A 175,530-nucleotide genomic window follows, 5' to 3' on the forward strand; every position below is an offset into this window, starting at 1 on the left:
GCTTTTCCGCATCTTCTGTCTCCTCGTTTCGAGAACAGGCTAACCTCAAACCGCGGACGTTTCAGGGGAGCAGGTCAACCGGATAAGCAACACGTCACGTGTGCAAAGGTTGTCGAAGACAGAGAACTCGAAAAGCGGCCAATCAGAACCAGAAGCCGACAGCCGCTATCGGCGCGTTTCCATACAGCCTCGGCCCAGAAGTGTCGCGGCCAGTTCTTACCGAGAAACTGGGCCTTGGGCCGAGATACTGGGGATCAGCCACGACGGCCACAGCGGAAGCCGTAAGGGCGATCCCGTCAGCGCCCCGCCGGTTCAGGCGCCGACCGTCGCGGCGTTTCCGCGGCCCAACGCGCTGTCCAGCGACAGCAGCGTATCCTCGTGCCGGGCCAGGAACAGGCCAAGGATCGCGCCCATGATCGGCAGGCCCGCCATGAACAGCAGGTTCGACCCCTCGGCCAGCGGCATCAGGATGTGCGAGGCGGTCGAGACCGTCGAGACGCCGTGGATCAGCAGCCCCGCGCCATAGCTGACCGTCTTGAACAGGCCCAGAATGATCGCGACCGAGACGGCGATCTGCAACCCGCCCGCGATCATCGAGCTGGACGCGCCCAGCCCCTCGATCCCGTAGAACTTGGCGAAGATGCCCGAGGTGCCCTCGGTATCGACGATCTTCTTGACGGCCCAGGCCAGCAGGAACAGGCCGAAGGTGACGCGCACCGACAGAAGGGCGATCTTGACTGGGGAATTCATGTTGGATCCTTGAATGTTGTCGTGTTGCCGAAGGCGCGCGCCCCGTCCGGGTGCGCCACCGACACGCAATTCGCGGAAACCACGGAAAACGTTACAGGGCCGCGCCCCGTTTGCCCTGTTCCACGGACACGAGATGGTGATCCCATGCACGCCCCGGCCATTTCGCCAGGGCCTCGACCCCCTGCCCTGCCCGCACGAGGCCGCCAAGCCCGTCCGACACGAAGAAACCGCCCGCCGCGGGCGCAAGGCCGCAGACGTCCTCGCGCCGGATCGTCTGCCGATGGGCGCCCGAGCCGTCGAAGACCTGCACCCGCCCGCCACGGGGCGAGCTGATCGCGACATGCCGCCCCTCGGCATCGAAGGCGACCGAACCGACATAGCCCTGCATCGCCATCGCCTCGTGGAGGGGCAGTTCTGCCAGCACCGCGCCGTGCCCGCGCCGGTGCAGGCCCAGCAGGGGCATCCCCTCGGCCGGGTCGCCCTGCCATTGCATCCCGAAGGCCACCACGCCGTCCTGCCCGAAGGCGATATGGCGGATCGAGTTGCGGCGCAGGTCGGGGTCCAGCTCGACCTGGTCCAGCAGCGCCCCGTCGGTCGCGACATAGGACAGGTTCGGGCGCATTAGGTCGACATCCAGCTTGACGCCCGGCTGGTCGGGGTGATTGCGATAGCCGCCATTGGCCGCGACAAGGATGTCGCCCGGCATCCGCTTGATCTCGTGCGGGCCGATGCCGTGGGTCGGGATCTCGGCGATGCGGCGCCAGCCTTCGCGACGCGACCACAGCCCGATGCGCCCCTCGCCGCTGTCATAGGCGTTTTCCGATGTGCACAGGATGTCGCCATCCGCGATGAAGGTGCCGTGGCCGTAGAAATGCCGCCCCTGCGGTGCATGCAGCCGGGCCAGGACCTGTCCCGTGACGCAGTTCAGCACGATCGCGAAATTGCCGGGACTGCGGGCAAAGGCCACGGCCTCGGGGGCGGTCGGGTGGGCCGTGGCGGCATGGCCGCGACCGGGCAGCGGAATGCGGAACAGGTCGGCACCCCGATCCGACAGGCCGAACAGCGCATAGCCGCCATCCGGTTCGCGCGCGGCGCCAAGGATCGCGGGGCTTCCCGCATCGGCCCAGCCCAGCCGGGGCGCGACCGCCCCCGCCATCAGCGCCGTCAGGAAGCTGCGCCTGCGCATCAGTCGCCATCCTTGGAATTGAAGCCTGCGGTCAGGCCCAGCCCGCCGCCGATCTCGCCCTCGATCGCGGTGCCGATGGCGCGGATGCGCTGTTGCAGGATCTCGATCTTCAGGCGCTGCGTCGGGTCGGTGACCCCCTCAAGGCGCGGATCGTCCTGCAATTCCGCGACCTGCGCCTGCGCGTTGTCGAAGGCCGCCTCGGTCAGGGGGATCGGATCGTCCGACAGCGCGACGGCCATGTCGCGCAGCGCGGCCAGCGACAGTTCGATGTTGCGCAGCGGGCGGTCGCTGCGCCACGCCTCGGCCAGCTTGGGGCGGGGCTTGTCGAAGCTGCCCATCGGGCGGCCAAGGCGCTGATCGGCGTCGAATTCGATGCCCGACAGCAGCGCGGTATAGATCGCCTGATCCGCCTCTCGGGCAGACAGGTAGCGGTCGTTCCCGTCCTGCCCCGCATCCAGCATCAGTTGCGCGTGGTCCTGCCAGTCGGCCTGCACGGCATCTGCGATAGTGGCCAGGTCGGTCGCGATGGCGCGGGCATAGCGGCATTCGTAATCGCCAATCTCGTCCGCCATCAGCTGTTCCAGCGCCATCAGACCGCGTCCGGCGATCGAGACTTCGGCAAAGCCCGCCGGATCGTCCACGACCGGGTCCTGATCCGCGACCAGCCCCCGGACCGAGCGTGCGACAAGCCCGCGCGGATCGGGCCAGAACGCAACCGTCAGCGCACGCCCGTCCTGTTCCAACGGCCCGAAGGCCAGATGCGACAGGCCCATCCAGGCGTCGAATGCCTGCCGATAGGGGGCGTCCAGCGCGCTGGCCGAACAATCGGCACCGGCCGCATCGGCCAGGGCATGGGCAGCCGTCGTAAATCGGTCGGTCGCGGGCAGGATATGGTCGTTCACCACCTCGGGGGTGCCGGCCATGGCGGGCAGCGGCAGCAGGGCAAGGGCCAGCAGGGTTCGCATCAAAGGCTTTCCACAAATCGGATCAGGGCCGCCCGGTCCTCGGGCGGGATGTCGATGACGGCGTCGCGGGCGGGCGCGGCCTCGCCGCCATGCCACAGGATGGCCTCCAGCACCGAACGCGCGCGCCCGTCATGCAGCAGCATGCTGTGGCCGTTGACGGTCCGGGTCAAGCCGATGCCCCACAGGGGCGGCGTGCGCCATTCGCGGCCATTCGCCAGCCCTTCGGGGCGGTGATCGGCCAGCCCGTCGCCCATGTCGTGCAGCAGCATGTCGGTATAGGGCCAGATCAGCTGGAAGCTGTGTTCGGGCCGATCCTCCATCCGCGCGGTGACGTATTTGGGCCGGTGGCAATCGGCGCAGCCCGTGTCGTAGAAGACCTGCTTGCCGCGCAGGACCTGCGCATCACCTTCGTCGCGGCGGGCGGGAACGGCAAGGTTCTGGCTGTAGAAGACGGTAAGCTCCAGCCCTTCGGCGTCGATCTCGAACCCGCGCGCATCGCCGCCCCCGTTCGGGGCCGCGCGACAGGCGGCCTGCGCATCCGTGCATTCGCCCGCGTGGTCCGGATGCAACGGGTTCGAGATGCCGATATCGCCCGAAAATGCGCTGGCGGATTGTTCCTCGACGGTGGGCATCCCGGCCTTCCAGCCGAAACGGCCCAGCATCGGGGCGTCATGCCGCGCCGACCAGACGATATTGGCCCGCCCCGAGATCCCGTCGCCATCGGCATCATCCGGATCGGCACCGGCAAGGATATCGGCGGTCGGGATCGCCTCCAGCAGGCCAAGGCCGATCATCGGCGGGGCGACGCGGGGGCTGATCATCAGATCGTCGCGCAAGGGTCCATATGCCGGATCGTCGATGCCGTATTCGGGCACCCGCAGATGCGCGACCTCGCCGCCCGACAGGTCCACCCGCGTTTCGGCATAGTCGATGGTCATGCGCCCTTCCGCCGGAACGCCCGCGACCGACAGGTCCTGCAATTGCCCGCCATAGGTCGGGTCGGGGCGCGTCGGCTCGACCGGGTTTCCGGTCCCGGCCAGGTATTCCTCGATCTGGCTGCGGGGGTCGTTTTCCGATGCCGGCACCGACAGCCGCAGGAACATCGAGCCGCCAGCCTCGCCCCGCGTGTCGGGGGGATGGCCGCGCCCGTCCTTCAGGTGGCAGTTCTGGCAGCCGCGCGAATTGTACAGCGGCCCCAGCCCGTCGGATGCCAGCGTGGACGAGGGCGAGGACACCCACAGCTTGCGAAACAGCCCGTTGCCGACCTTGAAGCGCAGTTCTCCCTCGAACCCGATATTGGCCGAGGGCTGCGAGAAGGCATCCGCATCGTCGCGGGCGCGCACGGTCGCGGCCCCGCCGGGATTTCCCTCGAAGGGTTCGGGCGCGGTGAAATCCTGCGTGGGTGCGACGACATCCGCGATCCGCGCGGTCTCGGTGCCGGTGCGGGGCGTGGCGTTCAGGTGCAGATCGGTCAGCGCCGGCCCTTCCGCAAGGACCGGCGCCGCCGTGATCATCAGCAGCGGCAGCAGGTGCCGCGCGGCCTTACTGGAAGACGGCATCGGGGCTGTCGAGGCTGTCCGAGCCCTCGATGGCGACGTCCTGCGCACCCAGCAGCGTGACCGCGCGTTCGATATCCTGCGTCTGCGCGACCAGTGCGTCGACGGCGGCCATGATCAGGCCCTCGCCCGCGTCATTGCCGCGCGCCAGCATCTGGTCATACGAGGTGCCGCCCTCGGCCACGGTCTTGATGCGGCCCAGCTTGGCCACGCTGTCGTCCAGACCCGCGCGCAGCGACTGATCGACCGATGCGTCTGCCTCGGCCACCAGCGAGGACAGGCTCTCGCCCGAGACGACCGTGCCGTCGATGCGGGTGTATTCGCCCAGATAGACGTTCCGGATGCCCAGCCCGTCGTAATAATGGCTGTTATGCGTGTTGTCCGAGAAGCAGTCGTGCTCCTCCTCGGGGTCGTTCAGCATCACGCCCAGCTTCATGCGCTCGCCCGCCAGTTCGCCATAGGACAGGCTGCCCATGCCGGTCAGCATGGCGCTGATCGCGGCGTCGGGATCGGCGGTCAGGCCGGTCGCGGCCTCGCCGCCCTCGGCCCATTGCGCGGTCATCCATTCCAGGTCGCTGACCAGCAGATCGGTCGCGGCCTTCAGGTATTCGCCGCGACGGTCGCAATTGCCGCCGGTGCAGTCGTCACCCGCGGCATAGTCGGTCCAGGGACGGTCGCCCGCGCCGTGATCGGTGCCGTTCAGGTCCTGCCCCCACAGCAGGAACTCGATCGCGTGATAGCCGGTGGCCACGTTCGCCTCGATCGCGTCGGCCTCGTGCAGCTGGCCCGACAGCAGGTCGGGCGTGATCTCGGTCGCGTCGATATCCTCGCCCGACAGGGTGAAGGTCGGCGCGGCGACCACGTTCAGCGCGGCATATTCGTTCGCATCCGACGCCCCGCCATAGGACGGATCGACATAGTCGATCAGCCCCTCGTCCAGCGGCCATGCGTTCACCTTGCCTTCCCAGTCGTCCACGATGGCATTGCCGAAGCGCAGCGCCTCGGTCTGCTGATAGGGCACGCGGGCGGCCAGCCATGCCGCGCGGGCATCCTGCAGCGCCTCGGCCGAGGGGGTCTGGATCAGCGCATCGACGGCGGCCTGCAGGTCGCGCGCGGCGATCAGGCTGTCCTCGTATCCGGCATGGGCGATGGCGATGTAATTCGCGACGACCTCGGGCTTGCCCGCAAAGGCGGGCGAGGCGGTGGCCAGGGCAAGGGCGGAAATGGCGAGAGTGGTCTTCATGCGATCCTCCGTGGGCGTGATGGCCTGCACGGGGGCTGGCCGCTTGCCCCGGCGTTTTGCCCGAACGGAAGATGCGAAGTCAATCCTGACTTCTTTGATTGGAAAATCCCGCGCAGGTTGCGCCCCGCGCGGGATCCGGCATCACAGGAACAGATCGGCCACCGTCGCGGAACCGACATAGGTGCCGGTCATGACCAGCAGCGCCACGATGAAGATCTTCCACCCCGAGGTCTTGGCGATCTCGATCTCTCGGCGGGCGATGGCGATGCCCGCGTAGGCAAGGCAGGGCGTCGCAAGGGTCAGGAAGTTCACGTGTCCCACCTGCTCCAGCACCCAGGCGCTGCCGGGCGTCCAGGGTAGCGTGGCCGCGATCCCCACCAACGAGATCCAGGCGACCGAGGGCAGCCCGAACGGCACCAGCTGCGTCAGCAGCACCCCGATCATCGAGATGACGTAAAGGATCGCGATCCCCGTCACCGACTGCACCAGCGTCGCATCGGTGGCGACGGTGTTGCCGACCAGCCCGATGGCGCAGACGGCGGTCAGCAGCAGGGCCTGATCGGCGATGCCCAGCCTGGGGTCGGCCTCGGGATCGGCGGGAATGTCGGGATTGGTCATGCGCGATCCTCCTTCGGGCCCATCAGGGCATAGAGCTTCTCGGTCAGGGGCAGCGCGACGAAGATGCACAGATACATGCCCGTCGCATAGGTCAGCACGTTGGAGGCACCGGCCAGCGCCAGGATCTGTTCCTCCATTGCGGGGACGGCATGGGCCAGCGCGCCGGAACAGGCGGCCATCATGGACCCCGACCCGATGCCGCAGGCCATGGCCAGCGCCTCGACGCTGAACAGCCCCGAGGTCGCAAGGACCGATGCCAGGATCGCGAAGATGAAGGTGCCGAACAGCGTGCCGATGACATAGACGCCCATCACGCCTGCCCCCTCGGGCGATTTCAGCCCATAGCGGTCGGCGATGATCGCGATGTTGGGCTCTCGCGCGACCGAGAAGCTGGCCCCAACGGATTCGCGGCCCATGCGCAGGACCAGCACGGCGATCGGGAAGGCCAGGACGATGGTCCCTAGGTTGCCCAGCTCCTGCAGGATCAGGGCGGGACCGGCGGCGACGATCTGTTCCATCGACGGGCCGATGATGGTCCCGAACTTGGCGATGAAGGGCATGATCGCGATGACGATCAGCGGCGAGGCGGCGCGCACCTCGCGCTGGCGCAGCCAGCCGCCCGCCCTGGAAACCACGTTCGGATTGATCAGCAGCCCCATCACGAAGGCATAGAGCAGCGGCAGCAGCAAGATCGACCCGATGGCGATGGGAACGGCGATCACGCCGATCAGCTCGGCGATGATGGTGATGGCAAGCACGCTTGCGTGCAGGCGCCAGTCGAGGAGTATCTCCCCAGTCCTAGTCATGGCATCCTCTCATATTTTTCAAGGGCATCGCCTTACATGCCGCGACGCGGGAAGGCGATGCCGAAAACGTCAGCCGCCCGTGATCGCGCGCTGCGCCAGCCGCACCCACATCTCGGCGCCGCGGGGCAGGATCGCGTCGTTGAAATCGAAGTGCGGGCTGTGCAGGCCGGGATTCTCGCCCTCGCGCGCCGCGCCCAGCCACATGTAGGCGCCGGGGCGTTCGTTCAGCATGAAGGCGAAATCCTCGGATGCCATGCTGGCGGTGGATTGCGGCAGATCGAAGCCCATCCCCGAGGCGACCTCGCGCGCAAGGGCCGCCTGTTCGGGATCGTTGATCGTGGCGGGATAGCGGCGCTGGTAATCGACGCGGGCGGTGCAGCCATGGGCCGCGGCGGTGCCGTTCACGACCTCGGACAGGCGGGCCTCCAGCACGTCGCCTGCCCCGGGGGCGAACCAGCGGACGGTGCCGCGCAGGATCGCGCGGTCGGGGCAGACGTTCCAGGCAGAACCGGTATGGATCTGCGTGACCGAGACCACGCCGGGATCCAGCGGCGACAGGCGCCGCGCGGGCAGTTCCTGCAAGGCGCTGGCGATGCGCGCCGCCGCCGCGACCACGCTGTCGCCCTGTTCAGGCATCGCGGCATGGCTGCCATTGCCGTTCACCTCGATCTCGAACACGGCGAAGGCCGCCATCATGTCGCCGTCGCGGGCGACGAACTGCCCCGGCTTCAGCCCCGGCCAGTTGTGGATGCCGAAGACCGCATCGCAGGGAAATTCGCGGAACAGCCCGTCCTCGATCATCACGCGCGCGCCGCCGTCGTTTTCCTCGGCGGGCTGGAAGATCAGGTTGACGGTGCCGCCCTCGATCCCTTCGGCGGCCATCTGGCGCGCGGCCAGAAGCAGCATCGCGGTATGCCCGTCATGGCCGCAGGCATGCATCCGCCCCGCATGGACCGAGGCATGCGGCAGGCCCGTCGCCTCCTCGATCGGCAGCGCGTCGATATCGGCGCGCAGGCCCACGCTGCGACCGCCCTGCCCCAGCTGCGCGACGACGCCCGTGCCCGCCAGCCCGTGATGCACGCGCCAGCCCCAGCCCTCCAGCAGGCCCGCGATCAGCCCCGAGGTGCGGTGCTCCTGGAACCCCAGTTCGGGGTGGCGGTGAAGATCGTGGCGCCAGGCGACGGCCTCGGCGATATGGTCGTGATCGAACATGGGATGCCCCTTCCAGCGATGGTTCCACCCACGGGGCCGGACCGCGCGCGGGCTTACACCCCGTGCAAATAGCGAAGCCGCCCGGAAAAGGCGAGGCGCGGATATGCGAATGCCGCCCCCGAGGGGGCGGCATCCATCGTTTCGGTGGCCGTGGATCAGCGTGCGGTTTCGCGGACGACCTCGCCGCGCGGGGTGACTTCCAGCACGACTTCCTCGCCCTGCGGGTTCGTGGCCTCGACCGTCATGCGGCGGCCATTGACGCGCAGGGTGCCCAGATCCTCGTAGCCTGCGGCCGAGAGGTCTGCGGCCAGCGCGGCCTCGTCGACCTGCGGGTCGCGGGGTTCGCCCTTCTGGCCGTGATCCTGGTCGCGACCCTCGGGGCCGTGGCCGCGCATGTCGCCGCGATGTTCGCCGCCATGCTCACCCCGATGTTCGCCGCCGTGCCCGCCGCGGTGCTCACCACGGTGCTCGCCGCGGGGGCCGCGCTCGTGATCGCCATGCGGCGCACCCTTGCCCGGGCGACCGTCATGATCGCCGCGACCGAAGCGCATCACCCGGCCCGCATCGTCGAAGGCGGCGCGGACGCGTTCGCCATCGGCATCCGTGCCACCGATCTCGACGCCCTCGGGCATCAGGCGCAGGCCCTCGATTTCGGCGAACTGCTCGAAGATGGCGTTGTCGCGGACGGCCTGGGGCAGCAGCGCATCGATCGCGGCCTCGGGCAGGACGGCGTCGTCGGCGCGCAGGCCCATCAGCTCTCCGTCGCGGTTCAGGAACGCCTCGATGCGGGTGCCGTCCTCCAGCTCGCCCGAGACGCGCTGGCCGCGGCGGCCTTCCTCGGTGGTGGTGTCGGTCAGGTTCAGCGACTGCAGCGCCTCAGGCAGTTCGACCGCTTCCTGCGCGGTGGCCATGCCGGACATGATCGGCGACAGGCCCATCAGGGTGACAAGCGCGGCCGAGGTTGCAAGCGTGCGGAATTTCATGGTGCTTCTCCAGTCTTCGTTATCCGGTCGGGCTGTCCCGACCTCACGAATCGGTTCTAGCGCAGGGCCGCCGAACGAAAGGCCAATGTTCCGTTTGGATTCCATTGGGTCATGCCCTGTATAGATGGTGGAATGAAAAACGCGATCCTCATTGCCTGCCTGCTGACGGCCACCATGTCCGCCCCTGCCCCCGCGCAGGATGTCATGGCACCCGAACTGACGCAGCCCTGGGAAACGGGCTTTCGCCCGATGCCCATGCGCCGGATCGCGGGTGCCGTCATGGCACGATACCAGGGACGGCTGATCGCGGTCGCGACCGTCCCGCCCACCCCCGAGGAACACGACCTCGGGGCGCAGCTCGTCTATGAACTGCGGCTGCTGACCCCGGCACGGGACGTCCTGAACATCCGCGTCGATGCGCGGACGGGGCGTTTCCTCGAGGTGGCGGGCCGCGACATCCTGAAGGCCCGCCGCGACGGGCCGAAACGACCCCCAAGGAACTGAACCGACCATGCGTGCCCTGATCGTCGAGGACGACCCGCAACTGGCCAGTCAGCTTGTCGATGCGATGCGACAGGCGGGCTTTGCCACCGATACCGCCAGCGACGGCGAGGACGGCGAATATCTCGGATCGACCGAGACCTACGACGTCGCGATCCTGGACCTGGGCCTGCCCTCGATGTCGGGGATCGAGGTGCTGACCCGCTGGCGCGACCAGGGGAACGCGATGCCCGTGCTGATCCTGACCGCGCGCGGCGACTGGACCGACAAGGTCGCGGGCTTTCGCGCGGGCGCGGACGATTACGCGGTCAAGCCCTTCCGCCTGGACGAGGTGGTGCTGCGCGCCCAGACCCTGATCCGCCGCGCGGCGGGCCATGCGCGTGCGGTCATCACGGCGGGCAGCCTGCGGCTGGACGCGCAGCTTGGCGTGATCACCCGCGACGATGTCGCGCTGAAGCTGACCGCGTTCGAGACCCGCATCCTGACCTATCTGCTGCATCACCACGACCGCGTCGTCACCCGGACCGAGCTGAGCGAGCACCTCTACGAGGCCGATACCGACCGCGACTTCAAGTCCATCGAGGTCGTGATCGGCCGGCTGCGCAAGAAGGTCGGCGACGGCGTCATCGAGACCCGCCGCGGCGAGGGTTATGTCCTGCGCAGCAAGGCCCCCGCGTGATGCTGCGATCCATTCGCGGACAGCTGCTGCTGCTGGCGGCGGTCTGGATCGGGGCGGCGCTGCTGGCGGCGTTCCTGTTCATCTCGGGGCTGCTGGAAGGGTTCGTGACCGACCGCTTCGACGCCGAGGCGCAGGCCGCCGCCGACAGCCTGATCGGGCGCCTGCAGGTGCAGGACGACGGCAGGACCGAACTGGACGCCATCCCCATGGCCGCGAATTACGATCTGCCCTTCTCGGGGTGGTATTGGCAGGTGGCGGCGGACGGGGTGCCCGTCGCGCGGTCGCTGTCGCTGCTGGACGGGCGGCTGGACGGGCCCGAGGGCAACCTGCGCGGCGCGTCGGGGATGGATGCCGACGGCGCGGGCCTGCGCATCCTGCGCCAGGAGATCACCCTGCCCGATACCGAAGCCGTGATCGCCGTTACCGTCACCGCGCCCAGATCGGCCATCGATGCCAGCCTGTCGCAGATCACGCGACCGCTGGCCCATGCGCTTCTGCTTCTGTGGGCCGCGCTGGCGGCGGCGACGCTGGTGCAGGTGACGGCGGGCCTCAGCAGCCTCAAGCGGCTGCGGCTGGACCTGGCGCAGGTCCGCGCGGGCAAGGCCGAGCGCCTGCCCCGCCCCTCGGTCACGGAACTGCGCCCGCTGGTGGACGAGATCAACGCCGCGCTGGACCAGAATGCCAGCCTGCTGACGCGGTCGCGGCAGCATCTGGGCAATCTTGCACATTCGCTCAAGACGCCGCTGGCGGCATTGTCGAACGAATTACCGCAGGATCACGTCGGCCAGCCGCTGATCGCGCGGATGGACCGGCTGATCGGGTGGCACCTGCGCCGCGCCCGCAGCGCGGGCCCGCGCAGCCTGGGCCAGAGCACGCCCATCGCCCCGGTGATCGAGGACATCCTGCTGGTCCTGCGCTGGCCCATGGCCGACAAGGGCATGGGCGCGGAAACCGTCCTGCCGCCCGACGCGCGCTTCGGGGGCGAGCGTCAGGACCTCGAGGAGATGGTCGGAAACCTGTGCGAGAATGCCGTCAAATGGGGCCGGTCACGACTGCGGATCAGCGTCGCGCAGGACGACGCGCGGCTGCTGCTGACGGTCGAGGATGACGGCCCCGGCATGTCGCCCGACCAGATGCCGCAGGCATTGCGTCGCGGGGGCCGGCTGGACGAACAGGGCCCGCCCGGCGCGGGGCTGGGCCTTGCCATCGTCGCGGATCTTGCCGCGCTGCATGGCGGGCAGCTGCGGCTGGAACGTTCCGATCTGGGCGGGCTGTCCGCGATCGTCGAACTGCCCGCCTGACGGGGACTAGAGCCCGTAGATCTGGCCGAACTTGGCCTCGAGGTAATCCAGAAGCGGTTCGGGCGACACCGATGCGCCCGCCGCCTGCTCGATCACCTGCGCGGGGGGCATCAGCCCGCCGTGGCGCTGGACGTTCTCTCGCAGCCATTCGGTCGCGGGCGTCGCGTCGCCCTCGGCCAGGGCCGCATCCAGGTCCGGCACCTGGTCGCGCAGCGCGCCGTTCAGGCAACCGGCATAGACGTTGCCCAGGGCATAGGTCGGGAAATACCCGAACAGCCCCACCGACCAATGGACATCCTGCAGGATCCCGTTCGAGGGGCGATCGACCGCCACCCCGAAATCCTTGAGGAAGCGGGCGTTCCACGCCTCGGCCAGGTCCTGCGTGTCCAGCCGCCCGGAAATCAGGTCGCGTTCCAGGTCGAAGCGCAGCATGACATGCAGGTTGTACTGCACCTCGTCGGCCTCGGTGCGGATGTAACCGGGGGTCACGCGGTTCACCGTGGCATAGAAGGCATCCGCATCGGTGACGTTCAGCCCGTCGAACGCCTCGGACATGCGCCCGAACAGCCAGCCGGTGAAGGCACGGCCACGGCCCAGCTGGTTCTCGTAGATGCGGCTCTGGCTTTCGTGCACGCCCATGGACACGCCCCGACCCAGGGGGGTGAAGGCGTAATCCTCGTCGATGCCCAGCTCGTAGCTGGAATGCCCGACCTCGTGGATGGTCGAGTAGATGCAGTTGAACGGGTCCGTCTCGACCACGCGGGTCGTGATCCGGCTGTCCTGCCAGCGCCCCGAGCTGAAGGGATGGACCGCAAGGTCGATCCGCCCCCGCGTCCAGTCATAACCGAAGGCCGTGGCGCAGGCGCGCGACAGGCGCAGCTGCGTTTCCTGCGGGAAATGCCCCGACAGCTGCTGCGGCTGGCGTTCGGCGCCCAGCACGTCGTCGCGCAGCGCGACCAGGCGCGGCCGCATCGCATCGAACAGCGACGCGATGCGCGCGCCGGTCATGCCCGGTTCGTAATCGTCCAGCAGCGCGTCGTACAGATCGCCGCCATCGGCCAGCGCTGCGGCTTCCTCGCGCTTCAGCATCAGGACCTGGTCCAGCGTCGGCAGGAAATCCTCGGGGGCCTCGTTCGCGCGGGCCTCGGCCCAGATCCCCTGCGCCAGCGAGGTCAGGCGCGCAAGCTCGGATGCCAGGCGGGCGGGCACGCGGCTGGTGCGGGCGAAGTCGCGGGCGATCAGCTCGACCGCGCGGCGGTCGCCCTCGGTCTGGGGCTCGGCGGCCTCCAGCCATTCGCCGATGCGCGGGTCGGTGCGGCGTTCGTGCAGCACCTCCTCCATGGCGGACATCTCCTCGGCGCGCTGTTCGGCGGCGCCGCGGGGCATGACCGTTTCCTGGTCCCAGCCCAGCCGCTCGGCGACCGAGGACAGGGCTTCGGTCTGACGCTGAAAGGCCAGCAGATCGTCGAATGCGCTCATTTCCGGGCTCCTCGGATCGAGGTTTCGATGGGATAGCGGGCGTGGTGACGCGCCCGCAGGATCATGGCGAACAGGACGACCGCGCCGAACTGATGTGCCAGTGCCAGCCCCAGGGGCGAGGCATGGACGACATTCATGATACCCAGCCCGATCTGCGCCGCCATGGCGGCAATCATGACCGTGAAGGCCCCGCGCGTCACCGGATGCGGCGAACGGCGCGCGCGCAGCCAGACGACCACGGCGAAGATCGCGACAAGATATCCGGTCATGCGGTGGATGAACTGCACCAGGGCCGGGTTCTCGAAGAAGTTGCGCCAGCCAAGCACCGGATCCCAGATCGCGTCGGGGACCCATTCGCCGCCCATGGTGGGCCAGCCGGTATAGGTGCGCCCCGCATCGATCCCCGCGACCAGCGCGCCCAGCAGGATCTGCACCGCGGTCAGGTGCAGAAGGCCCGTGGACATGCCGAACAGCTTGGCCTCGCCCGCGCGGCGGGCGCGCATCAGCTCGGCCTCGGATCGCGACAGCTGCAGGACGTACCAGGTGATCAGGCCCAGGATCAGGAAGGCGATGCCCAGATGCACGGCCAGCCGATACGAGGCGACGCTGGTCATCCCCTCGACCAGGCCCGAGCTGACCATCCACCAGCCGATCGCGCCCTGAAGCCCGCCCAGCACGCCGATCGTCAGCAGGCGCGGCATCCAGCCCGTCGGCACGCGGCGGGTCGCGGCGAAGAACAGCAGCCCCACCGCCCAGACGAGGCCGACCGCGCGGCCCAGCAGGCGGTGCCCCCATTCCCACCAGTAGATCTGCTTGAACTCGGACAGGGTCATGCCCCGGTTCAGTTCCTGGTATTGCGGGATCTGCTGGTACAGCGCGAATTCGGCGTCCCAGTCGGCCGCGTTCATGGGCGGCAGCGCGCCGGTCACGGGCTTCCATTCGGTGATGGACAGCCCGCTGTCGGTCAGGCGCGTGGCGCCCCCCACCACGATCATGGCAAGGACCATCACGAACAGCACCGACAGCCAGGCGCGGATCGCGCGGCGGGCGCCACGGGGGCGCGCGTCGATCATGCCCCTGGTCTGGGCGGGCCGTGCCGCCTGCGGGTCCGAGACTTCCTGGAAGACAGGGCGCTTGGCCATCGCTTGCTCCTTTTGGCGCGGAGGTTATGGGGGGCTTATCGGCGGGTCAACTGCCGCAGGACGCCGTGCAGGACGCGGACATCGCCGCGCGTCAGCGCCAGGCGCGACCACATGTTGCGCATGTTCAGACGCATCGACGCGGCCTTCGTCTCGGGGAAGAAGAAGCCCGCGGCCTCCAGCTTCTCCTCGTAATGGTCGCCCAGGCGCTCGATCTCGACGCGGTCGGCGGCGGTCTCGCTGTCCTCGCGGCGGGCATGGGGGTTGGGCTCGGGCGGGAGGATGTCGCGGCCGTATTCATAGCCCATAAGCAGCACGGCCTGCGCAAGGTTCAGCGACGGGAAATCGGGGTTCACCGGCACCGTCACGATGGCATTGGCGCGCGCGATATCGTCGTTCTCCAGCCCCGTGCGTTCGGGGCCGAAGACGATGGCGCTGCGGCCCTGCCGCGCACGGGTGTCGGCCATCGCGGTTTCCGGCGTGAAGACGGGCTTCGTCAATTCGCGGCCACGGGCGGTCGTGGCATAGGCGTATTCGATCCCCTCCATCGCGTCGGCAAGCGTGGCATAGACCTTGGCCTGGTCCAGCACCTTGCCCGCGGCACCCGAGGCCATCGCGACGGCCTTGGGGTTGGGCCAGCCGTCGCGCGGCTCGACCAGCCGCATCTCGGTCAGGCCGAAGTTCAGCATCGCGCGCGCAGCCGCGCCGATATTCTCGCCCATCTGCGGGCGAACGAGGATGATGACGGGATTTCGATCCATTTGCATGGCTCAGGCATCTAGTGCGTCTGGCGGCGGCGGGCAAGCTGCGCTAGATGCGACATAAAGGAGAAGCCGCATGACCGATGCCCCGCAACTGTACCTGATGACGCCCGCCGGAGCACAGGCATCCGCGCTCGGGCCACTTCTGACCGAGGTGATGGACCGTTTCGCCCCTTCCTGCCTGCGCATCCGCGGCGGCGCCGAAGAGGACGAACTGGGCCGCCTGGCCGACCTGGCCCGCGAAATCGCCCATGCCCGCGACGTGGCCGTCGTAATCGACGATCACGTCAAGCTGGCGCAGCGCCACGGCCTGGACGGCGTGCACCTGACGGACGGCGCCCGCGCGGTCCGCGATGCCCGCAAGGAACTGGGCGACGACGCCATCGTCGGCGCGTTCTGCGGATCCTCGCGCCATGAAGGCATGACCGCCGCCGAACATGGCGCGGATTACGTCAGCTTCGGGCCGGTCGGCGAATCGGCGCTCTATCGCGGCGAACCCGCCCAGCTGGAGCTGTTCCAGTGGTGGTCCGAGATGATCGAGGTCCCCGTCGTGGCCGAAGGCGCGATCACCAGCGAGCTGCTGTCGCAACTGTCGCCGGTGTCGGATTTCATCGCCATCGGGGCCGAGATCTGGTCGCAGGACGACCCTGCGGCCGCCCTGTCCAAGCTGTGGGTCTGATCACAAAAGGACGGGCGTGCGATCGCCCGTCACGAAGCGCCGCAGCACCGCCGGATAGAGGCGGTGCTCCTGCACCAGGACGCGCGCGGCCAGCGCATTGGCATCGTCGCCCGGCATGATCGGAACGACCGCCTGCCCCAGCACGGGACCGGCGTCCAGTTCGGGGATCACCTCGTGGACGGTGCAGCCTGCCTGCGCATCCCCGGCCTCGATCGCGCGGGCATGGGTGTTCAGCCCCGGATATTTCGGCAGCAGCGACGGGTGGATGTTCAGCATCCGCCCCTCGAAGCGCTGCACGAAGCCGGGGGTCAGGATCCGCATGAAGCCCGCAAGGCAGATCACATCCGGCGATGCCGCCATGATCGGTCGCAGCAGCGCATCCTCGAAACCCTCGCGGTCACCGCGGAAATCGCGGTGGTCCACGGCGGCGGTCGGCACGCCCATCGCGGCGGCGCGCTTCAGCCCGCCCGCCTCGGGGTCGTTCGACGCGACCAGGACGGGCCGCGCCGGATGATCGCCGGTCATATCCTCGACCAGGCGGAGCATGTTTGATCCTCCGCCCGAAATCAGGATCGCGACGCGGATCACGCAAGCGCCCCCGAGTAGCGGATGCCCGCACCCTCGGTGACGGTGCCGATGCGGGCGACGGTCTCGCCCTCGGCCTGCAGCAGCTCGGCCAGCGCGTCGGCGCGATCCGCCGCGACCGCGATGACCATGCCCAGACCGCTGTTGAAGGTCTTGAGCATCTCGGACTGCTCGATATTGCCGGCTTCGGCCAGCCAGCCGAAGACGGGCGGCAGCGCCCAGCTGGACAGGTCGATATCCGCGCCCAGGTCCTTGGGCAGCACGCGGGGCAGGTTCTCGGTCAGGCCGCCGCCGGTGATATGGGCCAGCGCATGGACGCCGCCCGCGCGGATCGCGGCCAGGACGGGCTTCACATACAGGCGCGTCGGCACCAGCAGCGCCTCGCCCAGGGTGGTGTCGGCAAAGGGCGCCGCATCGGTCCAGCCCAGCCCCGCGCGGTCCGCGACCTTGCGCACCAGCGAATAGCCGTTGGAATGCACCCCGTCCGACGCAAGGCCCAGCAGCACGTCGCCCGCGACGACGCCCGCAGGCAGCGCGGTCCCGCGCTGCATCGCGCCCACGGCAAAGCCCGCAAGGTCGAAATCGCCGTCGTGATACATGCCCGGCATCTCGGCGGTCTCGCCGCCGATCAGGGCGCAACCGGCGGCCTTGCAGCCGCGCGCGATGCCCTCGACGACGCGCGCGCCCTCGTCCACCGACAGCTTGCCCGTCGCGAAGTAGTCGAGGAAGAACAGCGGCTCGGCGCCCTGGCACACGAGGTCGTTCACGCACATGGCGACCAGGTCCTGGCCGATGCCGTCCAGGTGGCCCGTGTCGATGGCGATGCGCAGCTTGGTGCCCACGCCGTCGGTCGCCGCGACCAGGACCGGATCGTCGTAACCCGCGGCCTTCGGATCGAACAGCGCGCCGAAGCCGCCCAGTGCATCCATCACCCCCGACCGCTTCGTCGCGGCTGCGGCAGGCTTGATACGTTCGACCAACTCGTTCCCGGCGTCGATATCGACCCCTGCATCGCGATAGCTGATCCCTTTGTCACTCATGGCGGCCCCCGGCTGAATTTGGCCCCCGATAGCCGATGCCCGCCCGCCAAGCAACGCCCGAGGCGCTTGACCGCCCCGATCTTGCGCATTAACCGGAACGAACCCGATGGGCCTGTAGCTCAATTGGTCAGAGCAGGGCGCTCATAACGCCTTGGTTGGGGGTTCAAGTCCCTCCGGGCCTACCATCGGGTGCTTTCAGCCAAGCACCAGCACCGCGCGGAAATCGTTGACATTCGTCAGCGTCGGACCGGTGCGGATCAGGCAGCCGGTCGCATCGAGCAGGCCATAGCTGTCATGCGCCGCCAGCACCGCAGCCGGGTCGAGGCCCATGTCGCGGGCCTGCCGCAGCAGCTGGGGCCCGACGATGGCGCCTGCCGCATCCTCGGTCCCGTCGATTCCATCGGTATCGCCCGCCAGCGCATGGATTGCCGGATGGCCGTTCAGCGCGATGGCCAGCGACAGCAGGAACTCGGTATTCCGCCCGCCGCGACCGGGCTTCACGTTTCCGATGGACACGGTCGTCTCGCCCCCCGACAGAAGGACGGCGGGCGCACGTGCGGGCGTGCCATGCGTGGCCGTTGCCCGCGCGATACCGGCCATCGCGATGCCCAGTTCACGGGCCTCGCCCTCCAGCGCGTCGCCCAGCAGGACCGGCGTGACGCCTGCGGCGCGGGCCACCTCGGCCGCGGCCAGAAGCGACATCTGCGGGGTGGCGATCATGCGGTAGTCGACCGGGAAATCGTCCTGCGCGGGCGGCGCGGCCAGCAGCAGGTCGCGGGCCGCCTGCGGCAGGTCCGGCCCAAGCGCGCGGATCAGCGGCGACAGATCCTCATGCGCGGTCGGGTCGGGCACGGTCGGCCCCGAGGCGATGGCCGCCGGATCGTCCCCCGGCACGTCCGAGATCGCCAGCGTCACCAGCCGCGCGGGCGCCGCCGCGCGCGCAAGCCCCCCGCCCTTGACCAGCGACAGCCTGCGTCGGACGCGGTTCATCTGCTCGATCGTCAGGCCCGAATGCAGCAGCAGGCGGTTCACGGCGATCTTGTCCGCCAGCGTCAGCGGCGGGCGCGGCGCGGCCAGCAGCGACGACCCCCCGCCCGAGATCAGTGCCAGCACCAGGTCCCCCTCGCCCGCCTGCGCGACCGTGCGCAGGATCTCTTGCGCGGCATCGACGCCCGCCTGGTCCGGCACCGGGTGCGATGCCTCGCGCACGGCGATGCGCCGCGTGGGCACGGCGTGGCCATAGCGGGTGACGACCACGCCCGACAGGTCCACGTCGGGCCAGGCATCCTCGACCGCGCGGGCCATGGCGGCGGCGGATTTGCCCGCCCCCACCACGATGCAGCGCCCCGAGGGCGGTTCGGGCAGATGCGCGGCCAGCGATTTCGCGGGGTCCGCCGCGGCGATGGCCGCATCGAACATCTGGCGCAGCAGCGCCTGTGCCTGTTCCGCCCTCACGCCGCCACCTTACAGGTTGTCGCCGCGGATCGCGTCGCAGACGGCGTCCGCGACCTCTTGCGTGGTGGCGCGGCCACCCACGTCGGGCGTCATCACGCCATCGGCGCAGACCTTCTCGACGGCGCGCATTAGGCGCTCGGCGGCGGGCTTCTCGCCCAGATGCTCCAGCATCTGCGCGGCGGTCCAGAAGGTCGCGACCGGGTTGGCGATGCCCTTGCCCGTGATGTCGAAGGCCGACCCGTGGATCGGTTCGAACATCGAGGGGAAGCGCCGCTCGGGGTCGATATTGGCCGTCGGCGCGACGCCCAGGCTGCCCGCCAGCGCGCCGGCAAGGTCCGACAGGATGTCGGCATGCAGGTTGGTCGCGACGATGGTGTCCAGGCTCTTGGGGTTCTTGACCATCCGCACGGTCATGGCATCGACCAGCATCTTGTCCCAGGTGACGTCGGGATAATCCTTGGCGACCTCGGCGGCGATCTCGTCCCACATCACCATGCCGAAACGCTGCGCGTTCGACTTCGTGACGACGGTCAGCAGCTTGCGCGGGCGCGAACGCGCCATCTCGAAGGCATAGCGCATGATGCGGGTGACGCCGACGCGGGTGAAGATCGACACCTCGGTCCCGACCTCTTCGGGCAGGCCCTTGTGGGCGCGACCGCCATGGCCGCTGTATTCGCCCTCCGAGTTCTCGCGGATGATGACCCAGTCCAGATCGCCGGGGCCGACATTCTCCAGCGGCGAATGGATGCCCGGCAGGATGCGCGTCGGGCGGACATTAGCGTATTGGTCGAAGCCCTGGCAGATCGGCAGGCGCAGGCCCCACAGCGTGATGTGGTCGGGCACGTCCGGCGCGCCCACCGCCCCGAAGAAGATCGCGTCGAAGTTCTTCAGCTGGTCCGGCCCGTCGGCGGGCATCATCTCGCCGGTCTTCTTGTAGCGGTCCGATCCCCAATCGAAATCGGTCACGTCCAGCTCGAACCCGCCATCGCGCCGGGCCAGTGCCTCGAGCGCCTGCAGGCCGGCGGCAATCACCTCGGGTCCGATCCCGTCTGCGGGAATTGCGGCGATCTTGTAGTTTTTCATGACTGGGTCCGTCCGTTGTTCCGTCTGCCCTTGCGGCAATGACGGAAGGCTAGCCCCGCGGCGCTCGACAGCTCAATCGGCAGATGATTATATACCTTTGCGCGATAATGCCGGGAGGGGGCAGATGGACATCCAGCAGCTGCGGTGCTTCGTCACCGCCGCCGATCACCTGCATTTCGGGCGGGCAGCACAGGCCATGGACATGCTGCCCGCATCGCTCGGGCGGCAGATCAGGCTGCTGGAACAGCGGCTGGAGACCCGCCTGTTCCACCGCACCACCCGCAGCGTCGCCCTGAGCGAGGCCGGACAGGCCATCCTGGAGGATGCGCGCGACCTGATCGAACGGGCCGACCTGCTGTCCGACCGCATCCGCACGCTGCGCCAGAACGACACGCAGCCCTTGAAGGTGGGCGCGATCGACAGCGCCGCCGCCGGCCTGATGCCGCAACTGCTGGCGGCCTTCCGCGCCGAACATCCCGAAACCGAGATCCAGCTGATCGAGCAGAAGACCATCCACCTGCTGCCCAAGCTGCTGTCGGGCAGCCTGGACATCGTGTTCTGCCGCCCCCCCGACCTGCGCGACCCGCGCATCACCTTCCGCACCCTGTTCTTCGAGACCGCGGTGGTGGCCCTGCCCTCGGACCACCCGCTGGCGGGGCAGCCGCGCATCTCGATCGCGGAGATGGCCGACGTGCCGCTGATCGTTCCCGACAGGCGGTCGCGGCCTCATTCGCACGACCTGACGATCAAGCTGTTCATGGATGCGGGCCTGACCGCCCGCATCGCCCAGATCGCCGAGGAGAAGCACACCATCGTCAACCTGGTCGCATCGGGTGCGGGTCTTGCGATCGTGCCGCGCTGGACCTCTCGGATCGCGGTGCCGGGGGTCAGCTTCGTGCCGCTGGACGTGCCGCAGCATTCCACCCTGTCCAAGCTGGTGCTGGCCGCCGCATGGGCGCGCGGAACCCGCGACCCGCGCCGCGACGCGCTGATGCGGACGCTGGACGCGCATCTGGAGCGGATCGAAGCCTCGGCCTGATTATCGCGAATCGGAATATAAAAAACTGGAGATTGAGAGAGGCCGGTCCGCCTCTGCATCCTCACCTGATCGGACGGGCGTGTCGGAGGCGCCCGAAAAACTGGGAGGAGCACCGAATGAAATTCACCGCAATCGTCGCAGCCAGCATGGTCACCGCACTGCCCGCCTTTGCGCAGGACCGCGCCGACTGGCCGTCCAGCATGGGCATCTCGACCGGCTCGCAGGGCGGGTCCTACTTCGTCTGGGGATCGGGCCTCGCCTCGATGATGGGCGAGACGCTGGACATGCCCACCTCGGTCGAGGTGACGGGCGGACCGGTCCAGAACGTCGCCCTGGTCGATGCCGGAGAGCTGATGATGGGCTTCACCACCCTCGGCCCCGCGCAAGAGGCCATGGAGGGCGAGAGCGAGCTGATGCCGGGCGTCCCCGCCGAGAGCATCCGCGCGCTGTTCCCGATGTACCAGACGCCGCTGCAGGCCGCCGTCCTGACCTCGTCGGGGATCGGATCCATCGACGACCTGGTCGGCAAGCGCGTCAACATGGGCCCCGCCACCGGCACCTCGGCCACCTACTGGCAGCGCTATTTCGAGGCCGAGGGCATGGACGTGAACGCCAGCTTCGCGGGCGCGTCGGATGCCGCCGGACAGCTGTCGGACGGCCTGATCGACGCCTTCGTCTATGCCGCGGGCCTGCCGGCGGGCGCCTTCAGCCAGCTGGCGGTCGAACAGGACGTCACGTTCCTCGGCCTGTCCGAGGAGAACATCACGGCCTTCGTCGAGGCCGTGCCGACCATGCAGCGCTTCACCATCCCCGCCGACACCTACGAGGATCAGCCCGAGGATGTCCCGACCGTCGCGATGTGGAACTTCGCCATCGCGCACAAGGACATGCCCGACAGCCTGGCCTACGAGATCACGAAGCTGGTGATGGAGAACAACGACCGCATGCTGCAGGTCCACGCCTCGGCGGTCGAGACCCTGCCCGAGAACTGGGACACCAACGAATACGTCCCGTTCCACCCCGGCGCGGTCCAGTACTTCGAGGAAAAGGGCATCGAGATCCCCGAGAACCTCCGCTGACGACGCCGCGCGGGGCCGGGCCGACCTGCCCCGCGCGATCCCCTCGAACACGATCATCCTGGTAACGCCATGACCCGCACCCCTGCGGTCGACCCCGCGTCGGCCGAGACCGACACCACGGATCAGGCCATCCTGGCCACCCCCGATGTCGACGAAGAACTTCCCGCCGGGAACCAGCGCGCCTTCGCGGGCCGCGGCAACCTGGCGTTCGGCGCGGCCTGCGCCGCCTACACGCTGTTCCACCTGCTGGTGATGAACCTGTTCCCGCTGGAAACCTGGACCTATCGCCTGCTGCACCTGGGCGGCGGCCTGGTCCTGGCCTTCATGCTGTTCGGCGCGCACGAGACCACGCCGGAAGGCGACGCGCCCCGGGCCAGCATGGCGTCGCGCCTGCTTCTGGGACTGGCGGCGGTCCTGGTCCTCTATGGCTCGGCCGCGATCCTGACCCTGTGGGGCGGATGGTGGATCGCGGGCATCGCCCGACCGCCCGTATGGGTCGTGACCACCTTCGGCCTGCCGCTGACCCTGGGGACCGCGCTGGCCGTCCTGCACGGCTGGCTGTTCGCCGACAAGCGCATCGGCCGCATCGCCACCGTGGACTGGCTCCTGGTCTGCGCGACGATGGCCTCGGTCGGCTACATCATCTTCTTCTCTCGGGTGCTGCAGATGCGCGCGGGCATGCCGATGGCGCAGCCCGGCGACATGTGGGCCGCGATCACCGGCGTCATCATCATCTTGGAAGCGACGCGCCGCCTTGCGGGGCTGGCGCTGGTCATCATCGCGGGCGTCTTCGTCGCCTATGCTTTCGCGGGCCCCTGGCTGCCGGGCATCCTGACGCATTCGGGATATGGCGCGAAACGCTTCTTCAGCTACATCTTCACCGATAACGGCATCCTGTCGGCGCCCATCGCGATCTCGTCTACCTACATCATCCTGTTCGTGGTCTTCGCGGCCTTCCTGCAGGCGACGCATGTGGGCGCGTATTTCGTGAACGTCGCCTTTGCGGCTGCGGGCCACAAGCGCGGCGGTCCGGCCAAGGTCGCGATCTTCGCGTCCGGCCTGATGGGCATGATCAACGGCACCTCGGCGGGGAACGTGGTGGCGACCGGGTCGCTGACCATCCCGCTGATGAAGAAGGTCGGCTATCGCAACCAGACCGCAGGCGCGGTCGAGGCCGCCGCATCCTCGGGGGGGCAGATCATGCCCCCGATCATGGGCGCGGGCGCCTTCATCATGGCCGAGATCACGGGCATCCCCTATACCGAGATCGTCTGGGCCGCGCTGATCCCGGCGCTGCTGTACTTCGCCTCGGTCTATTTCATGGTGGACCTGACCGCGCAGAAGTTCCGCATGATGGGCCTGCCGCGTTCCGCCCTGCCGAAGCTGGGGCTGCTGCTGAAGCAGATCTATCTGTTCGCGCCGATCGTGGTGCTGATCTGGGCGCTGTTCTCGGGGTGGTCGGTCATCCGCAGCGGCACGCTGGCGATGATCTCGGCGGCGATGGTCAGCTGGCTGACGCCGAACCGCATGGGCCCACGCCAGCTGCTGCACGCGCTGGACCAGGGCGCGCGGATGGTGCTGCAGCTGGTCGCGGTCTGCGCGGCGGCGGGCATCATCGTGGGCGTCATCGCGCTGACGGGCATCGGGACGCGCTTCTCGGCGCTGCTTCTGGGGATCGCGGACCAGTCGCAGCTGCTGGCGCTGATCTTCGCGATGCTGGTGTCGATCATCCTGGGGATGGGCATGCCCACGACCGCCGCCTATGCGGTCGCGGCATCGGTCATCGCGCCCGGCCTGGTGAACCTGGGGATCGAGCCGCTGGTCGCGCATTTCTTCATCTTCTACTTCGCGGTCATGTCGGCCATCACGCCGCCCGTCGCGCTTGCGGCCTATGCTGCGGCGGCGCTGTCGCGGTCCGACCCGATGAAGACCAGCGTCGAGAGCTTCCGCATCGGCCTTGCGGCCTTCGTGGTGCCCTACATGTTCTTCTACTCGGATGCGCTGCTGCTGCAGGGCGGCTGGTTCGATACCGCGCATGTGACCGTCTCGGCGCTACTCGGGATCTATCTGCTGGCATCGGGCGTCATCGGCTGGTTCTTCGGGCGCATCGGCTGGCCCGAGCGGCTGCTGCTGATCGTCGCGGCGCTGGCCATGCTGAAACCCGGCATGCTGAGCGACGTGATCGGGTTCGGCTGCGCCATCGGGATGTACGCGCTGCAGCGCATGCGTCACCGCACCGGCGTGCCGGCAGGCAACGAAAGTTGATCCCCGCCCGTATGGGCTTCCTGGTCCGGCCCTGCGATTGCAGTGGCCGGATCTTTTCATTTCAGGGAAACGGCGACATGACTGGCAAACTGGCGGCGGCGATACTGGCCGCGACGATCACCGGCACGGGGGCTGTGGGCGCGATGGCACATGAGGTGACCGAGGGCATCCGCTATGGCGACGGGGCGCGCAACGCGCTGGACCTCTATATGCCCGACGAGGTCGAGAACCCGCCGCTGGTCATGTTCATCCATGGCGGACGCTGGATGCGCAACGACCGCACGCAGGTCCTGCTGCACGACCGGGCGCAGGCGCTGAACGATGCGGGGATCGCGGTGGCCTCGATCGACTACAGCTACAGCACGGATGCGACCTGGCCCGCGCAATCCGACGACGTGCTGCGCGCGATGCGCTTCCTGCGCGACAGTGCCGGCGATTACGGATACGACGCCGACCGCTTCGCGGTCTGGGGGCAGTCATCGGGGGCGCACATGGCCCTGTGGGCCGAGGTTCTGGCCAGCCGCCACGACGATATCGAACTGGACGCGGTCGTGTCGTGGTATGCGCCCTCGAACCTGCCGCTGATCGCCGCGGACCGGCAGGACGACGGCATCGACCGCAGCGGGATGGACATGTCCGGCACCACCCCCGAGGCGATGCTGCTGGGCGTCGAGCCCGCCGAGGACCGTCAGGCGGGTGACGCCGCCAGCCCGCAGGTCCAGCTGGCCGCCCTGCCCGCCGATGTCGAACTGCCGCCCATGCTGATCATGCACGGAACACAGGACGTCATCGTCTCGCCGCTGCAAAGCCGCAGGCTCTATGGCAGCCTGCTGGCGCGCGATCCGGCATCCGACCTGACCTTCATCGAGGTCGAGGGCGCAAGCCATGGCGGCGACCTGTTCGGAGAGACCGTGCCCCTGGTGGTCGAATTCCTCAGCGATCGTCTGCGCTGACATCCGCGAAGCGTGCGGCCTGCGCCAATGCGCAGCTCTCCAGCACGTCGAACAGGGCATAGCCCTTATCCCCGCGCACGAAGGGGTTGGGGGCGCCTTCGGGGCGGGTCCGCAGCGCCTCCATCGTCCTGTCGGCACCGTCGCGCCGGACATGGTTCGACAGGAACACGTCGACGCCCGCGGCCCGGGCCTCATCGCGGGCGCGGGCGGCGGATGCGGCATATTCCTCAAAGATCATCACGTCGGGCCCGAAATTGAAGCCCGACCCGCCCCACAGGATGGCCATGTGTTCCCGCCCGCCATCATGCAGCGCGAAGATGGGCGACACGGTGCCGGGCGTATGTCCCGGCGTCAGCAGCACGCGCAGCTCGTGATCGCCGAACCGCAGGACCTGCCCGTCGCGCACGCTGATGCCGCGTTCGGGTGCCGCGCCGAAGCGCGGATGCGGCGGGGTGCGTTCCGCCAGCCGCCAGTCGGCCTCGCTCATCATCACGTCCACGCCCAGTTTCTGCGACAGATAGGTCGCCCCGCCATAATGGTCGCCATGCGCATGGGTGATCAGGATCGCCCGGATATCGGCCGGGTCCAGCCCCAGGCTGCGCATCCCGCCCAGCACGTATTCCTCGGCCTCCTCGGCGGTGTTCAGCGTGTCGATCAGGACATATCCGTCATCGTCGCCATAGAGCCACGCGCTGACCGACCCCGTGCCCAGGAAATACAGCTCGTCGAAGACCTGCATCGGCGGCACTCCGAGCGTCTCGCGCGGTTGGCGTTGCGGGCGCTCGCCGCGCTTGGCGCTGCGGTCGCGGGGGGCGTTCACGTCGCGCATCCGCTGGTCCAGATCGCACAGGTTCGCGAAACCGGGAAACGCCTCGGCGGCCTCGGTCCCGCGACGGGCCAGGTCTCCGGCATCCTGCGCGAAGGCGGGAATGGCGGGCAGCAGCGCGGCAAGGATCAGGGGGCGGAGGATGGCCATGGCACGGACCTTCGGCAGGGGACGCGAGGTGGCTGGCGACGGCTGGCTGACCCCTGTCCTAGCGCATCGACTGGCGGACGCAATGGGCAAGCGGCACTTTACAGCCCCTTTCCCGCGTCCTAATCCCGAAGCTCGTATCAGTTCGGAGGTCGGGATGGCGGATCAGCAACGCAAGCTGGAACAGGCGGCCCGCGCGGCCTGGCTGGCGCATGTCGGCGGCCTGACCCAGGATGAGATCGCGACGCGCCTGGGCGTGTCCCGCCAAAGCGCGCAGCGCCTCGTGGCGCAGGCCATGTCCGAGGGGCTGGTCAAGATCCGCATAGACCATCCCTTTGCCGACTGCATGCAGATCGCCCGCGACCTCAGCGACCGCTGGAACCTGTCCTTCTGCGAGATCGCGCCCGCCGATGCCCCCGCCGATGGGGTCGCCCATCACCTTGCCGCCGTGATGGAGCAGTGGCTGCGCCGCGCCGATCCGCTGACGATCGCCATCGGCACGGGCCGGACGCTGCGCTCCGCGATCGCCCGGCTGCCGCATATCGATTGCCCCGACCACCGGATCGTGTCGCTGACGGGGAACATCGCGACGGACGGATCCACCGCGGCCTACAACGTCCTGTTTTCCTTGTCGGATCTGGTCACTGCGCGCAGCTTTCCTCTGCCGGTCTCGGTCATCCTGCCCGAAGGCGACACGCGCACCGCGCTGCTGGCGCAGCAGGGCATCGCCCGCGTCATCGCCATGTCCGCCGAGGCCGAGGTGGCCTTTGTCGGCGTCGGGCGCATGGATGACAGCGCGGCGCTTCTGGCCGACGGCTTCATCGACGCGAACGACCTTGCGGCCCTGCGCAAGGCCGGTGCCGAGGGAGAGATCCTGGGCTGGGCCTATGACAAGGACGGGCAACTGATCGAGGGGCTGTCGAACGACCGCGTCGCCTCGGCCCCGATACCGCCCAGGGAAACCGCCCTGGTCATCGCCGCCGCCCACGGGCAGGCCAAGCTGCCCGCGATCCGCGCGGCCCTGCGGGGCGGGCTGATCAACGGGCTGGTCACCGATGCCGCGACAGGTGCTGCATTGCTGGATCAGGATCGCGCGGCGGGATAGAGCGCGCGGAACCGCGCCAGCCCCTCGGAATAGGCGGGGACCAGCGCGGGATCGGGCGCGATCTCGGATGCGATGGCGGGCGTGGTGCAGATCTCGGTCCCGGCGCCGGTATCGGCCATCAGCCCCAGCCGCGCGGCCCCGAAGGCGGCGCCGAAATCGCCCCCCTCGGGCAGCAGGACCGGCAGGTCCAGCGCGTTGGCGATGCTGCGCAGCCAGTAATCCGACCGCGCCCCGCCCCCAAGCGCCAGCAGCGCATCGGGCCCCGCCCCCGCCTGCCGCAGCGCGTGCAGGTTGTCGGCCAGCGCGAAGGCCACGCCGTCCAGCACCGCCCGCGTCATCGCCGCGCGATCGCTGCCTGCGCCCAGGCCCGCGAACAGCCCGCGCACCTGCGCATCGTTGTGGGGCGTGCGTTCACCGGACAGATAGGGCAGGAAGATCTCGGGGCCCGGTGCGGATTGCGGCCCCAGATCGGCGGTCAGCGTGGCGGCGGGGGTGCCGGTGATGCCCGCCAGCCACTCGATCGCGGCGGCGGCCTGCAGCATGACGCCCATATGGTGCCACATGCCGGGCGCCGCGTGGCAGAAGGCATGCACGGCGGTTTCGGGCGCGGGCAGGAAGCGGTCGGTCGCCGCGAACAGCACCCCCGACGTGCCGAGGCTGACGAAGCCCTGCCCGCCCGAGACCGTCCCCGCACCGATCGCGGTGGCGGCATTGTCGCCCGCCCCGCCCGCGACGGTCACCGGCCCCTCGACGCCCCATTCGCGGGCCAGCGCGTCGCGCAGCATCCCCGACCGCTCGGACCCCTCGACGAGGGCGGGCATCTGGTCGCGGCGCATCCCCGATGCGGCCAGCAGGTCGTCGGACCAGTCGCGGCGGGCGACATCCAGCCAGGCGGTGCCCGATGCGTCCGACATCTCGGATACGTGTTCGCCGGTCAGCCACAGCCGCAGGAAATCCTTGGGCAGCAGGACGCGGGCCACGCGGGCATGCAAATCGGGTTCGTGTTCGGCCATCCAGACCAGCTTGGGCGCGGTAAATCCGGGAAAGACGATGTTCCCCGACAGCCGTCGCATCACCGGATCGGCGTCGAGCGCCGCAGCCTCGGCATGGGCGCGGGTGTCGTTCCACAGGATCGCGGGGCGCAGGACGCGGTCATCGGCGTCCAGCGTCACCGCCCCGTGCATCTGCCCCGACAGCCCGATCCCCCGCAGCCGCGACAGGCCATGCTCGCGCGCGATCCGCGACACCGCGCGATCCGCAGCCGAGATCCAGGCGTCGGGGTCCTGTTCGGACCAGCCAGAGGCAGGCCGCTGGACGGTCAGCGACTCGGTCGCCGAGCCGATGATGCGCTGCGCGTCGTCCATCAGCAGCGCCTTGACGCCCGACGTGCCCAGATCGATTCCAAGATACATGCCCTAACCCCCCGACATTTCTATTATTTCCGCGCGATGCTCCTGCATGCGCAGGAAGATGCGCCAATCCCTTTCGCGCCTTTCGCGTGCCGCCGGGGCGGGATGCGTCACCTGCACCTCGCGCCCGAAACGCGCGCGCGCGGCGCGGATGCCGCCCAGATGGGGCGCCGCCGCCGCGATGGCCGTCCCGCGCAGGACGGCATCCTCGGGCTGCCAGTGGATCTCGGCCCCCGTGGCATCGGCATAGAGCTGACGCAGCAGCGCCGAACGCGCCTGCCCGCCCGCCATCGCGATCCGCGCGGGCGCAAGACCCATATGCCCGATCACCTGCCGCGTCCCAAGCGCAACCCCCACCGCCGTCCGCCAATAGAGCGCATCCAGACCGTCCGCCCCCGTCGCAAGTCCGTGGATCACGCCGCGCATCTGCGGATCCGCGAAGGGCGCGCGATTGCCCTTCAGGTCGGGCAGCACGTGCAGGCCCGGTTCGGGTTCGGGGCGGGCGGCGATGCGGGCAAGGATCGTTTCGTGCGTCTCGGGACCGGGATACAGCCTGCGGACCTGCTCCAGCGTCGCGCCGGTCGCGGATTGCCCGCCCTCGGTCACGTCCTCGTCGGGCAGGATCGCCCCCGGATAAGGCCCCCACAGCGCGGGCGCCGCGGGAACGCCACTGGCCATCACGCAGTTCGAGGTGCCCGCGATCAGCGCGGGCATGTCGGGGGCCGCGCCAAGCGCCCCCGCAAAGGCATCGATCAGCCCCACCGCCACCACGCAGTTCCGGTCCAGCCCAAGCTCGGCTGCGCCCTGCGCCGAAAGCGGGCCGATGGCCGTTCCCGCAGGCAGCACGCGCCCCGGCAGGTCCAGCGCCCCCAGGCCCAGCAGCCCCAGCAGATCGCGCGCCCAGCCCTGCCCCGGCAGATAGGGCCATTTCGCGGCCGCCGCACAAAGCGACCGCACACCCGCCCCCGTCGCGCGATGGGCAAGGTGATCGCACAGGTCGCGGATGGGCGTCCCGGCCGCGATGATCTCGGGCCGGTGGGCGTTCAGCCACATCAGCTTGGGCGTCTGCATCTCGGGCGAGACGCGCCCGCCCGCGCGCGTGACGACGGGATGGTCCAGCGCGGACATGCGCGCGGCCTCGGCCACGGCGCGGTGGTCGTGCCAGGCGATGACATCGGGCCCGAACCCGGCGGCATCGACCACCAGCGAACAGGTCGCGTCGAAGGCCAGCGCGCCGATATCGGCAGGGCTGGCCCCGGCCATCCTGCGCGCCTCGGCCAGCGCCTCGGCCACGGCGTTCCAGATCTCGGCAAAGACGAAGCCCGCCTGCCCGCCCGGCGACGGATGGGTCGCAAAGCCCCGGCTGGCGCGTGCGATCAGCCTGCCGTCGGGCGTGAACAGCCCCGCGCGTGCGCGGGCCGATCCGACATCGACGGCAGCGATCAGCATGGAACGTTCCCCCTCAGCCCAGCCGGGCCAGAGTGTCGGGCAATTCCGACGCGCTTTCAATGATGGCATGGGGGCCTTCCTGCGCCAGCCGCTCGGCAAGCCCCGCAGGCATGGCATGGCTGCCGCCGAGGAACCCGACGACGCGCATCCCCGCCGCATGTGCCGCGCGCACGCCAGCGGGGCTGTCCTCGACCACGGTGCAGGCGGCGGGGGCGACGCCCAGCCGGTCGGCGGCCATCAGGAACAGGTCCGGCGCGGGCTTGCCGTTGGCGACCTGCGTGGCGGAATAGACATGGGGACCGAACAGCGGCTTCAGCCCGGTCACGCTCAGCGACAGGGCCAGCCGGTCCGGCGCGCTGGAGGATGCGACCGCGCGCGGCAGGTCCAGCGCCGCGATGGCATCCGCGATCCCCGGCACGGGCCGAAGGTCGCGCCGGAACCGGTCGGCCAGTCCCTGCCGGAAGCCGTCCACATGCGGCGTCAGATCGACCCCATGTTCGCGCAGCGCCGCGTCCAGGATCGTCTGGAAGCTGCGGCCCAGAAAGCAGTCGTAGATCCGGGCCGCATCGATCGGCAGGTCCAGCCGCCGCATCATCGCCACGATCTCCTCGACGGCCAGGGGCTCGCTGTCCACGAGCACCCCGTCGCAGTCGAAGATCACGGCATCCGTCACTGTCCTACCCCCCGATATACGCGTCGAGCGTTGCCGCCGTCCCGCGCTCCCACAGCATTCCCAGCCACTTCGCGAATGGTTCGGCCAGACGCGGATCGGTCCCGGTATCGCCATAGATGTCGGCCATGGCAAGCCAGCGCGACGGGTCGTGACGCGCCTCCTGCGCGGTCCGGGTCAGGCGGTCCCATGACGGATCGTTCGGCGCGATGGTCGCCCCGCCATCGGTCGTGCCCGCGCAGTACCGGCACCACAGCGCGCATTCCAGCGCCAGCCCATCGACCGGCAGATCGCGCGCAAGGCGGTCCGCGATGGTCGGGATGATGAATTTTGGCTGCCTGTTCGACCCGTCGAGGCACAGCCTGCGCACCGTATCCGCGATCTTCGGGTTGGCGCAGCGTTCCTGCACCTTGGCGAAATAGGCGTCCAGATCGGTATCGGGCACGGGCGGCACGACCGGGATCACCTCGGTCCGTTCGACCTTCTGCAGGAAGGCCGCGACACGGGCGTCCTGCATCGCGTCATGGACGAAATGGATATCCATCAGCCCTGCCGCATAGGCCAGGATCGCGTGACCGCCGTTCAGGATGCGGATCTTCATCATCTCGTAGGGGGTCACGTCGGGCACGAACTGCACGCCGACCTTCTCCAGCGCGGGGCGACCTGCGGGAAAATGGTCCTCGAGCACCCACTGGATGAAATCCTCTGCGAAGACGGGGGTCGCGTCGTCGATGCCGAACTCGTCGCGGATCATCGCGCGTTCACGGTCGCTGGTCGCAGGCGTGATGCGGTCGACCATGCCGTTCGGGAAGGCCACGTTTTCGGCAATCCACTCGGCCAGCGCGAGGTCGGACAAGCGCGCGGTTTCCACCACGGCCTCGCGGGTGACATCGCCGTTATGGGGGATGTTGTCGCAGCACATCACGGTAAAGGGCTGCACGCCGTCGCGACGGCGCGCGGCAAGGCCCGCGACCAGCATCCCGAAGACGGTACGCGGGGCATCGGGATGCGCGCCGTCATGCGCGATGGCCGGGTGACCGGGGTCGAAATGCCCGGTCTTGGCGTCGATGAAATACCCGCCCTCGGTGATGGTCAGGCTGGCGATGCGGATGGCCGGATCGGTCAGCCGCGCGACGATGGCATCGGCATCCGCGGCGGGCAGATGGTCGATCATCGCGCCGATCACGCGGGCCTCGGATGCCTCGGCCGTCTGCTCGACCACGGTGAACAGGCAGTCCTGCGCCAGAAGCACCTCGCGCATCCGCGCATCCGAGGGCATGACCCCCGCGCCGATGATCGCGAAATCATGCCCCTCGCCCGCATTCATCAGACGGTCCAGATAGACCGCCTGGTGCGCGCGGTGGAAATTGCCCAGACCGAAATGCAGGATGCCCCCGGTCAGAGCCTTGCGGTCGTATTGCGGGACGGCGGCGTCGATCCGCGCAAGGTTCGCGTCGTTCAGCGCCGTCATATCGCCAGCCCCTCGGCGTCGAAGCGATAGACGCGGCCTTCCTCGGGGGTCAGCCAGACCCGGTCGCCGTGGCGGGCGGCGAACTCGCCCTCGGCGCGGGCGACGATATGGGTGCCGTCGTCCAGATCGACATGCAGGAACGTGTCCGAGCCCAGATGCTCGGCCACGCCGACGGTGCCGGCAAAGCTGCCCTCGGTCAGGGACATGCGGAAATGCTCGGGACGCACGCCGATGGCATGGGCGCCGTGATCGGCCGCCGCCTGCCCTTCGAGGAAGTTCATGTTCGGGCTGCCGATGAAGCCCGCGACGAAGCGGTTGGCGGGGCTGCGATACAGCTCCAGCGGGCTGCCGACCTGTTCGACCCGGCCTGCGCGCAGCACGACGATCTTGTCGGCCATGGTCATCGCCTCGACCTGGTCGTGGGTGACATAGATCATCGTGGTCGCCAGCTTCTTGTGCAGCTCGCTGATCTCGACCCGCATGCCGACGCGCAGGGCGGCGTCCAGGTTCGAGAGCGGTTCGTCGAAGAGAAACGCCGAAGGTTCGCGCACGATGGCGCGGCCGATGGCCACGCGCTGGCGCTGGCCGCCCGAAAGCTGACCGGGCTTGCGGTCCAGGTAATCCGTCAGGTTCAGGATCTTCGCCGCATGTTCCACGCGGCGGGTCTGTTCGTCCTGGTCCATCCGCGCCATCTTCAGCGGGAAGGTGATGTTCTTGCGCACCGACATGTGCGGATAGAGAGCGTAGCTCTGGAACACCATGGCGAGGCCGCGACGCGCGGGTGCATGTTCGGTGACGTCCTGCCCGTCGATCATGATCTGACCGCCGCTGACATCCTCCAGCCCCGCGATCAGGCGCAGAAGCGTCGATTTCCCGCAGCCCGAAGGCCCGACGAAGACGACGAATTCCCCGTCCTGGATGTCCAGGTCCACGCCCGGAATGACCTCGACATCGCCGAAGGCCTTGCGGACATTGCGAAGGGTGATGCTGCCCATCAGGTTTCCCCCTTATTTCACCGCGCCGAAGGTCAGGCCGCGGACAAGTTGTTTCTGGCTGAACCAGCCCATGATCAGGATCGGCGCGATGGCCATGGTCGAGGCGGCGGAAAGCTTGGCCCAGAACAGTCCCTGAGGGCTGGAGAAGGATGCGATGAAGGCCGACAGCGGGGCGGCATTCGTGGTGGTCAGCTGGATGGTCCAGAACGCCTCGTTCCAGGCCAGGATCACGTTCAGCAGCAGCGTGGACGCGATGCCCGGAATGGCCATCGGGGTCAGGACGTGGACGATCTCGTCGCGCAGCGATGCGCCGTCCATCCGCGCGGCCTCCAGGATCTCTCCGGGGATCTCGCGGAAATAGGTGTAGAGCATCCAGATCACGATCGGCAGGTTCATCAGCATCAGGATGATGACCAGGCCCGTGCGCGTGTCCATCAGGCCGGTGCGCAGGAAGATCAGGTAGATCGGCACCAGCACGGCGACCGCGGGCATCATCTTGGTGGACAGCATCCACATCAGGATGTCCTTGGTCCGCTTGGTGGGCGAGAACGCCATCGCCCAGGCCGCCGGGATCGCGACGATCAGCGCCAGGACTGTCGAGCCGAGCGCAAGGATGACCGAGTTCACGAAGGGCCGGAAATAGTCGTTCTGCGTCTGCACCGCCCTGTAGCTTTCAAGCGTCAGCGAGGGGATCAGGTCGAAGCCGGCGATGGCCTCCTGTTCCGACTTGAAGCTGGTGATGACGGTATAAAGGATCGGGAAGAAGATGATCAGCGCCACGGTCCATGCGGCGATGGAATAGCCGATCCGGGTGCGTGTCTTGACGGCGCGTGCCATGGGATGCTCCTCAGTCCAGGTTGCGGCCGACGGCGCGCATCAGGAAGATCGCGACGAAATTGGCAAGGATGACGGCGATGATGCCCCCGGCGGCGGCCCCGCCGATGTCGAAGTTCAGGCGCGCGGCGCGATAGATCAGGTAGGTCAGGTTCGTCGAGGCGTTGCCCGGACCGCCATTGGTCGTCACCAGGATCTCGGCATAGATGCCCAGAAGGAAGATCGTCTGGATCAGGATCACGACCGTCATGGCCCGCGCCAGGTGCGGCAGCGTCAGGTGGATGAAGCGCGACACCGGGCCCGCGCCGTCCATCTCGGCGGCCTCCATCTGTTCGCCGTCCAGCGACTGCAGCGCGGTCAGCAGGATCAGCGTCGCGAAGGGCAGCCACTGCCACGCCACGATGATGATGATCGAGGTCAGCGGATACTGCGCGAACCAGTCGATGGGCGCCTGCCCGAAGAACTTGGCAAGGTCCGCGAAGACGCCATAGCTCGGGTGCATGATCATGTTCTTCCAGATCAGCGCGGCCACCGGCGGCATGACGAAGAACGGAGAGATGATCAGGATCCGCACGATCCCCTGCCCGAAGATCGGCTTGTCGATCAGCATGGCGATGGCCGTTCCCAGGACCACGGTGATCGTCAGCACGCCCAGGACCAGGACCAGCGTGTTTCCGACAGCCTCGAAGAAGGCCGGATCGGTATAGAAGTAGCGGTAGTTGAACCAACCCGCCCAGCTGGTCCCCGTGGGGTTCAGCAGGTTGTAGTTCAGGAACGAGTAGTAGAGCGTCATCCCGAGCGGCACCAGCATCCAGATCAGAAGCAGGATGATGGCCGGGGCGCGCATCAGCCGCGCAAGGCTCTGGGTCTGGCGGGTGGCCATGGCGAGGGTCCTTCGGATTCTGGCGGATGGTCGGGGCGCGCCGCCCCCGGAGGAGAGAGTGGGGGCGGCGCAGGGTCGCGCGGGCTTACTTGATGTAGCCTGCGCGGGTCATTTCGCGGGTCACGTTCGACTGTGCCGCGTTCAGGGCGTCATCCGCCGACATCTGGCCTGCCAGCGCCGCCGAGAAGGTCTGCCCGACCGCCGTGCCGATGCCCTGGAATTCCGGGATCGCGACGAACTGCCCGCCGGTATAGGGGATGTCCTGGACCGAGGATTTCTGCGTGTTCGCAGCGTTCATCGACTTCAGGGTCATCTCGGCGAAGGGCGCGGCCTCCTGGTACTCGGCGTTTTCATAGAGCGAGGTGCGCGTGCCCGGAGGTGCCGCGCGCCAGCCCTCGGCCTCGGCGACGGCGGCGGTGTATTCCTTGCCGGTGGCCCAGGCGACGAACTTCTTGGCGGCGTCCTGCTGCTGGCTGGATGCCGGGATCGCCAGCGACCATGCCCACAGCCAGTTGCCGTGGTTGTCCACGCCGTCCTTGTTGGGGAACTGCGCGAAGCCCACGCTGTCGGCCACGGTGGAATCGTCGGGGTCGGTCACGAAGCTTGCGGCGACGGTCGCGTCGATCCACATGCCGCACTTGCCCTGCTGGAACAGCGACAGGTTCTCGTTGAAGCCGTTCGAGGACGCGCCCGGAGGACCGTAATTGTTCATCAGGTCCAGATAGTCGGTCAGCGCGGTCTTCCATTCCTCGCTGTCGAACTGGGGCTGCCAGTCGGTGTCGAACCAGCGCGCGCCATAGCTGTTGGCCATGGCCGTCAGCATGGCCATGTTCTCGCCCCAGCCGGGCTTGCCGCGCAGGCAGATGCCATAGATCTCGGCGTCCTTGTCGGTCATCGCCTCGGCGGCGGCCTTGATGTCGTCCCAGGTCGGGCTGTCGGGCATCTCGACGCCGGCGGCCTCGACCAGGTCGGTGCGGTACATCACCATGGCGCTTTCGCCATAGAACGGCGCGGCATAGAGCGTGCCGTCGACCGACAGCGCCTCGCGGACGGCGGGCAGCAGGTCGTCGACGTCGTATTCTGCGGGCATCTCCAGCGGGGCCAGCCAGTCCTGCTTGGCCCAGATCGGAACCTCGTAGGTGCCGATGGTCAGCACGTCGTACTGGCCGCCATTGGTGGCGATGTCGGTGGTGACGCGCTCGCGCAGGATGTTCTCCTCCAGCGTGACCCACTCCAGCTCGATATCCGGGTTCGCCTCGGTGAAGGGGGCGGTCATCTGCTGCATGCGGATCATGTCGCCGTTGTTCACGGTCGCGATGGTCAGCGTCTCGGCCATGACGGGTGCGGCAAGCGCGGTCATGGCACTGGCACCCATGAGGGCGCGCAAGGTCTTTCCGGTCATCTTATTCCTCCCTAGGTCGACTTTGCTTTTGCCACGTCGATGGGCAAATGCTCACACACCCCGGGGCGGATGTCAACAAAAGCGAAGGGCCCCGCGCGCAAATGCGGCGGAGCCCTTGGGATCGTGGCCAAAATTTCCGGTGGTTCAGGCGATGCCCAATGCCAGCGCGGCGAGGATCAGCACCGCCAGCCCCGCCGTCTGCGCGACCAGCAGCAGAATCGCCGCCGCCCCCACATCGGCCAGCCGCGCAAGCGAGGTCTTCATCCCGACCGCCGCCACCGCCGCGACCAGCAGCGCGCGCGACAGGGTCGAGGCCGCGTCGATCACCGGCACCGGCACCACATGCGCCGAGTTCAGCGCCGCAAGGACAAGAAAGCCCAGCACGAAGGCCGGCAGCAGCGGCGGTCGCTTGCCCGCCTGCTGCGGGCTTGCCCGGCGCAGGGCCAGCGCCGCGATCAGCACGACCGGGGCCAGCATGGTCACGCGGATCAGCTTGACCACGGTCGCCAGGTCGCCGGTCTCGTCCGAGACGGAGTACCCCGCGCCCACCACCTGCGCGACGTCGTGGATCGTGGCGCCCAGGAACAGCCCCGTCAGTTCCTGGTCCAGCCCGATGGCGCCCGCCAGGATCGGATAGACGATCATCGCCAGCGTCGAAAGCGCGGTGACCGTGATGACGGTGAAGGACAGGTCGCGTTCGGCCGTCTCGCGCGGTGGCAGGATCGAGGCGATCGCCATGGCGGCCGAGGCCCCGCAGATCGCCACCGATCCGCCCGTCAGCAGCCCGAAGGCGCGGTCGCGGCCCATCCGCGGCACCAGCGCGACCGACAGCAGGATCACCGCGGCGATCGAGAAGGCGATCAGCGCGACGAAGCCCCAGCCGATGTCGCGCACCATGTCCAGCGACACGCGCAGCCCCAGCAGCGCCACGCCCGTGCGCAGCAGCGCCTTGGCGACAAAGTCGATGCCGCGCTTCGTGCGCTCGTCCTCGGTCAGGAAATGGAAGGGCATGCCCAGCAGGATGGCCATCAGCATCACGGGCGCGCCGTAATGGTCCGACAGGAATTGCGCGGCCATCGCCAGGATCACGGCAAGTCCCAGGCCCGGCGCAAGCGGGCGGACCCGCGCGGTGAAATCAGCGATCATCGTTGTCCCTTCTTGAAGGAAGGGGGCCCTGCGGCCCCCTTCCGGTCTTGGTGGATCGTCCCGCTTACTGGATGTCGCGGGTGCGTTCCGCGGTCAGCTCCTGCTCGGCCTCCTCGACCGCCGCACGGAAGTCCGCAAGGATCTCCTCGCCGCCATCGACGCTGCCGGTGAACCATTCGTAGACGGGCTGCGCGGCCTCCTTGAAGGCCTGCTTTTCCTCGGGGGTGGGCACGTAGACCTCGCCCCCCGCCTCGGCGAAGGCCTCGTAGGCGGCGATCGACTTGCGCTTGGGGGATTCGAAGGTCGCCTGCTGCAGATGCGAGAAGCCGTCCACGACGATCATCCGCATGTCCTCGGGCATCTCCATGAACTTCTGGTTCGACATCCACCACATCGCGCCCATATAGGCGTGACCGTCCAGCGTCAGGTGCGTCAGCCCGGCCTCGGGGAACTTCATCGACATGATGTCGGTGATCCCGTTCGCCGTCCCCTCGACCACGTTCGTCTGCAACGAGGTGAACAGCTCGGGCCACGGGATCGGCGTGGGCGAGGCATCCAGCGCGCGCACCAGTTCCTGCGGCAGGTCCGACACCACCGTGCGCATCTTCAGGCCCGCGATGTCCTCGGGGGTCTGGATCTGACGCTCGGTATTGGCGAAATTGCGCCAGCCGCCGGTATTGCCGATGGTCATCAGGCGCAGCGTGTCGCCCGAATCCGCCAGCGTCATGTCGCGCAGCTGGCGCGTGAAGTCACCCGTCAGCACGCGCTCGGCCACGCGGTCGTCGGCCATGATGTAGGGCAGGTCCAGCACCTGCAGATAGGGGAACAGCCCCGACGCCCCGTCCGAGGTCGAGATGTAGACGTCGATCGAGCCGTCGGCCACGCCCTGAAGGCACTCGGCCCCGTTCGAGCAGAGCTGCGTGCCCATGTAGATCTCGACCTCGATCGCGCCGTTCGACGCGGCCTCGACATAGGACTTGAAGACCTGCAGGCCGTCGTAATCCTCGTCCGCCTCGTTCGAGTTGGCGACCGCGCGGATGGTATAGTCCGCCGCCATCGCGGGCATCGCGAAGGCCGTCATCGCAAGCGTCGCCGCCAGCGTCAGCTTCTTGGTTCCAGGCATGAAATCCTCCCTGTCAGGCCATGGTACGTTCAGTTTGCGAATCCCGTCAGACGCGGGATCGTCATCGAGATTGCCGGGAAATAGGTGATCAGGAAAATGACCAGAATTTCAACGGCAAGGAACGGCAGGATCGCGCGAGAGATGGTTGTGACCCTTTCGCCGGACACCGCCGAGGCCACGAACAGCACCAGTCCCATCGGCGGCGTCGCAAGACCCACGGTCAGGTTGACGCACATGATGATCGCGAAATGCACGCTGTCGACGCCCATGCTGGTGAAGACCGGTCCCAGGATCGGCGCCAGGATGATGATAGCGGGCCCCGCGTCCAGGAACATGCCCACGATGAACAGCAGCACGTTGATCAGGAACAGCAGCAGCAGCGGGTTCTCGGTCAGGGTCAGGATGAACTCGGCCATCATCTGCGGCGTCTGCGACAGCGACACGACCGTCTTGAAGGACATGGCCGCACCGACCAGCAGCAGCACCACCGCCGAGGTCAGCCCCGCACGGCCCAGCACGTCGGGCAGTTCGGCAAAGCGCATCGTGCGCAGCACGAACAGGCTGATGAACATCGCATAGACGGCGGCGACGGCCGCGGCCTCGGTCGGGGTGAAGACGCCCAGCAGGATGCCGCCCAGGATGATGACCGGCGTCATCAGCGGGAAGAACGCCTTGAGGCTTGCCTGCCCCCGTTCACCCCAGCTGTAGCGCTTCGAGGCGACGGGGAAGTCGTACTTGTCCGCCATCAGCTTGACCACGATCATCAGGCCGATGCCCACCAGCGCCCCCGGCACGATGCCCGCAAGGAACAGCGCAGCCACGCTTTCGCCCATGACATAGGCATAGATGATCATAATGCCCGAGGGCGGGATGATCGGCCCGATGACCGAGCTGGCCGCCGTGATCGCGGCGGCGAAGCGGCGGGTATAGCCCTGCTTCTCCATCGCGGGGATCAGCATCGACCCAAGGGCCGAGGTATCGGCGACCGCCGAACCCGACAGGCCCGCGAACAGCATCGAGGACAGCACGTTCACATGCGCCAGGCCGCCGCGGAAATGACCCATCAGCGCCTGCGCGAACTCGACCAGGCGGGTGGTGATCCCGCCGCGGTTCATCAGCTCGCCCGCCAGCATGAAGAAGGGGATCGCCATCAGCGGGAAGCTGTCCATCCCGTTATAGAGGTTGCGATAGAGCAGCGTCAGATCGCGTTCCTGGCCGTTCAGCCACAGAAGAAGACCCGGCGCGGCAAGCATGCCGAAGACGACCGGCAGGCCGATCAGCAGGAAGACGAGGAAAAGCGGAAGAAACCAGACAAGCATCAGTCGACCCCCTGGATGCCGGTCTCGGCCTCGGATTCGGGAAGAAGCGGAACGTCGTGCCCCATCAGGGCCGCGATGTTGCGAAGGACAAGTTCGACGCCGACCGAGATCAGCAGCACGAGGCCCGCCGGAAGCGAGGCCATCATCCAGGACCGCGGAATGCGATACCATTCGCTGAATTCCAGGTTCAGCGGCAGATAGAGCGAGGCCGAGGCGAAGCGCCCGCCAAGGCCCGTCATCTCGGCCCAGCCGATCTGCAGCGCGACGACCAGCACGACCAGCGACACCAGCAGCAGGAACAGGTTCAGCACCCGCGCCGCGAAGGCCGGCAGCATGGTCGGCAGGATGTCGATCGCGACGAAGCCCCCGCGACGCATCGCGGTGGGCGCCATCAGCCCGGTCATCCACAGCATGCAGAAACGCGCGGCCTCGTCCGGCCACGCCAGGGCGCTGCCCAGCACGTAACGGCAGAAGACCTGCAGGATGGTGACGGCCACCATCACCGCGACTGCGGCGATGCCCACGGCGCGGCCAGCCTTCAGCACGCGCTCGTTGATCCACGACAAGGGCCGGATCACGCCATCAATGCGGATCATGAAGATCCCCCTCCCATTCAATGTCACAAGGCCCGACCGCTCCTCAACGGTCGGGCCCCACGGGTCAGTCCTCGACGACCCTGGCGACCCTGCCCCCGAAGAAGGCCAGCGGCGCGCCCGTGCGGATCGTCGCCCGCAGGACCTCGCCCAGGACGATCGTGTGATCGCCCGCCTCGTGCAAGGCATAGCGACGACAGTCGAAACGCGCCAGACAGTCGTCCAGCACGGGCACGCCGTCGTCATTGGTTCCCAGAACCGCATCGACCATCGCGCGGCGGTCCTTGGCGATCGCCATCGCCAGGTCGATCTGGTCGGCGGCAAGCACATGGATCGCGAAATGTTCGGCGCCCGCGAACTCGTCGTGGCGCGCGCTGGATTTCGCGGGTGACCACATGACCAGCGGCGGTTCCATGGAAATCGAGCTGAAGCTGTTCGCGGTGATCGCGGCGCAGCCCTCGGCGCCGCAGGCCGTGACCACGGTCACGCCCGTCGCGAAACGCCCGAAGGCGTCGCGAAGGTCGCGACCGTTCTCGGCAGTCGGAACGAAGCTGCGATGCGTGTCGGTCATGCGACCTCGCGGCCCAGTGCGGCCTGGTACAGGCGGAACCACTCGATGCGGGTCAGCTCGACCTTCAGCGCGTCCGCGATCCGCGGGATGCGGTTCAGCGAATTGGTGCCCAGCACCGGCAGGATGCGGGCGGGGTGGCGCAGCAGGAAGGCCACGGCCACCGCCGCGCGGTCCACGCCGCGATCGGCCGCGATGGCGTCCAGTTCGCGCGCGACCGGACCGTCGCCGGTCATCAGGCTGCCGCCGCCAAGGGGCGACCAAGCCATGACTGCGTCGTCACGACGCTGGTGGAAGGCCAGATCGCCATCGGTGAAGGGCGAGACCGCCGCCAGCGAGATCTCGATCTGGTTGGTGGCCAGCTTCGTCTCCATCGCGGATTGCAGCAGGTCCACATCCCAGGGACGGAAGTTCGACACGCCGACCGCGCGCACCTTGCCCGATGCGACCAGTGCGTCCAGCGCGGCGCCGGTCTCGCGGTGGTCCATCAGCGGATCGGGGCGGTGGATCAGCAGCAGGTCGATCCGGTCGATCGCCATGTCGCGCAGCGAGTTTTCCACCGCCGCGTCGATATAGGCCTTCGAGGTGTCGTAATACTTGCACGGCGCATCCGAGTGGCGACCGATCGGCGCGACGATGTCGCATTTCGTCACGATCTCGATCTGGTCGCGCAGGGACGGATCCTCGCGCAGGGCCGCGCCCAGGATCGCCTCGGCGCCGTAATCGCCATAGATGTCGGCCTGGTCCATCGTCGTGATGCCCTGCGCAAGGCAGGCGTCGATCTTGGCCCGGACATGCCTGGTCGAGGTGTCGGCATCGTCGCCGATCCGCCACATGCCATAGACCAGTCGCGACAGTTCCAGGTCGTCGTTCAGCTTCACGCGTTCCATATCAGCGCCTTTCACCCGCGCCGAGCGGGGTATTGGGGGTGGTGTCGGGCACGCGACCCCACACGCGGTTCAGTTGGCAGGTGTTCATCTGCGGCAGCACGCGGCTGCCGAAATGCTCGGCCTCGTCGATATGCGGATAACCCGACAGGATGAAGGCCCTGATGCCCATCCGGCGCAGTTCCTCCAGCTTGGTCAGCACCTGGTCGGTCGATCCGACGATGGCCGCGCCGCAGCCCGAACGCGCCCGGCCCACGCCGGTCCACAGGTTCGGCTCGATATAGCCTTCCAGATCGGCCAGTTCCCGGTTGCGGGCCTGCCGGCTGACGCCGAGCGAGCCCGCATCCAGCGCGCGTTCGCGGATCAGGCGGCCCTGTTCGTCGTCCAGCTTGCTGACCAGTTCGCGGGCGTATTCCTTGGCCTCGGCCTCGGTGTCACGGACGATCACGTGGGCGCGGAAGCCGTAATCCAGCGTGCGGCCGTATTTCTCGGCCGCGGCATTCGCGGCCTTCATGCGGTCGGCGATGTCCTCGGTCTTTTCCGGCCACATCAGGTAGACGTCGCAATGCTGGCCGCACAGGTCCAGCGCATCGGGGCTGTAGCCGCCGAAATACAGCATCGGGCCGTTCGTCTGATAGGGGCGCGCCGGATCGGTGTTCACATCCGAGAAGTCGTAGACCTGCCCCTTGTAGGTGATGCTGTCCTGCGTCCAGGCCTGCTTCAGGATCTCGACCACCTCGCGGGAACGCTGATAGCGGAAGGGGCTCGGTTCCTTCTGGCCGGGGAAGTCGCTGCTGATGATGTTCACCGTCAGGCGACCCTGCAGCATGTGGTCCAGCGTCGCGATGGTGCGGGCCAGCATGATGGGCTGCATCTCGCCGCAGCGGACGGCGGCCAGCATGTTGATCGCGTTCGTGATCGGCGCGCAGCCCGCCACGAAGCTCAGCGTGTCCTGCCCCACCTGGTAGGATGACGGGCACAGGATGTTGCCGAAGCCCTGCGCCTCGGCGGTCTTCACGATGTCCGAGCAATGCGCCCAGGACGAACGCAGGTCGTTTTCGGGCACGCCGAGATGGCGGTAATCGTCCGAGCAGAGAGCCGAGAACCAAGCGACCTCGACCGCCTCCAGATCGGCGGATGTGACAGGTACGACGGACATGAACTCCTCCCGAGTCGCCTTCGAATTTCTCTTTTGCTACCCCTGTCCTTGATGTAAATCAATGGTGCATCAATTCGACGGACCAGATTTTGACCGACCCCGATCAGCCCCGCGACCAGCGCAGCGACGCCTTGCCGATCTACATGCAGATCAGCGAGATGATGATCCGCGACCTGGCGGCGGGACGGTTGCAGGACGGGCAGAAATTGCCGCCGGAACGGGAACTTGCGCGGCTTCACGGCACCACGGTGCGGACCCTGCGCAAGGCGCTGACGGTCCTGCAGGATCAGGGGCTGATCGAACGCCGCCACGGCTCGGGCAATTACGTCCGGTCGGGCGAAAGGGTCGAATCGGTCTATTCGATGTTCCGCCTGGAACATGCGAATGGCGGGGGCGGTCTGCCCGTCGCGCAGGTGCTGTCGGTGGACTGGCTGCCCAAGGACGACCGTCAGCCCGAATGGGGCGGATCGGACCACGGCACGCGTTTCCGGCGCCTGCGCTTCCTGGACCGCACCATGATCGCCGTCGAGGAGATCTGGCTGGACGGCGCCGTGGGCCGCATCCCGCGCGAGGCGGTGCAGGATTCGCTGTACCTGACCTACAAGAAGGCGCTGAAGCTGTGGATCACCCGCGCCGAGGATCGCGTCGGCATCGGCCGCGTCCCCGCCTGGTCGCCCCCCGAATTCACCCTGAGCCCCGGCACGACCACCGCCTATATCGAGCGGCTGTCCTGGGCCCAGACGACCACCGCGGTCGAGTTTTCCCGTACCTGGTACGACACCGAAAAGGCGCTGTATGTTCAGCGTCTCATCTGAGGAGGAGAAGATGACAACCGATACGCTGTTCAAGCCGGTTGTTCGCACCGTGACCTATGGGGTCATCGGATGCGGCATGATGGGACAAGAGCACCTGCGCAACATCGCGCTGCTGCAGGGCACCCGCGTGGGCACGATCTACGAGCCCGACCCCCTGATGCGCGCCGAGGCCGCGCGCATCGCCCCCGAGGCACGCATGGTCGACACGCTGGACGAGTTGCTGGCCGATGACGATCTGGACTGCCTGCTGATCGCCAGCCCCAACTTCCGCCATGTCGAGCAGCTGCAGGCCGTCGCCGCCCGCAAGGCCCTGCCCGTCCTGGTCGAGAAGCCGCTGTTCACCGATCCCGAGCATTCGCGCGCCGTCGCGGAATTCGCCCGCAGCTATCCCGCGCCGGTCTGGGTGGCGATGGAATATCGCTACATGCCCCCCGTCGCGCGACTGCTGGAACAGGCCGAGGCCGCGACCGGCGGCATCCGGATGCTGACGATCCGCGAACACCGCTTCCCCTTCCTGCGCAAGGTGGGCGACTGGAACCGGTTCAACCGCTATACCGGCGGCACCTTCGTCGAGAAGTGCTGCCACTTCTTCGACCTGATGCGCCTTGCGCTGAAATCCGACCCGGTCCGCGTGATGGCCATGGGCGGCCAGGCGCAGAACCACCAGGACGAGGCCTACGAGGGGCATGTCCCCGACATCTTCGACCACGGCTATGTCATCGTCGAATTCGCCAGCGGCATGCGCGCCATGCTGGAGCTGTGCATGTTCGCCGAAGGCGCCCGCTGGCAGGAAGAGATCAGCGCCGTCGGTCACCGTGGCAAGATCGAGGCCCTTGTGCCGGGACCGGGCCGCTTCTGGCCCGAACATCTGGGCGCCCCGCCCGTCGCGCAGGTCATCGTGTCCCCGCGCGAACCCAAGGGCCCCGAGGTCCACGAGATCCCGGTCGATCCGACCCTGCTGGAGGCCGGCGACCACAACGGCTCGACCTTCTACCAGCACCAGCGCTTCCTCGAGGTGGTGCGCGGCGAACGCCCCGCCCCCGAGGTCAGCATCGAGGATGGCCGGTGGGCCGTGCTGATGGGCATGGCCGCGCAGCGTTCGATGATCGAAGGACGCGCGGTCGAACTGTCGGAATTCGACGCCTGAACCATCGGCAGATCCCCGCCGGTCGCCCATCCGTGATGCGACCGGCGGGGGTTCGCGCGTTATGTCGCATCCGGACTGCATGAAGGACACGACATGAGAACCCTTGCCACCCTGACCGCCGCGGCGCTGATCGCGGTCACCGCCCCGCCCGTGCTGGCCAATCCCGGCCATTCCAACGGCTGCCCGCCGGGTCTTGCCAAGAAGAGCCCTGCCTGCGTGCCTCCGGGTCAGGCAAAGAAGCAGTGGAACCGCGGCGACCACCTGCGGGTCGAGGATTACCGCCGGATCGCGGATCCGCGCCGCTACGACCTGCAGGCCCGTCCCGACTGGGATTACTACCGTGACGGGAATCGCGTCTATCGCGTGGATCGCGACACGCGCCGGATCCTTGCGATTCTGAACCTCATCGACGCCTTCTCGAACTGAGCCGACAGGGCCATCGAACATCCCGGACCCGCGCCATTCCGATGGCGCGGGTTCTTTCATGCAGACGATTCTTGTCCGGCGCTAACCTCACGCTGCGTCACGTTACTTCGACGGCCTAAATTATCAAGCTTGCGCAACCATTTAGCGACCATTCGCGTTCCTGATGTGACAAATCAAAATCGCTTGTCTATCATCTATTCACACTTGCGTATCTGAAGCCGCATCCAAGCGGCCATTTTCGGGGCGCCCAAGCGGCCCGATCCCTCGACAAGTCACACTGGGAGTGCACATGAATCCGATGAAACCCACCCTGGCCGTCCTTGGCCTGATGATGACTGCCCCGGCGGCCTTCGCCGAGGATTGCGGCGACATCACGATTGCCGAGATGAACTGGGCCTCGGCCGGTCTGGCCGCATGGGTGGACAAGATCATCCTCGAGGAAGGTTACGACTGCGACGTGGCCATGGTCACCGGCGACACCGTCCCGACCTTTACTTCGATGAACGAAAAGGGCGAACCCGACATCGCCCCCGAACTGTGGGTGAACGCGGTCAAGGTGCCGCTGGACGCCGCGGTCGAGGAAGGCCGCATCACCGTCGCCTCGCAGATCCTGTCGGATGGCGGCGTCGAGGGCTTCTGGATCCCGACCGCCGTGGCCGAGGCCAACGACATCACCACGATCGAGGACGCGCTGGCGCATCCCGAGCTGTTCCCGGGCGCCGAGGACAGCAGCAAGGGCGCGTTCTTCAACTGCCCCTCGGGCTGGGCCTGCCAGATCATCACCGCGAACCAGTTCCAGGCGCTCGGCGCCGAGGAAAAGGGCTTCGAGCTGGTCGACAGCGGTTCCGCCGCGGGTCTCGACGGCTCGATCGCGCGTGCGTTCAACCGCGAGGAAGGCTGGCTGGGCTACTACTGGGCGCCGACGGCGATCCTGGGTCAGTACGACATGACCAAGCTGGAGCTGGGCGTCGAGCACGATAAGGAAAGCTGGGACAACTGCACGGTCGTCAACAATTGCGAGGACCCGCAGCTGAACGAATGGCCCAGCTCTGACGTGTTCACCGCCGTCACCACCGAGTTCGCCGAGAACAACCCGGTCACGATGGAGTATCTGGGCAAGCGCGCCTGGTCGAACGACACCGTGAACGAGCTGCTGGCATGGATGGGCGACAACCAAGCCACCAACGAGGACGGCGCCTACTACTTCCTCGAGAACTATCCCGAGATCTGGAAGGCCTGGCTCTCGGACGAGGTCGCGGCCGAGGTCGAAGGCGCGCTGTAATCGGCGCCTGCACGATGGGCGGGCGCGGCATCCCCGCGCCCTGCCACCCCAAGGCCTTACCCTCCTCCTGAGGAAGAAAAAGAACCAATGGACCTCGTAGATTTCCCCGCCATGGGCCGCAGCGACCTGCGCGAGATGCGCATCGCGATCGACGGCGCTTTCCGCGAATTCACGCGGGCTTATGGCGAAACCCTCGAAAACATATTCCACCCGATCCAGCTTCTGCTGGTCTTCATCGAAGACCTTCTGATCGACAGCCCCTGGATCCTGGTGCTGGCCGCGCTGGCAGGCCTCGTCTGGGCGCTTGGCCGGAACCTGAAGATCGTCGGCGGCACCGTGCTGGCGCTGCTGGCCATCGGCTATTTCGGCATGTGGGAAGACACCATGCGCACGATCGCCATGGTCGCCGTCTGCACGCTGATCGCGGTCGTGATCGGCATCCCCACCGGCATCCTCATGGCGCGGTCGGACCGCGCGAACGCGACCATCACGCCCATCCTCGACATGATGCAGACGATGCCCAGCTTCGTCTATCTGATCCCGGTCGTGATGATCTTCGGCCTTGGCAAGGTTCCGGGCGTGATCGCCGTCGTGATCTATGCCGTGCCGCCGATCATCCGCCTGACCAACCTGGGCATCCGCCAGGTTCCCGCCGACGTGCTCGAGGCCGCCGAGGCCTTCGGTTCCAGCGCGCGCCAGAAGCTCACGGACGTGCAGCTGCCGCTGGCGCTGCCGACCATCATGGCGGGCGTCAACCAGACCATCATGATGAGCCTGGCCATGGTCGTGGTCGCATCCATGATCGGCGTGCGCGGCTTGGGCCAGCCCGTCCTTCAGGCGATCAACAACCAATACTTCACCCTGGGCGTGATGAACGGCCTGGCCATCGTCGCCATCGCCATCATCTTCGACCGCGCGACGCAGGCCTATGGCAAGCGCCTGCAGAAGCACCTGGAGGCCGTGCATGGCTGAGGCAACCCACGACATCGAGATCCGCAATCTCTACAAGATCTTCGGTCCGAACGCCGCCAAGCACGTGGAAAGCGTCCGCAACGGGATGACCAAGGAAGAGCTGAAGGCCCAGCACAACCACGTGCTGGGGCTGGACGACATCAACCTGACCATCCCCGCGGGCAAGATCCAGGTCGTGATGGGGCTGTCCGGTTCGGGGAAATCGACCCTGATCCGGCATATCAACCGCCTGATCGACCCGACCGCGGGCGAATTGCTGTTCGACGGTCAGGACATCGCGAAGATGTCCGAGACCGAGCTGCGCGAGTTCCGTCGCCAGCGCACCGGCATGGTGTTCCAGAAATTCGCGCTGTTCCCGCATTGGACGGTGCTGGAAAACACCACCTACGGCCTGCATGTGCGCGGCGTCTCCCGCCGCGAGGCCGAGGAGCGTGCGCGCCGCTGGATCACCCGCGTGGGTCTGGAAGGGTTCGAGGAAAGCTATCCCAACCAGCTTTCGGGGGGGATGCAGCAGCGCGTGGGCCTGGCCCGCGCCCTGACCAACGATGCCGAGATCCTGCTGATGGACGAGGCGTTCTCGGCGCTGGACCCGCTGATCCGCACCGACATGCAGTCGGTGCTTCTGGACCTGCAATCCGAGCTGAAGAAGACCATCGTCTTCATCACCCACGACCTGGACGAGGCGCTGCGCCTTGGCGAACGCATCGCCATCCTGCGCGATGGCAAGATCATCCAGCAGGGGACGGGCGAACAGATCGTCCTGCGCCCCAAGGACGACTATATCGCCAGCTTCGTGCGCGACGTGCGCCGCGGCCATGTCATCTCGGTCCGCACGATCATGCGCAAGGGCGCCCATGCGGAAACGCCGGTCACCCTGCCCGCATCGACCCTGCTGGAAGAGGCCGCCCGCGCCATGACCAATGCCGAGGTGTCGCGCGCCAACATCACCGGGCGCGACGGTCAGCATGTCGGCATGGTCACCCTGTCAAAATGCGTGGCCGAGATGATCGCCCCGGACGACACCGAAGAGGTCGATCCCGAAAGCCAGGTGGCATGAGTTCGGAAAGGGCGCGGGATGACCGCGCCCTTTCTCATTCGGCCATGCGCCAGCGGCTGAGAAGCATCTCGTGAAACAGTTCGGCTGCGGGCGATCGGCTGCGACCCGCGATGCGCACGATCCCGACCGTGCGGCGGATCACGGGATCGGTCAGCCTGACGGTCGCGATGCGCGGATGCGGCCCCACGGGCATCGACATGCGCGGCAGCGCCGCGACGCCCAGCCCCGCCTCGACCAGGCCAAGCGAGGTGGAGAGGTGCTGCACCTCGAAGAAGGGCTGCGGTCGCAGGCGCGATTGGGCCAGCCCAAGATCCATGATCAGCCTGTTGCCACTGCCCCGCCCCACCGTGATGAAACGGTGATCGGCCAGCTCGCCCCATGACAGCAACTGCCGCGACATCAGCGGGTGATCCTTGGGGCAGTTGGCCCCATTTCGTGGCGCAAAGGGCGGCCTGATCTTAGTCACGGGTATCAGCTGCGCTACATCCAGCGCCAGTTCCAGCGTCTGACAACGTCTGAACGTGAAATGCTGGGGCGGGTTGACTGCGCTCACCGCTTAGAAGCCTCGCATGCCAACGGCAGCGGCGAAGGCGCGCAGATCCTCAGAGTCGCTACTGGTACTGCTCTGGCATCGATGCTTCAGAAAACTGCAATCCGCAGCTTCGCCCGAACTGAATATTAGAACGACGCGCAGACACCTTCGCTTTTGGCGCGGCGGACGACGTGGTAGGCGGCATTGGGTAACGCATTTCGAACATGGTTGTCGGCGTCGCATCGATCAGCGCGAACGAGATGACAGGGCAGGTTACGAGTCTGCTGCCGAATCGCGCTGCCTGCGATGACTGGCAGCCTTTGCCTGTATGAGGTGCATATCACGAGCCATGACGCTGCGCCTGCCCGAGGGGCTGATCGCGCCCATGCTGTTCTGACGAAGGGGGCGCCCCGGCCGGGGCGCCCTTTCCTCAGTCCTTCAGCTCGACGATGGCCTCGACCTCGACCAGCGCGTTCGCGGGCAACGAGGCTACGTTCACCGCCGTGCGTGCATGCTGCCCTGCATCGCCCCACAGGTCGATGAACAGCTGCGAGGCACCGTTCACGATGAACGGACCGTCGCCGTAACCCGCCGGTGCCGCGACGAAGCCGCCCACCCGCACGATCTGCGACACCCGCGACAGGGACCCCGCGACCTCCTTGATGGACCACAGCAGGTTCAGCGCGCACATCCGCGCGGCGGCCTGCCCCTCGGTAATGTCGAAACCCCAGCTGACGGGGCCGAAATACAGCGGCTCGCCCTCCCACTCGCAGATCTGCCCCGACAGATACAGCATGTTGCCGCTGATCTTGCCCGGCAGGAACAGCGCCCGCGCGGGCGCCGTCGTGGGCAGCGCAAGGCCCATCTCGTGCAGTTTCGTTTCGATCGGACAATCGGTCATGCCGGAACCCTCCCCTTGGTTTCTTGCATTCGGCAGGCCAACGCGACCAGCGAACGGTCGGATCCACGCGGACCGATCAGCGACAGCCCGAAGGGCGCCCCCTCGATCCGGCCGGCCGGAAGGACCACCTGCGGCAGTCCCGCCATCCCGGCGGCGCACAGCAGGCGCTGCGCCCCGTGGCGATAAGTGTCGAACACCTCGACCGGGGCATCCAGCCGGAAGGAAACGTCATGCGAGGCCGGGGCGATGATGACGCCCCGGCGCCCCAGAACGCCCGCGACATGCGCGGCATAGTCGCGCCTTGCGGCACGCGCGGTCTCGATCCTGTCGGCGGGCATGGCCTTGGCCGCGGCGGCGCGACCGTCGATCCCGCGCACCAGCGGCATGCCGGACGCGCGGATGAAGGGCAGGATCGCTTCCTTGCAGTCGGCGGTCATGGCGCCCAGGAAGACCGCATGGGCAGCATCGACGCCTTCGGGAAAGACCTTCACGTCGCGCGGATCGAAGCCTTGGGCGAAATCGCTCAGGATCGCGCGGGCGGGCGGGGCCAGTTCGGCTGCCATGTCCGCGGCCAGCAGGTATTCGGGATCGTCCAGCGGCAGCGGATCGTCGTCCATCAGCGCATCGACCGCGCGGGCCAGCGTGCCCCCGTCGCGGGCGAAGACGCCGCAGGTGTCGAAACTGGGGGCCAGCGCCATCGCACCCTCCAGCGACACGCGCCCATGCGTCGGTCGCAGCCCCCAGATCCCGCAGAAGCTGGCGGGCGCGCGCACCGATCCGCCCGTATCGGACCCGATGGCGATATCGGCCAGCCCGCCCGCGACCGCCGCCGCCGACCCCGAGGACGATCCCCCCGGGATGCGGTCGGGCGCGGCGGGGTTCACCGGCGTGCCGAAATGGGCGTTCATGCCGTACATCGACCAGGCCAACTCGTCCGTATGGGTCTTGCCGACGAAGCGCGCGCCCGCATCCAGCAGGCGCTGGACCGCAGGGGCCGTCGCCTCGGCCACCGGGCTGGCCGCCAGCCGCGTGGGGCAGCCGCATCCCGTCCGGTATCCGGCCACGTCGAAGATGTCCTTGACCGCAAGGGTCAGCCCCGCCAGCGGCCCGCCCGGCGCGTTGGGCACCGGAACGGGGGGATAGGGCATGAAGGCGCGATAGGGGTCTTGCGAAAGCAGCATCCCCTTATTCCGCCGCGATGGGTTCGCCCGCACGCAGGCAGGCCACGCGCCGACGGGGTCCCGGCGTCTTCACGGGCGGCAGTTCCGCACGGCAGGCGGGCAGCGCCAGCGGGCAGCGCGGGGCGAAGGAACAGGCATCCGGCCGCGTCTCCAATGACGGAGGCGCACCGGGGATCGCGTCCAGCCGCGTGCCCTTGGCCACATCGTGCAGGTTCGCGGCAAGCAACCCTTGGGTATAGGGGTGCTGGGGATCGGCGATGACCTCGCGGGTGGTGCCCTCCTCGACGATCTGGCCGGCATACATCACCGCGATCCGTTCCGATATCTCGACCGCGACGCCGATGTCGTGGGTGACGAAGATCACGGCCATCCCGAACTCGCGCTGCAATTCGCGCAGCAGCAGCAGGATCTGGATCTGCACGGTCGCATCCAGCGCGGTCGTGGGTTCGTCCGCCAGCAGCAGCCGGGGGCGGCAGGCCAGCGCCAGCGCGATCATCACGCGCTGCCGCATCCCCCCCGACAATTCGTGGGGATAGTTCTTCAGCCGCCGCTCGGGCGACGGGATCCGCACGCGGGTCAGCATGTCCAGCGCCGTGGCCATCGCCTCGGACTTGCCCACGCCCTTGTGGCGCATCACGGCCTCGGCGATCTGGTCGCCCACGGTATAGACCGGGTCCAGCGCCAGCGCGGGCTCCTGGAACACCATCGACACGTCGCCCCCGCGATAGGACCGCAGACGCTTGCCCGACAGGGTCATGATGTCGGTGCCGTCGAAGGCGATGCTGCCGTCCAGACCCGTCCGCCTTTCGGGCAGCAGGCGCAGCAGCGTCTTCAGCGTGACGCTCTTGCCGGAACCGCTCTCGCCCAGAAGGGCCAGGGTTTCGCCCGGCATCAGCTTCAGCGACAGGTCGTTGATCGCGTGGACGGTGCGCTTGCCCTTGAAGCGGACGTTGAGGTTGTCGATCTGCAGGATGGGATCGGTCATGCGCTTGCCCCCTCGGCTGCCTTGGGATGCCCCGAGGCCGGATCGTGCAGGTGGCAGGCCACCCAATGCGGGGACCCCTGCCCCATGCGCCCCAGCACCGGGTGCTTGCGCTTGCACACCTCGGAGGCCATCGGGCAGCGCGTGTGGAAGCGGCACCCCGAGGGCGGATCGATCGGGTTCGGCGGATCGCCCGACAGCGGCGGCTTGGTCGTGCGGTTGTCGGGGTCCATCGACGGCATGGCCGAGAACAGCGACCGCGTATAGGGATGCGCCGGCGCGTTCCAGATGTCGTCCACGGGCGCGACCTCGACCACCTCGCCCAGATACATCACCAGGATGCGGTCCGAGATGTAGCGCACGACGTTCAGGTCGTGGCTGATGAAGATGTAGGTCAGCCCGAATTCCTCGCGCAGATCGGCCAGCAGGTTCAGGACCTGCGCCTCGACCGACTTGTCCAGCGCGCTGACGGCCTCGTCCAGGACGACGACCTTGGGCGACATGGCAAGCGCGCGCGCGATGTTGACGCGCTGACGCTGCCCGCCCGACAATTCGTGCGGATAGCGTCCGGCAAAGCGGTCGGGGTCCAGCCCCACCCGTGCCATCAGCCGACGCGCGCGGCCCTGCGGATCGTCCAGGCCCTGCACCCGTGCGCCGAAGGCCACGCTGTCGCCGATGGTCATGCGCGGGTTCAGGGACGCATAGCTGTCCTGGAACACCATCTGGATGTCGCGCCGCAGCGCCTTGAGTGACATGTCGGGGCCAAGGCGCCTGCCGTCCAGGACGATGTCGCCCTCGTCCATCTGGGTCAGGCCGATCAGCAGCTTGGCGGTCGTGGACTTGCCGCAGCCGGATTCGCCGACGATGCCCAGGGTCTCGCCCGCGGCGACCTCGAAGCTGACGCCGTCCACGGCCTGCACCACCGCCTGCTGTCGTCCCAGGATGCCGCCATGGATGGGAAAGTGCTTCTTCAGTTCGCGCACGCTCAGCAGCGGGGCGGCGCTTCGGGCGGTATCAGTCGCGGACATTCATTGCACTCCTCAGGCCATCGCTCAGCAGGTTGAGGCAGAGCGAGGTGGCGAAGATCATCACACCGGGCAGGGCAGCCAGCCACGGATCGACATAGATTGCGGCCCGCAGCGTGTTCAGCATCAGGCCCCATTCGGGTTCGGGCGGGCGCACGCCGATGCCCAGGAAGGACAGCCCCGCCGCAAGGATCATGCAGACCGAGGTCAGCGAGGTCGCATAGACGAAGATCGGCGACAGCACGTTGCCGATGACATGGACGCGGATCACCGTCAGCGCCCCTGCCCCCGACGCCCTCGCCGCGTCGATATAGTCGAGGCTGCGCACCCCCGAGGTCACGGCCTCGGCCACGCGGGTCACGGGCGGGATGAAGACGATCGTCAGCGACACGAGGCTGTTCGTGATCCCCGCCCCCAGCGCACCGGAAATGGCGATGGCCAGCAGGACCGAGGGGAAGGCGAAGAACACGTCCACCACGCGCATGATGATGGTGTTGGTCAGCCCGCCGACATAGCCCGCGGCAATGCCCAACGCGCTGCCGATGAAGAAGGCGAAGACCACCGGCATCAGCCCGATGAACAGCGTCAGCCTGCCGCCATAGATCAGGCGGGCCAGCATGTCGCGGCCCTGTTCGTCGGTGCCCAGGATGTGCCCCTCGGTGCCGATGGGCTTCAGGCGGGCGATCATCGACCCGCGATAGGGATCGGCCAGCCCCAGCCAGGGGGCGAAGACCGCCGACAGGATCAGCAGCGCGATCACGATCAGGCAGGCCATCGCCACCTTGTCGCCTGCCAGCCTGCCCAGAACGCCCGACCAGTAGCCCTGCGGCTTGGGCGCGGCTTCGGCTTGCGGTTGCAGTTCCGCTTCGACCTGCGCCATGGCTCAGCTCCTCTTGATGCGGGGGTCGATGGCGGCCTGCGCCACGTCCACGATCAGGTTCATGGCCACGAAGAACATCGCAAGGATGAGGATCGTGCCCTGCAGCAGCGGAAGGTCGCGCTGGAAGATCGCGTTCGACAGAAGGAAGCCCGATCCGGGCCAGTTGAAGACGGTCTCGATCAGGATCGACCCGCCCAGAAGATAGCCAAGCTGGAGGCCCATGACCGACAGCGCGGTCGCGGCGGCGTTGCGCGCGACATGGCGCAGCACGTCGCCCCTGCTCATCCCCTTGGCATAGAGCGCCTGGACGAAATCCATCGACAGGATGTCACCCGCCAGCGCGCGCACGGTCCGGGCGACGATGCCGATGGGCACCACGGCCAGCGTCACGGCGGGCAGGATCAGGTGGCGGATATGGGTCCAGTCCCAGTGCCAGTCCTGCGACCCGCCCGGTCCCGCGCCCATCGAGGGCAGCCAGCCCAGGTTGACCGAGAAGATGATGACCAGGACGATCCCCAGCCAGTAGTTCGGCACCGACACGCCCGCGATCGAGATCGCCGTCACCGCGCGGTCCAGAACCGTGTCGCGGAAATACCCGGCCAGGAAGCCCAGGAAGGTGCCGATGGGAAAGGCGATGATCGCCGCCGAGAAGGCCAGCAGCAGCGAATTGCCGACCGCGCCGAAGACCTCGGCCGCGACGGGGCGTCCGGTGGCGATTGACCGGCCCATATCGCCCTGCAGCAGGTTCGCGATCCAGATGAGGTATTGCACGGGGACGGGCTTGTCCAAACCGTAGGCCGCGCGCATCGCGGCCTGCTGTTCCGCGGTGGCATCCACCGGCATGATCGCGGTCAACGGATCGCCCGGCGCGATCTGGACCAGCATGAAGCACACCACCGAGACCCCGAAGGCGACCGGCAGCACAAGGATGAGGCGTCGTAGGAAATAGCTGAGCACGTGACGTTCCTGGCTGATGGCGGCACCCCGCGAAGGGCGCCGCCGGTTTCAGCTCACTCCTCGATCGTGATCGACGAGAAGTCCTGGTACCAGTTCTGGGCCTGCACGAAGCCCTTCACCTTGGGCGCCATGGCGCGCGGCGCGACATCGTGCGTGACCATCAGGAACAGCGCGTCGTCCACGTATTTCTCGTGGGTGCGCTGCAGCACCTTCACCTGCTCCTCGGGATCGAAGGTGGTCTTGATCTCCTCGAACAGGGACTGCATCTCGTCGTCGCAGTAATGGCCCCAATTGGTGCCGTTGGGCGCGATCAGGTTGCAATCCAGGTGACGGATCAGGCCGGTGAAGGGATCCTGGATGAAATAGGTGAAGTTGATCGACTGCGACCCCTCGACCGACGGATCCTCGGCGCCGGCGCGCCACAGGTTGATCATCTGGTTCCATTCCACGACCATGAACTCGACATCGATCCAGGCCTCGGCCAGCGACTGCTGGATGTATTCGTTCATCGGCAGCGGCAGCATCTGGCCCGACCCGGAAGGAGAGATCAGCGCCTTGACCGACAGGCGGTTGTCGGGACCGTAGCCGGCTTCGGTCATCAGGGCCTGCGCGGCCTCCAGGTCGTAGGTCGGCTTGAACTCGGGTTCGCCGAACCATGCCGAACCGGGCGGCAGGAAGCCCTCGGCCGGGATCATCAGCCCGCCCAGCAGCGCGCCCATGCCCTCGCGGTCGATGGCCAGGTTCGCGGCCTTGCGGACGCGGATGTCGTTCCAGGGGGAATCGTCAAGCCGCGACAGGTGCCAGGTCCAGTTGTGCGGATAGGCGTTCGACGAGATGACGAAGCCGTTCCCCTCCATCGCGGGGATGGTGTCGGGCGCGGGCGCCTCGATCCAGTCCACCTGCCCCGACAGCAGCGCCGCGGAACGGGCGTTCGGCTCGGGCAGCGGGATCAGGACGATCTTGTCCAGTTCGGGCACGCGCTCGGCATCCCAGTAATCGGGGTTGGGGACCAGTTCGGCGCGTTCGCGCGGCACGAAGGCCTCCAGCTTCCACGGACCCGTTCCCGAGGGGCTGGCCGCGACCTTTTCCCAGTCCTTGTCCAGCGCCTCCCAGTTGGCGCGGGACGACACCATGATCCAGGCCAGCTGATAGGGCAGCGTGGCATCGGGTTCCTTGGTCACGATCTCAAGCGTGTGATCGTCCACGGCGCGATAGCTGGCGATGGCCGGGATGCGCGACTTGCCCTGCGCGGACTGGCGCGGGTCGTATTGCTCGGAATCCTCGACCAGCAGCTTGTCGAGGTTCCAGACCACGTCCTCGGCGGTGAAGTCGCTGCCGTCGTGGAACTTGACGCCCTCGCGCAGCTTCAGCGTCCACTTGGTGCGATCCTCGGGGTCGGTGGTCCATTCGGTCGCAAGGCCGGGCACCAGCTCCGAGGGCTTGTCCGCGCTGGACAGGTCCCAGTTGATCAGCGCGTCATAGACCGTATAGCCCATGAAGCGCATCCCCTCGCCGCCCTGGTCGGTCTGGCCGGTCGTCAGCGGGATGTCGGCGGCGGTCATGCCGATGCGCAGCGTACCTTCGGCCAGCGCACCATGCGCCCCCATGAAGGCCACCGACAGCGCCAGTGCGGAAAGCGTCTTACGGAAGTTCAGCAACGTGGATCTCCTTGTTTCGGACCGACCGGCCCGTCATGGCTTCCCCGGCATGGTTCCGGACGTATCGTGCGTTTGCACGGTCAACTGGCGCGAAAATGGGCGGATTTTCCGAAATGCGCGATGCGCACGCATGATGTATACAGATTGCCCCGTTTTGACGCAGGGTCAGGTCGCGCGGGACTGAATTTGTCGCTTCATATCAAGGGCCGCGGCGGTCACCGCGTCGATAAGCGGCACCTTCAGCGCGATCCGGTCCGCCAGCCCCGACAGGGGGCCGCCGCCGATGCAGACGGCATCGGCCCCGCGCGCAACGGCCATCCGCACGGCGCGCACCAGCGTATCGATCAGGCAGTCCGGGTCGTCCATCAGCTGGCGCGGATCGACATCGCCCGCGGTGAAGGTGCCCACGAAGCGGTCCCCATGCCCAAGCTGCGCGGCCCGCGCGTCGATCGCCGCGACCAGCGCGGGCGTCGTCGTGGCCACGCCGAACCGCCCGTGACGCGCGGCGGCCGCAAAGCTGGCCTGCGCCAGCCCCGTCACCGGCACCGGCAGCGCCGCGGCCAGCGCATCCGCCCCCGGATCCCCGAAGGCCGAGACGATCACCCCGTCCACGCCCCGCAGCGCATGGCCGATGCGCTCGACCTCGGGGGCGGCGGCGATCAGTTCACCCTCGGTCAGGATCATTCCGGGCGCGCGGGTCGCGGTATGCCCCGTGATGCTGGCCCGCGGCACCGCGGCCTGCGCCAGCGCCACCATCCGCGCCGTGGTCGCGGTGTTCGAATTCGGGTTGATCAGCGCAATCGTCGTCATCATCCACCCGCCGGAACCAGAGTTGCGCCAAGCCTGATCCCGTGCCGCGACCGGTGGCAAGCACCTGCGCCCTTTCGGCACTGCGGCATGACCACCGAATCCGCGTTTCGGGGGAAGGTTCTTCCGGCTGCCCGCCGCATGGGCAGAATGCGAAAAACAACCTTCCGCCTTCCGCCCGATCCGAGGAACGTCCGTTCTGCCCGTGGAACGACAGCGCCAAGCCTTTCCTTTTCTTCCGGCGCCCCCGTTGCGCAGGCGCGGCACGATCCGATCTATAGCGCAGCAAGGAGTGATCCGCCGGGCCATCCGGCCGGACGACCACGAAGCAGACAGGTCAAGAAGGAACCGCAATTATGGCACTGCGTCTGAACGACACCATCCCGAACCTGACGGTCACCACCGACCAGGGGACCTTTGCCCTGCATGACTGGATCGGCGACAGCTGGGCCATCCTGTTCAGCCACCCCAAGGATTTCACCCCCGTCTGCACCACCGAGTTCAGCGCCGTCGCGCGCCTGGCCGACGAATGGGACAAGCGCGGCACCAAGGTGATCGGCGTTTCGGTCGACGGCGTCGAGGACCACAAGAAGTGGAAGGGCGACATCGAGAGCTATGGCGGTGCCGCCGCGGGCTTCCCGATCATCGCCGATGACGGGCTGGAAGTGTCGAAGGCGTTCGACATGCTGCCCGCCGAAGCCTATCTGCCCGATGGCCGCACCCCCGCCGACAGCGCGACCGTGCGTTCGGTCTTCATCATCGGTCCGGACAAGAAGCTGAAGCTGTCCATGACCTATCCGATGACGGTCGGCCGCAACTTCGCGGAAATCGTGCGCGCGCTGGACGGCCTGCAGACCTCGACCGCCAAGGGCGTGGCCACCCCCGCCGACTGGCAGCTGGGCCAGGATGTCATCATCCCGGCATCCGTCAGCGACGAGGACGCGACCGCCAAGTTCGGCAGCTTCGACAAGGTCCTCCCCTATCTGCGCAAGGCCAAGCTGCCTGCGTGACCCTGATGTTCCGGGCGGCACGATTTGCCGCCCGGTCCGCCCCTCCAAAGCCCGTGCAGAGAAGCCGATAGCCATGCTGGACAACACCGCGAACCCGAACCTGATCGTCGAAGGCAAGCTTGCCGACAACGAGCGCCTGAAGCGCGAGAGCGACTTCCTGCGCGGCACGATCACCGAGGACCTGCAGGACCGCATCACCGGCGGCTTTACTGCCGACAATTTCCAGCTGATCCGCTTCCACGGCATGTATCAGCAGGACGACCGCGACATCCGCCCCGAACGCGCCCAGCAGAAGCTGGAGCCGCTGCACAACGTCATGCTGCGCGCCCGCATGCCCGGCGGGATCATCACCCCCGAGCAGTGGCTGATCGTGGAGAAGTTCGCGGCCGATCACACGATCTACGGCTCGGTCCGTCTGACCACGCGCCAGACCTTCCAGTTCCACGGCGTGCTGAAGCCGAACATCAAGAACATGCACCAGACGCTGGCCAGCGCCGGCATCGACAGCATCGCGACCGCGGGCGACGTGAACCGCAACGTGCTGTGCACCACCAACCCGGTCGAGAGCGAGCTGCACCAGGAAGCCTATGAATGGTCCAAGCGCATCTCGGAGCACCTGCTGCCGAAGACCCGCGCCTATGCCGAGATCTGGCTGGACGGCGAGAAGGTGCAGACCACCGAGGAGCCGATCCTCGGCAACACCTACCTGCCGCGCAAGTTCAAGACCACCGTCAGCATCCCGCCCAACAACGAAGTGGATGTCCACGCCAACGACCTGAACTTCGTCGCCATCGCCGAGAACGGCAAGCTGATCGGCTGGAACGTGCTGGTCGGCGGCGGCCTGGCGATGACCCATGGCGACACGGCCACCTATCCGCGCAAGGCCGACGATTTCGGCTTCATCCCGCTGGAGCACACGCTGGCCGTGGCCGAGCATGTCGTGACCGTGCAGCGCGACTGGGGCAACCGCGTCAACCGCAAGAACGCCAAGACGAAATACACGCTGGACCGCGTCGGTACCGACACCTTCAAGGCCGAGGTCGAGAAGCGTGCGGGCGTCAAGTTCGGCCCCTCGCGTCCCTACGAGTTCACCACCCGCGGCGACCGCTTCGGCTGGGTCGAGGGCGTGGACGGCAAGCATCACCTGACGCTGTACATCCTGTCGGGCCGCATCCTCGATTACCCGGGCCGTCCGCTGAAGACCGGCCTGCGCAAGATCGCCGAGATCCACCAGGGCGACTTCCGCATGACGGCGAACCAGAACCTGGTCGTCGCGGGCGTCCCCGCGGATCAGAAGGCCGAGATCGAGCGCATCGCCCGCGAGCACGGCCTGATCGACGATCTGATGACGCCGCAGCTGAAGAACTCGATGGCCTGCGTCGCGCTGCCGACCTGCCCCCTTGCCATGGCCGAGGCCGAGCGTTTCCTGCCCGAGCTGGTCGAGAACGTCGAGGGTCTGCTGGAGAAGCACGGCATCGGCCAGGACCACCTGATCCTGCGCGTCGTCGGCTGCCCGAACGGCTGCGGTCGCGCGATGCTGGCCGAGGCCGGTCTCGTGGGCAAGGGTCCGGGCAAGTACAACCTGTATCTGGGCGGCAACCGCGTGGGCACCCGCATTCCCAAGCTGCACCTGGAAAACGTCTCGGCCGAGGTGATCCTGGCCGAACTGGACACGCTGATCGGCCAATGGGCGGCCGAGCGCAACGAGGACGAGGGCTTCGGCGATTTCGTCATCCGGAAGGGTGTCGTCCCCGAGGTCAAGGTGTCCGTGACCGACTTCCACGCCTGATCCACGGCCGTAACCGGAGGCAAAGACGATGATGGCTGAACGCAACATTCCTGATGCCGGCACCATGCGCCCCGAGGCGCTGGTGGACGAGGCGAACGCGGCGCTTGCCGAACGCTCGCCGCAGGAACGGGTCGAATGGGCGCTGCGGCATCTGCCGGGCACCCATGTCGTCTCGTCCAGCTTCGGCGTTCAGTCGGCGGTCATGCTTCACCTCATGACCAGCTTCCGGCCCGACATCCCGGTGCTGCTGATGGATACCGGCTATCTGTTCCCGGAAACATACCGCTTCATCGACGAGCTGACGAACCGGCTGCAGCTTAACCTGCACATCTACCGCGCCGAGATGAGCCCCGCCTGGCAGGAGACCCGCTTCGGTGCCCTGTGGGAACAGGGCGAGGAAGGCATCCGCAAGTACAACACGATCAACAAGGTCGAACCGATGCAGCGCGCGCTGGAGGAGCTGGGCGTGAACACCTGGTTCACCGGCCTGCGCCGCAGCCAGTCGCAAAGCCGCGCGAACCGTCCCGTGGTCGAGCTGCAGGACGGGCGCATCAAGGTCAATCCCATCATCGACTGGACCAACCGCGACGTTCACCGCTATCTGCGCCAGCATGATCTGCCCTATCACCCACTGTGGGACGAGGGTTATGTCAGCGTGGGCGACATCCACACCACCAGGCGGCTGGAAGACGGCATGACCGAAGAGGAAACGCGCTTCTTCGGCACCACCCGCGAATGCGGCCTCCATCTCTGATCCCGCATCCTTCCGGCACCCAGACAGACCAAGGCAGACAATTCCCGTGCTTACCAACACCCTTCCCCCCGGCCTGAACCCGCTGACCCCCGAGCAGTCGACCCAGATGCAGACGCTTCTGACGACCCTGACCCCGATCCAGCAGGCCTGGATCAGCGGCTTCCTGGCCGCGACCGCAGGTGCGGCGGGGGCGACCGCCGTGCAGGCGCCTGCCCAGCAGGCCGAGAAGGCCGTGCTGACGGTGCTGTACGGGTCGCAGACCGGCAACGCCAAGCATGTCGCGCAGGACGTGGCCGCCAAGGCCAAGGCGCGCGGGCTGGACGTCAAGCTGGTGGACATGGCCGATTACAAGCCGAACCAGCTGAAGAACGAACGCTACATGGTGGTCGTCGTCTCGACCTATGGCGAGGGCGAGCCGCCCGAACCCGCGCTGAAGCTGTTCGATTTCGTTGGGTCCAAGAAGGCGCCGAAGCTGGATGGCACCAAGATCGCCGTGCTGGGCCTGGGCGATACCAGCTACGAGTTCTTCTGCAAGACCGCCGTCGATTTCGAGGAACGCCTGACGGCCCTCGGTGCGACCGTGCTGGTCGAACGCGCGCTGCTGGACGTGGATTACGACGATCACGCCGCCGCCTGGATCGACGGCACCGTCGATGCGTTCGAGCCCGACCTGAAGGCCGATGCGCAGCCCAGCAACGTCGTGCCGCTGACCCCGGGCATGGCCGCCCCCGCGCCCGCCGCGTCGCAATGGACCAAGAAGAACCCCTTCACCGCCGAGGTGAACGCCGTCCAGAAGATCACGGGCCGCGACAGCACCAAGGACGTGCGTCACCTCGAGGTGTCGCTGGAAGGTTCGGGGATCACCTATCAGGCGGGCGACTCGCTTGGGGTGTATTTCCACAACGACCCGGTCGAGGTCGACGAGACGCTGGCGCTGCTGAACCTTGACGGCGCGGCCGAGGTCACGGTCGGCGGGCAGCAGAAGACGCTGCGCGAGGCGCTGACCCAGGATCTGGAGCTGACCCAGTCCTATCCCACCTTCGTCGAGAAATTCGCCGAGGCGACCGACAACGACGCCCTGCGCAAGCTGGCCTCCGACAAGGCCGCGCTGCGCGAATACATCGCCGATCGCCAGATCTTCGACATCCTGCGCGAACACAAGGACGGCGCCACGCCGCAATCGCTGGTGGACAGCCTGCGCAAGATGCAGCCGCGGCTCTATTCCATCGCCTCGAGCCAGAAAGAGGCCGAGGACGAGGTGCACGTGACCGTCGGCGTAGTCGAATACAACGCCCATGGCCGCAACCACCTGGGCGGCGCGTCGGGCCATCTGGGCCGCCGCCTTGCCGATGCGGGCGAACTGCGCGTCTTCGTCGAGGAGAACAACAATTTCCGCCTGCCCGCCGATCCGGACGCGCCCGTCATCATGATCGGCCCCGGCACGGGCATCGCCCCCTTCCGCGCCTTCCTTCAGGATCGCGATGCGGATGGCGCGTCGGGCCGGAACTGGCTGTTCTTCGGCAACCCGCATTTCACGCAGGACTTCCTCTACCAGGTGGAACTGCAGGGCTATCTGAAATCGGGCCTGCTGACCAAGCTGGACGTGGCCTTCAGCCGCGACCAGGCCGAGAAGGTCTATGTCCAGCACCGCATCGTCGAACAGGGTGCCGAGCTGTGGAAATGGCTGGACGAGGGCGCGCATCTCTATATCTGCGGGGATGCCGACCGGATGGCCAAGGACGTCCACGACGCCCTGATCCAGGTGCTGGTCGAACATGGCAAGCACAGCGTCGAAAGCGCCGAGGCCTTCCTGGTCGAGATGCGCGACAACCGCCGCTATCAGCGCGACGTCTACTGACGACCGCGCAAGGGCACGCGGCCCGTCGTCAGGGATCGCGTGCCCCCGGTGCAATTCGGGGGGAAACGCGGGAATGGATATCGACGGCCTGCGCCTTTTCGTCCTTGCGGCCGAACTGCTGAACATCACCGCCGCGGGGCGCAGCCTTGGCATGGGCCCCGCCGTCGCCAGCGCAAGGCTGGCCAAACTGGAACAGCAGCTGGGGGTCGAGCTGCTGCACCGCACCACCCGCAAGGTGTCCCTGTCGCACGAGGGCGAGGCATTCCTGCCCTATGCCACCGAGATCCTGGCCCAGCTCGAGGCCGGATGCGCGGTTCTGGGCCATGACGCGACCGAGCCCGTCGGCACCCTGCGCTTTGCCGCGCCCAGCAGCTTCGCGCAGCGCCACATCGTGCCGCTACTGCCGATGTTCCACGACATGCACCCGGGCATCACGCTGGACCTGCGCCTGTCGGACACCCGCTTCGACCTGATCGAGGGCAGTTTCGACCTGGCCCTGCGCAGCGCGCCCCTGACCGACAGCAGCCTCAAGGGCCGCAAGCTGGCCGAGGATCCGCGCATCCTCTGCGCCTCGCCCGACTATCTTGTGCATCACGGCACCCCGTCGGGGCCGGACGACCTTGCGCGTCACCGCTTCCTGTCCTGGGGCGACCTGTCTGCGCGGGACATGACGAACGGGCAGACGACCTGGCGGCTGGACCCGAAGGCCATGAGCTGCCGTGCGATCTTCGACGACGGGGCCTCGATGCGGATCGCGACCGTCGCGGGGGCGGGCATCTCGATCAACTCGGTCTGGAGCGTGGCGCGCGAGCTGCGCGACGGCAGCTTGGTGCAGATCCTGCCCGAGTGGCGGCTGAACGACCGCTCCGTCCTGTGGCTGGTCTATCCGCGCAGCAACGTGCTGACGCCCAAGACGCGGCTGTTCATATATTTCCTGATCGCCCATCTGGACACGGGCTGGACGGACCCGCCAGCGGCAGGCTGAAGCACCGTGCGACTTCGGACGCGCCGGTATCGACCCGCCCGCCATGCGCCTCGGCCTGAAGACCATCCCCCGAGGACGTTCCCCTGACGCATCCCGTCGCGGACAGGATCATCGCCTATTGCCAAAGGCACGATCCGGGGCTTCTTCTGACGGGCGCCTGTGAAGTTTTCAGGTTCCGCAAGAATATCACCGCACCCCCGTGCTTCTGTCCCACCAAGAAAGGACCGCCATGCCCCCCACCAACGACAAGGATGCGGGCATGGCACCGCTTCGGGTCCACATCCTGGACGACTGGTTCGACACACTGCGGGGCCTGCCCTGCTTCGACCTGCTGGACGGGCACGAGGTCACTGTCTGGACCGATCACACCGATGACGAGGACGAACTGGTCCGCCGCCTTGCCGATGCCGAGGTGCTGGTCCTGTTCCGCGAACGCACCCGGATCACGCGCAGCCTGATCGCCCGCCTGCCGCGGCTTCGCATGATCTCTCAGCGCAGCGTCTATCCGCATGTGGACGTGCAGGCATGCAGCGATCACGGCGTGGTGCTGTGTTCGAACATGGGCTCGGACATGCCGTCCTATGCCGCGGCGGAACTGACCTTCGGGCTGATCCTGTCGGCCATGCGCCAGATCCCGCAGCAGATGGCATCGACCAGGGCCGGCAACTGGCAGATCGGCGTCGGGCGCACGCTGCGCGGGCGGACCCTGGGGCTGATCGGCTATGGCCGGATCGCCCGCACCGTCGCAGGCTATGCCGAGGCGTTCGGGATGAAGGTCCAGTGGTGGGCGTCCGACGAAGGCCGCGCGCGCGCAGCGGCGGACGCGTGCGACGTGGCGCCCGACCGCGCCAGCTTCTTCGCGACCAGCGATATCGTCTCGATCCATGTGCGCTTGAAGCCCGAGACGCGCGGCATGATCACCCCCGAAGACCTTGCCGCGATGCGGCCCGGGGCGGTCTTCGTGAACACCTCTCGGGCGGGGCTGATCGCGCCGGGGGCGCTGCTGGCGGCGCTGGATGCGGGGCGGCCCGGCATGGCCGCCATCGACGTCTTCGACCAGGAACCGATGCGCGACCCTTCGGACCCGCTGCTGGCGCATCCGCGCCTGATCTGCACTCCGCATATCGGCTTCGTCACCGAGGACGAGTTCGACATGCAGTTCACCGACATCTTCGAGCAGGTCCGCGCCTGGGCCGCAGGCACGCCGCTGAACGTCATCAACCCCGGCGCGCTGCCCGCCGCATGAGGCCCGCGACCACGGGCGCACCCAGGATCACCAGCACGATCCGCGTCAGGTGGTGCGCCACGACAAAGCCCAGGTCGGCCCCGGTGACGATGGCAAGGACCGTCATCTCGGCCTGACCGCCGGGGGCGAAGGCCAGGAAGGCATCGACCGGGTGCCCCACCCCCATCGAGGTCACGATCCAGGTGAAGATCGCCGCAAGGATCGCGATGACGAAGACATAGGCGACGCCCGCCATCACCACGCGGCGCAGCTCGGCCCAGGTGACGCCCACGAACTGCACCCCGATGCCGCAGCCGATCAGGAACTGCGCCGCCAGGATCGCCTCTCGCGGGGGGCGGATATGCAGCAGGCCGGTCAGCGACAGGACCATCGCGACGATCATCGGCCCCAGGATCGAGGCCCCGAACAGGCCCACCCTCTCGGCCAGCTTCCAGCCGATCAGGGCGGCGGCGACCATCAGCAGCAGCTCGATCGCGGGGATGTCGGCGGCGGGGGCGCCGATGGGGTTCGTCAGCTGCGCGCCATATCCCCATGACAGGAAGATCGGCGCCAGCGTCACGATGATCAGCACGCGCGTCCCGTGGATCAGCGACAGCGCGCGGGGATTGCCCCCGGCCTCGGTCCCGAAGATCACCATGTCCTGAAGCCCGCCCGGCATCGCGGCATAGAAGGCCGTCGCCGGATCGAAGCCCCAGATGCGGCGGAAGAACGGCACGCCGACCAGACCGATCGTCAGGATGAACAGCGGCACCAGCGCGATCGAGGTCAGCATCCGCGGCAGTTCCGCGAACAGCGCGGGCGTGATCGACGCGCCCACGGCGACCCCCAGGATCGTGCGCGCCCCCACCGACACCTGACCGAAGCCCCGCAGCGGTGCCCGCGCCAGCGCGCCGATCAGGCAGGCCAGCATCGGTCCGAACAGGAAGGGCAGCGGCAGCCCAAGGACCAGGAAGACCGCCGCGCCAAGGCTTGCAAGCCCGAGCGTGATCAGGCGATGGCGTGTACCGGACGAGAGATGCGCGATGGGCGTCATCGGGGCGATTCCCCCCTTGATTGACTTTCGATGCACCCATTCGTATACATTCGGATACAGTTACGCAAGGAGGGGTCGTTGGACGATCGCGCCGATCAGCAATATTCCGGGCCGCAGGGCAGCAGCGCCTATCAGCGGCTTCTGGGCGAAATCCGCGATGGCAGCCTGCCGCCCGGCGCGCGCCTGCGCGAAACCGAACTGGCCGAGCGGCTTGGCGTCAGCCGCACCCCCGTGCGCGAGGCGATCCGCCAGCTGGAAACGGACGGTCTGGTCACGCATGTCCCCCGCCACGGCGCGACCGTGCGGACGCTGGACTATGCCGAGGTGATGGAGCTGTACGAGATGCGCGGCGTGCTGGAAGGCACCGCCGCCCGTCTTGCCGCACGCGCCGCAGCCGAGGTCGAGCTGGACGAGCTGATCGCCCTGAACGACCGCATGGCCGCCGTCGAGAGCGGCCCCGAGGCCGCCGAGCTGAACCGACTGTTCCACGCCACGCTGCTGGACGCGGCCAAGAACCGGTTCCTTGCCCGGTCCATCGCGACGCTGCAGAAGGGTCTGCTGATCCTGGGCCCGACCACGCTGGCCGACCAGAACCGCGCCGCCGAGGCCGCCGCCGAACATGCCGCCGTCCTGGAGGCGATGCAGCAGCGCGACGGCGAAGGGGCCGAACAGGCGATGCGCGCCCATATCAGGGCCTCTCAGCGGTTGCGAATACGCGCGCTGCGCGACAGCCGCGACATGGCCGAGGAAGGCTGAAAACGCGAAGGGCCCCGGAGACGGGGCCTTTTTTCTGGCCGTCCGCCTTGTTCACAATTGCATCCACGCGTATACATTCTGCGAATCCAAGGAGAGGAGGTCCCGATGGAACAGGATCTGATCGTCGTCGGCAGCGGGAACGCCGCCCTTTGCGCAGCCATCGCCGCATCCGAGAAGGGTGCCCGCGTGCTGGTGATCGAAAAGGCCCCCGAGGACATGGCGGGCGGCAACACCAAGTATACCGCCGGCGCGATGCGCTTTGCCTATGACGGCGGCGAGGATCTGCAGGACCTCTTGCTCGACCCAAAGGACGAGCGCCTGCCCCGCACCGATTTCGGCGCCTATACCGCGCAGAAGTTCCGCGACGACCTGCTCTATTTCAACGATGGCCGCCCGCTCAGCCCGGAACAGGACAAGCTGGTCGGACGCTCGCTCGAGACGATGAAGTGGCTGGCCGGGCATGATGTGAAGTTCGAGCCGATCTATGCCCGCCAATCCTTCGAGAAGGACGGGCGGCTGGTCTTCTGGGGCGGCCTGACCCTTGCCGCCGAGGACGAGGGCGTCGGCCTGTTCGAGGCCGAACGCGCGGCCCTGCTGCGTGCCGGCGGGCGGATCGAATATGGGCTGGCCGCGCAGTCGCTGCTGGTCGAGGACGGTCAGGTCCGCGGCGTCACGGCGCGTCGCGAGGATGGCAGCACGGTCGATCTGCGCGCGCAGGGTGTCATCCTGGGCTGCGGCGGCTTCGAATCCAGCCGCGAGCTGCGCCGCGACTTCATGGGCGAGGAATGGGAGGCCGCCCGCGTCCGCGGCACGCCGCACAATACCGGTGACGGGCTGCTCATGGCGCTGGAGCTGGGTGCCGCGCGGCACGGGCTGTATTCCGGCGCGCATGCCACGCCGATGGACCGGCACATGAAGGAATACGGCAATCTCGACATCCCGCACGGGGACCGCAAGAACTATCGCAAGATCTGCTACTTCCTGGGCGTGATGGTGAATGCCGAAGGCAAGCGCTTCGTCGACGAGGGCAAGGATTTCCGCAACTACACCTATGCCCAATACGGCAAGGCGGTGCTGGACCAGCCGGGCCAGTTCGCCTGGCAGCTGTTCGACGCCAAGACCGAAGACCTGCTCTATGCCGAGTACCGTTTCCACGACGCGCATCACGTTCAGGCCGACACGATCGAGGAGCTGTGCGCCAAGCTGGAAGGCGTCGACGCCTCGGCCGCGCTGGACACCGTGCGCGCCTTCAACGCGGCGGTCGACGACGACACGCCCTTCGACCCGACGATCAAGGATGGGCGGCAGGCGCGCGGCCTGACCCCGCCGCGCAGCAACTGGGCGCAGCGGCTGGATACCCCGCCCTTCCGCGCCTATCCGGTGACGGGGGGGATCACCTTCACCTATGGCGGGCTGAAGGTGGACGACGCGGGTGCGGTCCTGCGGCCGGATGACAGCCCGATCCCCGGCCTGTTCGCCTGCGGCGAGATCGTGGGCGGCGTGTTCTTCAACGGCTATCCGGGCGGGTCGGGGCTGACCTCGGGTGCGGTCTTCGGACGGCAGGCCGGGTATGGCGCGGCGGCCAGCCTGTCGCCCGCGACCTGAGCGGCACCCGCGACGCGCCCCGATGCGGGCGCGTCACGCATTCGTTGACCGGCGGCTCATACTGAAATATTAGTGTTCCATCAATCACGGGAGGATATGATGGACCCGCTGGAACTGAGGGAGAGGATCCGCCACGGGCTGCTGTCCTTTCCCGTCACCCCCTTCGACGCCGATGACCGCTTTGCCAAGGCGCCGTTCCAGGCGCATCTGGAATGGCTGTCGCAATACCCGGTCGCGGGCCTGATCGTCGCGGGCGGCACCGGCGAGATGTTCTCGCTTGCCCCGTCGGAAATCGTCGAGGTCGTGCGCGCCACGCGCGAGGTGGCGGGCGATCAGCCGGTGCTGGCGGGCTGCGGCTATGGCGTGCGCATGGCCTGCGACCTGGCGCAGGAGATCGAGGCCGCGGGCGGCGACGGCATCCTGCTGCTGCCCCATTACCTGACCGAGGCCCCGCAGGAAGGGGTCGCAAACCGTGTCCGCGCCGTCTGCCGCGCGACGAAGATGGCGGTGATCTTCTACAATCGTGGGCAGTCGCGGATCTCGGCCCAGACGCTGGCGCAACTGTGCGAGGAATGCCCGAACCTGATCGGCTTCAAGGACGGCACCGGCGATATCGACACGGTGCGCCGGGTGACGGCTGCGATGGGGGACCGGCTGTCCTATATCGGGGGCATGCCCACGCACGAGCTGTTCGCGCAGGCCTATCGCGGGGCGGGGATGCCGACCTATTCCTCGGCGGTGTTCAACTTCGTGCCGGAAACCGCGCTGGCCTTCCACAAGGCGTTCCTTGCGGGCGACGATGCCGAATGCGAACGGCTGCTGAAGGATTTCTACTATCCCTTCGCCGCCATCCGGGATCGGCAGACGGGCTATTCGGTGTCCGCGATCAAGGCGGGCGTACGACTGCGCGGCTTCGATGCGGGCCATGTCCGCGCACCCCTGACCGATCTGGACGAGGCCGAGACCGCAATGATGCGCGACCTGATCGCGGGCCGCGCCTGAGCGATCGCCGCGCTAGCGCAGCGCGGCGATCATCCCGTCCATCTGCCGCGCCAGCAGCCAGGCATCGCCCGCGACGGCCACGAATTCGACGCCCTGATCGAAATAGCCCTGCGCAAGGTCATGCCCGTATCCCAGGATGCCCGCAGGCAGGCCCGCCGCATGGATCGCGGCGACGGCCTCGGCGATCTTGGCGCGCACCTCGGGCGCGTTGCCCTGCCCCGCGAACCCCATCGAGGCCGCAAGATCGCCCGGCCCGATGAAGATCGCATCGACCCCCGGCACGGCGGCGATCTGCGCGATATTCGCGACCGCCTCGGGCGTTTCGACCTGCACGATCACCGTCAGCTCGTCGGCATAGCGTTGCAGGTAATCGCCCTGTCGCCCGTAATTGTTCGCCCTGACCGTGGCCGAGATCCCGCGTACGCCGTGGGGGGGATAGCGGGTCCAGGCCACCGCATCCGCGGCATCCTGCGCGTCTTGGATCATCGGGAACATCAGGTTCCGCGCCCCGATATCCAGCAGGCGCTTGGTAATCACAGGCTCGGACTGGGGCGGACGCACGACCACCTCGGCCAGGCCACCCCGCGCGGCGCGCAGCTGACCGGCGATCTGCGACAGGTCGGCGGGGGCGTGTTCCATGTCGACCAGCAGCCAGTCCGCGCCGGAATGGGCCGCGATCTCGACCACGGTGGGCGAACACAGCGACAGCCAGAAGCCCGGCAGGCGGCGGCGCGCGGCCAGCGCCTGCTTGAACGGATTGGTCATGCGGCCCCCTTGCGCGCCCCGCCCAGATCCACGGGCGAGATCAGCGGCTTCCCTGCAAGGAATGACAGCAGGTTGTCGACCGCCAGATGCGCCATCGCGTCCCGCGTCTCGACCGTCCCCGAGGCGTGGTGCGGATAGTTGGTGACATTCGGCATCCGGGTCAGGCGCGGATCGGGGTTCGGCTCGTCCTCGTAGACATCCAGCGCGGCGGCCCCCAGCCGCCCGTCGCCAAGCGTGGCGATCAGCGCGTCCTGATCGACGACGGTGCCGCGCGCGACATTCACGAACAGACCCTGCGGCCCAAGCGCCTGAAGCACCTGTTCGGAAATCAGGCCGCGCGTTCCCTCGCCCCCCGCGACGATGGCGACAAGGTGGTCGCTGTCGCGGGCCAGTTGCACCAGGTCGTCCTGCTGCGGCCAGCGCAGGTCCTTGCGGCTGCGGTTCCAGAAGGCGACGGACATGCCGAAGGCCTCGGCCCGTTCCGCGATGGCGTGGCCGATCGTGCCCATGCCGACGATGCCCAGCCGCGTGCCCGACACCTTGCGCTGCAGCGGAAAGGCGCCGTCGCGGCCCCATGCGCCGCTGCGGACATGCGCCTCGGCGGGGACCAGCCCGCGACGCGCGGCAAGGATCAGCATGATTGCCGTATCGGCCACGTCGTCGCGCAGCGCCTGCGAGGTGTTGGTCAGCGCGATCCCGCGTTCCGCCAGCGCCTGCGTGTCGAACGCGTCGTATCCGGCGGACGAGCAGGTCACCAGTTCCAGATCCGGCATCGCCTGAAGCATGGCACGCGTCAGCGGCACATGCCCGTTCGTCACGAGGACGCGGCAGCCCGGCCCGTGATCGCGCAGGAACCCGTCGCGATCCTCGGTCAGGTCCCATCGCTGCAGGTCGTGATCGCGCGCCAGCCGCTCCATCGCGGCGGGGCGCAGGGTCGTCATCACCATCACCCTGGGTTTGCCGGTCACCTCTGCCCCCTTACCTGCCATTGGCCTTGCGCCATTCGGCAAAGGCTGCCTGGTGGCGGTCCTGCGTGCAAGGATACAGCCCGATGATCGCCTCGCCGTCCTTGACCCGGTCGATGACGAAATCCTCGTAGGCGGTCATCTCGACGGCCTCGTCCGCGATCTCGGCGGCCAGATCGGCGGGGATGACGATCACGCAATCGCCGTCGCCCACGATGATGTCGCCCGGAAAGACCGGCGCGTCGCCGCAGCCGATGGGCACGTCGATCTCGATCGCCTCGTGCAGGGTCAGGTTCGTCGGGCTGGAGGGCCGCTGGTGATAGACGGGCATGTCGATCCCCGCGATGGTGGCCGCATCGCGAAACCCGCCATCTGTGACCGCACCCGCCGCGCCGCGCATCATCAGCCGCGTCAGCAGGATGTCGCCCGCCGTCGCGGCGCGCGCGTCCTTGCGGCTGTCCATGACCAGCACATGCCCCGGCGGGCAGGTCTCGATCGCGACGCGCTGCGGGTGTTCGGGGTTGCGGAACTCGGACAGCTGGTTGCGGTCCTCTCGGGCGGGCATGTAGCGCAGGGTGAAGGCCGGGCCGACCATGTTGCGGCCCTTGTGGCCGATGGGGTGGACCCCCTGGATCACCTGCTGGCGCAGGCCGCGCTTGTACAGCGCGGTGGCCAGCGTTGCGACCGAGACATCCATCAGCTTCTGGCGGATCGTTTCATCCATGGGCAGTCCCTCAGCTCAGGTCGGCAGGCAGGATCGCCGCCGGGATATTCTGGAAACAGACCGGCCGCAGGAAGCGCCGGATCGACAGGGTGCCGACGCTGGTCGCGCCGAAATTCGTGCTGGCAGGGTAAGGACCGCCATGCACCATCGTGTCCGACACCTCGACCCCGGTCGGAAAGCCGTTGGCAAGCACGCGCCCGGCCTTGCGTTCCAGCACCGGCAGCAGGCGGCGGCCCAGATCGGCATCAGCGTCGTCCAGGTGCAGCGTCGCGGTCAGCTGCCCCTCGAAGCTGCGGGCCACCTGCAGCATCTGGTCGGCATCGCGGACCGTCACGATCACGCCAAGCGGGCCGAACACCTCTTCGGACAGGGCGTGGTTGCCCATCCAATCCTCGGCAGAGACGCGGAACAGGTTGGGACGCGCCTCGCGCCCCTCGCAGGTCGAGGTGACCAGATCGCGGATACCCGCCTGCCCCGCCACGCGGGCCGCGCCATCGCGATAGGCGTCGGCGATGCCGTCGGTCAGCATCACCTGGGCCCCCGATTGCGACAGCGCCTGCGCTGCCGAATGGGCGAAGGCATCGGCATCCGCGCCCTCGATCACCACGGTGATGCCGGGATTGGTGCAGAACTGCCCCGCGCCCATCGTCAGGCTGGCCGCCCAGCCCGCGCCCAGATCGGCCCCGCGTGCGGACAGCGTGGCCGGCAGCAGGAACATCGGGTTCACGCTGCCCAGCTCGCCGAAGAACGGGATCGGCTCGGGGCGCTGCGCGCACAGGTCGAACAGCGCGCGCCCCCCGGCCAGCGATCCGGTAAAGCCCACCGCCTTGATCAGCGGATGCTGGACCAGCGCCTGCCCCACGTCGCGCTTGCCCCCCTGCACAAGGCTGAAGATGCCCGCGGGCATGCCGGTGTCGCGGATGGCCTCGGCAACGGCATCGGCCACGATCTCGGCGGTGCCGGGATGGGCGCCGTGGCCCTTGACCACGACCGGACAGCCCGCGGCCAGCGCCGCCGCCGTGTCCCCACCCGCGGTCGAGAAAGCCAGCGGAAAGTTCGAGGCCCCGAAGACCGCGACCGGCCCGATGGGACGCTGGATCATCCGCAGGTCGGGGCGCGGCAGGGGCTGACGGTCGGGCAGCGCCGCGTCATGGCGCCGGTCGAGATAGTCGCCCTTCAGGATGTGATCCGCGAACAGTCGCAGCTGCCCCGTGGTGCGGCCGCGTTCGCCCTGCAGCCGCGCCTCGGGCAGGCCGGTTTCCTGCGTGCCGATCAGCGTGATCGCATCGGCCCGCGCTTCGATCCGGTCGGCGATGGCGTTCAGCAGCCGCGCCCGATCCTCACGAGAGGTCGCGGCGAACGCGTCGAAGGCATCCTCGGCGGCGCGGCAGGCGCGATCCACCAGATCGGGCGTGCCGACCGCGAAGGAATGTGCCGGCCCATGCGCGGGCGAGGACTGGAACTGACGGTCGCCGCCTATCCGTTCGCCTGCGATCAGGTGCTTTCCATGGGGGGTGAAGGTCTGGTCTTTCATCGCTGTGATCCTTTCGTCGGCTCAGCCGCGCCCGATGAAGGGCATGGTCGTGGCCATGACGGTCATGAACTGGACATTGGCCTGCGGGGGCATGCGCATCATGTGCAGGACCGAGGACGCGACCTGCGCCACGTCCATCATCGGCTCGGGGCGGATCGCGCCGTCGGCCTGGGGGACGCCCTCGGTCTGGTGCTGCGACATCTCGGTCAGGGCATTGCCGATGTCGATCTGGCCGCAGGCGATGCCGAAGGCACGCCCGTCCAGCGACAGGCTGCGGGTCATGCCCGTGACGGCGTGCTTGGACGCGGTATAGGCGATCGACCCCGGACGCGGCACATGCGCCGAGATCGAGCCGTTGTTGACGATCCGCCCGCCCTGCGGGTCCTGCGCCCGCATCCGGCGGAACGCGGCGCGTGCGCAGAGGAACATCCCGGTGACGTTCGTGTCGATGACGCGGCGCCAGTCCTCCAGCGCGATTTGGTCGATGCTGACGGATTTCAGGCCGACACCCGCATTGTTGAACAGCCCGTCGATCCGGCCCCATTCGCGGGCGGCGCGGTCGAAGGCGGCATCGACCTGCCCCTCGTCCGTGACATCGCAGGGCAGGATCAGTGCGCCCGCATGGCCTGCGGCGGCTTCGGTCAGCGCATCCTCGCGCCGGCCGATCAGGCCCACGCGCCAGCCGTCCTCCAGGAATGCCCGCGCGGTCGCGCGCCCGATGCCGGCGGATGCGCCGGTGACGATGATCGTCCCGCTCATGCCAGGCCCGCCTTGCGCAAAAAGGCCATCATCCGCGCCGACTGATCACCGGTCAGCGGCCAGGCCGAGGGCGGGCGCGTCGGGCCGCAATCCATGCCCGTCGCCTGCAGCGCCGCCTTGACGCCGGTCACGTTGGTGCCGTTCAGCTCCTCGGCGCGGATATCCTCGAAGGCGCGCATCTCGGCGATCAGGGCGTTGGCGCGGGGATAGTCGCCCGCCTCGAGCGCGGCATGGATCGCCATCGAGCGTTCCGGCCAGATGTTGATCAGCCCCGAGGTGAAGCCCCGCGCCCCCACGGCATAGAGCGCGGGCGCCCAGACCTCGGCCAGGCCGCCGACCCAGACGATGGCGGGGTCGCAGGCGGCCTTGGCCTCGGCCAGCTTCAGCGGGTTGGGGGTCGCCCATTTGACGCCGCGCACACCCGGCAGCGCGCACAGATCCGCGATGGCCGCCGTTCCGATGGCGTCGTTGCGCAGATACAGCATCATCGGCAGCCCGCCGCTGGCATCGCTGATGGCGCGGATGTAATCGACCGTGCCGCGCGGGCTTACGAAGGGATCGGGCGGCTGGTGGATCATCAGCGCCGCCGCCCCCGCATCCGCGGATGCCCGCGCAAGGCGGCAGGCATCGCGCAGGCCCCGCCCGACGCCCGCCAGCAGGGGCGCGCGGGGACCCACCATGGCCGCCACCTCGCGCGCCATGGTGCAGGCCTCGTCCGTGGTCAGGGCATAGAATTCACCGGTATTGCCGTTCACGACCGGGATATGCATCCCCGCCCCCAGCGCGCGGTCGATGATGGGCTGCAGGCGGTCGGGCGCGATCTCGCCCGCGTCGTCATAGGGCGTGACGAGAATGCCCGAGATGCCGGTCAGCGCGGTGTCCAGATCGTGTCGTCCCTTGGCGGACTGGTCCATGTGTCTATCCATTCAGAAGATGTCGGGTTCGCCCGCGACGCGGCCGAAATCGGTTTGCAGGAAATCGAAGTCGCAGCCCTGGTCGGCCTGCGTCACGTGACGTTCGAACATCCAGCCCCAGCCACGCTCGAACCGCGGCTGCGGCGGGGTCCAGGCGGCCTTGCGGGCGGCCAGTTCGTCGTCGGGGACCAGCATGTCCAGCCGCCGCGCGTTCAGGTCCATGCGGATGATGTCGCCCGTGCGCAGCAGCGCCAGCGGCCCGCCGACAAAGCTTTCGGGCGCGACATGCAGCACGCAGGCCCCGTAGGACGTGCCCGACATCCGCGCGTCCGAGATGCGCAGCATGTCGCGATGCCCCTGACGGATCAGCGCCTTGGGGATGGGCAGCATCCCCCATTCGGGAAAGCCCGGCCCCCCCTGCGGACCCGCGTTGCGCAGCACCATCACCGTGTCGGGCGTGATCTGCAGATCCTCGTCGTCGACGGCCTTCTTCATTTCGGGATAGCTGTCGAAGACCAGCGCCGGGCCTTCGTGCAAGTGGTATTTCGGATCGCAGGCGGCGGGCTTGATGATCGCGCCGTCGGGGCACAGGTTGCCACGCAGCACCGCCAGAGATCCCTCGCGATAGACCGGGTTCGACAGCGGGCGGATCACGTCGTCGTCGAAGACCTCGGCCCCTTGCAGGTTCTGCGCAAGGCTGCGGCCCGTGACGGTCAGGGCGCTGCCGTCCAGCCGATCCTCGATCTGCTTCATCAGCGCGCGCAGGCCGCCCGCCTGGAAGAAATCCTCCATCAGGTAGTCCTTGCCCGAGGGGCGGACATTCGCGATCAGCGGCGTGTCGCGGCCAAGCGCGTCCAGATCGTCCAGCGACAGGGCGACGCCTGCGCGACGCGCCATCGCGATCAGGTGAACGACCGCGTTCGTCGAACAGCCCGTCGCCATCGCCACGATCGCCGCGTTGCGGACCGAGGCGGGGGTGATGATGCGGTCGGGGGTCAGATCCTCCCAGACCATGCCGACGATGCGGCGGCCGCATTCCGCGCCCATGCGCTGATGCCCCGAATCCACCGCCGGGATCGAGGATGCGCCCGGCAGGGTCAGTCCCATCGCATCGGTGATCGCGGTCATCGTGCTGGCCGTGCCCATCGTCATGCAGGTGCCCGCCGACCGCGCGATGCCGCCCTGCACGCCCAGCCATTCCTCGTCGGTGATGTTGCCCGCGCGGCGTTCGTCCCAGTATTTCCACGCATCCGACCCCGACCCCAGGGTCCGCCCCGCGAAATGCCCCCGCAGCATCGGCCCGGCGGGCAGATAGATCATCGGGACGCCCGCGCTGATCGCGCCCATCACCAGCCCCGGCGTGGTCTTGTCGCAGCCCCCCATCAGCACCACGCCGTCCAGCGGGTGGCTGCGGATCATCTCTTCGGTCTCCATGGCCAGCATGTTGCGATACAGCAGCGAGGTCGGCTTGGTGAAGCTTTCGTCCACCGACAACGCGGGCAGTTCCACCGGAAAGCCGCCCGCCTGCAACACGCCGCGCCGCACGTCCTGCGCGCGTTCGCGGAAATGGGCGTGACAGCTGTTCAGCTCGGACCAGGTGTTCAGGATGCCGATGACGGGCTTGTCGCGGAAATCCTCCTCGCCATAGCCAAGCTGCATCAGGCGCGACCGGTGGCCGAAGCTGCGCAGGTCGTCCGGCGCGAACCAGCGGGCCGAGCGCAGCTGGGAGGGGGTCTTCACGGGATCGGTCAAATCGTCTTTCCTTCCTGTCGTGGTCGCGCGCCGGATCACAGCACCTTGCCGGGATTCATCAGCCCGTCGGGGTCCAGCGCGGATTTGATGCGTTCCATCACGGCCAGCGCGACGGGGTCCTTGTAGCGGCGCAGCTCGGCCCGCTTGACCAGCCCGATGCCGTGTTCGGCCGAGATGCTGCCGCCCATATCCGCCACGATGTCATGCACGATGCGGTTGAAGGCGGGGTACTCGGCAAGGAAATCCGCATCCTTCATCGCCTTTGGCCGCGACAGGTTGAAATGCAGGTTCCCGTCGCCGAAATGCCCGAAGGGGCAGACGCGCAGATCGGGCATATGCGCGTGGCAGGCCGCCGTGGCACGGGTCAGGAAGTCGGCCACGCGCGACACCGGGACCGACACGTCATGCTTGATCGAGGCCCCTTCGGGCTTCTGCGCCTCGGACAGGGATTCGCGCAGGCGCCACAGCCCGTCGCGCTGCGCCTCCGAGGCGCCGATGACGGCATCGCGGATCTCGTCGGCCTCGAATGCGGCGGCCAGCAGGCCCTCCAGCCGCTGGTCCGGATCGGACTGCGCATCGGCCGAGGTCAGCTCGATCAGGGCATAGGCCGGATGGGGTTCGGCCATCGGATCGGAGCAGCCCGGCCCGTGATCCAGCGCCATCTGCAGGGCGAGGCGGTCGACATATTCGAAGGTCGACAGCGCATCCGCGCATTGCCCGCGCAGCCGGTCATACAGCGCCAGCGCCTGTTCCGGCCCCTTCACCCCGACCATCGCCGTCGCGCGGGTGACGGGGCGCGGGAACAGCTTCAGCACGGCGGCGGTGATGATCCCCAGCGTGCCTTCGGACCCCACGAACAGGTGCTTCAGGTCATAGCCGGTGTTGTTCTTGCGCAGCCCGTTCAGGTCCGACAGCACCTGCCCGTCGGGCAGCACCACCTCCAGCCCCAGGACCAGCTCGCGCATGTTGCCATAGCGCAGGACCGCAGTGCCGCCCGCATTCGTGGCAAGGTTTCCGCCGATCTGGCATGACCCCTCGGAGGCCAGCGACATCGGGAACAGCCGGTCCGCCTGCGCCGCAGCGTCCTGCACCACCTGCAGGATGCAGCCCGCCTCGACCGTCATGGTGCTGTTCAACGCATCGACGGATCGGATGCGGTTCAGCCGGTCGGTCGCAAGGATCACGCCGCCCTGCGGAACGCCACCACCGACCAGCCCGGTATTGCCGCCCTGCGGGGTGATGGCAACGCCTGCCGCGCGGCAGATGCGGATGCATTCGACGATCTCGGCGGTGCTGCCGGGACGGATCAGGGCCAGCGCCTCGCCCCGATACAGGCCGCGATCCTCGGCCAGGCGCCCGCCCATCTGGGCGGGGTCGGTGGTGACATGTTGCGCGCCGATCGCCTGTTCCAGGCGCGCGGTCAGCAGATCGGGTCGGGCGGTCAGCATCGGATCACCCACGGCCCTGCGCCGCGTCGCGCAGCCTGCTGATAGTGGTCCGGGTCGAGATCTGTTCGGGATCGGTCACCAGTTCGATGACGGCGGGTCTGCCACTGGCGCGGGCGCGGGCGAAGGCGGGGGCGAAATCCTCGGTCCGGGTGACGCGTTCGGCGTGACAGCCCAGCCCCTCGGCCATGCGGACGAAGTCCTGGTTCATCAGCGTGGTGCCCGACACGCGCCCCGGATGTTCGCGTTCCTGGTGCATGCGGATCGTGCCATAGGTGCCGTTGTTGAACAGCAGCACCACGGGCCGCCCACCATATTGCGCCGCGGTGGCCAGTTCGTTCCCGCTCATCATGAAGCCGCCATCGCCGACGAAGGACAGGGCAAGACGATCGGGGTCGGCCAGCGATGCGGCGACCGCGGCGGGGACGGAATAGCCCATCGCCCCGCAGGTCGATCCGACCACGCGACCCGGACGACCGAAGCGCAGGAAACGCTGCGCCCAGCCGGTATGGTTGCCGGCGTCCAGCGTCACCACCATGTCGGCGGGCAGCCCGTCACGGATCTGCGCCAGTGCCGCACCCATGTCCAGCGGCCAGTCCCCATCAGGCGCGGGCGGTTCGCTGTCGGCGAGATATTCGGCATGCAGCCCCGCGCACCAGTCCGAACAGCGCGCCCCCTGCCCCAGATCGCGCCCGTCCAGCGCATGGGCGACCGAGTCCGGCGTCGCGGCGATGCCTAGGTCGGGGGAATAGACGCGCCCGATCTCGTCGGGGTCGGGATGGATATGGACCAGCCGGATCGCCGGGTTGGGCGGGGTCAGCGTGGTATAGGTCTTGGTCGTCATCTCGCCCAGGCGGGCACCGATCACGACCAGCAGGTCGGCATCCTGCAGGCGCCGATACAGGCTGGGCGCGGTCGAGGTCCCGAAATCGCCTGCATAGACGGGCGAGAGGTTGTCCACGATGTCCTGCCGCCGGAACGAACAGGCCACCGGCAGGTGATTGGCCTCGGCAAAGCGCTGGATCGCGGCGGTCGAGGCATCCGACCACCCCGATCCGCCCAGCAGCAGCAGCGGGCGTTCGGCACGCGACAGCTCGTCCGCAAGCGCATCCAGCCGATCCGGGGCGATCTCCGCTCCGGTCGGGCAGAAGGGCCGCGCATCGGCGACGGCCACGGCATCGGTCAGCATGTCCTCGGGCAAGGCGATCACCACCGGACCGGGCCGCCCCGAGGTCGCGACGCGAAAGGCCCGCGCCATGTATTCCGGGATCCGCCGCGCATCGTCGATCTGGGTCGCCCATTTCGCGACGGGGCCGAACATGGCGCGATAGTCCAGTTCCTGGAACGCCTCGCGGTCGGTCGTGTCGCGGGCTATCTGGCCGACCAGCAGGATCATCGGCGTGCTGTCCTGCTGCGCGATATGGACGCCGATGGCCGCGTGGCAGGCCCCCGGACCGCGCGTCACCATGCAGATGCCGGGACGTCCGGTCAGCTTGCCATAGGCCTCGGCCATGTTGGCGGCGCCTGCCTCGTGGCGGGCATTGATCAGGGTAAAGCGGTCCTGGACGTCATGCAGCGCATCCAGCACCTCGAGATAGCTTTCGCCGGGCACGCAATAGGCGGTGTCTGCGCCGTGGATCAGCAACTGGTCGACAAGGATCTGGCCACCTGTGCGGGTCGCGGTATCTGTGGTCTTCAGCATGTCTCTCTCCGGCTCCGGTCACTCGCCCGGCTGGGTCAGGGGTTTCGACTGGCGCAGGGTCTGGGTGAACCAGATCACGCCCGCGCAGGTCAGCCCGGCCAGGGTCACCCGCCAGTCGGGATAGATGAAGCACAGCGACCCGGCGAACAGGACCATCGCCTGCAGGGGCCGCAGCCTGCCGAAGAAGTAGCGCTGCAGCGCCGCCGCCAGCAGCACGACCCCAAGCGTCGCCTGCGCGATCACCATGAAGATGTGGAACCAGTCGCCCTGCAGCAGGATCGCGGGTTCATAGACGAACATGAAGGGCACGATGAAACCGGTCGCGCCCAGCTTGACCGCCGCCCAGCTGGCCTCGACGATCTTGGCCTGGCTCAGCGTGTTGGCGGCATAGACGGCCATCGCGACGGGGGGCGTGATCGCGGACAGGATCGCGAAGTAGAAGACGAAGAGATGCGCCGCCTCGACCTGCACGCCCAGCTTGACCAGCGCGGGCACCAGCAGCGCGACCTGCACGATATAGGCGGGGGTCGTCGGCATCCCCATGCCCAGGATGATGCCCGCCACCATCGACAGCAGCAGCGCGATCAGCAGCGTGTCCTGCGCCGCCGAGATCACGAAGTTCGAGAAGGTCAGCCCCAGTCCGGTGATGTCGATCACGCCGACCACGATGCCCGCACAGGCGCAGGCCGCAGCGATGGACAGCACGTTCCGCGCGCCGTTCTCCAACGCGCCCAGGATGTTGTCGAGCGTCACGTAATGGCGCGTCGTCTTGCGCAGCGCGGCGGTCGGGATGACCGACACCACCCCGCACAGCGCGGCATAGGGCGCGGAATAGCCCTGCAGCAGCACGCCGATGATGATCGCCAGCGGGATGAACAGGTGGCCGCGCTCGCGCAGCACCTGCATCATCGGGACCTGATCCTCGGCCGGGACGCTGCCCACGCCCATGCGGCGGGCCTCGAAATGCACGGCGGCGAACAGCGCGACATAGAACAGGATCGCGGGCACGATCGCATAGGCCGCGACCTGCAGGTATCCGACGCCCAGGTATTCGGCCATGACGAAGGCCGCGGCCCCCATCACCGGCGGCATGATCTGCCCGCCGGTCGATGCCACGGCCTCGACCGCGCCGGCGAAGGCGGGCTTGAAGCCCATGCGCTTCATCAGCGGGATCGAGAAGGTGCCCGTCGTCATGACATTTGCCACCGCCGACCCCGAGACCGAACCGAACATCCCCGAGGTCACGCAGGCGACCTTCGCCGGACCGCCCACCTGCCGCCCCGTCAGGGCGACCGCGAAATCCATGAACAGCTGGCCCACGCCCATCCGCTCGACCAGCGAACCGAACAGGATGAACAGCACCATGTAGGTCGCCGAGACCGAGATCGGGATGCCGAAGATCCCCTCGGTCGTCATGAACAGCTGTTCCAGGATCACGCTCGGCAGGGTCGAGGTGAAGGTCAGCCCATAGGCCATGAACAGCATGGCCGTGATCGGCAGGACCGGACCCAGCATCCGCCGCGCCCCTTCCAGCAGCAGGACGACCAGCACGATCCCCACCACCATATCCATCGGCAGCAGCGGATCGACATAGAGGAACCGCTGGTACACGTATTCGAGGTTCAACGAGGGATAGAGCGCGGCAAGGCAGGCCACGATCCCCAGCCCCACATCCAGCCAACGCGGGCGTTCGGTCAGCATCCCCTGCCGGTTCACCGTCAGGAAGATCAGCAGCAGCGCCAGCGCCACATGGGTCCCGCGCATGACATAGGGGTTCGGCGGCCCCGCGAACGCGACATAAAGATGCCACAGCGCCATTCCGATCAGGATGACACGCGCGATGCGCCCGATCAGCGGGATGTTGCGGTCGAAAATGGACAGGTTCACGGGGCTCTCCGTCGCTGCCCGGCGGACCGGGCCGTCATTCGGTGCGACCGGGCGGCATCCGCCCGGTCAGGCGATACCCTTGGGATCACTCCATCCCGGCGATGCCGCGTTCGGCATAGAACTCCTTGGCGGCCGAATGCATGGGCACGCCGATATCGGTGGCCATCTCCTCGACGGTCAGCCCCTCCATCGACTTGTTCACCGAGGCGAAGCTGTCCACGTTGTCCGCGACCGCCGCCAGCACCGCCTTGACGATCGTGCCGTCCGTGTCGCAGGGCGCGACCATGTGCGTGTCGTAGCTGAGCGTCTTGATCGCCTGATCGAAGCCCGGATAGGCGCCCGCAGGCACGTCACGAAGCTGGAAGGCCGCGTTCTTGGCCTTGAAATGTTCGAAGGTGGCGTCGTCCACGTTCATCAGCGCGATGTCGCGCGACGATGCCAGGTCCATGACCGACCCCGTCGGCAGCGAGGAACCCAGGGTGAAGATGTCGGCATGGCCGTCCTTCATCTGCGTCGCGCTGTCGGAATAGGACGTGTGCGCGACCGAGCCCAGGTCCTCGTAGGACATGTCCTGCAGGGCCAGCAGCTCTCGCGTCAGGAACTCGCCGGTATTGCCGACCTGCTGGGTCGTCAGCCGCTTGCCCGCCATGTCCGCGATGCCGTTCACGTTCGCATCCGCGATGCTGACGATCTGGAAATATTGCGGGTACAGGATCCCGATATTGCAGACATTGGTCGTGGGCTTGCGGAAGGGTTCCTTGCCCTCCAGGCTGTCCACCGTCGAGATCGAGTTCGCGAAGGCGATCTGGAAGCGCCCCGCGTCCACGCCGACCACGTTCGCCGCACCCGCGCCGGGCGTCACGGTGAAGTCGATATCGGGGTTCTCCCGCTCGACGATGGCCTTGATCTGTCCGCCGACGGGGAACCACGATCCCCCCTGCTGACCGGTCGCCATGGTGATGGCCTGCGCATGCGCGGTCCCCGCCGCCATCAGACCCAGTGCGGTACACGCGGCAAGACGCGCGGCTGTGCTTCTGCGGAACATCGATTCCCCCTCCCTGGAATATGTCATCTGCTGTCGGATCAATGGGTCCCGCGATGGCCGCTCCTCCTGCGGCGGGGTCCCGGATCACCTGTGGCAAGGTTGCGGCAAAGGGGCGCTTCCTGTCAATTATTAATACATCAGGAAGGGGTCGGATTCCTTTTATCACTATGTTATCGTTGTAATATATTAGTCATATCAGATCTTGTCCGCAGATCTGTTGACATCAGGCATGACAAGATGGACGCTTGATGGAACTGGCGGCAGGAGGCGCGGGAATGACCATATCGCAAGGGCTTGCAGCGGCGCTGCGCGCGCCACGGGGGCTGGTCGTGGCGGTCAGCGGCGGCGTCGACAGCCTGTGCCTGACGGCGGCTGCGGCACGTGTGCGCGACGGCGATCTGCGCATGGTGCACGCATCCTCGGCGGCGGTTCCGGCCGAGGCGACGGGACGCGTGCGCCGCATGGCGGCCGACCTGGGGCTGCCGCTGGACGTGGTCGATGCCCGCGAATTCGCGGACGAGCGTTACCGCGCGAACCCGGTCGACAGGTGCTACTATTGCAAGACGAACCTCTATCGCACGCTGGTCGCGGCCAATCCCGGCCATGTGGTCGCCTCGGGGACGAACCTTGACGATCTGGGCGATTACCGCCCCGGCCTGCGCGCCGCCGGGGAACACGGCGTGATCCACCCCTTCGCGGATGCCCGCATGACCAAGGACGACGTGCGGCGGCTGGCGGACGGGCTGGGCCTGCCGCAGATCGCCGCGCTGCCCGCATCGCCCTGCCTCGCCAGCCGCATCCAGACCGGCCTGCGCGTCGAACCCGGGGAACTGCGCATGATCGACACGGTCGAGACGCGCCTGCGCGAGGTTCTGGGCCCCGTCACGCTGCGCTGCCGCCGCCAGCCCCATGGCATCGCGATCGAGATCGACGGGACCCGCCTTGCCGCCCTGTCCGACCCCGACCGGCAGGACATCGCGCGGCTGGCCCGCATCGCGCTCGACGAACACGGATATACGGGGCTGGCGATCCGCCTCGCCCCCTACAGGCAGGGGAGCGCGTTCATCCATGCGTGACCAGGGAACCGACAGCCACCCGCTGGTGACCTTCGACCGCGACCGGCAGGACCGGATCGGCCTGCCCGAGGCGGTCCTGGCCGAGCCGAAGACGATCGACCAGTTGTCGGCCATCATCGGGGATGCCATGGCCGAGGGGCGCCGCCTTCTGCTGACGCGCCTGACGCCCGACCAGCACGCGGTCCTTGGCGCGGACGCACGCGCGGCGCTGGACTATTGCGCGACCTCGCGCACGGCGATCCTGGGGGGCTGCCCCGAACCCGACACGCGGCTGCGCATCGCACTGGTCAGCGCCGGAACCTCGGATGCCGGGCCGCTGATCGAGGCGCAGCGCGTGCTGGCCCATGCAGGCCATGGCGCGCATGTCTTCGCGGATTGCGGGGTCGCGGCCCTGTGGCGGCTGACCCGCCACCAGGAAACCTTGCGCGGGATGGATGTCGTCATCGTCTTCGCCGGAATGGATGCGGCGCTGCCGAGCGTCGTGGGCGGGATGGTGCCGGGGCTGGTCATCGCGGTGCCGACCTCGGTCGGATACGGGGTCGCGACGGGCGGGCGCGTGGCGCTGGATTCCGCGCTGGCAAGCTGCGCATCCGGTGTGCTCGTGACCAATATCGACAACGGCTATGGCGCGGCCTGCGCGGCGTTGCGCATGGCGAATGTCACCGCAAGGGGGGCCCGGCCATGAGAATGCTGCCCTCGGTCAACCTGTCGGATCCCACCCCCGCGCCCACCGCGGACGAGGGCGCGAAGCTGACCATCCGCAAGCGCAAGACGCTGGCAGACCAGCTTTACGGTCAGATCCTGGAACAGATCGTGTCGGGCGTGCTGCAACAGGACGCCAAGCTGCCATCCGAGAACCAGATCTGCGCCGCGTTCGAGGTGTCCCGCCCCGTCGTGCGCGAAGCCCTGCGCCGCCTGCAGGAGGACGGCCTGATCGAGGCGCGGCGCGGTGTCGGATCCTTCGTGCGCAAGCGTCCGCCGCAGGGGCTGGTGCAGTTCACCACCTCGGACAGCGTGGCGGGCCTGCTGCGCTGCATGGAGGCGCGGATGGCGGTCGAGGGGCAGACCGCCCGCCTTGCCGCGCTGCGCGCCACCCCGCGCGACATCGCGGCCATCGAAGCCGCGCTGCGCGTCCTCGAAGGCGCGATGAAGCGACGAGAGGTGGGGCGCGACGCCGATTTCGGCTTTCACCTGGCCGTGGCCGAGGCCAGCGGCAACGAGGTCTTCGTCGCCATGCTGAACGCCATCCGTGAGCAGACCGAACGCGCCATCACCGTCGCCCAGAGCATCACGGTCGGCGGCACGCAGGCCCGCGTCGATCGCGTCTCGTTCGAGCATCGCCAGATCTTCCAGGCGATCCTGGCCCGCGACAGCGAGGCCGCCGGCCTGTCGATGGCCTATCACCTGATGCAGGCGCGGCGCCGGATCACCGATTACGCGCAGGACGACTGATCAGCCGAAATATTCGGGGAAGGCCGCGCGCTTCTCGGACAGGCGGTCGACGGTGCGGCGCAGGTGGCGGCGCATGGCCTCGGCGGCATCCTCGGGTCGCCCTGCGGTGATCGCCTCGATGACCGCGCCATGCCCGTCGATCACCGCGCTCATGTTCGCGTGGCTGTCGGCGGCGGCGGGCGCATCGGGCAGGAAGATGCGGCGCAGCCGGTCCAGATGCCCCGACCGGCTGCGCATCAGCCGCGCGGTCTGCATGTGACCGGCAGCGGCGAACAGCGCCATGTGGAACACCTCGTCCAGTTCCTGGAAGGTGGCGATACTGTCGGCGTCGCCCACCAGGCTGGATTGCAGCTTGTGGATGCCGCGCAGCCGCTCCAGGTCCTCGGGGGCGATCGCGGTGGACAGTTCGCGCACGACCTCGGTCTCCAGCGCCATGCGCAGGAACTGGGCCTCGCGGATGGCGGTCACGTCGATGGGCGCGACCAGCGTGCGCGACTGCGGAAAGATCAGGACCAGCCCTTCCTCGGCCAGTTGCTGCAGGGCATCGCGCAGGGGCGTGATGCTGACGCCGAACTGGCGCGCAAGCTCGGCCCGCGGCAGGGGCGTTCCGGGGACCAGCTCCAACCGGACGATCCGGCTGCGCAGTGCGTCATAGACGCCGCGCCCCGCCTGCCCCCCTTCGAACAGGCCCTGCGATATGCCCTGCAGGCCGAACCCCGCGGCAAGTCCAAGGCCGGATGGCGACGGGATGTCGGACGGGGTGCCATGCTGTTCGGCCATTGCGACTGTTCCTCGAGCTTCGTATATTCTAATATATCAGATGGGCGGAATCTGTCGATCCCCTCGACCCGGGATACCGCATTCCGCCCAGCTTGGGGAGGAGACATCATGGAAGATCGAACCGCCGCCACGATCGCGCGGCCGCGCATCCTGCGCCTGAACGCGGGTGACAACGTCGCGGTCGCCCTGCAACCGATCCCCGCGGGATGCGCGCTGCCCGAACTGGGCATCACCGCGCGGCAGGAGATCCCGCAGGGCCACAAGATCGCGCTGCGCCCCATCCCCGAGGGTTCGCCCATCCTGAAATTCGACGTGGTGATCGGCTATGCGGGAACCGACCTGCAAGCCGGCGACTGGCTGCACAGCCACAACATCCGCTTCGACGCGGTCGAGAAGGACTATGCCTTCGCGCGCGACTATCGTCCGACCCGCATCCTGCCGCCGGACAGGCGGGCCGTGTTCCAGGGCATCCGCCGCGCGAACGGACGCGTGGGGACGCGCAACTATATCGGGCTGTTCGTGACGGTGAACTGCTCGGCCACGGTCGCCCGCAAGATCGCCAATCACTTCGACGAGGAACGCCTGCAGGACTGGCCGCACGTCGATGGCGTCATCCCCTTCATCCACGAATCCGGCTGCGGGATGGAGATGACGGGCGAACCGATGGACCTGCTGCGCCGCACGCTGGCGGGCTATGTCCGCCATCCGAACATGGCGGGCGCGGTGGTCGTCTCGCTCGGTTGCGAGCGTAACGACCTGATGCAGTTCTTCCGCGACCACAGCCTGGCCGAGGGCAAGATGCTGCGCAGCATCACCATGCAGCATGTCGGCGGCACCGCCCGCGCCATCGCCGAGGGCAAGGAGGCCGTGCACCAGATGCTGGACCGGGCGAACGAGGTCCGGCGCGAGCCCTGCTCGGCGGAACATATCACCATCGGCATGCAATGCGGCGGCTCGGACGGGTTGTCGGGGCTGACGGCCAACCCCGCCCTGGGGGCTGCCGCCGACATCCTGATCCGCAATGGCGGCACCGCGATCCTGTCGGAAACCCCCGAGATCTTCGGCGTCGAACAGCTTCTGACCCGCCGCGCCCGATCCGAGGAGGTGGGCCGCAAGCTGGTCGACCGGATGGACTGGTGGCTGGATCACACCCGTGGCCGCGACACGCAGATCAACGGCAATGTCAGCCCCGGCAACAATGCGGGCGGGCTGGCCAACGTGCTGGAGAAGTCGCTCGGCGGGGCGAAGAAGGGCGGCACGACCGGGCTGATGCAGGTCTATCGCTATGCCGAACCTGTGGACGAGAAGGGCCTTGTCTTCATGGATACGCCGGGCTTCGATCCGGTCTCGGCCACGGGTCAGATCGCGGGGGGCGCGAACCTGATCTGCTTTACCACCGGTCGGGGGTCGTGCTTCGGCAGCTACCCCTCGCCCACGATCAAGCTGGCCTCGAACAGCGCGATGTTCGCACGGATGGAGGAGGACATGGACGTCAATTGCGGCCGCATCGCCGACGGCACCAGCACCGTCGAGGAGATGGGAGAGGAGATCTTCCGCACCATCCTGGACATCGCATCGGGCCGGCAAAGCAAATCCGAGGCGCTTGGCGTGGGCGAGGATGAATTCGCCCCCTGGCCCATCGGCGTGACGGGATAAGGCCATGACCCAACTTGCGAAACCGAACTATGTCCGGCTGGTCGAGGATACGCCCCTGCCCCGCATCGCGCTGTGCCGCCAGCGGTTCCAGGGCACGCGGATCGACGATCCGGCCCGCGCGATCCACGAAGCGCTGGCCGCCGCCGATTGCGCGTCGAAGATCCGCCCCGGCATGTCCATCGCCATCACCGCGGGCAGCCGCGGCATCGCGGCCTTTCCCGAACTGCTCGCGGCCATCGTCGCGGAAATCCGTGCGCGGGGGGCCGACCCCTTCGTCGTGCCGGCGATGGGCAGCCATGGCGGCGCCACCGCCGAGGGTCAGACCGCCGTTCTGGCCAAGCTGGGCGTCACCGAGGACGTCATCGGCTGTCCCATCCGATCCAGCATGGACACGGTCGAGATCGGTCGACTGGAGAACGGCATGTCCGTCCGCATGGACCGCCACGCGCAGGATGCCGACGGCATCGTCCTGTTCAACCGCATCAAGCCCCACACCTCGTTCCGCGCGCCGAACGAAAGCGGGCTGGCCAAGATGCTGTCCATCGGTCTGGGCAAGCAGTCGGGGGCCGAGGCATGCCATTCGCGCGGCATCGACCAGGTGCCGATCTATGTCGATCTGATGGCGCGGATGAAGCTGGAACGCTGCAAGGTGCTGTTTGGCATCGGCACGATCGAGAACGCCTATGACCAGCTGTCCGACATCGCGGTCCTGGACAGCGAGGGTCTGCTGGAGGCCGAACAGCCCTGGCTGCAAAAGGCGATGGCGAACATGCCGCGCCTGCCGGTCGGGCCAGCCGATGCGCCCTCGGCTGCGGGCAGCCTGGATGTGCTGGTCGTCGATCAGATCGGCAAGGAGTTTTCGGGCACCGGCATGGACCCGAACATCACGCATCGCTTCTCGTCGGCCAGGATGATGGCGCATGCCACGCTGCATGTCTCGCGCCTTGCCGCGCTGGAGCTGTCGCCGCGCAGCAACGGCAACGGCAACGGTGCGGCCCGCGCGGACGTGGTGACCGCGCGGTTGGAACAGGCCTTCGACCGAGAGGCCGTCTATGCCAATGCGCTGACCTCGACCGTGCTGCTGCAGGCCAAGATGCCGATGGTCATGCCCGACGATCGCAGCGCCATCCAGGCCGCGATCAAGACCTGCGGCGCCGAGGATATCGCCAAGGCCCGCCTGCTGCGCATCCCCAACACGCTGCAGCTGGAATACCTCTATGCGTCCGAGGCCATGCTGCCGGAACTGCAGGACAGGCCGGGGATCGAGGTGATCGGCCCGCCCGAGCCGATGCGCTTCGACGGGGTGCGGCTGGCGAACCCGTGGCCCGGGGCGCATCCATGAGGCGGCATCTGCATCTGGACCCGCTTGGCGGGATAGCGGGCGACATGTTCGTCGCGGCGATGCTGGACGCCTTTCCAGACCTGACGGATCGCGTGCTGGCCGATGTGGCCGCCGTGCTGCCCCATGACGCGGGCACCGCGCGGCTGGAACGCGGCATGTCGCGGGGCATGTCGGTCCTGCGCTTCGGCCTGCATGGCGGGCACGCGCATGACCATCATCACCACCATCACCATGACCACGCGACGACCTATGCCGCGCTGCGCGACCGCATCGGCGCCGCGCCGCTGTCCGAGGGCACCGCGCACCACGCCTGCGCCATCCTGCACCTGATCGCCCTGGCCGAGGCTGCGGCCCATGACCTGCCGCTGGAGAAGGTGCATTTCCATGAACTGGCCGACTGGGATTCGCTGATGGATGTCGTGGCGGCGGGCAGCATCGTCGCGGCCCTGGCCGATGCGACATGGTCCTGCGCGCCCCTGCCGCTTGGCGGGGGCACGATCTGCACGGCGCATGGCATCCTGCCGGTGCCTGCACCGGCCACCGCGCGGATCCTGCAGGGATACGACTGGATCGATGACGGGATCGGCGGCGAACGCGTGACGCCCACGGGCGCGGCCATCCTGGCGCATGTGACCGGCGGACGCCCCGCCCCCACCCCTCCTGGTGGGCGCATGGGGGCGACCGGCATGGGCGCGGGCACGCGCGACCTGCCCGACCGCCCGAACGTGCTGCGCGTCACGACCTTCGACATCGCGCATGGGACGGACCGCGACCGGGTCGTCCAGCTTGCCTGCGATCTGGACGACATGACCGGAGAGGAGATCGGCGCCGCGACCGACCGCCTGCGCGACATGCCGGGGGTCTTGGACCTGACCCTGCTGAATGCGCAGGGCAAGAAGTCGCGCCCCGTGACGCGGATGGAACTTCTGTGCGATCCGGGATGTGCAGAGGCTGTCGCGGCGCGGATGTTCGACCTGACCTCGACCATCGGGATCAGGCGCACCGAGGTCGCGCGCCTCGTCCTGCCAAGATGCGCGACGACCGCCGCCGGGATGCCCGCCAAGACCGTCGGCCGCCCCGGCGGCACCACCACCAAGATCGAGGACGAGGCGCTGCGCACCCATGAAACGCTGGCCGCAAGGCGTGCCGCCGCAAAAAATATCGTCTGATCCGAAAAAAAATCATCCGCCCTGCATCCAAACGCCCCCACCCCCGAGTCCTTGTGGGTATGGAGGCTGCGGATGAACCGTGGTCGATCCCACCTAGGAGAAGACCGATGCTGAACAAGTTTGCCGGCCTGACCGTCGCCACCCTGATGACCACCACCGCAGCCATGGCCGACGACCACGGCGCGAAGATGGCCATCGGCCTGTCGGGCGACAAGATGCTGCACATGATCGACGCGTCTTCGGCCAGCGTCACCGCCTCGATGGAGGTCGAGGGCGTGGACAAGCTGCTGGGCATCGACCTGCGTCCCGCCACCGGTCAGCTGATCGGCGTCACCGACGGCTTCGAGATCGTCGAGATCGACCCCGAGACCGGCGCCGCGACCGTCATCTCGACCATGGATACCGAACTGCCGATCGAGGGCGACGCCGCCGTGATCGTGGACTTCAACCCGATGGCCGACAAGCTGCGCTTCATGTCGGGCACCACGAACCACCGCGTCGACATCGAATCCGGTGCCGTGACTGTCGATGGCAGCCTGGCCTTCGAGGAACAGGACATGCATGCGGGCGAGGCCCCGGCCATCGTCGCCGCCGCCTATATCAACAGCTTCGGCAAGCCCGAGGGCACGGCGATGTACGACATCGACAGCACCATCGTCGCGCTGATCCAGCAGACCTCGCCCAATGACGGCACGCTGGCCGCCGTGGGCAAGCTGGGCATCGACGGCACCGACACCTATGCGTTCGACATCGCGACCGATGCCGAAGGCACGAACACCGCTTGGCTGGCCGCAGGCAGCCAGCTTCATACCGTTTCGCTGGAAGATGGCAGCGTCACCGACAGCTGGGACATCCAGGGTGCCGATGGCGCAATCCTCCGCGACATCACTTTCATGACCGCGAAGTAACGTTGAAAGAGTGAACAGCCGGCGCGGGGGCGGTCCCGCGCCGGCACCCGAAAAAGCCTGCGCATTTGACAAACGGTGCGACGGCGGCATAGCCCTTGGACGAAGGGCGCGGACAACCGCGCCGAGGGGGGCGGAAGTCGAATTGTCTGATCATGCGGCATTGCTGAGGGCCTGCGCGGGCGGCGACAAGGACGCGCTTCGCAGGCTGGTCGATCTTGAAGGCGGGCGGATGCTGGGCGTCGCGCGGCGGATGCTGCGCCGGTCAGACCTGGCCGAGGACGCGGTCCAGGACGCGCTGGTCCTGATCTGGCGCCGCGCGCATCAATACGATCCCGAACGGGGCCATGCGCGGGGCTGGATCTTCACCATCCTGCGCAACCGCTGCCTGACCATGCTGCGCCACGAGGATCGGGGAGAGACGACGGACCCCGCCGACGAACGTGCCGTGGACGACGCCTTCGACCGGCTGCCGCAATCGCTGGACCTGCGCGCCTGCCTGGACGGGCTGGAACCCGAGACACGCCGCGCGATCCTGTCGTCCTATGTGCTGGGCCACAGCCACGGAGAGATCGCGGGCCGCATGGATGCGCCGCTCGGATCGGTGAAGTCCTGGCTGCGACGGGGCCTCGTGAAACTGAGGGAGTGCCTGACATGACGACCCAGGTGCCTGACACCCTGCTGGACGAAGTCGCGCTCGGGCTTGCACCCGACGAAGACATCCGCCGCGTCGAGGAACTGGCCCTTGCCGACCCTTCGATCGCCGCGCGCCTGGAACGGGCGCGGCTGCGCTTCCTGCCGCTGGACGATACCGCGCCCGAAATGCCCCTGCCGGACGGGTTCTGGGACCGCCTGCGCGCGCAGCTGGACCAGGCCCCTGCCCGCGCCGCGAATGTCGTGAACCTTGCCGATCGGCGGCTGCGTCGCTGGCGCATGACCGCGATGGGCGGCATGGCCGCAGCCGCGACGCTGGCCGCGATGCTGGGCTGGTCGCTGCTGCAAAGTCCCGACCCCTCGGTCGTCGCGGTCCTGCTGGACGCCGAAGGAGAGGCGGTCGCCCTGATCGAGGGGCAGCCCGACAACACCACCCGCGTCACCCTGCTGGAACGACCCGACCTGCCCGCAGGCCGCGTGATGCAGGTCTGGACCAAGCCCGACGCGGACGGGCTGCCAGTATCGCTCGGGCTGCTGGTGGCGGGGCGCTCGGACACCCTGACGGTGCCGGGACTGCCCGAACCCGATGCAAGCCAGCTCTACGAGATCACCGCGGAACCCGAGGGCGGGTCGCCGACCGACCTGCCGACCGGCCCGATCCTGGGCAAGGGGCTGGCCAAGAAGCCGGTGATCTAGCGCCTGACGCTGATCGACAGGCTGCGCGGGCGGTCGTCCAGATCGAAGGCCGCCTCGTCGAAGCGCGGGGCGCGCATCATCGGGCGGGCATTGCGCGACACGCCCCACGCCTCTTGCGGCAGGCCGATGGCATTGGTGTCAAGCCGCCCGTTGTCGTTGCTGTCATGCAGCACGGCGATGGCATAGCGGCCCGGCGCGATCCCCTCGAAGACGCAGCGCCCCTGCCCCGCGGGCACGCGCTGGCCCGCAACCTCGTTGCTGCCGGGGAACCCATCGGCGCGGTCGTGCAGCGCGCAGAAGACGCTGCCCTCGGTCGATGGCAGATCCGTCAGTGCAATCTCGATCCGGCCCGCCATCAGGGGCGCAGGCAGGATCAGGGCGATCAGGCACAGGCTGCGCAGCATCGTCTTCCCCGTTTCGCGACAATACCCGCGCAGGGAAGCACCGACCGCACCCGCCCGCAAGTCCACGTTCCCGTGAGGGGCGCCCATGAAGAAGGGGCGCGCAACAAGGCACGCCCCCAACAGGTCTTCGGGATCGCCCGATCAGGCGGCCAGGTCGAAGCGGTCCGCGTTCATCACCTTGGTCCATGCCGCGACGAAATCGCGGGCGAACTTCTCGGCGTTGTCGTCCTGGGCATACAGCTCGACATAGCTGCGCAGGATCGAGTTCGAACCGAACACCACGTCCAGCCGCGAGGCCGTCCAGCGGACCGCGTCCGTCTTGCGGTCGCGGATCTCGTAGGTGCCCTCGTCCGTCTTGGTCCAGCGATAGCACATGTCGGTGACGTTGACGAAGAAGTCCTGCGTCAGCGCGCCTTCGCGATCGGTCAGCACGCCCAGCTTGCTGCCGCCGTGATTGGCGCCCAGCACGCGCAGACCGCCCAGCAGGACGACCATTTCCGGCGCGGTGAGGCCCATCAGCTGGGCGCGGTCCAGAAGCAGCTCCTCGGGGTTGACCGAGTAGTCGCGCTTCAGCCAGTTGCGGAAGCCGTCATGGATCGGCTCGAGCGCGTCGAAGGACGGCGCGTCCGTCATCTCGTCGGTCGCGTCGCCGCGGCCCGGCGCGAAGGGCACGGTCAGCTCCATCCCGGCGGCCTGCAGGCCACGCTCGATCCCGACATTGCCGGCCAGCACGATCACATCGGCCAGCGAGGCGCCGGTTTCGGCTGCGATCGGTTCCAGCACCGACAGGACCTTCTGCAGGCGGGCGGGTTCGTTGCCTTCCCAGTCCTTCTGCGGGGCCAGGCGGATGCGGGCACCGTTGGCACCGCCGCGCATGTCCGACCCGCGGAAGGTGCGGGCGCTGTCCCATGCGGTGGTGACCAGCTCGGCCAGGGTCAGGTCGGTGGCGGCGATCTTCGCCTTCACGGCCTCGACGTCATAGCCGGTGTTGCCTGCGGGAACCGGATCCTGCCAGATCAGATCCTCGGCCGGGACGTCCGGGCCGAAATAGCGCGCCTTCGGACCCATGTCGCGGTGGGTCAGCTTGAACCAGGCGCGGGCGAAGCAGTCGTCGAAATAGGCGGGATCGGCCATGAACTTCTCGCAGATGGCGCGATAGGCCGGATCGACCTTCATCGCCATGTCCGCATCGGTCATGATCGGCATGCGCCGGATCGAGGGATCCTCGACATCGGCGGGCATGTCCTCTTCCTTGATGTCGACGGGCTCCCACTGCCAGGCACCTGCGGGCGACTTGCGCAGTTCCCATTCATGCCCGAACAGCATGTCGAAATAGCCCATGTCCCACTTGGTCGGGTTCGTGGTCCATGCACCCTCGATGCCGCTGACCATGGTGTCGCGACCGATGCCGCGGCCATTGGTCTTCATCCAGCCGACGCCCTGGAATTCGGGATCGGCGGCCTCGGGCTCGGGGGACAGATCCTCGGCCTTGCCGTTGCCGTGGCACTTGCCGATCGTGTGACCGCCGGCGGCGAGCGCTGCGGTTTCCTCGTCGTTCATGGCCATGCGGGCAAAGGTCTCGCGGACCTGGGCGGCGGTCGCCATCGGATCGGGCTTGCCGTTCACGCCTTCGGGGTTGACGTAGATCAGGCCCATCTGGACGGCTGCCAGCGGGTTGTCCATCGTCTCGGGCTTGGTGACATCCTCGTAGCGGTTGTCGGATTCGGCCAGCCACTCGCGCTCGGCACCCCAGTAGGTGTCCTTCTCGGGGTGCCAGATATCCTCGCGGCCGAAGGCGAAGCCGAAGGTCTTCAGGCCGGCGACCTCATAGGCGATGGTGCCGGACAGGATCATCAGGTCGGCCCAGCTGATCTTGTTGCCGTATTTCTTCTTGATCGGCCACAGCAGGCGGCGGCCCTTGTCGGTGTTGACGTTGTCGGGCCAGCTGTTCAGCGGCGCAAAGCGCTGGTTGCCGGTCCCGCCGCCGCCGCGACCGTCGGCCAGGCGATAGGAACCCGCCGCGTGCCACGCAACGCGGGCGAACATCCCGACATAGCTGCCCCAGTCGGCGGGCCACCACTCCTGGCTCTCGACCATCAGCTTGCGGACATCGGCCTTCAGCGCCTCGACATCCAGCTTCTGCAGCTCGGCGCGGTAATCGAAATCCGCGCCATAGGGCGTGGTCTTCGCGTCATGCTGGTGCAGGATGTCGAAGTTCAGCGCGCTCGGCCACCAGTCGGTGTTCTGGCTGGCGGTCGAGGTATGGCTGCCATGCATCACCGGGCATTTGCCGGTGTTCATCGGGTTGCCGTCCATGTCGGTCTCCGTCTCTCTGGTCAGGTGCGACGGCACGCGTGCCGCCCTTGCCGCGCCGGAACACGAAGGGTCCGGCGAATCGTCATGCGCCATTTCTAGCCCATCTCGCCCATCAGGTGAATTTGGATCGCCTGATCGTCATGCAAAGTTCACCTTATAACGCGCAGACCTTGCGGGCATGAAAAAGGGCCGCGAAATGCGGCCCCGTTCTCAGATCTGGCGTTCGGGCATCTGGACGACCAGGCCGTCCAGCTCCTCGGTGACCTTGATCTGGCAGGTCAGCCGCGACCGCGTCGGGTCGGGTTCGTAGGCAAAGTCCAGCATGTCCTCTTCCATCGGGTCGCGCGGCGGCAGACGGTCCAGCCATTCCGGCGCGACATAGACGTGGCAGGTCGAACAGGCGCAGGCCCCGCCGCAATCGGCGTCGATGCCGGGCACGCCGTTGTCGCGCGCGCCTTCCATCACGGTCATGCCGGGACGGACCTCGACCTCGTGGCGGGTGCCGGTATGTTCGACATAGGTAATCTTGGCCATCAGCTGGTTCCCTTGTTGTCCGGCCCAGTTAAGCAACGCCGACCCGTTTGAAAAGGGGCAGCCCGGCACCGGGCCGCCCCCTGCGGGTCACTCTTCCTCGGCGATGGGCAGAGCCACGAACAGCGGCGCGCCTTCGCGGCGGATCAGCATCAGGACCGAACGGCGGCCGGCATCGCGGGCGTCCTGCACGCGGGCCTCCAGATCGGCGATGCTGCCGACGGGCTGCTGGTTCACCTCGGTGATGACATCGCCCGCGGCCAGCCCCTTCTCGGCCGCGGCCGAGCTTGCATCGATGCCGGTGATGACAAGACCCGACGCATCGCGGGGCGCGCCCAGCTCCTGCGCCATCTCGGGGGTCAGGGGCGTCACGGTCAGGCCCAGCAGCTCGGTCTCGCCCTCGGGCTCGTCCGACTGCGCCTCGCCCTGCGCGGTCTCGCGGCGGCCGATGGTGACGTCCAGCACCTCCTCGTCGCCGTCGCGCTGGATGGTGACCTCGACGGGTTCACCCACCGGGGCATCCGCGACGCGGCGCACCAGGTCGCGCGTATCCTCGACGGGTTCACCGCCGAAAGCGGTGATGACGTCGCCCGCCTTCAGCCCCGCATCCTGCGCGGGACCTTCGGGGACATCGGTGATCATCGCGCCGCCGGGCTCGTCGAGGCCAAGGGCCTCGGCCATCTCCTCGGTGACGTCCTGGATCATGACGCCCAGCCAGCCTCGACGCGTCTCGCCAAAGTCGCGCAGCTGGTCGACCACCTCGGATACGACATTCGACGCCATCGAGAAACCGATCCCGATCGAGCCGCCATTGGGCGACAGGATCGCAGTGTTCACGCCGATCACCTCGCCCTTGAGGTTGAACAGCGGGCCGCCGGAATTGCCGCGGTTGATGGCCGCGTCGGTCTGGAGATAGTCGTCATAGGTGCCCGACAATTCGCGGTTCCGCGCCGACACGATCCCGGTCGAGGCCGAGAAGCCCTGCCCCAGCGGGTTGCCCAGGGCCAGCACCCAGTCGCCCACGCGGGCGGCGTCGCTATCGCCGAAGCCCACGAAGGGGATCGCGTCCTCGCTCTCGACCTTCAGCAGCGCGATATCGGTCGAGGGGTCGGTCCCCACGACCTCGGCTGCCAGCCGCTCGCCGGAATAGAACTCGACCTCGATCTCGTCGGCGCCGTCGATCACGTGGTTGTTCGTGACGATGAACCCGTCGGCCGAGATGACGAAGCCCGACCCAAGCGCGTTCGAGCGCTGCGGCATCTGGCGCTGCGGGCTGCCATCGGGTCCGGGCATCCCCGGAAAGCCGAACTCGCGGAACAGGTCGGAAAACGGGCTGCCTTCGGGGAAGACCGGGCCGCCCTGCGTGGGCTGCGAGACGACGGCGGTGGTGGTGATGTTCACGACCGCGGGCGAGACCTGCTCGGCAAGGTCGGCAAAGCTGCCGGGCATCACGTGCTGGGGCGCGGCTTCGGCACCGTCGACGCCCAGGGGCTTGTTGGCGTCTGCCGCCTCCTGCGCCTCCTGGCTGATCTGGGGGGCCGTGTCCTCGTTGGCGGGCTCGACCACCTGCTGGGCACCGGCATGGCCGAGGCCCAGCAGAAGCGCCGTCGCCGATGCGGTCAGAAGATGCCGAGGAAGAAGCTGTTTCATGCTGTATGTCCTCTGTTTTTCGAGACATTTTCCGGAGGATGCACCCCCGGACCTGCCGGATCCATCGAAAACCTATCCCTCGGCGCGTTGCAAATAAACCACGCTCTCGGGATGTGAACTGATCGTGATTGGGCAATGGAAAAGGGCGGGACCGCAAGGCCCCGCCCCCTTCGGGTTCGGATCAGTTCGCCGGGGTCTCGGCCTCTTCCTCGGGGGCCTCTTCCTCGGGGGCCGGTTCGTCGGTCCCTTCGGCGGGCGCGTCCTCGGCGGGCTGGCTTTCCAACTCGGCGTCGGGGGCCACGATCTCGGGGGCCTGCTGCGGCGGGGGCGACAGGCTCTCGGGGACCGGGGTCAGCTTGACGCCGGCATTCTCGCCCAGGCGGTTGCCCTCGCGGTCGGTGACCTCGGGGGTGACCAGTTCCTCGTCCTCGGCAGGCTCGACCGGCTTCGGCACGTTCAGACGCTCGGCCGAGTTTCCGGCAGGCACGGGCGTCGACGCAGGCCGCGCGTTCTCGGCCCCGTCACCCGACAGGTAGGTGAAGAACTCGCTGTCGGGCTGCATCACCATCGAGCTGTTGCTGCCCTTCAGCGCGCGTTCATAGGACGTGAGCGAGCGGGTGAAGGCGAAGAACTCGGGGTCGCGGCCATAGGCATCGGCATAGATCGCGTTGCGCTGCGCATCGGCCTCGCCTCGGACGATCTCGGCGCGGCGGCTGGCCTCGGAGGTCAGCTCGACCACGGTCCGGTCGGCTGCGGCGCGGACCCGCTGCGCGGCTTCCTGACCGCGGGCGATCTCGTCCGCGGCCTCGCGTTCACGCTCGGCCCGCATCCGGGCATAGGTCGCGGTCAGATTCTGCTCGGGCAGGTCGGTCCGGGTCAGGCGGACGTCGATGAACTCGACCCCCAGCCCTTCCGAGTTGTTGCGCGCCTCGTCGCGGATCTGGTTCATCAGCGAGGTGCGTTCATCCGACAGCACGGTGGTCGAGGGCACGGTGCCCAGCACTTCGCGGATGGCGTTCCGGACGATCGGCTCCAGCCGCTGCTGCGCGGTATCGACACCGCCCGAGCCAACGGCCTGGCGGAAACGGACCGGATCGGTGATGCGCCAGCGCGCGAAGGCGTCGACGACAAGGCGGCGGTCGTCGGCGGGCGTGACTTCCAGCGGGCTGGTGGGCAGCCCCAGGATGCGGCCGTCATATTTGACCACGTTGTCGAGGAAGGGCACCTTGAAGTTCAGGCCCGGCGCCTCCTGCACATCGACCACGCGGCCAAGGCGCAGGACCAGCGCCTTCTCGCGCTCGTCGACGATGAACAGGGCGCTGCCGGCCAGGACGCCGGCGACGATCAGTGCGGGCAGCGCAAGGGCTGCAAGGGTCTGCGTACGGCGTGCCATCAGTTCGACCCTCCGTTGCCTTGGTCAGATCCGGTGGTGCGGTTCCCGCGCAGCTGGTCCAGCGGCAGATAGGGCACGACGCCCGATCCCTCGTTCAGACCTTCGCCCAGGATGATCTTGTTCACGTCGCCCAGGACCTGCTCCATCGTTTCCAGATACATCCGGCGCCGGGTGACTTCGGGCGCGTTCACGTATTCCTCGTAGATCGAGTTGAAGCGCGCGGCCTCACCCGATGCGGTGTTGACGGCCTCGGCGCGGTAGCCCTCGGCCTGTTCCAGCGACTGCGCCGCGTCACCGCGGGCCTGCGCCAGCACGCGGTTGGCATAGGCGTCGGCCTCTTTCTCCAACCGGTCGCGTTCCTGCTGCGCGGCCTGCACGGCGCGGAAGCTGTCGATCACCTCTTCGGGCGGGTCGGCACGGTCGAGGTTGACGCGGACGACGTTGATCCCGGACTGATAGGCGTCCAGCGTCTGCTGCACGGCCTCTTGCAGGTCCTGCGCGATGGCGCCGCGATCGCGGTTCAGAATGGGCGCAAGCTCGCTGCGGGCGATGATGTCGCGCATCGCGGATTCGGCCACGGCGCGGATCGTGTCCGAGGGATCGGCAAGGTTGAACAGGTACATCTGCGGATCGCGGATGTTCCAGACGACCTGGTATTCCATGTCCACGATGTTCTGATCGCGGGTCAGCATCAGGCCGCTGTCCATCTGGCCGCCGCGACCGGTGCCGATCTCGGTCACGCGTTCGTTCGTGACCGACACCACCTCGGCGGTTACGAAGGGCCAGGGCGCGAAGTTCAGACCCTCGGAGCCCACGGCGACCGCGCGACCGAAGAGGAACTCGACCGATTTCTCGTTGGTCTGCACCCGGTAGAAGCTGGAGAAGGCCCAGAGCGCCACCGCCGCGATGGCGACCAGCGACACGGTCGAGCGGTTCAGCCCGAAATTCGGCCCCGAGGGCTTGCGCCCGCCCGGACCGCCATTGCCGCCGTTCCCGCCATTTCCGCGACCGCCCATCAGGACGCGCAGGCGTTCCTGGCCCTTCTTCATCAGATCCTCGATCTCGGGGCGCTGCGGGTCGTTACCCTGACCGGGACGACGCCCGCCCTGCGGCTCTTCTCCCCAAGGGCGACCGGCGGGGCGCTTGTCGCCATCCCCGTCCTTCCGGCCGCCATTGCCTCCGCCCCAGGGGCCCTGATTTGCCATCCGTCGAACCTTCTTTCCTTGGAATTTCCGTTAGTTGAAAACTGGGGCTGCGCGTCGAAAAGTCAAGGCGCAGCCCTGCGGCCATCGGGCGCGGTCAGACACCTGCCCCTTCGTGTCGGCGCGTCACGCTGCGCATCGTCACCAGCTCCTCGGCGGCGGTCGGGTGGACCGCGATGGTCGCGTCGAACTGCGCCTTGGTCGCGCCCATCCCGATGGGGATGGCGGCCAGCTGGATCATCTCTCCGGCTTCGGGGCCGAAGATGTGGCAGCCCAGCACCCGGTCGTCGCGCGGATCGACCAGCAGCTTCATCATCATCTTGGCATCGCTGCCCGCGAACATCGACCGCATGGGCCGGAAGGTCGTGGCAAAGACGTCGACCGGCCCGCGGGCCTTGGCCTCTTCCTCGGTCAGGCCGACCGTCGCGAATTCATGCGGCCGAAGATAGACGGCGCTGGCGACGATGGAATGATCGACCTTGCGCGGGTTCGCCCCGAACACCGTGTCGGCAAAGCTGTGCCCCTCGCGGATCGCCACCGGGGTCAGGTTCACGCGATCCGTCACGTCGCCCACCGCGAAGATTGAGGGCACGCTGGTCTGGGACCATTCGTCCACCTCGATCGCGCCATTGGGCTTCAGCACGACCTCGGTATTCTCCAGCCCCAGCCCGGCGGTATAGGGGTTGCGGCCCGTCGCCATCAGCACGCGGTCGAAGCGGTCGGTGCTGCCGTCGTCGAAGGCGACCTCAATGCCGTCATCGGTCTTGCGCAATTCGGTCGGCGTGATGCCCAGCCGCAGATCGACGCCCACCTGCGACAGCTGCAGCGTCGCCAGGTCGCGCCCCTCGCGGTCGAAGCCCCGCAGGACTGCGTCGCCGCGATAGGCCTGCACCGTCTCGACGCCCAGCCCCGCCAGGATGGTCGCGAATTCGCAGGCGATGAAGCCGCCGCCCACCAGCAGGACGCGCTTGGGCAGTTCGTCCATCAGGAACAGGTCGTCGCTGACCATGGCCAGCTCCTCGCCCGGGATGCCGATGGGCGCGGGACGACCGCCGGCGGCGATCAGTATGTGGCGCGCGGTCTTGCGCGTCCCGTCGGCCAGCGCGACGGTGTGGTGATCGACAAGGGTCGCACGCTGGTCGTGCACCTCGACGCCCGCACGCTCCAGCCCGGCGCGATAGATCAGTTCCAGCCGCGTCAGCTCGGCGTCCAGCTTCTCGCGGAAGACGGCCCAGTCGAAGCTGCCCGCATCCGCGCCGGTCCAGCCATAGCCGCGCATCTCGTCGATGGCCATGCCCGCGCCCGCCGCGAAGATCATCAGCTTCTTGGGCACGCAGCCCCGGATCACGCAGGTGCCGCCCATGCGGCTTTCCTCGGCCAGACCGACCTTCGCGCCATGTTCGCCGGCCGCGATCCGCGCGGCGCGGACCCCGCCCGAACCGCCACCGATCACGAAGAGGTCGTAGTCGAAGCTCATCTCATTCTCCTTCATGGGCCAGCATGTCGGCATCGATATCGGCATCGCGGGCAAGTTCGACAACACTGCCGTCGGCCTTTCCGATGATCGCGACATCGCACATGCCCAGGAACAGGCCGTGTTCGACCACGCCCGGAATGGCCGACAGCGCACGTGCCAGCGCGGCGGGATCGGGGATCGCGCCCAGATGCAGGTCTAGGATCAGGTTGCCCTCGTCGGTGATCAGCGGGTCGCTGCCCTTCATGCGGGTCAGCACGTCGCGACCGCCAAGCTCCAGGTCCTCCAGCACGCGGCGGATCAGGGTGCGGCTGCTTTCGAAACCGAAGCCCAAGACCTCGACCGGCAGGGGGAAGGCGCCCAGCCGTTCCACCACCTTGCCGGGATCGGCGATCACCACCATGCGGTCGCTGGCCGCCGCGACGATCTTCTCGCGCAGATGCGCGGCCCCGCCGCCCTTGATCAGGTGCAGGTCGGGATCGACCTCGTCGGCGCCGTCGATTGTCATGTCCAGCCAGCCGATATCGTCCAGGCTCTCGACCTTCAGGCCGCGCGACAGCGCCTGCTCCGCCGTCGCCTTCGAGGTGGCCGCGCAGCGCAGGCTCAGGCCCTCGGCCTCGACCCGGCGGGCCAGCATCTCGACCATGACGGCGGCGGTCGAGCCGGTCCCCAGACCCAGCTTCATCCCATCCTCGACCAGTCGCACCGAGGCGTTTGCGGCGGCAAGCTTGGCCGGATCGAAGCCGGTTGCGTCAGACATGGCGGTCCCTCTCGCGTGAATGTGCCGCGCCGTTATAGGCGATCGGCACGCGAAGGGCCACTAGCCGCGAGAGCTGCGTTCGGGAAGGATCACGGTAAAGCGGCTGCCCGCGCCCCGGCGGCTGTCGATCCGCAGCCGACCGCGATGGCGGTTGATGATGTGCTTGACGATGGCAAGCCCCAGCCCAGTGCCGCCCTGCGCCCGCGACCGGTGCGTGTCCACGCGGTAGAAGCGTTCGGTCAGGCGCGGCAGGTGCTGTTCCTCGATCCCCTCGCCGCGATCCTCGACGGTGACGGCCCAGGCGGGGCCGCGCAGCATCGGCTCGTGCGCGATGCGTTCCAGCCGCAGCCCCAGATATCCGCCCGATCCGCCGTATTTCAGCGCGTTCTCGATCAGGTTCTGGAAGACCTGCGTCAGCTGGTCGGCATCCCCCGGCAGCGCGACCGCATCCTCCAGCCCGGCGACGTGGATGTCGACGCCCGCAGCCTCGGCGCGCGGGGACATGGTGGCCACGACACTGCGCAGCAGCCCGGCCAGATCGACGCGCGTCGAGGGGCGCTGACGTTCCTCGGCCTGGACGCGGCTCAGCGACAGCAGGTCCTGGATCAGGCGGTTCATGCGCGCGGCCTCGCGCTCCATGATGTCGAGAAACCTGTCGCGGGCACGCGCATCCTCGCGCGCGGGGCCGCGCAGCGTCTCGATGAAGCCGGTCATGGCGGTCAGCGGGGTCTTCAGCTCGTGGCTGACATTGGCGACGAAATCGCGGCGCATCTGCTCGGCCTCCTCGGCGACCGAGCGGTCGTACAGCGCGATCATCGCGCCGCGCCCGAAGACGGACGGCAGGGGCGAGACCGTCACCTCGGCCAGGATGTCGCGCCCGTCGGCGGCGAATTGCGCCCGCAGCGCGACGCCCCCGTCGACCGGCGGCGGCAGGCCCGGGTCCAGCGTGGGGGCACGGTGGCGGTCGGGTTCCAGGACCCAGTCAACGGCCTCGACGATGGCGGGATGGCGCAGGACGGTGACGAAGGGGCGGTCCATCAGGTCGGCGCCCAGCAGACGCACGATCGCGGGATTGGCCGCGATGACCCTTGCGCGGTGATCGACCGCCATCATGGGCATCGGCACGCCATCAAGGAACCCCCCGACGCGACGCGCGGTGCCCGGCGGCATCATCACCGCCCGCCCGCGGGCTTCAGCCCGTCGCGGAACCGCGCCGCGTTCGCGCGATAGCGTTGGGCCGACTCGATCAGCCGCTGCCGCGCATCGGCGTCCAGATCGCGCACGACCTTGCCCGGCGCACCCATGACCAGCGCCCCTGCGGGCACTTCCCTGCCCTCGGGGATCAGCGCGCCCGCACCGATCAGGGCGCCTTCGCCGATGACCGCACCGTTCAGGATCGTCGCACCCATGCCGATCAGCGCCCCCGCGCCGATGGTGCAACCGTGCAGCATGGCGCGGTGACCGACGGTGACGTCCGGCCCGATGGTCAGCGGATGGCCCATGTCGGTATGCAGGCAACACAGGTCCTGCACGTTGCTGCCGCGCCCGACGCGGATTTCCTCGTTGTCGCCGCGCAGGACGGCCCCGAACCAGACCGAGGCCCCCGCCTCGAGCACCACGCGGCCCATCAGCGATGCGTCGGGGGCCACCCAGGCGTCGGGGTCGATACGCGGGGCGATGCCGTCCAGTTCCCAGATCATGCGCTCTCCTCGGCCATCAGGTCCTTGACGAAGGCGCCCAGACCCGCCTGCCGCGTGCGGCGCAGCCGTTCGGCGGTCAGGATGGCGCGCAGATGCTCCTCGGTCCGGTCCAGATCGTCGTTCACGAGGACATAATCGTATTCGGCCCAGTGGCTGATCTCGCCCCGGCTCTTGTCCATGCGGCCGGCGATCACCTCGTCGCTGTCCTGCCCGCGGGTGCGCAGCCGCCGCTCCAGCTCGGGCAGCGAAGGCGGCAGGACGAAGATCGACACCACATGCCCCCCAAGCGCCGAGGCGCGGATCTGCTGGCCGCCCTGCCAGTCCACGTCGAACAGCGTGTCGCGCCCTGCCAGCATCGCCTCTTCGACGGGGCCGCGCGGGCTGCCATAGAGATTTCCGAAAACTTCGGCATGTTCCAGCATCTGGGAATTCTGCACCAGCGACAGGAATTCCTCGCGCGAGGTGAAGTGATAATGGACGCCGTCCACCTCGCCCGGGCGCGGTGCGCGCGTCGTGGCCGAAACCGAAAAGCTGAGCGAGGGGTCCCAGTCCATGAGACGACGGGCCAGCGTGGATTTCCCCGCGCCCGATGGCGACGACAGGATGACCATCAGTCCGGTACGATCCATCATGCGGGTTTTCCTTCTGGCAGTCGCTTGAATCCTGCGCATGGGGATGCCCCGCCGCCACGCGCTGGTCAAGTCCATGCCTTATTCGCAAGCATATCGCGCAAGAAACACTTTCAACTTTGGAAGTAGAAGTTTAACTATTTGTTCAGGAATTGACTCGTGTTGCGACAGGTTGTGGCGTTATCTATGGCCACGGCATACCAGTTGTTGCGACACATCTGTATTATTGCATATAGTGAATGAGGCCTCGATTGCCTGACCGGGAAGACAGATCCGAAGCGAAGCCGGGTGCGATCGACGCGCCCGGATCCGATCGTGTCGTCCGTCTGGTCGATTACGAGCCCTGCCGCCCCGACCGCATCCTGGCCGAGCTGCGCGACTACTGGGAAAGCCTGCGCAACGGCCGCGCCGTGCCCGCGCGCAGCGATGTGGACCCGCGCGGGATCGCGCGCGCGCTGGACCACGCCTTCATCCTGGAACGCATCGCCCCCGGCGCGGGTCGCCTGCGCCTTGCGGGACGTCACATGATCGACCTGATGGGGATGGAAGTGCGCGGCATGCCGATCTGCGCCTTCCTCAACACCAGTTCGCGGGGGCGGTTCTCGGACGTGCTGGAAAGCGTGTTCAAGGCCCCGCAGATCGCACGGCTGACGCTGCACGCGCGGGGCGACTATGCGCGCCCCGAACTGAATGCGCAGATGTTGCTGCTGCCGCTGCGGTCGGATCTGGGCGACGTGACGCGCGCCCTCGGCTGTCTCATCGCCGAGGGAGAGCCGGGCGTCGCGCCCCGTCGCTTCGACCTGACCGGGGACGAGGTGATGCCCATCATCGAGGGCGGTCGCACGCTGACGCCCTCGCCCTCGCAGATCGGGTTCGCGGAAGATCCCGACCAGTATGTCCCCGCGCGCAGCCCCCGCAGCCCCGAGGAACGCCGCGCGATGTTCCGCGTCATCGGCAGGTCCGAAGATTAGCTGACCGAGGGGCGCCAGCGATACAGCGCGGCCATGTCCCGATCCTCGCGTGCAAGCGACTTGATGCGGATATCCTCGACGCGCTGAAAGCCGAGGTTCTTCAGAACCTTGCGCGACGGCAGGTTGTCGAGAAAGGCATCGGCCTCGACCTGCTGCGGGTCGAAGCGGGCGACGTATTCGTCGAATGCCGCCGCCACCATCTCCTGTCCGATTCCCCGCCCCGCCAGTTCCGGATCGAGGAAATAGCTGAGGCGCGGCACGCTGCCCGCGCTGACCGCGACCGCGCCGATCACGCGCCCGTCCATCCGGACGGCAAGGCGCAGGGGCGGGAACAACGCGCCCTCGGACAGGATCGCGGCGGTATCCGCTGGCGTCATGTCCGGGTGGAACCGCAGCAGCATCCGCGCGACGGAGGGGCGGGTAACGATGCGGTGCAGCGCCTCGTGATCGTCGGGGCCGATGGCGTTCAGCCGCAACCGCGCTGTCTGCAGGTCGATGGCATGACGCGCCTCGAATTCGGCACGGGTCAGGCGCAGCCCCTGCGCGGGGGCGTCGCGGCCAAGCGGCCTCGATGCGATCTGCAGCGGACCGGTGGGACGGAAGCCCAGCCAGTCCAGCATCCGCGCAGATCGCGTGTTTCCGTCCAGATGCTGCGCGGCGATGGCTTGCCCGCCCCCGGCGAAGAAGCGCGTCAGCGCAAGGATGGCGGCCCGTCGGGCGATACCCCTGCCCTGCCAGCCCGGCGCCATCCAGATGCCGAAGCTTTCGCCCACGCGCAGCATGCCCACCAGCGACGCGCCCATGCGGATCGCGTATTCGTCCGGGCCCGCCTCCTCGATGAAGGCGCGTGCGTCGTCTTCGGCATAGGGGAAGGGCACGACGGTCAGCCAGCGCGTCGTTTCCCAATCGCCAAGCGCGGCAGTGATCGCTTCGACATCTTCGGGCCAGGGGCGGGTCAGTCGAAGCGATTGCATCATGGTGTCACCGTGCGGGAACGATCCGGACCGCGCCGTTCTGGGCCGACAGCGCAATGTCGCCCGCGGCCAGCCGCAGCGCGTCGTCGCCGAAGACCTCGGCCCGCCAGCCCGACAGCGCGGGCAGGTTGCGCGTCCCGCTGGCGATGGCATCCAGGTCCGAGGCCGAGGCGATCAGCTTGGGCGCGACGCCCGCCGCATCGGCCTTGGCCTTCAAGAGCACGCGCAGAAGGTCCGACAGCGCGGGATTGCCCGGCTTGCCCGGCTCCTCGCCCTTGGGCTGGGGCAGGTCCTTGGCCTCGACCCCCGCCTTGACGGCGGCAAGGATACCCGCCGCGATGTCGCCCTTGCGCGCATCGCGCAGCAGCAGGCGCGCGCGGCCCAGATCGCCCTCGGACATCGGCTTGGTCGAGGCCAGCTCGATCATCGCGTCGTCCTTGAACACCCGGCTGCGGGGGATGTCGCGTTCCTGGGCATAGGCCTCGCGGAAGCGGGCCAGCTCGCGCAGGATCGCAAGGAAGCGCGGCGAATTGGTGCGGGTGCGGACCTTCAGCCATGCCTCTTCGGGGCGGGTGATGTAGGTCTCGGGGTCGGTCAGGACGCCAAGCTCCTCGTCGACCCAAGCGTCGCGGCCGGTCTTCTGCAGTTCCTGCGCCAGGAATTCGTAGATGCCGCGAAGATGGGTCACGTCGGCCAGCGCATAGGATTTCTGCGCATCCGACAGCGGACGCCGCGACCAGTCGGTGAAGCGCGACGACTTGTCGAGATTCGCCTTGGCGATCTTGCGTACCAACGTCTCGTAGCCGACCTGTTCGCCGAAACCGCAGACCATCGCGGCGACCTGCGTGTCGAACAGCGGCTTGGGGAACACCTCGGCGTCGTGGAAGAAGATCTCCAGATCCTGCCGCGCGGCGTGGAAGACCTTCACCGTCGCTTCGTGGCGGAACAGGTCATAGAGCGGTTCGAGCGAGAGCCCCTCGGCCAGCGGATCGACGAGGACCGCCTCTCCGCCCGGTTCCTTGGGCGCCGATGCCGGCGGGATCGCCAGCTGGATCAGGCACAGCTTGGACCAGTAGGTCCGCTCTCGCAGGAACTCGGTATCGACGGTGACATAGGGGGCGGATTTCGCAGCTTCGCAGAAACGTGCAAGATCTTCGGTGCGGGTGATCGTCGTTATGTCTTGGCTCATCTGGCTCTTTCGGCTCGGGCGGTTCGTCCGCCATTCGCCAGATATCTACGACGCGCGGGCCGGTTTGGAAAGCCCGCGCGCAGGATGACGGACCGTCAGGGCAGCTTCTGCCCGCCCGCGCGCTTGCGCAGGGCCTCGGCCACGCCGGGTTCGCAGGCGGTATCCTCGACCATGGGGACGCCCGTGCGGAAGGCCGCGCGCCCGATCAGATGCGCGGCGACGGGCGCGGTCAGCAGCAGGAACAGGATCGCCGCGACGGCACGCGCGATGATCGTGCTTTCGCCGAACAGCACCGCGACGGCGACAAGGATCATTCCCGACCCCAGCGTGGCGGCCTTGGTCGAGGCATGCATCCGGTTGAACACGTCCGGCAGGCGCAGCACGCCCAGGCCGGCGGCAAAGCAGAAGAGCCCGCCGATGACGACCAGTGCGGATATGACAAGCTCGGTGATCATTCGCGTTCCTCCGCCTTCAGCAGGATGCGCTGTTCAAGGTAACGGGCCAGGCACACCGTGGCCAGGAAACCCACCAGCGCCAGCACGACCGCCACGTCCAGGAATGCCGCGTCGCGCGACAGAAGCGCCATCAGCGCCCCGAAGGCCACCAGCTGCACGGTCATCATGTCCAGCGCCACGATCCGGTCGGCCAGGGTCGGGCCGCGGAACAGCCTGACCGCCGCCAGCACGATCCCGAGGATCACGAAGACGAAGGCGACAAGGATGGCATAATCGAGAATGGTCATCGGCTTACTCCGTCGCGTCCCGGATCCACAGTTCCAGATGTTCGCGGATGCGCCAGCGGATCTGTTCGGGGTCCGATGCGAACATGGCGTGGACATACAATGTCTTGCGATCCTCGGAAACGTCCAGCGTCAGCGTGCCCGGCGTCAGCGACACCAGGTTCGACAGAAGCGCGATCTGCAGGTCCGTCGTCACCGAGATCGGCACCTCGAGCAAAGCCGGCTTCGAGTTCTGGCCCGGCGTCAGCACGTCCTTGGCGACCGACAGGCTGCTGACGAACAGTTCATAGACGAACATGACCACCAGGCGGCACCAGAAATACAGTCGCGCGAAATAGCCGCGGCTGCGCGGGAACAGCGGCCGGACCAGCCACATCGCGGCGGTGCCCAGCACGAAGCCCGTCAGAAGGCCCGTCAGCGTCAGGCTGCCGGTCAGGGCGACCCAGGCGATCGCAAGGATCAGGTTTACGGCGAAATGGTTCATGGCTGCACCCCCAGCACGGTGGAGATGTAGTCGCTCGGGTCGAGAAGCTGCCCGGCGGCGATCTCGGCGAAGTTGACGAAGGGTTCGGGGAAGAGGCCGATCACGCAGGTCAGCAGCGCCAGCGCGCCGATGGGCAGCATCATGGCCAGACGCTCGAAGACGGGGATGTCGCCAAGGCGCGGCTTCGCGCCCTCGGGGTGGTCGGGCCAGAACGCCGCGCCCCAGATCTTGGTCATCGAGAAGACCGTCAGCAGGCCCACCGCCAGCGCGATGCCCGCCACGACCCACATCTGCGCATCCAGCGCGGCCTTGACCACCAGGAACTTGGCCCAGAAGCCCGACAGCGGCGGGAAGCCCGCCAGCGAGAATGCCGGGATCAGGAACAGGAAGGCCAGCACCGGCGCATGGGCATAGAGCCCGCCCAGCTTCGACAGATCGGTCGATCCGCCGATGCGCTTGGCCACGCCCGCGATGAAGAACAGGTTCGCCTTCACGATGATATGGTGCACCAGGTAGAAGACCGCCCCCAGAAGCCCGAGCGGCGTGAACAGCGCAAGCCCCAGCACCATGTAGCCGATCTGGCTGACGATGTGGAACGATAGGATCCGGCGGAAATCGTTCATCGCCGCGGCACCCAGGACGCCCATCACCATGGTCGCCACGGCCAGCCACAGCATCAGCGTATGCGTGTATCCGACATCCTGGTCGAAGATCAGCGTGAAGACCCGGATCAGGGCATAGACGCCCACCTTGGTCAGCAGGCCCGCGAAGATCGCCGAGACCGCGACCGGCGGCGTGTGATAGGACGCGGGCAGCCAGAAGAACAGCGGGAACAGCGCGGCCTTGACCCCGAAGGCCACCATGAACATCACCGCGACCGAGCTGAGCAGGCCGGTATTCTCGACCTTTCGGACGGCAAGGTGCAGGTCGGCCATGTTCAGCGTGCCGGTGATCCCGTAGAGGATGCCGACGCCCGCCAGGAACATCACCGTGGATACCAGGTTCAGGGCGACGTATTTCACCCCGCCGTCAAGCTGTTCGCGCGTGCCGCCCATGACCAGCAGCCCGAAGCTGGAGATCAGCATCACCTCGAACCAGACATAGAGGTTGAAGAGGTCGCCCGTCACGAAGGCCCCGCAGACGCCCATCAGCAGCACCTGCAGCAGCGCGAAGAAGCCCTGACGCTCCAGCCGCTCGGGAATCTCGCCGATGCAATAGACGACGGTGGCAAGGCCGGTGATGGCAGTGATGACGACCATCACCGCGCCCAGATAGTCGGCGACCAGCGTGATCCCGAAGGGCGCGCCCCAATCCGACATCTGCGCGGCGATCACCCCGTCGCGGATGACCGATGCCAGCAGCATGATGCTGGTCAGCAGCAGCGCCAGCGTGCCCGCCACGGAAATCCACCGCCCCGCCGGGTTGTGTCGCAGGATATAGGTCAGGACCGCCGTCAGCAGCGGGATGACGATGGGATAGACAAGCAGCCAGCTCATTCATCGGACTCCGGTTTGCGGGGTCGGGGTTCTGCAATCCGCATCTCGGTGCTGGTGACCGTCCCGAGGGTCATGTAGGTGCGATAGATCAGCGCCAGCGCGAAGGCCATCAGCCCGAAGCTGATGACGATGGCCGTCAGGACCAGCGCCTGCGGCAGGGCGTTCGCGACCTCGCCCGCGGGGGCATAGTCGCCCTCGTCGATCAGGGGCGGCGCGCCGGGGGTCAGGCGACCGCCCAGGAAGATCACGAAGTTCACCGCGTTCGACAGCAGCACCAGCCCCCAGAGATAGCGCAGCAGGTTCTTCGACAGCATCAGGTAGACCGCGACGGCAGTCAGGACGCCCGAGGTGATGGCAAGGAGAAGCTCCATCTCAGGTTTCCTCTTCCAGGGCGAAGACCAGCGTCAGGATACCGCCGAAGACGGCAAGATAGACGCCCGTGTCGAAGATCAGCACCGTGGACAGGGGCAGGCCCTTGCCCCCCTCGCTTGCGCCCAGGAACAGCCACAGCCCGGTCAGGAACGGCTTGCCCGCAAGGACCGAGGCCAGCCCCCCGATCGCCGCCGCGCCAAGTCCCGCGACCGCGATGTTGGACGGATCGACCAGAAGCGCGGCCTTGGCCTCGTCGACGCTGGCCGCGATCGCATAGAGGATGAAGGCTGTGGCCCCGATCAGCCCGCCGATGAAGCCGCCACCCGGCAGGTTGTGCCCCCGCAGCAGCGCATAGACCGAGAAGACCAGAAGCAGCGCCACCAGCAGCCGCGTGGCCGTAGTCAGGATCAGGGATTGCAAGTCAGGCCTCCTCGCTGCCGTTCTGGTTGCCGGTATTCCGGGTCTTGATGCCGCGCAGCAGGGCCAGCGCGCCGATGGCGGCGATCGCGACCACAGTGATCTCGCCGAAGGTGTCCAGTGCCCGGAAATCGACCAGAATCACGTTGACGATGTTGCGGCCATGCGCCTCGGGATAGGCGGTCTGTTCGAAGTAATCCGTCAGCTTGCGGTCGAACGGACCCGACAGCATCGCGATCAGGACCAGCGTGACGACCGCGCCGACCGAGGTCGCGATGATCGCGTGACCGAAGCGGAAATGCAGCTCGCTTCTGGGCGGCAGATAGGGCAGCCGCAGCATGACCAGCGTGACCAGCACGATGATCAGCACCTCGACCAGCAGCTGGGTGATGGCGACATCGGGCGCGCTGAACATGATGAAGACCATCGCGACGCCGACGCTGACCACGCCCAGCCCCGCCACCGCCGTCATGCGGCTGGTGGTGGACACGACGAGGAACGACCCCGCGATCATCAGCAGAAGCACGCTCCACTGCACCGGATGGGCGCCCAGCTGGATCAGGCGCGGGCCGACCTCGAACGCGCCGCGCACCAGGTAGGTGCCTCCGACCAGCACCGCGAAGGTGGTGAAGGTCACCGCCAGATAGCGTTGCAGGTTGCCGTTCTGCACGATCCCCGTCAGCCAGCCCGCGAAATCCTTGAACCCGTCCAGAAGCCGGTCCCAGCCCGCGTCGAAATCGATCGGGCTGCGGGCCTCGAAGGCCGTAAGGCGCGCGCGGATCCCCTCGTGGTTGCGATACAGAAGCCAGCCCGCGATGAAGGTCAGGATCGACAGGAACAGCGCCATGTTGATCCCGCCCCACAGGTGCAGGTGCACCTCGTGGACGGCGCCCTCGACGGCATTGGTCGCGGGGCCGATCAGGAAATGGCCCGGAATGCCGGGGAACAGCCCGAAGATCAGCGACAGTGCGCCCAGGACCAGCGGCCCCGCCAGCATGGGCCAGGACCCCTCGTGGGCGTGGTGCGGGGTCTCGGCCAGCTCGCCGCGGAAGGGACGCCAGGCGACGATGCCGCCCGCCGCGAACATCAGCGCCGATGCCGCGAAGGTCATCAGGGTGACCCAGATCGCGCCCAGGCCCGGCAGGTCCATGCCGGCCTTGTACATGTATTCCTTGCCCACGAAGCCCAGAAGCGGCGGGATGCCCGCCATGCTCAGCGCGGCAAGCGCGGCGGCGATGCCCGTCAGCGGCATGGCCTTCGACAGGCCGCGAAGGACGGTCGCGTCGCGCGTTCCGGTCGAATGGTCCACGATGCCGATCATCAGGAACAGCGCGGCCTTGTAGAGCGAATGCACCAGCAGGAACAGCATGCCCGCCATGATCGCGTAATGCGTGCCCGCGCCGATGAACATGGTCAGCGTGCCCAATGCCATCAGCGTGGTATAGGCCAGCACCTGCTTGATGTCGGTCTGGCGCATCGACATGACGGACGCGAAGACCGCCGTGACCCCGCCGAACAGGATCAGGATCCAGAACCACGCATCCGTGCCGCCCAGCACCGGGTTCATCCGCGCCATCAGGAAGACGCCCGCCTTCACCATCGTCGCCGAGTGCAGATAGGCCGAGACCGGCGTCGGCGCGGCCATCGCGTTCGGCAGCCAGAAGTGGAACGGCACCTGCGCGGATTTCGTGAAGGCGCCCGCCAGGAAGAGGATCAGGATCGCGCCGTAGGCAGGATGCGCGCGGATCATGTCGCCCTGCGTCAGGATCTCGGATATGCGGAACGTGCCCGCGATGCTGCCCAGCAGGATCAGCCCGGCCAGCAGGATCAGCCCCCCTGCCCCGGTCACCAGCAGCGCCTGCAGCGCGGATCGCCGCGACGAGGCCTGGTCGGCGTTGAACCCGATCAGCAGGTAGGACGAGATCGTCGTCACCTCCCAGAAGACGAACAGCGCGATCAGGTCGTTCGCCAGCACCAGCCCCAGCATGCCCACCATGAACATCAGCAGATAGCAGACGAAGCGCGGGTAATGCGGGTGATCGCCCAGATAGTGGCAGGAATACAGCGTGACCGCCGTGCCGATCCCGGTGATCAGCAGGGCAAACATCATGCTCAGCCCATCCAGCAGCACCGACATCTGGACGCCCAGTGCGGGCACCCAGTCGAAGCCCGCCGTCACCGGCCCCTCGACCACCTCGGGCAGCAGGTTCAGGAAATAGGTGAACAGGATCGCGGGGAACAGGATCGACACCCAGCCGGCGGGACCTCCCATCACGCGTTCGACCTTCGGATAATCCCCGGCCATGTCTCGATCCCCCATCGCGGCATGTAATTGAAAAGCCTGTCTAGCATCCTTTTTTGGCCTGAAACAGAGCGGCACGGCCCTGATGCGCATCCTGACGCGAATTTCATCCGCGCCGCCGATGCGCCTTGGCAGGCTGCGACAAACGGGGACTTGCGCCCGACGGTTCCGTTGCGTCACGATGCCGCAACCCTCGCGCGGGGTTCATCCGCGCGATTCTCGAATGTCATGAAAGGATTTGCCATGCAGCTTGCCAAGGGCATCGCCGCCCCGAACAGCCTGACGGGCAAGGTCACCATCACGCTGGCCGCCGCCGTCCTCATCGCCATCGGCGCCAAGATCCAGGTTCCGTTCTGGCCCGTGCCTATGACGCTGCAGACGCTGGCCGTCCTGATCATCGGCGCGGCGCTTGGCCCGCGTCTGGGCCTGGCGGCGATGGGCGCCTACATGGCGGCGGGCCTGGCCGGGCTTCCGGTCTTCGCGGGCAGCCCCGAACGCGGGGTGGGTCTTGCCTATCTGGCCGGGCCGACGACGGGCTTCCTGATCGGCATGGCGCTGTCGATGGTGGTCACCGGCGCGCTGGCACAGGGGCGCGGCCTCGGCATGCGCGCGCTGGCCATGGGTCTGGGCACCGTCGCGATCTATGTCCCCGGCCTGATCTGGCTGTCGGCTTTCGTGCCCGCCGACAAGCTGATCGCGGTTGGCGTCATGCCCTTCCTGCTGGGCGACATCGTCAAGATCGGCGTCGGCGCGATGCTGCTGGAGGCCGCGAACCGCCTCCGTCGCTGATCGCCAACGGCCATTAATCACGGGCGCGGCGGGCAGCGATGTCCGCCGCGCCTTTTTCATGTCCGCTTTTTCGCGACCCTGCGTCCTGCCCCCTTCCCCCAGGCGCCCTTCTGCCGCAATCTGTCGGCAGAACCACCAGGAGGGGACAGATGGATTGTTCCGGCCCGTTGAACCCCGAAATCGTCGCGCGGCTGGAAGACAGCTTTGCCGCGCAGGGCCTGATGCAGCATCTCGGGGCCGAGATCTCGACCATCCGCTGCGGCGAGGTCGTCCTGCGCATGCCCTTCCGCCCGCAGCTGAGCCAGCAGCACGGCTTCTTCCATGCGGGTGCGACGACCGCCCTTGCCGACAGCGCGGGCGGCTATGCGGCCTTCACCCTGTTCGATCCGGGCCAGGAGGTGCTGACGACCGAGTTCAAGCTGAACCTGCTGAACCCCGCCCGCGGCCAGGCGGTCGAGGCCAGGGGCCGCGTCATCAAGTCGGGCCGCACGCTGAGCGTCTGTCAGCTGGATGTCTGGGCCGAGGATGGCGGCACGCGCAGCCATGTCGCCACGGGCCTCCAGACACTGATCAGGCTGGGCTGACCGGGCTTCATCCGTTTTTTGATCGAACGATCAGGTTCGGATGCCGTGACACCGCCCCGCCCTTGGCGTAAACGCATCCGGCAAAGATTCACTTCGTGAAAGGGAGACGCCATGGCGCAGGCAGAAATCGGGCTGATCGGCCTTGGGACGATGGGGGCCGCCTTGGCGCTGAACATCGCCGAGAAAGGCTTTCCGATCGCGGTCTGGAACCGCACCGCGGCCGTCACGCAGAAGTTCCACGACACGGCGGGCGATCTCGCCTCGCGCGTGATCCCCACCGAAACCCTGGAACAGCTGGTCGCGCAGATCACGCCGCCCCGCGCCATCATCCTGATGGTCCCGGCAGGCGAGGCCGTCGATGCGCAGCTCGAGGCGCTGAAGCCCCTGCTGGATGCCGACGACCTTGTGATCGACGCGGGCAATGCCGATTTCCACGACACGAACCGCCGCGATGCCGCGGGGCTGCCCTTCCGCTTCCTGGGCATGGGCGTCTCGGGCGGCGAGGAAGGCGCGCGCCACGGTCCCGCCATCATGGGCGGCGGCGATGCGGCCGACTGGGACCGCGTGTCCCACATCATGAACGCGATCGCCGCCAAGGCCGAGGATGGCGAACCCTGCGCCGCGCGCATGGGCGAAGCGGGCGCGGGCCATTTCGTCAAGATGGTCCATAACGGCATCGAATATGCCGACATGCAGATGATCGCCGAGGTCTATGGCCTGATGCGCGATGGCGACGGCATGGATGCGGGCGCGATCTCCGAGGTGTTCTCGCGCTGGAACGAGGGCGTGCTGTCCAGCTATCTCATCGAGATCTCGGCCAAGGTGACGGCGGCGGCCGATCCCCATACCGGCAAGGCCATGCCCGACGTGATCCTGGACCGCGCGGGCCAGAAGGGCACCGGTCGCTGGACCGCGATCGAGGCGCAGCACCTTGCAGCACCCATCCCCGTGATCGAGGCCGCCGTCATGGCGCGCAACGTCTCGGCGCGCCTGGACGAACGCCATGCAGGCCAGGACCGCTTCGGCGCGGCGCCCCAGCCCTGCAACATCGACCCCGCCCTGCTGGAACAGGCGCTGATCGCGGGCAAGATCTTCTGCTATGCGCAGGGCTTCACGATGATCTCGGCGGCCTCGGAACGCTTCGGCTGGACGCTGGACCTGCCCGAGATCGCCAAGGTCTGGCGCGCGGGCTGCATCATCCGTTCGTCCATGCTGAACGACATGGCCGAGGCCCTGGCCGAGGATCCGAACCGCAACCTGATCATGGCCCCCTTCTTCGCGGACCTGATCGAGAAGGGCGCACCCGCGCTGCGCGAGGTCGTGTCGAAGGCCATCGCCGCCGGTCATGCCATGCCCGCGCTGGCGCAGGGCCTGATGTGGTTCGACATGATGCGCACCGCGCGCGGCACCGCGAACATGATCCAGGCGCAGCGCGACTTCTTCGGCGCGCATGGCTTCGAACGCCTGGACGACGTGGAGAACAGCCACGGCCCCTGGGCGATGAACGCCGGCTGAACGACGAAGGGGGGCTGCGGCCCCCCTTTTCTGCATCGATTGTCGAAGGATCAGCCGCGCGGGCGGCCGATTTCCCCCAATGTCAGGACGGGCGATGCGTCCAGCCCCTGCGCGTTCAGCATCGAGGCGACGCGCTCCAGCGACGCGACCAGCATCGACTGCTCCCAATCCTCCATCGAGCGGAAGCCGCGGACGAAGTTCTGCTGCAGCGCGTCGGGCGCGCTGGACAGCGCCTCGGCGCCCGCCTCTGTCAGGATGACGTTCAGCTGCCGCCGGTCGGCGCTGGACCTTTCGCGGCGCGTATAGCCCAGCTTGTCCAGCTGATCGACAAGGGCCGTCACGGTCGCCTGGCTGACGCCCATCCGCCCCGCCAGCCGCGTGGGCGTGGCGCTTCGCCCCTCGGCCCCGCCGAGGATCTGCAGCACGCGCAGCTTGGCCGGGGTCAGGCGCACGGACTGCGCAAGATCCCGTTCGTATTGTTCCGTCGCGCGGAGGATCCGGCGCAAGGCGATGAGTGCCGCGTCGGTACGCGGATCGACGACATTCTGGTTCATCTTCCGAATATGCCATTGCGGCGGAACCTTGCCAACGGGGAACTGCGTTGTCCGAATATTTTGCTTGACTAAGATATTCGCGGGACTGCCACGTCGAAAGGCAGACAATAAACCGTTTGCGATTAAACCCTTAGGAAGAAATCCAGCGAATTCAGTCGATTCTGTTGCAACCAAAGGGTGCTTTAACTATTTAGTATCCCGAAGCAACTGAGGACGAGAAGCCTATGCCCAAGGATGTGCAGGACATTGACCGAAGCCAGCAGCTGGTGCTGCGCAAGCCCGAACCGACCGATGGGTCGGCCATCTGGGAGCTTGTGCGCGCCTGCAAGCCGCTGGACGAGAACTCGATGTACTGCAACCTGGTGCAGGCCGAACATTTCCGCGACACCTGCGTCGTGGCCGAGATCGACGGAGAGATCCTCGGCTGGATCTCGGGTCACATGATCCCGAACGAGGACGCGCTGTTCATCTGGCAGGTCGCCGTCAGCCCCAAGGCACGTGGGCTGGGTCTGGCCAAGAAGATGCTGGGCGACCTGATCGACCGCAACGAGACGATGGACGCGGAAGTCCTGAACACCACCATCACGCGGGACAACGACGCCTCCTGGGCGCTGTTCCGCAGCTTTGCCCGCGACATCGGCGGCAAGCTGAGCGACGACCCGCATTACACGCGCGACGACCATTTCGACGGGCGCCACGCGACAGAGCACATGGTGACCATCACCCTGCCCTGCCAAGCGACCGCCAAGGCCGCCTGAGACCAACCCGTCCGCGCTGAAATTACTTTGACGCACAATGTGCGAAAGGAGCTGTCATGCCCAAAGACATGAACGCCATCCAGAATTCGACCGAGATCTTCGAACGCCGCGAGAGCGAGGCCCGCTCGTATTGCCGTGGCATCCCCGCCATGTTCACCGGGGCCCAGGGCTCGATCATGAGCGACAGCGAGGGGAACGAGTATATCGACTTCCTCGCGGGCTGTTCCTCGCTGAACTATGGACATAACGACCCCGACATGAAGGCGGCGCTGATCGACCATATCGCCGGCAATGGCGTGGCGCATGGCCTGGACTTGCATACCGACGCCAAGGCAGGCTTCCTCGAGGCCTTCGAGGCGAACATCCTGAAACCGCGCGGCATGGACCATCGCGTCATGTTCACCGGCCCGACCGGTGCCAACGCCGTCGAGGCGTCGATGAAGATCGCCCGCAAGGTGACCGGTCGCACGAATATCGTGACCTTCACCAACGGCTTCCACGGCGTGACCATGGGCGCGCTGGCCGCGACCGGCAACGGCTATCACCGCGGCGGCGCCGGCATGGACACGCATGGCGTGACGCGCATGCCCTTCGACAGCTATGCCGAAGGCGTCGACAGCGCCGCGCTGCTGGACCAGATGCTGAGCGACAGCTCGGGCGGGATCGACGCGCCTGCGGCGATCATGCTGGAGCTGATCCAGGGCGAAGGCGGCCTGAACGCCGCATCGGCAGAGTTCGTCCGCGCCGTCGCCGACATCGCCAAGCGCCACGGCGCCCTGCTGATCATCGACGACATCCAGGCCGGTTGCGGCCGCAGCGGCAAGTTCTTCTCGTTCGAGGAGATCGGCGTGATGCCCGACATCGTGCCGCTGGCGAAATCCATCTCGGGCTTCGGCCTGCCGCTGGCGATGGTGCTGGTGCGCCCCGAACATGACGTCTTCGGCCCCGCCGAGCACAACGGCACGTTCCGCGGCAACAACCACGCCTTCGTCACCGCCCGCGTCGCGATCGAGAAGTTCTGGTCGGACAAGGCGTTCGAGGCCGAGCTGGCCGACAAGGCCGCCCTGATCGAGAAGCGCCTGACGCAGCTGGCCGACATGATCCCCGGCGCCTACCTCAAGGGCCGTGGCCTGATGCGCGGTGTCGATGTCGGCACCGGCGAACTGGCCGAGGCGATCTGCAAGCGCGCCTTCAAGGATGGCCTGATCATCGAGACCTCGGGGAACGAGGATCAGGTGGTCAAGGTGCTGGCACCGCTGACGACGCCGGTCGCGACCTTCGAGAAGGGCTTCGACATTCTTCTGAACGCTGCACGCGACGTGCTGAAGTAAGACCGCAAAGCGGGAGAAAAATCATGATTGTACGCGATTTCAACAAACTCAAGGGCACCGACCGTTCGGTGTCCGACGCCCAGTGGAACTCGGTCCGCATGCTGCTGGCCGATGACGGAATGGGGTTCTCGTTCCACATCACCACGCTGGAAGCCGGTTCGGAACACACGTTCCACTACAAGCACCACTTCGAGAGCGTGTATTGCATGCAGGGCAAGGGCTCGATCACCGATCTGGCCACCGGCGAGACGCATGAGATCACGCCCGGCGTCATGTATGCGCTGAACCTGCACGACCACCACACCCTGCGCGCCGAAGAGACGCTGGTGATGGCATGCTGCTTCAACCCGCCCGTCACGGGGACCGAGGTCCACCGCGAGGACGGCAGCTATGCCCCCGCCGAGGAGTCGGCATAAGCCATGGGTAGTGCCAGTCACACGGTCGAGAAGATCGGCGGCACGTCCATGTCGCGCGTACACGAGCTGCGCGACACGCTGCTGATCGGGGACCGCACGGGCGACGACCTGTACAACCGCGTCTTCGTGGTGTCGGCCTTCGGCGGCATCACGAACCTGCTTCTCGAACACAAGAAGTCGGGCGAACCCGGCGTCTATGCCGCCTTCGCTGCGGGCGAGGACGACCACGCCTGGATGGCGGCATTGGATCGCGCAAGCGATGCGATGATCGCGGCCCATCGCGACGTCCTCGACCATCCCGGCGATATCGAGCGTGCGGATGCCTTCGTGCGCGATCGCCTTGTCGGTGCGAAGAACTGCCTGATCGACCTGCAGCGCCTGTGCTCCTATGGCCATTTCCGCCTGTCGGAACACATGCTGCAGACGCGCGAGCTGCTGTCGGGCCTGGGCGAGGCGCATTCCGCCTTCGTCACCACCCTGATGCTGCAGCGCGCGGGCGTCACCGCCCGTTTCGTCGACCTGTCGGGTTGGCGCGACGAAGGCGAGGTCAGCCTCGAGGAACGCATCACCGGCGCGATGGAAGGCGTGGATCCCGCATCCGAGATGCCCATCGTCACGGGCTATGCCCAGTGCCGCGAGGGACTGATGCGCGAATTCGACCGGGGCTATTCCGAGGTGACCTTCTCGAAGCTGGCCGCGTTGACCGGCGCGCGGGAAGCGATCATCCACAAGGAATTCCATCTGTCCTCGGCGGATCCGAACCTTGTCGGGCACGAAGCCGTCCGCAAGTTGGGCCGCACGAATTACGACGTGGCCGACCAGCTGTCGAACCTGGGGATGGAGGCGATCCACCCCAAGGCCGCCAAGACGTTGCGCCAGTCGGGCGTCTCGCTGCGCGTCACCAATGCGTTCGAGCCGCACGATCCCGGCACGCTGATCGACGATCAGCCCGCCGAGGAAGCGGCTGTCGAGATCGTCACCGGCCTCGACCTGTTCGCGCTGGAGTTGTTCGAGCAGGACATGGTCGGCGCCAAGGGCTATGACGCGGCGATCCTCGAGGCGCTGACGCGTCACAAGGTGCGCATCGTCAGCAAGGTGTCGAATGCGAACACGATCACGCATTACGTCGATACCAGCCTGAAGGTGCTGCGCCGGGTCGAGAAGGACCTGGCCGAGCGTTATCCTTCGGCGCAGGTGACCTCTCGTGCGGTGGCGATGGCGGCGGCGGTCGGGCGCGACCTGACGGGCCTCGCGGTCCTGTCGCGCGGTCTGGCGGCGCTGGCCGACAACGGGCTGGAAGCGATCGGCGCGACCCAGGGGCCCCGCCCCGTCGAGGTCCAGTACATCGTGGAACGCGACATGCTGAAGCCCGCGATCAAGGCCCTGCACGGCGCGCTGGTCGAAGGCAACGACCAGTTCATCCGCAAGGCGGCCTGATCTTCAGCCGAACGATTTTGTGAAGGGCGTCCCTCGGGGCGCCCTTTTCGCGTGATCCCCTTGCGGCCCGGAACTGCGACGCTTATGTGTAATCCCGTTCGGGGCAACCCGGACTATGGACATAAACGCGCACGTAATAAGCGGATCGGACCCGGGGGCGGTACCCGGCGGCTCCACCAGATACCCTCGTTGGGGGACCATGGGGCCGAAACAGGATCGACGAACGTCTAAAGGTGTTTGCTTTGTCCCGGTGAGCTACCACCGTTATCGGTGCGAATTGTACAGTTGCCAACGACAACCGTGCTCCGGTCGCTCTGGCTGCGTAAGCAGCTCGGGTAACCGAAACCTAACTCCTTGCGCTTAGCCGCGCAAGGCGGGGCCCGCAGGAGCCTTGCAACAGAATCCTGCACCTTTTCCCCATCTCTCGCGAACCGGTCGAATTCGGCCCGTGGCCCCCTTTTCATCCCCCGCCATATCCCTATGCTTGGGGGCAAGGAACGAAAGGTGACGGAATGGCCCGTGCTGGGATCGATTATGGCGGAATGATGCATCGGGCGATGCAGGGTTTGATCGCCGAGGTGCTGCGCAAGATCGCGGATGAGGGGCTGCCGGGCGACCACCACTTCTTCATCACCTTCGACACCCGCGACGAGGGCGTCGAGATGGCCGACTGGCTGCGCCAGCGCTATCCCGAGGAAATGACGATCGTCATCCAGCACTGGTTCGACAACCTCGTGATCGAGGACGATCATTTCACCATCACGCTGAACTTTGGCAACCAGCCCGAGCCGCTGGTCATCCCCTTCGACGCACTGCGCACCTTCGTGGACCCCTCGGTCGAATTCGGCCTGCGATTCGAGACGCAGGACGATGACGACGACGAGGAGGACGAGGAAGAGGGCGCCGAGTTCGAGCTGGATGCCGAGGATGACGGCGACGACACCCCCCCTTCGGGCGGCGGAGAGGTCGTGCGCCTGGACCGCTGGCGCAAGTGATGTCGATGCGGGGTCTCAGCGGGTTTCCGATCACGCCGACCGACCCCGATGGCGATCCCGTTCCCGGTGCCGTCGCGCCCCTGATCCGCCGCATGGCGGATGCCGGGCTGGACAGCGCGGGCGTGCTGGGATCGACCGGCGGATACGCCTATCTGACCGAGACGCAGCGCAGGGACGTGCTGACCGAGGCGCTGGACGCCGCGGGTGACCGCATTCCCGTGATCGCCGGCATCGGTGCATTGCGCGCCGACATGGCCGCGCGGCTGGCACGCCACGCGGCGGACAGCGGTGCGGCGGGCCTGCTGCTGGCGCCCATGTCCTATGCCCCCCTGTTCGAGGACGAGGTGTTCGACCTGTTCGCCCGCGTGGCGGATGCCTCGGACCTGCCGATCTGCATCTACAACAACCCCTCGACCACGCATTTCACCTTCTCGACGGCGCTGCTGGCGCGCCTGGCGACCATCCCGACCGTCACGGCGGTCAAGATGCCGCTGCTGGGCGACGCATCCGAGGTTGCGGCCCTGCGCGCCGCGATGCCCGAAGGTTTCCTGATAGGCTACAGCGCGGATTGGGGCTGTCCGGCGGCACTGCTGGCGGGGGCCGATACCTGGTACAGCGTCGCGGGCGGCATGTGGCCCGCGCAGACGCTGGAACTGGCGCGTGCCGCGCAGGCGGGCGACCGGGCGCGCGTCGCGGAACTGGATCGCCGGTTCGAACCGATCTGGGACCTGTTCCGCCGCTTCGGGGGCTTTCGCACCTGCCACGCGGCCTCGGGTCCGATGGGGCTGACGCCCAGCCGCCCGCCAGCGCCGCTGCGCCCCCTGCCCGATGACGCGATGGCCTCGCTGCTGGCCGCGATCGAGGCGCTTCAAGACTGATCTGCTGGCGCTATCATCCGGCATGCAATCGCATACGAATTGCGCTGCCGGTCCCGCGCGGGTAAAACCCCCGCGAAACGCCAAGGGAGCCTTCGCATGACCGATACCCGCACCGAGACCGACAGCTTCGGCCCGCTGGAGGTTGACGCCTCGAAATACTGGGGCGCGCAGACGCAGCGTTCCATCATGAACTTCCCCATCGGCTGGGAACGCCAGCCCGTCCCGATGATCCGTGCGCTTGGCGCGATCAAGCTGGCCGCCGCCCGCGTGAACCGCGACAATGGCGATCTGGCCGCCGATCTGGCAGCCGCCATGGAACAGGCCGCGACCGAGGTCTTCGAGGGCAAGTTCGACGACAACTTCCCGCTGGTCGTCTGGCAGACGGGTTCGGGTACGCAGTCGAACATGAACGCCAACGAGGTCATCTCGAACCGCGCGATCGAGATCATGGGCGGCGAGAAGGGCAGCAAGAAGCCCGTCCACCCCAACGATCACTGCAACATGGGGCAATCCTCGAACGACACCTTCCCGACCGCGATGCATGTGGCCATCGCCATGCAGGCGCGCGACGTGCTGCTGCCGGGCCTGGACAAGCTGGCATCCGCATTGGAGGCCAAGTCGGACGAGTTCAAGGACATCATCAAGATCGGCCGCACCCATACGCAGGATGCGACGCCGCTGACGCTTGGCCAGGAATTCGGCGGCTATGCCCACCAGGTCCGCAAGGGGATCGAGCGGGTGAAGGCCTGCCTGCCCGACATCTATGAACTGGCGCAGGGCGGCACCGCCGTCGGCACCGGCCTGAACACCAAGAAGGGCTGGGACACGGCCATCGCAGCCGAGATCGCCAAGATCACCGACCTGCCCTTCGTCACCGCCCCCAACAAGTTCGAGGCGCTGGCCGCCCATGACGCGATGGTCATGTTCTCGGGCGCGCTCAAGACGGTCGCGGCATCGCTGTTCAAGATCGCCAACGACATGCGCCTGCTGGGTTCCGGCCCGCGTTCCGGCCTGGGCGAGCTGATCCTGCCCGAGAACGAGCCGGGCAGCAGCATCATGCCGGGCAAGGTGAACCCCACCCAGGCCGAGGCGCTGACCATGGTCTGCGCGCATGTCATGGGCAACGACGCCGCCGTGGGCTTTGCCGGATCGCAGGGCCATTTCGAGCTGAACGTCTACAACCCGATGATGTCCTACAACGTGCTGCAGTCGATGCAGCTTCTGGGCGACGCGGCCAGCAGCTTCACCGACAACATGGTCGTGGGCACCAAAGCCAATGTCGAACGCATCGAGAAGCTGATGAAGGAATCGCTGATGCTGGTCACGGCGCTGGCCCCCACCATCGGCTATGACAACGCCACCAAGGTCGCCAAGACCGCGCACAAGAACGGCACGACCCTGCGCGAAGAGGCGATCGCACTGGGCTTCGTCGATGGCGAGACCTTCGATTGCATCGTCCGCCCCGAGGACATGATCGGCCCCAAGGGCTGATCCCGACCGGCCCATGACGGGCCACTTGACGATGGACCACCGGGGCGCGCTATGCTTGGCGCGCCCCTTTCCCATTCCGGACCCCATGACCCGCATCATCAACCTGCGACAGGCCCGCAAATCCCGCGACCGCGATGCCAAGCGCGCCGAGGGCGACCGCAACGCCGCCCGCTTTGGCGAACCCAAGCACCTGCGCGACGCCCGCGAGGCCGAAGAGACCCGCATCCGCAGCCTGTGGGACGCGCATCGCAAGGATGACGGCGCGGATGATTGACCTGCCGCCCCTTGCCGCGCCCGCCAAACGCTCGGTCACGATCGACGGGCACCGCACCTCGGTCTCGCTGGAAGATGCGTTCTGGCAGGCCCTGCAGGCCGAGGCCCGCGCAAGGGGCACGACCCGCGCGCTGCTGATCGGCCAGATCGACCATGCCCGCCCCCCCGAGGTGGGCCTTGCCACCGCGCTGCGCCTGTTCGTGCTGGCCTGCGCGCAATCGCGCGACTGAAGGCGCTGGCCGATGCCCGCCCCCTGTTGCTAGGCTGGGGCCACCAGACCGGAGGGGACAGATGGGCAGCAAGGCCGCGAAGATGGCGAAATCGGCAGGGCTTGCCACGGATACCAACGCATTGGACGGATTTCGCCGCCTGCTGCGAGAGAACGCCGCCCTGCACGACCGTCACCGCGCGGACATCCTGACATCCGACGACCCCGAATCCGTGCATCAGGCGCGTGTCGCGCTGCGCCGGATGCGCGCGCTTGTCCGGGGGTTCCGGGACATGCTGTCCAGGGATGCGCAGAAGCAGCTTGCCCGCATCCTCAAGGCACGCGGACAGCAGCTGGGGCCGCTGCGCGATGCCGATGTGCGGGCCGAGGCGCTTGGCACCGATGATGCACGCGCGGATGCCGCATGCCTGCGCGGCGAATTGCGCGACCAGCTGCGCGATACGCAGGAGCTGTCGCTCAGGATCGAGGTCGAGCGCGTGCTGCACGACCGCATCCGCGCGATCCGCGGCGATGCGCGGCGCAGGCTGGCCGATGCGCCGCTGCCGGTCATCGCCTCCCGGGCGCTTCAGGTCGCCTGGACCGAGCTTCTGGCATTCGGCCCCGACCTCGACCGGCTGGACCCCGAGGAACTGCACGACTTCCGCAAGCGGTCCAAGGACATGCGTTACTTGTCGGAATTCTTCGGGCGGTTGTTCGACAAGGACGCCGCGCCCATGCAGAAGCGCATGTCCAGGATGCAGGACGCGCTTGGGGTCGTGAACGACCTGGTGACGATGCGCGCCAAGGGGGCCGACCTGCCGAAAGGTGCCGCCAGATCCGAGGAGCGCGCCCGCGCCAAGGCCGCCAAGGCCTGGCGCAAGCTGCGCGGGGCGCCGGTCTGGTGGACCGACATCCCCTGAGGATCAGCCCTTCGGATCGGCCAGCCGCGCGATCAGCGCCGAGGTGTCCCAACGCCCGCCGCCCATGCGCTGGACATCCTTGTAGAACTGATCGACCAGCGCAGTCACCGGCAGGGGCGCGCCCAGCTCGTCGCCGGTCTTCAGGCAGATGCCCAGATCCTTGCGCATCCAGTCGATCGCGAAGCCGAAATCGAACTCCCCCTTGGCCATGGTCTGGTGGCGGTTCTGCATCTGCCAGCTTCCGGCAGCACCCTGGCTGATCACCTCGACCACCTTCTCGATGTCGAGGCCCGCCGTCTGCGCGAAGTTCAGCGATTCCGACAGCGCCTGCACCAGCCCCGCAATGGCGATCTGGTTGCACATCTTGGTCATCTGGCCCGCGCCGACCTCGCCCAGCCGGCGGCAGATCTTGGCATAGGCGTCCATCACCGGCTCGGCCCGGTCGTATTCGCCCTGATCGCCGCCGCACATCACCGACAGCTGCCCGTTCTCGGCGCCCGCCTGCCCGCCCGACACCGGCGCATCGACATAGCCGATCCCGGCATCGCGCGCGGCGGCGGCCAGTTCGCGCGTCACCTCGGCCGAAACCGTGGTGTGATCGACGAAGATGCTGCCTGCCGACATGCCCGCAAAGGCACCGTCGGGGCCAAGGCAGACCGCGCGCAGATCGTCGTCATTGCCCACGCAGGCCATCACGAATTCCGCGCCCGACGCGGCCTCGCGCGGGGTCGCGGCGTGACGTCCGCCATGCTGTTCCGCCCAGGCTTCGGCCTTGGCCGACGTGCGGTTGAAGACGGTCACGTCATGTCCCGCGGCGGCCAGATGCCCCGCCATCGGAAAGCCCATCACGCCCAATCCCAGAAATGCCGTCTTAGCCATACGTCCCCCATGTCGGATAAGTGCCTGCCGCCTTGCGTTGAAATGCCCGCGCGGCTGTCCTATGCAGCACACCACCACCCATGCGCGACGGGGTCAAGAGACACCGGCCGTGCCAGATCCGAGGATCGCGCCCCACATGCTTACCGTGTTCCGTTGGCTTCTGAGGCTGACAGTCGGCCTGATCGTCCTTGCGGTCGTGGCTGCGCTTCTGACCTGGTATTTCGCCGTCAGGTCCCTGCCCGATTACGACGCCTCGTACCGGGTCGAGGGGATATCCGCCCCGGTCGAGATCGTCCGCTCGACCGAGAACGTGCCCCATATCTTCGGCGAGACGGATGCCGACGTGTTCTTCGCCCTGGGGCTTGCCCATGCGCAGGATCGCCTGTTCCAGATGACGATGCTGCGCCGCGCAGCCCAGGGCCGCCTGGCCGAGGTGATGGGCCCGCAGGCCCTGTCCGCCGACGACCTTGCGCGCAGGCTCGGGCTCTATCGCAACGCGCAGGCATCGCTGGCGTCGCAGGACCAGCCCACCCGCGAGGCGCTGAACGCCTATGCCGCCGGGGTGAACCAGTGGATCGGCATCGTGAACGACGGGGCGATGGGGCGCGGCGCGCCGGAATTCTTCCTGTTCCCCGATGTCATCACCTATTGGACGCCGACCGATTCCCTCGCGATCCTCAAGCTGATGGCCGCAGGCGCGACGGGTGCCGCCACCGACGAGATCATGCGCGCCCGCCTGTCGCTGGCCGATACACAGCACGGGATCGAGATCGCGGCGCGTCCGGGCATCCCTGCCGACCTTCCGGCCTATGCCTCGCTGTTCCCGAACGCGCGCCTGGGCGTTCCCGAACGCCGCACCGGCCCGCAGGACACCCCCGAGGCGATGGGCTATCTTGCGCCCGGCCCGCAGCTGGGCGGCAATGCCTTCGGCGCCTCGCCCGACCGCACGGCGGCGGACGGCACGCTGCTGGCGGTCGACCTGCACAGCAGCCTGACGGCGCCGTCTCTCTATTACCTTGCGCGGTTGCAGCTGCAGGAAGGCGGCGTGATCGGCGCGACCATTCCGGGCATGCCGGTCATCTTCGCGGGCCGCAGCCCCTCGCTGTCCTGGTCGCTGTCGCCTGCTGCGGTCGACGATTCCGATATCGCGATCGAGGAGGTCCAGCCCGGCAACAGCGACCGCTATCGCGGCATCGGCGGCTGGACCGGCTTCGACACCCGGTCCGAGACGATCCGCGTGCTGGACGATGCGCCGCGCACCATCACCCTGCGCGAGACCGCGAACGGCCCCGTGGTGCCCAGCCTTGCCCCCGGCCTGCGCGACGTGACGCCCATCGGCCATGTCCCCGCCCTGCGCTGGACGGGCCTGTCGCGCAAGGATGCCAGCATGTCCGCGCTGATCGGCGTGATGCGCGCCCAAGATGTCGCCGCCGCGACCGAGGCATTGGGCCACATGACCGCGCCGGCGCTGAACGCGATGCTGGCCGACCGGCAGGGCGTGACGCATCTTCAGGCCGGCGCGATGCCCGAACGGGCCGAGGATCACCCAACCGCGGGCGCGATGCCCAGCCCCGGCTGGCTGCCGCAGGCCGCATGGCGCGGCGTCCTTGCCCTGTCGCGCAACGCCGTCGAGGGTCGCGACGGCGTCAGCATCGCCACCGAGGAACCGGGACGTTCGGCCATGCGCCACACCCGCCTGACCCGCCTGCTGCAGGATCGCGACATCCATTCGCGCGACAGCTTCATCGCGGCGCAGCTGGACATCGTCAGCCCCGCCGCCCGCACCCTGCTGCCGCTGGTGGGCGCGGACCTTTGGTTCACCGACGATCCCGCAGCCCCCGGCACGCCCGAACGCCAGCGCCAGGACGCGCTGGCCCTGCTGGCCGAATGGGACGGCTCCATGAGCGAGCACCTGCCCGAGCCGCTGATCTATTCGGCATGGATGGCCGCGCTGCAGGACCGCCTGATCCGGGACGAGATCGGTCCCCTGGCCGACGACCTGTTCCGCCTTCAGCCGAACTTCATCGATGCCGTCTATCGCAACCGCATGGGCGCGTCGCGCTGGTGCGACATCGTCCAAAGCGCCGTGACCGAGGATTGCACCACCATCGCCCGGCAGGCGCTGGACCGCGCGATCCTGGACCTTGCCGCGCGTTTCGGTCCCGATGTCGCAAGCTGGCGTTGGGGCGATCAGCACCAGGCGCGGCACATCCATCCGGGCCTCGGCGCGGTGCCTGCGCTCGGCTGGATCGTGAACATCAACCAGTCGGTGTCGGGCGGCGATTTCACTGTGGCACGTTCAGCGACCAAGGGCCGGGGCGACGATCCGTTCCTGGCGCGAGACGGCGCGGGGTTCCGGGGCGTGTTCGACCTGGCCGATCCCGACAGCTCGGTCTTCGTGACCTCGACGGGGCAATCCGGCCATCCGCTGTCGCGGCATTACGACGACCTGTCGGGCCTGTGGCGCCGGGGCGAATACGTCACCATGTCGCTGGATCCGGAACTTGCGCGGGCAGCCGCCACGGGCATCACCACGCTGACGCCCAAGCCCTGAAAAGAAAACGGGGGCCGACCGGCCCCCGTTTCGCATTCACGCCCTGCGGCGATCAGAAGTGGATCGCGCGCCCATATGCGTCCAGCACGGATTCGTGCATCATCTCGGACAGGGTCGGGTGCGGGAAGACGGTCTCCATCAGGTCCTCCTCGGTGGTCTCCAGCTGGCGACCCACGACATAGCCCTGGATCAGCTCGGTCACCTCGGCGCCGACCATGTGCGCGCCCAGCAGCTCGCCCGTCTTGGCGTCGAAGATGGTCTTGACCAGCCCCTCGGGTTCGCCAAGCGCGATGGCCTTGCCGTTGCCGATGAAGGGGAACTTGCCGACCTTGATGTCATAGCCCGCTTCCTTGGCCTTGGCCTCGGTCATGCCGACGGATGCGACCTGCGGATGGCAGTAGGTGCAGCCCGCGATGCTGCCCGGCTTGATCGGATGCGGCTTGCCGCCCGCGATCAGTTCCGCGACCATCACGCCCTCGTGGCTGGCCTTGTGCGCCAGCCAGGGCGCGCCCGCCAGATCGCCGATGGCAAAGACGCCCTCGACCCCGGTGCGGCAGTATTCGTCCGTCACGACATGGGTGCGATCGACCTTGATCCCGGCCTCTTCCAGGCCAAGTCCCTCGGTATTGCCGACGATGCCCACGGCCGAGATGACGGTGTCGAATTCCATCGTCTGGGTTTTGCCGCCGGTCTCGATATGGGCGGTGACCTTGTCGCCCTTGCGGTCCAGCTTCTTGACCGTCGCCTTTTCCATGATCGTCATGCCCTGCTTGACGAACTGCTTCTTGGCGAAGGCGCTGATCTCGGCATCCTCGACCGGCAGGACGCGGTCCATGACCTCGACCACGGTCGTGTCGGCGCCGAGCGTGTTGTAGAAGCTGGCGAATTCGATCCCGATCGCACCCGAGCCGATGACCAGCAGCTTCTTGGGCATGTGCGGCGGCTGCAGCGCATGCTTGTAGTTCCAGACCAGCTTGCCATCGGGTTCGAGGCCCGGCAGCTCGCGCGCACGCGCGCCGGTGGCCAGCACGATGGATTTCGCGGTGATCTCCTCGGTGCCCTTGTCGGTCTTGACGGTGACCTTGCCCTTGCCGGCCAGGGTCGCCTCGCCCATGATCGTGGTGACCTTGTTCTTCTTGAACAGGTGGCCGATGCCGCCCGACAGCTGCTTGGCGACGCCGCGCGACCGCTTTACCACGGCATCGAGATCATAGCCGATGCCGTCGGCCTTCAGGCCGAATTCCTTGGCGCGGTGCATCAGGTGGAACACCTCGGACGAGCGCAGCATCGCCTTGGTCGGGATGCAGCCCCAGTTCAGGCAGATCCCGCCCAGATGCTCTCGTTCGATGCAGGCCACCTTCAGGCCCAGCTGCGCGCCACGGATCGCGGCGACATAGCCGCCCGGTCCGGCGCCGATCACCACCATGTCGAAATTCTGGGCCATCATGTCCCCCGGCTGACTGAGATTTAGTTCAGCGTTAAATCATTTCCGGGGTGGCAGCAAGCCGGGCCCTGTCGCGGACCCGGCGGCGGTCGTCAGGGCTGGCGGGGTTCCGCGCCCTGTTCGGGATCCTCGGCAGGCTCGGACGGTTCCAGCGCATCGCGGTCCAGATCCTCGCCGCTCAGCTCGGGCTGGTCCTCGTGAGCCTCGTCCTCGGGCTGGTCCCCGGGGGTATCCTGCGCCTCGTCCAGAACGGCCTCGACCATGACGGTCGTGGCGTTCGGACCGATGACGGCATAGTTGCCCTGCTCCTCGACGGTCAGGCCGGCACGCTGCGTGGTCCGCCATCCGGCATATCCCGTCAGAAGCGCCAGAAGAACACCCATGTAGATCCAGAACCCGTCCGGCCCAACGACGCCCATCAGCCAGCCGGTGAAGATCGGGCCGGCCATCGACCCCACGCCATAGATGAACAGAAGCCCCGCCGATGCCGATGCCATGTCCGACTGGTCCAGATAGTCGTTGGTATAGGCGATCAGCAGTGCATAGATCGGGTTGGCCGCCCCGCCCATGATCGCGCCCGCGATCACCAGGCCCAAGGTGCCCGGCTGCGCGGCGATCACGCCCAGCCCGCACAGCCCGCCGACCGCCGCCAGGATCATCACCAGCCGACGGCGGTCATAGCGGTCCGAGATCCAGCCGATGGGATATTGCAGCACCAGCCCGCCCGCATAGCTTGCCGCCACGAACAGCGAGATCTGCGCGACCGACAACCCAACCAGCGCCCCCCAGACCGAGGACATGCCCGACAGCACGGCCAGCACGCCCCCCATCAGGAAGATGCCCACGCAGCCCAGCGGCGACGCGCGATAGAGGTCGCCGAAGCTCATCCGCTTGATCGTCTCGAACTGGGGCGCGGGCTTGGCCGACAGAAGGATCGGCGTGAAGGCCAGCGAGACCAGCACCGAGGGGATGACGAACAGCAGGAACCCCGCGGGATCGGCGGTGTTCAGCAGCATCTGCGCCAGCACGATGCCCAGCAGCTGCACGATCATGTAGGCCGACAGCGCCTGGCCGCGGTTCTCGTTCGTCGAACCCGCGTTCAGCCAGCTCTCGGCCGAGATGTACACCCCGCAGAAGCAATAGCCGATGAGGAAGCGCAGGAAGGTCCAGGCGATCCAGTGCGGCTCGACCGGGAACAGGATCAGCGTGGCGGAAATCAGCGATCCCAGCGCCGCGAAGACGCGCACATGGCCCACGTTCTGGATCAGGCCGGGGACGGTCAGGCTGCCGACGAGGAAACCGCCGAAATAGCCGGCCATGACCAGCGACATCTGGAAGGTCGGGATACCCTCGATCCCGCCGCGGATGCCCAGCAGCGTGCCCTGCATCCCGTTGCCCACCATCAGCAGCAGGATGCCCAGGAAAAGGGGCCAGGTTGTGCGCAGCACGGAGGTCATGGGCAGGCTCGTTTGTCAGCAGGGGAATCGGAACGCTTCGCCTAGCGCCGATAACACAGCCGCCATGACCTTTAAACGACCCTAAGGGATCAAAAGCGACGCATCGCCATAGCTGAAGAAACGATAGCGTGAAGCGACCGCATGGTCGTAGATCGCGCGGATCCGGTCCTGCCCCATCAGCGCGGATACCAGCATCAGCAGCGTCGATTTCGGCAGGTGGAAATTCGTCATCAGCGCATCGGCCACGCGGAAGGCATGCCCCGGATAGATGAAGATATCGGTCTTGCCCGCGAAGGGCGCGATGGGCGCATCGCCCGCAGCCGGGTTGAGCGCCGGATCGGCCGCCGATTCGATCAGCCGCAGGGCGGTGGTGCCGACGGGAATGACGCGGCGCCCCTCCGCCTTGGCGGCATTGATGCGGGCGGCGGCGTCAGCGGTGACCTGGCCCCATTCCGAATGCATGCGGTGGGTCGTCACGTCATCGACCTTGACCGGCAGGAAGGTTCCGGCGCCGACATGCAGCGTGACATGCACGAACTCGACCCCGCGTTCGCGCAGCGCCTCCAGCAGGGGCGCGTCGAAATGCAGGCTGGCGGTAGGGGCCGCGACGGCGCCCTGGTTCTCGGCCCAGACGGTCTGGTAATCGTCGTGATCCTGTTCGTCGGGCGCGCGCAGCGCCGCGATATAGGGCGGCAGCGGCATCGCCCCGACCTGCGCCAGCGCCCGGTCGAAGGCGTCGCCCTCTGCGTCGAAGACCAGCCGCAATCCGCCATCCGCGATCTGGGCAACGGTGGCCGACAGGTCGGGGCCGAAGCGGATCACCTCGCCCTCGCGCAGCTTGCGCAGGGGCTTGGCCAGTGCCTGCCAGCCCTCGGATGCGGGTTCCAGCAGAGTGACCTCGATCTTGGCGACCGCCTCGCCCTCGGGGGTCTGGCGGGTGCGGATGCCGGTCAGGCGCGCGGGAATGACCTTGGTGTCGTTCAGCACCAGCACGTCGCCCGCGCGCAGGATCTGCGGCAGATCGAAGACGTGCCTGTCCGCGATGCCATGACCTTCCGCCAGCAGCAGTCGTGCATGGCTGCGCGGACGCGCGGGGCGCGTCGCGATCAGCCCCTCGGGCAGGTCGAAATCGAAATCCGAAAGCTTCATGTGCGGGCTTCTGCGCCAGCCCCGGCCTTCCGTCAAGAAGGCTTGATGACCGACCAAAGAAGTCGGTCTTTACTTTTCCGATGGAATTGGTCAGAGATTGCGCGGAAGGAGCCCGCATGATCGTCTGTCACTGCACCCAGATTTCCGACCGGGACATCCGCGCAGCCATCGACTGGATGCGCGAGGCCGATCCCCAGACCATCATCACGCCGGGCAAGATCTATCATGCCCTTGGCAAGCGTGCCGATTGCGGTGGTTGCATGCCACTGTTTCTGGACACCATGCGTGCCTGCGATAAGCTGGGTGTCGCGCCGCCGATTTTGCGGCCCGGAACAGACAGCTACAAGGAACGCAGCCATGAAGGGCGACCCCAAGGTCATCGAATATCTCAACGCCGCGCTTCGGTCTGAGCTGACCGCGGTCAGCCAGTACTGGCTCCACTATCGCCTGCAGGAAGACTGGGGCTTCGGCAAGATCGCGAAGAAATCGCGCGAGGAATCGATCGAGGAGATGCACCACGCCGATCGCCTGATCGAGCGAATCATCTTCCTCGAAGGGCATCCGAACCTGCAGAAGCTGGACCCGCTGCGCATCGGGCAGGACCTGAAGGAAACGCTGGAAAGCGACCTTGCCGCCGAGCACGAGGCCCGCACCCTATATATCGAGGCGCGGGATTATTGCGAGAGCGTGGGCGATTACGTCAGCAAGAACCTGTTCGAGAACCTGATCCAGGACGAGGAAGGCCATATCGACTTCCTCGAAACCCAGCTGGGCCTGTACGAGACGATCGGCGCCCAGAACTATGGCCACCTGAACGCGAGCCCCGCGGATCAGGCCGAAAAGGACGATGCCTGAAACATGGACAAGGGGGCCGCGGCCCCCTTTCCTATGCCAGCCAGTCGCGCGCCAGGTCCGGCAGCGCGTCGAAATGGTCCAGCATCGCATCGGGCGCCAGCCGGCCGATCGCAGCACCCTCGGGGCCGAAGCTGACCAGCGCCACGCGCACACCCGCCGCAGCAGCCGTCTTGCGGTCGGTTTCCGTATCCCCGATCAGGAAGGACCGCGTCACCGTGCCGCCCGCCTGTTCGACCGCCGCCTGATAGGGGCGCGGATCGGGCTTGCGCACCGGCAGCGTGTCCGCGCCGATCATCGCGGCAAAGCGGTCGCGGATGCCCAGCCTGTGCAGCAGATCCTCGGCCAGGCCCGCGGGCTTGTTCGTGCAGACCGACAGGATGTGCCCGTCCGCCGCCAGCCGGTCCAGCGCAGCCTCGACCCCGGGATAGAGCCGCGTGTGCACCGCGATGGCCGCGCCATAGTGATCCAGCAGGCGGTGGAAATCCTGGTCCTCGGCCTCGGGGGGGATCAGCACGTCCTGCGGCGCGCGCGCATATCCGGCCCGCAGCATCGCGCGCCCGCCATGGAACGCGATCAGCGCGTCGGCCACCGGGTCCAGCAGATCGCCAAGGCCGCGCCCGCGAAAGCACGCATTCGCCGCCGCGATCAGATCGCCCGACGTATCGGCCAGCGTCCCGTCCAGATCGAAGACCACCGTTCCCGCCATTCATGCCTCCTTCGAAACGATCCGAAAACAAAGGTGAATGCGCCGGGGCTTTCCAGCGCACCCCGCCCCGATTAGAACGCCGGGGCAAGAAAGCAAACAGGCGATGGGGTCGGCATGTCGGAAAATGCGGTGGCAGTGGTAATCCTTGCGGCGGGTCAGGGCAGCCGCATGCAGTCTGACCTGCCAAAGGTCCTTCACCGCCTGGGCGGGGTGCCGCTGGTGGGCCACGCGCTGTCGGGCGCGCGCAGCCTGGACCCCGAACAGATCGTCGTCGTGACGGGCCACGGGTCCGAGGCGGTATCGCGCGCGGTCGCCAAGCTGGACCCCGAGGTGCAATGCGTCCTGCAGGCCGAACAGCTGGGCACCGGCCATGCCGTCCAGCAGGCCCTGCCCCAGCTGGAAGGGTTCCAGGGCAAGGTCGTCATCCTCTATGGCGACACTCCCTTCATCGGCGAGGATACGCTCGCCGCGCTGTCCAGCCACGATGCCGACCTGGTGGTCCTGGGCTTCGAGGCCGAGGATCCGGGCCGCTATGGCCGCCTGGTCGTGACCGACAAGGGGCTGGAACGGATCGTCGAATACAAGGATGCCGACGAGGCCACGCGCCAGATCGCGCTGTGCAATTCGGGCGTCATGGCGCTGGACGCGGACCTGCTGCGCCTGCTGATCGTGCGGCTGTCCGACGACAATGCCGCCGGCGAATACTATCTGACCGACCTGGTGGCGCTGGCCCGCGCCGAAGGCCGCCGCGCCGATGTCGTCACCTGCGACGAGGAAGAGACCCTCGGCATCAACACCCGCGCCGAGCTGGCCCGCGCCGAGGCGCTGTTCCAGTCCCGCGCCCGCGCCCGCGCGATGGATGACGGCGTCACCCTGTCCGATCCGGGCAGCGTGTTCTTCGCGCAGGACACCGTGATCGGGCGCGATGCGATCATCGGGCAGAACGTGGTCTTCGGTCCCGGCGTCACGATCGAATCGGGGGCCGAGGTGCTGCCCTTCTGCCATCTCGAGGGTTGCCACCTCAGCGCGGGCGCGACGGTCGGTCCCTTCGCCCGCCTGCGCCCCGGCGCGGAACTGGGCGGCGACGTGCATGTCGGCAACTTCGTCGAGATCAAGAACACCGTCCTGGACGAGGGCGTGAAGGTCGGGCACCTGACCTATCTGGGCGACGCGCATGTGGGCGAGGCCACGAATATCGGCGCGGGCACGATCACCTGCAACTATGACGGCGTGATGAAGCATCGCACCACCATCGGCGCGCGTGCCTTCATCGGCAGCGACACGATGCTGGTCGCCCCCGTCACCGTCGGCGCGGATGCGATGACCGGATCGGGTTCGGTCATCACCGAGGACGTGCCCGACGGCGCATTGGCGATCGGACGCGCGCGGCAGGCCACGAAACCCGGCCTTGCGACGCGCCTGATGGCCGCGCTGCGTGCCAAGAAGGAGACGCGCTGATGTGCGGCATCATCGGAATCCTCGGCAGCCACGAAGTGTCCCCCCAACTGGTCGAGGCGCTGCGCAGGCTGGAATATCGCGGCTATGACAGCGCGGGCGTCGCGACTGTGGACGCATCCGGGCGGCTGGACCGCCGCCGCGCGGTCGGCAAGCTGGTGAACCTGTCGGACCGGCTGGTCCACGACCCCCTGCCCGGTCATGTCGGCATCGGCCATACCCGTTGGGCCACCCACGGTGCCGCGACCGAGGCGAACGCCCACCCCCACCAGTCCGGCCCCGTCGCCGTCGTCCATAACGGCATCATCGAGAATTTCCGCGAATTGCGCGCCGAACTGCAGGAACTGGGCATCCAGCCCCAGTCCCAGACCGACACGGAAACCGTGGCGCTGTGGACCGCGCATTACCTGCAGCAGGGCATGTCTCCGCTGGAGGCCGCGCGCAGGACGCTGTCGCGGCTGGACGGCGCCTTCGCGCTGGCCTTCCTGTTCGAGGGGCAGGCCGATCTGCTGATCGCCGCGCGCAAGGGCAGCCCGCTGGCCATCGGCCACGGCACGAACGAGATGTTCCTCGGCTCGGACGCGGTGGCGCTGGCGCCCTTCACCGACCGTATCACCTATCTCGAGGATGGCGACCATGCCGTCCTGACCCGCGCGGGCGTCGATGTCTTCGACGCGGCGGGCCAGCCCGTGCAGCGTGCGACGAACCGCATCGACGTGGGCGCCACGGCCATCGACAAGGGCGGCTATCGCCACTTCATGGCCAAGGAGATCGCCGAGCAGCCCGCCGTCATCGGCGACGTGCTGAACCATTACGTCAAGGACGACCGCATCATCCTGCCCGAGGGGCTGGACTTCACCGATGTGGACCGCATCTCGCTGGTGGGTTGCGGCACCGCGCATCTGGCGGGGCATGTCGCGAAATACTGGTTCGAGCAGCTTGCCGGCCTGCCCTGCGACATCGATGTCGCCTCCGAGTTCCGCTATCGCGAGCCGCCGCTGTCGGATCGCAGCTGGTTCGTCGCCATCAGCCAGTCGGGCGAGACCGCCGACACGCTGGCCGCCCTGCACTATGCCCGCGCCCATGTCGCACGGACCGTGGGGCTGGTGAACGTGGGCACCTCGGCCATCGCGCGCGACAGCGACGTGGCCCTGCCGACGCTGGCGGGGATCGAGGTCAGCGTGGCCTCGTCCAAGGCCTTCACCTGCCAGCTGGCGGTGCTGGCCGTACTGGCGCTGAAGGCGGCACATGATCGCGGGCGGATCGACGACCAGGCGCTGGCGGCGCATCTGCGCGACCTGCGCTCGGTCCCCGCGCTGCTGTCGCAGGCGCTGGCGCTGACGGATGATTGCCGCAAGCATGCCGACTGGCTGGCGACGGCGCGCGACGTGCTGTACCTGGGCCGGGGCGCGCTGTATCCCGTCGCGCTGGAAGGCGCGCTGAAGCTGAAGGAGCTGAGCTATATCCACGCCGAGGGCTATGCCTCGGGCGAGCTGAAGCACGGCCCCATCGCGCTGATCGACGGCGACGTGCCGGTCGTCGTGCTGGCACCGCATGATGCGCTGTTCGACAAGACCATCTCGAACATGCAGGAGGTCATGGCCCGCCACGGTCGCGTGCTGCTGATCTCGGATGCGGGCGGGATCGCCGCTGCAGGCGAAGGCGTGACGGCCAGCCTGACGCTGCCTTCGGGCGGGGGCGTGTTCCAGCCGATGCTGTACGCGGTGCCGATGCAGTATCTCGCCTATCACACGGCGGTCGCCAAGGGGACCGACGTGGACCAGCCGAGGAACCTTGCGAAATCCGTCACTGTCGAGTGACGAAAAGGCCCGCCGATCATGGCGGGCCTTTTCTTTGCAGCCCCTCGTTTCAGGCGCTCGTTACAGGCGGCGGAAGGTCACGTAATGGGGCGCGCGCCCTTCGCGCAGGGCCTTCTGTTCATAGCGGGTGCTGATCCAGTCATCCCAGGGCTGATCGGTATCGGCGATCATCTCGAACCCCGCGGGGGGCACCTCTTCGCGGGTCTGGCGGATGTAGTCCGGGATGTCGCTGGCCACGCGGAAGATCCCGCCCGCCTTCATCACCCGCGCAAGCGGCAGCAGATGTTCGGGCGTCACGAAGCGGCGGCGGTGATGGCGCGCCTTGGGCCAGGGGTCGGGATACATGAGGAACGCACGCTCGATGCTGGCATCGGGCAGCACGTCCATCAGGTCGCGCGCATCCCCGGGATGCACGCTGACATTCTGGACGCCCGCTTCGCGGATCTTGCCCAGGAGCATGGCGACGCCGTTGATGAAGGGCTCGCAGCCGATGATGCCCATCTGCGGATGCGTCTTGGCCATGTGGACCATGTGCTCGCCCCCGCCGAAGCCGACCTCAAGCCAGACCGGGCGGTCATCGCCGAAGATCGCGGCCGGGTCGATGGGCGTGCGGTCGGGGTTGTCCTGGTGCGTGATGCCGCGCGGGCGCAATTCGCCCAGATCCTCGGACAGGTATCCCTTCTGGCTCTGGCGCAGGGTCTTGCCGTGACGGCGGCCATAGAAGTTCCGCCGGGGCGGGTTCGGATCGAATGTGGATTTGGGTTCGTCGCTCATGGGCAAGCGAATTGGCGCAAGGCGGCAGTCATTGCAAGCCCCCTTGTGCAAGCCCCCTTGCGCAAGGGGCCGCTGGTTTCCCACCGGCCCCGGAAGTGCTCAGTCGGCCATCAGGCGGCTGACGATGACGGTGACTTCGGGCTTCTTGCCGATCTCCTCCATCGAGACCTGGCGGGTGATCTTGCGGACCGCCTCTTCCATCTTGTCGTCGTCGCGGACGGTGCGGCGGTCGGCGCGCTCCAGGAACTCGGCCAGCTCGGCCTCGATCATCTGGTCCAGCTCGGTCCCCGAACGGCCACGGACCGGAAGGCCCATCAGCTCGACCCAGGCGTCGGGCAGCGCGTTGTCGTCCTCGTCGATGATGACGCTGACGGTCGCCTGGCCGTTCAGGGCCATGCGGATGCGGTCGCGCACAACGCCGTCCATCGCGCCGATCAGCACGTTGCCGTCCAGGTACAGGCGGCCCGTCTCGATCTGGTCGACGATCTTGGGGGCGGTGCCGGTCAGATCGGCCATCGCGCCGTTCACGATCACCTCGGCCGACATGCCCTTGGCGCGCGCCAGCATCACGTGCTCGCGCAGGTGCAGGTGTTCGCCATGCATCGGGATGATCGTGGCGGGCTTCAGCACCTCGTGCATGGTCTCGATGTCGGGGCGGTTCGCGTGGCCCGACACGTGATAGAGCCCGTCATCGGCGTCATAGACCTCGACGCCCATCTCGCTCAGCGCGTTCATGATGCGCCCCACCGACTTCTCGTTGCCGGGAATGGTCTTCGAACTGAAGAGGAAGCTGTCCCCCGTCTTGAGCGACAGCCCCAGATAGCGGCCACGCGACAGCTGCGCGCTGGCGGCGCGGCGTTCGCCCTGGCTGCCGGTCACGATCAGCATCACCTCGTTGCGGGGCAGCTTCGCGGCCTCTTCGGGGCCGATGGTGTCGGGGAAGTCCGACAGGATCCCCGTCTCGATCCCGACCGAGACCATGCGGCGCATGGCGCGGCCCAGAAGGCAGATCTTGCGACCGCCGGCCTTGGCCGCATCGGCCAGCGTCTTCAGACGCGCGATGTTGCTGGCAAAGGTGGTGGCCACGACCATGTTCGGCTGCGCCATGACCCATTCCAGGATCGGGTTCGCCAGCAGCGCCTCGGACCGGCCCGGATGCGTCGAGAAGATGTTGGTGCTGTCGCAGGTCAGGACCTTGATCCCGCCATCGACCTCGGTCGCGATCTGCTTCCACGCGACCGGATCCCAAGCATCGCCGACGACCGGCGTGCCGTCCAGCTTGAAGTCGCCCGTGTGCAGCACGCGGCCCGCAGGCGTGTCGATGATCAGCGCGCTGCTTTCGGGGATCGAGTGGCTGATCGGCGCATATTGCACCTTGAAGGGGCCAAGCTCGGTCACCTCGGGGCGTGCCTCGACGATGCGGACGGTATCGGCGGGGTGGCCCGCCTCTTCCAGCTTCAGCCGGATCAGCGACCCGGTGAAGCGGCGGGCATAGATCGGAACCTCCAGCCGGGACCACAGGTGGCCCAGCCCGCCCAGGTGATCCTCGTGTCCGTGGGTCACGAAGATCGCCTCGAGGCGGTGCTTGTTCTTCTCCAGCCAGGCGATATCCGGCATGATCAGGTCGATGCCCGGTGCACTTTCCATGTCCCCGAAGGTGACGCCCAGGTCGACCAGGATCAGCCGTTCCTTGCCCGGCGCGCCATATCCGTAGACATAGGCGTTCATGCCGATTTCGCCCGCGCCGCCAAGCGGCAGATAGATCAGGCGGTCAGCCATTGCCCATCTCCTTGTTGTAATCGTGGATGAGCCGAAGCCCATGCATTGTAAGATCGTCTTCGATAGCGTCGAACAGGTCAAATCCCTGATCGAACAACGGGGCAAGCCCCCCGGTTGCAATGACCTTCATGGGGCGGTCGCGTTCGGCGCGGATACGCGCGACGATGCCTTCGACCAGGCCCAGATATCCCCAGAACACGCCCGACTGGATGCAGGCGACGGTATTCGTGCCGATGACCTGCGTGGGCATGGTGATGTCCACATGCGGCAGTGACGCGGCCCCCATGTGCAGCGCCTCCAGCGACAGGTTCACCCCCGGCGCGATCGCGCCCCCGATATAGGCGCCGTCCACATCCACCACGTCCAGTGTCGTGGCGGTGCCGAAATCGACCACGATCAGGTCCGGCCCGTGGCGGTCATAGGCGCCGACCGTGTTCACCAGCCTGTCCGGTCCCACCGTCGTGCCGGGATCGACGCGCGGCGGCACCGGCAGCAGGCAGTCGGGCTTGCCCACGACCAGCGGGCGCGTGTCGAAGTAGCGGTTGCACAGGACGCGCAGGTTGAACACCACGCGCGGCGCGGTGGCGCTGATGATGCAGGCGTCTATCTGCAGCTCGAACCGCTGGACGGCGATCAGCGTGGACAGCCAGACATAGTATTCGTCCGCCGTGCGGCGGTGATCGGTGCGGATGCGCCAATGGGCCAGGAACTTCGTGCCGTCCCAGACCGAGAAGACGGTGTTCGTGTTGCCCGTGTCGATGCAGAGAAGCATGTCTCAGCCCCCGAAATGGATGTCGGCGGCAGAGATCGCATGACGCCCGCGCGGGCCGGTCAGGATCAGCGCGCCGCTGTCGTCGATGCCGTCGAAGCGGCCCGTGAACTCGGCCGTGCCGGTGCGGGCCACGATGGTCTCGCCCAGCTTGGCGGCACGGGACAGCCACGCGTTGCGCACCGGCCCGAAGCCGTAGGCGCGCATCTGGCGGTGCCAGTGGTCGAAGGCCGGGGCCAGCGCGTCCAGCATCTCGTCCGGGGTCACGGCCATGCCCGTCTCGGCCAAAAGGCTGACGGGGCGCATGGCCTGTGCCTCGACCTCGGCGGTGTCGGGGGCCTCGGAGAGGTTGATGCCGATGCCGATCGCCAGAAGGCCCAGCCGATCGCCCGCGCCCGTGCTCTCCAGCAGGATGCCCGACAGCTTGCCGCCGTTCAGCAGCACGTCGTTCGGCCATTTCAGCGCGAAACCCGGCTGCGGACCGCAAAGGGTGCGCAGCGCGTCATGGACCGCCAGCGCCGCCACGAAGGACAGCCGCGCCGCGTCCCCCGCCCCGCCTTCGGGACGCAGGACCAGCGTCGCCGCGAAATTGCCCTGCGGGTCGCGCCAGGCACGCCCGCGGCGGCCGCGGCCGGCCTCCTGGCGATAGGCCATGATCCAGGCGGGGCCCGTCAGGTCGGGGCCGCGCCGGAACGCTTCCGCATTGGTGCTGTCCACACGGTCGAGGACGTGGCGTGCCACGCCCTCGGGCCATGCTTCGGTCGACGGATTACTCACCCGCCACGGTCGCGGCCTCGGCCCCGCCCACAAGCGATTGCGCGGCCGTCGCCGCCGCATCGTCGATGCCCAGCATCGTCACCGCGCCCAGCAGCAGCGCAGCCGCGGGCACCAGCAGCGACCCGCATTGCACAAGGCCCATGCGGCTCTCGGCATGGTCGGTATCGGCACCGAAGAACATGTAGTACACGATGCGGAGATAGTAGAACGCCCCGATGACCGAGGCGATGACGCCCGCGACCGCCAGCCACGCCTTGCCGCCATCGACCGCGGCCGACAGCACGCCGTATTTCGCGAAGAAGCCCAGGAAGGGCGGCACGCCCGCAAGGCTGAACATCAGGAACAGCACGGCCACGCCGGTCAGCGGGTTGCTGATCGCGAAGCGGTTCAGGCTGTCCAGCGACACGACCGGCTGCCCGTCGCGTTCCAGCGACAGGATGAAGGCGAAGGTGCCCACGTTCATCACCGCATAGATCGCCATATACAGCAGCATCGCCTGCACGCCATAGGCGCTGCCGGCGGCCAGGCCCACCAGCGCGAAGCCCATATGCGCGATCGAGCTGTAGGCCATCAGGCGCTTGATGTTGCGCTGGCCGATCCCCGCGATGGACCCCACGAACATCGACAGGACCGCGAGGGCCGCGATGATCTGGCTCCAGTCGCCGGGTACGTTGCCGAAGGCGTCGAACATCAGGCGCGCGATCAGCGCCATCGCGGCGACCTTGGGCGCGGTCGCCAGGAACGCCGTCACCGGCGAGGGCGAGCCCTCGTAGACATCGGGCGTCCACATGTGGAACGGCACCGCGCTGACCTTGAAGGCCAGGCCCACCAGCAGGAAGACCAGGCCGAACAGCAGGCCCAGGGGCAGGCTGCCCGCCTGCACGACCTCGATGATGCCCGCGAAGCTGGTCGTGCCCGCAAAGCCGTAGACCAGCGACGCACCATAGAGCAGCAGCCCCGAGCTGAGCGCGCCCAGCACGAAGTACTTCAGACCGGCCTCGGAGGATTTCACGCTCTCGCGGCGCATGGCGGCCACGACATAGAGCGCGAGGGATTGCAGCTCCAGCCCCATGTACAGCGTCAGCAGGTCGCCCGCCGACACCATCACCATCATCCCCAGCGAAGCCAGCACGATCAGGATCGGGTATTCGAAGCGCATCAGCTTGTGGCGCTGCATGTAATCCGCGCTCATGGCCAGGACGGCGGCGCCCGACAGCAGGATGGTCACCTTGGCAAAGCGCGCGAAGGCGTCGTCGGTGAACATGCCGGAGAACGCCGTCTGGTCGGGTCGGTCCGCCACGCCCAGATACAGCCCCGTCAGCAGCATGGCCGCGACGCTGGTCCACAGGATCGGGCGCGCGATGGCGTCCTTGCCCAGATAGGCCCCCGCCATCAGCGCCGCCAGCGCATAGATCGCAAGCCACAACTCGGGCAGGACGGTCGAGAGATCAAGTCCGGTCATCTTGCGTTCCTCAATGGCTGGCGGCAGCCGCCGCCATCTCGTCTTCGGGCGCTTCGGGCAGCGCGTCGTTGTAATTCACCAGCAGCGCCTCGACCGAGGGGCCGGTGATGTCGGTCACGAGGCGCGGATAGACGCCAAGGATCAGGGTCATCGCGACCAGCGGCACGAACAGCCAGCGTTCGCGCGGGGTCATGTCGGCGATGCCGCGCAGGCTCTCCTTGATCAGCGCGCCCATGGTCACGCGACGATAGAGCCAGAGCGCATAGGCCGCCGACAGGATCACCCCCGTCGCGGCCACGAAGGCCACCCAGGTATTGGCGCGGAACGTGCCCATCAGCGTCAGGAATTCGCCCACGAAGCCCGAGGTGCCGGGCAGGCCCACATTGGCCATCGTGAAGAACATGAAGACCAGCGCATAGACCGGCATCCGGTTCACCAGACCGCCATAGGCGTCGATTTCCCGCGTGTGCATGCGGTCGTAGATCACGCCCACCAGCAGGAACAGCGCCCCCGAGATGAAGCCGTGCGACAGCATCTGGAAGATCGCGCCGTCCAGCCCCTGCTGGTTCGCCGCGAAGATCCCCATCGTCACGTATCCCATATGCGCGACCGAGGAATAGGCGATCAGCTTCTTCATGTCGGACTGCGCCAGCGCCACCAGCGAGGTATAGACGATGGCGATCGCGGACATCCACAGCACCAGCCCCTGCAGCAGGTCGCTTGCCACCGGGAACATCGGCAGGCTGAAGCGCAGGAAGCCATAGCCACCCATCTTCAGCAGGACCGCGGCCAGAACGACCGAACCCGCGGTCGGTGCCTGCACGTGCGCGTCGGGCAGCCAGGTGTGGACCGGCCACATCGGCATCTTGACCGCGAAGCTGGCGAAGAAGGCAAGGAACAGCAGCGTCTGCATGCCGCCCATCACCGTGATCCCGAGGATCGTCATGGTCTGCGAGGGGAAATCGTAATCCAGCATCGCCACGATGTCGGTGGTCCCCGCCGTGCGGGCCATCGCGATCATCGCGACCAGCATCAGGACCGACCCGATGAAGGTATAGAGGAAGAACTTGAACGCCGCATAGATGCGGTTCGCCCCGCCCCAGATCCCGATCACCAGGAACATGGGGATCAGCCCGGCCTCGAAGAACAGGTAGAACAGGATCAGGTCCAGCGCCGCGAAGACGCCGATCATCAGCCCCTCCAGCACGAGGAAGGCGATCATGTATTCCTTGACCCGCGTGGTCACGTCCCAGGTGGACAGGATCGTCAGCGGCATCAGGAAGGTCGTCAGCAGGATGAACAGGATCGAGATGCCGTCCACGCCCATCTTGTAGCGCAGGCCCATGATCCAGGCGTGATCCTCGACGAACTGGAAGCCGGATTGGGACGGCTCGAAGCCCGCCAGCAGGAACAGCGAGATCAGGAAGGTCGCGCCGGTCGCGATCAGGGCAAGGAACTTGGCGTTCTTCTGCGCGGCCGCGTCGTCGCCGCGCAGGAAAAGGGCCAGGATGCCCGCTGCCACGATCGGCAGGAAGGTGATGATCGAAAGAAGGTTCGTCATGTCAGTGCGCGCCCCGCATCATCACCCAGATCAGCAAGCCCACGATGCCGATGACCATCGCGAAGGCGTAGTGGAACAGATAGCCCGACTGCACGCGGCCCGCGAAGCGGGTCAGGCGCGGAATGATTCCCAGGGCGACCCCGTTGATGGCGCCGTCGATAATCGCTCCGTCGCCCCGCGTCCACAGCCGCGCGCCGATCCAGCGCGCCGGGCGGACGAAGACCACGTCATACAGTTCGTCGAAATACCACTTGTTCAGCAGGAACTGGTACAGGCCCGGCTGCTGTGCCGCCAGTCGCCCAGGCGCCTCGGGGCGGCGGATATACATGACCCATGCCAGGCCCAGGCCGATCAGCATCGCGAAGAAAGGCGACATCTTGACCCATGCCGGGACGTAATGGGCATCGTGCATCACGTGGTTGTCGGGATGCATGTAGATCGCCCCCTGCCCCACGGTCGCGGGATCCACATGGGTCGCGCCACCCTCGGCGTGCTCGTCGCCATGGCCCTCGTCCTTGGCGGGTTCGGCATGGTCGTCGCCGTGACCCGCATCATGCGAGGCCGCGATCTCGGGCAGGCCGAAGAAGCGCTGCACGCCCTCTTCCTCGAAAAAGCTGTTGTACCAGACCATCCCCGAGAAGACCGCGCCAAGCGCAAGCGCCCCAAGCGGGATCAGCATGACGCGCGGGCTCTCATGCGCGTGGTCATGCGCGTGATGGTCGCCGCGCGGCTGGCCGAAGAAGGTCATGAAGATCAGGCGCCAGCTGTAGAAGCTGGTGAACAGCGCCGCCACGACCAGCATCCAGAAGGCATAGCCGTTCCCCGAGGCATAGGCGCTCTCGATCACGGCGTCCTTGGACAGGAAGCCGGCGAAGCCGATATGGGTCAGCGGAATGCCGACGCCGGTGATGGCCAGCGTGCCGATCATCATGGCCCAGAAGGTCACGGGGATCTTGTGGCGCAGGCCGCCGTAATTGCGCATGTCCTGTTCGTGATGCATCGCGTGGATGACCGAACCGGCACCCAGGAACAGCATCGCCTTGAAGAAGGCATGCGTGAACAGGTGGAACATCGCCACCGAATAGACGCCGACACCCGCGGCCACGAACATGTAGCCCAGCTGCGAACAGGTCGAATAGGCGATCACGCGCTTGATGTCGTTCTGCACGAGGCCCACCGTCGCCGCGAAGAACGCCGTGCTTGCGCCCACGATGACGATGAACATCTTTGCCTGCGGCGCGAATTCGAACAGCGGCGACATCCGGCAGACCAGGAAGACGCCCGCCGTGACCATGGTCGCCGCGTGGATCAGGGCCGACACGGGCGTCGGACCCTCCATCGCGTCGGGCAGCCAGGTGTGCAGCAGCAGCTGTGCCGACTTGCCCATCGCGCCGATGAACAGCAGCACGCCCAGCAGGTTCGCCGCGTTCCAGTCGGTCCACAGGAAGTGCATCTGCGTCTCGGCGATCATCGGGACCTGGGCAAAGATCTCGTCGAACTGGATCGAGCCCGTCAGCCACCACAGCCCGAAGATCCCCAGGAGGAAGCCGAAATCACCGACGCGGTTCACGATGAACGCCTTCATCGCCGCAGCGCCCGCCGACTGCTTCTTGAAGTAGAAGCCGATCAGCAGATAGGACGCGACGCCCACGCCCTCCCAGCCGAAGAACATCTGCAGCAGGTTGTCGGCGGTCACCAGCATCAGCATGGCGAAGGTGAAGAAGGACAGATAGGCGAAGAAGCGCGCACGATAGGGCTCGTCATCGCCGAAATTCTCGTCATGCGCCATGTAGCCGAAGCTGTAGAGGTGCACGAGCGCCGAGACCGAGGTGATCACGATCAGCATGATCGCGGTCAGGCGGTCCAGGCGGATCGCCCATTCGGTCGTGAAATCGCCCGAGACGATCCAGTCCAGCACCGGATACTGGCGCAGCTGCCCGTCGAAGCCCAGGAACACGATCCAGGATGCGAGCGCCGCCGCGAACAGGATCGCGGTCGTCAGCACCTGCGCGCCGCGTTCCCCGATCAGCCGCCAGCCGAAGCCTGCGATCAGCGCGCCGATCAGCGGGGCAAAGAGGATGAATTGCGTCATGTGTCCCTTACCCCTTCATCACGTTGACGTCTTCGACCGCGATCGTGCCGCGGTTGCGGAAGAACACCACCAGGATCGCAAGGCCGATCGCGGCCTCGGCGGCGGCGACGGTCAGCACGAACATCGTGAAGATCTGCCCGCCCAGATCGCCCAGATGGTACGAGAAGGCGACGAAGTTGATGTTGACCGCCAGCAGCATCAGCTCGATCGACATCAGGATGACGATCACGTTCTTGCGGTTCACGAAGATGCCGAAGATCCCGGCGACGAAGAGGATCGCCCCCACGACAAGGAAATGTGTCAATCCGATCATCTTATCTGTCCCTCCGGGTCGGTCACCCGTTGAATTTCAGGTCCGCGCGCACGCGGATCACAAGCCCTGTCCCGGCTTCACGTCGCGAAGCTGCATCGCCTTGGCCGGGTCGCGGTGCATCTGCTGGATCACGTCCTGCCGCTTGATGTCGCGGCGGTGGCGCATGGTCAGCGTGATGGCCCCGATCATGGCGACCAGCAGGATCAGCCCCGCCAGCTGGAACGGCAGCATGTAGCGGTCGTACATCACCAGCCCGATGGCGTTGGTGTTCAGCTGCTGCCCCTCGACCGGGACGGCCCGCAGCGCCTGCGCGCCGTCGGCGGTTTCCCATGCCCCGAAGGCGATGCCCAGCTGCGCCAGCAGAACGACGGCGATCAGCCCCGCCAGCGGCAGGTACTGCGCCAGCTCGCCCTTGAGCTGGGCGAAATCGACATCCAGCATCATCACGACGAACAGGAACAGGACCGCGACCGCGCCCACATAGACGATAACCAGCAGCATGGCGACGAATTCCGCCTGCAGCAGGACGAACAGCCCCGCCGCCGACAGGAACGCCAGGATCAGCCACAGCACCGAATGGACCGGGTTGCGTGCCAGCACGACCATGAAGCCCGCCGTGCAGACGGAGATCGCGAACAGGTAGAAGGCAAAAGTCATGACTGATCGGTCCCCTCGGATTCGGTGAAGACGGCCTGGGCAATCTCCAGCGCCTTCTGCATCGCGGGGATGCCGCCGAACACCCCCATCTGATAGATCGTCTCGGCCACCTCGCGCGGGGTGGCCCCGGCCTCGATGGCGTGGCGGATGGTCATGCGCAGCTGCGGCTCGGCATGGGCGCCCTGCACGGTCATGGCCGCGATGGTGATCAGCAGGCGCGTCCTTGCGTCCAGGCCGTCGCGGTTGAAGGTCTTGCCGAACCACATCTCCAGCATGTCGGCCGGCATGGTCGGGAACATCTTCTCGTAGGCGCGCATGTCGAAATGCTCCAGCGCGGGATTGAAGGCCCGCGCCATTTCCTGCCCCTGGGCAAGCATCTGCTGGAACATCTGCTGGAACGCATCGGTCATCGGTAGGGCGCATCCATGGCAAGGTTGCGCGCGATCTCGGCTTCCCAACGGGCGCCGTTGTCCAGAAGCTTGTCCTTGTCGTAGAACAGCTCCTCGCGCGTTTCCGTGGCGAACTCGAAATTCGGCCCCTCGACGATGGCATCGACGGGGCAGGCCTCCTGGCAGAACCCGCAATAGATGCACTTGGTCATGTCGATGTCGTAGCGCGTCGTGCGGCGGCTGCCATCCTCGCGCGGTTCGGCATCGATGGTGATGGCCTGCGCGGGGCAGATCGCCTCGCACAGCTTGCAGGCGATGCAGCGTTCCTCGCCGTTGGGATAGCGGCGCAGCGCGTGTTCGCCGCGGAAGCGGGGCGACAGCGGGCCCTTCTCATGGGGATAGTTCAGCGTCGGCTTGGGCGCGAAGAAGTAGCGCAGGCCCAGGCCGAAGCCCTTGATGAAATCCACCATCAGGAAATACTTGGTGGCGCGAACGACGTCGAATGCCATCTGTCAGACTCCTGCCCAACGGGCCCAGAAGGTGCCCAGGACTTCGAATTTGGCAAGGAATGCCACGATCACGACCCATGCCAGCGACAGCGGCAGGAACACCTTCCAGCCGATCCGCATCAGCTGGTCGTAGCGGTAGCGCGGCACGATGGCCTTCACCATGGCGAACATGAAGAACCAGAAGACCATCTTCAGGAACATCCACAGCGCCCCGTCGGGAATGCCGGGAATGGGCGACAGCCAGCCGCCGAAGAACAGCAGCGTGATCAGCGCGCACATCAGCCACATGGCGATGTATTCGCCCGCCATGAACAGCAGGTAGGGCGTCGAGGAATATTCGACCATGAAGCCCGCGACCAGTTCGGATTCGGCCTCGGGAAGGTCGAAGGGCGGGCGATTGGTTTCGGCCAGGGCGCTGACGAAGAACAGCACGACCATCGGCAGGTGCGGCAGCCAGTACCACGACAGCAGGCCCGCCCCGCGCTGCGCTTCGACGATGGCCGTCAGGTTCATCGACCCGGTCGAGATGATCACCCCGATGATGATCAGGCCAAGGCTGACCTCGTAGGAGATCATCTGCGCCGCGGACCGGAGCGAGCCGAGGAACGGGTATTTCGAGTTCGAGGCCCAGCCGCCCATGATCACGCCATACACCTCGAGCGAGGAGACCGCGAAGATGAACAGGATGCCCACGTTGATGTCGGCCATCACCCAGCCCGGCGCGAAGGGGATCGCGACGAAGGCCAGAAGCGCCAGCGTCATCGACAGGAATGGCGCCAGGAAGAACACGAACTTGTCCGAACCTGCCGGGATCACCACTTCCTTGACGACGAATTTCAGCGCGTCGGCAAAGGTCTGCAGCAGGCCCCAGGGGCCGACCACGTTCGGGCCGCGCCGCATCTGCACGGCGGCCCAGATCTTGCGGTCGCCATAGACCAGGTAGATCAGCGACAGCATCACGAAGGCGATGACGGCCAGACCCTGCGCCAGCAGGATGATCGCGATGCCCCAGGAAGATGCCCAGAATTCAGCCATGATGCCCGTCCCTTATTATCACGCGACCGGGATGCCGCGTGCCCTGCAATCGCGCAGGGTCTGTTCCGTTTCCATCACGCGCAGGCCCAGGGGCTTGTCCTGCGACATCGTGAAGGCCGATCCGATCAGCAGTTTTCCGTTGCGTTCCGCCTGCAGCGTGCGGATGTGCCGCCCATAGGCGGCCCCGTTCTCGCGTGCCCAGCCGGCCAATGCGCAGGTGGCATACGAGAAGGCGATATCTGCGTCCACCCCCTGCTGCAGGTTGGCGGTCACCTCGACCAGGCCGTTCGCGTCGCCCAGGGCGTCGACCTTGGCCGCAATGAACATCCCGGGCGCGATCTCGGCATCCTCGCGCAGCACCGGCAGGGCGGGCTGCGTGCGGGCGGCGAACTCCTCCAGCGCCTTTTCCTGCGCGGTCTTCTCGGGCGGGGCGGTGGCTGCCACCAGGCCGCCCAGATCCAGGTCCAGGTTCGCGTTCAGCGCCGCAAGGTCGGCCTCGGTCACCGCGAAGGCATCGCGGCCCGCGGGGGTGTCCAGGTCCATCTCGGTCACCGTCCCGTCGGGTTCGAGGATCAGGATCTCTCCCGATTTCGTCGAGACCCGCGCAAGGCTCAGCGGGGCCTCGCCCACCTTGGTGCCGGGGCTGGCGATGCGGGCCTGCATCTCGGCCGGCTTGGCCTTGGGGCGCGCGTCATCCTCGGCATCGCCGCAGGCGGCCAGCGTCAGGATCGCCGCCATCGCCAGGGTCTTCAGGATGGGCAACCGGACCATCGGATCACTCCGCCGCGATCGGTTGGGTGCGGCGTGCCGCGGCCATGCGCGACAGCTCGGCCATCAGCGGCGAGGACCGCGCGACCGGGTTCGTCAGGTAGAAGTCCTTGACCGGGTTCACAAAGGCGGCCTTGCCCATGTCGCGCAGCTCCAGCGGCTGCCGGTCGTTCTGCGAGACCTGGTCGATCTGCTTCAGATGCGGCACCTCCGCGATCAGCCGCGCGCGCAGCTGCGCAAGGCTGTCCCAGGGCAGGCGCTGGCCCAGTTCAGCGGACAGCGCGCGCAGGATGGCCCAGTTCTCCTTGGCCTCGCCCGGCGCGAAATTCGCGCGCATCGCCAGCTGCGGGCGGCCCTCGGTGTTCACGAACAGGCCGTTTTCCTCGGTATAGCAGGCGGCGGGCAGGATCAGGTCGGCGCGATGCGCCCCGCGATCGCCGTGGCTGCCCTGATAGATCACGAAGGCCCCCGCGTCGATCTCGACCTCGTCGGCCCCCAGATTGTAGATCACCTCGGCCCCGTCGATGGCGGCAGCCAGACCGCCCTCGGTCACGGCACCGACATCCATCGCGCCGACGCGCGACGCGGCCCCGTGCAGGATCAGCAGCTTCGAGTTGCTGTTCTCGGCCAGCTTGATCGCATGGGCCAGCACGGCCTCGCCATCGGCCTCGCGGATGGCGCCCTGCCCCACGATCACCAGCGACGGCGCCTCGCGCGTCTCATCGCCGATCTCGCGATCCGCCAGACCGGCCAGCGCGGCGCGATCCGTTCCGACATGGGCATAGTCATAGGTCAGATCGACCGCCTCGCCCACCAGCCCGATCTGTGCGCCGCGCGCCCAGGCCTTGCGCAGGCGGGCGTTCAGGACGGGGGCCTCTTCGCGGGGATTGGTGCCGATCAGCTGGATGAACTGCGCGCTGTCGATATCCTCGATCGTGGCATCGCCGACATAGGCGCCGCGATTGCCGATGGGCAGACGGGCATTGTCGGTGCGGCATTCGACCTTGCCGCCCATGCTCTCGATCAGGGTCTTCAGGCTGTAGGCGGCCTCGACCGGGACCAGGTCGCCCACAAGGCCCGCGACCTTGCGACCCGACATCGCGCGGGTCGCGGCGGTCAGCGCCTCGGGCCAGGTGGCCGGACGCAGCTTGCCGTTCTCGCGGATATAGGGCTTGTCCAGGCGCTGACGACGCAGGCCGTCCCAGACGAAGCGGGTCTTGTCGCTGATCCATTCCTCGTTCACGCCGTCATGGTTGCGCGGCATGATGCGCATGACCTCGCGGCCCTTGGTGTCCACGCGGATGCTGCTGCCAAGCGCGTCCATCACGTCGATGGTCTCGGTCTTGGTCAGCTCCCACGGACGGGCGGTGAAGGCATAGGGCTTGCTGACCAGCGCGCCCACCGGGCACAGGTCGATGATGTTGCCCTGCAGGTTCGAGGCCAGCGTCTCGTTGAGATAGCTGGTGATCTCGCTGTCCTCGCCGCGGCCGGTCTGGCCCATCTGGCTGATGCCCGCGACCTCGGTGGTGAAGCGCACGCAGCGGGTGCAGCTGATGCAGCGGGTCATGTGCGTTTCGACCAGCGGCCCGAGGTTCAGCTCCTCGGCGGCGCGCTTGGGCTCGCGATAGCGGCTGAAATCGACGCCATAGGCCATTGCCTGATCCTGCAGGTCGCATTCGCCGCCCTGGTCGCAGATCGGGCAATCCAGCGGATGGTTGATCAGCAGGAATTCCATCACGCCCTCGCGGGCCTTCTTGACCATCGGGCTGTTGGTGCGGATCTCGGACGGGGCACCTTCGGGCCCCGGCCGCAGGTCCTTGATCTGCATGGCGCAGCTGGCCGCGGGCTTGGGCGGACCGCCCACGACCTCGACCAGGCACATGCGGCAATTGCCCGCGATCGACAGGCGTTCATGATAGCAGAAGCGCGGAATCTCGATCCCGGCCTGCTCGCATGCCTGGATGAGGGTCAGGTTGGGATCGACGTCGATTTCCTTGCCGTCGATCTTGATTGTCCGCAATTCGGCCATGTTTCAATCCTTACCTGGCGCTGAGCAGCGATCCCGCGACCGTCTGCCGTGCGATTTCGTTCCGCCCGAGGCGGCAGAAGCTTTCCTCGTTCCCGTTCTCGACGCCGTTCTCGCGCATGTAGCGGTCGGCGTCGCGATAGATCCGATCCCGGTCGGCATCGCTGTCGAGGAAGGCTTCGATCTGCTCTTCGGTATAGCCCTTGTCCAGCGCATAACGCTTCAGCTTGCGGGCCTCGTTGAAGGCCCGGATCAGCCGCGCGTCGATGCTGCCGCAGCCGCGGCGCACGAGGTCGGCCACGCGCGCCTGCTTCAGGCGGTCGTTTACATAGGCCTCCTGGCTCAGCGGTTCCTGCGCAAGGGCGGGACCGGCGGCAAGGCTGATCGACAGGGCTGCAAGCATCGTGCGGATGGTGGTCATGGTCTTCTCCTTCGTGGTGGCATGTCCATGGACATAACCACCCGAAGGCCGTTTGGTGGTGTCACACCCGCTCACCCCGGCGTGAGGCCACGCCATTGGCATCCTGGCCGATATGACGGTTCGTGCGATCATTCCGCCGCCATCGCGCCCATGCGGCCCGTGCGCTTGGCCTTGATACGATCCTCGATCTCCTCGCGGAAATTGCGGATCAGGCCCTGGATCGGCCATGCCGCCGCATCGCCAAGCGCGCAGATCGTGTGGCCTTCCACCTGCTTGGTCACGTCGAACAGCATGTCGATCTCCTCGACCTCGGCCTCGCCGGTGACCAGGCGTTCCATGACGCGCATCATCCAGCCGGTGCCCTCGCGGCAGGGCGTGCACTGGCCGCAGCTCTCGTGCTTGAAGAACTTGGACAGGCGCCAGACCGCCTTGATGACGTCGGTCTGCTGATCCATCACGATCATGCAGGCGGTCCCGAAGCTGGACCGCAGGTCGCGCATCCCGTCGTAATCCATGATCGCGTCCTCGCACTGCTCGGCCGTCAGGATCGGGCAGGACGCGCCGCCGGGGATCACCGCCTTGAGGTTCTTCCAGCCGCCACGGATGCCGCCGCCATGCTTCTCGATCAGCTCCTTCATGCTGATCGACATGGTCTCCTCGACCACGCAGGGGGTGTTGAGGTGCCCGGTCAGGCCGAACAGCTTGACGCCCGCATTGTTCGGACGCCCGAAGCCCGCGAACCATTCCGGACCGCGACGCAGGATCGTGGGCACGACCGCGATGGATTCGACGTTGTTCACCGTCGTCGGGCAGCCATAGAGACCCGCCCCCGCCGGGAAGGGCGGCTTCATGCGCGGCATGCCCTTCTTGCCTTCCAGGCTTTCCAGCAGCGCCGTTTCCTCGCCGCAGATATAGGCCCCTGCCCCGTGATGCAGGTACAGGTCGAAATCCCAGCCCGAACCGGCGGCGTTCGCGCCCAGTAGGCCCGAATCGTAGCATTCGTCGATGGCGGCCTGCAGGGCCTCCTTCTCGCGGATGTATTCGCCGCGGATATAGATGTAGCAGGCATGCGCGTTCATCGCGAAGCTGGCGATCAGCGCACCCTCGATCAGGGTGTGCGGATCATGACGCATGATCTCGCGGTCCTTGCAGGTCGCGGGTTCGGATTCGTCGGCATTGATCACCAGATAGGCCGGACGCCCGTCCGATTCCTTCGGCATGAAGGACCATTTCAGACCCGTCGGAAAGCCTGCGCCGCCCCGCCCGCGAAGACCGGACGCCTTCATCTGCTCGACGATCTTGTCGCGGCCGCGGCCGATGATCTCGGCGGTGCCATCCCAATGGCCACGCTTCTTCGCGCCGTTCAGGCTGCGGTCACCCATCCCGTAAAGGTTGGTGAAAATGCGATCCTGGTCCTTCAGCATCTCGTTATCCGATCCTCTTATCCAAGCGTCACGCGTTGCGGCGACGCCAGACGCGCCAGGTCACGATCAGCGACCAGACAAATGCACCGATGGCGGCCAGATCCGCCAGGAAGGCCCAACGGGCCTGCCAGTCGTAGCGCGCGCCGAGCCACTGGACCAGCAGCCAGGACAGCATGGTCAGCGCGATCACCGCACCCACCAGCCGCATCTGGGCGGCGTCCTGTTCCTGCCTGGTCGTCATCCGTGGTCACTGCCTTCCTCGACGCGCTTCGAAAATTCCGTTTCCTCGCCCCGGGCCAGCACCTGCGCCTGGCCGACCCAGTCGTCGCTGCGGATCCGTCCGCCCATGCGGCCGATGATCTCGGCAAAGCGATCCATCTCGGCGTCGTCCCATTCCGCGACCTGGGCGAAGCGGGTGACGCCATGTTCGTGCAGCATCTCTTCCAGCTTGGGGCCGACGCCGCGGATCAGCTTCAGATCGTCGGGCTGGGCCGCCGTGGCGGAATAGATGTCGTTCCGTTCCGCCCCGCGCGGCGCCTCGGACGCGCCGGGCGCGACGGGTTCGGGAGCAACGGGATCCGCCGCGACCATCGCCTCAGGTTCCCTGGGCGCGGGACGCGACGGGGCGGGGTTCCAGTCCGAACCGTCCTGCGCGGGGTGACCGCTGCAGATCAGCCAGACCAGGATCGCCCCCATCAGGGCCGCTGCGACGAGACCGAGGAAAAGCCCCTCGAACCAGCGCATCGAGCCGATGCCCGACACGCAGATCCAGACCAGAAGGCCGATGATGCCCCCGGTGATCCAGCATTTCCTGGTGCAATCCGTCGCGTTCATTCCCAGATCCCCTGCTCAGGCGAGTGTCGGCTCACTCCTCTTCGTCATACCGGCCATCCTTGCCCGCGCGGCTTGCGAATTCGGTCTCGCCGCCCGAGGCCAGGATCTTCGCCTGCGCGACCCATTCGTCGCGCGAGGCCCGGCCCTTGAACCCTTCCAGATTGGCATCGATCCAGGCAAGCTCTTCCTCGCCCCATGCGGCGATCTGGTCGAAATGCCAAAAGCCCATGCCGTTCAGCATCTGTTCGAGCTTGGGCCCGATGCCGCGGATCATCTTGAGATCGTCCGAAGTGCCTTCCCTCGGGGCATCGAGCCCCTCGGGACGGCGGCCCGCGTCGGCGGTCGCGTCAGGGGCCACGTCGTCCCCGCGGGCCTCGGCATCGCGCGAGCCTTCGGGTTCGCGGTCGGAACGCGGACGCGCGGCGCTGGCGGCCTCGGCCTCCTGCTCGGTCACGCCGGTTTCGTCGGCAGGCTTGCCGGCGGCGGGACGCGGTTCGTCATCGGGCGTCTCGTCCACGCCTTCCTGCTGGTCGATCGCGGGTTCGGGACGTTCGCGGCGCAGCCATTTCGTGAGGATCGGAACCTCGGTCCCGTCGATGCGCTTCAGCGTCTCGCCCAGGTCGGTCGCAAGCGACACGCTGGCGTTGCTGGACGACCCGCCCGCAGTGTCGGTCAGGCTGGTCGCGCCCGAGGCCGGCTCGGATGCGAAGCGGCCCTGCTGCGAACCGGGCACCGGAACCTCGCCCGCGGACATGCGGTCGATCAGCTTCTCGAGGATCTCGGGCGTCAGGTCCTCGTAGTAATCCTTGCCGATCTGGGCCATCGGCGCGTTCGCGCAGGCGCCGAGGCACTCGACCTCTTCCCAGCTGAACTTGCCATCGGCCGAAGGCGTGTGCGGGGTCGCGGCGATGCGGCGCTTGCAGACCTCGATCAGGTCCTCTGCCCCGCAGATCATGCAGCTGGTGGTGCCGCAGATCTGGATGTTCGCAACGGTTCCAACGGGTTGCAGCTGGAACATGAAGTAGAATGTCGCGACTTCCAGCGCCCGGATATAGGCCATGCCCAGAAGCTCGGCGCAGTATTCGATCGCCGGGCGCGACAGCCAGCCTTCCTGTTCCTGCGCACGCCACAGGACCGGGATGATCGCCGATTGCTGGCGACCCTCGGGGTACTTGGTCATCTGCGCGCGCGCCCATTCCAGGTTGGCGGGCGTGAATTCGAAACTGTCCGGCTGGACGGGGTGAAGGCGGCGCAGCATCAGCGGTCAACCTCTCCGAAAACGATGTCCTGCGTGGCGATCAGGGCGGGAACGTCGGCCAGCAGGTGGCCCCGCGACATCCAGTCCATCGCCTGCAGGTGAAGGAAGCCCGGCGCGCGCAGCTTCGCGCGATAGGGTTTGTTGGTCCCGTCGCTGACGAGATAGACGCCGAATTCGCCCTTGGGGGCCTCGACCGCGGCATAGACCTCGCCCGCCGGAACCTTGAAGCCCTCGGTGTACAGCTTGAAGTGGTGGATCAGGCTTTCCATGTCGCGCTTCATGTCGCCGCGACGGGGCGGGGTCAGCTTGCCACGGGCCAGCACGTCGCCCGCAGGCTCGGCGCGCAGCTTCTCGATGGCCTGCTTCATGATGCCGGTCGACTCGCGCATCTCCTGCATCCGGCAGAGGAAGCGGTCATAGCAGTCGCCGCTGGTGCCGACCGGGATCTTGAAGTCGAATTCGTCATAGCATTCGTAGGGCTGCGCGCGGCGCAGGTCCCAGGCCATGCCCGATCCGCGCACCATGACGCCCGAGAAGCCCCAGTCCAGCGCGTCCTGTTCGCTGACGACGCCGATGCCGACAAGGCGCTGCTTGAAGATGCGGTTCTCGGTCAGCAGCGTGTCCAGATCGTCCAGCAGCTTCGGGAAACGCTCGCACCAGGCCTCGATATCGTCCAGCAGGTCGGGCGGCAGGTCCTGGTGGACGCCGCCGGGACGGAAATAGGCCGCGTGCAGACGCGCCCCGCAGGCGCGTTCATAGAAGATCATCAGCTCTTCGCGGGCCTCGAACCCCCAGAGCGGCGGCGTCAGCGCGCCGATGTCCAGCGCACCGGTCGTCAGGCCCAAGAGGTGGTTCAGGATGCGGCCGATCTCGCAATAGAGGACGCGGATCAGGCTGGCGCGGCGCGGAACGACGGTCCCGGTCAGACGCTCGATCGCCAGGCACCAGGCATGCTCCTGGTTCATGGGCGAGACATAGTCCAGCCGGTCGAAATAGGGCAGGTTCTGCAGGTAGGTCCGGCTCTCCATCAGCTTCTCGGTGCCGCGATGCAGCAGGCCGATATGCGGGTCGGCGCGTTCCACGACCTCGCCGTCCAGTTCCAGGACCATGCGCAGCACGCCATGCGCCGCCGGGTGCTGGGGACCGAAGTTGATGTTGAAGTTGCGGATGCGCTGCTCGCCGGTCAGGCGGTCCTGGCTGCCGTCATCGTACTGGTTGTTGCGGATATCGCCATCCATCATCTCTCAACCCTCCTGCCCGATGCGGGCCGCGTGCTTGGCCCCGGTCATTTCGCGCCTTCCTTCTCGTCGCCCGGCAGGACGTATTCGGCCCCTTCCCAGGGCGAGAGGAAGTCGAACTGACGGTATTCCTGCGTCAGCTTGACGGGTTCGTAGATCACCCGCTTCTCGGCCTCGTCATAGCGGACCTCGACATAGCCGGTGGTCGGGAAATCCTTGCGCAGCGGATGCCCGTCGAAGCCGTAATCCGTCAGCAGGCGGCGCAGGTCGGGATGCCCGGTGAACAGGATGCCGAACATGTCGAAGATCTCGCGCTCGAACCAGTTGGCCGAGGGGAAGACGCCGCACAGGGTCGGCAGCATCTCGTCCTCTCGCATGGCGACCTTCACGCGGATGCGCTGGTTCTGGTACATCGACAGCAGGTGATAGACCACGTCGAAGCGCTGCGCGCGCTGCGGCCAGTCCACCGCCGTGATGTCGACCAGCGTCGAGAAGCGGCACGAGCTGTCCGAGCGCAGGAAGTCGATCAGGTCGATGATGCCCGCCGCCGTGGCGGTCACGGTCAGCTCATCATGTTCGACCTGCGTGCTTGCCACCGCGTTGGGGCGGCGCAGCGCGATATGTTCGGCCAGCTGTTCCAGCGCGTCGATGTCGGGATAGACGGCCATCGTTACCTCACCAGCGTGCCGGTGCGCCGGATGCGGCGCTGAAGTTGCAGGATGCCATACAGAAGCGCCTCGGCGGTCGGCGGGCAGCCGGGGACATAGATGTCCACGGGCACCACGCGATCGCAGCCGCGCACCACGGAATAGCTGTAGTGATAGTAGCCGCCGCCATTCGCGCAGCTGCCCATGCTGATGACGTAACGCGGTTCCGGCATCTGGTCATAGACCTTGCGCAGCGCGGGGGCCATCTTGTTGGTCAGCGTGCCCGCGACGATCATCAGGTCGGACTGGCGCGGGGATGCGCGCGGCGCGGTCCCGAAGCGTTCGAGGTCATAGCGCGGCATCGAGGTCTGCATCATCTCGACGGCGCAGCAGGCCAGGCCGAAGGTCATCCAGTGCAGGCTGCCGTTGCGCGCCCAGTTGATGATGTCCTCGGTCGTGGTCAGCAGGAAGCCCTTGTCCTGCAGTTCCGAGTTCAGCGCGCGGGTCGCGTGCTCGCGATCGGCCCCGGCGGTATTCGCTCCGGTCATCACGCCCATTCCAGCGCCCCCTTCTTCCATTCATAGGCAAAGCCCGCCGTCAGCACGCCCAGGAACACCATCATGGACCAGAATGCCGTGGTGCTGATCCACTGGAAGCTGACCGCCCAGGGGAACAGGAACGCGACCTCGAGGTCGAAGATGATGAACAGGATCGACACGAGATAGAATCGCACGTCGAACTTCATCCGCGCATCGTCGAAGGCGTTGAAGCCGCATTCGTAGGCGCTGACCTTCTCGGGGTCGGGATTGCGCACCGCGATGACGATCGCGGACAGCAGCAGGATCAGGGCCAGCGCCGAGGCCATGCCCGCAAAGACGAGAATTGGAAGATAGTCCTGCAGAAGGTTATCCACGAGCTGATCCCCTTTCGGGTCGCGGAAACACCTGTGGCTGTCCCCGCGACGGGTTGGCTGGTTGCGATGTAGACCTACGGCGTCCGAGGGTCAACGCTCGGTTTCGGGCTTGGGCTGCGGCCTATCGAAGCATTTTTCCCAGGTGGGCGAAGGCTGCCTGCAGTTCGTGCAGGCGCACCCCGCGCGGGGTGCGCCCATCCGATCATTCGATTTCGACCAGCAGATCCTTGGCGTCGATCTGTGCGCCTGGCGTGACGTGGATGGCCTTTACGGTTCCGTCCTGGTCGGCGTGGATGCCGGTCTCCATCTTCATGGCCTCGATCGTCAGGATCAGGTCGCCCTGCGCGACGGTCTGACCTTGCGTCACGGCGACCGAGGCGACCACGCCCGGCATGGGCGCACCGACATGGCCGTCATTCGACGGATCCGCCTTGGGCCGCGCGGCGCTGCCGCCGCCCGCCTTGCGGTTCGGGATGCGGACCTGGCGCGGCTGGCCGTTCAGCTCGAAGAAGACCTTCACCTCGCCCTTGTCGTCCGTCTCGCCGATGGTCAGCAGGCGGACCTCCAGCGTCTTGCCGGGGTCGATCTCGACGCTGATCTCCTGCCCCGGCTCCATCCCGTAGAAGAAGCTGCGCGTCGGCAGGGTGCGCACCGGGCCATAGGTCTCGTGGCGCTGCATGTAGTCGGTGAAGACCTTGGGATACATGAGGTAGCCGTTCAGATCCTCGTCGTCGATCTCGATGTCGCCCAGTTCGGCGGACAGCTTGGCGCGCACGGCCTCGAGGTCCACCGGCTCCAGATGGGCGCCGGGGCGGTCGGTGATCGGGGTCTCGCCCTTGAGGATCTTCTTCTGCAGCGCCTCGGGCCAGCCGCCGGGGGGTTGGCCCAGATTGCCGCGCATCATGTCCACGACGCTGTCGGGGAAGCTGACATCGACCGACGGATCGACGACCTGCTCGGGCGTCATGCCCTGCGCCACCATCATCAGCGCCATGTCGCCCACCACCTTCGAGGACGGCGTGACCTTCACGATGTCGCCGAACATGCGGTTCACATCGGCATAGGACTGCGCGACCTCGTGCCAGCGATCCTCCAGCCCCATCGAGCGCGCCTGCGCCTTGAGGTTGGTGAACTGCCCGCCCGGCATCTCGTGCAGATAGACCTCGGAGGCGGGCGATTGCAGGCCCGATTCGAAGGCTGCATAGCTTTCGCGGACGCGTTCCCAGTAATTGCTGATGCCGCGGATGGCCTCGATGTCCAGGCCCGTGTCGCGGTCGGTCTGGGCAAGGGCCTCGACCACGGACCCCATGGTCGGCTGGCTGGTATTGCCCGACAGCGCGTCCATCGCGCAATCGACCGCATCCACGCCCGCATCGGCGGCCGCAAGGATCGTCGCGCCGCCCATGCCGCTGGTGTCGTGGGTGTGGAAGTGGATCGGCAGGCCGACCTCTTCCTTCAGCGTCTTGATCAGGGTGCGGGCGGCGGCGGGCTTCAGCAGGCCCGCCATGTCCTTCAGGCCCAGCACATGCGCGCCGGCATCCTTCAGCTGCTGCGCCATCCCGACATAGTATTTCAGGTCGTATTTCGCCCGGTCGGGGTCCAGCATGTTGCCGGTATAGCAGACGGTGCCTTCGCAGATCTTGCCGCTGTCGATCACCGCATCCATCGCGACGCGCATGTTCTCGACCCAGTTCAGGCTGTCGAAGACGCGGAACACGTCCACGCCGGTCTCTGCGGCCTGACGCACGAAGAACTGCACCACGTTGTCGGGATAGTTGGTATAGCCCACCCCGTTCGAGGCCCGCAGCAGCATCTGCGTCATCAGGTTCGGCATCTTCTCGCGGATGTCGCGCAGGCGCTGCCAAGGACATTCCTGCAGGAAGCGATAGGCCACGTCGAATGTCGCGCCCCCCCAGCATTCCACGCTGAACAGCTGCGGCAGGTTCGCGGCATAGCTGGGCGCCACGCGGATCATGTCGATCGACCGCATGCGGGTGGCCAGCAGCGACTGGTGCCCGTCACGCATGGTGGTGTCGGTGATCAGCAGCTGCTTCTGCGCGGCCATCCAGTCGGCCACGGCCTGCGCGCCCTGCGATTCGAGCATCTGGCGGGTGCCCTGCGCGGGGGCGGCCTTCGGCAGTGGCGGAACCGGCGGGCGGGCCTGCGCGGGTGGCAGCGCCCTCCCCGCGGTTTCGGGGTGACCGTTCACGCTGATATCGGCCAGGTAGGTCAGGATCTTGGTCGCCCGGTCCTGACGCTTCTTGAAGTCGAACAGGTCGTCTGTCGTGTCGATGAACTTCGTCGTATAGGTATCGTCCAGGAAGGTCGGATGCTTCAGCAGGTTGATGACGAAGTCGATATTCGTGGAAACGCCGCGCACGCGGAACTCGCGCAGGGCGCGGTCCATGCGCTTGATCGCCTGGTCCGGCGTCTGCGCCCAGGCCGTCACCTTGACCAGCAGCGAATCGTAGAAGCGCGTGATGACGCCGCCCGAATAGGCCGTGCCGCCGTCCAGACGGATGCCCATGCCCGTCGCGCTGCGATAGGCGGTGATGCGGCCGTAATCGGGGATGAAGTTGTTCTGCGGATCCTCGGTCGTGACGCGGCATTGCAGCGCGTGACCCGACAGGGTGATCTGGTCCTGGCTGGAATGACCCGTGGCCTGGGCCAAGGTCTCGCCCTCCATGATGCGGATCTGGGACTGCACGATGTCGATGCCGGTCACCTCTTCGGTGACGGTATGTTCGACCTGCACGCGCGGGTTCACCTCGATGAAGTAGAACTGGCCGCTGTCCATATCCATCAGGAATTCGACCGTGCCGGCGCATTCATAGCCGACCGCCTGCCCGATCTTCAGCGCAAGGCCGCAGACCTCGGCCCGCTGTTCCTCGGTCAGATAGGGCGCGGGTGCGCGTTCGACGACCTTCTGGTTGCGGCGCTGCACGGTGCAGTCACGCTCGAACAGGTGATACAGGCCCCCATGCGTGTCGCCCAGCAGCTGAACCTCGACATGGCGGGCACGCAGGATCATCTTCTCCAGGTAACCCTCGCCATTGCCAAAGGCGGCCTCGGCCTCGCGGCGGCCCTCGCGGACCTTCTCAACCAACTCCTCGGGGCCGTTGATCGGGCGCATGCCGCGACCGCCGCCACCCCAGCTGGCCTTCAGCATCAGCGGATAGCCGATCTCGGCGGCCTCGGCCTTGATGGCGTCGAAATCGTCGCCCAGGACCTCGGTCGCGGGGATGACGGGCACGCCCGCCTTGATGGCGACGCGCCGCGCGCTGGCCTTGTCGCCAAGCGCGCGCATCGTCTCGGCGCGGGGGCCGATGAAGGTGATGCCGGCAGCCGCGCAGGCATCGACGAATTCGGGGTTTTCCGACAGCAGGCCATAGCCCGGATGGATCGCGTCGGCGCCGCTTTCCTTCGCCACGCGGATGATCTCGGGGATGGACAGGTATGCGGCGACCGGGCCCAGCCCCTCGCCGATCCGGTATGCCTCGTCGGCCTTGAAGCGATGGAGGCCCAGCTTGTCCTCCTCGGCATAGACCGCGACCGTTCGCTTGCCCAGCTCGTTCGCGGCGCGCATCACGCGGATCGCGATCTCGCCCCGGTTGGCAACCAGAATCTTGTTGAACATACCAAGCCCCCTTCCTCGAATTTCCGCATCCTAGCGGTGACCGCCAGTCGCGCAAGTGCGAGCGATAACATTTCACGCGCACCCTTCCTCGCGCACGACTATTGCGCCGCGATGCGGCAGACACAATGCCGCAGGTGCAGAAACCTTTTCGTTCGCTGAATGTTCGCACCCGAGCTTGCGTTTCGGAACGCTTTGCCTATCTCATGCGCTTGGGCCACCGGGGGTATCAATGGAACAGAAGTTCATATCGGTGCGCGGTGCGCGCGAACACAATCTCAAGGGTGTCGACCTGGACATCCCGCGCGACCAGCTGGTGGTGATCACCGGCCTGTCGGGATCGGGCAAGTCCTCGCTGGCCTTCGACACGATCTATGCCGAGGGGCAGCGACGTTACGTCGAAAGCCTGTCGGCCTATGCGCGGCAGTTCCTCGACATGATGGGCAAGCCCGACGTGGACCATATCAGCGGCCTGTCGCCCGCCATCAGCATCGAGCAGAAGACCACGTCCAAGAACCCGCGTTCGACCGTGGGCACCGTGACCGAGATCTACGATTACCTGCGCCTGCTGTTCGCGCGGTCGGGCACGCCCTACAGTCCCGCGACCGGCCTGCCGATCGAGGCGCAGCAGGTGCAGGACATGGTCGATCAGGTCATGGCCATGCCCGAGGGCACGCGCGCCTATCTGCTGGCGCCCATCGTGCGCGACCGCAAGGGCGAATACCGCAAGGAATTCTTGGAGCTGCGCAAACAGGGCTTCCAGCGCGTCAAGGTCAATGGCGAGTTCCACGAGCTGGACGAGCCGCCCACCCTGGACAAGAAGTTCCGCCAGAACATCGACGTGGTCGTGGACCGCATCGTCGTCCGCGAGGGGCTGGAGACGCGTCTGGCCGACAGCTTCCGCACCGCGCTGGACCTTGCCGACGGCATCGCCGTTCTGGAAACCGCCACGGACGAGCCCGAGCGCATCACCTTCAGCGAGAACTTCGCCTGCCCTGTCAGCGGCTTCACCATTCCCGAGATCGAGCCGCGGCTTTTCTCGTTCAACGCGCCCTTCGGTGCGTGTCCGGTCTGCGACGGCCTGGGGGTCGAGCTGTTCTTCGACGAGCGACTGATCGTGCCGGACCCCACGCTGTCCATCGCCAAGGGGGCCATCGCGCCCTGGGCCAAGTCGAAATCGGCCTATCTGACGCAGACCGTGAACGCGCTGGCCAAGCATTACGGTTTCGACAAGAAGACCGCATGGCGCGACCTGCCGCAGGAGGTGCGCGACCTGTTCATGCGCGGTTCCGGCGGAGAGGAGATCAAGTTCCGCTTCGACGATGCGGGCCGCATCTACGAGATCAGCCGCGTCTTCGAGGGCGTGGTCCCGAACATGGAGCGCCGCCTGCGCGAATCCGACAGCGCCTGGGTCCGCGAGGAATTCGAGCGATACCAGAACAACCGCCCCTGCGGCGCCTGCAACGGCTATCGCCTGAAACCCGAGGCGCTGGCCGTGAAGATCGCGGGCAGCCATATCGGCCACGTGGTCGAGCTGTCGATCAAGGAGGCGCTGGCCTGGGTCGAGGACGCCCCGAACCACCTGTCGCGCCAGAAGAACGAGATCGCGACCGCCATCCTCAAGGAGATCCGCGAGAGGCTCGGCTTTCTCGTCAACGTGGGTCTGGATTACCTTACCCTCTCGCGCGCGGCGGGCACGCTTTCGGGCGGCGAGAGCCAGCGCATCCGGCTGGCCAGCCAGATCGGCAGCGGGCTGACGGGGGTTCTCTATGTGCTCGACGAACCGTCCATCGGTCTGCACCAGCGTGACAACGACCGCCTGCTGGGCACGCTGAAGGGGCTGCGCGACCAGGGCAACTCGGTCCTGGTGGTGGAACATGACGAGGATGCGATCCGGCATGCCGATTACGTCTTCGACATCGGCCCCGGCGCCGGGGTGCATGGCGGCACGGTCGTCAGCCAGGGCACGCCCGACCAGATCGCCGCCGATGCGGGCAGCCTGACGGGGCAGTACCTGTCCGGCCAACGCGAGATCGCCGTGCCTCAGACCCGCCGCAAGGGGAACGGCAAGAAGATCAGCGTGATCGGCGCGACGGGCAACAACCTCAAGAAGGTCAGCGCGGATTTCCCGCTCGGCAAGTTCGTCTGCGTGACCGGCGTGTCGGGCGGGGGCAAGTCCACCCTGACCATCGAGACGCTGTTCAAGACCGCCAGCCTGCGCCTGAACGGCGCGCGCCAGACCCCCGCCCCCTGCGAGCAGATCAAGGGGCTGGAGCATCTGGACAAGGTCATCGACATCGACCAGCGCCCGATCGGCCGCACGCCGCGATCGAATCCCGCGACCTATACCGGGGCCTTCACCCCCATCCGCGAATGGTTCGCGGGCCTGCCCGAGGCCAAGGCGCGCGGCTACAAGCCGGGCCGCTTCAGCTTCAACGTCAAGGGCGGCCGCTGCGAGGCGTGCCAGGGCGACGGCGTCATCAAGATCGAGATGCACTTCCTGCCCGACGTCTATGTCGAATGCGAGACCTGCAAGGGTGCCCGCTACAACCGCGAGACGCTGGAGGTGACCTTCAAGGGCAAGTCCATCGCGGATGTGCTGGACATGACGGTCGAGGATGCGCAGCAGTTCTTCAGCGCCGTCCCCTCGATCCGCGAGAAGATGGACGCGCTGATGCAGGTCGGCCTCGGCTATATCAAGGTGGGGCAGCAGGCGACGACCCTGTCGGGCGGCGAGGCGCAGCGCGTGAAGCTGTCCAAGGAGCTGGCGCGCAGATCGACGGGCAAGACGCTGTACATCCTGGACGAGCCGACGACCGGCCTGCATTTCGAGGATGTGCGCAAGCTTCTGGAGGTGCTGCACGAACTGGTGGACCAGGGGAACACCGTGGTGGTGATCGAACACAACCTCGATGTGATCAAGACCGCCGACTGGCTTCTGGATATCGGCCCCGAGGGCGGGGATGGCGGCGGGACGATGGTCGCCATCGGCACCCCCGAGGACGTGTCCGAGGTCGAGGCCAGCCATACGGGCCGCTATCTGAAGCCCATGCTGGAGACCGCGCGCATCCGCGCCGCCGAATAGACCCCCATGATCGCCGCCCTTCGGGGCGGCGATTCTGTTCCGGCCCCACGGGAAGCTGTCGGGCATGCGAAAAGTCGCATTTTCCGATCAAGCAATTTCAATGACTTACAAGAAATCTCCGAAAAATCGACCCGAAGGTGCATTTTTCCTCTTGCGGCCCCCGGCTCAGTTCCGTAAATCCCCACTCACCGAAGGCGAGACGGTCACCGGAGACGGAAACGGATCGCAGACGGAACGGAGCGGGCGTAGCTCAGGGGTAGAGCATAACCTTGCCAAGGTTAGGGTCGGGCGTTCGAATCGCCTCGCCCGCTCCAAAAAACAAAAAGGCCGGGCCATGTGCTCGGCCTTTTGTATTTGATCCAGACCTTTTCCAGACAAGCCGTTTTACCACGAAGAGCCGCAGAAGCGGCCTTGGCAAGTACGAGGGAAAGCAGGACGAATGAAATCCAATACCAAGGCCGCATACGGGCCGCCCGCCAGGGGGTACCGGCATTCCGACGATCGTGAAGGGCCGATCGGAAGCTGCGGCAGCTGGCCACGCATGCCTAAAATGTCAGCACGCCTTGACAGTGTCAAGCTTCTGCGGTGCAGCATCGCATGACGGGCGAACTCTGCCGCGTGTCCCTGCGCGACCGCCTTGTCGCCGCGGGTCTCGAGATCCTGGACGAACACGGGATCGAGGAACTGACCCTGCGCCGCGTCGCCGCCCGTGCGGGCGTGTCCCATGCCGCACCGGCCCATCACTTCGGGTCGCTGGCCGGGCTGCAGGACGCCATCGCGATCCGCGGCTTCGTCCGCCTGCGCGACAACCTGCTGCTGATCGAGGAATCCCTGCCCCGCGACATCCCCCCCTATGAAAGGCTGTCGCGGATCAACCAGGGCTATCTCGATTTCTCGACCGCGCAACCGGGGCTGTTCCGGATGATGTTCAGCCGCGCGCGCCATGTCGATCCCGCGCTGCAGCAGGCCGCGTCCGAGACATGGGCCGTGCTGGAACGCGCCACCGCGGCGTTCATTCCCCCCGACGCGCAGGAAACCGTGCGCACCGCGATCTGGGCGATGACGCATGGCTACGCCGTGCTGGGCCTGAACGAGCCGCGCCCGAACGCACCGCAGACCGCCGCACCCTTCGACGATCTGCTGCGCCTTCTGCTGCGCCCCGAGGACGCCTAGCCGTCGATCCTGATCCGGGCGTTCTGCGGGTCGTAGGGGCTGTCCTCGGTCACCTCGGCGTCCCACAACTCGCGGAACATCCGGACCTTCAGGCGCGTGCCGGGCTGCGCCAGGTCGGGGCGGACATAGCCCATCCCGATCTGCTTGCCGAAGGCCGCCGAATACCCGCCCGAGGTCAGGCGCCCCACCTTCTGCCCGTCCAGGAACAGCGCCTCGCGGCCCCAGGGGTCGGCATCGGCAGGCCCGTCGATCAGCAGCGTCACGCATCTGCTGCGGATGCCCTTGGCCTCCATCGCGGCCTTGCCCCGGAAATCCTTGGACAGGTCCACGAAGCGGTCCAGCCCGGCCTCGAGCGGGGTCGCATCGCGCCCCAGTTCGGTCCCGAAGGCGCGATAGGACTTCTCCTGTCGCAGCCAGTTCTGCGCGCGCGCACCGACCAGCTTCAGCCCAAGCGGTTCGCCGGCCTCCATCAGGCGGTCGAACAGGTGGTTCTGCATCTCGATCGGGTGGTGCAGCTCCCAGCCCAGCTCGCCCGTATAGGCGACGCGGATCGCGTTCACCGGGACCATGCCCAGCTCGATCCGGCGGGCCGACAGCCAGGGGAAGCGCTTGTTCGACAGGGCGGTTTCCGGCTGCGGGTCGCGGATCAGCTTCGACAGGATCGCCCGCGATTGCGGCCCCGCGATGGCGAAGACGCCCCATTGGGTCGTCACGTCCTGGATGCCGACGAAGCCGCCGCCTTCCGCCATGAAATCCTGCGCCGCGCGGATCAGGTTGTCGACGTCGTAATCGGTCCAGGCGCCTGCCGACACCAGGTAGTAATCCTCCTCGGCATGGCGGACGATGGTGTATTCGGTGCGCGTCGTTCCGGCCTCGGTCAGGGCATAGGTCAGGTTGATCCGCCCGACCTTCGGCAGCCTGTTCGTCGTCAGCCAGTCCAGGAAGGCCGTCGCCCCCGGCCCCGTCACGCGATGCTTGGCAAAGGCCGTCGCGTCGATCAGGCCCGCGGCATTGCGCACGGCCTCGGCCTCGGCTTTCGCATATTCCCACCAGCCGCCGCGACGGAAGCTGCGCGAGGCGTGATCGTCGAAGCCCATGGGCGCGTAATAGTTCGGACGCTCCCACCCGTTCACCTGCCCGAACTGCGCGCCGCGCGCGGCCTGCCGGTCATAGGCGGGCGAGGTGCGCAGCGGGCGGGCGGCCTCTCGTTCCTCGTCGGGATGGTGCAGGATGAAGACGTGCTCGTAGGCTTCCTCGTTCTTCTTCACGGCATATTCGGTGGTCATCCAGGACCCGAAGCGGCGCGGGTCGAGGGACGCCATGTCGATCTCGGCCTCGCCCTCGGTCATCATCTGCGTCAGGTAGTGGCCCACCCCGCCCGCCGCGGTGATGCCGAAGCTGAAGCCCTCGGCCAGCCACATGTTGCGCAGGCCGGGCGCGGGGCCGACCAGCGGATTGCCGTCGGGGGTATAGCAGATCGGCCCGTTGAAATCGTCCTTGAGGCCCACCGTCTCGGATGTCGGCAGGCGGTGGATCATGGACATGTATTCCTCTTCGATGCGGTCCAGATCCAGCGGGAACAGGTCGGCGCGGAAGCTGTCGGGCACCTCGTAGGGGAAGCGCGCCGGCGCACCGCGTTCATAGGGCCCGAGGATCCAGCCGCCGCGTTCCTCGCGGACATACCACTTGGCGTCGGCATCGCGCAGCACGGGATGTTCGGGATTGCCCTCGGCCCGCCATTTCAGCAGCGCGGGGTCGGGTTCGGTCACGATGAACTGGTGTTCGACCGGGATGGCCGGGATGCGGATGCCCAGAAGCCGCGCCGTGCGCTGCGAATGGTTGCCCGTCGCGGTCACGACATGCTCGGCCGTGATCTCGAACACCTCGCCCGAGGGAACCAGGTTGCCGCCCTTCTCGGCCATGCGTTCGCAGGTGACGACCCATTCCGATCCCGTCCAGCGATAGGCGTTCACCTGGATCTTGCGCTCGATCGTGGCACCCGCCATCCGCGCGCCCTTGGCCATGGCCTGCGTCACGTCGGCGGGGTTGATGTAGCCATCGGTCGGGTGGAACAGCGCGCCCTTCAGATCGTCGGTGCGCAGCAGGGGCCAGCGCTCCTTCATCTGGGCGGGGGTCATGAACTCGTGCTCGATTCCGATCGTCTCGGCGGTCGAGGAATAGAGCATGTACTCGTCCATCCGCGCATCGGTCTGGGCCATGCGCAGGTTGCCGCAGCGGGTGAAGCCCGCGTTCAGGCCCGTCTCGGCCTCGAGCCCGGCATAGAGCTTGACCGAGTAGTCGTGGATGTGGCTGGTCGCGTATCCCATGTTGAACAGCGGCAGCAGGCCCGCCGCATGCCATGTCGATCCTGCCGTCAGCTCGTCGCGTTCGACCAGCATCGGCTGCCACCCTGCCCGCGCCAGGTGATAGGCGATCCCGCATCCGACGGCGCCGCCACCGACGATCAGAACCTTCACATGAGATTTCATTGCCGCTGCTCCGTTTGCGTGGCCCGTTCGCCCATCGTTGCCCCATCCGTGGCACGCAACGTCAAATGGCCCCGACCATCGGCGGGCGAAAAACGACATGCCGCAAGACTTGCCGCGCCTCCGGGGGGCGGGTAATTTCCGGACCTGAGTTTTTCCGGCGAAGGGACCGCCCATATGCAGATCTGCCGCAGCACGGGCGAAATCCGCGACCTGTCGCGCGAATGGCGGCGTGCCGGACAGGCCGTGGCGCTGGTGCCCACCATGGGCGCGCTGCATGCGGGGCACATGTCGCTGGTCGCACGCGCCCGCGAATGGGTGGATGCGCAGGGCGGCGGACGGGTCGTGACCTCGATCTTCGTGAACCCCACGCAATTCGGCCCGAACGAGGATCTGGACAGGTATCCCCGCGACGAGGAAGGCGACCGCCGGAAACTGGCGCAGGCCGGCTGCGACGCGGTGTTCCTGCCACAGGTCGAGGATATCTATCGCCCCGGCGCGCAGACCCATGTCGAGGTCGAGGGTCTGGGCCGCATGCTGATGGGCCGCCTGCGCCCCGGCCATTTTCGCGGCGTGGCGACGGTCGTGACCAAGCTGTTCAACATCGTCCAGCCCGACGCGGCGGCCTTCGGGGAAAAGGACTATCAGCAGCTGACCCTGATCCGCCGCATGGTGGCCGACCTGGACATTCCCGTGCAGATCCTGCCCGTCCCCACGATGCGCGAGGATGACGGCCTTGCCATGTCATCGCGGAACCAGCGCCTGACCGAGGCGGATCGCGCCGCCGCCCCCGTCCTTGCGCGCGCGCTGGACGCCGCGCAGGAAATGGCCGCGACGGGCGTCACGACCGCCGCGATGCGGGCGCGGATCCGCGGCATCATCGCGTCCGAGCCGCGCGCCACCATCCGTTCGATCGACATCCGCGACGCGGACGACCTGACCCGCGTCACGAAACTGGCCCGACCCGTCGTGATCCTGCTGGCCGTCGCCTTCGGCGACGTCCTTCTGATCGACCAGCGCGTCGTCCGGCCCTGAAGGGGGACCCCATGTCCGCACAAGCCCCGCAGAAGCGCATCACCGCCCCGCAGATCATGGCCATGAAGGGCGGCACGCCCATCGTGGCGCTGACCGCCTACAGCGCGCCCATGGCGCGGATGGTGGACGCACATTCCGACGTGATCCTGGTGGGCGACAGCCTGGGCATGGTGGTGCACGGCCTGCCCTCGACCGTGGGCGTCACGATCGAGATGATGATCCTGCATGGCCAGGCCGTGATGCGCGGCAGTGCGCGCGCGATGGTCGTGGTGGACATGCCCTTCGGCAGCTACGAGGAAAGCCCCGAGCAGGCCTTCCGCAACGCGACCCGCATCCTGATGGAAACCGGCTGCGGCGCGGTCAAGCTGGAGGGCGGCGCGCGCATGGCGCCCACGATCCGCTTCCTGACCGAACGCGGCGTGCCGGTCATGGGCCATGTCGGGCTGACCCCGCAATCCACGCTGACGATGGGCGGTTTCCGCACGCAGGGCCGCGACCAGGATACCTGGCCCGCCCATGTCGCCGACGCGCAGGCCGTGGCCGATGCGGGCGCGTTCTCGATCGTGGCCGAGGGCGTGATGGAGGGGCTGGCCGACCGCATCACCGAATCCGTGCCGGTCCCGGTGATCGGCATCGGTGCCTCGGCGCGGTGCGACGGGCAGATCCTCGTGGTCGACGACATGCTGGGCCTGACCGACCGCGTCCCGCGCTTCGTGCGCAAGTTCGGCGATCTGGGCCCACGCGCCGACGCGGCGATCGCGGAATATGCCGCAGCCGTCCGCGACCGCAGCTTCCCCGAGGACGCGCAGGTCTATCGCTAGGGGGCGGTGTCGCTGCCGAAATCGGCGGCGGCGGCAAGACGCGACATGGCCAGCGGCACCAGCAGCAGCAGCGCCAGCCCCAGGTAGATCGCACCAAGGCTGAAGCTCTCGGCCAGCCAGCCGATCGCGGCGGGCGCCAGGAGGATGCCGGAATATCCCATCATCGTCACGACCGACAGCCCGACGCCCGCGGCCATGCCCGGCAGGTTTCCAGCCGCCGACAGCGCGATGGGCATCAGGTTCGCGATGCCGATGCCCGCCAGCGCGAAGCCCGCGATGGCCACCCCGGCCGAAGGCGCGAACCCCGCGACCGCAAGGCCCGACATCGCCGTCAGCGCGCTGATCCGCATGGTCCGGACCGCCCCGAAGCAGTTACGCAGCCCGTCGCCCGCAAAGCGCAGGACCGCCATCGTCGCCGCGCAGCCCGCAAATCCCCAGCCCGCGACGGATAGCGGGGCGCCCATCTCCTTCTGCAGATAGACCGCCGCCCAGTCGAGGATCGCCCCTTCGGGGATCATCGAGGCCAGCGCGACGATGCCCAGCAGGAACGGCAGCGGGCTGCGCGGCAGGCGCAGGGGCGCACGCGGCTGATCGGGTGCCGGAGGGTCGCGCAGCAGGCGCGGCCCGGCCCAGACCAGCCCCGCCGCGAAGACCGCCGTGACGACCAGCCCCTGCCCCAGTTCGCCCGCAAGCTCCAGCACGATCCCGCCAAGCCCCGCGCCGATGACGCCGCCAAGGCTCCAGAACCCGTGGCAGGACGACATGATCGCCCGTGCGCGCGACCGCTCGACCGCGACGGCATTGGCGTTCATCGCGACATCCATGCCGCCCATCGTGCCGCCGAACAGGAAGACCGCCGCCGCGACCGACCAGAAGCCCGGCGCAAGCGATATCCACAGAAGCGAGGGTGCCGTCAACCAGGCCGCAAGCCAGACCGCCGAGCGCGACCCCGCCCGTGCCGTCATCGCCCCGAACAGCGGCATCACCGTGATCGAGCCCAGCCCCAGGCACAGCACCAGAAGGCCCGCGCGGGATTCCGCGATCCCCAGCCGCTCCATCAGCGCCGGAATGCGCGGGGACCAGCCGCCGACCAGCAACCCGTTCAGCAGAAAGAGCGCCGAGACCGCGGCGCGTTCGGATGACATTCGCATGGAACCTACAGCATGGAGGGAACGACCAGGTCCGGCGGACGGTGCCCGTCGGCAAAGGTCTTGATGTTGATGAGGACCTTTTCGCCCATCTCGGCGCGGCCCTCGACGGTGGCGCTGCCCATATGGGGCAGCAGCACGACATTGCTCAGCTCTCGCAGGCGGGGATTGATCTCGTGGCCGTGCTCGAACACGTCCAGCCCCGCGCCCGCGATCTCGTTCGCGCGCAGCATCCGGGTCAGCGCGTTCTCGTCGATGACCTCGCCGCGCGAGGTGTTCACCACCACCGCCGAGGGCTTCATCAGCTTCAGCCGACGCGCGTTCAGCAGGTGGAAGGTCGAGGGGGTGTGCGGCGCGTTCACGCTGACGATGTCCATCCGCGCTAGCATCTGGTCGAGGCTCTCCCACCAGGTGGCCTGCAGCTCGTCCTCGATCTCGGGGCGCAGGCGGCGGCGGTTGTGGTAATGGACCTGCATCCCGAAGGCGTTGGCCCGGCGCGCGACCGCCTGCCCGATCCGTCCCATCCCCAAGATGCCCAGCCGGCGCCCGCCAAGCCGCCCGCCCAGATGCGCCGTCGGCGACCAGCCCTGCCAGCGGCCCGCCTGCATCTCGGCCAGCCCCTCGGGGATGCGGCGCGTCACCGCAAGGATCAGCGCCATGGTCATGTCGGCCGTATCCTCGGTGACGACGCCGGGCGTGTTGCTGACCAGAACCCCGCGCTGCCGGGCCGAGGCGACATCCACGTGGTCGATCCCCGCCCCGTAATTCGCGATCAGCTTCAACCGCTCGCCCGCGCGCGCCAGCATGTTGGCCGTGATCTGGTCGGTGACGGTGGGCACCAGCACGTCGGCCCCCTGCATCAGGGCGACCAGCTCGTCCTCGGTCAGCTTGCGGTCATCTTCCCGCAGGATCACGTCGAACAGCTCGGACATGCGGGTCTCGACCGCCTCGGGCAGACGGCGCGTGACGGCCACGCGCAGCTTCTGACGGACCAAGGACGGGTTTGCGGGCATCGGCAGACCTCACTTTCTCGAACTCGTGTCGGGGGCGCACTTCCCTTGCAGGGTGGCTTTTGGCAAACTGCCCGCGATACGGGGCATGCACAAGACCCCAAGGCGAAGGCCATCGGGACAGGCAGGACGGGAACCATCCTCATGACGACAGTTCAACGCCAACAGGGCAAGGCGCGGCGGCTGATACAGGCCGCGATGATCGGGGTGGCGCTCATGGCGGCGCCCGCCGCGGCACAGGATCCCGCGCAGCAGGCGCAGGCCGAACAGTTGCGCGGGCCGGTCACCAACCTGCCCCTGCCGCGCTATGTCAGCCTGAAGGGCAACGAAGGAAATGCAAGACGCGGGCCCAGCCTGTCGCACCGGATCGACTGGGTGTTCCGCCATGCCGGGATGCCCCTGCGCGTGGTCGCAGAATTCGGCCATTGGCGCCGGGTCGAGGACAAGGACGGCGCGGGCGGCTGGGTGCATTACGCGCTGCTGTCGGGGGTGCGCACCGCGCTGATCACGCAGGACATGACGGAATTGCGCACGCGCCCCCGGACCGATGCCGATGTCGTCGCGCGGGCCGAGCTTGGCGCGATCCTGCGCCTGAACGAATGCGAGCCGCAATGGTGCCGCGTCTCGGGCGGCGGTCAGCGGGGCTGGGTGCCCAAGACCGCCATCTGGGGCGTGGACCCGGCCGAGGTCAGGGACTGACCGCGCGCCGCGACAGCGGCGCGCCCCCCGCCAGCCCGGCCCGGGGCCCCCCCCCCCGCCCCCCCCCCCCCCCCCCCCCCCCCCCCCCCCCCCCCCC

164 protein-coding genes, 2 tRNA genes and 1 other RNA gene are annotated in these 175,530 nt (G+C 67.4%); 60 read left to right on the plus strand and 107 right to left on the minus strand.

The window, feature by feature from the left end:
- Window positions 1-312: 312 nt before the first annotated feature.
- The 9 genes from QMZ16_RS08110 to QMZ16_RS08150 all read right to left on the minus strand — a co-directional run bounded on the left by QMZ16_RS08110 (window position 313) and on the right by QMZ16_RS08150 (window position 9,319).
- Window positions 313-750: a hypothetical protein gene (locus QMZ16_RS08110; protein WP_022706328.1), complete on the minus strand. Its 438-nt coding sequence runs from the start codon at window positions 748-750 to the stop codon at window positions 313-315.
- A gap of 91 nt (window positions 751-841) precedes the next feature.
- Window positions 842-1,936 (minus strand): DUF1513 domain-containing protein, encoded by a 1,095-nt coding sequence (locus QMZ16_RS08115; RefSeq protein WP_282602856.1) that lies wholly within the window; start codon window positions 1,934-1,936, stop codon window positions 842-844.
- Window positions 1,936-2,901 carry an imelysin family protein gene (locus tag QMZ16_RS08120; protein ID WP_282602857.1) on the minus strand — a complete coding sequence of 322 codons (966 nt, stop codon included), beginning with the start codon at window positions 2,899-2,901 and terminating at the stop codon, window positions 1,936-1,938. The genes QMZ16_RS08115 and QMZ16_RS08120 overlap by 1 nt, the downstream gene beginning before the upstream one ends.
- Window positions 2,901-4,415, minus strand: a complete 1,515-nt coding sequence (locus QMZ16_RS08125; RefSeq protein ID WP_282602973.1) for a di-heme oxidoredictase family protein — start codon at window positions 4,413-4,415, stop codon at window positions 2,901-2,903. Before QMZ16_RS08125 ends, QMZ16_RS08120 begins: the two co-directional genes overlap by 1 nt.
- A gap of 28 nt (window positions 4,416-4,443) precedes the next feature.
- The gene (locus tag QMZ16_RS08130; protein ID WP_282602858.1) at window positions 4,444-5,700 is read right to left on the minus strand and encodes an imelysin family protein; all 1,257 of its coding nucleotides are present in this window, start codon (window positions 5,698-5,700) and stop codon (window positions 4,444-4,446) included.
- Window positions 5,701-5,841: 141 nt separating this feature from the next.
- Window positions 5,842-6,318, minus strand: coding sequence for a hypothetical protein (locus QMZ16_RS08135; RefSeq protein ID WP_282602859.1), 477 nt, complete (start codon window positions 6,316-6,318; stop codon window positions 5,842-5,844).
- Window positions 6,315-7,124, minus strand: coding sequence for a DUF3100 domain-containing protein (locus tag QMZ16_RS08140; RefSeq protein WP_022706334.1), 810 nt, complete (start codon window positions 7,122-7,124; stop codon window positions 6,315-6,317). Before QMZ16_RS08140 ends, QMZ16_RS08135 begins: the two co-directional genes overlap by 4 nt.
- 69 nt (window positions 7,125-7,193) lie before the next feature.
- Window positions 7,194-8,336 (minus strand): M20 aminoacylase family protein, encoded by a 1,143-nt coding sequence (locus tag QMZ16_RS08145; protein ID WP_282602860.1) that lies wholly within the window; start codon window positions 8,334-8,336, stop codon window positions 7,194-7,196.
- A gap of 155 nt (window positions 8,337-8,491) precedes the next feature.
- Complete coding sequence (locus QMZ16_RS08150; RefSeq protein WP_282602861.1) at window positions 8,492-9,319, minus strand: hypothetical protein; 828 nt, start codon at window positions 9,317-9,319, stop codon at window positions 8,492-8,494.
- A 132-nt stretch (window positions 9,320-9,451) separates the two neighbouring features.
- On the opposite strand from QMZ16_RS08150, the gene QMZ16_RS08155 reads away from it, so the two are divergent.
- The 3 genes from QMZ16_RS08155 to QMZ16_RS08165 are packed head-to-tail and all read left to right on the plus strand — an operon-like array spanning window position 9,452 to window position 11,800.
- Window positions 9,452-9,823: a PepSY domain-containing protein gene (locus QMZ16_RS08155; protein WP_282602862.1), complete on the plus strand. Its 372-nt coding sequence runs from the start codon at window positions 9,452-9,454 to the stop codon at window positions 9,821-9,823.
- Window positions 9,824-9,830: 7 nt separating this feature from the next.
- Window positions 9,831-10,499 carry a response regulator transcription factor gene (locus QMZ16_RS08160; RefSeq protein WP_282602863.1) on the plus strand — a complete coding sequence of 223 codons (669 nt, stop codon included), beginning with the start codon at window positions 9,831-9,833 and terminating at the stop codon, window positions 10,497-10,499.
- The gene (locus QMZ16_RS08165; protein ID WP_282602864.1) at window positions 10,499-11,800 is read left to right on the plus strand and encodes a sensor histidine kinase; all 1,302 of its coding nucleotides are present in this window, start codon (window positions 10,499-10,501) and stop codon (window positions 11,798-11,800) included. The genes QMZ16_RS08160 and QMZ16_RS08165 overlap by 1 nt, the downstream gene beginning before the upstream one ends.
- Before the next feature lie 6 nt (window positions 11,801-11,806).
- On the opposite strand, the gene QMZ16_RS08170 is transcribed toward QMZ16_RS08165, so the two are convergent.
- From QMZ16_RS08170 to QMZ16_RS08180, 3 genes are read right to left on the minus strand one after another with little or no spacing between them, the layout of a single operon-like run.
- On the minus strand, window positions 11,807-13,279 hold the full coding sequence (locus QMZ16_RS08170; protein ID WP_282602865.1) for a carboxypeptidase M32: 1,473 nt from the start codon (window positions 13,277-13,279) through the stop codon (window positions 11,807-11,809).
- Window positions 13,276-14,421 (minus strand): heme A synthase, encoded by a 1,146-nt coding sequence (gene ctaA / locus QMZ16_RS08175; protein ID WP_282602866.1) that lies wholly within the window; start codon window positions 14,419-14,421, stop codon window positions 13,276-13,278. Before ctaA ends, QMZ16_RS08170 begins: the two co-directional genes overlap by 4 nt.
- A gap of 35 nt (window positions 14,422-14,456) precedes the next feature.
- The gene (locus QMZ16_RS08180; RefSeq protein WP_022706342.1) at window positions 14,457-15,179 is read right to left on the minus strand and encodes an RNA methyltransferase; all 723 of its coding nucleotides are present in this window, start codon (window positions 15,177-15,179) and stop codon (window positions 14,457-14,459) included.
- Window positions 15,180-15,255: 76 nt separating this feature from the next.
- On the opposite strand from QMZ16_RS08180, the gene QMZ16_RS08185 reads away from it, so the two are divergent.
- Window positions 15,256-15,858: a thiamine phosphate synthase gene (locus QMZ16_RS08185; RefSeq protein WP_282602867.1), complete on the plus strand. Its 603-nt coding sequence runs from the start codon at window positions 15,256-15,258 to the stop codon at window positions 15,856-15,858.
- Here QMZ16_RS08185 and purN read toward each other — a convergent pair whose 3' ends face one another.
- Together purN and purM are read right to left on the minus strand one after the other, a co-directional pair.
- Entirely contained in the window at window positions 15,859-16,446 is a 588-nt protein-coding gene (gene purN / locus QMZ16_RS08190; RefSeq protein WP_282602868.1) for a phosphoribosylglycinamide formyltransferase, read from the minus strand.
- Window positions 16,443-17,483 (minus strand): phosphoribosylformylglycinamidine cyclo-ligase, encoded by a 1,041-nt coding sequence (purM, locus tag QMZ16_RS08195; RefSeq protein ID WP_282602869.1) that lies wholly within the window; start codon window positions 17,481-17,483, stop codon window positions 16,443-16,445. The genes purN and purM overlap by 4 nt, the downstream gene beginning before the upstream one ends.
- A 108-nt stretch (window positions 17,484-17,591) precedes the next feature.
- On the opposite strand from purM, the gene QMZ16_RS08200 reads away from it, so the two are divergent.
- Window positions 17,592-17,668 (plus strand) — tRNA-Ile (locus tag QMZ16_RS08200).
- A 10-nt stretch (window positions 17,669-17,678) separates the two neighbouring features.
- On the opposite strand, the gene QMZ16_RS08205 is transcribed toward QMZ16_RS08200, so the two are convergent.
- Together QMZ16_RS08205 and QMZ16_RS08210 are read right to left on the minus strand one after the other, a co-directional pair.
- Window positions 17,679-18,938: a glycerate kinase gene (locus QMZ16_RS08205; RefSeq protein WP_282602870.1), complete on the minus strand. Its 1,260-nt coding sequence runs from the start codon at window positions 18,936-18,938 to the stop codon at window positions 17,679-17,681.
- Window positions 18,939-18,947: 9 nt separating this feature from the next.
- Entirely contained in the window at window positions 18,948-20,021 is a 1,074-nt protein-coding gene (locus tag QMZ16_RS08210; RefSeq protein WP_282602871.1) for a tartrate dehydrogenase, read from the minus strand.
- Window positions 20,022-20,145: 124 nt separating this feature from the next.
- Between QMZ16_RS08210 and QMZ16_RS08215 the strand changes: the two genes are divergently transcribed.
- The 4 genes from QMZ16_RS08215 to QMZ16_RS08230 all read left to right on the plus strand — a co-directional run bounded on the left by QMZ16_RS08215 (window position 20,146) and on the right by QMZ16_RS08230 (window position 25,357).
- On the plus strand, window positions 20,146-21,060 hold the full coding sequence (locus QMZ16_RS08215) for a LysR family transcriptional regulator (protein ID WP_282602872.1): 915 nt from the start codon (window positions 20,146-20,148) through the stop codon (window positions 21,058-21,060).
- A gap of 116 nt (window positions 21,061-21,176) precedes the next feature.
- The gene (locus tag QMZ16_RS08220; RefSeq protein ID WP_282602873.1) at window positions 21,177-22,139 is read left to right on the plus strand and encodes a TAXI family TRAP transporter solute-binding subunit; all 963 of its coding nucleotides are present in this window, start codon (window positions 21,177-21,179) and stop codon (window positions 22,137-22,139) included.
- A gap of 69 nt (window positions 22,140-22,208) precedes the next feature.
- Window positions 22,209-24,404: a TRAP transporter permease gene (locus QMZ16_RS08225; RefSeq protein WP_282602874.1), complete on the plus strand. Its 2,196-nt coding sequence runs from the start codon at window positions 22,209-22,211 to the stop codon at window positions 24,402-24,404.
- Between the two features lie 77 nt (window positions 24,405-24,481).
- Window positions 24,482-25,357, plus strand: coding sequence for an alpha/beta hydrolase (locus QMZ16_RS08230; RefSeq protein ID WP_282602875.1), 876 nt, complete (start codon window positions 24,482-24,484; stop codon window positions 25,355-25,357).
- On the opposite strand, the gene QMZ16_RS08235 is transcribed toward QMZ16_RS08230, so the two are convergent.
- A complete protein-coding gene (locus QMZ16_RS08235; RefSeq protein ID WP_282602876.1) occupies window positions 25,338-26,333 on the minus strand; it encodes an MBL fold metallo-hydrolase in 996 nt (331 codons plus the stop codon). The genes QMZ16_RS08230 and QMZ16_RS08235 overlap by 20 nt on opposite strands.
- Before the next feature lie 154 nt (window positions 26,334-26,487).
- Between QMZ16_RS08235 and QMZ16_RS08240 the strand changes: the two genes are divergently transcribed.
- A complete protein-coding gene (locus QMZ16_RS08240; protein WP_282602877.1) occupies window positions 26,488-27,435 on the plus strand; it encodes a sugar-binding transcriptional regulator in 948 nt (315 codons plus the stop codon).
- On the opposite strand, the gene xylB is transcribed toward QMZ16_RS08240, so the two are convergent.
- From xylB to QMZ16_RS08315, 15 genes are all read right to left on the minus strand, one after another.
- The gene (gene xylB / locus QMZ16_RS08245; protein ID WP_282602878.1) at window positions 27,414-28,847 is read right to left on the minus strand and encodes a xylulokinase; all 1,434 of its coding nucleotides are present in this window, start codon (window positions 28,845-28,847) and stop codon (window positions 27,414-27,416) included. The genes QMZ16_RS08240 and xylB overlap by 22 nt on opposite strands.
- A gap of 3 nt (window positions 28,848-28,850) precedes the next feature.
- A complete protein-coding gene (locus tag QMZ16_RS08250; RefSeq protein WP_282602879.1) occupies window positions 28,851-30,293 on the minus strand; it encodes an FGGY-family carbohydrate kinase in 1,443 nt (480 codons plus the stop codon).
- A gap of 13 nt (window positions 30,294-30,306) precedes the next feature.
- On the minus strand, window positions 30,307-30,966 hold the full coding sequence (locus QMZ16_RS08255; RefSeq protein ID WP_282602880.1) for an HAD family hydrolase: 660 nt from the start codon (window positions 30,964-30,966) through the stop codon (window positions 30,307-30,309).
- Window positions 30,967-30,970: 4 nt separating this feature from the next.
- Window positions 30,971-32,434 carry a mannitol dehydrogenase family protein gene (locus QMZ16_RS08260; protein WP_282602881.1) on the minus strand — a complete coding sequence of 488 codons (1,464 nt, stop codon included), beginning with the start codon at window positions 32,432-32,434 and terminating at the stop codon, window positions 30,971-30,973.
- Window positions 32,431-33,429 (minus strand): ABC transporter ATP-binding protein, encoded by a 999-nt coding sequence (locus tag QMZ16_RS08265; RefSeq protein WP_022706358.1) that lies wholly within the window; start codon window positions 33,427-33,429, stop codon window positions 32,431-32,433. The genes QMZ16_RS08260 and QMZ16_RS08265 overlap by 4 nt, the downstream gene beginning before the upstream one ends.
- A 12-nt stretch (window positions 33,430-33,441) precedes the next feature.
- On the minus strand, window positions 33,442-34,266 hold the full coding sequence (locus QMZ16_RS08270; protein ID WP_282602882.1) for a carbohydrate ABC transporter permease: 825 nt from the start codon (window positions 34,264-34,266) through the stop codon (window positions 33,442-33,444).
- Window positions 34,267-34,276: 10 nt separating this feature from the next.
- Window positions 34,277-35,146 (minus strand): sugar ABC transporter permease, encoded by an 870-nt coding sequence (locus tag QMZ16_RS08275; RefSeq protein ID WP_282602883.1) that lies wholly within the window; start codon window positions 35,144-35,146, stop codon window positions 34,277-34,279.
- A gap of 85 nt (window positions 35,147-35,231) precedes the next feature.
- The gene (locus QMZ16_RS08280) at window positions 35,232-36,548 is read right to left on the minus strand and encodes a sugar ABC transporter substrate-binding protein (RefSeq protein ID WP_282602884.1); all 1,317 of its coding nucleotides are present in this window, start codon (window positions 36,546-36,548) and stop codon (window positions 35,232-35,234) included.
- 144 nt (window positions 36,549-36,692) lie between these two features.
- Window positions 36,693-37,694 carry a putative sulfate exporter family transporter gene (locus QMZ16_RS08285; protein WP_282602885.1) on the minus strand — a complete coding sequence of 334 codons (1,002 nt, stop codon included), beginning with the start codon at window positions 37,692-37,694 and terminating at the stop codon, window positions 36,693-36,695.
- A gap of 64 nt (window positions 37,695-37,758) precedes the next feature.
- Window positions 37,759-38,817: a TRAP transporter substrate-binding protein DctP gene (gene dctP / locus QMZ16_RS08290; protein WP_022706363.1), complete on the minus strand. Its 1,059-nt coding sequence runs from the start codon at window positions 38,815-38,817 to the stop codon at window positions 37,759-37,761.
- Between the two features lie 29 nt (window positions 38,818-38,846).
- Entirely contained in the window at window positions 38,847-40,136 is a 1,290-nt protein-coding gene (locus tag QMZ16_RS08295) for a TRAP transporter large permease (RefSeq protein ID WP_022706364.1), read from the minus strand.
- The gene (locus QMZ16_RS08300) at window positions 40,136-40,732 is read right to left on the minus strand and encodes a TRAP transporter small permease (protein WP_282602886.1); all 597 of its coding nucleotides are present in this window, start codon (window positions 40,730-40,732) and stop codon (window positions 40,136-40,138) included. The genes QMZ16_RS08295 and QMZ16_RS08300 overlap by 1 nt, the downstream gene beginning before the upstream one ends.
- A 64-nt stretch (window positions 40,733-40,796) precedes the next feature.
- Window positions 40,797-41,300, minus strand: a complete 504-nt coding sequence (locus QMZ16_RS08305; protein ID WP_022706366.1) for a flavin reductase family protein — start codon at window positions 41,298-41,300, stop codon at window positions 40,797-40,799.
- Window positions 41,297-42,187: an aldo/keto reductase gene (locus QMZ16_RS08310; protein WP_282602887.1), complete on the minus strand. Its 891-nt coding sequence runs from the start codon at window positions 42,185-42,187 to the stop codon at window positions 41,297-41,299. Before QMZ16_RS08310 ends, QMZ16_RS08305 begins: the two co-directional genes overlap by 4 nt.
- Before the next feature lies 1 nt (window position 42,188).
- Window positions 42,189-43,343 carry an LLM class flavin-dependent oxidoreductase gene (locus QMZ16_RS08315; protein WP_282602888.1) on the minus strand — a complete coding sequence of 385 codons (1,155 nt, stop codon included), beginning with the start codon at window positions 43,341-43,343 and terminating at the stop codon, window positions 42,189-42,191.
- A 143-nt stretch (window positions 43,344-43,486) separates the two neighbouring features.
- On the opposite strand from QMZ16_RS08315, the gene QMZ16_RS08320 reads away from it, so the two are divergent.
- The 6 genes from QMZ16_RS08320 to QMZ16_RS08345 all read left to right on the plus strand — a co-directional run bounded on the left by QMZ16_RS08320 (window position 43,487) and on the right by QMZ16_RS08345 (window position 49,042).
- Window positions 43,487-44,158: a GntR family transcriptional regulator gene (locus QMZ16_RS08320; RefSeq protein WP_282602974.1), complete on the plus strand. Its 672-nt coding sequence runs from the start codon at window positions 43,487-43,489 to the stop codon at window positions 44,156-44,158.
- Window positions 44,159-44,168: 10 nt separating this feature from the next.
- Window positions 44,169-45,305, plus strand: a complete 1,137-nt coding sequence (locus QMZ16_RS08325) for a Gfo/Idh/MocA family oxidoreductase (RefSeq protein ID WP_282602889.1) — start codon at window positions 44,169-44,171, stop codon at window positions 45,303-45,305.
- A gap of 93 nt (window positions 45,306-45,398) precedes the next feature.
- The gene (locus tag QMZ16_RS08330; protein ID WP_282602890.1) at window positions 45,399-45,731 is read left to right on the plus strand and encodes a hypothetical protein; all 333 of its coding nucleotides are present in this window, start codon (window positions 45,399-45,401) and stop codon (window positions 45,729-45,731) included.
- 298 nt (window positions 45,732-46,029) lie between these two features.
- Window positions 46,030-47,013, plus strand: a complete 984-nt coding sequence (locus tag QMZ16_RS08335; protein ID WP_282602891.1) for an ABC transporter substrate-binding protein — start codon at window positions 46,030-46,032, stop codon at window positions 47,011-47,013.
- Window positions 47,014-47,100: 87 nt separating this feature from the next.
- Window positions 47,101-47,985 (plus strand): proline/glycine betaine ABC transporter permease, encoded by an 885-nt coding sequence (locus tag QMZ16_RS08340; RefSeq protein WP_282602892.1) that lies wholly within the window; start codon window positions 47,101-47,103, stop codon window positions 47,983-47,985.
- Window positions 47,978-49,042, plus strand: a complete 1,065-nt coding sequence (locus QMZ16_RS08345) for a glycine betaine/L-proline ABC transporter ATP-binding protein (RefSeq protein WP_022706373.1) — start codon at window positions 47,978-47,980, stop codon at window positions 49,040-49,042. Before QMZ16_RS08340 ends, QMZ16_RS08345 begins: the two co-directional genes overlap by 8 nt.
- A 34-nt stretch (window positions 49,043-49,076) precedes the next feature.
- Here QMZ16_RS08345 and QMZ16_RS08350 read toward each other — a convergent pair whose 3' ends face one another.
- The 9 genes from QMZ16_RS08350 to QMZ16_RS08390 all read right to left on the minus strand — a co-directional run bounded on the left by QMZ16_RS08350 (window position 49,077) and on the right by QMZ16_RS08390 (window position 57,968).
- Window positions 49,077-49,595 (minus strand): LysR substrate-binding domain-containing protein, encoded by a 519-nt coding sequence (locus QMZ16_RS08350; RefSeq protein WP_348984659.1) that lies wholly within the window; start codon window positions 49,593-49,595, stop codon window positions 49,077-49,079.
- 409 nt (window positions 49,596-50,004) lie between these two features.
- On the minus strand, window positions 50,005-50,475 hold the full coding sequence (locus QMZ16_RS08355; RefSeq protein ID WP_282602894.1) for a RidA family protein: 471 nt from the start codon (window positions 50,473-50,475) through the stop codon (window positions 50,005-50,007).
- Window positions 50,472-51,656 (minus strand): amidase, encoded by a 1,185-nt coding sequence (locus tag QMZ16_RS08360; protein ID WP_282602895.1) that lies wholly within the window; start codon window positions 51,654-51,656, stop codon window positions 50,472-50,474. Before QMZ16_RS08360 ends, QMZ16_RS08355 begins: the two co-directional genes overlap by 4 nt.
- Window positions 51,657-51,660: 4 nt before the next feature.
- Window positions 51,661-52,641: an ABC transporter ATP-binding protein gene (locus tag QMZ16_RS08365; protein WP_282602896.1), complete on the minus strand. Its 981-nt coding sequence runs from the start codon at window positions 52,639-52,641 to the stop codon at window positions 51,661-51,663.
- Window positions 52,638-53,666 (minus strand): oligopeptide/dipeptide ABC transporter ATP-binding protein, encoded by a 1,029-nt coding sequence (locus QMZ16_RS08370; RefSeq protein WP_282602897.1) that lies wholly within the window; start codon window positions 53,664-53,666, stop codon window positions 52,638-52,640. The genes QMZ16_RS08365 and QMZ16_RS08370 overlap by 4 nt, the downstream gene beginning before the upstream one ends.
- A complete protein-coding gene (locus tag QMZ16_RS08375; protein ID WP_282602898.1) occupies window positions 53,653-54,543 on the minus strand; it encodes an ABC transporter permease in 891 nt (296 codons plus the stop codon). Before QMZ16_RS08375 ends, QMZ16_RS08370 begins: the two co-directional genes overlap by 14 nt.
- Window positions 54,544-54,546: 3 nt before the next feature.
- On the minus strand, window positions 54,547-55,500 hold the full coding sequence (locus QMZ16_RS08380) for an ABC transporter permease (protein WP_022706383.1): 954 nt from the start codon (window positions 55,498-55,500) through the stop codon (window positions 54,547-54,549).
- Between the two features lie 53 nt (window positions 55,501-55,553).
- Window positions 55,554-57,158 carry an ABC transporter substrate-binding protein gene (locus QMZ16_RS08385; RefSeq protein ID WP_282602899.1) on the minus strand — a complete coding sequence of 535 codons (1,605 nt, stop codon included), beginning with the start codon at window positions 57,156-57,158 and terminating at the stop codon, window positions 55,554-55,556.
- 165 nt (window positions 57,159-57,323) lie between these two features.
- Window positions 57,324-57,968, minus strand: coding sequence for an aspartate/glutamate racemase family protein (locus tag QMZ16_RS08390; RefSeq protein ID WP_282602900.1), 645 nt, complete (start codon window positions 57,966-57,968; stop codon window positions 57,324-57,326).
- Between the two features lie 353 nt (window positions 57,969-58,321).
- On the opposite strand from QMZ16_RS08390, the gene QMZ16_RS08395 reads away from it, so the two are divergent.
- The 6 genes from QMZ16_RS08395 (at window position 58,322) to QMZ16_RS08420 (ending at window position 65,607) form a co-directional block, all read left to right on the plus strand.
- Complete coding sequence (locus QMZ16_RS08395; RefSeq protein WP_022706386.1) at window positions 58,322-58,975, plus strand: peroxiredoxin; 654 nt, start codon at window positions 58,322-58,324, stop codon at window positions 58,973-58,975.
- Between the two features lie 73 nt (window positions 58,976-59,048).
- The gene (gene cysI, locus QMZ16_RS08400) at window positions 59,049-60,764 is read left to right on the plus strand and encodes an assimilatory sulfite reductase (NADPH) hemoprotein subunit (protein WP_282602901.1); all 1,716 of its coding nucleotides are present in this window, start codon (window positions 59,049-59,051) and stop codon (window positions 60,762-60,764) included.
- A gap of 64 nt (window positions 60,765-60,828) precedes the next feature.
- Window positions 60,829-61,518, plus strand: coding sequence for a phosphoadenylyl-sulfate reductase (locus QMZ16_RS08405; RefSeq protein WP_342662143.1), 690 nt, complete (start codon window positions 60,829-60,831; stop codon window positions 61,516-61,518).
- Window positions 61,519-61,564: 46 nt separating this feature from the next.
- The gene (locus QMZ16_RS08410) at window positions 61,565-63,376 is read left to right on the plus strand and encodes an assimilatory sulfite reductase (NADPH) flavoprotein subunit (RefSeq protein ID WP_282602902.1); all 1,812 of its coding nucleotides are present in this window, start codon (window positions 61,565-61,567) and stop codon (window positions 63,374-63,376) included.
- Window positions 63,377-63,449: 73 nt separating this feature from the next.
- Complete coding sequence (locus QMZ16_RS08415; RefSeq protein ID WP_282602903.1) at window positions 63,450-64,361, plus strand: LysR family transcriptional regulator; 912 nt, start codon at window positions 63,450-63,452, stop codon at window positions 64,359-64,361.
- A gap of 229 nt (window positions 64,362-64,590) precedes the next feature.
- Window positions 64,591-65,607 carry a D-2-hydroxyacid dehydrogenase family protein gene (locus QMZ16_RS08420; RefSeq protein WP_282602904.1) on the plus strand — a complete coding sequence of 339 codons (1,017 nt, stop codon included), beginning with the start codon at window positions 64,591-64,593 and terminating at the stop codon, window positions 65,605-65,607.
- On the opposite strand, the gene QMZ16_RS08425 is transcribed toward QMZ16_RS08420, so the two are convergent.
- Window positions 65,579-66,640: an AbrB family transcriptional regulator gene (locus tag QMZ16_RS08425; protein WP_282602905.1), complete on the minus strand. Its 1,062-nt coding sequence runs from the start codon at window positions 66,638-66,640 to the stop codon at window positions 65,579-65,581. The two genes, QMZ16_RS08420 and QMZ16_RS08425, sit on opposite strands and share 29 nt — an antisense overlap.
- 78 nt (window positions 66,641-66,718) lie before the next feature.
- On the opposite strand from QMZ16_RS08425, the gene QMZ16_RS08430 reads away from it, so the two are divergent.
- The 3 genes from QMZ16_RS08430 (at window position 66,719) to QMZ16_RS08440 (ending at window position 70,003) form a co-directional block, all read left to right on the plus strand.
- Window positions 66,719-67,396 (plus strand): GntR family transcriptional regulator, encoded by a 678-nt coding sequence (locus QMZ16_RS08430; RefSeq protein WP_282602906.1) that lies wholly within the window; start codon window positions 66,719-66,721, stop codon window positions 67,394-67,396.
- A gap of 105 nt (window positions 67,397-67,501) precedes the next feature.
- Window positions 67,502-69,001 carry an FAD-dependent tricarballylate dehydrogenase TcuA gene (tcuA, locus tag QMZ16_RS08435; RefSeq protein WP_282602907.1) on the plus strand — a complete coding sequence of 500 codons (1,500 nt, stop codon included), beginning with the start codon at window positions 67,502-67,504 and terminating at the stop codon, window positions 68,999-69,001.
- A gap of 99 nt (window positions 69,002-69,100) precedes the next feature.
- Entirely contained in the window at window positions 69,101-70,003 is a 903-nt protein-coding gene (locus tag QMZ16_RS08440) for a 5-dehydro-4-deoxyglucarate dehydratase (protein WP_282602908.1), read from the plus strand.
- A gap of 12 nt (window positions 70,004-70,015) precedes the next feature.
- Here the strand turns inward: QMZ16_RS08440 and QMZ16_RS08445 are convergent, their stop codons facing one another.
- The 11 genes from QMZ16_RS08445 to QMZ16_RS08495 all read right to left on the minus strand — a co-directional run bounded on the left by QMZ16_RS08445 (window position 70,016) and on the right by QMZ16_RS08495 (window position 83,495).
- Window positions 70,016-70,768 carry an aldolase/citrate lyase family protein gene (locus QMZ16_RS08445; RefSeq protein ID WP_282602909.1) on the minus strand — a complete coding sequence of 251 codons (753 nt, stop codon included), beginning with the start codon at window positions 70,766-70,768 and terminating at the stop codon, window positions 70,016-70,018.
- A complete protein-coding gene (locus QMZ16_RS08450; RefSeq protein ID WP_282602910.1) occupies window positions 70,765-71,736 on the minus strand; it encodes a 2-hydroxyacid dehydrogenase in 972 nt (323 codons plus the stop codon). Before QMZ16_RS08450 ends, QMZ16_RS08445 begins: the two co-directional genes overlap by 4 nt.
- A gap of 10 nt (window positions 71,737-71,746) precedes the next feature.
- A complete protein-coding gene (locus QMZ16_RS08455) occupies window positions 71,747-72,457 on the minus strand; it encodes a ribonuclease activity regulator RraA (RefSeq protein WP_090733779.1) in 711 nt (236 codons plus the stop codon).
- A 10-nt stretch (window positions 72,458-72,467) separates the two neighbouring features.
- Window positions 72,468-73,991, minus strand: coding sequence for an aldehyde dehydrogenase (NADP(+)) (locus tag QMZ16_RS08460; RefSeq protein WP_282602911.1), 1,524 nt, complete (start codon window positions 73,989-73,991; stop codon window positions 72,468-72,470).
- A 21-nt stretch (window positions 73,992-74,012) separates the two neighbouring features.
- Entirely contained in the window at window positions 74,013-74,750 is a 738-nt protein-coding gene (locus tag QMZ16_RS08465) for an SDR family oxidoreductase (protein ID WP_282602912.1), read from the minus strand.
- Complete coding sequence (locus QMZ16_RS08470; RefSeq protein ID WP_282602913.1) at window positions 74,747-75,664, minus strand: dihydrodipicolinate synthase family protein; 918 nt, start codon at window positions 75,662-75,664, stop codon at window positions 74,747-74,749. Before QMZ16_RS08470 ends, QMZ16_RS08465 begins: the two co-directional genes overlap by 4 nt.
- Window positions 75,665-75,676: 12 nt before the next feature.
- Window positions 75,677-77,416, minus strand: a complete 1,740-nt coding sequence (araD, locus tag QMZ16_RS08475; protein ID WP_282602914.1) for an L-arabinonate dehydratase — start codon at window positions 77,414-77,416, stop codon at window positions 75,677-75,679.
- Window positions 77,417-77,451: 35 nt separating this feature from the next.
- A complete protein-coding gene (locus QMZ16_RS08480; RefSeq protein ID WP_282602915.1) occupies window positions 77,452-78,864 on the minus strand; it encodes an FAD-binding oxidoreductase in 1,413 nt (470 codons plus the stop codon).
- Between the two features lie 4 nt (window positions 78,865-78,868).
- A complete protein-coding gene (locus QMZ16_RS08485; protein WP_282602916.1) occupies window positions 78,869-80,563 on the minus strand; it encodes a thiamine pyrophosphate-binding protein in 1,695 nt (564 codons plus the stop codon).
- 18 nt (window positions 80,564-80,581) lie between these two features.
- A complete protein-coding gene (locus QMZ16_RS08490) occupies window positions 80,582-82,450 on the minus strand; it encodes a TRAP transporter permease (protein ID WP_282602917.1) in 1,869 nt (622 codons plus the stop codon).
- An 85-nt stretch (window positions 82,451-82,535) separates the two neighbouring features.
- Window positions 82,536-83,495 carry a TAXI family TRAP transporter solute-binding subunit gene (locus QMZ16_RS08495; RefSeq protein WP_282602918.1) on the minus strand — a complete coding sequence of 320 codons (960 nt, stop codon included), beginning with the start codon at window positions 83,493-83,495 and terminating at the stop codon, window positions 82,536-82,538.
- 275 nt (window positions 83,496-83,770) lie between these two features.
- Here QMZ16_RS08495 and QMZ16_RS08500 point away from each other — a divergent pair, with 275 nt between their 5' ends.
- From QMZ16_RS08500 to QMZ16_RS08510, 3 genes are read left to right on the plus strand one after another with little or no spacing between them, the layout of a single operon-like run.
- Entirely contained in the window at window positions 83,771-84,571 is an 801-nt protein-coding gene (locus QMZ16_RS08500) for an adenine nucleotide alpha hydrolase (RefSeq protein ID WP_282602919.1), read from the plus strand.
- Complete coding sequence (gene larB, locus QMZ16_RS08505; RefSeq protein ID WP_282602920.1) at window positions 84,564-85,256, plus strand: nickel pincer cofactor biosynthesis protein LarB; 693 nt, start codon at window positions 84,564-84,566, stop codon at window positions 85,254-85,256. The genes QMZ16_RS08500 and larB overlap by 8 nt, the downstream gene beginning before the upstream one ends.
- The gene (locus QMZ16_RS08510; protein ID WP_282602921.1) at window positions 85,253-86,023 is read left to right on the plus strand and encodes a FadR/GntR family transcriptional regulator; all 771 of its coding nucleotides are present in this window, start codon (window positions 85,253-85,255) and stop codon (window positions 86,021-86,023) included. Before larB ends, QMZ16_RS08510 begins: the two co-directional genes overlap by 4 nt.
- On the opposite strand, the gene QMZ16_RS08515 is transcribed toward QMZ16_RS08510, so the two are convergent.
- The gene (locus tag QMZ16_RS08515; RefSeq protein ID WP_022706416.1) at window positions 86,024-86,803 is read right to left on the minus strand and encodes a GntR family transcriptional regulator; all 780 of its coding nucleotides are present in this window, start codon (window positions 86,801-86,803) and stop codon (window positions 86,024-86,026) included.
- 108 nt (window positions 86,804-86,911) lie between these two features.
- Here QMZ16_RS08515 and QMZ16_RS08520 point away from each other — a divergent pair, with 108 nt between their 5' ends.
- The 6 genes from QMZ16_RS08520 (at window position 86,912) to QMZ16_RS08545 (ending at window position 93,225) form a co-directional block, all read left to right on the plus strand.
- On the plus strand, window positions 86,912-88,459 hold the full coding sequence (locus tag QMZ16_RS08520; protein ID WP_282602922.1) for an altronate dehydratase family protein: 1,548 nt from the start codon (window positions 86,912-86,914) through the stop codon (window positions 88,457-88,459).
- A gap of 4 nt (window positions 88,460-88,463) precedes the next feature.
- Entirely contained in the window at window positions 88,464-89,801 is a 1,338-nt protein-coding gene (locus tag QMZ16_RS08525) for a lactate racemase domain-containing protein (protein WP_282602923.1), read from the plus strand.
- Entirely contained in the window at window positions 89,798-90,970 is a 1,173-nt protein-coding gene (locus QMZ16_RS08530; protein ID WP_282602924.1) for a LarC family nickel insertion protein, read from the plus strand. Before QMZ16_RS08525 ends, QMZ16_RS08530 begins: the two co-directional genes overlap by 4 nt.
- A gap of 107 nt (window positions 90,971-91,077) precedes the next feature.
- On the plus strand, window positions 91,078-91,878 hold the full coding sequence (locus tag QMZ16_RS08535; protein WP_022706420.1) for a DUF4394 domain-containing protein: 801 nt from the start codon (window positions 91,078-91,080) through the stop codon (window positions 91,876-91,878).
- Window positions 91,879-92,020: 142 nt separating this feature from the next.
- The gene (locus tag QMZ16_RS08540) at window positions 92,021-92,533 is read left to right on the plus strand and encodes a sigma-70 family RNA polymerase sigma factor (protein ID WP_028725584.1); all 513 of its coding nucleotides are present in this window, start codon (window positions 92,021-92,023) and stop codon (window positions 92,531-92,533) included.
- Window positions 92,530-93,225 (plus strand): anti-sigma factor, encoded by a 696-nt coding sequence (locus tag QMZ16_RS08545; protein ID WP_022706422.1) that lies wholly within the window; start codon window positions 92,530-92,532, stop codon window positions 93,223-93,225. Before QMZ16_RS08540 ends, QMZ16_RS08545 begins: the two co-directional genes overlap by 4 nt.
- Here QMZ16_RS08545 and QMZ16_RS08550 read toward each other — a convergent pair.
- The 11 genes from QMZ16_RS08550 to gmk all read right to left on the minus strand — a co-directional run bounded on the left by QMZ16_RS08550 (window position 93,222) and on the right by gmk (window position 105,284).
- Entirely contained in the window at window positions 93,222-93,629 is a 408-nt protein-coding gene (locus tag QMZ16_RS08550) for a DUF2141 domain-containing protein (protein ID WP_282602925.1), read from the minus strand. The two genes, QMZ16_RS08545 and QMZ16_RS08550, sit on opposite strands and share 4 nt — an antisense overlap.
- Before the next feature lie 141 nt (window positions 93,630-93,770).
- Entirely contained in the window at window positions 93,771-95,945 is a 2,175-nt protein-coding gene (gene katG, locus QMZ16_RS08555) for a catalase/peroxidase HPI (RefSeq protein ID WP_282602975.1), read from the minus strand.
- A 210-nt stretch (window positions 95,946-96,155) separates the two neighbouring features.
- Window positions 96,156-96,479, minus strand: a complete 324-nt coding sequence (locus QMZ16_RS08560; protein WP_022706425.1) for a 2Fe-2S iron-sulfur cluster-binding protein — start codon at window positions 96,477-96,479, stop codon at window positions 96,156-96,158.
- An 87-nt stretch (window positions 96,480-96,566) separates the two neighbouring features.
- Window positions 96,567-97,925: a DegQ family serine endoprotease gene (locus tag QMZ16_RS08565; RefSeq protein ID WP_282602976.1), complete on the minus strand. Its 1,359-nt coding sequence runs from the start codon at window positions 97,923-97,925 to the stop codon at window positions 96,567-96,569.
- 382 nt (window positions 97,926-98,307) lie between these two features.
- Entirely contained in the window at window positions 98,308-99,519 is a 1,212-nt protein-coding gene (locus QMZ16_RS08570) for a protease modulator HflC (protein ID WP_282602926.1), read from the minus strand.
- On the minus strand, window positions 99,519-100,724 hold the full coding sequence (hflK, locus tag QMZ16_RS08575; RefSeq protein ID WP_022706428.1) for an FtsH protease activity modulator HflK: 1,206 nt from the start codon (window positions 100,722-100,724) through the stop codon (window positions 99,519-99,521). The genes QMZ16_RS08570 and hflK overlap by 1 nt, the downstream gene beginning before the upstream one ends.
- 94 nt (window positions 100,725-100,818) lie before the next feature.
- Complete coding sequence (gorA, locus tag QMZ16_RS08580) at window positions 100,819-102,198, minus strand: glutathione-disulfide reductase (protein ID WP_022706429.1); 1,380 nt, start codon at window positions 102,196-102,198, stop codon at window positions 100,819-100,821.
- Between the two features lies 1 nt (window position 102,199).
- Window positions 102,200-102,955 carry a ribose-5-phosphate isomerase RpiA gene (rpiA, locus tag QMZ16_RS08585; RefSeq protein WP_282602927.1) on the minus strand — a complete coding sequence of 252 codons (756 nt, stop codon included), beginning with the start codon at window positions 102,953-102,955 and terminating at the stop codon, window positions 102,200-102,202.
- Between the two features lie 60 nt (window positions 102,956-103,015).
- Window positions 103,016-104,128: an ATP-binding protein gene (locus QMZ16_RS08590; RefSeq protein ID WP_282602928.1), complete on the minus strand. Its 1,113-nt coding sequence runs from the start codon at window positions 104,126-104,128 to the stop codon at window positions 103,016-103,018.
- Complete coding sequence (locus QMZ16_RS08595) at window positions 104,128-104,655, minus strand: gamma carbonic anhydrase family protein (protein WP_282602929.1); 528 nt, start codon at window positions 104,653-104,655, stop codon at window positions 104,128-104,130. Before QMZ16_RS08595 ends, QMZ16_RS08590 begins: the two co-directional genes overlap by 1 nt.
- The gene (gene gmk, locus QMZ16_RS08600; protein ID WP_028725585.1) at window positions 104,652-105,284 is read right to left on the minus strand and encodes a guanylate kinase; all 633 of its coding nucleotides are present in this window, start codon (window positions 105,282-105,284) and stop codon (window positions 104,652-104,654) included. The genes QMZ16_RS08595 and gmk overlap by 4 nt, the downstream gene beginning before the upstream one ends.
- 251 nt (window positions 105,285-105,535) lie before the next feature.
- Between gmk and QMZ16_RS08605 the strand changes: the two genes are divergently transcribed.
- Window positions 105,536-106,255: a PAS domain-containing protein gene (locus QMZ16_RS08605; protein WP_022706434.1), complete on the plus strand. Its 720-nt coding sequence runs from the start codon at window positions 105,536-105,538 to the stop codon at window positions 106,253-106,255.
- Here the strand turns inward: QMZ16_RS08605 and QMZ16_RS08610 are convergent.
- From QMZ16_RS08610 to QMZ16_RS08650, 9 genes are all read right to left on the minus strand, one after another.
- Complete coding sequence (locus tag QMZ16_RS08610) at window positions 106,252-107,232, minus strand: GNAT family N-acetyltransferase (RefSeq protein WP_282602930.1); 981 nt, start codon at window positions 107,230-107,232, stop codon at window positions 106,252-106,254. The two genes, QMZ16_RS08605 and QMZ16_RS08610, sit on opposite strands and share 4 nt — an antisense overlap.
- Window positions 107,233-107,236: 4 nt before the next feature.
- Window positions 107,237-108,406 carry a ribonuclease D gene (gene rnd / locus QMZ16_RS08615; protein ID WP_282602977.1) on the minus strand — a complete coding sequence of 390 codons (1,170 nt, stop codon included), beginning with the start codon at window positions 108,404-108,406 and terminating at the stop codon, window positions 107,237-107,239.
- Between the two features lie 107 nt (window positions 108,407-108,513).
- Entirely contained in the window at window positions 108,514-108,873 is a 360-nt protein-coding gene (gene mnhG / locus QMZ16_RS08620) for a monovalent cation/H(+) antiporter subunit G (protein ID WP_022706437.1), read from the minus strand.
- The gene (locus QMZ16_RS08625; RefSeq protein ID WP_022706438.1) at window positions 108,870-109,160 is read right to left on the minus strand and encodes a monovalent cation/H+ antiporter complex subunit F; all 291 of its coding nucleotides are present in this window, start codon (window positions 109,158-109,160) and stop codon (window positions 108,870-108,872) included. Before QMZ16_RS08625 ends, mnhG begins: the two co-directional genes overlap by 4 nt.
- 4 nt (window positions 109,161-109,164) lie before the next feature.
- Window positions 109,165-109,641 carry a Na+/H+ antiporter subunit E gene (locus tag QMZ16_RS08630; RefSeq protein ID WP_022706439.1) on the minus strand — a complete coding sequence of 159 codons (477 nt, stop codon included), beginning with the start codon at window positions 109,639-109,641 and terminating at the stop codon, window positions 109,165-109,167.
- A complete protein-coding gene (locus QMZ16_RS08635) occupies window positions 109,638-111,137 on the minus strand; it encodes a Na+/H+ antiporter subunit D (protein WP_282602931.1) in 1,500 nt (499 codons plus the stop codon). The genes QMZ16_RS08630 and QMZ16_RS08635 overlap by 4 nt, the downstream gene beginning before the upstream one ends.
- Window positions 111,134-111,508 carry a Na+/H+ antiporter subunit C gene (locus QMZ16_RS08640; RefSeq protein WP_282602932.1) on the minus strand — a complete coding sequence of 125 codons (375 nt, stop codon included), beginning with the start codon at window positions 111,506-111,508 and terminating at the stop codon, window positions 111,134-111,136. Before QMZ16_RS08640 ends, QMZ16_RS08635 begins: the two co-directional genes overlap by 4 nt.
- Window position 111,509: 1 nt before the next feature.
- Complete coding sequence (locus QMZ16_RS08645) at window positions 111,510-111,929, minus strand: Na+/H+ antiporter subunit B (RefSeq protein ID WP_282602933.1); 420 nt, start codon at window positions 111,927-111,929, stop codon at window positions 111,510-111,512.
- Between the two features lies 1 nt (window position 111,930).
- On the minus strand, window positions 111,931-114,231 hold the full coding sequence (locus QMZ16_RS08650; protein ID WP_282602934.1) for a putative monovalent cation/H+ antiporter subunit A: 2,301 nt from the start codon (window positions 114,229-114,231) through the stop codon (window positions 111,931-111,933).
- Between the two features lie 240 nt (window positions 114,232-114,471).
- On the opposite strand from QMZ16_RS08650, the gene QMZ16_RS08655 reads away from it, so the two are divergent.
- The 3 genes from QMZ16_RS08655 (at window position 114,472) to gndA (ending at window position 117,116) form a co-directional block, all read left to right on the plus strand.
- Window positions 114,472-115,017, plus strand: a complete 546-nt coding sequence (locus QMZ16_RS08655; protein WP_282602935.1) for a biotin transporter BioY — start codon at window positions 114,472-114,474, stop codon at window positions 115,015-115,017.
- 149 nt (window positions 115,018-115,166) lie between these two features.
- On the plus strand, window positions 115,167-115,601 hold the full coding sequence (locus tag QMZ16_RS08660; RefSeq protein WP_028725589.1) for a PaaI family thioesterase: 435 nt from the start codon (window positions 115,167-115,169) through the stop codon (window positions 115,599-115,601).
- A gap of 111 nt (window positions 115,602-115,712) precedes the next feature.
- Window positions 115,713-117,116: an NADP-dependent phosphogluconate dehydrogenase gene (gene gndA, locus QMZ16_RS08665; RefSeq protein WP_282602936.1), complete on the plus strand. Its 1,404-nt coding sequence runs from the start codon at window positions 115,713-115,715 to the stop codon at window positions 117,114-117,116.
- Between the two features lie 50 nt (window positions 117,117-117,166).
- Here the strand turns inward: gndA and QMZ16_RS08670 are convergent, their stop codons facing one another.
- Window positions 117,167-117,670 carry a MarR family transcriptional regulator gene (locus QMZ16_RS08670; RefSeq protein ID WP_022706447.1) on the minus strand — a complete coding sequence of 168 codons (504 nt, stop codon included), beginning with the start codon at window positions 117,668-117,670 and terminating at the stop codon, window positions 117,167-117,169.
- 224 nt (window positions 117,671-117,894) lie between these two features.
- On the opposite strand from QMZ16_RS08670, the gene ectA reads away from it, so the two are divergent.
- The 11 genes from ectA to QMZ16_RS08725 all read left to right on the plus strand — a co-directional run bounded on the left by ectA (window position 117,895) and on the right by QMZ16_RS08725 (window position 126,377).
- Entirely contained in the window at window positions 117,895-118,428 is a 534-nt protein-coding gene (gene ectA, locus QMZ16_RS08675; RefSeq protein WP_282602937.1) for a diaminobutyrate acetyltransferase, read from the plus strand.
- 56 nt (window positions 118,429-118,484) lie between these two features.
- Window positions 118,485-119,759, plus strand: coding sequence for a diaminobutyrate--2-oxoglutarate transaminase (gene ectB, locus QMZ16_RS08680; protein ID WP_282602938.1), 1,275 nt, complete (start codon window positions 118,485-118,487; stop codon window positions 119,757-119,759).
- Window positions 119,760-119,782: 23 nt separating this feature from the next.
- A complete protein-coding gene (locus QMZ16_RS08685) occupies window positions 119,783-120,175 on the plus strand; it encodes an ectoine synthase (protein WP_022706450.1) in 393 nt (130 codons plus the stop codon).
- Between the two features lie 3 nt (window positions 120,176-120,178).
- The gene (locus tag QMZ16_RS08690; protein WP_282602939.1) at window positions 120,179-121,612 is read left to right on the plus strand and encodes an aspartate kinase; all 1,434 of its coding nucleotides are present in this window, start codon (window positions 120,179-120,181) and stop codon (window positions 121,610-121,612) included.
- A gap of 56 nt (window positions 121,613-121,668) precedes the next feature.
- Window positions 121,669-122,023, plus strand: a transfer-messenger RNA (tmRNA) gene (gene ssrA, locus QMZ16_RS08695).
- A gap of 101 nt (window positions 122,024-122,124) precedes the next feature.
- Window positions 122,125-122,607 carry a ClpXP protease specificity-enhancing factor SspB gene (locus QMZ16_RS08700; RefSeq protein WP_282602940.1) on the plus strand — a complete coding sequence of 161 codons (483 nt, stop codon included), beginning with the start codon at window positions 122,125-122,127 and terminating at the stop codon, window positions 122,605-122,607.
- Window positions 122,608-122,612: 5 nt separating this feature from the next.
- Window positions 122,613-123,485, plus strand: coding sequence for a dihydrodipicolinate synthase family protein (locus QMZ16_RS08705; protein ID WP_282602941.1), 873 nt, complete (start codon window positions 122,613-122,615; stop codon window positions 123,483-123,485).
- A gap of 96 nt (window positions 123,486-123,581) precedes the next feature.
- Complete coding sequence (gene fumC, locus QMZ16_RS08710; protein ID WP_282602942.1) at window positions 123,582-124,976, plus strand: class II fumarate hydratase; 1,395 nt, start codon at window positions 123,582-123,584, stop codon at window positions 124,974-124,976.
- 85 nt (window positions 124,977-125,061) lie between these two features.
- Window positions 125,062-125,250: a DUF4169 family protein gene (locus tag QMZ16_RS08715; protein WP_282602943.1), complete on the plus strand. Its 189-nt coding sequence runs from the start codon at window positions 125,062-125,064 to the stop codon at window positions 125,248-125,250.
- Window positions 125,243-125,479, plus strand: a complete 237-nt coding sequence (locus tag QMZ16_RS08720; RefSeq protein WP_022706456.1) for a ribbon-helix-helix domain-containing protein — start codon at window positions 125,243-125,245, stop codon at window positions 125,477-125,479. Before QMZ16_RS08715 ends, QMZ16_RS08720 begins: the two co-directional genes overlap by 8 nt.
- Window positions 125,480-125,540: 61 nt before the next feature.
- Entirely contained in the window at window positions 125,541-126,377 is an 837-nt protein-coding gene (locus QMZ16_RS08725) for a CHAD domain-containing protein (RefSeq protein ID WP_282602944.1), read from the plus strand.
- Between the two features lie 3 nt (window positions 126,378-126,380).
- Here QMZ16_RS08725 and QMZ16_RS08730 read toward each other — a convergent pair whose 3' ends face one another.
- Window positions 126,381-127,256, minus strand: a complete 876-nt coding sequence (locus QMZ16_RS08730; RefSeq protein ID WP_282602945.1) for an NAD(P)-dependent oxidoreductase — start codon at window positions 127,254-127,256, stop codon at window positions 126,381-126,383.
- Window positions 127,257-127,392: 136 nt separating this feature from the next.
- On the opposite strand from QMZ16_RS08730, the gene QMZ16_RS08735 reads away from it, so the two are divergent.
- Entirely contained in the window at window positions 127,393-129,810 is a 2,418-nt protein-coding gene (locus QMZ16_RS08735; protein ID WP_282602946.1) for a penicillin acylase family protein, read from the plus strand.
- Window positions 129,811-129,862: 52 nt separating this feature from the next.
- On the opposite strand, the gene lpdA is transcribed toward QMZ16_RS08735, so the two are convergent.
- The 3 genes from lpdA to queA all read right to left on the minus strand — a co-directional run bounded on the left by lpdA (window position 129,863) and on the right by queA (window position 133,860).
- Window positions 129,863-131,257, minus strand: a complete 1,395-nt coding sequence (lpdA, locus tag QMZ16_RS08740; protein ID WP_282602947.1) for a dihydrolipoyl dehydrogenase — start codon at window positions 131,255-131,257, stop codon at window positions 129,863-129,865.
- 89 nt (window positions 131,258-131,346) lie between these two features.
- On the minus strand, window positions 131,347-132,711 hold the full coding sequence (locus tag QMZ16_RS08745) for an MFS transporter (RefSeq protein ID WP_282602948.1): 1,365 nt from the start codon (window positions 132,709-132,711) through the stop codon (window positions 131,347-131,349).
- Between the two features lie 81 nt (window positions 132,712-132,792).
- Window positions 132,793-133,860 (minus strand): tRNA preQ1(34) S-adenosylmethionine ribosyltransferase-isomerase QueA, encoded by a 1,068-nt coding sequence (gene queA, locus QMZ16_RS08750; protein WP_282602949.1) that lies wholly within the window; start codon window positions 133,858-133,860, stop codon window positions 132,793-132,795.
- A 116-nt stretch (window positions 133,861-133,976) separates the two neighbouring features.
- Here queA and QMZ16_RS08755 point away from each other — a divergent pair, with 116 nt between their 5' ends.
- Window positions 133,977-134,270, plus strand: coding sequence for a (2Fe-2S)-binding protein (locus tag QMZ16_RS08755; RefSeq protein ID WP_084686448.1), 294 nt, complete (start codon window positions 133,977-133,979; stop codon window positions 134,268-134,270).
- Window positions 134,218-134,715, plus strand: coding sequence for a bacterioferritin (gene bfr / locus QMZ16_RS08760; protein ID WP_022706464.1), 498 nt, complete (start codon window positions 134,218-134,220; stop codon window positions 134,713-134,715). The genes QMZ16_RS08755 and bfr overlap by 53 nt, the downstream gene beginning before the upstream one ends.
- A gap of 31 nt (window positions 134,716-134,746) precedes the next feature.
- Here the strand turns inward: bfr and QMZ16_RS08765 are convergent, their stop codons facing one another.
- On the minus strand, window positions 134,747-135,421 hold the full coding sequence (locus QMZ16_RS08765) for an HAD-IA family hydrolase (RefSeq protein ID WP_282602950.1): 675 nt from the start codon (window positions 135,419-135,421) through the stop codon (window positions 134,747-134,749).
- A 114-nt stretch (window positions 135,422-135,535) separates the two neighbouring features.
- Between QMZ16_RS08765 and glmU the strand changes: the two genes are divergently transcribed.
- Both glmU and glmS read left to right on the plus strand, forming a co-directional pair.
- Window positions 135,536-136,879 carry a bifunctional UDP-N-acetylglucosamine diphosphorylase/glucosamine-1-phosphate N-acetyltransferase GlmU gene (gene glmU / locus QMZ16_RS08770; RefSeq protein ID WP_282602951.1) on the plus strand — a complete coding sequence of 448 codons (1,344 nt, stop codon included), beginning with the start codon at window positions 135,536-135,538 and terminating at the stop codon, window positions 136,877-136,879.
- Window positions 136,879-138,696: a glutamine--fructose-6-phosphate transaminase (isomerizing) gene (gene glmS, locus QMZ16_RS08775; protein ID WP_282602952.1), complete on the plus strand. Its 1,818-nt coding sequence runs from the start codon at window positions 136,879-136,881 to the stop codon at window positions 138,694-138,696. The genes glmU and glmS overlap by 1 nt, the downstream gene beginning before the upstream one ends.
- A 60-nt stretch (window positions 138,697-138,756) precedes the next feature.
- Here the strand turns inward: glmS and trmB are convergent, their stop codons facing one another.
- From trmB to QMZ16_RS08895, 24 genes are all read right to left on the minus strand, one after another.
- Entirely contained in the window at window positions 138,757-139,470 is a 714-nt protein-coding gene (gene trmB, locus QMZ16_RS08780; protein ID WP_282602953.1) for a tRNA (guanosine(46)-N7)-methyltransferase TrmB, read from the minus strand.
- A gap of 99 nt (window positions 139,471-139,569) precedes the next feature.
- The gene (locus tag QMZ16_RS08785; RefSeq protein WP_282602954.1) at window positions 139,570-141,249 is read right to left on the minus strand and encodes a ribonuclease J; all 1,680 of its coding nucleotides are present in this window, start codon (window positions 141,247-141,249) and stop codon (window positions 139,570-139,572) included.
- Complete coding sequence (locus QMZ16_RS08790) at window positions 141,242-142,021, minus strand: type III pantothenate kinase (RefSeq protein ID WP_022706470.1); 780 nt, start codon at window positions 142,019-142,021, stop codon at window positions 141,242-141,244. The genes QMZ16_RS08785 and QMZ16_RS08790 overlap by 8 nt, the downstream gene beginning before the upstream one ends.
- A 3-nt stretch (window positions 142,022-142,024) precedes the next feature.
- Window positions 142,025-142,759 (minus strand): biotin--[acetyl-CoA-carboxylase] ligase, encoded by a 735-nt coding sequence (locus QMZ16_RS08795; RefSeq protein WP_282602955.1) that lies wholly within the window; start codon window positions 142,757-142,759, stop codon window positions 142,025-142,027.
- Between the two features lie 28 nt (window positions 142,760-142,787).
- A complete protein-coding gene (nuoN, locus tag QMZ16_RS08800) occupies window positions 142,788-144,257 on the minus strand; it encodes an NADH-quinone oxidoreductase subunit NuoN (RefSeq protein WP_022706472.1) in 1,470 nt (489 codons plus the stop codon).
- Between the two features lie 10 nt (window positions 144,258-144,267).
- Window positions 144,268-145,818, minus strand: a complete 1,551-nt coding sequence (locus tag QMZ16_RS08805; RefSeq protein WP_282602956.1) for an NADH-quinone oxidoreductase subunit M — start codon at window positions 145,816-145,818, stop codon at window positions 144,268-144,270.
- Between the two features lies 1 nt (window position 145,819).
- Window positions 145,820-147,910 carry an NADH-quinone oxidoreductase subunit L gene (gene nuoL / locus QMZ16_RS08810; RefSeq protein ID WP_282602957.1) on the minus strand — a complete coding sequence of 697 codons (2,091 nt, stop codon included), beginning with the start codon at window positions 147,908-147,910 and terminating at the stop codon, window positions 145,820-145,822.
- 7 nt (window positions 147,911-147,917) lie between these two features.
- The gene (gene nuoK, locus QMZ16_RS08815) at window positions 147,918-148,223 is read right to left on the minus strand and encodes an NADH-quinone oxidoreductase subunit NuoK (RefSeq protein WP_022706475.1); all 306 of its coding nucleotides are present in this window, start codon (window positions 148,221-148,223) and stop codon (window positions 147,918-147,920) included.
- A 57-nt stretch (window positions 148,224-148,280) separates the two neighbouring features.
- Window positions 148,281-148,880: an NADH-quinone oxidoreductase subunit J gene (locus tag QMZ16_RS08820; RefSeq protein WP_022706476.1), complete on the minus strand. Its 600-nt coding sequence runs from the start codon at window positions 148,878-148,880 to the stop codon at window positions 148,281-148,283.
- Window positions 148,877-149,290, minus strand: coding sequence for a carboxymuconolactone decarboxylase family protein (locus tag QMZ16_RS08825; RefSeq protein WP_022706477.1), 414 nt, complete (start codon window positions 149,288-149,290; stop codon window positions 148,877-148,879). Before QMZ16_RS08825 ends, QMZ16_RS08820 begins: the two co-directional genes overlap by 4 nt.
- The gene (gene nuoI / locus QMZ16_RS08830) at window positions 149,287-149,778 is read right to left on the minus strand and encodes an NADH-quinone oxidoreductase subunit NuoI (protein ID WP_022706478.1); all 492 of its coding nucleotides are present in this window, start codon (window positions 149,776-149,778) and stop codon (window positions 149,287-149,289) included. The genes QMZ16_RS08825 and nuoI overlap by 4 nt, the downstream gene beginning before the upstream one ends.
- A 3-nt stretch (window positions 149,779-149,781) precedes the next feature.
- Complete coding sequence (gene nuoH / locus QMZ16_RS08835; RefSeq protein ID WP_282602958.1) at window positions 149,782-150,813, minus strand: NADH-quinone oxidoreductase subunit NuoH; 1,032 nt, start codon at window positions 150,811-150,813, stop codon at window positions 149,782-149,784.
- 18 nt (window positions 150,814-150,831) lie between these two features.
- Complete coding sequence (locus QMZ16_RS08840; protein ID WP_282602959.1) at window positions 150,832-151,584, minus strand: hypothetical protein; 753 nt, start codon at window positions 151,582-151,584, stop codon at window positions 150,832-150,834.
- 4 nt (window positions 151,585-151,588) lie between these two features.
- Entirely contained in the window at window positions 151,589-153,610 is a 2,022-nt protein-coding gene (gene nuoG / locus QMZ16_RS08845; protein WP_282602960.1) for an NADH-quinone oxidoreductase subunit NuoG, read from the minus strand.
- 10 nt (window positions 153,611-153,620) lie between these two features.
- Entirely contained in the window at window positions 153,621-154,028 is a 408-nt protein-coding gene (locus tag QMZ16_RS08850) for a DUF5333 domain-containing protein (protein WP_282602961.1), read from the minus strand.
- 128 nt (window positions 154,029-154,156) lie between these two features.
- Complete coding sequence (gene nuoF / locus QMZ16_RS08855) at window positions 154,157-155,452, minus strand: NADH-quinone oxidoreductase subunit NuoF (protein WP_282602962.1); 1,296 nt, start codon at window positions 155,450-155,452, stop codon at window positions 154,157-154,159.
- A gap of 28 nt (window positions 155,453-155,480) precedes the next feature.
- A complete protein-coding gene (locus tag QMZ16_RS08860) occupies window positions 155,481-155,693 on the minus strand; it encodes a DUF5337 domain-containing protein (protein WP_022706484.1) in 213 nt (70 codons plus the stop codon).
- Complete coding sequence (locus QMZ16_RS08865) at window positions 155,690-156,286, minus strand: hypothetical protein (protein WP_282602963.1); 597 nt, start codon at window positions 156,284-156,286, stop codon at window positions 155,690-155,692. The genes QMZ16_RS08860 and QMZ16_RS08865 overlap by 4 nt, the downstream gene beginning before the upstream one ends.
- 31 nt (window positions 156,287-156,317) lie before the next feature.
- Complete coding sequence (locus tag QMZ16_RS08870; RefSeq protein WP_282602964.1) at window positions 156,318-157,544, minus strand: NADH-quinone oxidoreductase subunit E; 1,227 nt, start codon at window positions 157,542-157,544, stop codon at window positions 156,318-156,320.
- Window positions 157,544-158,785 (minus strand): NADH-quinone oxidoreductase subunit D, encoded by a 1,242-nt coding sequence (locus QMZ16_RS08875; RefSeq protein WP_282602965.1) that lies wholly within the window; start codon window positions 158,783-158,785, stop codon window positions 157,544-157,546. The genes QMZ16_RS08870 and QMZ16_RS08875 overlap by 1 nt, the downstream gene beginning before the upstream one ends.
- A gap of 44 nt (window positions 158,786-158,829) precedes the next feature.
- Window positions 158,830-159,450, minus strand: coding sequence for an NADH-quinone oxidoreductase subunit C (locus tag QMZ16_RS08880; RefSeq protein ID WP_022706488.1), 621 nt, complete (start codon window positions 159,448-159,450; stop codon window positions 158,830-158,832).
- Window positions 159,451-159,452: 2 nt separating this feature from the next.
- Entirely contained in the window at window positions 159,453-159,986 is a 534-nt protein-coding gene (locus QMZ16_RS08885; RefSeq protein ID WP_022706489.1) for an NADH-quinone oxidoreductase subunit B, read from the minus strand.
- Complete coding sequence (locus QMZ16_RS08890) at window positions 159,977-160,342, minus strand: NADH-quinone oxidoreductase subunit A (protein WP_022706490.1); 366 nt, start codon at window positions 160,340-160,342, stop codon at window positions 159,977-159,979. Before QMZ16_RS08890 ends, QMZ16_RS08885 begins: the two co-directional genes overlap by 10 nt.
- A gap of 202 nt (window positions 160,343-160,544) precedes the next feature.
- Entirely contained in the window at window positions 160,545-163,979 is a 3,435-nt protein-coding gene (locus QMZ16_RS08895; RefSeq protein ID WP_282602966.1) for a pyruvate carboxylase, read from the minus strand.
- Window positions 163,980-164,208: 229 nt separating this feature from the next.
- Between QMZ16_RS08895 and uvrA the strand changes: the two genes are divergently transcribed.
- The 3 genes from uvrA (at window position 164,209) to QMZ16_RS08910 (ending at window position 168,234) form a co-directional block, all read left to right on the plus strand.
- Window positions 164,209-167,061 carry an excinuclease ABC subunit UvrA gene (gene uvrA, locus QMZ16_RS08900; protein ID WP_282602967.1) on the plus strand — a complete coding sequence of 951 codons (2,853 nt, stop codon included), beginning with the start codon at window positions 164,209-164,211 and terminating at the stop codon, window positions 167,059-167,061.
- 239 nt (window positions 167,062-167,300) lie between these two features.
- A tRNA-Gly gene (locus QMZ16_RS08905) sits at window positions 167,301-167,375 on the plus strand.
- Between the two features lie 283 nt (window positions 167,376-167,658).
- On the plus strand, window positions 167,659-168,234 hold the full coding sequence (locus QMZ16_RS08910) for a TetR/AcrR family transcriptional regulator (protein ID WP_282602968.1): 576 nt from the start codon (window positions 167,659-167,661) through the stop codon (window positions 168,232-168,234).
- Here the strand turns inward: QMZ16_RS08910 and QMZ16_RS08915 are convergent.
- Entirely contained in the window at window positions 168,231-170,723 is a 2,493-nt protein-coding gene (locus QMZ16_RS08915; protein WP_282602969.1) for an FAD-dependent oxidoreductase, read from the minus strand. The genes QMZ16_RS08910 and QMZ16_RS08915 overlap by 4 nt on opposite strands.
- Before the next feature lie 174 nt (window positions 170,724-170,897).
- On the opposite strand from QMZ16_RS08915, the gene panC reads away from it, so the two are divergent.
- Both panC and panB read left to right on the plus strand, forming a co-directional pair.
- A complete protein-coding gene (panC, locus tag QMZ16_RS08920; protein ID WP_282602970.1) occupies window positions 170,898-171,755 on the plus strand; it encodes a pantoate--beta-alanine ligase in 858 nt (285 codons plus the stop codon).
- 11 nt (window positions 171,756-171,766) lie between these two features.
- Entirely contained in the window at window positions 171,767-172,576 is an 810-nt protein-coding gene (gene panB, locus QMZ16_RS08925) for a 3-methyl-2-oxobutanoate hydroxymethyltransferase (RefSeq protein ID WP_282602971.1), read from the plus strand.
- On the opposite strand, the gene QMZ16_RS08930 is transcribed toward panB, so the two are convergent.
- Window positions 172,573-173,721: an MFS transporter gene (locus tag QMZ16_RS08930; protein WP_282602972.1), complete on the minus strand. Its 1,149-nt coding sequence runs from the start codon at window positions 173,719-173,721 to the stop codon at window positions 172,573-172,575. The genes panB and QMZ16_RS08930 overlap by 4 nt on opposite strands.
- An 11-nt stretch (window positions 173,722-173,732) precedes the next feature.
- Window positions 173,733-174,719: a D-glycerate dehydrogenase gene (locus tag QMZ16_RS08935; protein WP_282602978.1), complete on the minus strand. Its 987-nt coding sequence runs from the start codon at window positions 174,717-174,719 to the stop codon at window positions 173,733-173,735.
- Between the two features lie 231 nt (window positions 174,720-174,950).
- Between QMZ16_RS08935 and QMZ16_RS08940 the strand changes: the two genes are divergently transcribed.
- Window positions 174,951-175,433: an SH3 domain-containing protein gene (locus QMZ16_RS08940; protein WP_282602979.1), complete on the plus strand. Its 483-nt coding sequence runs from the start codon at window positions 174,951-174,953 to the stop codon at window positions 175,431-175,433.
- Window positions 175,434-175,530: the final 97 nt, after the last annotated feature.

It is taken from the genome of Paracoccus sp. PARArs4 (assembly GCF_947311865.1).
Taxonomy (GTDB): domain Bacteria; phylum Pseudomonadota; class Alphaproteobacteria; order Rhodobacterales; family Rhodobacteraceae; genus Paracoccus; species Paracoccus zeaxanthinifaciens.

Bases quoted from the DNA above. Each gene is read 5' to 3' on its own strand.
- QMZ16_RS08110 (WP_022706328.1), bottom strand. From the start codon at position 750: ATGAATTCCCCAGTCAAGATCGCCCTTCTGTCGGTGCGCGTCACCTTC.
- QMZ16_RS08115 (WP_282602856.1), bottom strand. From the start codon at position 1,936: ATGCGCAGGCGCAGCTTCCTGACGGCGCTGATGGCGGGGGCGGTCGCG.
- QMZ16_RS08120 (WP_282602857.1), bottom strand. From the start codon at position 2,901: ATGCGAACCCTGCTGGCCCTTGCCCTGCTGCCGCTGCCCGCCATGGCC.
- QMZ16_RS08125 (WP_282602973.1), bottom strand. From the start codon at position 4,415: ATGATCACGGCGGCGCCGGTCCTTGCGGAAGGGCCGGCGCTGACCGAT.
- QMZ16_RS08130 (WP_282602858.1), bottom strand. From the start codon at position 5,700: ATGAAGACCACTCTCGCCATTTCCGCCCTTGCCCTGGCCACCGCCTCG.
- QMZ16_RS08135 (WP_282602859.1), bottom strand. From the start codon at position 6,318: ATGACCAATCCCGACATTCCCGCCGATCCCGAGGCCGACCCCAGGCTG.
- QMZ16_RS08140 (WP_022706334.1), bottom strand. From the start codon at position 7,124: ATGACTAGGACTGGGGAGATACTCCTCGACTGGCGCCTGCACGCAAGC.
- QMZ16_RS08145 (WP_282602860.1), bottom strand. From the start codon at position 8,336: ATGTTCGATCACGACCATATCGCCGAGGCCGTCGCCTGGCGCCACGAT.
- QMZ16_RS08150 (WP_282602861.1), bottom strand. From the start codon at position 9,319: ATGAAATTCCGCACGCTTGCAACCTCGGCCGCGCTTGTCACCCTGATG.
- QMZ16_RS08155 (WP_282602862.1), top strand. From the start codon at position 9,452: ATGAAAAACGCGATCCTCATTGCCTGCCTGCTGACGGCCACCATGTCC.
- QMZ16_RS08160 (WP_282602863.1), top strand. From the start codon at position 9,831: ATGCGTGCCCTGATCGTCGAGGACGACCCGCAACTGGCCAGTCAGCTT.
- QMZ16_RS08165 (WP_282602864.1), top strand. From the start codon at position 10,499: ATGCTGCGATCCATTCGCGGACAGCTGCTGCTGCTGGCGGCGGTCTGG.
- QMZ16_RS08170 (WP_282602865.1), bottom strand. From the start codon at position 13,279: ATGAGCGCATTCGACGATCTGCTGGCCTTTCAGCGTCAGACCGAAGCC.
- ctaA (WP_282602866.1), bottom strand. From the start codon at position 14,421: ATGGCCAAGCGCCCTGTCTTCCAGGAAGTCTCGGACCCGCAGGCGGCA.
- QMZ16_RS08180 (WP_022706342.1), bottom strand. From the start codon at position 15,179: ATGGATCGAAATCCCGTCATCATCCTCGTTCGCCCGCAGATGGGCGAG.
- QMZ16_RS08185 (WP_282602867.1), top strand. From the start codon at position 15,256: ATGACCGATGCCCCGCAACTGTACCTGATGACGCCCGCCGGAGCACAG.
- purM (WP_282602869.1), bottom strand. From the start codon at position 17,483: ATGAGTGACAAAGGGATCAGCTATCGCGATGCAGGGGTCGATATCGAC.
- QMZ16_RS08210 (WP_282602871.1), bottom strand. From the start codon at position 20,021: ATGAAAAACTACAAGATCGCCGCAATTCCCGCAGACGGGATCGGACCC.
- QMZ16_RS08215 (WP_282602872.1), top strand. From the start codon at position 20,146: ATGGACATCCAGCAGCTGCGGTGCTTCGTCACCGCCGCCGATCACCTG.
- QMZ16_RS08220 (WP_282602873.1), top strand. From the start codon at position 21,177: ATGAAATTCACCGCAATCGTCGCAGCCAGCATGGTCACCGCACTGCCC.
- QMZ16_RS08225 (WP_282602874.1), top strand. From the start codon at position 22,209: ATGACCCGCACCCCTGCGGTCGACCCCGCGTCGGCCGAGACCGACACC.
- QMZ16_RS08230 (WP_282602875.1), top strand. From the start codon at position 24,482: ATGACTGGCAAACTGGCGGCGGCGATACTGGCCGCGACGATCACCGGC.
- QMZ16_RS08235 (WP_282602876.1), bottom strand. From the start codon at position 26,333: ATGGCCATCCTCCGCCCCCTGATCCTTGCCGCGCTGCTGCCCGCCATT.
- QMZ16_RS08240 (WP_282602877.1), top strand. From the start codon at position 26,488: ATGGCGGATCAGCAACGCAAGCTGGAACAGGCGGCCCGCGCGGCCTGG.
- xylB (WP_282602878.1), bottom strand. From the start codon at position 28,847: ATGTATCTTGGAATCGATCTGGGCACGTCGGGCGTCAAGGCGCTGCTG.
- QMZ16_RS08250 (WP_282602879.1), bottom strand. From the start codon at position 30,293: ATGCTGATCGCTGCCGTCGATGTCGGATCGGCCCGCGCACGCGCGGGG.
- QMZ16_RS08260 (WP_282602881.1), bottom strand. From the start codon at position 32,434: ATGACGGCGCTGAACGACGCGAACCTTGCGCGGATCGACGCCGCCGTC.
- QMZ16_RS08265 (WP_022706358.1), bottom strand. From the start codon at position 33,429: ATGGGCAGCATCACCCTTCGCAATGTCCGCAAGGCCTTCGGCGATGTC.
- QMZ16_RS08270 (WP_282602882.1), bottom strand. From the start codon at position 34,266: ATGGCACGCGCCGTCAAGACACGCACCCGGATCGGCTATTCCATCGCC.
- QMZ16_RS08275 (WP_282602883.1), bottom strand. From the start codon at position 35,146: ATGGCCACCCGCCAGACCCAGAGCCTTGCGCGGCTGATGCGCGCCCCG.
- QMZ16_RS08280 (WP_282602884.1), bottom strand. From the start codon at position 36,548: ATGACCGGAAAGACCTTGCGCGCCCTCATGGGTGCCAGTGCCATGACC.
- QMZ16_RS08285 (WP_282602885.1), bottom strand. From the start codon at position 37,694: ATGATCGCTGATTTCACCGCGCGGGTCCGCCCGCTTGCGCCGGGCCTG.
- dctP (WP_022706363.1), bottom strand. From the start codon at position 38,817: ATGCCTGGAACCAAGAAGCTGACGCTGGCGGCGACGCTTGCGATGACG.
- QMZ16_RS08295 (WP_022706364.1), bottom strand. From the start codon at position 40,136: ATGCTTGTCTGGTTTCTTCCGCTTTTCCTCGTCTTCCTGCTGATCGGC.
- QMZ16_RS08300 (WP_282602886.1), bottom strand. From the start codon at position 40,732: ATGATCCGCATTGATGGCGTGATCCGGCCCTTGTCGTGGATCAACGAG.
- QMZ16_RS08305 (WP_022706366.1), bottom strand. From the start codon at position 41,300: ATGACCGACACGCATCGCAGCTTCGTTCCGACTGCCGAGAACGGTCGC.
- QMZ16_RS08310 (WP_282602887.1), bottom strand. From the start codon at position 42,187: ATGGAACGCGTGAAGCTGAACGACGACCTGGAACTGTCGCGACTGGTC.
- QMZ16_RS08315 (WP_282602888.1), bottom strand. From the start codon at position 43,343: ATGTCCGTCGTACCTGTCACATCCGCCGATCTGGAGGCGGTCGAGGTC.
- QMZ16_RS08320 (WP_282602974.1), top strand. From the start codon at position 43,487: ATGCAGATCAGCGAGATGATGATCCGCGACCTGGCGGCGGGACGGTTG.
- QMZ16_RS08325 (WP_282602889.1), top strand. From the start codon at position 44,169: ATGACAACCGATACGCTGTTCAAGCCGGTTGTTCGCACCGTGACCTAT.
- QMZ16_RS08330 (WP_282602890.1), top strand. From the start codon at position 45,399: ATGAGAACCCTTGCCACCCTGACCGCCGCGGCGCTGATCGCGGTCACC.
- QMZ16_RS08335 (WP_282602891.1), top strand. From the start codon at position 46,030: ATGAAACCCACCCTGGCCGTCCTTGGCCTGATGATGACTGCCCCGGCG.
- QMZ16_RS08340 (WP_282602892.1), top strand. From the start codon at position 47,101: ATGGACCTCGTAGATTTCCCCGCCATGGGCCGCAGCGACCTGCGCGAG.
- QMZ16_RS08345 (WP_022706373.1), top strand. From the start codon at position 47,978: ATGGCTGAGGCAACCCACGACATCGAGATCCGCAATCTCTACAAGATC.
- QMZ16_RS08355 (WP_282602894.1), bottom strand. From the start codon at position 50,475: ATGACCGATTGTCCGATCGAAACGAAACTGCACGAGATGGGCCTTGCG.
- QMZ16_RS08360 (WP_282602895.1), bottom strand. From the start codon at position 51,656: ATGCTGCTTTCGCAAGACCCCTATCGCGCCTTCATGCCCTATCCCCCC.
- QMZ16_RS08365 (WP_282602896.1), bottom strand. From the start codon at position 52,641: ATGACCGATCCCATCCTGCAGATCGACAACCTCAACGTCCGCTTCAAG.
- QMZ16_RS08370 (WP_282602897.1), bottom strand. From the start codon at position 53,666: ATGTCCGCGACTGATACCGCCCGAAGCGCCGCCCCGCTGCTGAGCGTG.
- QMZ16_RS08375 (WP_282602898.1), bottom strand. From the start codon at position 54,543: ATGGCGCAGGTCGAAGCGGAACTGCAACCGCAAGCCGAAGCCGCGCCC.
- QMZ16_RS08390 (WP_282602900.1), bottom strand. From the start codon at position 57,968: ATGACGACGATTGCGCTGATCAACCCGAATTCGAACACCGCGACCACG.
- QMZ16_RS08395 (WP_022706386.1), top strand. From the start codon at position 58,322: ATGGCACTGCGTCTGAACGACACCATCCCGAACCTGACGGTCACCACC.
- cysI (WP_282602901.1), top strand. From the start codon at position 59,049: ATGCTGGACAACACCGCGAACCCGAACCTGATCGTCGAAGGCAAGCTT.
- QMZ16_RS08405 (WP_342662143.1), top strand. From the start codon at position 60,829: ATGCGCCCCGAGGCGCTGGTGGACGAGGCGAACGCGGCGCTTGCCGAA.
- QMZ16_RS08415 (WP_282602903.1), top strand. From the start codon at position 63,450: ATGGATATCGACGGCCTGCGCCTTTTCGTCCTTGCGGCCGAACTGCTG.
- QMZ16_RS08420 (WP_282602904.1), top strand. From the start codon at position 64,591: ATGCCCCCCACCAACGACAAGGATGCGGGCATGGCACCGCTTCGGGTC.
- QMZ16_RS08425 (WP_282602905.1), bottom strand. From the start codon at position 66,640: ATGACGCCCATCGCGCATCTCTCGTCCGGTACACGCCATCGCCTGATC.
- tcuA (WP_282602907.1), top strand. From the start codon at position 67,502: ATGGAACAGGATCTGATCGTCGTCGGCAGCGGGAACGCCGCCCTTTGC.
- QMZ16_RS08440 (WP_282602908.1), top strand. From the start codon at position 69,101: ATGGACCCGCTGGAACTGAGGGAGAGGATCCGCCACGGGCTGCTGTCC.
- QMZ16_RS08445 (WP_282602909.1), bottom strand. From the start codon at position 70,768: ATGACCAATCCGTTCAAGCAGGCGCTGGCCGCGCGCCGCCGCCTGCCG.
- QMZ16_RS08455 (WP_090733779.1), bottom strand. From the start codon at position 72,457: ATGGATGAAACGATCCGCCAGAAGCTGATGGATGTCTCGGTCGCAACG.
- QMZ16_RS08460 (WP_282602911.1), bottom strand. From the start codon at position 73,991: ATGAAAGACCAGACCTTCACCCCCCATGGAAAGCACCTGATCGCAGGC.
- QMZ16_RS08465 (WP_282602912.1), bottom strand. From the start codon at position 74,750: ATGAGCGGGACGATCATCGTCACCGGCGCATCCGCCGGCATCGGGCGC.
- QMZ16_RS08470 (WP_282602913.1), bottom strand. From the start codon at position 75,664: ATGGACCAGTCCGCCAAGGGACGACACGATCTGGACACCGCGCTGACC.
- QMZ16_RS08480 (WP_282602915.1), bottom strand. From the start codon at position 78,864: ATGCTGACCGCCCGACCCGATCTGCTGACCGCGCGCCTGGAACAGGCG.
- QMZ16_RS08485 (WP_282602916.1), bottom strand. From the start codon at position 80,563: ATGCTGAAGACCACAGATACCGCGACCCGCACAGGTGGCCAGATCCTT.
- QMZ16_RS08495 (WP_282602918.1), bottom strand. From the start codon at position 83,495: ATGTTCCGCAGAAGCACAGCCGCGCGTCTTGCCGCGTGTACCGCACTG.
- QMZ16_RS08500 (WP_282602919.1), top strand. From the start codon at position 83,771: ATGACCATATCGCAAGGGCTTGCAGCGGCGCTGCGCGCGCCACGGGGG.
- larB (WP_282602920.1), top strand. From the start codon at position 84,564: ATGCGTGACCAGGGAACCGACAGCCACCCGCTGGTGACCTTCGACCGC.
- QMZ16_RS08510 (WP_282602921.1), top strand. From the start codon at position 85,253: ATGAGAATGCTGCCCTCGGTCAACCTGTCGGATCCCACCCCCGCGCCC.
- QMZ16_RS08515 (WP_022706416.1), bottom strand. From the start codon at position 86,803: ATGGCCGAACAGCATGGCACCCCGTCCGACATCCCGTCGCCATCCGGC.
- QMZ16_RS08520 (WP_282602922.1), top strand. From the start codon at position 86,912: ATGGAAGATCGAACCGCCGCCACGATCGCGCGGCCGCGCATCCTGCGC.
- QMZ16_RS08525 (WP_282602923.1), top strand. From the start codon at position 88,464: ATGACCCAACTTGCGAAACCGAACTATGTCCGGCTGGTCGAGGATACG.
- QMZ16_RS08530 (WP_282602924.1), top strand. From the start codon at position 89,798: ATGAGGCGGCATCTGCATCTGGACCCGCTTGGCGGGATAGCGGGCGAC.
- QMZ16_RS08535 (WP_022706420.1), top strand. From the start codon at position 91,078: ATGCTGAACAAGTTTGCCGGCCTGACCGTCGCCACCCTGATGACCACC.
- QMZ16_RS08545 (WP_022706422.1), top strand. From the start codon at position 92,530: ATGACGACCCAGGTGCCTGACACCCTGCTGGACGAAGTCGCGCTCGGG.
- QMZ16_RS08550 (WP_282602925.1), bottom strand. From the start codon at position 93,629: ATGCTGCGCAGCCTGTGCCTGATCGCCCTGATCCTGCCTGCGCCCCTG.
- katG (WP_282602975.1), bottom strand. From the start codon at position 95,945: ATGGACGGCAACCCGATGAACACCGGCAAATGCCCGGTGATGCATGGC.
- QMZ16_RS08560 (WP_022706425.1), bottom strand. From the start codon at position 96,479: ATGGCCAAGATTACCTATGTCGAACATACCGGCACCCGCCACGAGGTC.
- QMZ16_RS08565 (WP_282602976.1), bottom strand. From the start codon at position 97,925: ATGCCCGGCAGCTTTGCCGACCTTGCCGAGCAGGTCTCGCCCGCGGTC.
- QMZ16_RS08570 (WP_282602926.1), bottom strand. From the start codon at position 99,519: ATGGCACGCCGTACGCAGACCCTTGCAGCCCTTGCGCTGCCCGCACTG.
- hflK (WP_022706428.1), bottom strand. From the start codon at position 100,724: ATGGCAAATCAGGGCCCCTGGGGCGGAGGCAATGGCGGCCGGAAGGAC.
- gorA (WP_022706429.1), bottom strand. From the start codon at position 102,198: ATGAGCTTCGACTACGACCTCTTCGTGATCGGTGGCGGTTCGGGCGGG.
- rpiA (WP_282602927.1), bottom strand. From the start codon at position 102,955: ATGTCTGACGCAACCGGCTTCGATCCGGCCAAGCTTGCCGCCGCAAAC.
- QMZ16_RS08590 (WP_282602928.1), bottom strand. From the start codon at position 104,128: ATGATGCCGCCGGGCACCGCGCGTCGCGTCGGGGGGTTCCTTGATGGC.
- QMZ16_RS08595 (WP_282602929.1), bottom strand. From the start codon at position 104,655: ATGATCTGGGAACTGGACGGCATCGCCCCGCGTATCGACCCCGACGCC.
- gmk (WP_028725585.1), bottom strand. From the start codon at position 105,284: ATGGATCGTACCGGACTGATGGTCATCCTGTCGTCGCCATCGGGCGCG.
- QMZ16_RS08610 (WP_282602930.1), bottom strand. From the start codon at position 107,232: ATGATGCAATCGCTTCGACTGACCCGCCCCTGGCCCGAAGATGTCGAA.
- mnhG (WP_022706437.1), bottom strand. From the start codon at position 108,873: ATGATCACCGAGCTTGTCATATCCGCACTGGTCGTCATCGGCGGGCTC.
- QMZ16_RS08625 (WP_022706438.1), bottom strand. From the start codon at position 109,160: ATGACCATTCTCGATTATGCCATCCTTGTCGCCTTCGTCTTCGTGATC.
- QMZ16_RS08630 (WP_022706439.1), bottom strand. From the start codon at position 109,641: ATGAACCATTTCGCCGTAAACCTGATCCTTGCGATCGCCTGGGTCGCC.
- QMZ16_RS08635 (WP_282602931.1), bottom strand. From the start codon at position 111,137: ATGAGCTGGCTGCTTGTCTATCCCATCGTCATCCCGCTGCTGACGGCG.
- QMZ16_RS08640 (WP_282602932.1), bottom strand. From the start codon at position 111,508: ATGGAGCTTCTCCTTGCCATCACCTCGGGCGTCCTGACTGCCGTCGCG.
- QMZ16_RS08650 (WP_282602934.1), bottom strand. From the start codon at position 114,231: ATGGCCGGGGATTATCCGAAGGTCGAACGCGTGATGGGAGGTCCCGCC.
- QMZ16_RS08655 (WP_282602935.1), top strand. From the start codon at position 114,472: ATGCAGCTTGCCAAGGGCATCGCCGCCCCGAACAGCCTGACGGGCAAG.
- QMZ16_RS08660 (WP_028725589.1), top strand. From the start codon at position 115,167: ATGGATTGTTCCGGCCCGTTGAACCCCGAAATCGTCGCGCGGCTGGAA.
- gndA (WP_282602936.1), top strand. From the start codon at position 115,713: ATGGCGCAGGCAGAAATCGGGCTGATCGGCCTTGGGACGATGGGGGCC.
- QMZ16_RS08670 (WP_022706447.1), bottom strand. From the start codon at position 117,670: ATGAACCAGAATGTCGTCGATCCGCGTACCGACGCGGCACTCATCGCC.
- ectA (WP_282602937.1), top strand. From the start codon at position 117,895: ATGCCCAAGGATGTGCAGGACATTGACCGAAGCCAGCAGCTGGTGCTG.
- ectB (WP_282602938.1), top strand. From the start codon at position 118,485: ATGCCCAAAGACATGAACGCCATCCAGAATTCGACCGAGATCTTCGAA.
- QMZ16_RS08685 (WP_022706450.1), top strand. From the start codon at position 119,783: ATGATTGTACGCGATTTCAACAAACTCAAGGGCACCGACCGTTCGGTG.
- QMZ16_RS08690 (WP_282602939.1), top strand. From the start codon at position 120,179: ATGGGTAGTGCCAGTCACACGGTCGAGAAGATCGGCGGCACGTCCATG.
- QMZ16_RS08700 (WP_282602940.1), top strand. From the start codon at position 122,125: ATGGCCCGTGCTGGGATCGATTATGGCGGAATGATGCATCGGGCGATG.
- QMZ16_RS08705 (WP_282602941.1), top strand. From the start codon at position 122,613: ATGCGGGGTCTCAGCGGGTTTCCGATCACGCCGACCGACCCCGATGGC.
- fumC (WP_282602942.1), top strand. From the start codon at position 123,582: ATGACCGATACCCGCACCGAGACCGACAGCTTCGGCCCGCTGGAGGTT.
- QMZ16_RS08715 (WP_282602943.1), top strand. From the start codon at position 125,062: ATGACCCGCATCATCAACCTGCGACAGGCCCGCAAATCCCGCGACCGC.
- QMZ16_RS08720 (WP_022706456.1), top strand. From the start codon at position 125,243: ATGATTGACCTGCCGCCCCTTGCCGCGCCCGCCAAACGCTCGGTCACG.
- QMZ16_RS08725 (WP_282602944.1), top strand. From the start codon at position 125,541: ATGGGCAGCAAGGCCGCGAAGATGGCGAAATCGGCAGGGCTTGCCACG.
- QMZ16_RS08730 (WP_282602945.1), bottom strand. From the start codon at position 127,256: ATGGCTAAGACGGCATTTCTGGGATTGGGCGTGATGGGCTTTCCGATG.
- QMZ16_RS08735 (WP_282602946.1), top strand. From the start codon at position 127,393: ATGCTTACCGTGTTCCGTTGGCTTCTGAGGCTGACAGTCGGCCTGATC.
- lpdA (WP_282602947.1), bottom strand. From the start codon at position 131,257: ATGATGGCCCAGAATTTCGACATGGTGGTGATCGGCGCCGGACCGGGC.
- QMZ16_RS08745 (WP_282602948.1), bottom strand. From the start codon at position 132,711: ATGACCTCCGTGCTGCGCACAACCTGGCCCCTTTTCCTGGGCATCCTG.
- queA (WP_282602949.1), bottom strand. From the start codon at position 133,860: ATGAAGCTTTCGGATTTCGATTTCGACCTGCCCGAGGGGCTGATCGCG.
- QMZ16_RS08755 (WP_084686448.1), top strand. From the start codon at position 133,977: ATGATCGTCTGTCACTGCACCCAGATTTCCGACCGGGACATCCGCGCA.
- bfr (WP_022706464.1), top strand. From the start codon at position 134,218: ATGAAGGGCGACCCCAAGGTCATCGAATATCTCAACGCCGCGCTTCGG.
- QMZ16_RS08765 (WP_282602950.1), bottom strand. From the start codon at position 135,421: ATGGCGGGAACGGTGGTCTTCGATCTGGACGGGACGCTGGCCGATACG.
- glmU (WP_282602951.1), top strand. From the start codon at position 135,536: ATGTCGGAAAATGCGGTGGCAGTGGTAATCCTTGCGGCGGGTCAGGGC.
- glmS (WP_282602952.1), top strand. From the start codon at position 136,879: ATGTGCGGCATCATCGGAATCCTCGGCAGCCACGAAGTGTCCCCCCAA.
- trmB (WP_282602953.1), bottom strand. From the start codon at position 139,470: ATGAGCGACGAACCCAAATCCACATTCGATCCGAACCCGCCCCGGCGG.
- QMZ16_RS08785 (WP_282602954.1), bottom strand. From the start codon at position 141,249: ATGGCTGACCGCCTGATCTATCTGCCGCTTGGCGGCGCGGGCGAAATC.
- QMZ16_RS08790 (WP_022706470.1), bottom strand. From the start codon at position 142,021: ATGCTTCTCTGCATCGACACGGGCAACACGAACACCGTCTTCTCGGTC.
- nuoN (WP_022706472.1), bottom strand. From the start codon at position 144,257: ATGACCGGACTTGATCTCTCGACCGTCCTGCCCGAGTTGTGGCTTGCG.
- QMZ16_RS08805 (WP_282602956.1), bottom strand. From the start codon at position 145,818: ATGACGAACCTTCTTTCGATCATCACCTTCCTGCCGATCGTGGCAGCG.
- nuoL (WP_282602957.1), bottom strand. From the start codon at position 147,910: ATGACGCAATTCATCCTCTTTGCCCCGCTGATCGGCGCGCTGATCGCA.
- nuoK (WP_022706475.1), bottom strand. From the start codon at position 148,223: ATGATCGGATTGACACATTTCCTTGTCGTGGGGGCGATCCTCTTCGTC.
- QMZ16_RS08820 (WP_022706476.1), bottom strand. From the start codon at position 148,880: ATGACTTTTGCCTTCTACCTGTTCGCGATCTCCGTCTGCACGGCGGGC.
- QMZ16_RS08825 (WP_022706477.1), bottom strand. From the start codon at position 149,290: ATGACCGATGCGTTCCAGCAGATGTTCCAGCAGATGCTTGCCCAGGGG.
- nuoI (WP_022706478.1), bottom strand. From the start codon at position 149,778: ATGGCATTCGACGTCGTTCGCGCCACCAAGTATTTCCTGATGGTGGAT.
- nuoH (WP_282602958.1), bottom strand. From the start codon at position 150,813: ATGGCTGAATTCTGGGCATCTTCCTGGGGCATCGCGATCATCCTGCTG.
- QMZ16_RS08840 (WP_282602959.1), bottom strand. From the start codon at position 151,584: ATGGTCCGGTTGCCCATCCTGAAGACCCTGGCGATGGCGGCGATCCTG.
- nuoG (WP_282602960.1), bottom strand. From the start codon at position 153,610: ATGGCCGAATTGCGGACAATCAAGATCGACGGCAAGGAAATCGACGTC.
- QMZ16_RS08850 (WP_282602961.1), bottom strand. From the start codon at position 154,028: ATGACCACCATCCGCACGATGCTTGCAGCCCTGTCGATCAGCCTTGCC.
- nuoF (WP_282602962.1), bottom strand. From the start codon at position 155,452: ATGCTGAAGGACCAGGATCGCATTTTCACCAACCTTTACGGGATGGGT.
- QMZ16_RS08860 (WP_022706484.1), bottom strand. From the start codon at position 155,693: ATGACGACCAGGCAGGAACAGGACGCCGCCCAGATGCGGCTGGTGGGT.
- QMZ16_RS08865 (WP_282602963.1), bottom strand. From the start codon at position 156,286: ATGAACGCGACGGATTGCACCAGGAAATGCTGGATCACCGGGGGCATC.
- QMZ16_RS08870 (WP_282602964.1), bottom strand. From the start codon at position 157,544: ATGCTGCGCCGCCTTCACCCCGTCCAGCCGGACAGTTTCGAATTCACG.
- QMZ16_RS08875 (WP_282602965.1), bottom strand. From the start codon at position 158,785: ATGATGGATGGCGATATCCGCAACAACCAGTACGATGACGGCAGCCAG.
- QMZ16_RS08880 (WP_022706488.1), bottom strand. From the start codon at position 159,450: ATGGCCGTCTATCCCGACATCGACGCGCTGGAACAGCTGGCCGAACAT.
- QMZ16_RS08885 (WP_022706489.1), bottom strand. From the start codon at position 159,986: ATGGGCGTGATGACCGGAGCGAATACCGCCGGGGCCGATCGCGAGCAC.
- QMZ16_RS08895 (WP_282602966.1), bottom strand. From the start codon at position 163,979: ATGTTCAACAAGATTCTGGTTGCCAACCGGGGCGAGATCGCGATCCGC.
- uvrA (WP_282602967.1), top strand. From the start codon at position 164,209: ATGGAACAGAAGTTCATATCGGTGCGCGGTGCGCGCGAACACAATCTC.
- QMZ16_RS08910 (WP_282602968.1), top strand. From the start codon at position 167,659: ATGACGGGCGAACTCTGCCGCGTGTCCCTGCGCGACCGCCTTGTCGCC.
- QMZ16_RS08915 (WP_282602969.1), bottom strand. From the start codon at position 170,723: ATGAAATCTCATGTGAAGGTTCTGATCGTCGGTGGCGGCGCCGTCGGA.
- panC (WP_282602970.1), top strand. From the start codon at position 170,898: ATGCAGATCTGCCGCAGCACGGGCGAAATCCGCGACCTGTCGCGCGAA.
- panB (WP_282602971.1), top strand. From the start codon at position 171,767: ATGTCCGCACAAGCCCCGCAGAAGCGCATCACCGCCCCGCAGATCATG.
- QMZ16_RS08930 (WP_282602972.1), bottom strand. From the start codon at position 173,721: ATGTCATCCGAACGCGCCGCGGTCTCGGCGCTCTTTCTGCTGAACGGG.
- QMZ16_RS08940 (WP_282602979.1), top strand. From the start codon at position 174,951: ATGGCGGCGCCCGCCGCGGCACAGGATCCCGCGCAGCAGGCGCAGGCC.